Below are 230,686 nucleotides of genomic sequence, written 5' to 3' on the forward strand. Positions count from 1 at the left end.
CGCGAGCCCATCCCCAGCCGAAAAACTTTCCACACAGAATCATGCGATCCCAAGTGAATATCCGGTATTAGCCATCGTTTCCGACAGTTATCCCAGAGCCAGGGGCAGGTTACTCACGTGTTACTCACCCGTTCGCCGCTCGAGTACCCCGAAGGGCCTTTCCGCTCGACTTGCATGTGTTAAGCACGCCGCCAGCGTTCGTCCTGAGCCAGGATCAAACTCTCCAAAAAAGAATTCAAAAATCCCGGCAAACCTCCAAAGAGGTATCACCAAAGGAATCATCCACGAGGGATGCAATAACTTGGCACTGGCATTACAAGCACCCTGTTGAGTTCTCAAAGAACAAGCACACACCAAGCATCCTCCGGAATTCACCGGACCATTCTTGGGGCAACCTGAACTACTCTACCCGCGCACCTCCAGGCCGTCAAATCGGCCCGCCGGCTTCGCAACGGGTTGGTCTTTGCGGTTTTTGTCCGTTCCGCTCTGACCTGGAGAACATTACGGGGCCGGACCGCCGATTGGCAAATCGAGCGGACGCGGCCCCGGTCACATGGTTGATCTCTGCCTATAAAGAGAGGTCAGAGCATCAGCTCTGGAGCTGGATTCCGGCGATGGTCTTCTTGCCCCGGCGCAACACGAGGAATTCTCCGTGCAGAAGCGAGTCCACGGACACCTCGGCGTCAGCGTCGCCGATGCGTTCGTTGTTGACGTAGAGGCCGCCCTCGGCCGCCGCCCGGCGCGCTTCACCGAGGCCCGCCACCAGGCCGGACTCCTTGAAGAGGGCCGCGTAGGTGCCCAGCGCGGGCACGGTCGCGAGGCCGGCTTCGGACAGCGCCGAGCGCAGCGTCCCGGGCGACAGGGTTTCCAGACCGCCCCGGCCGAACAGCGCCTGCGACGCCGCGATCACCTGATCGGTCTCGTCCTTGCCGTGCACCAGCGTGGTCAGCTCCTCGGCCAGCGCGCGCTGCGCCGCCCGGGCGAACGGCCGCTCCGCGGTCTCCTGCTCGAGCGCCTCCAGCTCTTCCCGCGTACGGAAGCTGAAGTACTTGAGGTAGCGCAGGACGTCGCGGTCCTCGGTGTTGAACCAGAACTGGTAGAACGCGTACGGGCTGGTGAGGGTGGCGTCGAGCCAGACCGCCCCGCCCTCGGTCTTGCCGAACTTGGTGCCGTCCGCCTTCGTCACGAGCGGTGTCGTGAAGGCGTGCACCGGACCCGCGCCGCGGCGGCGGATGAAGTCCACGCCGGCGGTGATGTTGCCCCACTGGTCCGAGCCGCCGAACTGCAGCGTGCAGCCGTGGCGTACGTGCAGCTCGTAGTAGTCGTTGGACTGCAGCAGCTGGTACGCGAACTCGGTGAAGCTGATCCCGCTCTCCAGCCGCGTCCGCACGACGTCGCGGGCCAGCATCTTGCTGACCGGGAAGTGTTTGCCGACGTCCCGCAGGAACTCGATGGCCGACATCGGCTCGGTCCAGTCCAGGTTGTTGACCATCGTGGCCGCGACCGGCCCGTCGAAGTCGAAGAACGGCTCGACCTGGTTCCGGATCTTGACCACCCAGCCGGCCGTGACCTCGGGCGGGTTGAGCGTACGCTCGCCCGTCTCGCGCGGGTCGCCGATCTGGCCGGTCGCCCCGCCGACGAGCAGCAGCGGGCGGTGGCCGGCGAGCTGGAGCCGCCGCGCGGTGAGGATCTGGGTCAGGTGCCCGAGGTGCAGGCTGGCCGCCGTCGGGTCGAAGCCGACATAGAAGGTCGCCGGCCCGGAGTCCAGATGTTCACGCAGTTCGTCCAGGCCGGTCGAGTCCTGGAGCAGGCCCCGCCAGTGCAGGTCGTCGAGGATATGGGTCACGCCGTCGATTGTTCCGCATCCGCCCGGCGGGACGCACGCCGGTTAGGCAGGCGTCAGGAGGTCTGCTGTCCCGGGCTCGGCGGCGCCTTGGTGATGGCGGAGACGAAGTGGGCGAGCTTGTCCTCGGACAGGTGCTGGGCGAGGTCGCCTTCGCTGATCATGCCGACGAGCATGTGCTCCTCGATCACGGGTACGCGCCGGATCATGTTGCTCTCCATGAGCCGGAGCACCTCGTCCTCGGTGTCCTCGGCGTCGACGCAGAACGGCTTGCCCTCGGCGAGTTCGCCGGCGGTCACCGTGGCGGGGTCGTGGCCCATGGCGATGCACTTCACGACGATGTCGCGGTCGGTCAGGATGCCGGTCAGCTTGTCGTCCGGCCCGCAGATCGGCAGCGAGCCGACGTTCATGTCCCGCATCATCTCCGCGGCACGGTCGAGCGTCTCGTGCGCCGGTACGCATTCCACGCCCGCGTGCATGATGTCCTTCGCAGTCGTCATGCCATCATCATCCGGCCTGCTCAGGGGCCTCGCTGGCGTATCGACCATCGTCGGATTCGAGCTGGAGCAGGACCGGGGCGAGCAGGTCGTTGACGTGCTGGGCGATCACGGCGACCGCGCGACGGGCCGAAACCAGACATTCCGCCCCTGGCCCGGCCGGCGCGGGCGGCAGCCCGGACAGCGGCAGCGGCGCCTGCATCGTCAGCGACGCCCGCAGGAACGGGTGCTTGGCGAGGTCCTGCGGGGCGGGCTCGACGTACTGGCCGAACACCTCGGGCCAGTCCTGCCAGCCGCGGTCCTGCCACCACGACCGGTTGGTCCGCAGCCCGGCCGGCAGCGGCGCGGCGATCTGCGCGTACGCGGTCAGGCCGCCGTCCCACGAGTTGCGGGAGCACTGGACCGACAGGATCCGCCGATGGCAGCGGACGAGGCCGGGATCGAGCACGGGCGGGATGGCCAGTTGCCAGGCCACCACGGCGAACGCCACCGGTGAGATGTCGCCGAACGCGTGCCGGAACAGCCCGGGTGTGGCGTCGACCTGCTCGTCGTAGCGACCGTCGAACGCACGGTCGATCCAGACCGCCCGCACCTCAGGCCGCCGCTCCTTGCGAGAGGCTCTGCACGATCTCCAGCGCCCCCTGGATGTGCTTGCCGATGTTGCTCATCGAGCTGAACATGTGCCGGACGACGCCCTCGCGGTCGATGACGTACGTGACGCGGCCGGGGATCAGCCCGAACATCGCCGCCGACACCCCGTACGCCTTGCGTACGGTGCCGTCGGCGTCGGCGACCAGGGTGAACGGGAGGCCGTGCTTGCGGGCGAACTTGTCGTGCGCGGCGACCGAGTCCGAGCTGATGCCGACCACCTGCGCGCCGGCCTCGGTGAAGTCCTCGTACGAGTCGCGGAACGCGCACGCCTCGGCGGTGCAGCCGGCCGTCTCGTCCTTGGGGTAGAAGTACAGGACCACGACCTTCTCGCCGCGGAACGCGCTGAGCGTCACCTGCTCGCCGTTCTGGTCGGCCAGCGTGAAGTCGGGGGCGACGTCGCCGACGCCGATGCCCTTGCTCGCTGCCATGTGCACGCTCCTCGATATCTGACTCGGGCCGCATGAACCCGGACCGTGTGAACAATGCTCAGGAAGGGTCGCCCACCGGCGCCAACTCAGCCGAGACTACTGCCGTCCTATCGCGAGCCGCCAGCGGGCGTACGCGGGCGAGGAAGAGGGCGAAGCCGACGCCGCAGAGCACCGGGCACGCGCCCTGGACGGTCAGCATCGTGAGCACGCCCACCCGGTCGGTCAGCCAGCCCGCGAGGCCCGCGCCGGCCAGGCCGGCCAGCGACTGGCCGACCAGCATGACCGCGTACACCCTGCCCATGTACGCGTCGCCGACCTCCCGTTGCAGCAGGGTCATGAACGCCGCCGACGTGACGACCGCGGGGATGCCGACGACGGCGAACAGGACGAGGCCGGGCCAGATCTCGGCGGACAACCGGGGATAGTTGAAGATCGCGAGGTCGACCAGCCCGAACGCGATCAGCCCGGCGGACAGCAGGAGGCCGGGGCGCAGCCGGGCGGCGATCGGCGTACCGGCGATGCCGCCGAGGACACCGCCGGCCGCCTGGGCCGACATCAGCCAGCCGATCTGGGCGGAGCCGCCGCGCAGCGGCCCGGTGACGAAGATGGCGAACACGCTGCCCATGACGCCCTCGCCGACCGAGAGCACGGTGATGATCGCCAGCAGGGCGATGGTCAGCGGCGACCGGGCGATCGAGCGCAGCCCGTCGACGAACTCGGCGCGGAAGCCCGCCTTCTCGGTGGCCGGGGGTTGGTGGTCGCCGGTGATCAGGGCGATCATCCCGGCCGCGAGGAGGAAGGACGCCGCGTCGGCCAGCGCCACGCCGTGCAGCCCCAGCCAGGCCGCCAGCAGACCGCCGAGCGCCGGCCCGGTCAGCCGGCCGATGTTGTTGTTCAGCGTGTTGAGGGCGTTGGCCGCCGGCAGCTGGTCGTCGCCGACGAGCTTGGGCAGCAGCGCGTTCTCGGCCGGTGCGAAGAACTGGCCGAGCGCCGCCTCGGCGAACGTCACCACGTAGACGATCCAGATGCTGCCGGCGGAGTGGACCGCGAGCAGCGGGAGCAGGGACACCGCCTGCAGGACGCTGACGATCACCATGGTCCGCCGCCGGTCCCACCGGTCGACGTAGACCCCCGCGGCCGCGCCCACGACCAGCACACCGGCCAGGCCGGCGGCCACGACGCCGCTGGTCGCCAGCGGGGAGCCGGTGAGGCGCAGCACGTAGAACGGCAGCGCGATCCTCAGTGTCCAGTCCCCGGCGATCGACATCAGGCCGGCCCACCAGAGCAGGGCGAAGTTGCGACGGCGAAGCGGGGCGAAATGCATGGCGTCAGCTCTCCCGTGAGGTGATGTCATCATGGCATCGTTATGACTGCACCATGCCACCGCTGATGACGTCAGTCAAGCGTCAACTACCGTGGAGTCGTGACGTCACCGCTCGTACTCTGTCTGCGTACCGATCAGGAAGTGCTCATCAGAGGGGTCGCCGAGGTCCTCGTCGAGGCCGCCCGCCGCGAGGAGGCCGTGGGACTGCTGCCGTCGGTCACCGTCGAGGCGTACCTGGGCCGGATCGCCGGGCTGCTCACCCGGATCGACCAGGGCGACGCCGGCCTGCTCGCCGCCGTCGACCACACCAGCGCCGTCGTCGGCACCGTGCAGTGGCAGCGCTCCGTCTACGACACCCGGCGCGTGATGGCCGAGATCAACAAGGTCAGCGTCGCCCCGGCCGCCCGCGGCCTCGGGCTGGCCAAGGCCCTGATCGAGACCGCCGCGGCCGACGCCCGCGATCACGGGGTCGAGCTGCTCACCCTGGACGTACGCGGCAACAACCGGGGCGCGATCGACCTGTACGCCGGGTGCGGCTTCACGCGTACAGGCAAATGGGCGAACGGGGTCGCGGACGGTGACGCGCGGCATGACGTGATCTCGATGGCGCGCGACCTGGGACGGCCGCCGGGGGTGCGGTTGCTGGGGTCGTTGCCGGTGGGCGGCGGCGCGAGCCTGGGCCGCGGCGAGGTACGCACCGCGCGGCTGCTCCTGACCCGCCCGGAGCGCGGCGATGCGGACGCGCACTTCGCGATCCACGGCGACCCGGCGGCCAACGTGCACAATCCGGCGGGTCCGCAGACCAACCCGGCGGAGAGCGCGGTGCAGCTGGCGGTGTGGGAGCGGCACTGGCGGGAGTTCGGCTTCGGCTACTGGACGGTGCGCGACCCGGACACCGGCGAGATCCTCGGCTTCGGCGGCGTCCGCCCGAGCGGCCACGGCGAGGACGGCATGAACCTCTACTACCGGCTGCGCCCGTCCGCCTGGGGCCACGGGTACGCGCAGGAGGTGGCGCGCGCGGCTCTGGAGAACGCGAAACGGCAGGCGCCCGGTGAGCCGGTGCTGGCCCTCATCCGGCCGGACAACACGCCGTCCATCAAGGTCGCCGAGCGCGTGGGGTTGGTGCTCGACGGGACCGTGGACCGGGAACTGGGCCGCTACCTGCGCTACCGCGTCCTGCCCTGAGGTGCGCCGGGGGCGTCTGGCAGCATGTGCCTACCCCTCTCTTGCATAGATGTGAGGCACCCCCGTGATCTCCGCAAGGCTGCGCTACTGGTTCGACAATGTGATGTCCCGTGGCACGCCGGCCCTCACCGGCCTGCTCGGGCTGATCACGCTGGGACTCGTCCTCGTGATCGCCGTCCTGGTGGAGATCTTCGCGCCCGGCGCGGTCAACAGCCCCGGCGACGCCGTGTGGAAGGACTTCCTGCACACGCTCGACTCGGGCGCGATCGGCGGCGACCCGGAGGACCAGCCGGTCTACGTGGTCCTGATGTTCCTCGCCACGCTGGGCGGCATCTTCATCCTGAGCGCGCTGGTCGGCGTACTGACGACGGGGTTGTCCGACCGGCTCGTCGAACTGCGCAAGGGCCGCTCGATGGTGCTGGAGAAGGGGCACGTCGTGGTGCTCGGCTGGTCCGACCAGCTGCCGACGATCATCCGCGAACTGTCCCTGGCGGACGACGGCACCACCCGCGTCGCGATCCTCGCCGACCGGGACAAGGTCGCCATGGAAGACGAACTGCGTACCCGCCTGCGCGATCACGGCAAGGTCCGCATCGTCTGCCGTACCGGCAACCCGGCCGATCCCGCCGATCTCGCGATCGTCCGGCCCGAGGAGGCGCGGGTGCTCATGCTGCCCTCGCCGGCCGGCGACAACGCCGACATCCAGGTGGTCAAGACGCTGCTCGCGCTGCGCCAGGTGGCCTGGCCCAAGGGCCGCCCGCCGTCGGTCGCCGTCATCCGCGACACCACCAACATGCCCGCCGCGACGCTCGCCGGCGGCACCGGCGTCACGATCATCGACGCCGAGGACATCACCGCGCGCCTGCTCGTCCAGTCCCGCCGCCACCCCGGCCTGTCCGCGGTCTGCACCGACCTGCTCGGCTTCGAGGGCGTCGAGATCCACATGATCGCCGCGCCCTCGCTGGCCGGCCGGACCTACGGCGAGGCACTTCAGGCGTACGCGACGTCGGCCGTCATCGGCGTCCGGCACCCGGTCGACGGCTGGACGAAGGTGAACCCGCCCGCCGACACGGTCATCGGCCCGGACGACGAGATGGTCGTGCTGGCCGAGAACAGCGCCTCGATCCGGCTCGCCGACTCTCCCGCCCCCGTGGCCGAGCCGACCATCAGCGGCAACGGCAAGACCAAGGTACGCGCCGACGACACGCTCGTGCTCGGCTGGAACGACCGCGGCCCGACGATCGTGCGGCTGCTCGACCGGTACCTGACCGAGGGCTCGACCCTGCACATCGCGGCCACCCGGCTCGACGCGGACTTCACCGTGGAAGGCGTCAACCGCCTGGTCCTCACGTCCTCGCAGTGCGACCCGACCAGCCGCCGGGCCCTCGAAGCACTCGGCCCGCACGGCTTCGAGCACGTGGTGGTGCTGGCCGACGACAACCTCGAACCGGCCCAGGCCGACGCGCACAGCCTCGTCACGCTGCTGCACCTGCGCGACCTCAAGGAACGCGGCGAAGCCTCGTACGCGATCGTCGGCGAGCTCAACGACGACGCCAACCGCCGGCTGGCCCAGGTGACCCGGGCGGACGACTTCGTGGTGAGCCAGAAGATGATCAGCCTGCTGCTGACCCAGCTCGCCTGCAACGGCCACCTGAGCGCGGTCTTCGCCGAACTGTTCGAGCCCGGCGGGTCCGACGTGTACCTCAAGCCGGTGGCCGAGTACGTGCTGCCCGGCACGCAGACCACGTTCGCCACCGTCATCGAGGCGGCGCTGCGGCGGGGCGAGACCGCGTTCGGCTACCGGCTGGACTCGCGTACACAGGAGACGCCGGGATTCGGGGTACGCCTGAACCCGCCCAAGGACGAGCCGATCACGTTCACCGACGCCGACCGGATCGTGGTGCTCGCCGAGAATTAGGACTACCGTTCGCGCATGCGTTGGGTATGGCTCGTGGTCGGGCTCCTGCTGGTGCTGACCGGCCTTGTCTGGATCTTCCAAGGCGTCGGTACGCTCGGCGGCAGCAGCATGACCGGTGATCCGAAGTGGACGATCATCGGCGCGGTGGTCGCGGTGATCGGCCTGGTCGTCGCCTGGCGCAGCGCCCGCCGCCGCCCCTGACCGCCCCCAAGATCTGGTTTGGATCAGGGTTTCGCACGTAATCATGGGCCATGATTCGGATGATTTCCCTGATCCAAACGGGATCTTGGCGCGGCCGGCGACCGACCGGCCAGGCCGGCGGCGGGGCGGACAGGTGGGTGGGCGCAGTCAGCGCCAGCCGAGGGCGGGGCCGAGGTCCGCGCGGCCGGTGACGCCGAGTTTGGCGTACACGCGGTGGAGATGGTTCTCGACCGTGCGGACCGACAGCACCAGCCGGGCGGCGATCTCCGGGTTGGTCAGACCGCTCGCCACCAGCGCCGCGATCTCCCGTTCCCGGCGGCTCAACGCGGCCGGGGCCTGCTGCGACCACCACGGCAGCCGGGTCGCCGGACCGGCCGCGGCGAGCTGGTCGCGCCGCCAGGCGGCCGCCGACACGGTCTTCGGCGTGCCCCGGCGGAGCCGGACGATCGCGTCGCACGCCTCGGCGGCCAGCCCCGGCGTACCCAGCTCCTCGTACGCGTCGGCGACCGCCAGCAGTTCTTCCGCCGGGCCGGACGCAAGCGCGCGGACGAACGCGGCGTGGACGGCGTACGCGCCGGGCAGCGGGGGCAGCCGGTCGAGCAGGGCCAACCCGTCGGCGGGATCGTGGAAGCGGGCGACGAGCCAGGCCGCTTCGGTCGCCACCGCGTACGCGCCGCAGGTCAGCTGGTCGTCGAAGAGCCGGCGCAGGAGCGCCGCACCCTCGCCGGCCGCTCCGGCGCACGCCAGGACGAACGCCTCGGCGCGGGCCTCGTCGACCTCGGCGAACAGCACCGAGCCGCCGACCCGGATCTCGACGGCCGTGGCCAGCGCGGTCCGGGCGGCCTCGATCCGCTGCTGGGCGGCCTCGGCGACGGCCAGCTGGCAGGCGATCCAGTGCCGGGTGCCCGGCCGGACCTCGGGGCCGTCGGCCGCGCGCAGTTCGGCCGCGGCGGCGGCATAGTCGCCCCGGTACGCCGAAACGCCCGCGGCGGCGGCGAACCCGAGTGCCCGGGCGGCGGGCCAGCCGACCGTGCCGGAAGCGCCGGACGAGCTCGAACCCCAGTCGCGCAGGGCCGACGCGAGGGCCGCCGCCTCCCCCGGTCGGCCCGCCGCGAGCAGCGTGCCGGTCAGGCCGAACCGCAGCGACATCGTCAGATCCGCCGGCTGGCCCGGCCGGTCGTGGTGGCGGAGGATCGCCGCGCACTCGTCCACCCGGCCGAGCTGGAAGTACGCGCCGGCCAGCTGGTGGACGGCGTATCCGCTGGGGCCGGCGAGTTCGACCGCCGACAGCAGCGGGTCGGCGGCACAGGCCGCGGCGGCGTCGGCGTACCGGCGGCGGAGGGTGGCCAGCTGCACCTCGATGACCGTCGTCGGCTCCCCGAACCCCTCCAGGTACGCGATCGCGAGGTCGATGCGGCGCAGTCCGCGTACCAGGTTGGCGACCCGGGCGGCGGCCAGTTCGGGGCGGTCGGCGAACGCGGCGAGCACCGCGTCGGCCTCGGCGTACCGGTGCTGCTGGACGAGCGCACCGGCCAGCAGTTCGGCCCGGCGGGGGGAGGATTCGCGGACTGATCCGGCCAGCGTGGCGGCGAGCGTACCGTCCATCCGGGACAGTGCCTCGGCCGCCGCGGCCAGCAGTTCGGCGTCGTCCGGCACGTCGGCGGCGGCCAGCCGCAGGGTCACCCGGCGCAGCAGGTGGCGGTCGCCGGTCAGCTCGGCGGCGAGCGCCCGGCGCAGCCGCCGCAGGGTCACCGACGCCGCGCCGGCCAGCAGCACCTCGCCGTAGAGCGGATGCGGCAGCCAGACCTCGTCCCCGGCGGCCGACGCGTGCAGCCAGTCCCGCTCGCACATGGACTCGACCAGCTCCGGGCCGCACAGCGCGCCGAGCGCGTCCGCATCCACCGGCTCGCCGAGCGCCACCACCAGCAGCGCCTCGCGCTCGGCCGGGGTCACCGCGGCCAGCCGGTCGGCGAGCACCTGCGTCACCCCGCCCGCGCGGCCGTCGTCGTGCCACCGCCAGCCGCGCTGCCCGGGCCGCAGCACCCCGTCGGCCAGCGCCGAGGCCACGAGTTCCACGCAGGCCAGCGCGTTGCCGCCGGTCAGCCGGTACAGCGCCGCGGCCGCCGCCGGTTCGAGCGCACCGCCGGCCAGCTCCGCGGCCATGTCCGCCACGCCGTCGGACGTCAGCGGCGACAGGCGTACACAGGGCAGATCCGGGAGTACGCGATCACGGGCGACCGCGATCAGGCGTACCCCCGGGGTGCGGGTGAGTTCGTGGAGGACGGCCGCGGAGCCGTCGTCGAGCAGGTGGGCGTCGTCGACCACGACGGTGGCGGGGATGTCCGCGAAGCGGGAGAGCAGCTCGCGCAGGACGACCGCCGGTGCCACCCCGGGGCCTTGCCAGGGTCCGCCGAGGTAGCGGGCGAAGGCGCCGAACGGGATCGCGGCGGCCGCCGGCGTGCCGGCGATCCACTCGGCGCCCGGACCGGCCAGGACGCGCGCGAGGTGGGTCTTGCCCACGCCGGCCGGACCGGACAGCAGCACGCTCCCGGTCCGGTCCAGGTACGCCCGGGCCCGCGCGGCCTCGGCGGCCCGACCGGGCACCGCGGCGGACCGGACGGACCTGTGTTGATCACGCACGCGGGGGAATGTACCCCGCGCGCACACCCGGCTACGCACTCGGCAGTTGCGGGGTCACCAACTTGGCGACCTCGATCGCGCCCGCCTTCGGGTTGTTGTGGTGCATCCGCACGTCGAGCACGTAGCAGTGGAAGAGGTCCACGTCGGTGAGGCGTACCGTCAGCTGGCCGGAGGACGTGAAGTAGACGGCTTCCTTGCCCAGCCCCGCCACCCGCTCGCCCTGCGACTTGGTCATGTCGAACATCGTCTTGGCGTTCGGCTGCCACTCGGTGATCAGTTTGCCGACCCCGCCGGCCTCCTCGTAGGTGCACACGGCGACGTCGCCCGACAGGCTCGGCGTGGCCGTCTTCACGGCGAAACCGGAGATCTCGGCGGCCTTGGCGACGGTCATCATCCCGCAGATCTGCTCCGGTGTGACCTTTCCGCCGGCCGCGGCCGGTGCCGCGCTCGGACTCGCGGCGGCGCCCGCGGTACTCGCGGCCGGCGCGGCCGCGGTCGTCGCGGGGGCCGCCGCCGGTGTGCCGGTCGGTCCGCACGCGGACAGGAGGACGGCGGCCAGGGGTGCCACCGCGGCGAGGGCAGGAGACCTTCTCATGCGCCGATGATCGGCGAGCCGGGCACCCCGGCGCATGAGTGGTCACCACTCAAATCGCGGGGTCGCGCAGCCCCACGCAGTCGAGGTCCCAGAAGGTCTGCGCGTAGACGTGCGTGCCCGTCATCCACGGCGCGTACGCCCGCAGCCGGCGGACCTGGAACGCCGGGTCCGGGATGCGCAGCGACGGCGACCGGAAGCCGAACGCGCTGGCCCGCTCGAACCCGAGCCGGCCGTAGTAGTCCGGTGCACCCTCCAGGAACACCAGCGGTACGCCGGCCGCGTCGGCCGCCGCGAGCGCGGTCGCCACCAGCCGGCCGCCCAGCCCGCGCCGCTGATGGTCAGACGCGACCGCCAGCGGCGACAAGGTGTACACGTCGACGAGTTCGCGGGGCGCGTCCAGGCGGCCGTGGCTGAGCAGCACGTGCCCCACGACCAGTTCGCCGGCGACCGCGACGAAGCCGAGCGGGGGCAGCGGCGCCCCGGCCGACCGCAGGCGCCGGATCAGCTCCGGGATCAGCGGGTCGTCGCCGAACGCCTCGTACGCCATCCGCTCCGCGGCGGCCGCGTCGCCGGGCGTCTCGGGCCGGACCTGGTAGCCGTCCTCGTAACCGTATTTGTAGCCGTCCGTGTAGCCGTCCGTGTAGCCGTCCTCGTGCCCGGTCATGACGGATCCGCCAGATCGTCCATGATCGGGCACCTTAATCCCCGGCCGAGCGGCGGACGAGCAGGTACGACCGCTGGCTCGCGTGTTCCGTGGCGGGATCGGGCATCCGGTCCAGCCGGGCGACCAGCTCCAGCCCGGCCCGGCCGAGCGCGTCGATCTCCACCACCGGATCGAGGTAGCGGAACGTCAGGTCGACCTCCTCGTCCCACCACAGCCGCAGCACCTGCGCCGTCCCCGTCGCGTACGCGAGATCGCCGGTGTGGAAGGCGACGAGCGCATGGCCACCGGGCGCGAGTGCCCTGGCGAACTCCCGGTACGCCGCGGCCCGCTGCCGCTCGTCGAGATGGATGACGGCGTAGAAGCAGACGATCCCGCCGAGGGCCGCGTCGCGTACCGGCAGGGCGGTCATGTCGGCGGCGCAGAACGGCAGCCCGGTGTCCCGCCGCCCGATGACGCACATGGCCGGGGACAGGTCGAGCCCGGCGGCGCGTACGCCCCGGCCGGCCAGGTAGGCGGCGACATGACCGGGTCCGCACCCCAGATCCAGCACGGTACGCCCGGCCGTCAGCTCGGCGAACGTGTCCAGCAGGGCCCGGTCGAGGGGCTTGCCGCGCAGTTCCCTGCCGATCTCGGCGGCGTAGTGTTCGGCGACCTTGTCATAGCTGGCCCGGGTCTGCGGCATGGCCCTCAAACTACAGCCGGGCTTCGGCGGCAGCGCCTACCGCTCCCCCGCCCGCCGCCGCGGCGTATGTCGCTTGTAGACGCTCACGGTCGGATCGTCGCGCAGCCAGAACCGCCACGGCCGGTCGTGCTCGGAACTCACCCCGACCCGCGGCCCGGCCACGATCCCCGCCGGATCGACCGGAGCCGGCGGCGGCAGCAGGCGCAGCGGCCCGGTCCCGTCCAACAGGTTCGTCCCGTAGAAACTCCCGTCGGCGCCCAACGTCGTCGCCAGCCGCGCCGGTCCGCGCGCGAGCTCCCGGGCGGCCTTCACACCAGGGCGACGCGTACGCGCGACGGCCTCGCCCTCGACGACCTCCCCGGCCCGCAGCAACACCGCCGACGCCTCGCCGACCGGCCCGGTCACCACGTTCAGGCACCAGTGCATCCCGTAGGTGAAGTACGCGTACAGCACCCCGGCCGGCCCGAACATGACCTTCGTCCGGGGCGTCGGCCCCCGGTGCGCGTGCGAAGCGGAGTCCAGCCCCTGGCCGGCGTACGCCTCGACCTCGGTCAGCCGCACGACGACCCCGTCGGCGCCGGCCAGCCGCCAGCCGAGCAGGTCGCGGGCGGCCTCGGTCACCCGCGAAGCGGGCAGGTCATACCAAGCGGTCACGCCCATAAGGAGATCACTATTCGTTGCCGGCTGCCCAGCCCTGCCACTCCTTGAGTTCGCGCTGCACCGCGCCGAGCTGTACGCCGACCGCCTCCGGCCCCGTCGAACCGGGCGTCTTGCGGGCGGCGAGGGCCGACTCGACGGTCAGCACGTCGCGTACGCCGGGATCGAGGTGGTCGGAGACCGCGGCCAGATCCTCGTCGGTGACCTCGTGGAGTTCGATGCGGCGGGCGGCGCAGAGCGCGACGAGCCGGCCGGTGATCTCGTGGGCCTCGCGGAACGGGACGTTCTTGCGGACGAGCCAGTCGGCTACCTCGGTGGCGAGCGAGTAGCCGATGGGGGCCGCCGCGGCGAGCACCTCGGCGCGTACGCGCATCGTCGCGATCAATCCGGTCATGGCGGGCAGGACGAGGCGGAGGGTGTCGAGGGCGTCGAAGACGGGCTCCTTGTCCTCCTGCATGTCGCGGTCGTAGGTGAGCGGCAGGCCCTTGAGCATCGTGAGCACGGCGACGAGGCCGCCGATGAGCCGGCCGGCCTTGCCGCGGGCGAGTTCGGCGATGTCGGCGTTCTTCTTCTGCGGCATGATCGACGAGCCGGTCGCGAAGGCGTCGTCGAGCTCGACCCAGCCGAACTCCTGCGAGGTCCACAGGACGATCTCCTCGCCCAGCCGGCTCAGGTGTACGCCGAGCAGCGCCGTGACGAACAGGAACTCGGCCACGAAGTCGCGGTCGGAGACGGCGTCCATCGAGTTGGCGGCCGACGAGTGGAATCCGAGTTCCTTGGCGACCCGCTCGGGGTCGAGGGGCAGCGACGATCCGGCGAGCGCACCGGCGCCCAGCGGGCTCACCGCCGTACGCCGATCCCAGTCGCGCAGCCGGTCGAGGTCGCGCAGCAGCGGCTGGACGTGCGCGAGCAGCCAGTGGCCGAAGGTGACCGGCTGGGCGTGCTGGACGTGCGTCATGCCCGGGGCCGGCGTCGAGACGTGTGCGGCGGCCTGCTCGGCCAGGGCGGTCGCGAGGTCGGCCACGTCGGCGGCCAGGCCGCGGGCGTGGTCGCGCAGGTAGAGGCGGAGATCCGTGGCCACCTGGTCGTTGCGGGAGCGGCCGGCGCGCAGCTTGCCGCCGAGCGTGCCGAGCTTCTCGACGAGGCCGCGTTCGAGCGCGGTGTGCACGTCCTCGTCGGCGACGGTCGCGACGAAGGCGCCCTCGGCGACCTCCTCGGCCAGTTCGTCCAGCGCGGCGAGCATGGACCGCAGCTCGTCCGGTTCGAGCAGGCCGGCGTCGGCCAGGACCCGGGCGTGCGCCTTCGACGCGGCCAGATCGTAGGGGGCCAGCCGCATGTCGAAGTGCACGCTGACGGACAGCGCCGCGAGCGCCTCGGCGGGGCCGCCTTCGAACCGTCCACCCCAGAGCTTCACTGAACTACCTCTCACACGGTCTTGTTGGCAACGATCTTGCGCGAATGCCTCGAATTTCGCGGCTTATGCCGGAAACACCGGTACATTCGCGCAAGATCGTCGGAAAAGCGGGGCCCGGCGACGGGGTCGCCGGAAGGGGGTCAGGACAGGCGGGTGTCCCGGGCGGCGGCCAGCCGCGACGGCAGGCCCCACAGGTCGACGAAGCCCTTGGCCAGCGACTGGTCGAACAGGTCGCCCTCGTCGTAGGTGGCCAGGCTGAAGTCGTACAGCGACGTCTCCGAGCGCCGGCCGGTGACCACCGCGCGGCCGCCGTGCAGCGTCATCCGGATCTCGCCGGTGACGTGCTTCTGCGACTCGTCGATGAACGCCTCCAGCGACTGCTTGAGCGGCGAGAACCAGAGGCCGTCGTAGATCAGCTCGCCCCAGCGCTGGTCGACCGACCGCTTGAAGCGGGCCAGGTCGCGCTCGACCGTGACGTTCTCCAGCTCCTGGTGGGCGGTGATCAGCGCGATCGCGCCGGGCGCCTCGTAGACCTCGCGGCTCTTGATGCCGACGAGCCGGTCCTCCACCATGTCGATGCGGCCGACGCCCTGGGCGCCCGCGCGCCGGTTCAGCTCGGCGATCGCCTGGAACGGCGTCACGGTCTCGCCGTCGATGGCGACCGGACGGCCGGCCTCGAAGGTGATGACGACCTCGTCGGCGTCCCGCGCGACGGACGGGTCCTGCGTGTACGAGTAGATGTCCTCGATCGGGCCGTTCCAGATGTCCTCGAGGAAGCCCGTCTCGACGGCCCGGCCGAAGATGTTCTGGTCGACCGAGTACGGCGACTTCTTCGACTGGTCGATCGGCAGGCCCTTGGCCTCGGCGTACGCGATGGCCTTGTCCCGGGTCCAGGCGAAGTCCCGCGCCGGGGCGACCACCTTGAGGTGCGGGGCGAGCGCGCCGATGCCGACCTCGAAGCGGACCTGGTCGTTGCCCTTGCCGGTGCAGCCGTGCGACACGATCGTGCCGGAGTGCTTGCGGGCCGCCTCGACGAGGTGCTTGACGATCAGCGGCCGGGAGAGCGCGCTGACCAGCGGGTAGCGGTCCATGTAGAGCGCGTTGGCGCGGATCGCCGGCAGGCAGAAGTCGGCCGCGAACTCCTCGCGCGCGTCGATGACCTCGGACTCGACCGCGCCGCAGGCCAGCGCCCGCTTGCGGACGACCTCCATGTCCTCGCCGCCCTGGCCCACGTCGACCGCCACGGCGATGACCTCGGCGCCCATCTTCTCGGCGAGGTAGGGAATGGCGACGGACGTGTCCAGACCGCCGGAGTAGGCCAGTACGACCCGCTCAGTCATGATCGTGCTCCTTGGTTGTCATGGTTGTAACCTGCGGTCCAGGCCTCAGGTGTCCTGGTCGGTGATCGCGGCCCAGGCCGCGAGCTTGGCGGCGAGACCGGCCCCGCCGATCGCCTCCCGGGCGACGACGAAGATCGTGTCGTCGCCGGCGATCGTCCCGGCGATGTCCGCCAGTCCGGCGCGGTCGATCGCGCTGGCGAGGAACTGGGCCGCGCCGGGCGGCGTACGCAGCACCGCGATGTTCCCGCTGTGATCGGTCCCGGTCAGCAGCTCGCGCAGCAGGCGGATCAGGCGTACCTGGGCCTGCTCGGACGCGCGCAGCGCCTTGGTGCCGTCCTCGGGGATCAGGTAGACGCCGCCGACCTTGATCGCCCGCAGCTCCTCCAGGTCCCGCGACAGCGTCGCCTGGGTCACCTGCACCCCGTCCGTGGCGAGCAGTTCGGCCAGCTCGGTCTGGGAGCGTACGGCGCCGGCACGGATCAGCTCCTCGATCCGGGCGTGCCGTGCGGTGCGCGTCGCGGGCGCGGTCACTGCGCCACCAGCCAGGCCAGCAGCGCCTTCTGCGCGTGCAGCCGGTTCTCCGCCTCGTCGAAGACCGCGCTGTGCGGCCCGTCCAGCACGCCGTCGGTGATCTCCTCACCCCGGTGCGCCGGCAGGCAGTGCAGCACGATCGCCGCCGGGTCCGCGTGGGCCACGAGCTCCTCGTTCACCTGGTACGCGACGAACGGCGCGACCCGGTCGAGCCCGTCGTTCTCCTGTCCCATGGAGGTCCAGGCGTCCGTGGCCACGACGTGCGCCCCGGTGACGGCGGCGACGGGATCGCGTACCACGGCGACGGAACCGCCGGTCGAAGCCGCGATCTTCTCCGCGTCGGCCACCACGGCCGGGTCCGGGTCGAACCCGGCCGGGCCGCAGACGCGTACGTGCATGCCGGCGGTGGCCCCGGCCAGCAGCGTCGAAGCGCTCATGTTGTTGGCCGCGTCGCCCAGGAACACCATCGTCAGCCCCTGCGTACGCCCGAACCGCTCCCGGACCGTCATCAGGTCGGCGAGCAGCTGGCACGGGTGGAAGCCGTCGGTCAGCGCGTTGACCACCGGGACCGTCGCGTGCGACGCGATCTGGGCGAGCCGGTCGTCGCCGAAGGTCCGCATGACGATCGCGGAGCAGTAGCGCGAGAGCACCTGGCCGGTGTCGGACAGCGACTCGCCCCGGCCGAGGTGCGTCAGCTGCGTGTCGACCGTGATCGCATGGCCGCCCAGGTCGCTGATGCCGGCCTCGAACGACAGCCGCGTACGCAGCGACTGCTTGTCGAACAGCACGGCCACCGACTGCGGGCCCTGCAACGGCCGGTGCTTCCACCGGTCGGCTTTCATCTGCGCGGCCAGCTCCAGCACGGCCAGCTGCTCGGCCGGCAGCAGGTCGTCGTCGCGTAAGAAGTGCCTGGTCACGAAAGTTTCTCCGCCCCGTCCAGGGCAGCCGGGAGCGCGGCCAGCAACGCGTCGACCTGGTCGGCCGAGATGATCAGGGGCGGCGCGAGGCGGATGACGTCCGGCTGGGCCGCGTTCACGATGAACCCGGCGCTGCGCAGCTTCACCACGACCTCGGCGGCCAGCGGCTTCGTCAGCTGTACGCCGAGCAGCAGGCCCGCGCCGCGTACCGAGCCGACGAGCGGGTGGCCGAGCGCCTCGATCCCCCGCCGCAGCCGCTCGCCGGTGCGCTTGACGTGGTCGAGCAGCCCCTCGCCGGCGATCGTCCGCAGCACGGACAGGCCGGCGGCGCAGGCGATCGGGTTGCCGCCGAAGGTGGTGCCGTGGTGCCCGGGGCCGAACAGCGCGGCCGCCCCGCCGGGGTGCCGCCGGGCGAACGGGCCGTCGGCGAACGCGACCGCCGCGCCGATGGGCAGGCCGCCGCCGAGCCCCTTGGCCAGGGTGATGATGTCCGGCTGCACGCCCTCCGCCTGGTACGCGAACCAGTGCCCGGTACGCCCGACGCCGGTCTGCACCTCGTCGAGGACGAACAGGGCACCGTGCGCGGCCGCGATCTCACCGACGGCGGCCAGGTACCCGGCCGGCGGGACGATCACGCCGCCCTCGCCGAGGATCGGTTCGAGGATGACCATCGCGGTCTCGTCGGTGACGGCCGCTTCCATCGCGGCGAGATCGCCGTAAGGGATGTGGGTCACCTCGGCGGGCAGCGGCAGGAAGGGGTCGCGCTTGCCGGGCTGGCCGGTCAGCGACAGCGCCCCCATCGTCCGCCCGTGGAACGCGTTGCGGCAGGCCACCACGTGCGTACGCCCGGTCAGCCGGGACATCTTGAAGGCGGCCTCGTTGGCCTCGGCGCCGGAGTTGCCGAAGAACACCTTGCCGGGCCGGCCGGTCAGGGCCAGCAGCAGCTCGGCCAGCGCGATCGGCGGCTCGGCGGCGTAGAAGTTGGAGACGTGCCCCAGCTTGCCGATCTGCTCGGTGACCGCGGCGACCACGGCCGGGTGGGCGTGGCCGAGCGCGTTGACCGCGATGCCGCCCAGGAAGTCCACGTAGGACTTGCCGTTCTCGTCGGTCACCACCGCGCCCTGCCCGGAGACGAGTGCGACCGAGGGGGTCCCGTAGTTGTTGGCGAGGGACTGTTCCCACCGCGCGATGAGGGAGGTCATGGGGTCACCATCGTTCCGTGGCCGGCTTCAGTGAAGATCTCGAGCAGTACCGAGTGGGGGGTGCGGCCGTCGACGACGTGCGCCGCCGGTACGCCGCCGCGTACCGCCCGCAGGCAGGCTTCCATTTTGGGCACCATCCCGGCCGACAGGTCCGGCAGCAGCTTCTCCAGCTGCGTCGCCGTCAGCTGGGAGATCAGGCTGGACGTGTCGGGCCAGTTCGCGTACAGGCCGGGGACGTCGGTCAGCACGACGAGCTTGCGGGCGCCCAGCGCCACGGCAAGGGCGGCCGCCGCGGTGTCGGCGTTGAGGTTGTGCACCACGCCGTTCGCATCGGGCGCCACCGTCGACACGACCGGGATCTGCCCGGCCGACAGCAGCTTCTCGACGACCGTCGCCTGCACCGAGGCCACATCGCCGACGAGGCCGATGTCCACCGGCTCGCCGTCGACCATCGCCGGGCGCCGCTCGGCCGTGAACAGGCCGCCGTCGCTGCCGGACAGGCCCACGCCGAACGAGCCGTGCGCGTTGATCTCGCGGACGAGGTCCTGGCCGACCTGGCCGACGAGGACCATCTGCACGATCTGCATCGCCTCGGGCGTGGTGACCCGCAGGCCGCCGCGGAACTCGCTGGTCAGCCCGACCCGCGAGAGCATCGCCGAGATCTGCGGGCCGCCGCCGTGCACGACGACCGGGCGCAGCCCGGCCATCCGCAGGAAGACCATGTCGGCGGCGAACGAGGCGCGCAGCTCCTCGGAGACCATCGCGTTGCCGCCGTACTTGACGACGATCGTGGACTTGCGGAACCGGCTGAGCCACGGCAGCGCCTCGACGAGGACGCCGGCCTTCTCCTGCGCGGACAACGTCATGACGAGTACGCCGAGTTCTCGTGCACGTACCCGTGGGACAAGTCGTTCGTCCAGACCGTCGCCGTGTCGATCCCGGCGTTGAGGTCGATCGTGATGTGGACGTCGCGACCGGTCAGGTCCACCTTGGACCGGTCCTCGGCGGCGGCGCCGCCGCGGCAGATCCACACGCCGTTGACGGCCACGTTCAGCTCGTCCGCCTCGAAGGCGGCCTTCGTGGTGCCGACGGCGGCCAGGATGCGGCCCCAGTTCGGGTCGTTGCCGAACAGCGCGGTCTTCACGAGGTTGTTGCGGGCGACCGCGCGGCCGACCTCGACCGCCTCGTCCTCGTCCGCGGCGTTGACGACCTCGATCGCGACCTGCTTGGTGGCGCCCTCGGCGTCGTTCATCAGCTGCTGGGCCAGATCGTGGCAGGCGGCGGTGACCGCGGCGGTCAGCTCCTCCTGCGTCGGCTCCATCCCGGACGCGCCGCTGGCCAGCAGCAGCACGGTGTCGTTGGTGGACATCGCGCCGTCGGAGTCGAGCCGGTCGAACGTGACCCGGGTCGCCGCACGCAGGGCCTCGTCGAGCGCGGCCGAGCCGGCGATGGCGTCGGTGGTCAGCACGACAAGCATCGTGGCCAGCGCCGGGGCGAGCATGCCCGCGCCCTTCGCCATGCCGCCGACCTTCCAGCCGTCCCGCTCGACGATGACGGTCTTGGCCACGGTGTCGGTGGTCATGATGGCCTCGGCCGCGGCGACGCCGCCCGATTCCAGCCCGCCGCCGCTGTCGCGGCCGAGCGACTTGACCGCCAGGTTCACGCCGGACAGCAGCTTCGGCATCGGCAGCCGCTCGCCGATCAGGCCGGTCGAGCAGACCGCGACCTCGCCGGCGCCGAGCAGCATCCGCTTGGCGCCCGGGCTGCGCAGGGCGGCCGCCACGTGCTCGGCGGTGGCGTGCGTGTCCTGGAAGCCGGCCGGGCCGGTGCAGGCGTTGGCGCCGCCGGAGTTGAGGACGACGGCCTTGAGCACGCCGCTCTTGAGCACCTGGCGGCTCCACAGCACCGGCGCCGCCTGGACGCGGTTCGCCGTGAACACGCCGGCGGCGGTCGCGTCGGGTCCGTCGTTGACGACCAGGGCCAGGTCGGGCTTGCCGGAGGCCTTGAGCCCGGCGACGACGCCGGCGGCCCGGAAGCCCTTGGGAGCGGTAACAGACATCAGAGCCTCCGAAGATTCGCGCGAGCGCTCATCAGCGCACTCCGAACGCGGTCAGGCCGGCCGACTCCGGCAGGCCGAGCATGATGTTGGCGCACTGCACCGCCTGGGCGGACGCGCCCTTGCCGAGGTTGTCGATGGCGCTGACGACGATGACGCGACCGCTGTCGACGTCGACCGCCGCCTGCAGGTGGCAGCTGTTGGAACCCAGGGTCGCCGAGGTGTGCGGCACGGCCCCGTCGGGCAGGACGGTCACGAACGGCTCCGCCGCGTACGCGTCGGAAAGCACCTCGCGCACGACGGCGCTGGTGATGTCGCAGCTGGTCGGGCGGCCGGTGACGGTGGCGAGGATGCCGCGCGGCATCGGCGCGAGGACCGGCGTGAACGACAGGGTCCTGGCCCCGGTGGCCTGCTTGATCTCGGGCACGTGCTGGTGGGCGCCGACCTTGTAGGGGCTGAGGTCGCTCATGACCTCGGAGCCGAGCAGGTGGACCTTGGCCGACTTGCCCGCCCCGGTCGTGCCGCTCGCGGCGACCACCACGACGTCCTCGGCCTCGATCAGCCCGGAGGCGATCAGCGGCGCGAGCGCGAGCGTGGTCGCGACCGCATAACAACCGGTGTTGGCGACCCGGTCGGCCCGCGCGATCCGCTCCCGCTGACCGGGCAGCTCCGGCAGGCCGTAGGTCCAGGTGCCGGCGTGCTCGCCGCCGTAGTACTTCGTCCAGAGGGAACCGTCGATCAACCGGTGGTCGGCGCCGAGGTCCACGATCTTCACGCTCGCCGGCAGCTGCGCCGCGAGGGCCGCCGACTCGCCGTGCGGCAGCGCTAGAAACACCAGGTCAGCGCCGCTCAGGGTCTCGACGTCCGTCGAGCCGAGGGTCATGTCCAGGCTCGCCAGCTGCGGGTGTACGCGTCCCAGCGGCGCTCCGGCCTGCGAGTGGGCCGTGGCCACCGTCAGGTCGAACTGGGGGTGCCCGGCGAGGAGGCGCAGGAGTTCGCCGCCCGCGTACCCGCTGGCTCCGGCGACTGCCACTGTGATGCCCATACCGACCTCCGCAACTTTATGCAGTCATGAGCATACAGGCGGCAGAATGTTCATGCAAAGGAGTCTTCCGTCATTCACGCGGTGGCGGCGGTCACACTCTGGGTGGATGATCAGCGGTGTGACGGGATTCGGAACCTTCAGCGGGATCGCCCTCGAATGCCGGGACCCGCGCGCGCTCGCCGCGTTCTACGCGGAGATCACCGGCTGGGAGACCGCGTTCGACAACGACGACTGGGTGTCGATCGGACCGGCCGGCGACACCTGGCACCTGTCCTTCCAGCGGGCACCGGGGCACGTGCCGCCGGTCTGGCCGGACGACACCTCCTCCATGCAGTTCCACCTGCACTTCCGGGTCGCCGACCGGGCCGCCGCCGAACAGCGCGTACGCGAGCTCGGCGGCGTGCACCTCGGCGGGGACGTGTGGGCGGACCCGGCCGGTCACCCGTTCTGCCTGGTCAACCCTCCACGTCCGCCCGGCGCGTGACGAGAACGGCCGCACCCCCGAACACCGCCGCGTACGCGACGAGCAGCAGACCTGCACCGGCCTGGGGAAGGCCGCCGGCACCCATGTCGCCGAGGGCCATCGCGGCCTGGAACGGCAGCCACTTCGCGAGCGAGTCGCCGAGCAGCTGAGCGGCGATACCTTCGACGACGGCGATCCAGGCCAGCACCACGGCCACCGCGCCGACCAGATTGCGCAGCAGCGCCCCGACGGCCACGCCGACGACGGCGAACAGCACGTTCCAGGCGACGGCGCCGGCGAGCGTACGCCAGAGGTCGGCCGAGAACGGCACGTCGCCGAGCCACACGGCCGTGGTGGCCAGCGCGACCAGAGCGGCGGTGAGCGCGTACGCGGCCGCGAGCCCGGCGGCGACGGTCACCTTGGCGGCGAGCACGCGCAGCCGCCGGGGTTCGGCGAGATACGTCTCGGAGATCGTCTTGTGCCGGTACTCCCCCGCCATCACGCGCACGCCCAGCAGCAACGAAAGCGTGCCGATCAGGCCGACGTGGCCGACCGCCTTCGGCACCAGCCCGGCGCCGTCACCGGTCCTACGGGCGAGCAGCCCCGACACGCCCGCGATCACCAGCAGGTACCCGGCGCCGAGCAGGAGCCAGGTGCTGCGTACGGAGCGGAGCTTGAGCCATTCGGTGACGATCATCGGGCACTCCCGGCGCTGGTCAGACGCAGGAACGCGGCCTCGATCGAGGTCCCGGCCGAGGCCAGCTCGGCCAGGTCGCCGTCGAACCGCTTGCGGCCGCCGGCCACGACGAGGACCCGGTCGACGGTCTGCGCCACCTCGGCCAGGATGTGGCTGGAGACGAGGATCGTGCGGCCCTGGGCGGCCAGGTCCCGCAGCAGGTTGCGCAGCCAGGCCAGGCCCGCGGGGTCGAGACCGTTGCCGGGCTCGTCCAGGATCAGCAGGCCGGGATCGCCGAGCAGGGCCGTCGCCAGGCCCAGCCGCTGACGCATGCCCAGCGAGTAGCCGCGAACGCGACGGTCGGCCGCGTCGCCGAGGTCCACGAGTTTCAGCACCTCGTCGACCCGGGCCGCCGGTACGCCGCCCGCCCGGGCCGCGATGCGCAGATGCTCCCGCGCCCGCCGTCCGGGGTGGTACGCGGTCGCCTCCAGCACCGCACCCACGCGGCGCTTCGGATGGGACAGGCCCGCGTACGGACGGCCGTCGACGAGGGCGGTGCCGGACGTCGGGCGGACGAGGCCGAGCAGCATGCGGGCCGTGGTCGTCTTGCCGGCGCCGTTCGGCCCGAGGAAGGCGGTCACCGTGCCGGGATGCAGGTCGAACGAGAGGTCGTCGACGGCCGTGACGGCGCCGAAGCGCTTGGTCAGGCCACGAACCGACACGGTCGGGGGAACAGAGAGGGTCGGACTGGTCATGGCGGCAACCTTGGCCCCGCCGGGCGCCCCGGCACATCGCCCGGCCGCGGTGTCGTGCCGTACCGCGGTCGCGGTATCACGCGTACTCCCGCCCGCGGACGACGACCACCACGGCGCCGCACTATCTTGAGGCCGTGCGGTGGATGACAGGCGTCGTGGCACGGACGGACGCGATGCTCGCGGCGGCGGTGCTCGCGGCGACCGTCGGGTTCGCCGTGCTGCCGCCGCGCGGGCACGCGCTGACCCTCGGGGAGGGCGCGGCGATCGTGGTCGCCTGCGCCGCCCTGCTCGGTCGCCGCCACCGGCCGGCCTGGTCCTTCGCGGTGAGCGCGGTCGCGGCGGAGGCCTTCCTGGCGCAGTACGACGAGCACCAGGCGGTCGTGCTCTTCGCGGCGCCGCTGCTGGCCCTGTACGCCGCCGCCGACGCCCGCGACCGGCGCGGGCACCTGATCGGCGCCGGGGTGGCCGGCGTCTTCCTGGCCGTCCTGCACCTGATCCTGCGGCCGAGCTCGGTCGTCGGCGCGGGCACGCTGACGCTCGTGGCGCTCGGCGCGGTGGCGATGGCGATGGGCGACGCGGCCCGCAACCGGCGCGCGTACCTGGCCGAGGTCGAGGCCCGGGCCCGGCGGGCCGAGGAGGAACGCGACGCGGAGGCCGCCCGGCTGCTGACCGACGAGCGGCTGCGGATCGCCCGCGACCTGCACGACGTGCTCGGCCACCAGCTCGCGGTGATCAACGTGCAGTCCGCCGTCGCGGCGCACACGCTGAGCAGCGATCCCTGCCAGGCACTCGACGCCCTGCGGCACGTACGCACGGCGAGCCGGGTCGCGCTCGGCGAACTCCGGGACACGGTCGGGCTGCTGCGCGCGCCCGGGGAGAACCCGGCCCCGCTGGAGCCGACCGTCGGCCTCGCCGGTCTCGAAGCCCTGTACGCAACCTTCCGCCAGTCCGGTCTGGGCATCGCGCTGCACGAGACCGGCGAGCCCGTACCGCTGCCGGCCGCGGTGGACGTGACGGCGTACCGGGTGGTGCAGGAGTCGCTGACGAACGTGTGCCGGCACGCGGGGCGGACGGCGGTGGCGGTCACGCTCGAATACCGGCCGGGGCGGCTGGACATCCTCGTCGCCAACGAGCCCGGGCCCGTTGCGCCGCCGGCCGCCGACGGCCCGGGTCACGGCCTCACCGGCATGCGCGAGCGGGTCGCCGCCCTCGGCGGAACACTCGCCGCCGGTCCCCGCGCGGGTGGCGGCTTCCTCGTCGCGGCGGCCCTGCCGGTGACACCGTGAACACGGCCGTGCGGATCCTGCTGGCCGACGATCAGCCGCTGGTACGCGGCGGTTTCCGGGTGTTCATCGACGCCGCGCCGGACATGGCGGTCGTCGCCGAGGCGGCCACCGGGCGCGGCGCGATCGAGCAGGCCCGCCTACATCGGCCGGACGTCGTGCTCATGGACATCCGGATGCCGGACCTGGACGGGCTGGCCGCCACCGCCACGATCACCGGGGAGCTGCCCGGCGTACGGGTGCTGATCCTGACGACCTTCGAGATCGACGAGTACGTCTTCCAGGGCCTGCGCGCCGGGGCGAGCGGCTTCCTCGGCAAGGGCGCCGAACCCGGGGAACTGCTGGCGGCCATCCGCACGATCCATCGAGGTGACGCGCTGCTGTCGGCGGCGGCCACGCGTACGCTGATCGCCCGGTTCCTGGCCGCGCCCGAGCCGGCCTATCCGGCGGGACTGCTGGACGCGCTCACCGAGCGGGAGCGCGAGGTGCTGGAACTCGTGGCCGCCGGCCTGTCCAATGACGACATCGCCGCCCGGCTCGTGGTCAGCCCGCACACCGTGAAGACCCACGTGAACCGGTCGATGACCAAGCTCGGGGCGCACGACCGCGCCCAGCTGGTGATCGTCGCGTACGAGTCCGGGCTGGTCCGGCCGGCCCGGTGACGCGCCGCCGACCCGGGGCCGGCGGCGCGTCCACGAAACCGCTCAGGCCCCGCGCAGGGTCGCGCCGAAGCGCCCGGCGGCCACGGCCACCGCGGCGTCCCGGGCGGCGACCGCCTCGTCCACCGTCAGCGTCCGGTCACTCGCCCGGAACACCAGCGCGTACGCGAGCGACTTGTGCCCGTCCTCGACGCCCTTGCCGGTGTACACGTCGAAGAGGCGTACCGCTTCGAGCAGGTCGCCCGCACCCTCGCGGAGGGCCGCCTCGACTTCGGCGGACGGCGTACCGTCCGGGACGACGAGGGCGACGTCGATGAGGGCGGCCGGGAAGTTGAACAGCACCGGCGGCGGGGTGACCCCCGGCAGCGGGACGGCGTCCAGATCGAGCTCCAGCGCGCACGTACGCTTCGGCAGATCCTGTCCGGCGCAGACGGCCGGGTGCAGCTCACCCGCGTACCCGATGACGGTGCCGTCGACCGCGACGGCGGCGCACCGGCCGGGGTGGAACGGGGCCCGCTCCCCCGCGGCGACGGTGACCCGCGTGGCGGCGAGGCCGGCGGCGGCGAGGATGTCGCGCGCGGCCTGGATCGCGTCGGACCAGTCGGCCGGGCGACCCGCGCCCCAGCGGCCGGCCGGCTCCAGCGGCGAGCCCGCGAGGACCGCGGCGACGTGCCACGGCTGGACCGGGACGTAGCGCTGGGCCAGCGTCCAGTCCTCCTCGGCCGGACGGCGGTCGACGCCCATCCGCGGCGGCGTGCCGCTCTCCGGCGCGGGCAGGAAGACCAGGCCCTGCTCGAAGAGGGCGACGTCGCGGTTGCCCCGGCCGACGTTGCGCCGCAGCGTGCCGAGCAGACCCGGCAGCAGCGACGTACGCATGTAGGGCTCTTCCTCCGACAGGGGGTTGGCCAGCCGCACCGCCTGGGTCGGCAGGCCGAGTGCCGACAGCACCCCGGCCGACACGAACGGGCTGGTCAGCGCCTCGACGTAGCCCTGCTCGGCGAGCGCCCGGCCGACCGACCGCTTGCGGCGCTGGCTCGGGGTGAGCCCGTTGCCGGGCGGCGCGATCGGCAGCGTGCTCGGTACGCGGTCGAACCCGCCCTGCCGCACGACCTCCTCGACGAGGTCGGCGCCCTGGACGAGGTCGGGCCGCCAGCTCGGCGGCGTCACGTCGAGCCGGTCGTCGTACTGCGCGACGAAGCAGCCGACCTTGGTCAGCAGGTCCGTCACCTGGTCGGCCGAGTAGTCCACGCCGATGAGGCGGGACGGCAGGCCGGGGTTCATCGTGATGTGCCGGGCCTCGGGCCGGTGGTCGATGTCGAGGATCTCGTCGCCGGGCCGGCCGCCGCCGTGCTCCTCCAGCAGCCGGACCGCGCGCTCGACGGCGACGAGGCAGAGCTCCCGGTCGACGCCGCGCTCCCAGCGCTTGGCCGCCTCCGAGAACAGCTTGTGCCGCCGCGCCGTACGCCCGACCATCACCGGGTCCCAGTGCGCCGCCTCGAACAGCACGGTCGTGGTGTCGTCGACGACCTCGCTGGTCTGCCCGCCCATGACGGCGGCCAGCGAGATGGGCCCGGACTCGTCGCAGATCACCATGTCCTCGGCGACCAGCTTGCGCTTCACACCGTCCAGAGTGGTCAGCTGCTCGCCGTCGCGGGCCCGGCGTACCACGAGGGCGCCGGAGATCCGGTCGGCGTCGAACGCGTGCATCGGCTGCCCGAGTTCCAGCATCACGTAGTTGGTGATGTCGACCGGCAGGCCGAGCGTACGGATGCCGGCCGTGGTGAGGCGCCGCTGCATGAAGTCCGGCGTCGCGGCCTTCGGGTCGACGTCGCGGACGAGCCGCGCCGCGAAACGGTCGCAGCCGACCGGGTCCTCGACGGTGAGCGGCCAGGCGGGCTCGGCCGTCTTCCCCGGCGCCGGGGCCAGGCCCGGGTCGGTGAACGCGACGCCGAACGCCTGGGCCAGCTCGCGGGCGAGGCCGCGCACCGACATCTGGTAGCCGCGGTCGGGCGTGATCGTGACCTCGACGATGACGTCGTCCAGGCCGACGATCGGCCGGGCGTCGACGCCCGGCACCGCTTTGACCACCGTGGGGTCGAGCACGATGATGCCGTCGTGCTCGTCGGACAGCCCCAGCTCCCGCGACGAGCAGATCATGCCGGCCGACATGTGGCCGTACGTCTTGCGCGCCCCGATCTGGAAACCGCCCGGCAGTTCGCCGCCGGGCAGGATGACCACGACGAGGTCGCTCTCGGCGAAGTTGGTCGCCCCACAGACGATCTCCTGCGGCGCCCCGCTGCCGTTGGCCTGGCCGACGTCCACGGTGCAGAACCGGATCGGCTTCTTGAAGCCCGGCAGCTCCTCGATCGTCAGCACCTTGCCGACCACGAGCGAACCCTTCACCGTCGCCCGCTGGTCGACGATGTGCTCGACCTCGATGCCGAGGTTGTTCAGCGCCGCGTCCAGTTCCTCGGCCGTGACCGAGTCGGGCAGGGCGGCGTACTCACGCAGCCACGACAGACCCACCCGCATCTCAGTGCACCTCCATGCCGAACGCGCGGGTGAACCGCACATCGCCTTCCATCATCTCGCGCATGTCGGCGAGCCCGTTGCGGAACATGAGCGTACGTTCGATCCCCATCCCGAACGCGAAACCGGAGTAGACCTCCGGGTCGATGCCGCAGGCCCGCAGCACGTTCGGGTTCACCATGCCGCAGCCGCCCCACTCCACCCATTGCGGACCGTCGCGGTGCTCGGCGAACCACACGTCGAACTCCGCCGACGGCTCGGTGAACGGGAAGTAGTGCGGGCGCCAGCGCGTACGCGCGTCCGGCCCGAACATCTGCCGCGCGAAATGGTCCAGCGTGCCCTTCAGGTGGGCCATCGTGATGCCCTTGTCGACCACGAGCCCCTCGACCTGGTGGAACACCGGGGAGTGCGTCGCGTCCAACTCGTCGGTCCGGTACACCTTGCCCGGCACGACCACGTAGATCGGGGGCTTGCGGCTCAGCATCGTGCGCGCCTGGACGGGGCTGGTGTGCGTACGCAGCACCAGACCGGACTCGGTCGCCTGCGCCTGGTCCTGGCCCGCGACCCAGAACGTGTCCATGAGCCCGCGCGCCGGATGATCCGGGGAGATGTTGAGCGCGTCGAAGTTCGCCCACTCCAACTCGACCTCGGGCCCCTCGGCGACCTCGTAACCCATGCCCACGAACATGTCCGCGACCCGCTCCATGAGCGTCGTCAGCGGATGCCGCGCCCCCCGCGGCCGCCGGTCACCCGGCAGCGTCACGTCCACGCGCTCCTCGACGAGCACGCGCGACGCCCGCTCCTCCTCCAGCACGGCCAGCCGCGCGTCGTACGCGGCCTGAATCGCCGTCCGCGCGGCGTTCACGCGCTGCCCGGCGTCGGACTTCGCGGCCGGCGGCAGCGCGCCGATCTCCCGCCGCGCCAGCGACACCGTCGACCGGTCGCCGAGATGCTGCGGCTTCAGCGCGACCAGGGCATCCAGGTCGGACGCGCCGGCGAAGGCGGTCTGCGCCTCCGCGGTGGCGGCCTGCAGGGATTCGGGCGAGAGCAAGGCCACCTGCTTCGGGTCGTAGGGATCAGAGCGATATGTCATCAGAACTCCAGTCGCTTGACCCGAACAGTCTAGGTGGGGGCATTTGAAGATCAAATTTAAGGGCAGTCAAGGGCAAGAGCATCTTGTCCCGGGTTCGCCGATCTCACCTCCGCTCCTCCCGCGGGAGACCGCTCGGCCCTGGGGGGCCTACCTGCCAGCCGAGTGGGGCGAAGCATCCATCACCGCGGCATCACCGGGCCGGCTCGGCGGAGACAGACTTGCAAAGCTAAGATAGCATGCTATCTTAGCTAGGTGCCCCACAACCTCAGCTTTGCTCTGCACGTGCTCACCGCCCGTCTGGATCGGATGGGTGACCGGCTTCTGCGAGCTCAGCACGGGATCTCCTACCGCCGCTTCCTGGCGCTGGTCTTCGTCGGCGAACTGGGAGCGTCGACGCAGCGCGCGCTCGCCGACGAGCTCGGCGTGACAGAGCCGTCAGTCAGCCGCATGACCGCGGTCCTGGCCGCCGACGGGTTGCTCAACGTCGAGGCCGACCCCGCCGGGGGCAACCGGCGGCGGCTGAGCCTCACTGACCAGGGCCGGCAACTGGTGACGGCGGTCCGGCGCGACTTCGAGGATCGGCTGGCCGGCCTCGTCGAGCACAGCGGCGTGCCGTATGCGCAGTACGCCGAGCACACCGAACGGCTGCTGAGCACCCTGGACCGCATCGAACAGGAGAAGACTCCATGAGCGCCACCGTCTCCGCCCCAGCGCAGCAGCGCAGCGCAGCCGTTTCCCCTGACGGCACGCGAATCGCCTACCGCACGATGGGCACCGGCCCGGGCCTCATCGTCGTGGGCGGCGCCCTGCGGACCTCCGAGGACTACGTTCCGCTGGCCCGCGCCCTGGCCGACCGATGCACCGTCCACCTCGTCGAGCGACGCGGCCGCGGGGCCAGTGGACCGCAAGGGCCCGGCTATTCGCTGGACCGGGAGGTCGACGACCTGCTCGCCGTCCAGGCGCAGACCGGCGCCCGGCTGGCGTTCGGACACAGTTTCGGCGGCTTCGCCCTCGTGGAAACCGCACTGCGGTCTGCGGTGTTCCACCGCATCGCCCTCTACGAACCGGGGGTGCCGTGCGAGCCGATCGCGACCGGATGGATGGAGCCGTACCGGCAACGGCTGGCGGCCGGAGACCCGTACGGGGCGTTCGCGCACTTCATCCGCGGTTCGAGCGGAGCGCCCGCCGCCGTGGCCAAGATGCCGTACTGGTACCTGCGCCTCGCGATGCAGGTCGGATTCCGCGGCGCGGCCTGGCAGCGCATGCGGCCGCTCCTCGAAGCCAACCTGGCCGAACACGAGCAGATCGCCGCCCGCCGGGGGCACCTCGCGGAGTACGCGGCCATCACCGTCCCGGTGCTGGTGCTTCATGGCAGCCGCACCGCCGCCGCAATCCGGACGCAACTCGATGCCCTAAGCCATACACTCCCGGGCGCCACCTCCGAGACCATGCCAGGCCTAAGCCACTTCGGCCCGGAGGGAAAGACCGCGCCGGCGGTCGCCGAACGCGCCTCGGCGTTCCTGCTCTGACCGGCGCATCACCGCCGGAATCACCCCAGAGCGGACAAAGTCCCTAGAAGGTTTGAGATCTGAGGGCTCGGGCGGAGGCGTAGAGGCAGACTGCGGCGGCGGCGGCCAGGTTGAGGCTTTCGGCGCCGCCGTAGATCGGGACGCGGACCGACTCGTCGGCCGCGTGGAGGACCTCTGCGGGCAGGCCGTGCGCCTCCGACCCGAAGATCCAGGCGGTACGCCCCGACAGCCCCCCGCCGTCCGTCAGCTCGTCCAGGTCGCGCGGCGCGTACCCGCTGGTGGCGAAGGTACGCAGGCCCGCGGAGCGCAGCGACGTGATCAGGTCGGCCGGGTCGGGTACGCGTACCACGTCGAGGTGGAACAGGCTGCCGGCGCTGGAGCGTACACATTTGCCGTTGTAAGGGTCGACGGAGTCGCCGGCGAAGACGACGGTCTGGGCGCCCGCGGCGTCGGCGGTACGCAGGATCGTGCCGGCGTTGCCCGGGTCGCGGGTCTCCCAGACGACGGCGACGAGCCGGGGCTGGTTCGCGAGGGCCTGTTCGAGCGGGATGTCGACGGTGTCGCAGACGGCGACGACGCCCTGGGGCTGGACGGTTTCGCCGAGGGCGGCCATCGCGTCGTCGGTGACGACGGAGGCGCCGGGGTAGTCGGCGGCGCGGTCGGCGGTGGCGAAGATCTCGCGGACCACGCCGGCGGCGAGGGCGGAGGTGACCGCCTGCGGCCCTTCGGCCAGGAAGGTACGCGTCGCGTCGCGGTCCTTGCGCTTCTGCAGCTTGATAGCAGAAACGACCCGGGGAGTCCGCCGTGTGAACGGGGCTTCCCCGGGTCGCTGCATGTGCCTTGTGCCTTGGATCAGGCCTGCGCGGCCGCGACGGCCTTGCGGGCGATCTCGACGAGCGCGGCGAACGCGGCCTCGTCGCGGACGGCCAGGTCGGCCAGGATCTTGCGGTCGACCTCGATCTCGGCCAGCTTCAGGCCCTGGATGAGGCGGTTGTACGTCATGCCGTTGGCGCGGGCCGCGGCGTTGATACGCGTGATCCACAGCTGGCGGAAGTCGCCCTTGCGGTCACGGCGGTCGCGGTACGCGTACTGCATCGAGTGCAGCACCTGCTCCTTGGCCTTGCGGTACAGGCGGGAGCGCTGACCGCGGTAGCCGCTCGCGGTCTCCAGCAGGGTACGGCGCTTCTTCTGGGCGTTGACCGCCCGCTTGACGCGTGCCATCTCGAATTACTCCTTCAGTTCGGGTCTGGCGCGCGTCAGCGGCCGAGCAGGCGGTTGATTCGCGGAACGTCGACCTTGGCAACCACGACGGTGCCCGTCAGGCGGCGCGTAACCTTGGAAGCCTTCTTCTCCAGGTTGTGGCGAAGGCCGGCCTGCTGCTTAACGATCTTGCCGGAACCGGTGACCCGGACCCGCTTGCCCATGCCGGTGTGGCTCTTCATCTTCGGCATAACGAAGTATCTCCCTGTAACTAAACAGTGCTCGTGTGGTCGTACGCGGCCGGTCAGGCCTCGACGACCGCCTCCTGCTCGGGCTCGCCCGCGGCGGCGTCATCCGCCTCGGCCTCGCCCGGCTTCGCCGCGCGCGAAGGTGCGGCGGCCTTGGTGGCGCGGTTGGGTGCGAGCACCATGATCATGTTTCGGCCGTCCTGCTTGGGGGCGGCCTCGACGAAGCCCAGTTCCGAGACCTCTTCCTCAAGCTTGCGCAGCAGCCGGTAGCCCAGCTCGGGCCGGCTCTGCTCGCGGCCGCGGAACATGATGGTCACCTTGACCTTGTCCCCGGCCTTGAGGAATCGCACGACGTGACCCTTCTTGGTCTCGTAGTCGTGCTGGTCGATCTTCGGGCGCAGCTTCATCTCTTTGATGATGGTCTGCTGCTGGTTACGCCGGGCTTCCCTCGCCTTGAGCGCGCTCTCGTACTTGAACTTGCCGAAGTCCATGAGCTTGCAGACGGGCGGGCGGGCCATCGGCGCCACCTCGACCAGATCCAGGTCCACGTCCGCGGCCAGCTGCAGAGCGCGCTCGATCGGAACGATGCCGACCTGCTCACCCTCAGGGCCGACCAGGCGGACTTCCCGTGCCCTGATCTGATCGTTCACGCGTGGCTCGACGCTGATGTGGCCTCCTCAGTTAGTGTCCATGCCGACCTGGGGCGTGCCCAGCGACCCGTTCCGGCGTTCCCCGCGCGAGCGCGTGGTGCACCGTCGGGCCAAAGCAGAAGGCCCCGGCGCATGCCAGGGCCCGCTCGACCGGTCCACGCACGCAGGCGCACGAACCACACTGAGGGTCGCACAGCCTTACGGCCGGCGCTCTCGCCGTGGTGACCGGACCCGGGGCGCTCTGGGGCGTCCGGGTGGGAGCAGGCGCTCCGCTTCGTTCTGCCGTCGCCGCGTCCTGGTGGATACATCTCCGCATCTGGGCGGAGCTACATCCGGATGGAATGCGGCATCAGCAAGGTCGACGAAGAAACTTTACCAGGTCGCCGTTAGGAGTGCGAATCGGACAGGATCTCGGCGCCGTGCGCCGCGCCGTGCAGCTTGCGCAGCCCGCGGACGGCCGCCAGCGCGTACTCCTTGTCGGTCGCCTGCACCGCCAGCACCGCCACGGTGTCGTCGTCCATCATCTCCAGCGTCACCCACGGATGACCCTTGTCGAAGCGTACCGAGCGGACGGCCGACCAGGGCAGGTCGTAGCTGCCGATCACGTTGCGGACCCAGACGCCGTCGGCCGTCGCCTTGACGCGCGGGCGGGCGAACGCGAGCGCGCCCAGCGCCGCGCACACACCGAGGCCGATCATCGCCAGCTGGTCCCCCGGCTGGAAGACCGCCGTGCCCTCACCGGTCGAACCGGTCAGGGCGGTCGCGATGAGGACGAACACCACGAGAATGACCGCCGCCGACACGTACGCGACACGGCGTACCTTGCGGGGGCGTACATCGAGGGTTTCGGGGGAGCCGGTCACGTCTTCATCCTGCCACCAGCGCTTTTGACCGGAAAACCGGGCGCGGACCTGCCCGTTTCGAGAAGAATCCGGCCTATGACCATTGACCTGAGCCAGATCATGAAGCTGCTCAACGACCCGAACGTCCGCCAGATGCTCTCCGGCGTGCTCAGCAAGCTCGGCGGCGCGCAAGGCGGCCAGAACGGCCAGCTCGGCGGCTTGATGGACCAGCTGAACTCGGCCGGCCTCGGACAGCAGGTGCAATCGTGGGTCGGCACCGGCGAGAACCAGCCGGTCACCGGGCAGCAGCTCACCGACGCGCTCGGCGCCGACAATCTCGATCAGGTCGCGCAGCAGGCCGGCATCGCCCCGGACCAGGCCGCGGACCAGCTCGCGCAGGTCCTGCCGCAACTGGTCGACACGGCCACACCCAACGGCCAGATGCCCGGCCCGTCGGACCTCCAGGCCATGCTCGGCCAGCTCATGGGCCAGAAACCGGCTTCCTGACGATCATTTGCGCAGCGTACGCGTCGCCCCGGCGGCGATCGTCGTGGCGAGGACCCAGCCGGCGGCGGACAACGCGTACGCGAGCCACACCGTCCAGCCGACCGCGGCGAACGAGCGCTCCTGTCCGAAGTCCACGATCGGCAGCAGGACGTCGAGGGCGTACACGGGCGGGTGCAGGGCGACGGGCTGGCCGGGCTGGACGGCGACCGGCGGCCAGCGGGTGAACGCCGCGGTGCCGATCGCGGCGAGCACCGCGAACCAGGCCGCCGCCCGGCCCGGCCGGTAGCCGTAGCCGACGGCGACGTCCTGCACGTAGCCCCACCAGCGGGCGAGCCGGCCGGCCGAGTCCCGCCGGTGGCGCTCCCCCGCCAGCAGCACCGTACGCGCCGCCGGCTCCTGGCCGTTCTCGCGCAGGACCCCGGCCAGTTGCGCGTACGCCTGCGGCCGGTGGCCCTGGGGATCCCGGCGCAGCCAGGGCAGGCGGTCGGCCCCGCCGGACAGGGTCCGGTACCGGAAGCCGTCGAGGCTGATCCGCTCGGGCCAGGTCGCCGGGTCGTCGCGCAGGGATTCGACCTCGGCGTGGCGGAGATCGACGGCGGACGGGCCGCGCAGGACGAGTTCCCGGGTCCGGACGTGCCGCAGATCGAGGTCGTCGATGCGGGCGCCGTCGAAGCAGAGCTTGCTGTGGACCCGCGCGTGCGCCAGCGTCACCGTGCCCACGGCGGTGAAGCCGTCGCAGAGATCGCAGATCGCGCCGACGCTGAGGTCGGGCGCGGACAGGGCACGGCCGCCGGGGTGGGCGATCCGGGCGCCGGCGAACCGGATCGAGCCGCCGACGTCGGCGTCGTTCAGCAGCACCGCTCCGGTGGCGGTGAAGCCCTCGCGGCCGAGGATGTCCCGGCCGACGGTCAGCCGCGTACCCGCGATCGCCACGCCGTCCCAGCCCTCGATCCGGGCGCCGTCCAACGCCAGCGTGCCGCCGATCCGGGCGTCGTCGACGCCGACACAGCCGTCGATGTGCGTACCGTGCAGGCGCAGGTCGATGTCGATGACGGTGTTGTACGCCTCCAGGCCCGGCAGCCGGGAGCGGCTGAAGCTCACGTGGCGGAAGCGGCTGTCGTTGATCCGCGGCGTCTCGGCGAACCGGCAGCCGTCGAAGCGCAGCACCCGGTCGACGCCGACGTCGGTGAGGTCCAGCGCGCCGTCGATGTCCGCGCTGCGCAGCCGCAGCCGGGCGGTGGCGGGGTTCGCCCCCTCGTCGAGGACGAGCCGGCGCAGGACGGACGCGCGGACGACCCGGTCCGCCACCGCCGCGAGATCAAGGATCTCTCCCTGTGCGTAGGCGTCCCACACCGCGCGCTCGGTCGTCGACAGCATTTCCATCTCACCAGTGTGGACAGTGCGGACAAGGCGCCGTCCGGCCCCGCTGAGCACGCGGGACCGGACGGCTGGCGGGGGAACAGGATCAGTGGTTGTACTGGAACCAGGGCTGGGTCCAACCGAGGTACGGCTTGCCCCAGGTGTTCTTGATCTCGGCGATCGTGGTCTCCGTGAGCGTCCCGTTGCCGTGGATGTCGTTGGAGACGAACTTGCCGCCGCCGATCGAGATCATCACGTGGCCCGAACCGCCCGAGAAGAACGCGAGGCCGCCGGCCGGAACGTTGGTGTCCCCGGCGTGCTTGTAGGCCGCCGGCACCGCCAGCCAGTGGTTGTACGCCGTCGTCGACCCGCTGGCCGGGAAGCCGTACGCCAGGCCGGCGACGTGGTCGCACAGGTTGTAGTACTCCGAGTGGTACGTGGTCGTCTCGTGGTTGATCGCCCAGGTGACCGCCTGCGAGCAGCTCTTCGGGTCGCCGAGGCCGCTCGTCGAGCACTGGGTGCCGGAGCCGCAGAGCGGCGCCACGAGGTCGTCCGATCCCGTGTAGACGTACGTGTCGGACACGTAGCCGGACGAGATCTTGTCCCAGATGTTGCTGGTGCCGTACTTGCCGGTCACCGTGTCCCCGTACGTCTGGCAGGTGATCGTCACCGTCGCGCCGCTGGCGACGCTGCCGACGACGCTGGAGGACGTGTGCGGGCCGGACCGCACGTTGAGCGCCGCACCGCTGTCGGTGTGGACGGTGCCGGTGGCCGCGAAGGCGGTGCCGGCCCCGAGCGCGACGACCACGGTGGCGAAGGCGCCAATGAGGCCGATCCGCGCGGCGCCGCGACGCATCTTGAACATCGTTTCTCCCCTCGGTCATTGCGAGGGGCACAGAATGGGCGCGGCCGCTCCAGGCTCACTCCAGTTCGCCTATAAACGCAGGTCAATACGCCAAGATCCGGCTTGCATCGACGCTCCCCTTGGCCCGGGGCTCCCGCCCGAACCGAAGATCCCGTTCGGATCAGGGATGGCCACGTAATCTTGGTCCAAGATTCGGGTGAGTTCCCTGATCCGAACGGGATCAAGCGACGGTGCCGCGGGGTCGAGGCGGTGCCGCGGGGTCGAGCGGGGTCAGAGGCGGCAGGCGTGCAGGTCGTAGACCAGGATCGCGCGGGCGCCGATCTCGTAGAGCTCGTCCATGATCCGGTGCACCTCGGACCGCTGGACCATGGCCTGCACGGCGACCCAGCCCTCCCGGTGCAGCGGCGACACCGTCGGCGACTCGATGCCCGGCGTCAGCGCCACCGCGTCCTCGAGCCGGTCCGCACGGCAGTCGTACGCGAGCATCACGTACCGGCGGGCGACCAGGACACCCTGGAGGCGGCGGATCAGCTGGGCGACCGGGCCGGCCGAGGCGTCCTCGCCGGCGCGGTGGATCAGCACCGCCTCCGACACCGTGATCGGGTCGCCGATCGGGACCAGGCCGGCCTGGCGCAGGGTCGCACCGGTGGCCACCACGTCCGCGATCAGGTCGGCGACGCCGAGGCGTACCGCGTTCTCGACCGCGCCGTCCAGCTCGACGACCCGGGCCTTCAGGTCGTGCTCCTCCAGGTAGCGCTCGACCAGCCCCGGGTACGCCGTGGCGATCCGCTTGCCGTCCAGGCCGGACAGGTCGGTCATGGTGCCCGCCGGCGCGGCGAACCGGAAGGTCGCCCCGGCGAAGCCGAGCGGCAGCAGCTGCGCGACCGGCGAACCGCCGTCGATCAGCAGATCCTGGCCGGTCACCCCGAGGTCGAGGTCGCCGGAGCCGACGTAGGTGGCGATGTCGCGGGGGCGCAGGTAGAAGAACTCGATGTCGTTGGCGGTGTCCAGGCAGGCGAGATCACGGTCGTCGGTACGCTGCGCGTACCCGGCCTCGCGGAACATCTCGATGGCGGGTTTGGACAGGGTCCCCTTGTTGGGGATCGCGATGCGGAGCATGTCGGGTGGTGTTCCTCTCAGGGTCGGACCGGGCGGGCGGTGGCGCGACCTAGAGATGTCGGTAGACGTCCTTCAGCGTGATACCGGTGGCGAGCATGAGCACCTGCGCCTGGTAGAGCAGCTGCGAGATCTCCTCGGCGGCCCGTTCGGGCCCCTCGTGCTCCGCCGCCATCCACGACTCGGCCGCCTCCTCGACGACCTTCTTGCCCACGCCGTGCACACCTGCGCGTACCGCGGCAACCGTCCCCGAGGCGGGATCCCCCGCGGCGACCTTGGCCGCCAGTTCCTCGAAGAGCTCCTCGAACGTCTTCACGCCGCCCATTCTGCCCGAGTCTGGAACTCCTTTTCCCACCGCGGTGACGGGTTCCACCCGCTGAGAACCCGGCGGCGTAGGGTTGTGCCCATGGAGTTGATCAAGTTCACGCACGCCTGCGTACGGTTGCACGACGGCGGGCGCTCGCTGCTGCTCGATCCCGGCGTCTGGACCGAACCGGAGGCGTACGAGGGTGTCGAGGACGTGCTGGTGACCCACGAGCACTTCGACCACGTGCACCCGGAGACCCTCGCCGCGGCGGCCCGCAGGAACTCCGCGCTGCGCGTGTGGGCGCCGGATCCGATCGCGTCCGAGCTGCGGGATCTGCTCGGCGACACGGTGACGACCGTCACGACCGGCGACGGGTTCGAGGCGGCCGGGTTCAGCGTCAACGTCGTCGGCGGCGCGCACGCCGAGATCTACGAGGGCCTGCCCGGCTGCGCCAATGTCGGCTACCTCGTCACCGGCTCGACCGGCGGCGCGGTCTACCACCCCGGCGACTCGCTGTTCGTGCCCGAGGCCGACGTCGAGACGCTGCTCGTGCCGGTCTCGGCCCCCTGGTTCAAGCTGTCCGAGGGCCTCGACTTCGCGCGGGCCGTCAAACCCGCGCGGGCGTACCCGATCCACGACCGGATGCTCAGCGAGGACATCGGCCAGCCCGGCGCGGACCGCTGGTTCGAGATGAAGGCGAACACGCAGTACGCCCGCATCCCGGTCGGCGGCAGCGTCGAACTCTAGGCCCCGACGACCTGCCGCAGCAGATCGGCGAACTCCAGCGGGCGCTCGATGTGCGGGCTGTGCCCCACGTTCGCGTACACGACCTCCTCGTAGGGGCCGTAACGGTCGAGCACCTCCCGCGTCTCGGTCACCATCGGCTGCGGCGGGCGGCTCGCGGCACCGGGCCAGCCCGGCACCACACCCAGCTGACCCAGGTACGCGAGATCGAACAGCGACGTGTCGGACACGATCACGTCCTTGTCGCCGCGTACCCAGGTGACGGGCGGCTTCACCGGCAGGGCGGCGAAAGCGTCGGCGATGTCGTGGTTCGCCGGGTCCATCGCGTTGGCGACGCCGCGCGTACCGGCCGCGACGCCGGGCCAGTCCCCGGACGCGACGGAGTCGCCGGGGTAGTTGCCGTCACCGACCACGGTGGACAGAACCGTGTCGAGCAGGAGTTCCTCGTCGTCTCCGAGCGAAGCCGGATCCGCGACGTAACACGTCCGCAGCACCGTACGCGGGCTCGCGGCGTCCTCGCCCCGGTCCCCGGCGGCGAGGCGGGCGACGAAGTCGGCGTTGACGCTGCCCGCGCCGCCGATCCCGAAGCCGCGCGGCGACAGCGGCGACTCCAGCACCAGCGCGGCGACCCGGTCCGGCGCGGCGATCGCGAGATCCATGGCGACCCCGCCGCCCATCGAGTGGCCGACGACGACCGGGCGGGCCGGTTGCGCGTACACGTGGGGAAGGAGAGCGAGCAGATCGGCGCCGAACTCGCCCAGCCCGCAGGTGGCGTCGACGGGGGCCGCGTCGGTCGTGCCGTAACCGCGCAGGTCAGGCGCGACGATCCGCCAGTGCTCGGGCAGGTGCCGCAGGAGCGGCAGCCAGAAGTCTGCCGACGAACAGTTCCCGTGCACCAGAAGCACGGGCGGGCCGTCCAGCGGGCCGCGGACCAGGACGTTCTGCTCGATGCCACCAGCGCGGATCTTCATGGACCCGATGATGACCCCGCGTACGCCTGATCGCTGTGGCGGGGACCGACATAGCGCCGGTCCCCGGGGTGTGCTCAACCCACGGTGAAGCTGTGCGTGTCGACGTGCTGCCTGCTGCCGTCCTTCTGCGACACCTCGTACGCCTCGATGACGTAGCTGCCCGCGTCGAGGTGCAGGGTCAGCGTGGCCTCGCCCTGGTCCGGGGCGCCCTTGTCCAGGTGGACCACGTCGTGCTTGACGACCTGCGCACCGGAGAGCACGTCGTAGTTGATCGTGGCTTCGAAGACGATCCCGGCCAGATGGATCCGCACGTCCCCGCCGACCTGGTCACCTTCCTGCGGCGAGATCACCCACACCGGGTACAGCGTGTCGACGGCACTCGCCCGGGTCAGCAGCGGGCCGTCCTTGAGCTGGACCTTCGGCTTGCCGGTCACCGCGGTGACGGTCCAGGCCAGCTCCTGCAGCGCGATCGGCTCCGGAGTCTCACCGCCGGTGATGTCGACCGTCGTCGTGTCACCGCTGATCGACAGGCCCGCCAGCTGGGAACCCTCCGGCCACAGGCTGTGGTACTCCGGGTCGACGGCGTTCTGGTCCAGCATCTCCGACACGGCGAACGAAGCCTTGTCCTCGGCACCGGTCTTGTCGCTGGAGTGGTACTCGCGGACCAGCTTCTGCGTACCGGCGTCGTCGATGCCGTAATACACCGGAACCGCCCCCTCCGCACCCTGTGTCGCGCTCTGCGACGGGCCCTGTGTCGCCGAGAGGGTGCCGGACTTCGGGGAGCAGGCGGTCGCACCGAGGGCGACGGCGAGGAGGGCGGCGGTGAGCCGGCGGCCAGTCATGACCGGCATTCTCCACCGGCGCGACTTGGGGCGCGCTTCCGGCCTTGAACCACCTTCACGGTTTCGGCCGATTGCGTTCGACCTTTGTCATGATTGTCCGATACGGGCCTCGGGGCAGGTCCGCTCTCATGATCATGTAGCGCTATTCCGGCGATGGGTGCCGCTTGGGCTTGATCATGTAGCGCCATATCGGCGGGCGAGCGTCTTCTCGCCGGAACGGCGTCGGCTGTCGCCCGCGATGCGGGAACGATCTTCCGCCAGGTGAACCATGGCCGCCGATTTCTTGATCGTTTGCGGCTGGGGTGCAATTCCAGCCCGATCTGCATGATCGTTTACGCGTGAGGTGTAGCCAGAGGCGGTCAGCGCGCTCCAGAACCGTAAACGATCATGCAGTGGGCGGCCGTATTCACACCACAGCCGTAAACGATCAACCCCACCGGGCCCACCGACCACCGACCACCGACGGGCGTCCATATCGGACAGTCGCGACGAAGGTCAGACCGGAGCGGCCGCCGGAAAGATGGAACGGCCGTCGGAAAGATGGAAGACGCGCGGTCAGCCGATGTCGCGCAGTGCGACGGCGGCGTCGAGGGCCGCGACCGTCGACGCCCACCCCTTGTCCTCTTTGGACTCCGGCAGCCCCGCCCGCTCCCGCGCCTGCTCCAGCGTGTTCACGGTCAGGACGCCCTGGCCGATCGGCGTGTGCTCGTCGAGCGCGATCCGGGTGAGCCCGTCGGTGACGGACCGGCAGACGTAGTCGAAGTGCGCCGTGTCGCCGCGGATGACGACGCCGAGGGCCACCACCGCGTCGCACGCCCGGGCCAGCGCCTGGGCGACGACGGGGATCTCGACCGACCCGGCGACCCGGGCGACCGTGATGTCCTCGGGCTTGATGCCGCTGGCCAGCGCCGCTTCCCGGGCTCGCGCGAGCATGGTGTCGACGAGTTCGGCGTGCCACCGGGTGGCCACGATGCCGATCGTCAGCCCGGTCGCGTCGACCGTGTGCAGCGCGGGTTCACCGAATCCGGCCATGCTCTAGACCGTCCCTTCGCCCGGAAGTTCCAGCAGGTGACCCATGCGGTCCCGCTTGGTCTGGAGGTAGCGGAGGTTCTCGGGGTGGGCGCGTACCGGCAGCGGTTCGCGGCCGACGACGGCCAGTCCGTAGCCCTCCAGCCCGGCGCGCTTGGCCGGGTTGTTGGTGAGCAGCCGCATCGTGCGTACGCCGAGGTCGTAGAGGATCTGCGCGCCGGTGCCGTAGTCGCGGGCGTCCGCCGGCAGGCCGAGGTCGAGGTTGGCGTCGACCGTGTCGCGGCCGTCGTCCTGCAACTGGTACGCCTGCAGCTTGTGCAGCAGTCCGATGCCCCGGCCCTCGTGACCGCGCATGTAGAGCACGATCCCGCGGCCCTCCTGCGCGACGCGTTCCATGGCGGCGTGCAGCTGGGGTCCGCAGTCGCAGCGCAGGCTGGTGAACACGTCGCCGGTGAGGCATTCCGAGTGCACGCGGACGAGGACGTCGCGGCCGTCGGCGATGTCGCCGTAGACGAGCGCGATGTGCTCGGTGTTGTCGTTGGCGGCGCGGTAGCCGACGGCGGTGAACTCGCCGAACTCGGTGGGCAGCCGGGCCCCCGCGATCCGCTCGACCAGCCGCTCGGTACGCCGCCGGTACTCGATCAGGTCGGCGATGGAGATCAGGGCGAGGCCGTGCTCCTCGGCGAACCGGGTGAGGTCGGGCAGCCGCATCATCGAGCCGTCGTCGTTGACCAGCTCGCAGATCGCCGCGGCGGGCCGCAGTCCGGCGAGGGTCGCGAGGTCGACGGCCGCCTCGGTGTGCCCGGGCCGGCGCAGGACGCCGCCCGACCGGGCGCGCAGCGGCACCACGTGCCCGGGGCGGGACAGGTCGCTGGGCTTGGTGGCCGGGTCGGCGAGCAGCCGGATGGTGTGTGCCCGCTCGGCGGCCGAGATGCCGGTGGTGACGCCCTCGCGGGCGTCGACGGTGACCGTGAAGGCGGTCCCCTTGCGGTCCTGGTTGGTGTGCCACTGCGGCGGCAGGTCGAGCCGGTCCGCCTCTTCCTCGGGCAGCGGCGCGCACACGTAGCCAGAGCTGTAGCGGATGGTGAAGGCGAGCAGTTCCGTGGTCGCGTGCTCGGCCGCGAAGACGAGGTCCCCTTCGTTCTCGCGGTCCTCGTCGTCGACCACGACGACGGCCCGGCCGGCCTTGATCTCGGCGATGGCGGTCTCGATCGTCGACAGGGTCATGCCTGTTCTCCCTTGAGTGCACCGGTCTGCGGCGCCACGAGCTTCTCGACGTACTTCGCCACGATGTCCACCTCGATGTTGACAGCATCGCCGATGCCTTTGCGGCCCAACGTGGTCAGCTCGAGGGTGGTGGGGATGAGGCTCACCGAGAAGGAGGCGTCGCCCACCTCAACGACGGTCAGGGAGATGCCGTCCACGGTGATGGAGCCCTTTTCAACCACATAGCGGGCAAGATCCCTGGGAAGGGTGAAATGTACGGTTTCCCAGAGGTCACCCGGTGTCCGCCCGGTGATGGTCGCGACGCCGTCCACGTGACCCTGCACGATGTGCCCGCCCAGCCGGTCGGAGACCTTCACGGCGCGCTCCAGGTTCACCCGGTCGCCCACCGCCAGGCCGCCCAGCGAGCTGCGGTCGAAGGACTCCTTCATGACCTCGGTGGTGAAGGTGTCGCCGAGGTTCTCGACGACGGTCAGGCAGACGCCGTTGACGGCGATCGAGTCGCCGTGGGCCGCGTCCGCGGTCACCACCGGACCCCGGATGCCCAGCCTCGCCCCCTGACCCTTCCAGGTCAGCTCCACGACCTCGCCCAGCTCTTCCACGATGCCGGTGAACACGGCTAATTCTCCCTCTTCGGCACGGCGGTGATCCGCAGATCGGGTCCTACCCGGTCAACATCCGTCACATCGAGTTCGATCGCCTCGGTGATCGTCCTCACACCCGCCCCCATCAGCGCGGTGGGACCCGCGCCGAGCAGCTTCGGCGCGACATACCCGACGATCTTGTCGACCAGCCCGGCCGCGAGGAACGCTCCGGCCAGCGTCGGGCCGCCTTCCAGCAGGGCGCTGCGTACGCCGCGCTCGTACAGCTGCTCGCTCAGGGCGGTCAGGTCGACCTGGCCGTGCTCGTCGGCGCCCACCTCGGCCGCGGTCGCGATCCAGGTGACGGCGGCGCCGTCGCGTACCTTGGCGGTGGCGGGCGTACGCCCGGAGCTGTCGACCACCACCCGCAGCGGCTGCCGGATCGCGAGACTGCCGTCGCGCAGGTTGCGGGCGGTCAGCCGGGAGTCGTCGGCGATGACCGTGCCGACCCCGACGATGATCGCGTCCACGGTCCCGCGCAGCGCGTGCACGTCCATCCGGGACGCCTCGGACGTGATCCACATGCTTGTACCGTCCGCCGCCGCCGACCGGCCGTCGATCGTCGAGGCGAACTTCCAGATCAGGTAGGGGCGCTGACGGCGGACGGACGCGAGCCACATGATGTTGCCGCGGCTGGCCTCGGCCTCGCGTACGCCGGTGACGACCTGGACGCCGGCCTCGCGCAGCGTGTCCACGCCGCCCCCGGCCGGCCGGGTCGGGTCGATGACGGCGATGACCACGCGGGTGACCCCGGCCCGGATGAGCGCCTGGCTGCACGGCCCGGTACGCCCGGTGTGGTTGCACGGTTCCAGCGTCACGACCGCCGTGCCGCCCTTGGCCCGCTCACCGGCCTGGGCGAGAGCGACGATCTCGGCGTGCGGCCCGCCGGCGTAGGCGTGGAAGCCCTCACCGGCCACGTCGCCCTCGGCGTCCAGGATCACGCAGCCCACCACGGGATTGGGGCTGGTCGTGCCGAGCCCGCGGGCGGCGAGTTCGATCGCCCGGGCCATCGCGGCGTGCTCGGCGGGTGTGGCCTCCGTCATGAAGTCATCTTCGCGTACGCGTTGCGGCCGGGTGAGCCCAGGCGGGTCGCGGCGTCCTAGATCACAAACCGGATCACGAACCGGGAGTGCTGTCGCTGCCGTATTCGCTGACCGCACGCTGCAGCGGGATGCCGTAGGGCGGGGTGAACGGCTCGTCGTCCTCCTCGGCCCGGCGGCGGTCGATCGCCACGAAGGAGCCCGGCTGCGTCTTCGCGACCGACTTCATCTCGGACGCGGCGGCGATCACCTCCCGGGGATCGGTGAACACCCGCGAGGTCGACAGCGCGACGCCGATCGAGAGCGTGACCAGGTTGGCCCGCTGCACGTTGCCCCGCCGGTCGGTGATCTCCAGATAGCCCCGGGCCGCCGCGACCGGGTCGTACAGTTCGTCGGCCGCCGACTCGAACAGCTCGACCGCGCGGGTGGTGACCGGGCGTACCTGCTCGGGGGTGAGCACGAGGACGAAGTCGTCGCCGCCGACGTGGCCGACGAACACGGGCGGCAGGCCGGCCTCGACGACGGCGCGGTGGCAGGCCCGGGCCAGCGCGGTGATGAAATCGTCGCCCCGGCCGAACCCGTACGCGTCGTTGACCGCCTTGAACCGGTCCACGTCGATGTAGCAGACGGCGTAGTCGACGCCGCTGTGGACGCGGTCGTTGATCTCCCGCAGGATGCGGGTGTTGCCGGGCAGTCCGGTCAGCGGCGAGACCTCGCGGTACTCCTGGTTGCGCCGCAGCGTGGAGCGTACGCGGGCGACCAGTTCGAGGGTGTCGAACGGTTTGACGAGGTAGTCGTCGGCCCCTGCCGACAACCCGAGCACCTTGTCTGCGGTCATCGCGCGGGCGGTCAGCATGATGATCGGCAGCGCCGCGGTCATCGGGTCGGCCCGCAGCCGCCGGGTCAGGCCGAGGCCGTCCATCCGCGGCATGGTCAGGTCCACGATGGCCAGATCGGGCCGGCGGGTCTCGATCACCTCCAGGGCCGCCTCGCCGTCGCACGCGGTCATCACGTCGAAGCCGTGCAGCCGGAGGTTGACCTCGACGAACCGCACGATGTCACGGTCGTCGTCGACGACCAGAATGACCTCCGCGCTGCCGTCCTGACCCGGATAGCTCACCCAGCCGACCCCAACCGTCTGAAAGCGCCAGTCACCAGATACCGACCCGGAAACCCGAGAAGGTTCGAAGTTTACGACAGGTACTCACATACGTACTCTCGGCTGATCGTCTGGAGTCGGATCTCGGACAGTCCCTTGCGAACTTGGTCGATCCGGACCCCTACCTCACCGGGTGGCGAGGGCCCGCAGGCGGCGACAGGCCTCGGCCGGATCGGCGGCACCGTAGACCGCCGTGCCCGCCACGAACGCGTCCGCGCCGGCGGTCGCGGCCGCCTCGATCGTGTCGTCCGCGATGCCGCCGTCGACCTCGATGCGTACCTGGAGGTGGCCGGCGTTCACGTGCTGCCGGGCGGTACGCACCTTCGCGAGCATCTCCGGCATGAACCGCTGGCCGCCGAAGCCCGCCTTGATCGTCATGATCAGCAGCGTGTCGAAGTGCGGCAGCAGCTCCAGGTACGGCTCGACGGGCGTGTCCCGGTCGATCGCGAGCCCGGCCAGCGCACCGGCGGACCGGAGGGTCTTGGCCAGCCCGACCGGGTCGGCCGCCGCCTCGGCATGGAAGGTCACGTTGTACGCGCCGGCCTCGGCGTACCCGGGCGCCCAGCGGTCGGGCGCCTCGATCATCAGGTGGACGTCGAACGGGAGGTCCGTCGCGCCGCGCAGGCTGCGCACCACGGGCAGGCCGATCGTGAGATTCGGCACGAAGTGGTTGTCCATGACATCGACGTGCAGCCAGTCGGCGGAGCCGTGCACGGCCGCCGCGGCGTCCGCGAGGCGGGAGAAGTCGGCGGCGAGCAGACTGGGGGCGATGATCGGCGTCACGCGCTCAGCCTAACCGCCGGACGGCGGCAGCATAGACTCAAGGGCACAACCGTGGAGTGAGGAGTCCCGAGTCGTGACCGTGCAGCCCATCCGCCATTTCGGCGACCCCGTCCTGCGTACGCCGGCCGACCCGGTCGTGACGTTCGACAAGGAGCTCCGGCGGCTGGTGAAGGACCTGCAGGACACGATGCAGAAGGCCGGCGGCGCGGGTCTGGCGGCTCCCCAGATCGGGGTGAGCCTGCGGGTGTTCTCCTTCGACGTCGACGACGTGCTCGGCTACATGGTCAACCCGGTGCTGGAGTTCCCGGACGAGGAGGAGCAGGACGGTCCGGAGGGCTGCCTGTCGCTGCCCGGCCTGTACTTCGACACCAAGCGGCGGCAGAACGTCATCGCCAAGGGCTTCCACGAGTCCGGCGACCCGATGCAGCTCGTCGGCACCGGCCTGATGGCCCGCTGCATCCAGCACGAGACCGACCACCTCGACGGCGTCATCTTCATCGACCGGCTGGACAACACCGGCCGCAAGGCCGCGCTGAAGGAGATCCGCCGCGCCGAGTGGTACGACCCGACCAACACCCGGGTGAAAGTGAGCCCGCACAGCGCCCCCAGCCCGTTCGGACTGGCCCGTTAGGAGCGGCGGCATGCGTCTCGTCTTCGCCGGCACACCCGAGGTCGCCCTGCCGTCGCTGGACGCGATCGCCGCGTCCCGGCACGAGCTCGTGGCCGTCGTCACTCGCCCGGACGCGCCGGCGGGCCGGGGCCAGCGGCTGGTCCGCTCCCCCGCCGGGGCCTGGGCCGACGAGCACGGCGTCGAGGTGCTCACCCCCGCCAAGCCCCGCGACCCGGAGTTCCTGGAGCGGCTGGGCGCGATCGCGCCGGACTGCGTACCCGTGGTGGCCTACGGCGCGCTGGTGCCGCCCGCGGCGCTGGAGATACCGCGGTTCGGCTGGGTGAACCTGCACTTCTCGCTGCTGCCCGCGTGGCGCGGCGCGGCGCCGGTGCAGCACGCCGTGTGGCACGGTGACGAGGTCACGGGCGCCTCGGTGTTCCAGCTGGAGGCCGGTCTGGACACCGGGCCGGTGTTCGGCACGCTGGTGGAGCCGATCAAGCCCGCCGACACCTCCGGCGACCTGCTCGACCGGCTGGCCGTCGACGGCGCGGGCCTGCTGGTGACGGTCCTGGACGCGATCGAGGAGGGCGCGGTGACACCGGTGCCGCAGCCGCCCGACGGCGTCTCCCTCGCCCCGAAGATCACCGTCGAGGACGCCCAGGTCCGCTGGGACACCCCGGCGTTCGCGGTCGACCGGCTGGTCCGCGCCGCGACCCCGGCTCCCGGCGCGTGGACCACGTTCCGCGGCGACCGGGTCAAGCTCGGCCCGGTGTCCCCGCTGCCCGGCGGCCCGAAGCTGGCGCCCGGCGACCTCCTCGTGGACAAGAAGCAGGTCCTGGTGGGTACCACCACCGACCCCGTGATCCTCGGTGAGGTCCGCGCGGCCGGCAAGAAGGCGATGTCCGCCGTGGACTGGGCGCGCGGCGTCCGGCCCGGCTCGGAAGACAGGCTGGTCTAGAAGTGCGACGTTCAGCGACGACCGAACGCTGGTCCGGCGGCCACCGCCAGATCGACCAGGCCCGCTGGGCGGCGTACGAGGCGATGCTCGCGGTCCAGCGGGACGGCGCGTACGCCAACATCGTCCTGCCCCAGATCCTGCGCGAGACCGGCGTCCGCTTCCGCGACGCCGCCTTCGCCACCGAACTCACCTACGGCACCCTGCGCCACCTGGGCACGCTCGACCTGATCATCGCCAAGGCCGCCCAGCGCGACGTCGATCGCATCGACCCGCCCGCGCGGGACGCCCTGCGCCTCGGCGCGTACCAGTTGCTGCACACGCGCGTCCCGGCGCACGCGGCGGTCGCGGAGACGGTCGATCTCGTACGCGAGGTCGCCCCGGGCGCGATCGGCTTCGCCAACGCGGTCCTGCGCCGGATCACGGAGCGCACCTACGACGAGTGGATCGCCGAAGTGGCCCCGGACCGCGAGACCGACGCGGTCGGGTACCTGTCCGCGGCCTGGTCCCATCCACAGTGGATCGTCCGGGCGTTCGCCGAGGCGCTCGGCGGCGACCTGGGCGAGACCGCTCAACTGCTGGCCGAGGACAACGAACGGCCGCCGGTGCACCTGTGCGCCCGGCCCGGCCTCATCGATCCGCAGGAGCTGGCCGATCTGGCGGACGGCGTACCCGGCGCGTTCTCGCCGTACTCGGTCTACCTCAACAGCGGCGCGCCGGGCGACCTCGCCCCGATCCGCGACGGGCGCGCCCACGTCCAGGACGAAGGATCGCAGCTGGTCGCGACCGCCCTGGCCACGGCCGACCTGACCGGGCCGGACGAGCGCTGGCTCGACCTGTGCGCCGGCCCCGGCGGCAAAGCCGGCCTGCTCGCCGCGATCGCCGCCGGCCGGGGCGCCCGGCTGACCGCCGTCGAGATCACCGAGCACCGCGCCCACCTCGTCGAACAGGCCGTACGCGGACTGCCCGCGACCGTGGTCTGCGCGGACGGCCGCCAGGTCGGCGAGATCGACGAGCTGCCCGAGGAGGGGTTCGACCGCGTACTGGTCGACGCTCCGTGCACGGGTCTCGGCTCGCTGCGCCGCCGTCCCGAGTCGCGCTGGCGCCGGCAGCCGTCGGACCTGCCCCCGCTGACCCGCCTCCAGCGCGAACTGCTGGCCGCCGCCTTCCGCGCCGTACGCCCCGGCGGGCTCGTCGCGTACGTGACCTGTTCGCCGCACACGGTGGAGACACAGGTCAGCGTGGTCGAAGCCGCCCGGCGCTCGCCGATCACGATGGACTTCGTGGACGCCCGTCCCTTCCTTCCCGACGGGATGCCCGGCCTCGGCGGTGGCCCGACGGTGCAGCTCTGGCCGCACCGCCACGGCACCGACGCGATGTTCCTGGCCCTCCTTCGCCGAGCCGACTGATCTTCAAGATCCTTAAGGATCGTTCGCGGCTGGGGTGTAGTTCCGGCCCGATCTGCATGATCGCTTACGCGTCAGGTGTAGCAAAGGCCGGTCAGTGCGCTCCGGAACCGCAAACGATCATGCGGCAGGTGGCCGTTCTACACCTCAGCCGTCATCGATCACCCGGCCGGACGCCGGGCGAGCGCACAAGTCGGACAGTCGCGACAAAGGCCGGGCGAGGGTTGGGGCGAAACGGTGACCGGACGACGGTGGATGATGCTTCGCCCCACTCACCTGGCAGTGGAGTCCCCGGAGCGCAGCGACAGGGGCGGAACGGTCTCCCGCGGGAGGAGCGGAGGTGAGATCGACGAACCCCGGACAAAGCCCTTAAAAAGATCTTGAAAGGGCTCAGAGCATGTCGAGCGGGTCGAGCTGGACTCGGACCGGTTCCGGCGCCTTGCGGGCGCTGCGCACTCCGGCGGCCGCGTGCAACGCGTGCGCCAGCGACGCCGCGTCCGACCGCTTCACGCGTACGAGAAGGCGTTCTTGATGTTCGGGGAGCTCCAGCGGGCCGAGCTGCTCCGAGCCGGCGGGCAGGTCCGTCGCGGCGAGGAAATCCTGCAGCGCGGCCGGTGAGCCGGTGAGCGAGGCCATCCGCGCGGCGGGCGGGAAGCCCAGCTCGCGGCGGTCGGTGAGCTCGCGGGCGGCCAGCCAGCCGGGATCCCAGCGGAGCAGCGCCTGCACGGGGACCAGGGCGCCGTCGGCGACGACCACGACGGTGCCGCCGCGACTGGCGGGCAGGGCGAGGGCGGCGGCGGTCATCCAGCGACGCAGTGCTTCCTCGGCGGCGCGCAGGTCGGCCCGGGTGAGCAGGGCCCACGTGTCGAGGAGCAGGACGGCGCCGTAGCCGCCGCCGTCCACGACGGGCTCGGCGCCGGGGGTCGCGAGCACGAGGGAGGCTTCGTCGGGCACGCTGGCCAGGACGGTCTCGCCGCCCGACGTCCGCACCGGTACGCCGGGAAGGGCCCGGCCGAGTTCCTCGGCGGTACGCCGGACGCCGGTGATCGCGGCCCGCAGCCGGTGGCCGCCACAGCGCGGGCAGGTGAAATCGGCGGCGGGGCGGGCGCACCAGCGGCAGGCCGCGGGGCGGTTCTGGCCCGGCAGCGACAGCGGCCCCGAGCACTGTACGCAGCGCGCCCGCTCGCGGCAGTCCTGACAGGACACGACGGGGACGTAGCCGCGCCGGGGCACCTGGACGAGGACGGCGTTGCCGGCGTGCAGCGATTCGCGGGCCGCCTGCCAGGCGAGGCTGGGCAGGCGCGCGGCGACGGCGCCGGGGTCGCGGCCGAGCTGGCGGTCGTCGGCGGTCACGATGCGCGGGCCGACCACCCGCAGCGCCTCGCGGACGGGGGCGATCTCCTTCGCCCAGCCCGTTTCGAGCAGCAACTGCGCCTCGGCCGAGCGGGCGAAGCCGCCGACGAGCACGGCGCAGCCGGTCAGCTGGGCGCGGCTGAGCAGCACCTGGCGGGCGTGCGGGTACGGGGCGCGGGGTTCGGCGTGCAGGTCGTCGCCGTCGTCCCAGATGCAGACCAGGCCGAGGTCCTCGACCGGGGCGAACGCGGCCGCGCGGGTGCCGATCGCCACCTTGATCTCGCCGCGGCTGAGCGTGAGGAAGCGGCGGTACCGCTCGGCCGGGCCGAGGGCGGCGCTGAGCGCGGCATGCCGGCCCTCCCCCAGTTCGGCGGTGAGCGCCGCGTCGAGCCGGTCGAGGTCGCGGGCGTCGGCGACCACGACGACGGCGCCGCGTCCACTCGCGACGGTCTCGGCGACGGCGGTCGCTATCCGCGCCGGCCACTGCTCACCGGGGAGCGCGGACCAGACCGCCCGCGGGGACTTGCCGTCGGCGAGGGCGCGCAGGAAGGCCTGGCCGGACGGATAGTGTCCCCAGCCGCCCTGCGCGATGGGCCGCGCGTCCTTGGCCGCCGGCCCCGTCGCCCGCACGGCCTGTCCGGTCGCCCGCACCGGCGTCTCGGGCGCTCGGCTGGACTGTCCGGCCGGCGCAGGCGCCGCGGACGGCTGCTCGCGGGCGGGCGCCGGGCGCTGCTCACCAGCCGCCGACTGGGAACCCGGAGCCGGCGACTTCGTGTCCACAGGGGACACGGCGATTCCCAGGCTGCGGGCCACGACCGACGGCGCGTTGTGGACCTCGGCGACCGCGGGCGCGTCAGGGACGATCTCGGGTCGCGGGACCGGATCGGGCTCCGCCGGGGCGACCGCCTTCTTGACGGCCGCGCCCTTCTCGACCGCCGCGTGCCGGGGCGGCACCGCCAGGCGCAGCACGTCGGTGAGATTTCCCGCGTAACGATCGGCGATCTCCCGGGCCAGCTGGACGATCTCCGGCCGCAGCACCGGCTCGCCCGACACCACCTTCTCCAGCCAGGCGAGCTTGCCCGCGTGCTCGGTGGCGTCGGCCCGCTCCAGCAGCCAGCCGTCCAGCAGCTTTCCGCTGAACCGCACCTTCACCCTCGTGCCGGGCCGCGCCGCCTCGGACAGATCCTCGGGCACCTGGTAGTCGAACACCCGGTCGAGGTGCGGAAGGGCCACGTCGACGCAGATACGCGCGACCGGCAGCCGCATCGCGGGCTGCCGGTCGGCGCGTTTGGTCATAGAGCAGTTCTACCGGACGGGACCGACGTTTCAGGCCCCGGCGGCGGACTTGAGGTCGGCGACCCGGTCCGTCCGCTCCCAGGTGAGCTCCGGCAGCTCCCGGCCGAAGTGGCCGTACGCGGCGGTCTGCTGGTAGATCGGGCGCAGCAGGTCCAGGTCGCGGATGATCGCGGCCGGCCGGAGGTCGAACACCTCGCCGATGGCCTTCTCGATCCGGTCGACCGGCACGACCTCGGTGCCGAACGTCTCGACGAACAGGCTCACCGGGTGCGCCTTGCCGATCGCGTACGCGATCTGCACCTCGCAGCGCTCGGCCAGACCGGCGGCGACGACGTTCTTGGCCACCCAGCGCATCGCGTACGCGGCCGAACGGTCCACCTTGGACGGGTCCTTGCCGGAGAAGGCGCCGCCGCCGTGCCGGGCGTAGCCGCCGTAGGTGTCGACGATGATCTTGCGGCCGGTGAGGCCGGCGTCACCCATCGGGCCGCCGATCTCGAAGCGGCCGGTCGGGTTCACCAGCAGCCGGTAGCCCTCGGTGTCCAGGCCCAGGCCGTCCAGCTCGGGCGCGATCACGTGCTCGCGGACGTCCGGGGTCAGCAGGGAGTCCAGCGAGATGTCCGGAGCGTGCTGCGAGGAGACGACGACGGTGTGCAGGCGTACCGGCTTGAGGCCGTCGTACTCGATGGTCACCTGGGTCTTGCCGTCCGGGCGCAGGTACGGGATGACCCCGTCCTTGCGGACCGCGGACAGGCGGCGGGCCAGCCGGTGCGCCAGCGCGATCGGCAGCGGCATCAGCTCCGGGGTCTCCGAGCAGGCGAACCCGAACATCATGCCCTGGTCGCCGGCGCCCTGCGAGTCGAGCAGGTCGTTGCCGCCCTCGCGCAGCTCCAGCGCGGAGTCGACGCCCTGGGCGATGTCGGGCGACTGGCTGCCGATCGAGACGCTGACGCCGCAGGACGCGCCGTCGAAGCCCTTCTTCGACGAGTCGTAGCCGATGTTCAGGATCGTCTCGCGCACGATCGTCGGGATGTCCGCGTACGCCTTCGTCGTCACCTCGCCGGCGACGTGCACCTGGCCCGTCGTGATGAGGGTCTCGACCGCCACGCGGCTGCGGTTGTCCTGCGCGAGCAGGGCGTCCAGGACACCGTCGCTGATCTGGTCAGCGATCTTGTCAGGGTGTCCCTCGGTGACCGATTCGGAGGTGAACAGACGGCGTGCCACGGTGCTCCCTATGATTCGACGTTTCTCGGCATGTGTCTCGGCGGTCTTCTCGGCTGTGCCGCGCGGTCATCGCACGGTGGTAACAGAATCGCCCATGCCGGTCATGGGCGGGAGTCTAGTCACCCCGGCCCGGCCAGGGCATGGCGACCGGCCGGGAGTTCACAACTTGGACAACTACGGCGAGTGGTGGCGTTCATGGTCTAGGACGGCGCCGTCCAGCGTTGCCGGACGAGATCCCAGACCGCGTCGGCGATCTCCTCTTTCGGGCGGCTCGACAGCTGCGTCGAGGATCCGTCCGCGCCCAGGACCGTCACGGCGTTGTCGTCCTGGCCGAAGACCCGGTCGACGCCGACCTCGTTGACGACGATCAGGTCGGCGTTCTTCTTCCGCAGCTTCTGCTCGCCGTTCGCGAGAGCGTCGTGCGTCTCCGCGGCGAACGCGACCAGCACCTGGCCCGGCCGTTTCGCGGCACCGGCCTCCGCCGCGATGTCGGGGTTGGTGACGAGTTCCAGGGTAGGCGCCGAACCGTCCGCCGACTTCTTGATCTTCTTATCGGCGTACTGCGCGGGGCGGAAGTCGGCGGGGGCGGCGGCGAAGACCATCGCGTCGGCGGTCCCGGCCGCACTGTGCACCGCGTCGCGCAGTTCGGCCGTGCTGCCCACCCGGACCAGGTCCACGCCGGCGGGCGTCGGGAGCGAGACGTTGGCGGCGATCAGCGTCACCTTCGCGCCCCGGGCGACCGCGGTGGCCGCGAACGCGTACCCCTGCTTGCCGGAGGAGCGGTTGCCCAGGAAGCGCACGGGGTCCAGCGGCTCGCGCGTGCCGCCGGCGGTGACCACCACGTGGCGCCCGGCGAGATCGGCGGCCGTACGCCCGGCCAGCACCCGCCGGGCGATCGCGAAGATGGCGGTGGGATCGGGCAGCCGGCCCTTGCCGGAGTCGGCGCCGGTGAGCCGGCCGACGTCCGGTTCGAGGACCACGACGCCGCGCCGCCGCAGTGTCGCGACGTTCTCGACGGTCGCCGCGTGCTCCCACATCTCGGTGTGCATGGCGGGCGCGAAGAGGACCGGGCAGCGCGCGGTCAGCAGCGTCGAGGTGAGCAGGTCGTCGGCCAGGCCATGGGCGGCCCGCGCGAGCAGGTCCGCCGTGGCCGGCGCGACGATCACGAGATCGGCCTCCTGGCCGAGCCGTACGTGCGGGACGTGCGGGACGTCCTCGAAGACCCCGGTCGCCACGGGCTGGCCGGAGAGGGCCTCCCAGGTCGGCGCGCCGACGAACTTCAGGGCGGCCTCGGTGGGCACGACGCGGACGCGATGACCGGCCTCGGTGAACAGGCGGAGCAGCTCGCACGCTTTGTACGCGGCGATCCCGCCGCCCACGCCGAGGACGATCTTCAACGACGTGCCCCGTTCAACGTTGGATCAGACCTCGGCGGTCGGCTCGGCGACGAGCAGCCCCGCGTTGATCTCACGCATGGCGATGGAGAGCGCCTTCTCCTGCGGGGTGGTCTCCACCAGCGGCCCGACATACTCCAGCAGGCCCTCGCCGAGCTGCGAGTAGTAGGCGTTGACCTGGCGGGCCCGCTTCGCCGCGAAGATGACGAGCGCGTACTTGGAGGAAGTCTTCTCCAGCAGCTCGTCGATGGGGGGGTTGGTGATGCCCTCGGGGTTGGCGACGGTAGCGGCCACGATCACTGTCCCTAATCTGAGTCGAATGCTTCACGTCCGGCAGCACTGCGCTAGAAGAGCCCTCAGCCGTGCGCGCGCACCGGGGCGAGCTGCCGTGAACCGAGTAAGCCTAGCAGCTCGTCCGCGGCGCGCTCGACCGAGTCGTTCACGACGGTCACGTCGAACTCGTTTTGCGAGGCCAGCTCCTCGTCGGCGTGGGCCAGCCGGCGCCGGATCGTGTCCTCGTCCTCGGTGCCCCGGCCGATCAGCCGCCGCTTGAGCTCCTCGACGCTCGGCGGCGCCAGGAAGATCAGCTGCGCCTCCGGCATCGCGGCGCGGACCTGGCGGGCCCCCTGGATGTCGATCTTCAGTAGCACCGGGATGCCCTCGGCGAGCCGCGCCTGTACGCCCGCCCGCGGCGTCCCGTAGAGGTTGCCGGCGAACTCGGCCCACTCCAGGAGCTGGTCGGACGCCTCCAGATGGCGGAACTGGGTCCGGTTGACGAAGTGGTAGTGGATGCCGTCGACCTCGCCCTCGCGCATCTTGCGCGTGGTGGCGGAGACGGAGAACCAGACCCAGGGCGCCCGGGGCTTGATCCACTCGATGACGCTGTCCTTGCCGACGCCCGACGGGCCGGAGAGCACGCTGAGGCGGGCCGGCGGACGAAGATCGTCGGTCACTGCTACTCCTCAGGCCAGGTGCTTGTTGTTTCTTTCTACCGAACTCCGCTGATCTTTGTCGCGCCCGCCCGGCACAGATCACACAGCGGAAACACGGCGCTCACCTCAGTCAACGGTTCAGGCATCGGTACGACGCGCGGTCACCTGCGATCCTTACGGCGGGTGGTTCGACCCTTTCCGTGGGTGACGCACGATCGGGGGACGGATTGTCCCGCCCTTGTCCCACATCCTGACGCACCGTCCCACGCTTCGCACCAAGATCCCGTTTGGATCAGGGAGATGACCCGAATCTTGGACCAAGATCCGGGTGAAACCCGTGATCCGAACGGGATCTTGAGACGCCGAAGGCTCGCAGCGCGAACGCTGCGAGCCTCGGGCGCGTACCGCCAGCGCCGCCTGGCGGCGGCGGGAGCTCAGTTGCCGGCGAACTCGGCGAGCAGAGCCTTACGCTGCTGCTCACCCAGGCCGCGCAGACGGCGGCTGTCGGCGATCTTGAGCTTCTCCATGATCTGGGTGGCGCGGATCTTGCCGATGCCGGGCAGCGACTGCAGCACCGCCGACACCTTCAGCTTCCCGACGACGTCGTCGGCCTCGGCACGGCTCAGCACCGCGTCGAGCGTGGTCTGGCCCTTCTTGAGCTGTTCCTTCAGCTCAGCCCGGGCCTTGCGAATCTCTGCGGCCTTCTCGAGCGCGGCAGCGCGCTGCTCGGGGCTCAGTGTGGGGAGCGGCACCAGTTCTCCTCAGGTCCCACGCGGCGGTCAAGGGGTGACCGTCGCTCGTTCGTTGGTATCCCGCCACCCCGGATGGGGTGCGGGACTTCGTGCAGCCGTCCTGGGTCACGTGTGACTCATGTGGTTCCCAGTCGCGGGGAAAACTAGCGGTCAGAGCCGTTTTCGGCAACGTCGGCACGCATGATCACAGAATGGTTACGCCCTGAGTGGCGTCACACGGCGTGCCGCAATGCGGTGACGACGGCATCGAGGGCACGGCCCGACGAGTCCCGCAACCCGCTCACCGAGGGTCCGCCGGCGAGCACCTCGCGTGAGTAGGAAGGGAGAACCGCGTCGATGGCGGAGCCGAAGATCGCCCGGAGTCCGGCAGGGTCGCCACCCTGCGCGCCGAGCCCCGGAACGAGGAACGGCCCGCCGGTCCGGGTGAGGTCGTGGCCGGTGTCGCCGATCGTCGCGCCGACCACCGCGCCGACGCTTCCCAGCGGCCCCGCACCCGCGTTGAGCTGGGAAATCTCATCCAAAATAAACTGAGCGACGGTACGTCCATCGGCCGTTCGGGCGTGCTGGAACTGCGGCCCCTCGGGGTTGGACGTGAGGGTCACGACGAACACTCCGCCGCCGAATCGGGCGGCCGCGTCGAAGGCGGGCCGAAGGGAGCCGAACCCCAAATAGGGGGTCACCGTGATCGCGTCTACATAGAGAGGGCTCGATGGATTCAGGTACGCGTCAGCGTACCCGGCCATCGTCGAGCCGATATCACCGCGCTTTGCGTCCAGCAAGACGAGTGCTCCGGCATCCCTCAACTGTCGGATAGTTGACTCAAGGACGGCCACCCCGCGCGAGCCGAACCGCTCAAAGAAAGCAACCTGAGGTTTAAAGACAGCCACCCGTTCGGCTAGTGCGTCGACCACCGTTTGGCTGAACCGGGACAGGCCTTCAACATCGTCGGACAAGCCCCATTCGAGTAGCAGCGAAGCGTGCGGGTCGATCCCGACGCACAGCGGGCCGCGGTCGGCCGTCGCATGGTGCAGTCGCTCGCCGAAAGTCTCCATGTCGATCCCTTCCTGGCACGAATCAGGCCGCCGCCGCGGCCGCCGACATCCCTGCGGTGATCATCGCGAGGTCGTCGTCAGAGGTCACGTAGGGCGGCATGGTGTAGATCAAGTCGCGGAACGGGCGCAGCCAGATCCCGGCGGCCACCGCCGCGCGGGTCGCCGCCGGCAGGTCGACGTCATGATCCAGCTGGATCACTCCGATCGCCCCGAGAACGCGTACGTCGCGGACTCCGGGCAGGTCGCGGGCACCGGCCAGACCCGCCGTCAGGCCCGCCGAGATCCGGGCGACGTTCGCCGCCCAGTCCGACTCCAGCAGCAGCCCGATCGAGGCGTTGGCGACCGCGCAGGCCAGCGGATTGCCCATGAACGTCGGCCCGTGGGCCAGCACCGGCACCTCGCCCCGCGAGATGCCCCGGGCCACGCCCGGCGTACAGAGCGCGGCCGCGAGGGTCAGGTATCCCCCGGTCAACGCCTTGCCCACGCACATGATGTCAGGTGTCACGCCCCGTGAACCCCACAATGCGCCGGTACGCCCGAACCCCGTCGCGATCTCGTCGAAGATCAGCAGCACGCCGTACTCGTCGCACAGCTCCCGCAGCACCCCGAGGTACGCCGGATGGTGCCAGCGCATCCCGCCGGCCCCCTGCACGAGCGGTTCGACGATGACGGCCGCGACCTCGTCGGCGTGCTCCTTGAGCGCCGTGCGCAGCTCGTCCACGTATGACTCGTCATACGACGCCGGCGGCAGGCCGGCGAAGATCTGCCGGGGCAGGGTGCCGCTCCAGAGGCCGTGCATGCCGCCCTCGGGGTCGCAGACGCTCATCGGGTGGAACGTGTCGCCGTGGTAGCCGCCGCGCCACGTGAGCAGCCGGTGCTTGGCCGGCCGGCCCAGGGACCGCCAGTACTGCAGTGCCATCTTGATGCCGACCTCGACGCTCACCGAGCCCGAGTCGGCCAGGAAGACGTGCTCCAGCCCGTCGGGGGCCAGGTCGACGAGGGTCTTCGCGAGGCGTACGGCGGGCTCGTGGGTCAGGCCGCCGAACATCACGTGGCTCATCCGGCCCAGCTGGTCGGCGACGGCCGCGTCCAGCACGGGGTGCCGGTAGCCGTGGATCGCCGCCCACCAGCTCGACATGCCGTCGACCAGCTCCCGGCCGTCGGCCAGGGTCAGGCGTACGCCGGCCGCGGACGCGACCACGTAGGGCTCCACCCGGCCGGGCATCGGCCCGTACGGGTGCCACACGTGCGCCCTGTCCAGCGCCAGCAGTTCGTCGGCGTCCAAGGCGGCTCCTCAGCGCCCGGCGGCGGCGATCGCCCGGACCAGGCTCGGGCCGTGGAAGATGAAGCCCGAGTAGAGCTGCACCAGGCTCGCGCCCGCGTCGAACATGCGCTCGGCGTCGTCGGCCGACATGATGCCGCCCACCCCGATGATCGGCAGCCGGCCGCCGGTCTCCTGGTGGACGAACGAGACGACCTTGCGGGCCCGCTCGGTGAGCGGCCGGCCGGACAGGCCGCCCGCCTCCTGGGCCAGCTGGGCGTCGGCCGGGTCGAGGCCGTCGCGGGCCAGCGTCGTGTTCGTCGCGATCAGGCCCGCCACACCCTGGTCGGAGCACACCTGCAGGACCTCGTCGATCTGCGGGTCGGTCAGGTCCGGCGCGATCTTCACCAGGACCGGCGTACCGGCCGCCTCGGCCACCAGCGCCTGCAGCAGGTCGTTGAGGTGCCCCCGGCCCTGCAACTCCCGCAGCCCCGGCGTGTTCGGCGACGACACGTTGATCGCCACGTAGTCCGCGTACGGGCGCAGCATCCGCAGGCTGGTCACGTAGTCCCCGACGGCGTCGTTGAGCGGCGCCAGCTTGGTCTTGCCGAGGCTGATGCCGAGGGGTGCCCGCAGGCCCAGCGCGCCCGCCATCGGCGCGTGGCCGGCGGCCGTGCGGTGGCGCAGCAGCGTCGCCGCCGTGTCCGGTACGCCCGGCCGGCGGGCCGGCTCGCCGAGCAGCGTGTTCAGCCGCTCGGCGAGCGCGGCCGCGCCCTCGTTGTTGAAGCCCATCCGGTTGACGACGGCCTCGCTGGCCTGGCCCCGGAACAGCCGCGGCTTCTCGTTGCCCGGCTGGCCCTGGGCCGTCACGGTGCCGACCTCGACGAAGCCGAAGCCGAGGGCCGGCCACGCGGCGAGCGCCACGCCGTTCTTGTCCATCCCGGCCGCGAGGCCGACCGGGTTCGGGAAGTCGACCCCGAAGACGGTCCGGGGCGCCGCGACGGCGTACCGCTTGCGCAGGGACTCCAGGACGCGCGGGCGCGGCGCCACCCCGGCGAGCCGGTGCAGCGTGGCCTCGTGGGCGGCCTCGGCGTCGCCGCCTCCGATGCGGAACAGGGCGGGTCGGACGAAGTTCTCGAAGAAGCTCACGGGTGGGACCTCCTTACGCGGCGAGCTCGGGACGCAGCGCCGCGTGGAGCTCTTGCAGTGGCCGTACGCGCATGTCACCGCGGATCAGGGCCTCGATGCCCATGACCGCGGCCGCAGCGCCCGGCACGGTGGTGATGCACGGGATGTCCGCGCCCACGGCGGCCGAGCGGATCTCGTAGCCGTCGGAGCGCGCGTGCGCACCGGAGCCCTGCGGCGTGTTGATGACGAGGGCGACCTCGCCACCGGTGATGAGCGCCACCGCGTCGCGCAGGTCGCCGGCGTAGTGCTTGCCGACGATCTCGCAGGCGATGCCGTGCCGGCGCAGCACCCCGCCGGTGCCCTCGGTCGCGATGATCTCGAAACCGAGGTCGGCCAGGCGCTTGACCGGGAAGATCATCGCCCGCTTGTCGCGGTTGGCGACGCTCACGAAGATCTTGCCAGTCGTCGGCAGCGACCCGTACGCGGCCGCCTGCGACTTGGCGAACGCCTGACCGAACGCGATGTCGATGCCCATGACCTCGCCGGTGGACTTCATCTCCGGCCCGAGCAGGGAATCGACACCCTTGCCGGCCGGCGTACGGAAGCGCTTGAAGGGCAGCACCGCCTCCTTGACGGCGATGGGCGCGTGCTCCGGGGTGAGACCACCATCACCTTCGGCGAGCAGCATGCCCTCGGCCCGGAGGTCCGCGATCGTGGCCCCGAGCATGATCCGGGCGGCCGCCTTCGCCAGCGGGACGGCGGTCGCCTTCGAGACGAACGGCACCGTACGCGACGCGCGCGGGTTCGCCTCCAGCACGTACAGCGAGTCGTCCTTGAGCGCGTACTGGACGTTGAGCAGGCCCCTGACGCCGACCCCGCGGGCGATCTTCTCGGTGTACTCGCGGACGGCCTTGATGTGCTGGACGCCCAGGGTGATCGGCGGCAGCGCGCACGAGGAGTCGCCGCTGTGGATGCCGGCCTCCTCGATGTGCTCCATCACGCCGCCGAGGTAGACCTCGCCGTCGGCGTCGCACAGCGCGTCCACGTCGATCTCGATGGCGTCGTCGAGGAACCGGTCGACCAGCACCGGGTGCTCCGGCGAGATGTCGGTGGCCCGCTGGATGTAGCCGGCCAGCGTCTCGTCGTCGTAGACGATCTCCATGCCGCGGCCGCCGAGCACGTACGACGGGCGTACCAGGACGGGGTAGCCGACCTCGTCGGCGATCCGCTTGGCGTCGTCGAACGAGGTGGCCGTGCCGTGGGCCGGGGCGCGCAGGCCCGCCTTGGCCAGCACCGCGCCGAACGCACCGCGCTCCTCGGCGAGGTGGATCGACTCCGGGCTGGTGCCGACGATCGGTACGCCGGCCGCCTTGAGCCGCCGGGCCAGGCCGAGCGGGGTCTGCCCGCCCAGCTGGACGATGACGCCCACGACGCCGGGACCGCCGGCGGCCAGGCCGGAGGTGTGCTCGGCGTGGTAGACCTCCAGCACGTCCTCGAAGGTCAGCGGCTCGAAGTAGAGCCGGTCGGCCGTATCGTAGTCCGTCGAGACGGTCTCCGGGTTGCAGTTGACCATCACGGTCTCGAAGCCCGCAGCCCGCAGCGCCATCACCGCGTGGACGCACGAGTAGTCGAACTCGATGCCCTGCCCGATCCGGTTCGGGCCCGAGCCGAGGATGAGCACCTTCGACCGGTCCGACGGGGCGACCTCGGTCTCCTCGTCGTAGGTCGAGTAGTGGTAGGGCGTCTTCGCGGCGAACTCCGCCGCGCAGGTGTCGACCGTCTTGTAGACCGGCCGCACGCCCATCCGGTGGCGCAGCGTGCGTACGCCGTCCTCGCCGGCCAGTTCCGGGCGCAGGGCCGCCAGCTGCCGGTCGGACACGCCGGCCCGCTTGGCCCGGCGCAGCAGCTCCTCGTCGAGGACCGGGGCGTCCTCGACGTCGCGGCGCAGCCGGATCAGCGACTCGATCTGGGTCAGGAACCACGGGTCGATGCCGCCGGACGCCTGGTGCACCTGCTCGACCGTGGCGCCCAGCCGCAGCGCCGCCTCCACCGTGTACAGCCGGCCGTCGTGCGGGGTCTTCAGGGCCGACAGCGCCGCGTCCGCGTCGAAGTACGCGTCCGCGACCGTCCAGAAGCCGGCCTGCTTGGTCTCCATCGAGCGCATCGCCTTGCCGAGCGCCTCGGTGAAGTTGCGGCCCAGGCTCATCGCCTCGCCGACGGACTTCATCGTGGTGGTCAGCTCCGGGTCGGCGCCGGGGAACTTCTCGAAGGCGAAGCGCGGGATCTTCACGACGACGTAGTCCAGCGCGGGCTCGAAGGCGGCCGGCGTCTGCAGCGTGATGTCGTTGGGGATCTCGTCGAGGGTGTAGCCGATGGCGAGCTTCGCCGCGATCTTCGCGATCGGGAAGCCGGTCGCCTTCGACGCCAGCGCCGAGGACCGCGACACCCGCGGGTTCATCTCGATGACGACGATCCGGCCGTCGACCGGGTTGATCGCGAACTGGATGTTGCAGCCGCCGGTGTCCACGCCGACCTCGCGCAGCACGGCGATGCCGAGGTCGCGCATCACCTGGTACTCGCGGTCGGTCAGGGTCATCGCCGGGGCGACGGTGACCGAGTCTCCCGTGTGGACGCCCATCGGGTCGAGGTTCTCGATGGAGCAGATGACGACGACGTTGTCGTGCTTGTCGCGCATCAGCTCCAGCTCGTACTCCTTCCAGCCGAGCACGCTCTCCTCGATGAGGACCTCGTGCACCGGCGAGGCGGCCAGGCCGCTGCCCGCGATCCGCTCCAGCTCCTCGGGCGTGTGCGGCATGCCGGAACCCAGGCCGCCCATGGTGAAGCTCGGCCGCACGACCACCGGCAGGCCCAGCTCGTCGGCGGTCTCGCGGACCTCCTCCATCGAGTGGCACACCCGCGAGCGCGGCACGAGCCCTTCGGCCCCGAGCCCCGTGCGTACCCCGGCCTTGGCGACGATCTCCTTGAAGAGCTGCCGGTCCTCACCCCGCCGGATCGCGTCGATGTTCGCGCCGATCAGCTCCACCTTGAACTTCTCGAGTACGCCGGACTCGTGCAGCGCCACCGCCGTGTTCAGCGCGGTCTGGCCGCCCAGCGTCGGCAGGATCGCGTCGGGGCGCTCCCGCTCGATCACCTTCGTGACGAAGTCCGGCGTGATCGGCTCGACGTAGGTCGCGTCGGCGAACTCCGGGTCCGTCATGATCGTCGCCGGGTTGGAGTTCACCAGCGAGACGCGGATCCCCTCCGCCCGCAGGACGCGGCACGCCTGCGTACCGGAGTAGTCGAACTCGCACGCCTGGCCGATCACGATCGGGCCGGAGCCGATGACCAGGATGTGCTTGAGATCTTCCCGCTTCGGCATCAGCGCTTCCCCTCGGCGAACTCGACCAGCTCCACGAACCGGTCGAACAGGTAGTCGGCGTCGTGCGTACCGGCCGCGGCTTCGGGGTGGTACTGCACGGTGAAGGCGGGCACGTCCAGCGCCCGCAGGCCTTCGACCACGTTGTCGTTGAGGCAGACGTGCGAGACCTCGACCCGGCCGAAGTCGGTGTCGACGACCATGTCCAGCGGCGCGTCGACGGCGAAGCCGTGGTTGTGGCTGGTCACCTCGACCTTGCCGGTGGTGCGGTCCATCACCGGCTGGTTGATCCCGCGGTGGCCGTAGCCGAGCTTGTAGGTGCCGAAGCCGAGCGCGCGGCCGAGGATCTGGCTGCCGAAGCAGATGCCGAACAGCGGGATGCCCCGGCGCATGACCTCGCGGGCCAGCGCCACCGGGTGGTCGGCCGTGGCCGGGTCGCCGGGTCCGGGCGAGAAGAAGACCGCGTCCGGGTTCACCGCGAGCAGGTCGTCCAGAGTGGACGACACCGGCATGATGTGCGTCGTCACGCCGCGCGCCGCGAGCCGCCGCGCCACGTTCCGCTTGATGCCCAGATCCAGCGCCGCGACCGTGTAACGCTTGTCCCCCACCGCTTCCACCGTGTACGCCGTCGGCGTGCTCACCTCGGCGGACAGGTCGGCGCCGGCCATCTCGGGCGACTGGCGTACCTTGGCGAGCAGGGCGAGGTGGTCGGTGTCCACACTGGAGATGCCGACCCGCATCGCGCCGCGCTCGCGCAGGTGCCGGGTCAGCGCCCGGGTGTCGATGCCGGCGATGCCGACGACGCCTTCGCGCTTGAGCCGGTCCTCCAGTTCCCCGGTGGAGCGCCAGTTCGACGCCTCCCGCGAGGGGTCGCGCACCACGTAGCCGGCGACCCAGATCCGGTCCGACTCGTCGTCCTCGTCGTTGACGCCGGTGTTGCCGATGTGCGGGGCGGTCTGCACGACGACCTGGCGGTGGAAGGACGGGTCGGTCAGCGTCTCCTGGTAGCCGGTCATGCCGGTGGTGAACACCGCCTCGCCGAACGTCTCGCCGATGGCACCGAAGGCCTCGCCGGTGAAGGTCCGCCCGTCTTCGAGGACCAATATCGCTTTGCTCACTGGCTTGCCTTTCCGTCGAAAGCCGTGCGTACGCCGCGCAGGAACGTCGCCACCACGCGGCCGGGCAGCTCCATCCCCGCGTACGGGGTGTTGGAGCTGAGGCTCGCGAGGGCGCCCGGATCGACGGTGATCCGGGCCTGCGGGTCGAAGAGCGTGAAGGTGGCGGGCGCGCCGTCCGCCGGGGTGTGCCCGTGCTCGGCGAGCCCCGCGATCCGGGCCGGCGTACGCGACATCCGGTCGGCGATCAGCTCCCAGTCCGGGCCGAGCACGGAGAAGACGATCCCGAGCGCGGTTTCCAGGCCGAGCATGCCCGGGCGCGCGTACGCCCACTCGCAGTCCTTGTCGTGCCCGGCGTGCGGGGCGTGATCGGTGGCCACGATGTCGATGACCCCGTCCGTGAGCCCCTGCCGCAGGGCGTCGACGTCGGACTGCGTACGCAGTGGCGGGTTGACCTTGTAGACCGGGTCGTAGCCGCCGGCCTTCTCGTCGGTCAGCAGCAGGTGGTGCGGCGTGACCTCGGCCGTGACGCGTACGCCGCGGGCCTTCGCCTGCCGGATGATGTCGACCGAGCCGGCCGTCGAGACATGGCAGACGTGCAGCCGCGCGCCCGTGTGCTCGGCGAGCAGCACGTCCCGGGCGATGATCGCCTCCTCCGCGACGCTGGGCCAGCCGGTCAGCCCGAGCCGGGCCGACACCTCGCCCTCGTGCATCTGCGCGCCCTGGGTGAGCCGGGGCTCCTCGGCGTGCTGGGCGATGACACCGTCGAACGCCTTGACGTACTCCAGCGCGCGGCGCATGAGGCGCGGGTCGTGCACGCACATGCCGTCGTCGGAGAAGACGCGTACGCGCGCCGCCGACTCGGCCATCGCGCCGAGCTCGGCCAGCTGCTCGCCGGCCAGGCCCACGGTGACGGCGCCGATCGGCTGCACGTCGACCAGGCCCGCCTCGCGGCCGAGCCGCCAGACCTGCTCGACGACGCCGGCCGTGTCCGCGACCGGGGTGGTGTTCGCCATCGCGCAGACGGCCGTGAACCCGCCGAGCGCCGCGGCGCGGGAGCCGGTCAGCACCGTCTCGGCGTCCTCACGGCCGGGTTCGCGCAGATGGGTGTGCAGGTCGACCAGGCCCGGCAGGGCGATCAGGCCGGTGCCGTCGATGACCTCTTCGTCACCGGTCGGGGTTCCGCCGATCAGCCCGTCGCGGACGACGAGGTCGGTGGGGTCGCCGCCGAGCACGGAGACGTTGCGGATCAGATAGCTCACGAGCGGCCTCCGAGCAAGAGATAGAGACAGGCCATCCGGACCGAGACCCCGTTGGCGACCTGTTCGACGATGGTGGAGCGGGGCGAGTCGGCCACGTCCGGAGCGATCTCGACGCCCCGGTTCATCGGGCCCGGGTGCATGACGATCGCGTGGTCCGGCAGCCGGCGTACGCGCGCGGCGTCGAGCCCGTACCGGCGGGAGTACTCGTGCCAGGACGGGAAGAACGCGGCGTTCATCCGCTCCTTCTGCACCCGCAGCATCATCACGACGTCCGCCTCGGGCAGCACGGCGTCGATGTCGTAGCCGACGCGTACGTCGGGGGTCAGGGTCTCGAACACCGGCGGGACCAGCGTCGGCGGCCCCACCAGGGTGACCTTCGCCCCCAGCGTGTGCAGCAGCAGCGCGTTCGACCGGGCGACCCGGCTGTGCAGGACGTCGCCCACGATCGCCACGTTCAGCCCGGCGACCGTCCCCAGCCGCGAGCGCATCGTGTACGTGTCGAGCAGCGCCTGGGTGGGGTGCTCGTGCGTACCGTCGCCGGCGTTCAGGACACTGCCGTGCACCCAGTTGACCAGCCGGTTGGGCGCGCCGGAGGCGGGATGGCGGATGACGACCGCGTCGGCGCCCATCGCCTGCAACGTCCAGGCGGTGTCCTTGAGCGACTCGCCCTTCTCCACGCTCGACCCCTTGGCCGAGAAGTTCACCACGTCCGCGCTCAGCCGCTTCGCCGCCACCTCGAAGGATGTACGCGTCCGCGTACTGTCCTCGTAGAAGAGGTTGACCACGGTGCGGCCGCGCAGGGTCGGCAGCTTCTTGACCTCGCGGCCGGCGACGGTGGCCATCTCGGCCGCGATGTCGTGGATGAGGGTGGCGGTCGGCGCGTCCAGGTCGGCGGCGCTGAGCAGGTGCTTGATCATGCCGGGGTCCCCTCGGTCAGCCGGACCTCATCGGTGCCGTCGGTCTCCTTGAGCAGGACGCGGACCTGCTCGGCGAGCGCGGTCGGGATGTTCTTGCCGACGTAGTCGGCGCGGATCGGCAGCTGGCGGTGGCCGCGGTCGACGAGGACGGCGAGCTGGACGGCGGCCGGCCGGCCGAGGTCACTCAGCGCATCCAGTGCGGCCCGGACGGTACGCCCGGAGAACAGCACGTCATCGACCAGAATTACTCTGCGTCCATCGATGCCGCCGGTCGGCAGCTCGGTGTGGCCCACGGCTCGCGTGGAGTGACGGTTCAGGTCGTCGCGGTAGAGCGTGATGTCGAGCGTGCCGACCGGGGTCGGCTGCTGCTCAAAGGCGAGGATGCGCTCGGCGAGGCGCTGGGCCAGCGGCACGCCCCGGGTCGCGATGCCGAGGAGGACGACGTCCCCGGCGCCCTGCGTCTTCTCCAGGATCTGATGAGCGATCCGGTCGAGTACGCGATGAATGTCGGTTTCCGCGAGTATAACTTTGTACGCCAAAGCGCACCTCTCCTTCCCCGCCTCACGGGACGGGTCTTAAAGGAAACGGCTTTACGGAATGGTCGAGGATCCCGAGTCCGGACGCGAGCCATCCTCAAGATCTTCGCCAGATGACCCTATCAAACGGCGCTGACCAGCCCCGAGTCGGGGCGCTCCGGCGATTCGGGCGGACGTACGCCAGCCGTTCGGCCATGGCGCTTCCAACAACTGGCCTAGCAGCACTTGACCACGGGCAGTAATCGCGGATACCGTCACGCTGCGTAGCGATCACCGGCCGGCGGCGAGACCACCTCGCCCGGGCCGTCGGACTTTGCAGTCAGCACTGTGGGAGGGATCTCGATGTCGACGGAATACTCCAGGTCACTGGGTGCCCGGCTGCGATCCATCCGCACCCAGCAGGGCCTTTCCCTGCAGGGCGTGGAGGAGAAGTCGAACGGGCGCTGGAAGGCCGTGGTCGTCGGCTCCTACGAACGCGGCGACCGCGCCGTCACCGTGTCGCGCCTCGCGGAACTCGCCGACTTCTACCGCGTACCGGTCTCGGAGCTGCTGCCCGACGGTGCCGAGGTCAAGCAGTCCGAGGAGCGCGCCCAGAAGATCGTGCTGGACCTGGAGAAGCTCTACGAGTCCTCGAACGAGGAGCTCGGCTTCGTGGCCCGGTACGCCCGTGCCATCCAGCAGCAGCGCGGCGACTACAACGGCCGCATCCTGACGATCCGCGCCGACGACATGCGCGCCCTCGCGATCGTCTACGACAAGAGCCCCTCGGAGCTGACCGACCGCCTGGCCGAACTCGGCGTGCTCGTCCCGGACCCGCGCGCCTTCTTCGCCAACCAGCAGCAGCAGTAATATGGCCCGCCCTTCGGGCGGAGCAGGGCACTCGGCCCTTATGCGACGTCCGTCGGCACAGAGATCCTCAACCGCTTCGCGCTTGCGGATCTTGCACCGCCGGACGTCGCGGCCGAGCGCCGACGTGGTCCAGCGACGTGAACGTCGAAAGCCCGCCACCTTTCGGTGGCGGGCTTTTTCGTGTCGCGCCGATCCGCGGCGAAGGATGCGTCGCCCCACTCACCTGGCAGTGCAGGCCCCGCCCGGGTTTGGCGGGGCCGGAGCGGTCTCCCGCGCGAGGAGCGGAGGTGAGATCGACGAACCCGGGACAAAATGCCTATAAAAGGATCTTGATCTTGATCTAGTGGGAGTAGTCCGCGATACGTCCCAGGAGGCCGTTGAGGAAGCGCGGGCTGTCATCCGTGGACAGCTCCTTCGCCAGCTCCACCGCCTCCGTGATCGCCACCGGGTCGTCCACCTCTTCGACGTAGAGGATCTCGTAGACGGCGATGCGCGCCAGGTTGCGGTCGACGACCGGCATGCGGTCGATCGTCCAGCCCTCGGCGTAGCTCGCGATCAGCTCGTCGATCCGGTCCAGGTGCTCGGCGACGCCCTCGACGACACTCACCGCGTACGGCAGATGCTCCGGACGCGGGTGTTCCAGTCGCTCGACGTACTCGCTCAGCGTGCGGGCGATGTTGCGGTCGCGCAGGTCGGCCTCGTAGAGGACGTCCAGTGCCCGCTTGCGTGCCTTGCGGCGGGCGGGCATCTGCGACTTCGGAGCCTCAGCCATCAGCCACCCCTGCGGTGTGCGAGGCCATTACGAGCGACCCAGGTAACGCCCGTCGCGGGTGTCGACCTTGATCTTCTCGCCGGTGGTGATGAACAGCGGAACCTGGATGGTCGCGCCGGTCTCGAGCGTGGCGGGCTTGGTGCCGCCGGTCGAGCGGTCGCCCTGCAGGCCCGGCTCGGTGTAGGTGACCACGAGGAAGACCGAGGTCGCCATCTCGACGTAGAGCGGGACGCCCTCGTGGGTCGCGACCACGACCTCGGCCTCGGGCAGCATGTAGTTGGCGTTGTCGCCGACCGTCGCCGAGGGCACGTGGATCTGGTCGTAGGTGTCGAGGTCCATGAAGACGAAGTCGTCGCCGTCCGGGTAGAGGTACTGCATCGCCCGCTTGTCGACGTTGGCGGTCTCGACCTTGGTGCCGGCGTTGAAGGTCTTGTCCACGACCTTGCCCGACAGCACGTGCTTGAGCGTCGTACGCACGAACGCCGGGCCCTTGCCTGGCTTCACGTGCTGGAACTCGACTACGGTCCACAGCTCGTTGTCGAGGTTGAGCACCAAGCCGTTCTTGAGATCGTTCGTGCTGGCCACTGCGAAGCTCCCGAATGTGATCCCGCCGGGCTGAGCCCGCGCGCTGGAGATTGAAAACGAACAAGTCGAACCAGTTTACCGGGGTCTGATCAGGTGCCCCAAGCCGAGGGTGCGCATGATCACCGGCCGTGACCGGCGCCTCACGCCGCGCTGGTGAGGCGGATCGCCAGGTGTTCGAGCGCCAGCCGGTACCCGTCGACGCCGAGTCCGCAGATCACACCGGCGGCCACAGCGGAGATCACCGAGTGGTGCCGGAACTCCTCGCGCGCGTGGATGTTCGACAGGTGCACCTCGACGAGCGGCCCGGTGAGCTGGGCGCACGCGTCGCGCAACGCGTACGAGTAGTGGCTCCAGGCGCCCGGGTTCAGCACGACCGCCGCGCCCTCGTCGGCCGCGCCGTGGATCCACCGGATCAGCTCGGCCTCGTCGTCGGTCTGGCGGCACTCGACCGCCAGCCCGAGCCGCTCGCCGTCCGCCACGCAGTTCTTCACCAGGTCGGCGTACGAGGTCAGGCCGTAGATGTTCGTCTGGCGCGTACCGAGGCGGCCCAGGTTGACCCCATTGAAGACGTAGACCTTCATGCCGCCGGCTCCCGCGTCAGTTCCTCGTAGGCCGCGCGCAGCAGCTCCTCGTCGTCCACCGCCACGGTCTCCGGCTTGCCGACGTCCGCGAGCAGCACGAACCGCAGAGCGGCTCCGCGCGCCTTCTTGTCCACCCGCATCGCCGCGAGCAGGTCGTCCCAGGCGTCCGCCCGGTAGGTGGTCGGCAGGTCGAGGCTCGTCAGGATCCGCCGGGTCCGCTCCACCACGTCCACCCTGCCCGTACGCCGGGAGACGATCGCCGCGTACACCATGCCGACGGCGACCGCGTGCCCGTGCGGCCACCGGTACGCCTCGACCCGCTCGATCGCGTGGCCGAGGGTGTGCCCGTAGTTGAGGATCTCGCGCAGCCCCTGCTCGGTGAGGTCCTCGGCGACCACGTGGGCCTTGACGCGGACCTTGCGCTCGACGAGTTCGCGCAACACCGGCCCGGCCGGGTCGACGGCGGCCGCCGGATCGGCCTCGACGAGGTCCAGGATCACCGGGTCGGCGATGAAGCCGCCCTTGACCACCTCGGCGAGCCCGGCGCGCAGCTGGGCGGGCGGCAGGGTGTCCAGTGCGGACAGTTCACACAGGACACCGACCGGTGGGTGGAAGGCGCCGACGAGGTTCTTGCCGGCGCCGAGGTTGACGCCCGTCTTGCCGCCGAGCGCCGCGTCCACCATGCCGTTGATGCTGGTCGACAGCGACACCCAGGGCACGCCGCGCAGCCAGCAGGCGGCGACGAAGCCGGCCAGGTCGGTCGCGGCTCCCCCGCCGACCCCCACGATCGCGTCCGTACGCGTGAACCCGGCCGCGCCGAGCGCGTCCCAGCACTGCTGGGCGGTGGCGATCGTCTTGCCGGCCTCGGCGTCGGCGACCTCGATCGGCAGAACGGTGTAGCCCGCCTCGATCAGGGCGTGCGTCGCGTGCTGGGCGTAGTGCTCGACCGTACGCGTGAAGACCACCGCGACGCGGGTCGCCTTGCCGACCAGCGCGGGCAGCTCGGTATGCAGCCCGCGGCCGACGAGAACGTCGTAGGGCTGCTCGCCGCCAACGGGAATGACCGTGTTTTCCATCGCTGTACAGCCTATCCGATCACATGATCATCAAGATCGGCGCGCGCGGGTTGTCCCGCGTATCGGTCGGTCCTAGCGTGTCCGACCGTGCGTAGGACATTCTTCACGGGGGCTGCCACGATCGCCGTCGCGGCGCTGGCAGCCCTGGCCCTCACCGGTTGCGGGCCCGACGAACCGGCGGTTTCCGCCCCCACGATCGCCGCCACCGTGGCCTCGGCCGATCCCAGCCCGCCCGCGTCGCTCGCAGCGAGCGCGTCCCCGAGTGCGAGCGCATGGGCGGCGAGCCCCAGCGGCGTACCCTCGAAGTCGCCAGCGGCGTCGCCCCGGCCCGCCTCCCCCAAGCCGAAGCCGTCCCCGAAGGGGAAGCTCGTCGTCAAGTCTGTGCAGGTCACCGCAGCCTTCTCGGGATCGACCTTCCAGGTGACCGTGACCGTCAAGACGACCGGCTACGGAACGGCGAGCGCCGAGTACTTCATCGGCGGCGTCGGCAGCGCGGGCGGCGGCAAGCGCGGATCGCTGACCGTCACCGGGACGGGCACCAATACGATCGTGAAGCGCGTGTCGTTCGCGCCGCCGTGGTGCCACGGCGGCGCGACGACGGCCTTCTTCGACCTGATGGACCCCGGGATCTGGCCGAAGCCCGGGCTCGTCGAGAAATCCTGTCCGTGAGCCCCGCTCCGGGATGCCCCGCTACGCGGTGGTGAGGGCGTCCCGGAGTTCGGCGACGATCTCCTCCGGCTCGCGCCCGTCGGTCTTCGCCGTGACCACCGCGACCTCCTCGTAGAGCGGCCGCCGCTGGTCGAGCAGCACCTTGAGGGTCGCGCGCGGATTCAGCGACAGCAGCGGCCGGCCCTGGCCGAGGTCGATCCGCTTGATCGCCTCGGTGAACTCGACGCTGAGGTAGACGACGGTGTGCCCGGCGAGCCCCGCGCGGGTCTCGGCGGCGAGGATCGCCCCGCCGCCCAGCGAGACGACTCCTTCGGCGGACTCCAGCGCGTCGGCGACCGCCTGGCGTTCGAGCGCCCGGAAGTGGTCTTCGCCGTCGTCGACGAAGATCTCCGGGATCGGCTTGCCGGCCCGCTCGACGATGAGCTCGTCCACGTCGGTGAACGGTACGCCGAGCGCCTCGGCCAGCAGCGGCCCGATGGTGGACTTGCCGCTGCCGGGCGCGCCGACGAGGACCGCGACGGGCTTCATCGGACGACCAGGTTCTCGAGGTAGCCGGCGACGTTCCGGCGGATCTCCGCGATCGAGTCGCCGCCGAACTTCTCCAGCGCGGCCTCGGCGAGGACCAGGGCGACCATGGCCTCGGCGACGACGGCGGCGGCCGGCACGGCGCAGACGTCCGAGCGCTGGTTGATCGCGGTCGCCTGCTCGCCCGTGGTGACGTCGATCGTGCTGAGCGCCCGGTTGAGCGACGAGATCGGCTTCATGGCCGCGCGTACGCGCAGCGGCTGGCCGTTGGAGATGCCGCCTTCGAGGCCGCCGGCCCGGTCGGTGCTGCGCAGGACGCCGTCGGGACCGGGGAAGATCTCGTCGTGCGCGACCGAGCCCCGGGAACGGGCCTGGGTCCACGCGTCGCCGATCTCCACGCCCTTGATCGCCTGGATCGACATCAGCGCGGCGGCGAGCCGGGAGTCGAGCTTGCGGTCCCACTGGGTGTGGCTGCCGAGGCCCGGCGGCACCCCGTACGCGAGCACCTCCACGACGCCGCCGAGGGTGTCGGCGTCCTTCTTGGCCGCGTCGACCTCGGCCACCATGAGCGCGCTCGCCTCGGGGTCGAGGCAGCGCAGCGGGTCGGCGTCGATGCGCTCGGCGTCGGCCGGCACCGGCACGAGTCCCGGCTTGGCGGCGACCGGGCCCAGCTCGACGACGTGCGAGACGATCTCGATGCCGAGGCCCTGCAGCAGCAGCGCCTTCGCGACCGCGCCGACCGCGACGCGGGCCGCGGTCTCCCGGGCGCTCGCGCGCTCCAGGATCGGGCGGGCGTCGGTGTGGCCGTACTTCTGCATGCCGGCCAGGTCGGCGTGGCCGGGCCGGGGCCGGGTCAGCGGCGCGTTGCGGGCCAGGCTGGCCAGCAGGTCGGGGTCCACCGGGTCGGCCGCCATGACGGTCTCCCACTTCGGCCACTCCGAGTTGCCGACCTCGATCGCGACCGGGCTGCCGAGGGTGAGACCGTGGCGTACACCGCCGGTGACCGTCACGACGTCCTGCTCGAAGGACATCCGCGCCCCGCGGCCGTAACCGAGCCGTCGACGGGCGAGGTCGCGCCCGATACCGGCGCTCGTGATCTCGATTCCGGCGGGCAGGCCGTCGAGCACGGCCGTCAGCGACGGTCCGTGCGACTCTCCCGCGGTGAGCCAACGCAACATCCGATCAGTCTGTCACGCTGGGGCGGCGGCCCGTTCCGGGTGGTGGCGCGTCCCACGATCCGCGCATCCGGGCCGCACCCCGGAGGCACGGTCACAGGCGCTGTGCGAGGAATTCCAGGGCCTCGTCGAGCTTCTCGAAGATCTCGTCGTACCCGGCGATGAAGTAGCCCCGGTCGCGGATCAGGGTCACGCCCCACTGCGACCGGTCGGCCATCCCGTCGAGCACGGCCACCCGGCCCTCCCGGGAGACCGTGATCGCGACAGCGCCCGTCGGATAGGTCAGTACGTCGACCGGAGCGGCTCCCAGAACGCCCGAAACTATCTGGCTGAGCCGCGACACCTCGTCTTCCATGGCACCCTCCGATGGCAGGCGGCAACAGTAACTTCCCGCGTACTCTCCGCGCTATGGACCTGGAGATCCGCGACACCCGATCGACGTACGAGGTGGTGGCGGGTGAGTTCGCCCGGGCGCAGGCCGAAGGCCATCCCGAACTGCGACATGACATCGATTCATTCGCGCGCATGCTTCCGCCCGCACTCCTCGTCGCCGACGTCGGCTGCGGTCCGGGAAGAGACCTGACTCTGTTGCGGGCGGCGGGAATGCGGGCCGTCGGGTTCGACCTGACCGAGGCGATGCTGCGCGTCGGCGGGCGGTCCGGGGTCGCCCAGGCGGACATGCGCCACCTGCCGGTGCGTACCGGGGCGCTGGACGGAATCTGGTGCCAGGCGGCACTGCTGCACATCCCCCACCGATACGCGCCGGCCGTCGTGGCCGAGTTCGCCCGCTGCGTACGCGCCGGCGGGGCGGTGCACCTGGCGGTCGCCGAAGGCTCCGGCGAGGGCTGGGAGGAGTTCGCCTACGGGAGCGACGGGCGGCGCTGGTTCGCGTACCACACCGAGGAGTCGCTGGGCGGACTGCTGGCCGCGCACGGGCTGGCGGTCGTCGAGGTCCGGCGCCACCACCACCGCCGCGACTGGCTGAGGATGCTGGCTGTGCGCAACGCGTAATCCGTTTGTAAGGACCATGGCGGCGGGCCAGGATGTACGCCGTGACCGTGACCGCCGCCCCGACCTACCGCGAACTGCTCGCCGACTCCCGTTACCGGGCGTTCTGGCTCGGGCAGGTCACCAGCGTCACCGGGAACGCGATCTCCCTGATCGCCCTGCCCGCGCTGATCCTGCCCGCCCGGGGCCCGGGGGCGTTCGGGCTCGTCGTCGCCGCCGACGCGCTGGCCGGCGTACTGCTGCTGCTGTTCGGCGGGGTCATCGCCGACCGGTACTCGCGCAGCGCCGTCATGGCCGTCTCCGACGTGCTCAGCGTCGGCGGGATCACCGGCTTCATCCTGCTGGCCGAGGCCGGGCCGCTGTGGGCGGTCATGTTCGCCGCGTGCCTCGTCGGCATCGGCGGCGCCCTCTACAACCCCGCGCACCGGGCGGCGATGCCGCAGGTCGTGCGGACCGAGCTGCTGCAGAAGGCGAACGCGCTCGACTCGGCCACCAAGCGCCTCGGCTCGGCGGCCGGTGCCCTGCTCGGCGCGCTGCTCGTCGTGTCGGTCGGGGCGAAGGGCGCGTTCGCCGTGGACCTCGCGACCTTCGCCGTCAGCCTGGCGACTCTGCTGTGGCTGCGGCTGCCCTCGGTGCGTACCGAGGCGACGGCAGGCGGCGGCGTGCGGGCGGTGCTGGCCGAGGCGCGCGAGGGCATCCGCGAGGTACGCCTGCGCCCCTGGGCCCTCGTCATCATGATCCAGGGGACCGTGCAGGTCTTCTTCCTGTTCGCGCCGAACTTCACCCTGGTGCCGATCGTCAGCCAGGAGCGGTGGGGCCCGCAGGCGTACGGCTGGATCACGGCGGCCGGCTCCATCGGCATGATGGCGGGTTCCGCGCTGGCCGGGAAGATCTCGACGAAACGGCCCGGCCTGTGGGCGATGAACGCGCTGCTGCCCTGCACCCTGCTGCCGCTGTGCCTGTGGCTGCCGGTGCCGCTGGCCGTGTGGTGCGCGGTGATGGCCCTGTCCTGGGCGGGCATCGGGATCTTCTTCGTGCTGTGGTTCACCGCGTTGCAGACCGAGTTCCCGCAGGAGGTGCAGGGGCGGGTCTTCTCGCTGGAGTCGATCGGCAACTTCGCCCTGCAGCCCATCGCGATCGCGGTCGCCCCGCTCATCGCGAGCTCGATCGGGTACGGCGCGTTCTCCATCGGCGCAGTTATCATCCTGATTGCCTCGACGTACGGGGTGTTCCTGGTCAAGGGCACCGTCACGCTCTCCTCCGCGCGCCCCGTCACAGTCGCGCGGGCCGAGGCGTGACAGCCGCGCCGACCGTGTTGGCTTGACGACGTGCATCAGCTGCCGCGCCCCGCCGTCCTCGTCTCCATCCTCGGGGGGCTCACCGCCTTCGGCGCGTTCTCCTTCGACATGTACCTGCCCGCGTTCCCGGCGATCGCCGCCGATCTGCACGTGCCCGCCGCCCAGGTTCAGCTCACCCTCACCGCCGCCCTGGTCGGCCTCGGCCTCGGGCAGTTCGTCGCGGGCCCGCTGTCGGACCGCTACGGGCGGCGCGCGCCGGTACTCGCCGGCACGGTCGTCTTCGCCGTCGCGTCCGCCCTCATCGCGGTCGCCCCGAACATCGCGGTCTTCGTGATCCTGCGCCTGCTGCAAGGGTTCGGCGGCGGCATCGGCACCACCGTCTCCCGCGCCGTCGTCCGCGACCTCTACTCCGGGGCCGCGGCCTCCCGCTACCTCTCGCGCATCCTGCTCGCCTTCGGCGTCGCCCCGATCGTCGCGCCCACCGTCGGCGCAGCCGTGCTGCGGGTGACGAGCTGGCGCGGCATCTTCCTGCTGCTGTCGGCGTACGGGGTGCTGATCACGTTCGTCGTGCTGCGCCTGCTGCCCGAGACCCTCCCGGCCGAACGCCGTCGCACCGGCGGTGCCGCCGAGATCGTCGCGGGCTTCCGCCGGCTCGGTTCCGACCGCCTCTATCTCGGGTACGCCCTGGCGCAGAGCCTGAGTTTCGCCGGGTTGTTCGCGTACCTGTCGAGCAGTTCGTTCGTGCTCCAGGACGGGTTCGGCGTGTCCCCGCAGGCGTACGGGCTGATCTTCGGCCTGAACTCGGTCGGCCTGGTGGCCGCGGGGCAGCTGAGCGCCCGCGCCGTGACCCGGCGTACGCCTCGGCGGCTGCTGTTCGCCGCGCTGTTCGTCGGGCTCGGCGCGACGGTGATCCTGCTGGCCGGGGCGGGCCTGCACCGGCTGGCCCTGGTGATACCGATGATGTTCCTGTTCGTCGCCAGCCTCGGTGTCGTCTTCCCGAACAGCACCGCGCTCGCCCTCGACCAGTACCCGGAGATGGCCGGGACCTCGGCCGCCCTGCTCGGCGCGTTGCAGTCGCTGATCTCCGGATTCGCCGGCCCGCTGGTGGCGTCGCTGGGCGCCGCGACCGGCGTACCGATGGCGGCGGTCATGCTCGGCTTCGCGGCCGTGTCGCTGGTGACGGTCAGCGTGCTGACCCGGCCGGTTCAGGCGGCTGCGTAGAGGGCCGTGCGCATCGCCTCGACCGGTGCCGTCCGCCCGGTGAACTGCTCCCACTGGCGTACGCCCTGGGCCAGCAGCAGGTCGAGGCCGGAGACGATCGGGCAGCCGGCCGCCAGTGCCGAGGCCGCCAGCGGGGTCGGCCACGGCTTGTAGACCGCGTCGAACACTACGGTGGCCGGGTTCCAGTCGACGGCGAGCTCGTCGGCGATCCCGAACGGCAGCGTCGAGAAGACGACGTCCACATCGGACAGCCGGGCCGCCGACGGCCACGGGACGTGTTCCAGGTCCGCGAGCCCGAGGTGCTCCGCGACCGGCCGCAACTCGTCCACCGCCTCGGTACGCCGGGCGTGCACCTCGACGGCGGACGCCTTCAGCCCGGCGGCGGCCGCCAGCGCCGCCCGTGCGGTGCCGCCCGCCCCCAGCACCGCGACCCGGTCCGCGCCCGTGATCCCGGCCCAGCCGAGCGCGTCGAGCATCCCGGGAGCGTCGGTGTTGTCCGCGTGCCAGGATCCGTCCGGCCGGCGTACCAGGGTGTTGCAGACTCCCAGCGCGGCCGCGACGGGCGCGACGTGCCCGGCCAGCGCGAGGCCGGCCTCCTTGAGAGGCATGGTCAGGGAGAGGCCGGCCCACTCCGGGCCGAGACCGGCGACGAAGGCCGGCAGCTCGGGGATGGTGACCTCGATGCGGTCGTAGTGCCAGCCGGTGAGGCCGGCGGCGGCGTAGCCGGTGTTGTGGATGACCGGCGACAGGGAATGGGTGATGGGGCTGCCCAGAACCGCGGCCCGCCGGATCGTCTCGTCCCGCATGAGCGATCAGAGTACGCGGAAGGGCGGCAGGCCATCGGCCCACCGCCCTTCGCGCACAGCGCTATCCGTTGCAGGTGCCGTTGAGGATCCCGGCCTTGACCGCCTTGGCGTAGTTGGCGCAGTGGCCGTTCCAGTCGGTCGCGTAGCCCATGGTGCCGGCCTTGTCGATCGTCATGAAGTAGGTCCACGGTCCGGTCGCCGGCGACATGGCGCCCTTGAGCGCCGCCTCACCGGGGTTGCTGATCGGCCCGATCGGCATGCCGGAACCGGCCGGAGCGTCGAAGGTGTTGTACGGGTCCTTCGGGTTGTGCTGCTCGCCGCGCAGGATCTGGCTGGAGTCCTTCGGCACCTTGCCGGTCGTGCGCAGCCAGTAGTTGACCGCGCTGTCGATCTGCAGGCACTTGCAGGGGAAGTTGTCGGTGTACACGCGGTTGTAGAGCACCCGCGCCACCTTGGGGTAGTCCGCCGCCTTCACCACTTCGGCCTGCCCGATGGACGCGGCGACCAGCGCCTCGTAGGGCGAGATGTGCAGGTTGCCCTGCACGGTGTCGGCGAAGTTGAGGTTGCCCGTGACCGTCAGGAACCGGTCGACCATGGTCTTCAGCGCCGACTCGGCGGTGACGTTCGGCGGGAAGGCGTAGGTGTCCGGGAACAGGAAACCTTCGACGCCACCCGCGACCTTCTTGCCGTCGGTGCGTTTGTACCACCAGTCGGGGATGCCGAGTTTGACCGGGTCGGCCGCCTTCTGGAAGTCCGCGAGCGGGAGCTTCAGCTTCTCGGACAGCAGGGAGTAGATCTGAATCGCGATGAGACCCTCGGGGATGGTGACCGCGTTGGTCAGGCGGTTCTTGGGATCGAGCATCGCCAGAACCGCCGCGTTGCCGCTCATCTGCTTGTGCATCGTGTAGAAGCCGGGCTGGATCTTGGTCGAGTCCTTGTTCGCCTCGGCCGCCGACACGAACGCCTTCGCGCTCTTCACGACGTCCGCCTTGACCAGCGTGTTGCCGATCTCGGCGAGCAACTGGCCCTGCTTGACCTCGATCTGGACGGTGCCCGTCCCGTTGCCGTCGTAGTCCGGGGTCAGGAAGTAGTTCGAGATCTTGTTGTAGCCGAAGTAGGCCGCCCCGCCGAGGCCGCCGAGCAGCACGAGGGTGAGGAAGAGCGCGAGGTAGCTGCGACCCCGCCGCTTCTTCTTGGACTTCTTGACGCGCCGGCGCCCGCCGTCCTCACCGCCGCCACCGCCACCGCCACCGCCACCGGTGCCGCCACCGCCACCGCCGCCGAAACCGTCGTCGAAGAACCCGCCGCCACCGCCACCGCCGCCACCGCCCTGGGTGTCGTAGCGCGGGTCGTACCGGTCGTCGGCCAACTGCTCGTAGCGGCGCGACCCGGTGTCGTAGCGCGGGTCGAACTGGCGCTCCTGCCGGGGCTCGGCGTACCGCTGCTGGCCGCCGGTGTCGAAGCGGGGCTGCCCGCCCGTGTCGTAACGCTGGCCGCCCTGCTCGTACCGCGGGTCGTACTGCCGCTCCTGCCGGGGGTCGGCGTACCGCTGCTGGCCGCCGGTGTCGTACCGGGGCTGGCCACCGGTGTCGTAGCGCGGCTGGCCGCCGGTGTCGGGGCGGCCGGTGTCGTACCGCTCGTCGTAGCGGGGGTCGGCGTAACGCGGCTGGCCACCGGTGTCGAAGCGGGGCTGGCCGCCGGTGTCGTAACGCTCGGGCGGCTGACCGCCGCGCCCGCTCCAGGTCTGCTCCCGCGGATCGGGCTGGGCTTCGCGGCCGTACTGCTGCCGGCTGTCCCAGCTTCCCTGACCACGATCAGCGGCGCGCTCGTCGGCACGCTCAGCCCGACGGCGCCGGCCGCGACCGCGATCATGATCCTCGAAATCGAGGTTCAGGTCGTCGATCATCTTTGCCTCCGTCGACTCTCCAGATACTGCTGCAAGATCTCCACCGCGGCCGCCTGGTCGACGACACTGCGCTGGCGCTTTCCCTTGACGCCTCGATCGGAGAGCCTACGGGCTGCCGTAACGGTTGACATCCTCTCGTCCGCCATGACAATTGGGACAGGCGCCAGCGCTTCACCCAAAATTCGGGCATATTCGCGGACCTTTTTCGCCGCCAGACCCTCTTTTCCCGAGAGGTCGACCGGTAACCCTACGATGACTTCGACGGTTTCATACTCGTGCGCGAGTCGCACGATCTCCGCGATATCGGTGGGTATAGGCGGAATTTCCGGCCCGGCAACCTGGTCGCTGACGTTACCGGGCGTGATGACCGACGCGCCGTCGGAGATCCGCTGGTGGTCGTCACTGTCCGTAGTGGGCTTGGGTCGTTTGTGCCGGGCCTTGACCCGTTTTCCCGGTACGGCGTCGGCAGTGGATACTCCCTCGCCCCCCTCGCCGGCGATGGAAGCCCGTTCGCCGGCGGTGGACGCTTCGGCGCCCGCCGGGCCGCGCTCCGAGGGCAGGACGAACGACTGATCGCGCGGCACGGTCGCCACGGGAGTGGCGAGAATGCCGTCGGGGTCGCACACGGCGACCCCGACGCGCACCGATCCGACGTCGACACCGAGGCGTACGCCCCGGACCCAGCCTGCCGTCACGCGGCCTGCCGGACGGCCGCCTCGACGGCGGCGAGCAGCTTCGGCGTCTCCTCCGCGGCCACGCCACCACCCTGCGCCAGGTCGGCGTTGCCGCCACCCCGGCCCGAGAGCGCGCCCTTGACCAGCGCGGACGCTTCGAGCCCGCGGGCCTTCGCGGCGGCGTTGACCGCCACGATCAGGGACGCCTTGCCGCCGGCCCGGCTCGCCACGGCCACCACCGCCGGCTTCTCGGCCGGGATCTGGCCGCGCACGTCCTGCGCGAGCGTGCGCACGTCGTTGGCGGCCGCGCCCTCCGGCGCCTCCGTCGCGACGAACGCCACGCCGTTCAGGTCACGCGCCGCCTGGGCGATCGAGGCGCTGCCCGCGAGCACCATCTGCGCGCGCAGCTTCTCCAGCTCCCGCTCGGCGTCGCGCAGCTGCGCCACCGTCTGCTCCACCCGGTCCGCGACCTGCTCGTTGGGTACGCGGTACAGCTCGGCCAGGCGCGACACGAGCAGGTGTTCCTTGGCCAGGTAGGAGAACGCGTCGATACCGACGAGCGCCTCGACCCGGCGTACGCCGGAACCGATCGACGACTCCGACAGGATCTTGACGAGGCCGAGCTGCCCGGAGCGCTCGGTGTGCGTACCGCCGCACAGCTCGCGGGCGTACTCGCCGACCTCGACGACCCGCACGACGTCGCCGTACTTCTCTCCGAACAGGGCCATCGCGCCCATCGCCCGGGCCTCGGCCTGCGAGGTGAGGAAAGCCCGTACCTCCAGGTCCTCCAGCAGCACCTCGTTGATCCGCTGCTCGACGTCGACCAGGACGCCGGCCGACACGGCGCTCGGCGTGTTGAAGTCGAACCGCAGCCGGCCCGGCGCGTTGAGCGAGCCCGCCTGCGTGGCCGCCTCGCCGAGGAAGTTGCGCATCGTCTGGTGCACGAGGTGGGTCGCGGTGTGCGCCCGGGAGATCGCCTTGCGGCGGGCCACGTCGATCTCGGCGTACCCCTCCTCGCCGGGGCGTACCTCGCCGGAGACGACGCGTACCTTGTGGATGATCAGACCCGGGATCGGCTTCTGGACGTCGAGCACCTGGACCTTGCCGCCGCCGACCGTGATGAGACCGGTGTCGGCCTGCTGGCCGCCGCCCTCGGCGTAGAACGGGGTCGCGTCGAGGACCAGCTCGATCACGTCACCCTCGCCGGCCGCCCGCAGGACCTCGCCGGCCGGGGTCAGCAGCGTACGCACCCGGGACTCGCGGGCGATCTCGGCGTACCCGGTGAACTCGACCTCGCCGCCGTCCTCCAGCGACGACCGGTACGCCGAGAGGTCCGCGTGGCCGGTCTTACGGGCCTGCGCGTCGGCCTTGGCCCGCTTGCGCTGCTCGGACATGAGCGACTTGAAGCCCTCGGTGTCGACCGACAGGCCCTGCTCGGCCGCGATCTCCAACGTCAGGTCGATCGGGAAGCCGTAGGTGTCGTGCAGCTGGAACGCCTTGTCGCCGGACAGGCTCTTGCGGTTCTGCTGCTTCGTGTCGGCGATCGCCGTGTCGAGGATCGTCGTGCCGGCCCGCAGGGTCGACAGGAACGTCTCCTCCTCCGCGTACGCGTACTGGGAGATGCGGTCGAAGTCGGACGCGAGCTCGGGGTAGGACGGCGCCATGGCGTCCCGGGCGACCGGGAGCAGGTGCGGCAGCGCGGCCTCCTGCCAGCCCAGCAGCCGCATGGCCCGGATGGAGCGGCGCATGATGCGGCGCAGCACGTAGCCGCGGCCCTCGTTGGACGGGGTGACGCCGTCGCCGATGAGCATGAGCGCGGTGCGCACGTGGTCGGCGATCACCCGCAGCCGCACGTCGTCCGGCGCGGACTCGCTCGCGGTGTGCGTGTGCGTGACGTTGTACCGCTTGCCGGTCAGCTCGCAGGCCTTGTCGATGAGCGGGCGGACCTCGTCGATCTCGTAGAGGTTGTCGACGCCCTGCATGATCGACGCCATGCGCTCCAGGCCCATGCCGGTGTCGATGTTCTTGGCCGGCAGCTCGCCCAGGATCGGGTAGTTCTCCTTGTCGGTGCCGGGGCCGCGCTCGAACTGCATGAAGACGTTGTTCCAGATCTCCATGTAGCGGTCCTCGTCGACCTCCGGGCCGCCCTCGCGCCCGTACGCCGGCCCGCGGTCGACGTAGATCTCGGAGCAGGGTCCGCACGGGCCGGGAATGCCCATCGACCAGAAGTTGTCGGCCTTGCCCCGGCGGACGATCCGCTCCGACGGCAGCCCGACCCCGCGCCAGTACTCGATCGCCTCGTCGTCGTCGAGGTAGACGGTCGCCCAGACCTTGTCCCCGTCGATGCCGAACCCGCCCTGGTCGACCGGCTTCGTGATGAGGTCCCAGGACAGCGCGACGGCCTCGGCCTTGAAGTAGTCGCCGAACGAGAAGTTGCCGTTCATCTGGAAGAACGTGCCGTGCCGGGACGTCTTGCCGACCTCGTCGATGTCCGGCGTACGGATGCACTTCTGCACGCTCACCGCGCGCTTGAAGGGGGCCGCCTGCTGCCCGAGGAAGTACGGCACGAACTGGACCATGCCGGCGTTGATGAACAGCAGGTTCGGGTCATCGATGGCCGGCAACGGGGCGCTCGGCACGACCGTGTGCCCGTTCGCCTCGAAGTGGGCCAGGAACCGCCGCTTGATTTCCGCGGTACGCATCCTCGTGCGTCACCCTTCCTGCTGTCGCTGGACGATCTCGCTGTTGTAGAACTTCTGGCCGACGCCGCGGGCCCAGGACAGGTCCGCGCCGCCGTCGAGCGCCTCGCCGTCGGCGAACGCCCGGTGTATCTCATCTTCCCGCTCGGCCATGCCGTAGCGGACGTCCTCCAGGAAGTCGCGGGCCTCGTCGACCAGCCCGCGTACGCCCTCCGTCGCCGAGCCGGCCAGCGCCGCCGGGGTGAACTGGCGGGCCTTCTTGGTGACCATGCGTACGACGACCACGCCGACGCCGATCCCGATGCCGAGCCAGAGCAGCCGCTTCACCATGGCCTACCGCCCCCTCTGGGCTTTCTTCTGCTCCTTCAGGTACGCGCGCGCCGCCTTGTCGTCCTCGGCGCCCTTGCGAGCGGCGTTGGCCCGGCGTACGCCGTAGCCGAACGCGGCCACCTTGACCAGCGGACTGGCCGCGGCCGACGAGACGACGCCGACCAGGTTCGCGATGTTGGCCGTGGCGGCCTGCGCGTGCGAAGTCATCACGTCGACCTTCGCCAGCTGCACGTTGACGCCGTCGAGCGTCACCTGGGCCTGGCTCAGCGCGGTGTTCACGTTGTCGACGGTCCCGTGGACCTCGTCGAGCAGCGGACCCGTACGCACCTGCACGTCGCGCAGCGTCTGCGTGGCCGCGTCGATCGTGTGGCGCAATCGCAGCACGGGCACGGTCAACGCGAGCATCAGCACCGCGAATCCACCGGCGGCCACCAGTGCCGCGATCTCCCAACCACGCATGGCGCGGCTCCCCTCGACTCAGCCCGACGTGCAGACCTTACCTTTTCAGCCACGTTGAGCCGCTTGCGCCCCGCTGTCGGCGGCCGGGGTCGTCGTCCCCGGCCGCCCGGCGGTCAGGAGCCGATACCCGGTACGGGCGCGTCGGCGGGCGGCGCGTTGCCGTCGGGCGGTGCGGAACCGTCCCCCGGCGGCTGGTTCAGCCGGTCGTCGGCGATGGCGTTGTACACCTTGAACGACACCAGCGAGCCCTTGCACTGCGGGGCGGCCTGGCTCTGGTCGGCGTTGGTCGTCGGCCGGTTCGACAGGAGCTCGTTGGCGCACGGGTTGTCCCTTACCCACAAGTCCAAGGTGTACTCGTCGCGCCGCCAGCACGTGTAGTGCCCGCTGACACCCTTGGCCGGCGGGCAGTTCGCCACCTTCCACCGGACCCAGCCGGAACTCTCCAACGCCTGCACGTACGCCGCGTTGGTCTCGTCGGGCGACTTCTCCGAGGCCACGTCCCGTTCCCGGTACCGGCACTCGATGATGCACCAGCGGCTGCCGGACACCTCGTCGGTGGTCTGGCCGGCCGCCCACGCCGGCACCTCGAGCGAGTTGAGCGAGGTGAACACGGGATCCTTGGTGGCCGCCCGGACGACCAGGAACAGCGGCAGCGCGCCGAGCACGGTGATGATGACGGCCATCAGGGTCAGCATCCGCAGCCGCTGCTGTTCACGCATCTGCTTGCGCAGCTCGGAGCGGGCGCCCCGGATCGCGCCCATGCCGGCCTGCAGACCGGCGCGGGCGCCGCGCGGCTGCGGGCGTCCGTCCGGACCGGACATGCCGGGGCGCGGTTCGGGGATCCCCTGCTGGGGCATCCCGGGCGGAGCCATGCCGGGCGCGTTCATGCCGGGCGGGTTCATACCGGGCGCGCCCATGCCGGGGCCGCCCATGCCCGGGCCGCCGGGACCTGGACCGTGCGGGCCCGGGCCGTTGGGGCCGCCGAGACCGGGGCCGCCGGGCTTGCCCATACCCGGGCCGCCGGGACCACCAGGGCCGGCGGGAGCACCAGGGCCGCCCGGCTTGCCCGGACCGCCCGCACCGGGACCACCCGGACCACCGGCACCGGGACCGCCGGGTCCGCCCATGCCGGGACCGGGACCACCGGCACCCGGACGGCCGGGGCCGCCCGCGCCCGGGCCGCCGGCACCAGGACCACCGACACCAGGACCGCCGACGCCAGGACCACCCGCACCGGGACCGCCGAGGCCGGGGCCACCGCTCTTGCCCGGTCCGCCGGGTCCGGCCGGACCCGCGCCACGTCCGCCGGGACCGGCGAGGGCATCGCGCCCGCGGCCGCCGCCGCCCGGACCGCCTGCGCCCGGACCACCGCTACCAGGGCCGCCGCCACCGGGTCCACCGCTGGGACCGCCCAGGCCGGGGCCGCCGGAGCCGGGACCACCGGGGTCGCCGCTACCGGGTCCGCCCCTGCCGGGGCCGCCCTTGCCAGGACCGCCACTGCCGAGACCACCGAGACCGGGGCCGCCCGAACCGGGTGCACCGGCGATGCCGGGACCACCGCCCGGACCGGACCCACCGGGCCCGCCGGCGCCGGAGCGACCCGCCGGGCCGCCGAGGCCGGGACCACCCGACACCGGGCCGTCCAAGCCACCGGGTCGTCCCCCACCGGAGCCGGGGCCGCCCGAACCGGGACCGCCGGCACCTGGACCACCCGCGCCGGAACCGGGGCCCGCCGAACCGGCGGGACCCGGGCCGCCGGGAGCACCGGGCGCACCAGGGCCGCCGCGACGCCGGCCGAGCAGGCCGCCGAGCGCTCCCTGGGCCGCGCCGAACGCCCCCTGGACACCGCCGCGTGGGCCGCCCGCGCCGGGCGGGCCGGATGCCGGACCGCGACCGGGGCCGGACACCGGCTGGGCCGGCGACGCGGGACCGCCGGGGCGGCCTCGGCCGGGATCGGCGTCGGGGGGCTGCACCGCAGAGGCGTTGTCGCCCATGCGCGGGCCGCCGTCGCCCGGCTGCGTATTGCGAGGAGCACTGTCCCGCTGCATCAGCGGGCGGAACCGCGCGCCGAGCGTGTCGGTCATCGGGTTGCGCGCGGGCGGACGCGGCGTCGCGGGTGGCGCGGGCGGCGTCTCACCGCCGCGGCCGGGCTGCTCCGGCTCGCGCGTCTTGCCGAGCGGGTCGCGATCGGCCCGGCCGCCGCGGCGGCGTTCGGGCTCGGGTTCCCGCGGGTTGCCCAGCAGGTCGCGGTCGGCTCCTCCGGGACGGTCGGCGGTACGCGCACGCTCCGGCTCCCGGGGGTTGCCGAGCAGGTCCCGGTCGGCGCCGCCGGGACGGTCGGTACGCGCGGCGGCGGCCGGCGGTTCCCGGTCCGGGCCGACTGGCCGATCGGATCGCGGGTTGCCCAGCAGATCGCGTTCGGGCCCGCCGGGACGGTCCGCCCGCCGCCGTCCGGCCTGCGTACGCGATTCCTCCTCGGCCCGGCGCCGGCCGGTGGTCTCCTCGTCGACCCGGCGGTGCCCACCGGTCACGGGCTCGTCGTCGACCCGGCGGTGGCCGCCGGTCACGGGTTCGTCGTCCAGTCTTCGGCGACCGCCCGCAGCCGGCTCCTCCGGGGTACGCCGTCCCAGCAGATCGTCCAGCGAGCGCCGCCCGCTCGGCTCCTCCGCGGCCCGGCGGCCCGGGGGCTCCTCGGCGGCACGACGGCCGACAGGCTCTTCGGCGGCCCGGCGACCCGGCGGCTCCTCGGCCGCACGACGGCCCACAGGCTCTTCGGCGGCCCGGCGACCCGTGGGCTCTTCGGCGGCGCGGCGACCCGGCGGCTCTTCGGCGGCGCGGCGGCCGGTCGGCTCCTCCGCGGCGCGGCGGCCGGTCGGCTCCTCCGCGGCGCGGCGGCCGGTCGGCTCGTCCGGGGCGCGACGGCCGGGCGGTTCCTCCGCGGCACGGCGGGCGGCGCGGGCGGGCGGTTCCGGGTCGGCGGAGCGACGGCGGCCGGGCGGCGTACCGGGGGCGGCGCCGGGTTCCTCACCGCGCAGTCCGGCCCAGCGGGCGTCACGACCCGCCGGCTCGGCGGCCGGCTCCTCGCGGCGGGGCGTACCCGGGCCGATCTCGGTCTTCGACTCCTTCGCCTGCCGGAGGTCGTCGAGCCAGCCGGTCTCCTCCTGGGGGACCTCGATCGGCTCGCCACTCCGGGCCTTGCGACGGCCTCGACCGTCCTCGGTCCGATCGTCACGCGCCATCTACTGTTCCTCCCCTGTCTCGGCCGTGGCTGCCGCGGACCTGCCGCGGACGACCGCACGGAGTTTAGGCAGTCGCGCCGCGATCGTGCGCTCCGCTCCGTGCTCGGTTGGGCGATAGTAGTCGGCCTCGGTCAGTTCGTCCGGAGGGTACTGCTGCGTCACGACACCGCGCGGGTCGTCGTGCGGATAGCGGTAGCCCTTGCCGTGCCCGACCTTCGCCGCACCGGAGTAGTGCGCGTCCCGCAGCGCCGGCGGGACGCTGCCCGCCTTCCCCGCGCGGACGTCCGCCATGGCGGCGAAGAGCGCCGTCGTCACCGTGTTCGACTTCGGCGCGGTCGCCAGATGTACGCACGCCTGGGCGAGGTTCAGCTGCGCCTCGGGCAGGCCGACGTACTCGACCGCGTGGGCGGCCGCGGTGGCCACCGACAGCGCCACCGGGTCGGCCATGCCCACGTCCTCGGACGCGAAGATGACCATGCGCCGGGCGATGAACCGGGCGTCCTCGCCCGCGACCAGCATCCGGGCCAGATAGTGCAGGGCCGCGTCGACGTCGGAGCCGCGCATGCTCTTGATGAACGCGCTCACCACGTCGTAGTGCTCGTCCCCGGCCCGGTCGTAACGCAGGGCGGCCGTGTCGACCGCCTTCTCGGCAGTGGCCAGGTCGATCTCGGTCACGCCCAGTTCGGCGGCCGACCCGGCGGCCGCCTCCAGCGCCGTCAACGCCTTGCGGACGTCGCCGGCCGCGAGGCGTACAAGATGATCTTCTGCGGCGGCGGAGAGGGCGACCGCTCCGCCCAGACCGCGCTCGTCGGTGGTCGCGCGCCGCACCAGGCCGCGCACGCCGTCGTCGTCGAGGGGCTTGAGAGTCAGCAGTACGCAGCGCGACAGCAACGGCGAGATGACCGAGAAGTACGGGTTCTCGGTGGTGGCCGCGAGCAGCGTGATCGTGCGGTCCTCGACGGCCGCGAGCAGCGAGTCCTGCTGCGCCTTGGAGAAGCGGTGGACCTCGTCGAGGAACAGGACGGTGGCGGGGCCGCCGCGGCGGCGCTCGTGCCGGGCGACGTCGATGGCCGCGCGGACGTCCTTGACCCCGGCGGTGAGCGCGGACATCGCGACGAAGCGGCGGTCGCTGGCGCGGGCGACGAGGTGCGCGATCGTGGTCTTCCCACTACCCGGCGGTCCCCAAAGGATTACGGAGAGTGGCGGCCCGCCGCCGACGAGCCGGCGCAGCGGTGCACCCGGGGCGAGCAGGTGGTCCTGGCCGACGAGTTCGTCGACGTTCGCCGGCCGCATGCGTACGGCCAGCGGCGCGTCGGGTCCGGGATCATCGAAGCCCACGGCCGGGGCGCCGGACGCCGGCAGCGCGAAAAGACCGTCCGGGTGGGCTTCCATCGGCAGAAGAATACTCCGCGTCACCGACGCTCCCGCGCGCTCGGTCAGCTCTCCCGCCGCATCGCCGCGAGCGAGGATCTCGACGCGCGTTTCAGCCAGGCCGACACCGGGCGCTCGATGTAGCGGTGCACCAGCCAGGCCAGCCCGAGCAGCCCCGGAATCAGCAGCCCCAGCAGGACGCCGGGCGGAACGTCGTCGTGCCAGGCGTGGATCGCGGCCACGCCGAGACTCTGATGCAGCAGGTAGAGGGGGTAGGTGAGGGCGCCCGCCGTGGTCAGCACCGGCAGCCGCGCAGCGGTGAGCCTTCCGGTCGCCACCGCCGCCATCAGCGCGTAGATCATGGTGATGAGGACGGCCGCGATCACCCAGTCCCGGCCGCCGTCGGAGTGGATCGTCGCGGCCATGTGGGACTGGACCCGGTAGAGGGCGAGCAGCCAACTGGTCGTCACCAGCGCCCAGAGCAGCGGCGTCGCCCCGAACCGGTAGATCAGGTACAGCGCCGTCCCGCCCGCGAAGTAGGGCGCGTTGTCGGCCGAGATCAGCCAGTTCAACCAGGGCAGGCCGCTCGCGAACGCGGCCGCCGCGAGCCACAGCGCGCAGAAGTAGACCATCCGCCGGTAGGTGACCCCGATCGCCAGCACGACCGCGAACAGCAGGTAGAAGCGCAGCTCCACGCCGAGCGTCCAGTACGACGGGTCGACGTCCTGTACGCCGAGCGGGTTCTGCAGCATCGTCAGGTTGGCCGCGATCTGCGCGCCGGTGAGTTCGCGCGTACCGGCCAGGAGCACGACCGGCACCGAGATCACGATCGCCACCCAGTACGCCGGATACAGCCGGGCCACCCGGGACGCCGCGAAGTCCCCGACCGGCCGCCCCCAGCCGGACATGCAGATCACGAACCCGGAGATGAGGAAGAACAGCTCGACGCCGAGCCAGCCGAACCGGCCGACGGGGCTGAGCGGCTGCCCCCAGCCCGCCGACGGCGAGCTGACCAGATGCCAGGACAGAACGGCCAGCGCGGCCAGCAGACGGAGTCCGTCCAGCACCAAGAGGCGGGGACGTTGGATATCCTTGGCCCCATGGAGTTGACCGTCGGCCTGTCCGCCCAGGTCCAGCTGCGGGTGAGTGACGCGGACACCGCCCAGGCCCTCGGCTCCGGCGACGTCCCCGTGCTCGGCACCCCCCGCGTACTCGCGCTCGCCGAGGCCGCCACGGTCGCCGCGACCGCCCGTCACCTGCCGGACGGAAGCACCACTGTGGGCGTACGCGTCGAGCTCGACCACCGCTCGCCGACCCCCGTCGGGCGTACCGTCGTCGCGCGGGCCGGCCTGGTCGAGGTGGAGGGCCGACGCCTCACCTTCGACGTGACGGTGCACGATGGGGACCTCCTCGTCGCCGACGGCCGGGTCGAACGAATCCTCGTCGACCGTCATCGTTTCGTGGAGAAGGCGACCACCGCATGATCACCTTCCATGAGATAGCCGACCGGGTCTACCTGGCGACCGAGCCGATGCTCCGGGTCAACGTGACACTCGTGGTCGGCGACGGTCAGGCGCTCGTGATCGACACGCTCTCGATCGACGATCACGCGCGGCAGCTCCTCGAGGGCGTACGCACCGTGACGCCATACCCGCTCACGCTGGTCAACACACATCACCACTTCGACCACTCGTTCGGCAACGCCGTGCTGTCCGCCGACGGCGCGCCGATCTGGGGACACGAGACGGCCGCCCGCCACCTGCGCGAACGCGGGCCGGTCCTGCAACGCGGGTGGTACGAGGAGGCGCTGCCGTCGGACCTCGCCTTCGCCGACGCGCTCGGCCGGGTCACGATCGTGCCGCCGGGCCACACCTTCCACACCGAGTCCACACTAGACGTCGGCGGACGCGCGGTCACCTTGCGGCACCTCGGCCTCGGTCACACCGACGGCGACCTGGTCGCCGAGATCCCCGACGCCGCCGTCGTCGTGGCCGGCGACCTGATCGAGGAGGGCGCCGCACCGGGGTTCGGCGACGCGTACCCGATCTCGTGGCCGGACACGCTCGCGGGCCTGCTCGCCCTGGTCGGACCGTCGACGAGGGTCGTACCGGGCCACGGGACGGTCGTGGACCTCGGCTTCGTCCGCGCCCAGCACGACGAGCTCACCGCGCTGTCCTGGCTGATCCGCGAGGGGCACCGGGACGGGGCGGACCCGGCCCAGGTAGCGGCGAAGGCGTCGCTGACCCGCTTCGGCGAGCGCGGCCTGATCGAAGCCCAGCACGCGGTCACCCGAGGATTCCTGGAGCTCGACGCCGCCCTTTAAACTCACATCCAGATCATTCAAGATCAATTCTTGTCCCGGGTTCGTCGATCTCACCTCCGCTCCTCGCGCGGGAGACCGTTCCGCCCCTATCGCTGCGCTCCGGGGACTCCACTGCCAGGTGAGTGGGGCGAAGCATCGTTCACCGTCGTCCGGTCACCGTTTCACCCCTCGCCCTCGGCTTTTGTCGCGACTGTCCGACTTACGGGCGCGATTCACCTAGCGGAAGAGCGTTCCCGCATCTTCCATATCGGACAGTCGGGACGAAGTCCGGGCAGCCCGTCCGAATGCGGCAAGATCACTCTGATCCTCTTGATCATGTAGCACTATTTCGGCAAGAAAACGCTCTCCTGCCGATATGGCAGCACATGATCAAGGTCGAGTAGTCTCCGTCGCCGGAATGGCGTTACATGATCATGGCAAAGGCTCGCCGGTTCGATGCCGTCATGATCATGTGATGCGTATACGTCGCCAGGCAGGGGTTTTCGACGTATACGCATCACATGATCAGGGCTGGGCAGCTGAAGCGGTCACAGGTCGCTGGCGAAAGGCATTGCTGTCGCTCCGCCCGGGCGCTGCGCCACCCAGGCGGCGACGCGCAGGGCGTACCGGAGGGCGTCGATCCAGGCGTCGTCGTCATCGGCCAGGCCCGCGGCCAGCGCGTGCATGAGCGCTCCGGTCACCGAGTCGCCGCAGCCGGTCGTGTCGCTCACCGGTCCGGGCGAGATCGGCAGGCCGAAGACCCGGTCGGAGGGGTGGATGGCGTGCGCGGCCATGGCCGAGGGCCGGGAGCCGCGATCCGGTCGGGCCAGGATCGCACCGCCCTCGCCGAGCGTCACCACCACGTTCCGGGCGCCGAGCGCCCGCAGGCGCAACGCCGCGGCCGACGGCGAGGTCCGGCCGTAGAGCAGTTCGGCGTCGGCGTCCGACAGTTTCACCAGGTCCGCGGTTGCCGCGAACTCCTCGATCAGCGCCCGGCAGTCCGCCCGCTCACGCTCCGTGCCGAGCAGGAAGGGCCGAAGATTCGGATCGAGTACGCGTACCACGCCCTCGGTACGCCAGGCCGCCCGGGCGACGTCGACGAACGGGGTGCTCAGCAGCGCGATGGATCCACAGTAGAGGACCGATTCCGGCGGGACGTCGGCCGCCGACAGCCGGGCGTACGCGGGCGGGTCCCCGTAGAACGAGAACTGCGGCTCGGCCGCGGCGAAGGTCGCGACGGCCAGTGGGGTCGGCCCGGGGACCCGTTCGCAGCCGGAGACGTCCACACCGGACGATGCCGCGAACTCCAGCAGCCGGTCGCCGAACGCGTCCGTGCCGACGGCGGTCGCGAGGCGGGCCGGCGTACCGAGGCGGGCCAGGCAGACGGCGACGTTGAGGGGCGCACCGCCGACAGCCGGGCGTAGGTCACCGCCCGGCTGTTCCAGCAGATCTATGAGCGCTTCTCCAAGTACGACTGCGAGGGGCATGCCGTGAAGCCTAGGAGACGATGCCTAGGAGACCATCGAGCCGACGACCGGCTTGGTCAGCAGGGCCGACTGGTTGCGCTGAATGCCCGGGTCGAGCGTACGCGTGACGAAGATGGCGTGCCAGATGCAGAAGACCAGGACGGTCCAGATCTTGCGGGAGTGGTCGGCGGTGCCGGCCTTGTGCTCCTGCAGGAGCTTGTCGGCGTAGTTCAGGTCGAGCAGCGAGCCCGCGCCGGACGTCGCGAAGATCTCGCGGGCCCAGTCGTACATCTCCCCCGCCAGCCAGACCCGGGTCGGGGTCGGGAAGCCGAGCTTCTTGCGGTTGACGATGGCCGGCGGGACGACCTGCTGCAGGGCCATGCGCATCGCGTACTTGGTGATCTCCGAGCGCGGCGGCAGCTTGAGGTCCACCGGGACGGTCGCCGCGACGTCGAACACCTCCTTGTCCAGGAACGGTACGCGCAGCTCCAGCGAGTGGGCCATGGACATGCGGTCGGCCTTGACGAGGATGTCGCCGCGCAGCCAGGTGTACAGGTCGATGTACTGCATCGTGGTCACGTCGTCGAGGTCGAGCGCCTCGGCGTAGATCGGCGCGGTGACGTCGGTGTAGCGGACCGAGGGGTCGTAGTTGCGCATCAGCCGCTGCTTCTCGGCCTCGTTGAACATCCGCGCGTTGCCGTAGTACCGCGCCTCGATCGGCGTGGTGCCCCGCTCCAGGAAGCTCTTGCCCTTGACGCCCTGCGGGATGACCTTGGACACCGCCCGCAGGCCCTTCTGCAGCGGGTCCGGCAGGTCGTTGACCATCGCGAGGGACAGCGGCTCGCGGTAGATCGTGTAGCCGCCGAAGAACTCGTCGGCGCCCTCGCCGGACAGCACGACCGTGACGTGCTCGGCGGCCTTCTTCGCGACGAAGTACAGCGGCACGAGCGCCGGGTCGGCCACCGGGTCGTCGAGATGCCAGACGATCTTGGGCAGCGTCTCCATCATCTCGCGCGGCCCGATCTTGGTGGGGATCGTGGTCACGTCGAGGTGGCGGGCCGAGTCCTGGGCCACGTCGATCTCGGAGTAGCCGTCGACGTCGAAGCCGACCGTGAAGGTCAGGATGTTCGGGTTGAACTCCCGCGCCAGGGCCACCACCGCGGTCGAGTCGATGCCGCTGGACAGGAACGCGCCGACCGGCACGTCCGAGCGCATGTGCATGCGTACGCTCTCGCGCAGCGTGTCGCGGATGCGGGCGAAGAGCGCCTCGGGGTTGTCGGTCGGGGTGGGCCGGAAGACGGGCCGGTAGTACCGCCGGGTGCGTACGCCCTCCTCGGCGCTCCACGTCAGGCATTCACCCGAACCGATCCGCGAGATGCCCTTGTGCAGGGTACGCGGCTCCGGCACGTACTGGAGCGTCAGGTAGTGGGACAGGTTGGCGGTGTCCACCCCGGCGTCACCGGCGTACGCCGACTGCGCGAACGGCAGCAGCGCCTTCTTCTCGCTGGCCAGGTAGAGGCCGTCGCCCGTCTCCAGGTAGTGCATCGGCTTGATGCCGAACGGGTCGCGGGCGCCGAACGCGCGGCGCTCCTGGCGGTCCCAGATCACGAAGGCGAACATGCCCCGCAGCTTGTCGACGACCCGCTCGCCCCAGTAGTGGAAGCCGGCGACGATCGCCTCGCCGTCGCCCTGGGTCGCGAACTCGGCCCCGAACTCCCGGGTCAGCTCCTCGCGCAGCTCCAGGTAGTTGTAGATCTCGCCGTTGAAGGTCAGCACGTACCGCCCGTGCAGGTACGGGATCGGCTCGTGGGACAGCGCCACGTCGATGATCGACAGGCGCTTGTGCGCGAAGATCGCGTCCACGCCGACCTGCTCCATGCCCGTCTCGTCGGGTCCGCGGTGGTGCAGACATTCGAGGGCCTCGGCGAGCGCCTGGTCGTGTCGGTACGCGTCGCCGTGGGAGCTGAAGAACGCAAGGATGCCGCACATGGACCCCATCTTGTCACGGCGATGATCCAAGGGTGGGTGCAAGGGCCACCCGACGCGATCCGACCGCCTGGGTACGCGTACCGGCAGGTAGGGTCGGTGGAACCCCACGACGAGGAAGGTGTGACCCGCCATGAGCGAGGCTGACGGCGCCAAGACCGAGACCCACGACCCGGCTTACCCGCAGAAGTACCTGGAGTTCATGCGGACCGGCTGGCGGGACGCGCAGCTGACGCCGCAGGCGGCCGACGGCGCGGCCCGGTACGCGGCCCGGCGCGCCCGGCTCGCGGCGGCCTTCCCCGGTGAGACCCTGATCGTCCCGAGCGGGCACGAGCAGGTGCGGGCGAACGACACGAACTACAACTTCCGGCCCGGCAGCGACTTCTTCTACCTCACCGGCGAGTTCGACCCGGAGAGCGTGCTGATCATCCGCCCGGACGGCGAGGCGACCCTGTTCGTACGCCCCCGCTCCCCGCGGGACACCGACGAGTTCTTCAAGGACCGGATGTACGGCGAGCTGTGGATCGGCCGCCGGCACACCCTCGACGAGAAGGCCGCCGAGCTGGGCATCGCCACCGCGAACCTGGCCGACCTGCCGGACGTCCTGTCGGGCCTGGCCCCGCGCGGCACCCGGGTCCTGCGCGGCTTCGACCACACCGTCGACGCGGCGGTCCTGCCGTGGGGCGAGCGCGACCGCGAGCTGGCCTGGACGATCTCCGAGCACAAGCTGGTCAAGGACGCCTGGGAGATCGCCCAGCTGCAGGACGCGATCGACGCCACGGTCCGCGGCTTCGAGGACGCCGCCCGCGTCATCCCCGGCGACCGGCCGGTCTCCGAGCGCCTCATCGAGGGCGTCTTCGGCCTGCGGGCCCGCCACGACGGCAACGACGTCGGCTACTCCTCGATCGTCGGCTCCGGCGCCCACGCGACGATCCTGCACTGGATCCGCAACGACGGCCGGACGAACCCCGGCGACCTGCTGCTCATGGACATGGGCGTGGAGAACCGGAACCTGTACACCGCCGACGTGACGCGTACCGTGCCGGTGTCGGGGTCCTTCACCCCGCTGCAGAAGCAGGTCTACGACCTCGTGTACGCCTCGCAGCAGGCCGGCATGGACTTCATCAAGCCCGGCGTGAAGTTCGAGGACGTCCACACCACCTGCATGCGCGTACTCGCCGAGGGCCTGCACGACATGGGCATCCTGCCGGTGCCGGTCGAGGAGGCCATGCAGAAGGACTCCATGCTCTACCGCCGCTGGACGCTGCACGGCTTCGGCCACATGCTTGGCATCGACGTGCACGACTGCGCCAACGCCCGGTCCGAGAACTACAACAAGGGCGAGCTGGGCGAGGGCTACGTGCTCACCGTCGAGCCCGGCCTCTACTTCCAGGCCGAGGACGACCTGGTCCCCGAGGAACTGCGCGGCGTCGGCGTACGCATCGAGGACGACGTCCTGGTCACCGCCGAGGGCTGCGTCAACCTGTCGGACGGGCTGCCGCGGACGAGCGGCGAGGTGGAGGCCTGGCTGGGAACGCAGCGGGAGCAGGGTTTCCGGCTTCCGTCCTGATTTTTCCCATTTCAGCCCGCTCTGGCGGTTCGGGCTCATAGGGTCGATCTCGGCCTGGGGTCCGTTACCGAAGGAGTACGCAATGGGTCTGGTCGGAGAGCTGCTCTGGTCCGTCGGTCACCTGGTCCACGGACTGCTCGGCGGCTGGTGGCATCCGCACTGGTGAAAGATGGGGCGCCCGCGTCTTTGCGGGCGCCCCATCACACTTTTTGAAGGCGGCTCGGTCACCGTCGGGATGCGGACGAAGCAAAGAGATCTTGAATAGAAACTGCTGCCGGAACAACAGTTTCTATTCAAGATCTAGTGCGGCACTCCGCCAGTCAGCGGACGAAGACCGCCACCGACCGCGCTGGTACCGACAGCGAACCCGACGTGGACGCCGTGGCCGTACGCAGGACCGGGTCCGCCGACGAAGCGAGGATCGGGTCCAGCGAGAGCCCGGACAGACCCACCTGCTGCGTGACCGCCGACGGGGATCCGTTGAACACCACCACGTACTGCCGGTGGGCTCCGCCGAGACCGGTCCCATCCAGGACCATGGTGATCACGCCCGGAACCGCGGAGGCCGTGCCCGACAGCGGGAACGACACCCGCTGCTGGACCTGGGCCGCCGTGGTCAGCGAGAACACCGGCGAGGACGACCGGATCCGCATCAGCTCCGCGAATCGCGCGTCCGCCATCGCGATGTCCGCGCAGGACGGGACGATGGCCGGGTCGGCCAGGAGCGGCCGGGCGTACGCCCAGCGGGACTGGTTGTCCGCCGCCATCGGCAGGCCGGCCCCGAATCCGTTGCCGGACGCGCAGTCCCAGCGGATCTCGTTGAACCAGTCGCCGGCGTTGAAGCTGTTCTTGTCCAGGGACTTCGACCGCAGCCGCGACGAGCCGAGCGTCACGAATCCGGTGCCCTGCGAGAACGCGACCGTCGAGAGGGCCAGTACCTGCATGCGGGCCCGGTCGGTCGCCGAGGTCCCGTCCGGCAGCTTGTACGCCAGCGCGTCGAACAGGATCTCGTTGTCATGCGCGTCCACATAGGTCACGGCTTCGCCGGGCCGGGCGGCGTACCCGGCGGGTGAGCCGTTGTAGTCGACCTGCGAACCGGAGTGCACCGCGCCGTCGGAACCCCGGAAGGAGTAGGAGGCGAGGTTCCCCGCGAGGCCCAGCTCCACCAGATCCGTGTTGTGGCCGAGCGCGGACAGCGACGAAGCAGGACCGCCGTTGGGATCCGTGTACTGGCCCGAGGCGAACCCCTGGATACGCGGGTCGCCGTCGAACGGGCCGCCGCCGCGTACGGCGTCGCGCTGGCGGTCGCTGAACGTCGCGATCCCGGTGCCGGCCATGTTCTTCTGCGTCGCCTGGACGAACCGGGCGTTGCCCGCGACCTCCCCGAAGTCCCAGCCCTCGCCGTACAGGATGATCGACTTGCCGTCGACGCCGTCCTTCGCGGGCGTCAGGTCGTCCAGGGCGGCGCGTACGGCCAGGATGTTGGCCTTCGGGTGGTGGCCCATGAGGTCGAACCGGAACCCGTCCACCTTGTACGCCTTGGCCCACGTGACCACGGAGTCGACGACGAGCTTGCCCATCATCGCGTGCTCGGGGGCGGTGTTGGCGCAGCAGGTGGAGGTGGCCACCGTGCCGTCGTCGAGCAGCCGCTGGTAGTAGCCGGGCACGATCTGGTCGAGGACCGAGTTCGGGTCGGTGCCCGCCGCGGACGTGTGGTTGTAGACCACGTCGGCGACGACGCGCAGCCCGGCACCGTTGATCCCGGCGACCATCCGCCGGTACTCCTCGACCCGGTCGGCCGGGTCGACGGCGTACGAGCCCTCGGGCACGGTGTAGTGCAGCGGGTCGTAGCCCCAGTTGTAGCCGTCGGTGTTCTGCACGGCCGCGACGCACGCCTGCTGCCGGTCCGAGTCGCGCGGCAGCGACGGGAGGTCGCAGGCCGGCTGGGCCTGGTCGGCCCGCTTCTCGGGAGTCGAGGAGAAGTCGAACGTGGGCAGCAGGTGCAGGTGCGTCACCCCGGCCGACGCCAGCGACTTCAGCTCCGTCATGCCGGCCGAGGACGGCTCGGTGAACGCCAGGTAAGTGCCCCGCTCGGCGGCGGGAACGGTCTGGTCGGCGATGCTGAAGTCGCGTACCGAGGCTTCCTGGATCTGCGGGCGGCCGGTCAGGGTCGGCTTGCGCAGCCGGTCCCAGCCCGCCGGCTTCGACCCGGCGTCGTTCAGGTCGACGAGCCGGCTCGCGGTCGAGTTCGCCGACAGGTCCAGCGAGTAGGGGTCGGTCACGCTCGCCGTCACGAACCGTCCCGCCGCCGGCTGCCACACGTCCACCCGGAACCGGTAGTACATCCCCTTCCAGGCACGCGTACCGGTCGCCGTCCAGACGCCCGTGGTGTCGTTGCGCTGCATGGGAACCAGCGTGGGCGCCGCGTCCGGCGCCGCCATCAGCTCCAGCTGCACGCCGCGCGCCGTCGGCGCCCACACCGCGACACCCGCCTTCACCGGGCCGATCGCCGGCCCCAGCCGCACGTGGCTCGCGTCATAGACGTCATCGAGTACGCCGGGAGTCTGCACCGAGGTCGCGGACAGCAGGTTGCCCAGGTGGTCGGATTCGGTGACCACCAGTTGCGCCCGCAGATCGGCCTTTACGTCGGTCGCCCCGACCGCGAAGCCGCCGTAGTTCCACAATTGCGGGTACGCCTGCCGCTGCTTCTCCGTCAAGCCGTCCGGCCGGGCGGTCAGCGGGACCGACGTGAAGTCGCCGGACAGCTTGCCGTCCACGATGGACAGCCCGCCGGCCGGGGCGACCGCCAGCGCGTACACCTTGCCGTCGTTGTCGGCCTTGTTCCACACGATCGTGCCGCGGTCGATCCACTGCGCGTACGCGTGGTTCAGGTCGATGTCGTGCGGCGCGCTCTTGACGAGCGGCCGCAGGTAGCCGGGGGTGGACTGCTGGAGCCAGACCTCGTTGCCGTTCTTGGCGAGATCGAGGCGCTGGTCGTCGGGCAGGTCCTTGCCGTCGCCGTTGTGCACGATGTAGCTGAGCGCGGTGGCGCCGGCGGCGAGCGGAACCCGCCAGTACGCGCCGTACGCGTCCGTGCCGGTGGGCGGCATCGGCGATCCCCAGTCGGTGCCGGTGGCCGCCCCGTCCCACAGGTGCAGTCCCCAGCCGGAGTAGTCGCCGCCGGTACGCCGGTAGTGCAGCACGGCGACGTGTGAGGCGGCCGCTTCCGAGGCGTACACGGTGGTGTCACCGCTCGTCACGAAGGCGTCGGCGGCCTGGGTCGGGTCGACGGAGCCGTCCGGCCCCGGATCCTTCGTGTCTCCCTTGTGGATGATGAAGTTCACCGGCTTGGCCGCGTCCTTCAGCGCCACGTCCCAGTACGCGCCGAACCCGTCGGTGCCGGTGGGCGGCATCGGCGTACCCCAGTCGGTGCCGGAGGCGACGGCGTCGCCCCAGAGGTGCAGGCCCCAGCCGGAGTAGTCGCCGTCGGCGCGGTGGTAGTGGATCGTCTGGTGGCCGAGTGCCGCGGCGGGCGAGGAGTAGATCGCGGGATCGCCCTGCTTGAGCCAGATCTCGCCGGTCTTGCCCGGGTCCACGCTGCGGTCGGTCTCGACGTCCTTGGTGCCGTGGGAGTCGACGACGAGGAAGCCGACGTTCGCGGCGCCGGGCTTGACCTTCACCCAGGCGAAGCGGCCGTAGGAGTCCTCGCCGGCGAACGGCTGCCCGGTCGGCCAGTCGTGCTGCGAGGACGGGTCCGAATCACCCCAGTTGTAGACGCCCCAGCCCGCATAGTTCCCATCCGTACGCCGATAGTGCACGAGCACGTACTCGCGCTGGGCGCCCTGGACGGGGGTGGCCACCGAGATCTGGGACTCGTCGCTCGCCAGGTGCCCGCCGCTGGACACGACGGCCTTGTAGCGGATCGGCACCTTGCCGCCGATGCCGTCGAGGTCCTGGTAGACGCTGTACCTGCCGTCGGCGTCGGGCTGCCGGGCGGTGCCGAGCAGCTGCCAGCGGCCGCCGCCGACCTGGGCCGCGAACGTGACCGTGGCGGCCGGGTCCGCACCGCCGAGCGTCGCGCTCACCTTGGCCTGCGTCGCCACCGCGGCACCGTCACCGGGCGAGGTGATCGTGATGGTGGGCGTACCGGCGGCGGGGGCGATCGGGGCGGCGGCCTTGTAGACCACGGTGGACAGCGCTGGGACCGTGACCGTGATCTTCCCGTCGGCGTCGGTGTCCGGTCCGCTGCCCGCGGTCGGATACAGCTGCGCGAAGGCGCCGTGCGACGAGGTCTGGATCGTCACCGTCTTCGCCGTCGTCGAGCTGTTGGCGGCCACCACGTACTCGGTCCGCTGGGCGGCGTCGATCCGGCTGAACGCGAACACGCCGTCGCCGGAGTAGCGGGTGGTCTGCGTACCGGTGGCGAGGCCGGGCTCCTGGGCGCGCAAAGCTCCCAGGGCGGCGATCGTCCGGTACAGCGGGTGGTTCGGGTCGTAGTTGTCGACGGCGTGCGTCCGGTCGGTGCCGATCAGGTCGTCGTCGAGGTAGTCGGCGACCAAGCTTGCGAACATGTCCTGCCGCGCGTCCTTGTCGCCGCCGGGCCCGGTGAACCCCTGCTCGTCGCCGGAGTAGACGACCGGCTGGCCGCGGGTGAGGAACATCAGCTCATGGGCGAGCTTGTCCCGGTCCAGGTAGGTGGAAGCGTCCACACCGGACTTCTCGATGAATCCGCCGACACGGCCCATGTCGTGGTTGCCGAGGAAGGTCGGCAGCGCGTTCGCGTCGGTGTTGCCGGACGCGTAGAGGGCGTCGGACGCGTACATGTCGGAGAGCGCCTGGGCGTTGCCGTTGGTGACGAACGACTGGGCGGCCGCCTGGAACGGGAAGTCCAGCGTCGCGGGCAGCTTCCCCTGCCGCACGTACGCCGACGTCTTCGTCGCGTCGGAGGTGTACACCTCACCGAACATGAAGAAGTTCGGCTTGCCGTGGGCGGCCGCGTAGGTCGTGATCCCCCGGGTGAACTGCGGCCAGAACTGCATGTCGACGCTCTTGGCGGTGTCGATGCGGAACCCGTCGACCCCGGCCGAGCCGATCCAGTCCTGGTAGACCTTGGTCATCCCGGCGACCACCTCGGGCCGCTCGGTCCACAGGTCGTCGAGGCCGTAGAAGTCGCCGTCGGTGTCGCTCTCGCCGGCGAACGTGGAGTTCCCGCGGTTGTGGTACATCGTCGGGTCGTTGAGCCAGGCCGGCTTCTTGGCCGTCTTGTCGGCGGCCGTCGGGAACACCGGCGTGTACGGGCCCGAGTTCACGTCCACCTTCGGGAAGCCCTGCGTGCCGTCGGCGTAGTTCGCGTCGTCGAACGAGTGCCCGGCGGCGTCCACGTACGGCGTCGTCTTCTTGTCCACGTAGTCGTACTTGTTCTCGGCGTACTGGAGGACGTCGGCGGTGTGGTTGACGATGACGTCCAGGTAGATCTTCATGCCGCGCTGGTGCGCCTTGCCCACCAGCCGCTTCAGGTCCGCGTTGGTCCCGAAGTGCGGGTCGACCTGGGTGAAGTCGGTGATCCAGTAACCGTGGTACCCGGCGCTCGCGTCCGCGCCCGAACCCTGCACCGGCTTGTTCTTGAAGACGGGTGCCAGCCAGATGGCCGTGGTGCCCAGGCCCTGGATGTAGTCCAGCTTGTCGATCACGCCCTGCAGGTCGCCGCCGTGATAGAAGCCCTTGTCGGTCGGGTCGTAGCCGGTCGACAGGCGGTCACCGGCGTACCCGCCCTTGTCGTTGGACTTGTCGCCGTTCGCGAACCGGTCCGGCAGGACGAAGTAGAACTGCTCGTGGGGCACGTCGTTCGATGCGCGCGACGCGAGCGCGCTGTCGGACGGCTCCGAGCTCCACGACACGACGCCGTCGGCGGGAGCTGTGTTCTGTGGTTTCGCCTCGGCCGGCGCGGTCAGCACACCCAGAACGATCAGGGCGGCCGCAGCCTGGCTGAGGATGCGAGAAGTGCGCATGGTGTCCCTCGGGGTTCGGTGGCACGCATCGGCTCGGCCACACGTGTGTGCGCCGAACGTGATTGCGGGGCGCTCGCGCTCCGCAAGGCACTACAGTCCGCCGCAACATACGCGTAACCGAAAGGTCACCGCAAGACTTGCTCAGAATCCGGCAGCAGTCTTGCAACACCTTCCAAACCTTGCAGGACCTGGCCCCCGGCCGCCCAGCGCCCGGCCCGTCGCCGCAAACGCCAAGATCCCGCTTGGATCAGGGTTCCCACCCGAATCTTGGCTCATGATTCGGGTGATTTCCCTGATCCAAACGGGATCTTGGGGATCGATGTCGGGGCGGCGCCAGGTGGGGGCGGGTTACGTCCAGGCTTGGCCGGTCAGGCGTTCGTACGCCGCTACGTAACGCGCCCGCGTCTGCGCCACCACGTCGGGCGGCACCACCGGGCCGGGCTCGGTCTTGTCCCATCCACTCGCGACGGCCCAGTCCCGCAGCGGCTGCTTGTCGAAGCTGTCCTGGACCTTCCCCGGCGCGTACGCGTCCGCGGGCCAGAACCTCGACGAGTCCGGCGTCAGCACCTCGTCGGCCAGGATCAGGGTGCCGTCGGCGTCCCAGCCCAGTTCGATCTTCGTGTCCGCGATGAGGATCCCGCGTTCGGCCGCGATCTCCGCGCCCCGCCGGTACACCGCCAGCGTGATGTCGCGTAGCCGCTCCGCCGTCTCCGGGCCGACCTTGGCGACGACGTCGGCATAGGTGATGGGCTCGTCGTGCTCACCCATGACCGCCTTGGTCGACGGCGTGAAGATCGGCTCCGGCAGCTTCGAGCTCTCGACGAGGCCCGCCGGCAGCTCCACACCGGACACGACACCGGTCGCGTCGTAGTCCCGCAGCCCCGACCCGGTCAGGTAGCCGCGGGCGACGCACTCCACCGGGACCATCTGCAACTTCTTGCAGCGGATCGCCCGGCCCGCCCACTCGGCCGGCACGTTCTCGTCGATCACGTGGTTGGGCAGCAGGTCGGCGAGCTGCCGGAACCACCACAGCGAGAGCTGGGTGAGGATGGCGCCCTTGTCGGGGATCGCGGTCGGCAGAACGACGTCGAAGACGGACATGCGGTCGGAGGCGACGAGAATCAAGTCGTCGCCATCTTGGTAGACGTCCCTGACCTTGCCTGAATGCAGCAGCTCCACGCCCGCATCCTATGCGACCCCGCCCCCGCCCTTCCCCTCCCGCCACCTCCCCCGCGATTCCGACGATCTTGCGCGAATGTCTCGAAATTCGTCGGCAATGCCCGGAATGCCCGAACATTCGCGCAAGATCGTCGGAAAAGGGGGAGGGTCAGGGTTCGAAGTGGGCGGCCATGTCGGCCAGCCACTCCGGCGACCAGGTCAGCCGGCCGGCCGCGAGGTCCCCGGCCACACCCCGGACGAAGTCCAGTTCCGTACGCGTCGCCGCCAGCGCGTACTCGGTTTCGAGCACGAAGAGGCGGGGCAATCCCATCCGGTCGCTCGTCTCGATGTCACCGGCCAGGGTGGCGAGGCGGGCGGCCAGCGCCGAGGCCCGCTTCTCCAGCTGGACCCGGGCGTCCTGCGCGTCCAGCAGCATGACGAAGGCCAGCGCGGCCGGGAATTCGGGGAACTCCCGGGCCGGCGTCGACAGCATCGCGCGCAGCCGGTCGATGAGCATCGCCCGGCCGGCCGGGGTGATCTCATAGACCGTGCGCTCCGGCCGGCCGCCTTCGCGATCGGTGTGCCGGACCGCGGCGTACCCGTCCCGGACCAGGCGCTCGATGGCCTGGTAGACGCTGTTGCGCTGGGCGACGTTGACGATCTCGTCCTGGCGCCGCGAGCGGATCTTCGACTGGATCCGGTACGCGTGCATCGGCTCCTCCGCGAGCAGCGCGAGCACGACCATCGCCAGGGGTGAACGCCGTTCGGCAGCCATGCGGACATCCTACGGGCCTGGTCACGAAGCACTGGGCGACACTTAGTCATGTCATGTATAGTCATGGCATGACTAAGACTCAACGTACCCGGACGGCGGCCGTCATCGGCGGCGGGATCGCCGGCACCGTGACCGCGATCGCCCTCCGGGAGGCGGGCATCGAGGCCGACGTCTACGAGGCCTACGACTACTCGGCCGACGGGGTCGGTGCGTACCTGACCGTGCAGGTGAACGGGCTGGCCGTGCTGCGGGAGCTGGACCTGCTGCGGGCGATCGACGGGCTGGGCTTCGACACGCCCCGCTTCACCTTCCACTCCGGCGCCGGCAAGCTCCTGGGCAGCATGGACACCACGGGCAGCCGGGGCGACGGGCTCGTCACCCGCACGATCCGGCGCGCCGAGCTGTATCAGGCCCTCCGGGACGAGGCCGGCCGCCGCGGCGTCCGCATCCACTACGGCAAGCGCCTGGCGAGCTACGGCGACCGCCCGGAGAGCTACAAGGACACGGAGCACGCCGACCGAGCCACCGCCCGGTTCACCGACGGAACGGCGGCGGAGGCGGACGTTCTCGTCGGCGCCGACGGCCTGCTGTCGCGGATGCGTACGCTCATCGATCCGGGGGCGCCCCGGCCGCGCTACGTTCCGCTGCTCAACACCGGTGGCTACGCCGGGATCGACGTCGGCGCCGAGCCCGGCACGATGCACATGGTCTTCGGGCGCGAGGCGTTCTTCTGTTACATGGCGGCGCCCGGCGGGCAGACCTGGTGGTTCGCCAACGTGCCGCAGCAGGCCGAGCTGACCCCGGCCCAGCTGGCCGTGGCGAACGAGGGGTGGCGCGACCGTCTGCTGAGGACGTTCGCGCCGGACCGCGTACCGGCGACGACGATCATCCAGGCGACCGGGGACATCCTGGCTCCCTGGAACACGTACGACTTTCCGCGCGTACCGCACTGGCACCGGGACCGGATGATCGTCATCGGGGACGCCGCGCACGCCACCTCGCCGACCTCGGGGCAGGGCGCCTCGATGGCGATGGAGGACGCGCTCGTGCTGGCCCAGGCGCTGCGGGACCATCCGGTGCCCGAGGCGTTCACCCGCTACGAGGCCGCGCGCCGCGACCGCGTCGAGAAGATCGTGGCCGACGGCAACAAGAAGAGCGGCGAGAAGATGCCCGGGCCGGTGGGCCGGATCGTCCGGGACGCCATGCTGCCGCTGGTCTTCCGGCGGGAGGCCCGCAAGCCCTCGACGGCCTGGGTTGTCGATCACCGGATCGCGTGGGGTGCGACAGTGTAGGGGTGCGCTCACCGATCTACGCCCGCAACGGAGTCGTGGCCACCAGCCAGCCCCTCGCCGCCCAGGCCGGCCTGGCCCTGCTGCGCGAGGGCGGCTCGGCGGTCGACGCCGCGGTCGCGGCCGCGATCACGCTCGCCGTGGTCCAGCCCGGCTCCAACGACATCGGCTCCGACCTGTTCGCCATCGTGTGGGACGGCGAGCGGCTGCACGGCCTCAACGCCTCCGGCCGCTCCCCCGCCGCGCTCACGCTCGGCCATTTCGCCGGCACCGCGCCGGGTCGCGGCTGGCCGTCCGTCACGGTTCCCGGCGCCCCCGCCGGCTGGGCGGACCTGCACGCCCGGTTCGGCCGGTTGCCCTTCGAGCGCCTTTTCACCAGTGCCATCGAGTACGCCGAGGGCGGCTACCCGGTCTCCCCGGTCACGTCCCGGCACTGGTCGGCGGCGGTACGCGTACTCCCGCGTCTCCGGGAGACCGGCGAGTGGGCGAAAGTGTTCACAGTGGACGGACGTGCCCCGGCGCCCGGGGAGCGGTACGCGAACCCGGCGGCCGGCCGGACGTTGCGCCGCCTGGCCGGGACCTACTGCCGGGACTTCTACACGGGTGAGACCGCGGAGCACATCACCCGGTACGCGCGGGCGACCGGCGGGCTGCTGACCGGTGGGGATCTGGCGGCCCACGAGTCGGAGTGGGTGACGCCGCTGAGCGCGCGGTACCACGGGCACGAGGTGCACGAGCTGCCGCCCAACGGCCAGGGTGTGGCGGCCCTGCAGGCGCTGGCGCTGCTCGACGGCCTGCCGGGCGCGGGCCTGCACGAGCAGGTGGAGGCGATGAAGCTCGGCTTCGCCGACGCGCACGCCCACGTGGCGGATCCGGCCTTCGGCGCGCCGGCGGACCTGCTGCGACCCTCCTATATAGAGGAACGGCGGAAGCTGATCGGCCCGCGGGCCGCGCTGCCGGCGCCGGGCGACCCGATGCGCGGCGGCACGGTCTACCTCGCGGCGGCCGACGCGGACGGCATGATGGTTTCGCTGATCCAGTCGACCTACATGGGTTTCGGCTCGTTCGTGACGATCCCGGAGGCGGGCATCGTGCTGCAGAACCGGGGCGCGGGATTCCGGCTGGAGCCGGGCCATCCGAACGTCGCCGCCGGGGGCAAGCGGCCGTTCCACACGATCATCCCCGGCTTCCTGACCCGCGACGGCGCGCCGGTCGGCCCGTTCGGTGTGATGGGCGGCCACATGCAGCCGCAGGGCCATCTCCAGCTGATCAGCGCCACCCTCGACGAGGGGCTCGACCCGCAGGCGGCGCTCGCGCGGCCGCGCTGGTACTGGGACAAGGGCCTGCGGGTGCTCGTCGAGCCGGACTTCGCGGGCGCGGCGGAGCTGTCGGCCCGCGGCCACGACGTCGTCGTCGAACCGGAGCCGGGCACGTTCGGCATGGGCCAGGCGATCTGGCGGCTGCCGTCGGGTGACTACGTGGCCGGTTCCGAGCCGCGCGCCGACGGCCTCGCGGCCGCGTACTAGCGCGCGTCAGACCTTGCCGCGACCCTTGAGCGAACCGGTCGTCGTCTGCTTGTCCAGCCAGATGAAGCAGTGCACCGTACGCCGCCCCGAACTCCAGTACGCGAAGTCGTCGGCGAACCACAGGGCGTCCCCGACCGTGTAGTCGACCTTCGCCCGGGACACCCCGAGGTACGGCGCGATAAGGTCGAAACACTTGTCGTGCAAGGGATCCATCGCCTTGCCGGCCGGCTTCTTCGCGGCCGCCGGGGCCAGGAACGCGCCGGCGTACTCCCCGTCGTGCTTCTTGGCGCAGTCGACCTGCGGCCAGTCGGCGCCGCTCAGGTCCGCGCAGGCGGTCGGCAGCCACGCGTCCTTCAGGCTGCCCTTGCGGGCCACCGGATCGGCCAGGCCCCAGCCGGTCTGCACGAGGTCGCACCGGAACCAGCGCAGGCCCGCCTGCCACGCGGCCGCCGTCGGCAACGTCACGTCCAGGTCGAGCCGGACGTCGAACCACGGATGCCCCAGGTACGCCGTCGCCCGGTCGCTGCACTCGGCGTACGCGCGGGACTGGGCCTCGGCGTCCGCCCCGGTCGCGTTCTCCCGCAGCAGCGGCGCGTCGGCGGCCTGGGTGACGGTCCCCTCGAACCGTCCCACGTAGACGGTCTCGGCGACGTGCTCGGCCGCGCAGTCGACCGGCGCGACCGTCGCGGACACCTGCTCGTCGAGGTCCGCGTGGCACTCGCCGGCCTTCGGGGTGACACTCTGCGGTGCGGACAGCGCGGCCCAGTCGTCGGTCAGGTCGCCGTCGGAGCCGCCGGGGCCCGGCCAGAACACCAGCGCCGCCACGGCCACCGCCACGACGGCACCCGCCGCACCGGCCACCCAACCGACTCTGCGCACGCGACCTCCTCCGGATCGACGCGGAGTCTAGCGCCCTCGCCTCACCTGCATACCGCGGCCGCCGGGCAGGACGGCGAGGACGGCTGCGGCCGCGAGGCCGCTACGCACGTTTCTTGACGCTCTTGGTGAAGGTGGACTTCTCGCCGGACCAGACGTAGCACTCGGTGACCCGCCGGCCCGACTTCCAGTAGTCGAGGCCCTCCTGCCAGGACACGCCGTCGCCCCACGCGAGCTTCGACAGGCTGATCCCCGTGTACTTGGAGATCATCAACTCGCACACCGCGTGCAACGGGGCGAAGTCCTTGTCGCCCTTGGGCAGCGTCGTGCGTACCGGCATGAGGAAGGCCCCGACGAACTCGCCGCTGTGCTTGGCCGTACAGGGACGCTCGGGCCAGCCGTCGATGTTCATCTCGACGCAGAGCGTGGCCGGCCAGTCCCGGCGCAGGCTCGCCGTCCGCTGGATCTGCTGGCCGCCGGTCATCTCGGTGCTGGAGTCGTACTTGATCTCCTCGATGTCACAGCGGTACCACCGCACGCCGGCCTGCCACGCGGTCCGGACCGGCAGGGTCACGTGCAGCCGCAGGCGCGGGTCGTACCACGGGTGACCGAGGTACCTGCTCGCCTGGGCGTTGCAGTCGAGGTAGGCGTCGCTCTGCGCCTTCGCGACCTCGGCGGTCGCCCGGGTGTACAGCGGCGGCGGCTCGGCGAGCTGCGCGGCCGCACCGGTGAACCGGCCGACGTAGACGGTCTCCCGGATGTGGGGGCCGTCGCAGGGCACGGGATCGCCGACCGCGTCGCTCCGCGCCTCCTCGCCGTATACATAGGAGTGACAGTCGCCCGCCTTTGGCAGCGTCTGCTCCGCTTCCGCCGGCATCGGCCAGCCGTCGACCAGCCGGCCGTCCACGCCCGCGGGCAACGACGAGCAGCCGGCGGCCAGCGCGAGCACCATCACGGCGGCGGCCAGCAGGCGGCCGCGCCTCCCCTGCGTACGCACAGGTTCCTCCCAAGGTCGAGACCCGGGGAGCCTAAATGATCTACGACGCCGCGTGGGGGCGGGTACCCGCGCCGAACGGGCGGTTTCCGCGCGCTGATCGGTCAGCGGCTGTTCCGGTCGCCCGCTCTTCCGGTCGGCCCGCTTCAGTCAGCCGCTATTCGGGGAGGAACTCGATGCGGTTGCCGTTGCAGTCTTCGGTGTGGAACCGGCGCTGCCCGGTCTCGGCGAAGTCCGCCCAGGTCACCGGATATCCCGCGGCCGTCAGCCGGTCGGCGAGGCCGTCGAGGTCGGCGGTCGTCAGGGCGGGATGGGCCTTGCGGGCCGGGCGGAAGTCCTCCTCGACACCGAGGTGGAGTTCGGCACCGGACGGGTCGACGAACCAGCAGCCGCCGCGTACGGCCAGCAGCGGAGGTTTGGGCTTCTCGGTCAGGCCGAGGACACCGACGTAGAAGGCGCGGAGGGCTTCTTCGGTGCCCGGCGGGCAGGCGACCTGCACGTGGTGAATCATGGAAGCGAGCCTAGAGCGAAGTTGCGATTTAAACAAGACGGACGTACGGTATGGGATGTGGGTTCCCCTGAGGCGACACCGCTTCGGTTAGGCGGCCCTTATCCGAGCCCCGGACGCCCCGGTGCGGAAGACTTGCCCTTGTAGCGGGGGTGCCTGCCCCGCAGGAGACGGTTAAAGGAGTGCGACGGTGGCCAGCCTCGACACCTTCGGTGCGCGCAGCCAGCTCGACGTCGGCGACGCGAGCTATGAGATTTTCACGATCGACAAGGTGCCGGGCCATGAGCGCCTGCCCTACAGCCTGAAGATCCTGCTGGAGAACCTTCTGCGGACCGAGGACGGCGCCAACATCACCGCCGACCACATCCGCGCGCTCGGCGGCTGGGACCCGTCGGCCGACCCGAGCGTGGAGATCCAGTTCACGCCGGCGCGCGTACTGATGCAGGACTTCACCGGCGTTCCGTGCGTCGTGGACCTCGCGACCATGCGGGAGGCCGTCCGCGACCTCGGCGGCGACGTCGCCAAGGTCAACCCGCTGGCCCCGGCGGAGCTCGTCATCGACCACTCCGTCATCGCCGACGTGTTCGGCCGGCCGGACGCGTTCGAGCGCAACGTCGAGATCGAGTACGGCCGCAACCAGGAGCGCTACCAGTTCCTGCGCTGGGGCCAGACCGCCTTCGACGAGTTCAAGGTCGTCCCGCCGGGCACCGGCATCGTGCACCAGGTCAACATCGAGCACCTGGCCCGCGTGGTCATGAATCGTGGCGGGCAGGCGTACCCGGACACGGTCGTCGGCACCGACTCGCACACCACGATGGTCAACGGCCTGGGAGTGCTCGGCTGGGGCGTCGGCGGCATCGAGGCCGAGGCGGCCATGCTCGGCCAGCCCGTCTCCATGCTGATCCCCCGCGTCGTCGGCTTCAAGCTGCACGGCGAGCTGCCCAGCGGCGCGACCGCCACCGACCTCGTGCTCACCATCACGCAGCTGCTGCGCAAGCACGGCGTGGTCGGCAAGTTCGTCGAGTTCTACGGCACCGGCGTGAGCGCGGTCCCGCTGGCCAACCGGGCCACCATCGGCAACATGAGCCCGGAGTTCGGCTCGACCTGCGCCATCTTCCCGATCGACGGGGAGACCATCGACTACCTGCGCCTCACCGGCCGTACGCCGGAGCAGCTGGCGCTCGTCGAGGCGTACGCCAAGCAGCAGGGCCTGTGGCACGACGCGGCCCACGAGCCGTCCTACTCGGAGTACCTGGAGCTGGACCTGGCCTCGGTCGTCCCGTCGATCGCCGGCCCGAAGCGTCCGCAGGACCGCGTCTCGCTGACCGACGCCAAGACGGCGTTCCGCTCGGTGCTGCCGGACTACGTGGGCGACGACGAGACCGACGAGGAGGGCGAGGAGAGCTTCCCCGCCTCCGACTCCCCCGCGTCGAACGGACGCGCCTACGGCCGGCCGTCGAACCCGACCCCGGTGACCACGTCGGACGGGACCGCGTACGAGATCGACCACGGCGCGGTCGTGATCGCCTCGATCACCTCCTGCACCAACACCTCGAACCCGCAGGTCATGATCGGCGCGGCGCTGCTGGCGAAGAACGCGGTCGAGCGCGGCCTGCGCGCCAAGCCGTGGGTCAAGACGACGCTGGCGCCCGGCTCGAAGGTCGTCACGGACTACTACGAGAAGGCCGGCCTCACGCCCTACCTGGAGAAGCTCGGCTTCAACCTGGTCGGCTACGGCTGCGTCACCTGCATCGGCAACTCGGGCCCGCTGATCGACGAGGTCAGCGCCGCCGTGAACGCCAACGACCTCGCGGTCGTCTCCGTGCTGTCGGGCAACCGCAACTTCGAGGGCCGGATCAACCCGGACGTGAAGATGAACTACCTGGCGTCCCCGCCGCTGGTCATCGCGTACGCGATCGCCGGCACGATGGACGTCGACCTGGCCCGGGACCCGCTCGGCTACGACCCGCAGGGCCAGCCGGTCTACCTCGGCGACATCTGGCCGAGCCCGGCGGAGGTGCAGGCGACCATCAACGCGTCGATCAACTCCGAGATGTTCGGCAAGGGCTACGCGGACGTCTTCGCGGGTGACGACCGCTGGCGGTCGCTACCGACCCCGACCGGCAACACGTTCGAGTGGGCCCCGGAGTCGACCTACGTCCGCAAGCCCCCGTACTTCGAGGGCATGGCCGCGCAGCCGGCGCCGGTGACGGACATCGCCGGTGCCCGCGTACTGGCGAAGCTGGGCGACTCGGTGACGACCGACCACATCTCGCCGGCCGGCTCCATCAAGCCCGACTCCCCGGCCGGCAAGTACCTGGCCGAGCACGGCGTCGAGCGGCGGGACTTCAACTCGTACGGCTCGCGCCGGGGCAACCACGAGGTGATGATCCGCGGCACGTTCGCGAACATCCGCCTGCGCAACCAGGTGGCCCCCGGCACCGAGGGCGGCTTCACCCGCGACTTCACGGTCGAGGGCGCGCCGGTCAGCACGATCTACGACGCCTCGGTGAACTACCAGGCCGCCGGTACGCCGCTGGTGATCCTGTCCGGCAAGGAGTACGGCTCGGGTTCGTCGCGGGACTGGGCGGCGAAGGGTACCGCGCTGCTCGGCGTACGGGCCGTGATCGCGGAGTCCTACGAGCGCATCCACCGCTCCAACCTGATCGGCATGGGCGTTCTGCCGCTGCAGTACCCGGCTGGGCAGACGGCGGAGTCGCTCGGGCTGACCGGCGAGGAGACGTTCTCGGTCGAGGGCGTGACCGCGCTCAACGACGGCGCGACGCCGAAGACGCTGAAGGTCACCACCGACACCGGGGTCGCGTTCGACGCGGTCGTGCGCATCGACACCCCCGGTGAGGCCGACTACTACCGGCACGGCGGCATCCTGCAGTACGTGCTGCGCAAGATGCTCGAGTCCTGAGCTCGAAGCACCGTCCGCACAGGAGGGCCCCGCGGCGACGCGGGGCCCTCCTGGCGTTGCGATGGCGGGTCAGGCCGTCACGATCTGCGGCGCGACCGAGGTCAGCGTCGCCACGACCGACTCCACGACGTGTTCCGGTACGCCGAGCTCGCGCAGCACCGCCACCAGATGGTCGCCGACCTTGCCGAAGGCCGTGGCGTCGATGTGCAGATCCGCGTGGGCCGTACCGAGATCGCGCCCCGTGTAGTTCGACGGTCCGCCGAGGACCATCGAGATCATCTCCACCTGGTGCCGTTTGAGGGTGGGCAGATCGACGCCGCTGAAGTAGCCGGCGAGGTCGGGATCGGCGAGCAGGCGGTCGTAGAAGCGGGTGACCGCTTCCTTGACGGCCGGCGTACCGCCGATCAGTTCGAAGTGCGTTCCTACAGCAGTCATGAGAACCTCCAACTCATGTCCGCCCTAACGGTTGACTTGACTATAGAGATCAACTCAAATATGTGGAAGATTCTCAGCCGAGAAAACTCACGCTTCGCGATTGTTAGACTGCCCTGAGTGACAACTGCGCGGTGCATCTTGCATTTCTACTGCACATAGCCCCGCAGCCGGAGTAGATCAAGAGTAAGGACCGAACCCGGCGGCACTCCGAACGCCAGCTGGAAGGTCTCTTTACTTATCGCGAAACGTTAATTTATCTTTGCCTCAATGTCGTGCACCCACCGCAGGACAGGCACATCTGCGCTGAACCCCTACTCCCCCAGGCAGGTGGCTATCCCATGAGACATCTCTCCCCCCGGCTGACCGCACTTCTGGCGGCTCGTGCAAGCACTCCCCGGCTGCGCATTACCGCCGCGGCCGCCGCGGCGGTGCTCGCGGCCGGAATCACGCTGTCGCTGGCGACCACGGCCAACGCCGCGACCAACCTCCTCGTCAACCCTGGCCTCGAAACGGGCACGCTGTCCCCCTGGACCTGCTCCGGCGGACTCGGCAGTGTCGTCTCCTCACCCGTCCACGCCGGCACCAAGGCGCTCCAGGGCGCCGCGTCGTCCTCGGACACGGCTCAGTGCAGCCAGACGGTCTCCGTGGTGGCGAACACCGCGTACACGATCTCGGCGTGGGTCAACGGCGGCGGCGGTTACGTCTACCTCGGCGTCACCGGCGGCGCCGAGACCTGGAACCCGGCGACGGCGAGCGCGTGGACGCAGCTGTCGACGACGTTCACCACCGGCGCGGCCCAGACGTCGCTGACCGTCAACGTGCACGGCTGGTACGGCACCGGCAGCTACTGGGCCGACGACCTGAGCGTCAGCGGGCCCGGCGGCACAACGCCGTCGCCGTCGGCGACCCCGTCGACCGGGACCAGCCCGAGCCGCAGCGCCACGCCGAGCGCGAGCCCGAGCGCCAGCCCGAGCCGCAGCGCGAGCCCCAGCCCGAGTCCGAGCGTATCCACCTCCCCGCCGCCACCCGGCGGGAAGAAGCTGATGGGCTACTTCGTGGACTGGGGCGTCTACCAGCGCAACTACCACGTGAAGAACATCGAGACGAGCGGCACCGCGGCCAAGATCGGCTACATCAACTATGCGTTCGGCAACGTCACCAACGGTCAGTGCGCCATCGGCGACTCGTACGCCGACTACGACCGCTTCTACGACGCCGCGTCCAGTGTGGACGGAACGAGCGACACGTGGGACACCGGTGCCCTGCGCGGCAGCTTCCACCAGTTGCGGGAGCTGAAGGCCAAGCACCCCGGCCTCAAGGTGATCTACTCGTTCGGCGGCTGGACGTGGTCGGGCGGCTTCGGCCAGGCGGCCGCGAACGCGACGGCCTTCGCCAACTCCTGCTACAACCTCGTCGAGGACCCGCGGTGGGCGGACGTCTTCGACGGCATCGACATCGACTGGGAGTACCCGAACGCGTGCGGCCTGTCCTGCGACAGCAGCGGCCCGAACGCGTACAAGACCCTGATGTCGGCGCTGCGTACGCGGTTCGGCTCCAGCTACATCGTCACCTCGGCGATCACGGCCGACGGCACCAGCGGGGGCAAGATCGACCTGACCGACTACGCCGGGGCGGCCCAGTACGTCAACTGGTTCAACGTGATGACGTACGACTACTTCGGCGCGTTCAACCCGACCGGTCCGACGGCCCCGCACTCGCCCCTGTACTCGTACACGGGCATCCCGACGGCCAACTTCTACGCCGACGCGGCCATCCAGAAGCTGAAGGCGAAGGGCGTACCGGCGGGCAAGCTGCTGCTGGGCGTCGGCTTCTACGGGCGCGGCTGGACGGGTGTCACCCAGGCGACCCCCGGCGGGACCGCCACCGGCGCCGCCCCCGGCACCTACGAGGCGGGCATCGAGGACTACAAGGTGCTCAAGACCAGCTGCCCGTCGACCGGGACCATCGCCGGGACGGCGTACGCCAAGTGCGGCAGCAACTGGTGGAGCTACGACACGCCCAGCACGATCAACGGCAAGATGTCGTACGCGAACTCGCAGGGCCTCGGCGGCGCCTTCTTCTGGGAGATGACCGGCGACACGACCGGCGGTGAGCTGATCACCGCCATGAAGAACGGCCTCGGCTGACCTCCGGCCGGACGCGGGGGCGCGGGTCTACGGGTCCGTGCCCCCGCTCTCGCCATGCGCGTCCCGTCGACCGGCGCTATCCTGCGCCGCATGACATTCCCCTCGCCACAGGCGTCGTCCCCGTCGGACGCCGTCAAGGGGCTGCGCCCGCTGTTCGCCTGGGCGCTGCTCGCGTACACCGCGCTGCGGCTGTTCTTCTCGTTCCTGAGCTGGATCGTGAACTCGGACTACGGCTCGTTCGCGGCCCGCTCGGCGAATGCCGGGTTCGTCGGCCTGTACACCATCGTGCTGCCGCTGGTGGCGGTGCTGATCGCGACCCAGATCCAGCCCGCGCTGCGCGGCGCGAAGCTGATCGCGATGGTCGCCCTGGGCGAGTACGCGTTCGCGCTCCTCTTCGGCGCGCTGACGTTCCTGATCAGCCTGCTGTGGGGGCCGGGGGGCTCGAACTTCGCCGCCAAGGCGGTCAACTACCTGAGCCACGTGGTGCTCGGGGCCTTGGAGCTGGGCCTGATGCTGCTGGCGGCGTTCGCCGTGCTGCGCGTCTTCACCTCCCTGGGCGGCCAGCTGCCCAAGTTCCAGTCCGGTACGCCGAAGCCGCCTGCCACCGGTGACGCTCCCACCCAGCCGCTCAACTGACGAACGCCGAGCGTCTTGATCCCGTTGGGATCAGGGATCCGCACGTAATCTTGGACCAAGATTCGGGTGATTTCCCTGATCCCAACGGGATCTTCGGGCTTGCGTCATGGGATGTTCGGCCAGTGGTCGCGCTCCCGCGCTGGACTGTTGCGGGCCCGCCGGGCGATGGTCGCCCGCGCCGGCCGCGGGAGCATTCCATGGCAGACAGACGAAGCCTGTTGAAGATCGGTACGCTCGCGGCGGGCAGCATCCCGCTCGTCGCCGCCGCCACCCCGGCGTCGGCCCACGACGGCCGGGAGCAGCCCCGGCACCGCACGCTGGTCATCGGCCACCGCGGCGCGGCCGGCTACCGCCCCGAGCACACCCTCGCCTCGTACGAGCTGGCCGCGCGGATGGGCGCCGACTTCATCGAGCCCGACCTGGTGTCCACCAAGGACGGTGTGCTCATCGCGCGGCACGAGCCCGAGATCGGCGGCACCACCGACGTGTCGAAGCGGCCGGAGTTCGCCGGCCGGCGCAAGACGGTCCTGCTCGACGGCGTCTCCGTCACGGGCTGGTTCACCGAGGACTTCACCCTCGCCGAGATCAAGACCCTGCGCGCCGTCGAGCGGCTGCCCGCCGTCCGCCAGCGCAACACCATGTACGACGGCCTCTTCGAGGTGCCCACCTTCGAGGAGGTCCTTCAGCTGCGCGAGCGCCTCTCCCGCGAGCTGCGCCGCGAGATCGGCGTCTACCCGGAGACCAAGCACCCGACCTACCACCGCGCCATCGGTCTCGCGCTCGAACCCGCCCTGATCAAGGCGGTCCGCAAGCACGACCTCGACCACCGCGACGCGCCAATCTTCATCCAGTCCTTCGAGTACGCGAACCTGAAGGCGCTGCGCCAGCAGTCCGGTGTACGCGCGCCGCTGGTGTTCCTGCAGAGCGCCGCCGGTACGCCGTTCAGCGACCCGCGCCCGTACGCGGACTACGTGTCGCCGGCCGGGCTCGCCGAGATCTCGAAGGTCATCAACGGTCTCGGGCCGGACAAGTCCATGATCATCCCCCGCAACGCCGACGGTACGCTCGCCCAGCCCACCCCGCTGGTGGCCAACGCGCACGACGTCGGGCTAGTGCTGCACCCCTACACCTTCCGGGCGGAGAACCAGTTCCTGCCGGCCGACTACCGGGTGCCCACCGGGACCGTGCCCGCCGTCGACCCGAACGCGTACGGGCGGGCGATCGACGAGCAGGTGGCCTTCCTGCGGGCCGGTATCGACGGCCTGTTCACCGACCAGGCCGACATCGGCGTCCTGGCGCGCTCGTACGCCTTCTGACGCGCTACGGGGCGCCCTGGGACCCTTCCCGGGGCGCCTCAGCCTTCCGGCGCCTCAGCCTTCCGGCCTCAGCTCTCCGGGGTCTCAGCTTTCGGGGGCCTCGGCTCTCCGGGGCCTCAGCGCACCGAGTGCGACAGGGACATGACCGCCGCCACGGCCTGGATGACGCCGTTGACCGCCTTCGTCGGGGCGAACCGGCGCTCGGACCACTCCCGGCCGCGCCGGATCCAGACGCTGGGCAGGCCGAGCCCGGCCGCGCCGCCGATGTCCGCCTCGGGGCTGTCGCCGATCATCCAGGCGCCGCGCAGCCGCAGCCGCGCCCGTTCGGCGGCGATCTCGAAGATGCGCGGATTGGGCTTGCGGCAGTCGACCTCTTCGGAGATCACCCAGTCGGCCACGAACCGGTCGAGCCCGGTACGCCGGATCTTCGCCTCCTGCGTGCGTACGGCGCCGTTCGTCACGATCACGGGGACCCAGCCGGCGTCCTCGGCGATCCGCAGCGCGGCGCCCACCATCGGGTCGAACCGGGTGTTCTCGATCAGGCCCTCGAACAGCTCGTCCACGAGGTCGACGATCGAGACGCGGAGGTTGTAGCGGTCCCGGATGGCCTCGGCGACGTCCCACCGGTCGGTCATCCCGTCGGCGTCGACGTCGAGCAGCCAGTCCACGTCGTATTCGGGCGCGCCGGCCTCGGCGAGGAACCTGCCGGCCCACGCCCGAAACGCCCCGGTCCGATCGATCAGGGTGTTGTCGAGGTCGAGGAGAAGCAGTGGCACGGCCGCACAATACGTGACCTGCACCTCATTGCGAAAGGGCCCTCACGTATAGACCTGCTCGCGACAACCGTCTCCACCGGCGAAAATAGTCTTCGGACGATCTATAAGCATCTGATGAGAACTTCGTGTCCGGGCGATTTCGTCCGCGGACAGGGCCGCCACCAGCACAGATGTACCCGTGTTCGGTCCCTTCACGACGGCCCGGCCTTCCGGGTCGTAGACCGCCGCGCCACCGTTGAAAAGCCACGGATCGGTCCCGTCGACGCAATTCGAGTAGATCACGTAGCCGGTGTTGTCGAGCGCGCGGGCGGCGTAATAGACGTCGCGCCGGTGCTCCGAACCGGTCACGTACGCCGCCGGATAGAGCATTCCGTGCACGTCATCGGCCTGCGCCTGGCGCGCGTGCTCCGGGAAGCAGCCGTCGTAGCAGATGCCCAGTCCGAACCGCCAGCCGTCGGCGACGTGCAGCGTGGCGCCCTGCCGGCCCGGCACGAAAAGGTCACGTTCTATGTCACCGCACAAATTTTCCTTAGCGTAGGCCGATCGCACGGTCCCGTCGGCCGCCACGACGAGCGCCGCGCAGATCCGGTCCTGCCCGGCTGTGCGTACGGCCGCGCCTATGACGACGACGACCTGCCGGTCGCGCGCCACGGCCCGCAGCGGATCGAGCCGCGCGTCGGCGACGACCCCCGCGGCGTCGGCGTGGACGTCGGTGGCCGGGTCCGCCAGGGCCGGGGGGTGATACGCGCAGAGGAACAATTCCGGCAGGACCGCGAGCCGGGCGCCCTGGTCGGCCGCTTCGCCCACGAGCCGGGCGGCCGTACGCGCGTTGCCGACGACATCGCCGGGGGTCGATTCCGCCTGGATGGCGGCCACGATGAGGTCCTGCATGCTGCCCTGCTTCCAGCAAGCCGTACGTACGGATTGCATTACCGGAGGTGACCTGGGAAAATCCGAGTGTGCCCAGGGTAAGCCAGGACCAGCTGGACGCGCGCCGCGAGGAGATCCTCAGCGCCGCGCGCTCCTGCTTCGCCCGTTACGGATACGAGGGCGCGACCGTGCGGCGCCTGGAGGAGGCGACCGGGCTGTCCCGCGGCGCCATCTTCCACCACTTCCGCGACAAGGACTCCCTGTTCCTGGCGGTGGCCGAGGACGACGCCGCCGAGATGGTCGCCACCGTCACCCGCAACGGCCTCGTGCAGGTCATGCGGGACCTGCTGGCGCAGGCCGCGGACCCGGACTCCTCCGGCTGGCTCGGCACGCAGCTCGAAGTGTCCCGCCGGGTACGCACGGACCCGGACTTCGCGGCCCGCTGGGCGCAGCGGATCAGCGCGATCGAGAGCGCCACGGCGGACCGCCTCAAGCGCCAGCGCGACGCCGGGGTGCTGCGCGACGACGTGCCGCTGCCGGCGTTGATGCGGTTCCTGGAGCTGGCGTACGACGGGCTGGTGCTGCACCTGGCGATGGGGCGGCCGGCCGGCGACCTCGGCCCGGTCCTCGACCTCGTCGAGGAAGCCGTCCGCAAACGCCCCTGACCCCCACCCCCCCCCCATTTCCGACGATCTTGCGCGAATGTCCGGGCCATTCGGGCATTCGCCGCGAAATTCGGGACACTCGCGCAAGATCGTCAGGAGCTGGGGCGGGCGGCGCGGGAAGGCGGGGCGGAAAACCGGTTGACACGGGGCGGGGTGCGCTCGTTATGCTTTCCGCGTCTTGATCAAGGACCGCCTCCGTGCGGTCCGAACCAGCGGCGGGCTCCACTGCGGAGCCGCGCGAAGCGAAGGGAGGGAAGACCGATGGCCGTCTTTGTCATGACCCGTGCCCGGTTCACAGTCCTTCCCCTTCCGCTTTCGCTCAAGGAGCCGCTGAAGTGCGCAAGCAGCGCAAGTTCGACGACGACGATTTCTCGGTAGCCGACGACCCGTCCTTCGAGAAGTTCCTCGATCAACCTGATACATGGGATGAGAATCCCGACGGTCCCGACACCGGCGACCGATGGTCCACATGGGACCTGTCCTCCCCCACCGAGCGCGGCCCGCTGCCGCACCCCGAGTGGGTCGTCACCGAACTCGCCGCGGTGGACATCGAGCGGGGCATGCTGAAGACCGGCAAGGAAGCCGACGTCTTCCTCGTCTCCCGCGAGGTTCCCGGCACCGAGATCGGCGTACTCATGGCCGCCAAACGCTACCGGGACGCCGAGCACCGCATGTTCCACCGCGACGCCGGCTACCTCGAAGGACGTCGCGTACGCGAAAGCCGCGTCATGCGGGCCATGACCTCCCGGAGCGCCTTCGGCAAGGAGGCGATCGCCGGGCAGTGGGCGGGAGCCGAGTTCGGCGCGCTCTGCTCGCTGTGGGAGGCGGCCGCGTCGCTCGGGGCGCCCGCGTTCACGCCCTACCCGGTGCAGATCCTCGGCACCGAGATCCTGATGGAGTTCATCGGTACGCCCGACGGCGTGGCCGCGCCCCGACTGGCCGCGCTGCGTACCGAGGATGCCGACCTGCTCGACCTGTGGGAGCAGCTGGTCCTCGGCCTGCGTATCCTCGCCCGCACCGGGTACGCCCACGGCGACCTGTCGCCGTACAACATCCTCGTCCACGAAGGACGGCTGGTCGTCATCGACCTGCCGCAGATCGTGGACATCGTGGCCAATCCCAACGGCCGCAAGTTCCTGGCCCGGGACGTGCACAACGTGCTCACCTGGTTCCAGGCCCGCGGACTGTCGGGTGTGGACGAGAACGCGATCGTCGACGAGCTGGCCGCGGAGGCGGGGCTGCGATGAAGGCCCGTACGCGGGCCGGTTCCGGTTCGGCGGGACGGGCCTGGTCCCCGTCCCGCCGCCCCTTCTACGCGGGTGCCGTCTCGCCGGTCCGCGGCGGCGTCACCCGGACGCGGCCTCGCTAGCCGGTCAGACGTGCGGACGCGGCTTCCTAACCCGTCGGGCGGCACGCGGTCGGGTCGGCGTCAGGCGGATGCGGCCTCGGTGAACGTCGCGGCGGCGCGGGCCGGGGAGTCGGCGAACTGCGTCCGGTAGAGGTCCGAGTAGAGGCCCTCCGCGGCGACGAGCTGCTCGTGCGTACCGCGCTCGACGATGGTGCCGCCGTCGAGGACGAGGATCTGGTCGGCCTCGCGGACGGTCGACAGCCGGTGCGCGATCACCAGCGCCGTACGCCCCGCGAGCGCCACCGACAGCGCCCGCTGGACGGCCGCCTCGCTCTCGGAGTCGAGGTGGGCGGTCGCCTCGTCGAGGATGACGATGGACGGCGCCTTGAGCAGCAGCCGGGCGATCGCGATCCGCTGCTTCTCGCCGCCGGAGAAGCGGTAGCCGCGCTCGCCGACCACGGTGTCGAGGCCGTCGGGCAGCGTGCGGACCAGGTCGGCGACCTGGGCCCCGGTCAGCGCCGCCCAGATCTCCTCGTCGGTCGCGTCGGGCTTGGCGTACCGCAGGTTCTCGGCGATCGTCTCGTGGAACAGGTGCGCGTCCTGCGTCACGACGCCGATCGTGTCCCGCAGCGAGTCCAGCGTCGCGTCGCGGACGTCGACGTCGCCGACGTGTACAGCGCCGTCGGTCACGTCGTAGACCCGGCTCACCAGCATCGAGGTCGTCGACTTGCCGGCGCCGGACGGGCCGACCAGCGCCACGAGCTGGCCGGGCTCGACCGTGAAGCTGACCCCCCGCAGCACGGGCTCGGACACCTTGCGGTCCAGCGACGCGACATCCTCCAGCGAGGCCAGCGACACCTCGGCGGCCGACGGATAGCGGAACCAGACGTCGCGGAACTCGACCCGGCTGGTGCCCTTGGGAATCGCCACCGCCGCCGGCTTCTCCGAGATGGCCGGCGGCAGGTCGAGCACCTCGAAGACGCGGTCGAAGCTCACCATCGCGCTCATCACGTCGACCCGCACGTTCGACAGGTCGGTCAGCGGGCCGTAGAGGCGCAGCAGCAGCATCGCCAGGGCGACGACCGTACCGGCGGAGATGACGCCGTGGACCGCGTACCAGCCGCCGAGGCCGTAGACGAGCGCCTGGGCCAGGGAGGCGACGAGCAGCATGGCGACGAAGAAGGTCCGGCCGTACATCGCCTGACGGATGCCGATGTCGCGGACCCGCGCGGCCCGCCCCGAGAACCGCTCGGACTCCGCGCGCGGGCTGCCGAACAGCTTCACCAGCAACGCGCCCGCCACGCCGAAGCGCTCGGTCATCGTCGCGTTCATGGTCGCGTCGAGCTGGTACGACTCCTTGGTGATGGCGGCCAGCTGGCGGCCGATCCGGCGGGCCGGCAGCACGAAGAGCGGCAGCAGCACCAGCGAGAGCGCGGTCACCTGCCAGTTGAGGCTGAGCATCACACCGGCCGTCAGGGCCAGCTGGATGACGTTGCTGACGACACCGGACAGGGTCGAGGTGAACGCCCGCTGGGCGCCCATGACGTCGTTGTTGAGCCGGGACACGAGCGCGCCGGTCTGCGTACGCGTGAAGAACTGCAGCGGCATGCGCTGGACGTGGTCGTAGACCTGGCTGCGCAGGTCGAAGATGATGCCCTCGCCGATCTTGGCGGAGTACCACCGCTGCACGACGGACAGGCCCGCGTTGGCCACGGCGAGCCCGGCGATGATGATCGCGAGCCGGACGACGGTCGCCCCGGCCGTGGGGTCCTTGCTGCTGATGGCGTTGACGACGTCACCGGCGAGGACCGGGGTCGCGACCCCGATGACCGCGGCGACGACGATCGTGATCAGGAAGAACACGATGTCCCGCCGGTACGGCCCGGCGAACCGCTTGACCCGGCGGAACGTGCCCTGGGTCAGCTTGTGCTTCTTGACGTTCTCCTCTTCGCGGAGGGCACGCATGGTGCTCCACCCGCCGCCGCCCCCGCCCATCATCGACATCTGTTCGCTCGCCTGCCCGTTCGTCGCTCTCGTCCGGCAGGCACAACCTACTCCGTAAGGCCGACATTCCCCGTCCTGGCCTTACGCCGAGCGCTGAACGGCGCTATTCGGACAGGCCCGCGAGGGTGCGGATCCGGCGTACCTGGGCCTGGCGCTCCGCGAGCTCCTGCTCCGCCGCGGTACGCCCGCCGGCCCCCGCGATCAGCGCCTTGATCTCGATGAGGGCGTCGCGGTCGGCGCTCAGCAGGGCGGCGGCGAGGTCGCGGGTGGCCTCCTCCAGCTGCTCCCCCGGTACGCTCACCGTGGCCAGCCCGATCCGCACGGCCTCGTCGGCGGTGACGGCCCGGCCGGTCGCGCACAGTTCGAGGGCCCGCGAGTAGCCGACGAGGTCCACGAGGCGCTTGGTGCCGGTGAGGTCCGGGACGAGCCCGAGCGTCACTTCCTTCATCGCGAACTTGGCATCCTCGGCCACCACCCGGAAATCGCACGCGAGCGCGAGCTGGAAGCCGGCGCCGATGGCGTGCCCGCGTACGGACGCGATGGTGAGCAGGTCGTTGCGGCGCAGCCAGGAGAACGCCCGCTGGTAGCCCGCGATGACGTCCTCGGCTTGCTCGGGGGGCACCGCGGCGAGCCCGGCCAGACTGGCCTGGGCTTGGGCGAGGTCTAATCCGGCCGAGAAGGCCCGCCCCTCGCCGCGGAGCACCACTATCCGAGTCTCGGCGGTCAACGCCGAGTCGATCTCACGCAGGGTCGACCACATGTCGGCCGTCTGCGCGTTGAGCACAGCGGGACGGTTCAGGATCACCGTCGCGATCGGACCGTCCACCTCCAGGCGTACGTCACCGGAGAATGGCTTTTTTTCTGCCTCCGTTCGTACACCGGCCGGCGGGGTTTCGCCGGCCGGGTGCACGTCCTGTGGCGATCGCGAGGTCATGCCTGTAGATCGTATCCGCTGTCGAGAAGGAGGTCAGGCCTTCTTGCGACGCCGGGCCCCACCGCGCTGGCGCAGCTGGACACCCGCCTCGGTGAGCACCCGGTGAATGAAGCCGTACGAGCGGCCCGTCGACGAGGCGAGAGCGCGGATGCTCTCCCCGGAGGTGTATCGCTTGACGAGATCCTTCGCCAGCGTCTGCCGCTCGGTCCCGACGATCCGGCGACCCTTCTCAGTGGTGGTAGCTGTGCCGGTGGCTGCCATCGTGAATCCCTCACGTCCGAAAAATTGGTGCGGTTGTGCGGTCTCATCTATTAGACCGCCTGGAACGATCATGCGCTAGATATCAACTACACGCCAACCGACACGCACGGCACTGTCGGCTACCCGATAGCCTGATGTGCCGTGGTGAGCGATGACGTGGCGGCGGCCCGTGGACGCGAACGTGACGACCTTTTCCGGTGGGTCGTCCTGGTCGGCGTGGGCACACTCGCGACGTGGTGGGCGGTGCGATCGGGCGCCGGTCTCGGTACGGCGAGTGCGCCATTCCTCGGCCGTTATCGAGTCGAGATCGGACCCGGAAGCGTTTTGGCACCGCTCATTGCCATGGCCGTCCTCGTGTGTGCGCAACGGGGCTGGTTCCACACCGCACGGTGGCCATTACTTGTAATCGTTTCCTATTGCGGATTATTGCTCTGGTCCGCCGCACTGGCCTTCGTGGACGGTGCCGACGGCTTCACCCGGGCACTGCTCAGTCCCGAGAGTTACCTGAACGATGTCACCGCAGTGGGTGATCACCCGGGTGAGTACTTGCGCACCTTCACGGCGACAGCCGCGGAGAAGTCATTCGCGACTCGCGGCCACCCGCCGGCACCCGTTCTCCTGCTGTGGGCGGCCGAAAAGGCAGGCATCACCAACCATTTGCTCCTCGGGCTCGCCGTGACGGCCCTCGGCGCCCTCGTCGCCCCCCTCGTCCTGAGCACCGTACGCGACGTCTGCGGCGAGGCGGCCGCCCGCAGCTACGCTCCGCTGCTGATCCTCGCCACCTGGGCGGTCTGGCTGGCGGTCTCGATGGACGCGCTGGTCGCGACGCTGGGGGCGGCCGCGATCGCGGCAGGCGTACGGGCCACATCGAAACATAGATGGAAGGCGGGCGGCTGGGCGCTGTCCGCCGGAGTCCTCTTAGGCTTCGCCGCGCTGTTCTCCTATGCGGCGGCCTGGCTCGGACTCTCGCTGGTGTGTCTCAATTTCGCCCGCCGCCGCGCCGCGCTCAACTGGGCCGCCGGATTCGGCGCATTGATTCCCGTCTTACTCGCCTGGGCCGCGGGATTCAATTGGTTCGACGGACTACTGAGCGCCCACAACGATTTCACGGCCCGCGTCGACCCGGTCCGCCCCGCCCTGCCGTGGGCCGGCATCAGCCTCGTCGCCCTCCTGCTGGCCGCCGGACCCGCGCTGGTGACCGGCGTACGCAAGATGCGCAACACCCCCGCCTGGGCCTTCCTCGCCGGCGCCGGCGCGGCCGTCCTGTTCTCGATCCTGGCCGGCCTGGCCCGTGGCGGGGTCGAACACGCCTGGCTGCCGTTCTTCCCCTGGCTCACCATCGCCGCGGTGGCCCCCGAAGAACGCGGCGGCCCCATCCCGCCGGCCCCCATCGTGCTGACAGCGGCGGGAGCGATCACGGCCATCATCGTCGAGGCGGTCCTGGCGACCACCACCTGACCCCCGCCCCGTTCGACGATCTTGCGCGAATGCCCCGAGTTTCGTCCGGAATACGGGAAATGCCCGGACATTCGCGCAAGATCGTCGCGGCTGGGGACCGGACACTCGTGCAAGATCGTCGCCGCTGGGGGATCGAGGCCTCACCCCCGAGCCGCCGGCCTCACCCCCGGGCGGCGGCCGCGCGTGTGTCGTTGTCGCCGTGTTCGGCGCCTCGCACCCTTTGCGACCTTGTCGCGACTGTCCGATACGGGCATTCGGGGTGGCCGACGCGGCAGCCCATCGGGTCGGGGATCTTGACGGATGTCCGGTTGTCGACGTCGGAAGAGATCAACTGCGGGGCAACCGGGCATCCGTCAAGATCGCCCACGGATCGGCGGCCCGACCGCACTGCACGGCGGCGCCGAATCAGGGCTGCGGTGATCGTTTGCGGGTGCGATGTAATTTTCGGGCCGCTCCCTCGATCCAGTCCGGCTGAGATGTAGCCGTGGGCCAGTTTCCTCCATCGGAACCGCTTTGGATCATGGGCGAGCGGTGCGGTTGGACATCTGGGCCGCTGTGGATCACGTCCGAGCCGTCCGGCCCCCGGTCGGGGTCCGTGGTGCGGGAACGATCTTCCGCCCAGTGGATAGGCGTCGTCGACCTGCTGATCGTTTACGGCTGGGGTGTAATTCCGGCCCGATCTGCATGATCGAATACGCGTGAGGTGTAGCCGGATCCGGTCAGCGTGCTCCGCAACCGTAAACGATCATGCACAAGGCGGCCATATTTACACCGCAGCCGTCAACGATCACTCCGTCGGCGATACGCCCGGCACACAAGTCGGACAGTCGCGACAAAGGCCGGGGTGAAGGGGTAGACGGTGACCGGACCGCGGTGAAGGATGCGTCGCCCCACTCACCTGGCAGTGGAGGCCCCCCAGGGCCGGAACGGTCTCCCGCGGGAGGAGCGGAGGTGAGATCGACGAACCCGGGACAAAAAGATCTTCAAATTGATCTTTAAGCGAGTTCGACCAGTTCCAGGAGGTCGTCGCTCCACGCGTCTTCGACCCCGTCGGGGAGGAGGATCGCGCGATCCGGCTTGAGCGCCGTCACCGCTCCCGGGTCGTGGGTGACCAGGACGATGGCGCCCGGATAGCGGGCGATGGCGTCGAGCACCTGCTCGCGGCTGACCGGGTCGAGGTTGTTGGTGGGCTCGTCGAGCAGCAGCACGTTGGCGCCGGAGCAGACGAGCGTGGCCAGCGCGAGCCGGGTCTTCTCGCCGCCGGACAGGACGCCGGCCGGCTTGTCGACGTCCTCGCCGCTGAACAGGAAGGCGCCGAGGATGCGGCGCAGGTCCGTGTCGGTCTGGTCGGGCGCGGCCGAGCGCATGTGGTCGAGGATCGTCCGCTCGATGTCCAGTTGCTCGTGTTCCTGCGCGTAGTAGCCGATCCGCAGGCCGTGCCCGGCGACGACCTCGCCGGTGTCGGAGGTGAGGACACCCGCCAGCATGCGCAGCAGCGTCGTCTTGCCGGCGCCGTTGAGGCCGAGGATCGCGACCCGGGAGCCCTTGTCCACGGCCACGTCCACGCCGCTGAAGATCTCCAGCGACCCGTACGCCTTGCTCAGCCCGTGGGCCGTCAGCGGGGTCTTGCCGCAGGGGGCCGGGGTCGGGAAGCGCACCTTCGCGACCCGGTCGGAGGCGCGCTCGTCCTCCAGGCCGCCGAGCAGCTTCTCGGCGCGCTTGGCCATGTTCTGGGCGGCGACGGTCTTGGTGGCCTTGGCCCGGAGCTTGTCGGCCTGGGCCATCAGGGCGCCGGCCTTCTTCTCGGCGTTGGCCCGCTCGCGCTGGCGGCGCCGCTCGTCGGTCTGCCGCTGCTCCAGGTACGCCTTCCAGCCCACGTTGTACGCGTCCACGGTGGCCCGGTTGGCGTCGAGGAACCAGACCTTGTTGACGACCGCTTCGAGGAGCGAGGCGTCGTGGGAGATGACGATGAGGCCGCCCTTGTGGCCGGCGAGGAAGCCGCGCAGCCAGGTGATCGAGTCGGCGTCGAGGTGGTTGGTCGGCTCGTCGAGCAGCAGGATGCCGCCGCCGGGCTGGCCGAGGTCGCGGAACAGGATGCGGGCCAGCTCGATCCGGCGGCGCTGGCCGCCGGAGAGGGTTCCGATCGTCTGAGCGAGGACGCGGTCGGGCAGCCCGAGGTTGGCACAGATGCGGGCGGCCTCGGCTTCGGCGGCGTACCCGCCGAGCGCGGCGAACTGGTCCTCCAGCAGACCGTAGCGCCGGACGGCCTTGTCGTCGCCGTCGGCCATCTCGGTCTCGAGTTCCTTCATCTCCCGCAGCAGGGCGTCGAGCCCGCGGGCGGACAGGACCCGGTCCCGCGCGGTCACCTCGAGGTCACCCGTACGCGGATCCTGCGGCAGGTAGCCGACGGGCCCCCGGGTGTCCAGCTTGCCGCTGTAGGGCTGCCCCTCACCGGCGAGGACCTTGAGCGTGGTGGTCTTGCCGGCGCCGTTGCGGCCGACGAGGCCGATCCGGTCGCCGGGCTGCACCCGGAGGAGGGCGTCGGAGAGCAGAATACGGCTGCCGGCGCGCAGCTCCAGCCCGGTTGCGGTAATCATGGTGCTGCCATCGTACCGGGGCGGAGGAATCCGTTTTCGGGCCCGAACGGGTGTCTCGCGCCACTCCCGCACCCTCCCCGGCTCCCCTGGTCCCGCCGGCCCACCTCCGGCACCCCCGCCGAGCCACCCTCGGGATCCCGCTGGCCCCACCCCGAGGCCCGCGCGCGCCCACCCAAGATCCCGCTTGGACCCACCCAAGATCCCGTTTGGATCAGGGAAATCACCCGAATCTTGGCCCATGATTACGTGCGGAACCGTGATCCAAACCAGATCTTGGGGCGCGACCGGGGTGCAGGCCCGGGCGCAGGCCCGGGCGAGAGGCCGGGGCGCAGGCAGAGGTGCGGGCGCGGGCGGGCGAGTCGGCAGGAAAGCGCTCAAGCTCGGACATTTGCGGTAAGAATGGCTCTATGTCGCTGAACGAGAACGCCGACCTCGACCCGAGCCAAGTCGAGGACATGCGCGGCTCCGGCGGAGGCGGGAGCGGCGGCGGCAGCGGTGGTTTCCCCGGCCTCAACCTCCCCGGCGGCGGAGGCGGGGGCGGCGGGGGCGGCGGCATGGGTCCCGGGATGGGCGGCGCGGCCGGCTGCCTCGGCGGCCTCCTCCCGATGATCTTCCGAGGCGGCGGTCAGGGCGGTCAGGGCGGCGGCAAGGGCCGCAGCACCCTGCTCATCATCGTGCTGGTTCTCGTCGTCTGCGTCGGCCTGATCTGCTGCCTCGGCCGCGGCAACCTGGGCAGCCTCGGCGATCTCGGCGGGCTCACCGGCGGCGGGTCCAACCCGAGCCCGAACAACTCCAGCCTGGCGTCGACCTGCTCGAAGAGCAACCCGAACCGGTTCGACGACCCGGCCTGCCGCAACCTCGCGTACATCAACTCGATCCAGGCGTTCTGGCAGAAGGAACTCCCCCAGGTCTACGGCAAGCCGTACGCCATCGTCCCGACGCGGTTCTTCTCCGGCTCGGTGAACACCGCCTGCGGCGGGGCGACCTCGGGTGTCGGCCCGTTCTACTGCCCCGGCGACCAGCGCGTCTACATCGATCTCAGCTTCTACGACGAGCTGGCCAGCCGGTTCGGCGCGCCGGGCAACTTCGCGCAGGCGTACGTGCTGGCCCACGAGTACGGGCACCACGTGCAGAACCTGCTCGGCACCGAGGCCCAGGTACGCCGCGCCCAGCAGCGCGATCCCGCCAACGCCAACAAGTACTCGGTCGCGATGGAGTTGCAGGCCGACTGCTATGCCGGCGTCTGGGCCAAGGCGGCGAGCGGCACGACCGACTCGTCCGGCGTACCGATCTTCAAGAGCCTGACCACGCAGGATCTGCAGGAGGCGCTCACCGCCGCGGCCGCGGTCGGCGACGACACCATCCAGCAGAAGGCCGGCCAGCAGATCAACGAGTCCGGCTTCACGCACGGCAGCGCCGCCCAGCGCCAGCAGTGGTTCAGCCAGGGCTACCAGACCGGCGACCCGAAGCAGTGCAACACCTTCGGCTGATCAGCCGCCCGGGCAGCCGTGGCCGCCGCTGCGGGGGATGCACTGCGTCACCGCCGGCGCCGGTCGCGGCGGCCCCGGATAGTGCCCGATGAGCGGACCGGTCGCCAGCGATCCGACCATCGCGAAACCGAGCAGCATCAGGAAACCGCCGCCCACCGCGATCGCGTACCTACGGGTCCACACCCGGTCCCGCAGCACCCCGGCCAGTGCCACGCCGGCGAGCGGCACGGTGATCGCGATGATCAGACCCGCGCGCAGCCACACGTCGGTCACTCTCCCCTGCGCGGCCGCGTCCGCGACGCTCATCCAGTTCAATCTCGTCGTACGCCGGATCAGCCCGACGATCAGCGCGAACGGGGCCGTGTACAGCCACGTGAAGAAGAGCGTCCCGAGCACCATCCGCCGTACGCTCATCGGGGCGACGCCAGGGAGATCGCGAAGACGCAGCCGCCGAGCGCGGTGACTCCCACGGATGCGATGACCCCCGCCCAGACGGGTGAGCGTACCCACCGGACGAGGAGGGCGAGCAGGCCGAGCCCGAGGGCCAGCAGGACGCCGGCCAGGACGACGGCGATCATGAGACCGAGGACGACCTCTTCGCGCCCGTCGAAGCAGAGGCCCTCGCCGTCACACGGCCGGGCCGGGACGGACGCCGACGCGGTCACCCCGGCGGCGGCCAGCATCGTGCACCAGCCGAGAACGATGAGTGCGCCCTGGCCGAAGACACGGCGTTTCGCGACGGGTTCCCCGAGACTCGTCATGCGCCCGAGTCTGCCACGGCCGCGCCGGCCCGGCTACGCGGTCGACGCCCGGATCCAGTCCAGATAGGACTGACCGCCGCCGACCACGGGCAGGCAGACGATCTCCGGAACGTCGTAGCTGTGTACGCCGCGCAGGTGATCGCGCAGCTCGGCCGACCGGGCGGCCGTGGTCTTGAACTCGACCCGCCATTCGCGCGCCTCGTCGACGGCGCCCTCCCAGCGGTACACGCTCGTCATCGGGCCGAGGACCTGGGCGCAGGCGGCCAGCCGGGCGACGACCGCGGACCGGGCCAGTTCGTGGGCCGCGTCGGCCGAGTCGGTGGTGGTCACCACCACGACGAACTCTGTGCGGATGTCTGTCTCCACACGGGCACCGTAGCCCTCACGCGGCCCTCAGGACAGACCGGCGAATCGCAGCAGTGCGGCGGTCGCGGCGGCGGCCACCACGACCACGGCGAAGGGCGCCCGCCGCCAGGCCAGAACCGCGCCGACGAGCACGCCCGCGGGCCGGGCGACACCGAGTGACAGCTCCCCCGCGGTGGTGAACACGGCGGTCGCGATCAGTGCCAGGAGCAGCGTGGTCGCGGCGACCGGCAGCAGATCTCCGAGCCAGACCGGCAGGACCAGGCGGCCGCGCAGCAGTACGCCGCTCACCCGGATCGCGTACGTGCCGACGGCCAGACAGGCGATGGCGATCAGGAGCGTGGTCATCGCGTGGCACCCTTTCCGGCGGCCGCGACCTCGTCGGTGCCCGCGGTCGTGTCGATGTCCGAAGTCTGGGCGGCACCCGAGGTCCGGGAGACGTCCGTGGTCCTGCCGGCTCCCGCGATCCTGCCGGCGGCGACGCCGAGCAGGGCGACGAGGACGGGCAGGCCGGCGGGCAGGAACGGGGTGGCCGCGACGGCGATCACCGCGCCCGTGACCGCCGAGATCCGGGTGGTCCGGTCCCGCAGGGAGGGCAGGACCAGGGCGAGCATGCCGGCCGGGAACGCCGCGTCGAGGCCGAACCGGTCCGGGTCGCCGACGACGCCGCCCAGCAGCACGCCCGCCACCGTCCCCAGATTCCAGAGCACGAACAGCGCCCCGCCCACCAGCCAGTACGCGTGCCGCCGCCGCTCGGGCCGGTCCTGCGCGAGGGTGAAGGCCGTGTTCTCGTCGATGAGCACGTGCGAGCCGATGAGGCGGGCCGCGGTGGTGTCGCCGATGGCACCGCCGATGGCCAGCCCGAACGGCAGGTGCCGGACGTTGACCAGCAGGCCGCCCAGCACCGCCGCGACCGGGTTGCCGGCGCTGAACAGGCTGACGGCCAGGAACTGGGAGCCGCCGGCGAAGACGGCCAGCGACATGACGATCGGCACCCAGGCGGGCATGCCCTGGGCGACGCTGATCGCACCGTAGGACAGGCCGACCACGGCCGAGGCGGCGCCGAGCGCCAGGGTGTCGCGGATCAGGTCGCGGTCGACCGCCCCGACGAGTCGCGTTCGATATGCCGTACGCATGACATAGAATATCGAACACGAGAGCCCTGTTCGTCAAATCGAACGATTCGACCTGTGGAGCGAACATGACCGCCGACGGCCCCCCGCTCGCCATCATCGCCGCGAACCTGCGCCGCGAACGGGAACACCGCGGCCTGAGCCTCAGCGAGGTCGCCAAGCGGGCCGGGGTCGCCAAGTCGACGCTGTCCCAGCTGGAGTCGGCCCAGGGCAACCCGAGCGTGGAGACGCTCTGGTCGCTGGCCGTGGCGCTCGACGTGCCGTTCAGCCGGCTCATCGAGCAGCCGGCGGCGAGCGTACGCGTCCTGCGGCGGGGCGAGGGGGTCGCGTACCCGAGCACGCAGGCGGACTTCACGGGGACCCTGCTCAGCACCGGGCCCCGGCACGTCACCCGGGACATCTACGTGCTGCGGGTCGAGCCCGGCGCCGACCGGAAGGCCGAGGCGCACATCCCCGGCACGGTCGAGCACCTCATCGTCTGCGCGGGACGGTTCCGCTCGGGCCCCGCCGACGAGCCGGTCGAGCTCGGGCCGGGCGACTACGCGTCGTTCCCCGGCGACATCGACCACTCGTACGAGGCCCTCGAACCCGGCAGTTGGGCCGTGCTCGTCATGGAGCACCGCTGAGCCGCGCTAGGAGACCAGGAACTCCGCGGCGGAGCGCAGGCGGGTCTTGAGGACGCCGGCGGCCCGCGAGATGTCCAGCTTCACGTCCGCCGGCCGCACCAGGCCCGACGCCGCGACCGTACTCACGGGAATGTCGGCAGTGGACAGTCCGTACGCGTCGCCCACGAGGCGGGCGAGTTCCGGGCGGGTCAGCGCCTGCGCCCCCGCCACGTTCAGGATCCCCGCGTAGTCGTTGCCGACCAGTTCCAGCACCGCGTCGGCCAGGTCGGCGTCGGCCACCGGGCAGCGGATCTCGTCGCTGAAGAACGACCCCGACACCTCGCCGCGCAGCACGTCCAGGCAGAACTTCACCTGCGGCGTGTGCTCCGGCCCCAGGATGAGCGACGTACGCACGACCGCCGCGGACGGGTCGAGCGCGCGTACCGCCGTCTCGGCCGCCGCCTTGGCCGCACCGTACGCGTGCACCGGCGACGGCTCGTCGTCCTCCGTGTACGGTCGCGGGCGGCCGGCGTGCAGGGCGTCCGACGAGATGTGCACCAGCCGGGAGCCGGTCGCCGCCGCGGCCGCCGCCACGTTGGCCGCCCCGTCGGCCGTCGCCGTCCAGCTTCCCCGCTGGTACGCGCAGTTCACGACGGCCGCCGGGCGTACCCGCTGAAAGAGCTGGTGCACGGCGAACGGGTCGCGGACGTCGAGGGGTTCCCACGACGGCGCCTGCCGGGCCGTGCCGACGACCTGGAAGCCGGCGGCCGGGGCACGCCGGGCGACCTCGCCGCCGAGGTGGCCCGACGCGCCGACGACGAGGAGGATCACGCCTTGGGCTTGCCGTCGATGCCGGCCTCGAGGCGCTGCTGCGCGGTGATCGGCGTGGGTGCGCCGGTGAGCGGGTCGTAGCCGCCGCCCGTCTTCGGGAACGCGATGACCTCGCGGATCGAGTCCGCGCCGGCGAGCAGCATGCAGACGCGGTCCCAGCCCAGCGCGATGCCGCCGTGCGGCGGCGGCCCGTACGCGAACGCGTCGAGCAGGAAGCCGAACTTCTCGCGCTGCTCCTCGGGCGTGATGCCCAGCAGGGTGAAGACGCGCTCCTGGACGTCCGAGCGGTGGATACGGATCGATCCGCCGCCGATCTCGTTGCCGTTGCAGACGATGTCGTACGCGTACGCCAGCGCGTGCTCGGGGTCGGCGTCGAAACCGGCGAGCCAGTCGGAGTTCGGGGAGGTGAACGGGTGGTGCAGCGCCGTCCAGCCGATCTGCTTCTCGGGGTCCTTGTCGTCGTAGACGGCCTCGAACATGGGCGCGTCGACGATCCAGCAGAACGCCCAGGCGGCCGGGTCGATCAGGCCGGCCCGCTTGCCGATCTCCAGCCGGGCCGCGCCGAGCAGTTCCTGCGTACGCCGCTGGGTGCCGGCGCCGAAGAAGACCGCGTCGCCGGGCTTGGCGCCGACGGCGTCGGCCAGGCCGTTCAGGTGGGCCTCGGAGAGGTTCTTGGCGACCGGGCCCTTGGGCTCGCCGGTCTCCGCGTCGAACAGCAGGTACGCGAGCCCCTTCGCGCCGCGGGACTTGGCCCAGTCCTGCCAGCCGTCCAGCTCCTTGCGGGTCTGCGCGGCGCCGCCGGGCATGACCACCGCGCCGACGTAGGGCGCCTGGAACACGCGGAACTCGGTGCCCTGCAGGAACCCCGTGAGGTCGACCAGTTCGCAGCCGAAGCGCAGGTCGGGCTTGTCCGAACCGTAGCGGTCCATGCCCTCGGCGAAGGTCATCCGGCGGATCGGCGTGCTGATCTCGTGCCCGGCCAGCTCGCTCCAGAGCGCCCGGACGATCGCCTCGGCCAGCTCGATGACATCGTCCTGGGTGACGAACGACATCTCGATGTCGAGCTGGGTGAACTCGGGCTGCCGGTCGGCGCGGAAGTCCTCGTCCCGGTAGCAGCGGGCGATCTGGTAGTACCGCTCCATGCCCGCCACCATCAGCAGCTGCTTGAACAGCTGGGGCGACTGGGGCAGCGCGTACCAGTTGCCGGGCTGCAGGCGGACGGGGACCAGGAAGTCGCGGGCGCCCTCGGGGGTCGAGCGGGTCAGCGTCGGCGTCTCGATCTCGTGGAAGTCGCGCTGGTGCAGGATCTCGCGGGCGATCTGGTTGGCCCGGGAGCGCAGCTTCAACGCCTTCGACGGCGCGGTACGCCGCAGGTCCAGGTACCGGTGGCGCAGGCGGATGTCGTCGCCGGCCTCGACGTGGTCGTCGATCGGGAACGGCAGCGGCGCGGCGGTGGACAGCACCTCCAGGTCCGTGACGATGACCTCGATGCCGCCGGTGGGCAGCTCGGGGTTCTCGTTGCCGGCCGGGCGCTCGGCGACGGTCCCGGTCACCTTGACGCAGAACTCGTTGCGCAGCGCGTGCGCCGTCTCCTCGTCCCGGAAGACGACCTGGGCGATGCCCGAGGCGTCCCGCAGATCGATGAAGGTCACGCCACCGTGGTCGCGCCGGCGCGCCACCCATCCGGCGAGCGTCACGACCTCACCGGCGTGCGACGTGCGCAGGGTGCCGGCGGCATGGGTGCGGATCACGGTGGCTCTCCATTCGGCGTATGACGACTCGCCCATTCTTCCAGGGTCTCCCCACGCCGGGGCGCCGGGGTGGGGAACCCGGGAAGCGGACGTATGCCTCAGAGCGCGCCGGTGAGGACCTCCGCCGCGGCCTGGCCGCAGACGGGCGAGGAGCCGTGGGTGGCGACGTGCATGGCGCCGACCGGGTCGCCGCCCGGCACGCCCATCTCCACCACGTACGCGTCCGGCCGCTGGGCGAGGACCGCCCGCAGGACGTCGCCGAGCCACACGTGGCGGTGGGCGTCGCGGACCACGAGCACGAGCGGCCGCCCGGAGGCGGCCGAGAGGGCGAGCGGCAGCCCGCCGTTGGTGGCCGCGGCCCGGTCGAGACGCTCCACTGTGGTCCCCGGCAGGATCGCGCTCAGCGGGCCGCCGACGCCCCAGGGAGTGGCGCCGTCGATGGCCATGTTGACCTCGGTGGTGAACTCGACCACGTGCGGCGGTTTCGTGACCGGCGCGGCGTCGGCCGACCGCCAGGTACGCACGGCCCGCCGCGCGGCCGCGAGACCGGGCCGGTCGAGGTGGCCGGCCCGCCAGCGGCGCCCGGCCTCGGTACGCTCGCCGGCCTGCTTGGCCGACCAGTCCGCGAGGGCCGCCACCCGGCCGGCCGCCTCGGCGAGCCGTTCCTCCGCCAGCGTTCCCGTGTGGACGGCGTCGACGAGCGCGTCGCGCAGGCGGACAGCGGTTTCCTCGTCGGCGGTCTCGCCGCCGACGCACACCGCGTCGGCCCCGGCCGCGATGGCGCGTACGACCGCGCCGGTGAGGCCGTACTGCGCGCGGATGGAGGCCATCTCGATGCCGTCGGTGACGATCAGGCCCGTGTAGCCCAGGTCGTTGCGCAGCAGGTCGGTGAGGATGCGCGGGCTGAGGGTGGCGGGCAGGTCGGGGTCGAGCGCGGGCAGCAGGAGGTGCGCGGTCATGATCGCGCGTACGCCCGCCGCGATGGCGGCCCGAAAGGGAACCAGTTCCACACGCGACAGCCGGTCGAGGTCGGCGACGACGCGGGGCAGCCCGTGGTGGGAGTCCACATCGGTGTCCCCGTGCCCGGGGAAGTGCTTGGCGCAGGCCGCGATCCCCCGCGACTGCAGGCCGGTGACCCACGCCGCGGCGTGCCGGGCCACGAGCTCCGGGTCGGCGCCGAAGGAGCGTACGCCGATCACGGGGTTGTCCGGGTTGTTGTTCACGTCCACTGTGGGCGCGTAGTTCAGGGTCACGCCCGCCGCGGCGAGCTGGTCGCCGATGTCCGCCGCGACCGTGGCGGTCAGGTCCGGGTCGTCGACCGCACCGAGCGCGTGGTTGCCCGGGCGGGTGCTCCCGCTGCCGACGTCGAGCCGGGTCACGTCGCCGGACTCCTCGTCCACGGCGACGGTGACGGCGGGGTTGCGGGCCTTCAACGCCGCGGTCAGCCCGGCCAGCTGGTCGAGGTCGACGATGTTGCGCGAGAACAGCACAACACCGCCGAGTCCCTCGTCCAGCCGGCGTTCCAGCCACTCCGGCGGGGTCACGCCGACGAAGCCGGGCTGCAGCACGGCGTCGGCCCAGATACGCACCTGGTCCATGCCACGCAGACTAATCTTTAAGTTTCTTTATTGATAGCCCGCACGCTCATCCGATCGGACCGGAAACGATCGGGCGAAGATCCTCCGCGGCGGGCTGCCATGTCGTGGCCAGAGCCGGAATCTGGTCGCCCGAGCGGATGTCCTTGACCGAGTCGCCGCCGTCGCCGTCGCCGGTGCCGGCGAACCAGACGTACGGGATGCCGCGGCGCTCGGCGTACTTGATCTGCTTGCCGAACTTCGCGGCCGTCGGCGAGACCTCCACGGCGATCCCCCGCGACCGCAGCGCCGTCGCCGTGCGCATCGCCGCCGGCCGGTCCTCGTCGGCGCTCAGCGCCACCAGGACGACCGTCGGCACCGCCCGGGAGGCCGTGAGCGCGTCGTCCTTGAACAGCAGCCCCAGCAGGCGGCTCAGCCCGATGGAGATGCCGACGCCGGGGAACCGCTCGGTGCCCGAACTCGCCAGGTTGTCGTAGCGGCCGCCGGAGCAGACCGAGCCGAACCGCTCGTACCCCGACAGCTGCGTCTCGTAGACGGTCCCCGTGTAGTAGTCGAGGCCGCGCGCGATCTTCAGCTCCGCGCGGCACAGGCCGGGCGCGTGCGCGCCCGCCGTCTCCACCACCGCGACCAGTTCGGCCAGGCCCTCGTCCAGCAGCGGGTCGCTCACCCCGAGCTTGGCCACGTCGTCGGCGAACGAGGCGTCCGCGGCGGAGATCTCCGCGAGCGCCAGGCACTTCTCCGCGGCCTCCGTGGACACTCCGCCCTTCACCAGTTCCTCGCGTACGCCCTTCGGACCGATCTTGTCGAGTTTGTCGACGATCCGCATCGCCGCCATCGGGTCGGCGATGCCGAGACCGCGGTAGAAGCCCTCCAGGATCTTGCGATTGTTGACCTGGATGACGGCCTTGGGCAGCGGCAGCCCGGCGAAGACGTCGCCGATCACCAGCGGGATCTCGGCCTCGTAGTGCGCCGGCAGCGTGTCGCGGTCGACGATGTCGATGTCGCACTGGAAGAACTCGCGGTAGCGGCCCTCCTGCGGCCGCTCGCCCCGCCACACCTTCTGGATCTGGTAGCGGCGGAACGGGAAGTTCAGCTTGCCGGAGTTCTCGACGACGTACCGGGCGAACGGCACCGTGAGATCGAAGTGCAGCCCGAGCTGCCCGTCACCGGCGCCGCGCGGCTCATCGGCCTCGGCCTGCAGCCGGCGCAGGAGGTAGACCTCCTTGGACGTCTCGCCCTTGCTCAGCAGGGTGTCCAGCGGCTCGACGGCCCGGGTCTCCAGGGACGCGAACCCGTGCAGTTCGAACGTACGCCGGATGTGGTCCAGGAAGTTCTGCTCGACGACGCGCTGCGCCGGGGTCCACTCCGGGAAACCGGAGATGGGAGCGATCTTGCTCATGATGGAAGTCTCCGAAAGATGTCGTGTCTTAGAGGCCGCGGTGCGGAGCGGGGACGAGCTCCCGCAGGTACGGGTTGCTCACACGCTCGCGGCCGATGGTCGTGCGCGGTCCGTGGCCGGGCAGCACGATCGTGGCGTCGTCGAGCGGCAGGACCTTGTCCCGCAGGCTCGCCATCATCCGATCCGTGTCGCCGCCCGGCAGGTCGGTCCGTCCGATCGAGCCCGCGAACAGCACGTCGCCGCTGAAGCACAGCGGCCCGTCGGCGCTGGGGGCCCGGAACATGACCGACCCGCCGGTATGGCCGGGCGCGTGGTCGACCGTGATGCTCAGGCCGGCGATCTCCATCACGCCGCCGTCGGGCAGCTCGGCGACGTCGGCGGGTTCGGCGTACGGCAGGCGGCCGCCGAACATGGAGCTGAGATCGACCGACAGCGCCTTGGCCGGATCGGCGAGCAGTTCCCGGTCCGCCGGGTGGATGTACGCCGTCAGCCCGCGGCCGTCGCACACCGGCGCGACCGAGAAGGTGTGGTCGAGATGGCCGTGGGTCAGCAGGACCGCGACGGGGTGCAGCCGGTGCTCGGCGAGAACCTCGTCCAGTTGTGGCACTACGCCGATGCCGGGGTCGACGACGACACACTGCTCGCCCGGCCCGGTGGCCACGACATAACAATTGGTGCCGAATATCTCCGACGGGAACCCCGCGACCAGCACGCTCTTCTCCTTCGGCTTTCCCAGGGCTTTTTCAGACAGCCGCAGCACAATGACCGGCGCACGACGGTGCATCCGGTTCGCGTAGGGAGAGCCTATCTGGCAGGACACAGCGACTTTCCGTACACTCGCACGGACTGTGCGGGAGTGGCGTGGCACACTCCGGTACGAAACGGTCGATGGACCCACCGAGTGCCGATCGGCGTAGACACACAAGGAGGGGAGCTCTCGTGGCTTCCAGCAGAACCCGCGCGCGCAAGCTGGCCCGCGCCAAGCTCAACCGGCAGATGACCCGGCGTGCCGATCAGCAGCGGCGTGGCCGACAGGTCAAGGCCGGTCTGGCCGTGGTTCTCGCCCTCGCCGTCGCCGGCCTCGGAACCGCGTGGCTCCTCGGAGCCTTCGACAAGAAGGTCACCCCGACGCCCCAGGCCCAGTGTGCCTGGACGACGCAGTCGACGGAGGCCAACGCCGACCTCAAGGACGTCGGCCAGCCGCCGGTCACCGGACTGCCCGACACCGGCACCGGGGTCATGGCGGTCACCCTCAGCACCGGCACCGTGAAGATCAGCCTCGACCGCGCCGGTTCGCCGTGCGCCGCGGGCAGCCTCGCGTACCTGGCGACCAAGAGCTACTTCGACAACACGCCGTGCTTCTCGCTGACCCACTCCGCGGCCGACGGCTACGCGCTCACCTGCGGCGACCACACCGGCAAGGGCACCGGCGGCCCGACCTACACGTTCTACAACGAGCAGGTCGCCCCGCAGGCCAGCACCGCGCCGTCGGCGGCGGCGTCCGCCTCGGCCAGCGCGGCCGCGACCCCCTCCGCGGCCCCCGCGACGTACGCCTTCTACAAGGCCGGCACCGTCGTGATGAACCCGTCGGTCAGCGGCAGCCAGTTTATGATCTTCTACAAGGACTCGACGCTGGACACCTCGACCCACAACTACTCCGTCGTGGGGCAGGTCTCCTCGGGCCTGGAGGCGATCGATACGATCGCCAAGGCGGGCACCGTGAACAACGATGCCGGCGCCGACGTGAAGCCCAAGAACGCCGTCACCGTGCAGACGCTGACGGTCGCCGACGGCCCGTCGCCGAGCGCCGCGCCGTCGACCCAGCCGAGCGCCACGGCCTCGGCGTCCTGACCCCGTACCGACGTACCGACACCCATACGCCATAAACCGCTCGGAGGATCCAGCCATGACGCCCACCAGGGAACGCCAGCGCGCGGCGGCCCGCGCCCGCCTGGAGCGGGAGATGTCCGCTCGTGCTGAGGCCGCGCAGGTGCGGCGTAAGCGCAACGCGTACGTCGGGGCGGGTCTCGCCGTCCTCATCCTCCTCGTGGGCGGCGGGTACGCCACGTACGCACTGACCCGGCCGGAGAAGAAGCCGGCCCCGGCCGCGGCCGCGCCGGACTGCACCTGGATCCCGGACGACGCGTCGCAGAACCCGGCGCTCAAGGACGTCGGCACGCCGCCGACCTCCGTCGCCAAGGCCGGTACGCAGACCCTGACGCTCAACACCAACCTCGGCCAGATCGAGATCCAGATGGACGTCAAGGGCGCGCCGTGCACCTCGGCGAGCATGGCGTACCTGGCCGGGATGAAGTTCTACGACGGGACCAAGTGCCACCGGCTGGTGACCGAGGGCTTCAAGATCCTGCAGTGCGGCGACCCGGCCGGCAACGGCTCCGGCGGCCCGACCTACAAGATGGCCGAGGAGAACCTGCCGGTCAACCAGAACCCGACCTACACCCGGGGCATGGTCGCGATGGCGAAGACCCAGGAGGCCAACTCCACGGGCAGCCAGTTCTTCATGATCGACGCGGACATCTCGGCCCAGAACCTGCCGGCCCAGTACACTGTGCTCGGCAAGATCACGAAGGGCCTGGACATCCTGGACAAGGTCGTCAAGGACGGCGCGGTGGGCGCCGACGGCAAGGCGACCGGTGACGGCGCCCCCAAGGACACGATCAAGTTCGACACCGTGACCGCCGGAGCCGTCAGCGCCAGCTGATCCCGCCCCGCACAACGCGAACCGCCCCGGACCACTGGTCCGGGGCGGTTTCTTTCTTGTCTGTGGCCGTTAGGCCCCGGACGTCACCCGGTACGCGTCGAACACCCCGTCGACCTTGCGGACGGCGTTCAGCAGGTGGCCCAGGTGCTTCGGGTCGGCCATCTCGAAGCTGAACCGGCTGACCGCCACCCGGTCACGGGTGGTGGTGACCACGGCCGAGAGGATGTTGACCCGCTCCTCCGACAGCGCCTTCGTCACGTCGGCGAGCAGCCGCTGCCGGTCGAGCGCCTCGACCTGGATGGCGACCAGGAACGTCGAGCCCGCCTTGGGCTTCCACGTCACCTGCACCATCCGCTCGGGCTGGTCCTGCAGATCCTTGGCGTTGGCGCAGTCCATGCGGTGCACGCTGACCCCGCCCGACCGGGTGACGAAGCCGAACACGTCGTCGCCGGGGACCGGCGTACAGCAGCGGGCCAGCTTGATCCAGACGTCGCTGACGCCCACCACCACCACGCCCGGGTCCTGATTGGACTGCCGGTTGCGCGACGGCCGCGTCGGGACGGCCGTCTCGGCCATGTCCTCGATCGCGCCCTCTTCGCCGCCGAACGAGGTCACCAGGCGGGCCACGATCGACTGGGCGGACACCTGGCTCTCGCCGACCGCCGCGTACAGCGAGGCGACGTCGGGCAGGTTCAGCTCGCGGGCGATCGCCATCAGGGCCTCGGCGGTCAGCATCCGCTTCAGCGGCAGGCCCTCCCGGCGCAGGGACCGGTTGAGCGCCTCCTTGCCCTGCTCGATCGCCTCGTCGCGGCGCTCCTTCTTGAAGTACTGCCGGATCTTCGTACGCGCCCGCGGCGACTTGACGAAGCCCAGCCAGTCCTGGGTCGGGCCGGCGTTCTCCGACTTCGACGTGAAGATCTCCACGACGTCGCCGTTGGACAGCACCGACTCCAGCGGCACCAGCTTGCTGTTGACCCGCGCGCCGATGCACCGGTGGCCGACGTCGGTGTGCACCGCGTACGCGAAGTCGACCGGGGTCGAGCCCACCGGCAGCGCCCGCACGTCGCCCTTGGGCGTGAAGACGTAGACCTCCTGGCTCGACAGGTCGAACCGCAGCGCGTCGAGGAACTCGCTCGGGTCGCTCGCCTCTCGCTGCCAGTCCAGCAGCTGCCGCAGCCAGGTCATCTCGTCGATATGCGCGGGCGGGCCGACGACCGTCGCCGCCTTGTTCTCCTTGTACTTCCAGTGCGCCGCGATGCCGTACTCCGCGGTGCGGTGCATCGCGTTCGTCCGGATCTGCATCTCCACCGGCTTGCCGCTCGGCCCGATCACGGTCGTGTGCAGCGACTGGTACATGTTGAACTTCGGCATCGCGATGTAGTCCTTGAACCGGCCCGGAACAGGCTGCCAGTTCGCGTGGATCACACCCAGCGCCGCGTAGCAGTCCCGGACCGTCTCCACCAGGATCCGCACGCCGACCAGGTCGTAGATGTCGTTGAAGTCGCGGCCCCGCACGATCATCTTCTGGTACACCGAGTACAGGTGCTTCGGCCGACCGGTGACCTCGCTCTTGATCTTCGACGCCCGCAGGTCGCCGGTGACCTTGTTGGTCACCTGGCGCAGCAACGCCTCCCGCTGCGGCTGGTGCTCGTCGATCAGGCGCTTGATCTCGTGGTAGCGCTTCGGGAACAGCTGCTCGAACGCGAGATCCTCCAGCTCCCACTTGATCGTGTTCATGCCCAGCCGGTGCGCCAGCGGGGCCAGGATCTCCAGCGTCTCCTTCGACTTCTGCTCGCGCTTCGGCGCCGGCAGGAAGTTCAGCGTACGCATGTTGTGCAGGCGGTCGGACAGCTTGATGACGAGCACCCGCGGGTCCTTGGCAGTGGCCACGACCATCTTGCGGATCGTCTCGGCCTTCGCGGCGTCGCCGAGCTTCACCTTGTCCAGTTTGGTCACGCCGTCGACCAGCAGCGCCACGCTCTCGCCGAAGTCGGCGCGTACGCCGTCCAGGGTGTAGGGCGTGTCCTCGATCGTGTCGTGCAGCAGGGCCGCGACCAGCGTGGTCGTGTCCATGCCCAGACCGGCGAGCACCCCGGCGACGGCGAGCGGGTGCGTGATGTAGGGGTCGCCCGACTTGCGGTACTGCCCCTCGTGCCACTTGTGCGCGGTCTCGTACGCCTGCTGCAGCGCCCGGACGTCGGCCTTGGGGTGCCAGCGCCGGTGCTCCGTGATCAGCGGGGCCAGTTCCTCGGCGACCAGAGTGGACTGCCACGGCGCGTTGAACCGGGACAGGCGGGCGCGCACGCGCCGACCCGACGGAGCACCGTTCAAAATGCTCAGCGGGTTGGTCTGCGTCGTCTCCGCGTCGACCGGTTCGAGCGCGCTACGCCCCGCCGCGACCGCCGGATCGGGATCCGGAGCGATCGTGGCCAGCGTCTGGGCACTGGGTCGGCGCACCGGCACGACGTCGTCGTTCTGGGCGCTGACCTGCTCCTGGGCGTTCACGGCATCGACAGGATCGGTGGACACCAGCCGCTCCTCACACCTCGCCCGGCATTGTCGCCGTTCGACGATGCCCCAGGCGAGGACCCCATCTTACCCAGCGGAGGCCTTCCTGCCGACTACACGGCCGGTGGCCGGTTCCCAGGTGGCACTTCCGCGTCGTCTGTCCGATTCACGGCGTACACCGGGGTGTGGCGTTGTGACCCGTCAGACGGTCAGCAGCGCGTGCAACGGCCGCCCCGCCAGTCGGTCCCGGCCGTGCAGGAAAGCGAGCTCCATGAGCACAGTGAGACCCGCCACGGCACCGCCCGCCTGTTCGACGAGGCTGAGCGTCGCCTCGGCCGTCCCGCCGGTGGCGAGTACGTCGTCGACGACGAGGACCCGCTGGCCGGGCTGGAACGCGCCCTCGCTGACCTCCAGCACCGCCTGCCCGTATTCGAGGTCGTACGCGGCGGAGTAGGCGACCCGGGGCAGCTTGCCGGCCTTGCGGACGGGCACGACCCCGACACCGGCCGCGTACGCGACGGCGGACGCGATGACGAAGCCGCGCGCCTCCACTCCGACGACGACGTCGAAGCCCCGATCACCGGTGGCGCCGTAGTGCCCGACGATCGCGTCGATGACGGCCCGGAACCGGTCGCCGTCGGCGAACAGCGGGGTGAGGTCCTTGAACAGGATGCCCGACTTGGGGAAGTCGGACACGTCGAGGACGCCCTCGGCGACCAGCTTCGCCACGTCGGTTCCGCTGTCGCCCCGGTACTGCACTGTTTCCGTCACGGGCCAACTCTATCGGCCGCCGGCGTCCGCGTACGAAAGCGCCCCGGGCACCGGGCCCGGGGCGCTTCGAGGGAACTTCGTGGCGGGTTACCGCCGCTTGGGTGCCGACGGCCGTACGCCGCCCTTGCCGCTGCCGCTGCCGGACTTCTTGCCCTGCGGCCGGGCGCCCGGACGCGGTGCCGCGGTACCGGCCAGAGCCGGCTCCTCGCCCGCCTTCTGGACCGGGGCGGTGTCGGACAGGCCCTTCGACTTCAGCGCCTCGCGCCGCGCCAGTACGCGCTGCGTGTGCGTCGCGATCCGCGGCTCGTAGCCCTTGAGGGTCACGAGAACCGGGGTCGCGAAGAAGATCGACGAGTAGACCGCGGTGCCCATACCGATGAACAGCACCAGACCGAGGTCCTTGAGCGTGCCGGCGCCGAGCAGGCCGGCGCCGATGAACAGCAGACCGCCGACGGGCAGCAGGGAGACCAGGCCGGTGTTGATCGACCGCATGAGGGTCTGGTTGACGGCCAGGTTGGCCGCCTCGGCGTAGGTCGTCGTGCTGCTGCCGGTGATGCTGCGGGTGTTCTCCTGGACCTTGTCGAACACCACGACGACGTCGTAGAGCGCGAAACCGAGGATCGTCAGGAAGCCGATCACCGTCGACGGCGTCACCTCGAAGCCGACGATCGAGTAGACCGCCGCGGCCGTGACGAGGTCGAAGGCCAGCGACGCGAGCGCCGCCACCGCCATCCGCCACTCGAACCGGATGACCAGATAGACCATCACCACGACCAGGAAGATCACGAGGCTGAGGAGCGCCTTCTCCGTGACCTGCTGACCCCAGGCACCCGACACGATGTCCGTGCTGATGGTGTCCTTGGAGATGCCGAGCTCGCTGGCCAGCGCCGCCTTGACGGTGTCGACCTGCCCGGTCTCCATCGGCGTGGTCCGGATCTTGTACGCCGGCGATCCGCCGCCCAGCTGCTGGGCGGTGCCGACCTTCGCCTCGGGGTCGACCTTGGTGATCTGCTCGCCGAGCTTGTCCGAGACCGTGGTCATCGAGCCTGCGCTGGCGGGGATGGTGTACTCGACACCACCCTTGAACTCGATACCGGCCGTGAATCCCCGGGCGAAGAAGCTGATCAGCGCGATCAGCAGCACCGTGCCGGCGACCGCGAACCACACCTTCTTCTTGCCGATGATGTTGAGGCCGGCCTCACCGCGGTAGAGGCGTGTCGCCAAACCCGTCTTAGCCATGGTCAGGCCTCCTTGGCCCGGTAGCGACGGGTCTCGCCGGGGGCGGCCTCGTCATCGTCTTCGTTCTGCTGATGCAGCACCCGGCCCAGACCGCTGACGCGCGGCGAGAGGAAGGCGTTCGTACGCGCGAACATCGCCATGATCGGGTGCCGGAAGAGGAACACCACGATGAGGTCGATGAGGGTCGCGAGGCCCAGCGCGAACGCGAAGCCCTTCACCGCACCGGCGGAGAAGAGGAACAGCACGACGGCCGCCATGATCGACACCGTGTTGGCGGTGATGATCGTACGCCGGGCGCGGACCCAGGCCCGCGGAACGGCCGAACGCGGTGTCTTGCCTTCGCGGATCTCGTCCTTGAGTCGCTCGAAGTAGATGACGAACGAGTCCGCCGCGACACCGAGTGAGACGATGAAACCGGCGATGCCCGCGAGCGTCAGCGTGAAGCCCATCGTCCGGCCGAGGACCACCAGCATGCCGAAGGTCAGCAGGCCGGACAGGATCAGCGACAGGAAGATGACCGTGCCGAGCAGGCGGTAGTAGAAGAACGCGTAGACCGCCACCAGCAGCATGCCGATGCCGGCCGCCAGCAGACCGGCCTTGAGCTGGGCCTGGCCGAGCGTCGCGGTCACGTGCACGGCCTGGTCGGCCTTGAAGGTGATCGGCAGCGCGCCGTAGTTCAGCTTGTTCGCCAGGTCGGTCGCGGTGTCCGAGGTGAAGTTGCCGGTGATGCTGGAGTTGTCGGACAGGACGTCCAGGATCTCCGGCGCGGAGATGACCTGGTTGTCCAGGACGACGGCGACGCGGCAGTTCTGCTTGGTGCCGCCCAGGGCGGCCGTCTCGCAGGTGGCGCCGGTCTTGTTGACCGACTCCTTGGTCAGGTTGGTCCACTTGTCCTGGCCGTCGCCCTTGAACTTGAGGCTGACGGTCCACTCCGGCTGCTGCGAGTTCGGCGCCACGGCCTGGGCGCTGCCGATGTCGGTGCCCTTGACCTTCGCGACGTCCAGCATCTCCTTGGCGCCGCTGTCACACGCCACGACCTGCTGGTCGGCCTTGTTGATGGAGCCGATCGGGCGCTTGTCCAGCGCGGTGCAGCCGATCTGCGGCACGTTGAACTGCATCTTCGCCGGCAGGATGGCGACCTCGTTGGGGGTCAGCTTGGCGAAGTTCGCGAACGGGGCGGCGCCCGACGGGTCGGTCGAGAGGTCGACCGGCGCGGTCAGCGCCATCGCGGCGTTCCATGCGGCGTCGCCGACCTTGGCCTTCACCTTCGCCTGCGCGGCGGCGTCCTCGGGGTCGAGCACCGGCTCCGGGGAGGCGGAGGTGCTCGGCGCGGCCGAGGCGGACGGGGCCGGGCTCGCCGACGCGGAGGCGGCGGCGCCGCCACCCTGGCCGCCGGTGGAGGCGCTGGCCTTGGGCGAGGCGGAGGCGGCCGTGCTCGGCTTGGCCGAGGCCGAGGTGCTGGGCTTGGCGGACGTCGAGGCGCTCGGCTTCGCGGAGGTGCTGGCACTCGGCGAGGCGGTGGCCGCCGCGAGGGCGTCGGCGTAGTCCTGCGTCACGTTGAGCACCTTGCGGAAGTACATCTGCGCGGGCTGGCCGACGTCGTTCAGGTTGGTGCTGTCGTTGCCGGGGATCGAGATGACGATGTTCTTGTTGCTCTCGGTCACCACCTCGGCCTCGGCGACGCCGTAGCCGTTGACGCGATCTTCGATGATCTGGCGCGCCTGCTCCAACTCGGTCGAGCTGGGCGCCTTGCCTTGCGCCTCCAGCGTCATCTGCAGGCCGCCGACGAGGTCGAGACCGAGCCGGGGGTGCAGCCGGTTGTGCCAGCTGCCCGAGCCGCCGAGGAAGACGATCAGGTAGAGGAGGACGAAGAGGCCGGCGAGAACGGCGAGCTGCCGTCCGGGCCTCATCTGTCCTTGTGGTGGTGCCACGGCTCGGGTCTCCTTGGATGACAGGGTCAGGTGGGTGAACCCCGGCGCCAGGGGCGGCGGCGCCGGGGAGGGGTCTCAAGCGAGCGTCAGCGGCCCTGCTCGACGACGTGCGCGGCGGCGTCGTCGGCGTCGGTCTCCTCGGCCGTCTCGGCCTCGGGCTCGGCGGCGGGGGCCTTGACCACCCGGGCGACGGCGGCGCGCTCGAAGCGGGCCACGACACCGGGAGCGATCTCCAGCGAGATCTGGTCGCCGTCGATGGCGGCGACGGTGGCATGCATGGCGTCGATGGTGATCACTTCATCGCCGACCGACACGTTCCGCTGAAGCTCCATGGCCTCACGGCGGCGCTTGCTCTGCGGCCGGATGATCATGAAGTACATCAGGGCGGCCATCAGGCCGAGAAAGAGCAGCGTGGGCAGCGCGCTGCCGCCCGAGGAACCTGCCGCGAGGTGCACGGTGTCGACCTTCCGTTAGCCAGCGGCGATACGTCGGCACTGGCGAAAATGTGTCCGTCCGGACCGCGGCGAGTCTAGTCGGTATGGCGCCAAACGCCACACCCCCCGTGGCGATCACATTACGATCACGGCACGTTGTCGGCTTCGCCCTCGGTACTGAACAGGTCCGGCAATGCTCCGGAGCCGCCGGAAAACATACCATTTACAGCTGAATGACCAACAGCCTGTGAACCTGCTGTCAATGGCGGCACGGCCGGCGCCGGCAGGCCCAGATGACGCCAGGCCGCGAGGGTCGCCACCCGCCCCCGGGGCGTACGCGCGAGCAGGCCGGCCCGGACCAGGAAGGGCTCGCAGACCTCGGCGACCGTCTCCGGCTGCTCGCCCACCGCCACGGCCAGCGTGGACAGGCCGACCGGTCCCCCGCCGAACGTCTCGACCAGGGCCGCCAGGACCGCCTTGTCCAGCCGGTCGAGCCCGAGATCGTCGACGTCGTAGACGCGCAGGGCCGCCTTCGCCGCCGCCAGGGTGACCACGCCGTCGGCCCGGAGCTCGGCGTAGTCGCGTACGCGCCGCAGCAGCCGGTTGGCGATCCGGGGTGTGCCCCGCGACCGCCCGGCGATCTCCACGATCCCGTCCAGCTCGGCCGGCACTCCGAGGATCTTCGACGACCGGTGCAGCAGGGTCGCCAGCTCGTCGCCCGAATAGAACTCCAGGTGCCCGACGAAGCCGAACCGGTCGCGCATCGGCCCGGTCAGCAGGCCGGCCCGGGTGGTCGCACCGACCAGCGTGAACGGCTCCACGTCCAGCGGGATCGCGGTCGCGCCGGGCCCCTTGCCGACGATGACGTCGACCCGGAAGTCCTCCATCGCGGAGTAGAGCAGTTCCTCGGCCGGCTTGGCGATCCGGTGGATCTCGTCGATGAACAGCACGTCGCCGGCGGCCAGGCTGGTCAGGATGGCCGCCAGGTCGCCCGAGCGCTCGATCGCCGGGCCGCTGGTCATCCGCAGGTTCCCGCCCAGCTCGGCCGCGACGATCATGGCCAGCGTGGTCTTGCCCAGCCCCGGCGAGCCGGAGAAGAGGATGTGGTCCGGCGGCGAACCCCGGCGCAGAGCGCTGTGCAGGAGGACTTCGAGCTGCTCGCGTACGCGTTCCTGGGCGACGAACTCGGCCAGCCGTTTCGGCCGGACGGTCGCCTCGGCGTCGCGTTCCTCCGGCGACGCGAGCGCGCTGACGAGCGACTCGCTCATCGGGCCCGTCCGAGCAGCTTGATCGCCTGCCGGAGGAGCACGGGCACGGCCGGGGTCGGGCCGTCCTCCAGCGACGAGGCGACCGAGGTGATCGCGTGGTCGGCCTGGCTCGCCGTCCAGCCGAGCCCGACGAGCCCCTGGCGGACCTGGTCCTGCCAGGCGAGCTGGCGAGGTACGCCGGCCGCCGCACCGGGGGTCACCGGGCCGACCTTGTCGCGCAGTTCGAGGATGATCCGCTCGGCGCCCTTCTTGCCGATCCCGGGCACCTTCGTCAGTACGCCGAGCTCGCCCGAGGCGATCGCGTTGCGTACGACGTCGGGGTTGTGCACGGAGAGGACAGCCTGCGCGACCCGCGGGCCGACACCACTGACGGTCTGGAGAAGGTCGAAGAGCTCGCGCTCGTCGTCGTCGGCGAAACCGTAGAGGGTGAGGGCGTCCTCGCGGACGATGAGGCTGGTGGACAGCCGGGCGGCCTGGCCGACGCGCAGCCCGGCGAGGGTCGTGGGCGTGCAGAACACGGCGAGTCCGACCCCGCCGACCTCGATCACCGTGCGGTCGGCGCCGACCGACGCGACCTGACCCGCCACGCTCGCGATCATCGGGCACCTCTCTGCAGTCGGACGGCCGCGGCCACCTTATCCTTCGTGCCGCCGCGCCAGACGTGGCAGATGGCCAGCGCCAGCGCGTCGGCGGCGTCGGCCGGCCGGGGCGGCGCGGCGAGCTTCAGCAGGCGGGTCACCATCATGGTCACCTGCGCCTTGTCGGCGGTGCCCGAGCCGGTCACGGCCGCTTTGACCTCGCTCGGCGTGTAGAGGCTCACGGGCAGGCCCGCGCGGGCGGCGGCCAGGATCGCCACCGCGCCCGCCTGGGCGGTGCCCATGACGGTACGCACATTGTGCTGGCTGAAGACCCGCTCGACGGCCACGCCCTGCGGCTGGTACTCGGCGATCAGCTGGGTCAGCCGGTTGTCGAGGTTCAGCAGGCGCAGCGAAAGTTCCAGATCGGGCTCGCTCTGCACGACCTCGTAGTGGATCGGTGTGCAGGTCCGGCCGGGTACGCCTTCGACGACGCCGACGCCGCACCGCGTCAGCCCCGGGTCGACGCCGAGCACCCGCACGTTTTCCTCCCCCTGCCGTACGCCTGTACGACACCTTAGCGGTCCCGGACACCGCGCCCGCCGCGACACCCGGTACGCCGATGTTCCACACCGATACCCCCTGAGGTGTGTCGGGCGGACACATGTGCCGATCCGGGGACGCGCTCGTAGGTTCACCGCCATGACCTCGATCGTCCAGCTCGACCTCTCCGGCCGGACCGCCCTCGTCACGGGCGCCGGCAGCGGCATCGGCCGAGCCTGCGCCACCCGCCTCGCCGCGGCCGGCGCGCACGTCCTGGTGCTGGACCGCGACGGCGACGCGGCCCGCGCGACGGCCGGGGCGATCGGCGGCACCGCGCTGGAGGTCGACCTGAGCGAGGCCGACGCCGTCGAGGCCGTTCCCGCGGCGGTCGACGTCGTGGTGAACAACGCCGGGCTGCAGTACGTGTCGCCGATCGAGGACTTCCCCGCCGACCGGTACGCGTACATCCAGCGGGTCATGGTGACGGCGCCGTTCCTGATGATCCGCCGGGCCCTCCCCCACATGTACGCCGCCGGCTGGGGCCGGATCGTCAACATCTCCTCGGTGCACGGGCTGCGGGCGTCGCCGTTCAAGGCCGCCTATGTCACCGCCAAACATGGTCTGGAGGGCCTGAGCAAGGTGACGGCGCTCGAAGGCGCCCCGCACGGCGTGACGGCCAACTGCGTGTGCCCGGCCTATGTGCGTACGCCCCTGGTCGAGGCACAGATCGCGGACCAGGCCCGGGCGCACGGCATCCCGGCGGACGAGGTGGTCGAGAAGATCATGCTGGAGCGGGCGGCCATCAAGCGGCTGATCGAACCGGAGGAAGTCGCCGAACTCGTCGCATACCTCTGCACGCCGGCCGCCTCCTTCATCACCGGAACCTCGATCGCGATGGACGGCGGATGGACGGCGCACTGAGAATTGCCCGCATGACGCCGCTGGTGCACCTCCTGGAACTGCTCGAACGCGAGGCGAGCCCGGTCGAGTTCGAGGCCCCGCTCCTGCGGGCCCGCGCCGACGGTACCGCCACCGCCGAGCTGGAGGCGGCCAAGAACAGCGCGCTGCGCGTACGGGCGCTGCTGGAGCGGCGGCGACGGCGCGAACTCGAATTGTCCGGGCTCTACGACACCGCCAGCGACCTCGCCGGCCTGCGGGATCTCGACAGCGTCCTGACCGCGATCGTCCACCGGTCGCGCATCCTGCTGGGCACCGACACCGCGTACCTCACGCTCAACGACCCCGAGCAGGGCGACACCTACATGCGGGTCACCGACGGCTCCATCTCCGCGCGCTTCCAGCAGCTGCGCCTGCCGCTCGGCGGCGGCCTCGGCGGGCTCGTCGCGCAGACCGGCACGCCCTACGCCACCGCCGACTACGCCGCCGACGCGCGCTTCCGGCATCTCGGCGACGTCGACGAAGGTGTACGCGAAGAGGGGCTGGTCGCGATCCTCGGCGTACCGCTGCGGCTGGGCGCCCGGGTGATCGGCGTGCTCTTCGCGGCCAACCGGACGGCCCGGCCGTTCGCCCGCGAGGAGATGGCCCTGCTGGGCTCGCTGGCGGCGCATGCCGCGGTGGCCATCGACACCGCCCGGCTGCTCGCCGAGACGCAGGCCGCCCTGGCCGAGCTGTCGGCCGCCAACGAGGTGATCCGGGCCCACACCGAGTCGGTCGAGCGGGCCGCCGAGGCGCACGACCGCATGACCTCCCTGGTCCTGCGCGGCGGCGGCGTCGAGGACGTGGCCGCGGCGGTCACCGCCACGCTCGGCGGCACCCTGCTCGTCCTGGACACCGACGGGCGTACGCTCGCCGGCGACCTGCCCGCCCCGGAACCGAGGGCCCTGGCCGAGGCGGTGTCCGCGTCGCGCGCCGAGGGCCACGCCGTACGCCGATCCGACCTCTGGTACGCCGCGGTCGTGGCCGGCACCGAGAACCTGGGCGCGCTGGTGTTCCGCCCCGGCAGCCCGCTGGCCGACGCCGACCAGCACATCTTGGAGCGGGCCGCGCTGGTGACCGCGCTCGTCCTGCTCTTCAAGCGCAACGTGGCCGAGGCCGAGGGCCGCGTACGCGGAGAGCTCCTCGACGACCTGATCGCCCGCCCGGTACGCGACGCCGAAGCCCTCCGCTCGCGCGCCCGCCGGATCGGCGTGGATCTCGACGCCGACCACGTCCTCGTGGCGGTCGGCGACGACTCCTTCGCCGGAGCGACCGTCTCCCCCGGCGCGGCCCGGCAACGGGCGGCCTCATGGGCGGCGACCTACGCGGCCACGCGCTCCGGACTGGCGGCGGCCCGCGACGGCCGCCTCGTCCTCATGCTCCCCGGGTCGGACGCGGGCGGTGCGGCCCGCGCGATCGCCAAGGACCTCGGCCGCATCCTCGGTACGCCCGTCACCGCCGGCGCCTGCGGTCCGGCGCGCGGGCCCGGTGCGCTGGCTCAGGCGTACAAGGAGGCGGAACGCTGCGTGACCGCGTTGCTGGCACTGGGCCGGGCGGGCGAGGGATCGTCCACATCGGAGCTTGGTTTCGTGGGCCTGCTGCTGGGAGCGGTGACCGACGGCGGTGACCATGGGGTGGCGAAGTTCCTGCAGCACGCCATCGGACCGGTCGTGGACTACGACACCCGCCGCGGTACGGCGCTGGTCAAGACCCTGGAATGCTACTTCGGCGCGGGCGGCAGCCTCGCCCGCGCGGCGGAGCAGCTGCACGTCCACGTCAACACGGTCACCCAGCGCCTGGACCGCGTCGCCCAACTCCTCGGCACCGACTGGCAGCGGCCCGAACGCGCCCTGGAAGTGCAGCTGGCCCTCCGCCTCCACCGCCTCCGCACCACGTAACTCCCCCGGCGCTCCTGTCACCGCATCTCTTGCATGATCGAGGTGGCTTGCATGATCGAGGGTCTCAGCGATGTGGCCGCCGGTGCTCGCCTGGTCGTTGGCCGGGTCCTGATGCGGGGGGAGCGATCCATCGCGTCGGATCCTCGCAGGTGGCCTGGACCGGGCCTGGGCTTTGTCGCGGCTGTCCGGTATGGAGGCTGTCCGATGCGTCCGGGGTGTGGCTCTCTCATGGGTCGGGGTGTCGCTGGGCCTCGATCCAGTACCCGGATGCTGTAGTAGTGGATCTCTGTGGCGTGATCAGGTTCCCTGGAGCTGCGGATTCTGCCTGTTTTCTGCAGGATTTGGGAACTTGATCATGCCTTCACGTCTGCTCGATCATGCCTGCACGTCTGATGGGGCGATCACTGTCCTGAGTGATCATTTACCGCTATTACGGCGGGACGCGGCAGATAGCCTTGATCAAGTACCGTCTATTCGGCAAAGGAGGGCCCGCCCGCCGTAATGACGGTATTTGATCAAGGAAATCGGCGTCGCGATGCCGTTATAGCGGTACTTGATCAAGGTGATCGTGTCGCGGGTGGGGACGAAGTTGTCGGCCCCGACGGATCACCCACACAGGCAACCGGAGAGCCGAACATTCGCGCAAGATCGTTGCGGCTGGGGGCGGACATTCGCGCAAGATCGTCACCGCCGGGGGATCGAGACCCCACCCCCGGCCGCCAGCCTCACCCCCGGCCGCCGGCCTCACCCCCGGCCGCCGGCCTCGGCCCCGGCCGCCAGCCTCACCCCCCGGCCGCCAGCCTCGGCCCGGGCTGCCGGCCTCACCCCCGGTCGGCGGCCGCGCGTCTGTCGCTGTCGCCGTGTTCGGCGTCTCGCACTCTTTGCGACTTTGTCGCGACTGTCCGATATGGACATTCGGCGGCGCCGAATCTGGCCGCGGTGATCGTTTGCGGGTGCGATGTAATTTTCGGGCACGTTCCCTCGATCCAGTGCGGCCGAGATGTAGCTATGGGCCGGTTTCCCCCATCTGAACCGTTTGGATCATGGGCGAGGGGTGCGGTTGGACATCTGGACCGCTGTGGATCACGCCTGAGCCGTCCACCCCCGGGTCGGGGTCCGTGGTGCGGGAACGATCTTCCGCCCAGTGGACAGCCGTCGTCGACCTGCTGATCGTTTACGGCTGGGGTGTAGATCCGGCCCGATCTGCATGATCGATGACGCCTCAGGCGTAGCCGGAGACGGTCAGCGCACTCCGGAACCGTAAACGATCATGCGCGGGGTGGCCGTATTTACACCGCAGCCGTCAACGATCACCCCGTTCGACGGCCCGCCGCCGCACATACCGGACAGTCGCGACAAAGGCCGGGGTGAAGGGGTAGACGGTGACCGGACGACGGTGAAGGATGCGTCGCCCCACTCAGGTGGCAGTGGAGTCCCCGGAGCGAAGCGATAGGGGCGGAACGGTCTCCCGCGGGAGGAGCGGAGGTGAGATCGACGAACCCGGGACCAGAATTTGATCTTAAATTTAAGATCATGGGCACGCTCCCAAGCAACCTAAGTGGAGGCCCGGCGCGTTCTTGTGCGCATGCTGCGCTTCACAAGATCCCTCGTCGCCCTCCTCGCCACCGGTCTCGCCTTGACAGCGTGCGGCGGAGGTAAGCCCGCCGCGAGTCCGTCGCCAGCGGTCAGGGCGGGACTCGACTGCGAGGAGCTGACCGCCGACGGCAAGCCCGTGCACTTCGGAAAGGATGCCGGCGCCGACCTCTACGGCCTCGTCTTCGGCACGGGGAAGACGGGGATCGTCATCCTGCACATGTACGGCGACGACGTCTGCCAGCCGACTCCGTTCGCCAAGGTGCTGGCGGGCGACGGCTACCGGGTGCTGGTGTTCGACTTCGCCGGTTTCGGCGTCTCGACGGCGGCCGGCGCCTCGCGCGACGACCAGGTCGCGGCCGCCGTGGCGACCTTGCGGGGCGAGGGGGTGGCCGACGTGGCGCTGGTCGGCGGTTCGATGGGGGCGACCACGACGCTCGGGGTGGCGGCGGACATCAAGCCGCCGCTCAAGGCGGTCGTCGCGCTGTCGCCGCCGATCTCGTTCGACAGCGACAACTCGATCTCCGGTGCGGCCCGGCTGACGATGCCCGCGCTGATCGCCTGCGGCGAGTACGAGCCCGACTATCCCGGCTACGTCAAGGACATCGGCGACGCGATCCCGAAGTCCGTGCCGCACACGGTGACCATGGTGTCCGGCAGTTCCTCGCACGGACTGGCGCTGACCGACCCGTACATCGGGGACAAGGCGTTCGCGCAGTCGGTCGTGGATTTCCTGAAGAAGTACGCCCCGGTGGCGTGATCAGCGCGCCGAGCGCTCCTGGCGGCGGGCCTGCTCCCGGTCGGAGCGGGCCTGCCGGCGGTCGCCGTCCCGCACGACGCGCTCGTCGTCCCGGGCCGTGTACGCCGGGGCGGCCAGCCCTTCCAGCAGCGCGTCGACGACCCGCTCCGGAAGCGTCTCGTCGTCGACGTTGGGGTTCCACCCGAACATGCGCTGCATGACGACGGGACCGGTCAGCAGCAGCGTGGTGAGTTCGATGTCGAGATCCGGCCGCAGTTCGCCGGACTCGATCCCCCGCCGGAGCACCTCGCGCGTACGCTCCCGGCGCGGCTCGACGAACGACTGGTAGAGGAAGCGCAGATCCGGGTTGCGCGAGACCTCCGGCAGCAGGCACGGGAACACCTGCGTCGCCCGGGGATCGCTGGCGCCGACCGAACCCAGCCCGGCGATCAGGTCCTCGCGGACGGTCGCGCCCTCGACGAGCGGGACCGGCTGCTTGAGCGTACTGACGGCCTCGACGAGGAGCTCGTTCTTGCCCGCCCAGCGGCGGTAGATCGTGGCCTTGCCGACGCCGGCCCGGGCGGCGATCGCCTCGATGGACAGCTCCGCGATCGGGACGCCTTCCGCCAGAAGATCCAGCGTGGCGTCGATGATCGCCTCATGCGCACGGGTGCTCCGCGGCCGGCCTGCCGTCCGCGGAGCACCCAAAGCGAGGTCGTTCATGGTGAACTAAACCTTACCCCTGATCAACCGATCTCGACCGCTTCGAGGGCCAGCTCCGGGCTGAGCTCCTCGTCCGGCTTGGCCGGTGCCTTGGCGGCCGGAGCGGCGGTCTTCGCCTTGCCCGGCAGCCAGAGCAGTACCACGATCAGGCCCACCAGGCCGACGAGCGCCGAACCGATGGCCGCCGCGTGCACGGCCGAGACGAACGCGTTGTCGGCCGCCTTGATCAGAGCGGGCGCGAAGCCGGCGAACGGCGTACCGCCGAGGTTCTCGGCGACGGCGTGGGCACCGGCGATCGACTCGCTGATGGCGGCCTTGGCCGGCGCCGGGGCGCCCGCCGGAACCTGGGCGACCGTGTCGCTGATGTTGCTCCGGTAGACCGACGACAGCACCGAGCCGAGCACCGCGACGCCGAGAGCGCCGCCGACCTGGCGGACGGTGTTGTTGACGGCCGAGCCGACGCCCGCCTTCTCCCGCGGCACCGACGCCATCACGGCCTCGGTCGCCGGCGGCATGATGTTGGCCATGCCCGTGCCGAAGACGAAGAACATCACCAGCAGGATCCACATCGGGCTGTCGGTGCCGACGAGCAGGTAGCCCAGCGTCGCGACGGACACGATCGAGATGCCCACCGCGCTGACCAGCTTGCCGCCGAACCGCTTCACCATGCCCGCCGACAGCGGCGCGAAGATCATCTGAGCCGCCGCGAACGGCAGCATCAGCAGGCCGGTCTGCAGCGGCGAGTAGCCCCGGACCAGCTGCATGTAGAACGAGATGAAGAAGAACACGCCCATCGCGGCGAAGAACGAGATGCCCACCAGGCTCACCGCGGCGGCGAACCGCGGGATCTTGAACAGCGACACGTCCAGCGCGGGATACTGCGTACGCGACTCCCACCAGACGAAGACGCCCAGCGTGATCACGCCCAGCGCGGTCCACGCCCAGACGCTCGGGGTGTCGAATCCGGACTGGCCACCGTCGATGATGCCGTAGACCAGGGCCGCGAGGCCGACGATCGACAGCAGTACGCCGAGGAAGTCGATCCGGCCCGGCTGCGGGTTCTTCGAGTCCGGCACGATCCACAGTACGAAGATCAGGCCGATGGCGATGATCGGCAGGTTGATCATGAAGATCGAGCCCCACCAGAAGTTCTCCAGCAGCGCGCCGCCCACGATCGGGCCGACGGCCACACCGATGCCGACCGCGCCGGCCCAGGCGCCGATGGCCTTGGCCCGCTCCTTCGGGTCGAACACGTTGGTGATGATCGGCAGCGTCGTCGCCATGATGGCCGCGCCGGCGAGACCCATCGCTGCCCGGGCCGCGATCAGCTGGCCGGGATCCTTCGCGTACGCCGAGACGAGCGAGGTCAGCGCGAACAGCACGAGGCCGGCGACGAGGACCTTCTTGCGCCCGAGCCGGTCACCGAGGACGCCGAAGGTGAACAGCAGCCCGGCGAAGACCAGGGTGTAGGAGTTGATCGCCCATTCGAGCTGGCTCTGGCTGGCGCCGAGGCCGTGCTGCGGGTCGGCGAGGACCTTCAGGGCCACGTTGAGAACGGTGTTGTCGAGCACCACCACGAGTAGTGAGACAACCAGCACCGCGAGGATGGCCCATCGCCTCGGGTGCCCGGTGTTCGTCTGTGTCTCCACGACTGTTTCCCCCAGGATTGCTTAACCTTTACGAAACGGAACGGTCCCGTCTCGCATAGCGGAGACGCTACTCCCCGCAGATGCGATACGGAACCGTTCCGTTTCATTTGTGTCCCCGGTCACGACCGGGAATAGCCCAGCTCAGTCTTCGATGAAGCGCGGGCGGGCCGCGAAGATCCCCGTCACCGCCTGCACGCAGGCCGCGATCGCCAGCAGCACCATCGGGACCGCCCAGCCGCCGGTCACGTCGTACAGGACCCCGACCAGGAACGGGCCGAGCGCCGCGATCAGGTAACCCACGCTCTGCGCGAACGCCGACAGCGCCACCGTGCCCTGCGCCGTCCGTGCCCGCATGCCGATCATGGCCAGCGCCAGCGGGAACGCGCTCTGACCGAGCGCCAGCAGCACCACCCAGACCACCGCACCGCCGTGCGGCGCGAGCGCGAGGCCGGCGTACGAGGCGATCATCGCGGCCGAGGTCAGCAGCACCAGCCAGCGCAGGTCCCTCATCCGCCCGGCGAGCGTCGGCATGAACAGCGCCAGCGGTACGCCCACCGCCGTCACCCCGGCCAGCAGCAGCCCCGCCTGCGCGGGCGTGAACGCCGAGTCCCGGAACACCTGCGCGAGCCAGCCCATGGTGGCGTACCCGCTGAGGGCCTGGGCGCCGAAGAAGACGGCCATCGCCCAGCCGAGCCGCGTACGCCCCGGGCGGACCCGGTCGACCGCCGCGACCGGTGCCGGACGGCCGCCGGCCGAGCGCCGGAATCCCTCCCGCAGCCAGGGGAACATCGCGACGACGGCGATGACGGCCCACACGCCGAGCCCGGCCCGCCACGAGCCGAACGCGTCGGCGATGGGGACGGACGCGGCCGAGGCTGCGGTCGTCCCCGCGACGAGGGTCATCGTGTAGACCCCGGTCACCAGACCGGCCCGGGCCGGGAAGTGGGTCTTGACGAGCATCGGCAGCAGCACGTTGGCGACCGCGATGCCGGCCAGGGCGAGCGCGCTGAGCAGCACGAACAGCACCGCGGAATCGGTGAGCGCCCGCAGCACCTCGCCCGCCGCGAGCGCACCCATCGCCCCCACCAGTACGCGTGACGCCGAGAACCGCCGCGTCAGTGCGGGGGTCAGCGCGCCGAATCCGGCGAAGGCGAGCGCCGGCAGGGTGGTCACGATCCCGGCGAGGGTGCCGGACAGGTGCAGGCCGACGCGTACCTCGTCGAGCAGGGCGCCGAGGCTGGTGATGGCCGCGCGCAGGTTCAGGGCGACCAGCAGGATGCCGGCGAGGATCAGGGCGGGGGCGGCGGCGGCGCGGTGCGAAGGTACTGCGGAGGCACGGTGCGCGGGTACGGCTGGCGCGGACATACATCCGATCGTAGAATGATGGGATGAATTTGCGGAGCGTCTTGTAAGCACCGCCACAGCGACCGGTCCGGGGACACGCCGCGGACCACTGACAGACCGACGGGGGATGATGTCCGGCATGAGCTTGCAGTCCGCCTCGCGCCAGCCGCTCGTGACCCAGGTGGCCGAGCAGCTGCGGGCGCAGATCGCGGCCGGCGAGTGGCCGGTCGGCAGCCGCATCCCGACCGAGACCGACCTGGTCGCCGCGTTCGGCGTCGGCCGCAACACCGTCCGCGAGGCCGTCAACGCGCTCGTGCACGCCGGGGTCCTCGAACGGCGGCAGGGCTCGGGCACCTTCGTGACCGCCGCCGACGAGCTGACCGGACCGCTGAGCCGCGCCGTCGCCGACGCGCACCCCAGCGAGGCCATCGAGGTCCGCCGCGCCTTCGAGGTCGAGGCCGCCCGGCTGGCCGCCCTCCGGCGTACACCTGAAGATCTGTCCGCAATGGACGCGGCGCTCGCGGCGCGGGAAGAGGCGTGGCAGGCCGGCGACGCCGCGGAGTTCGTCGAGGTCGACGCGCAGCTGCACATGATCGTGGTCCGCGCCGCCCACAACGACATGCTCGCGGACCTGTACAGCTCGTTCGGCGCGGCCCTGCGGGCCAGCATCCTGCGCAGTTTCAACGGGAAGCTGACGCCGGAGACCTACTGCGACCACAGCGAGCTGATCGCGGCGATCCACGCGGGCGACCCGATGCGGGCGGCGACCGCGGCCGGGTCCTATCTGGAGATCGCCTGAACGTTTATCGTTCATCAACCAACGGGTATGGCGCGCGGCATGGCAGCATTCTCCCGCTACAGGAGCGCGACGGGCGCCGGTACGCTCGCCGCTTTCCTCCTGGTACTCATCTTCGGCAGCCCCTGGTACCGGGACTGGGCGGCCGCGCACACCAGCGCCGGAACAGCCGGCGGCTGGTTCCTCCGGCTGCTCGCCTGGCCCGCGTGGAGCTTCAACACCAACGACTCCCTGGGCGACGTGCTGGCCAACGACATCAAGGCGATCCTGGTCGTCGTGCTGACCTGGCTGTTCCTCAAGCTGACCGTGGGCGAGCAGCTCGCCCGGGCCCGGGGCACCCTCGCCCAGCTGTTCGCGGGATGGTCGTCGTACATCTTCGCGGCCGGGCTCGCGGCGCTGATCACGACGTTCATCAAGTCGAATCCGTCGCTGCTGGGGGCGTTCCAATCGGCGGGGAGCGGCGCCATGTACGGGCTGTTCGTCGGCTGGATCATCGGGTTCGCGGCGCTGGGGAACTACCGGGGTAGCGGTAGTTGATCTGCTGAGTTGCCCGTTCGCCCTTCGGGCGAGACGAGGGCACGTCGGCCCTTATGCGACGTCCGGCGGTCCAAGATCCTCAAACTTCGTTTGCAGATCTTGGACCGCCGGACGTCGCGGCCGAGCGCGGGTCCCACGGGCTTGCTTGATCCCGTTTGGATCAGGGAAAACACCCGAATCATGGGGCATGATTACGTGCGAAAACCTGATCCAAGCGGGATCTTGGCGCGTACAAGCGGGGATCTTGCGGGGCGTGGGCGGGTTTGCTGACAGGTTGTGTCAGTAGGATGCGGGGGTGCGTGCTAGCCGGCTCGTGAACCTCCTGCTGCTGCTGCAGAACCGGGGGCGGCTGACCGCGCAGGAACTCGCCGACGAGCTCGAAGTGTCCGTCCGGACCGTCTACCGCGACGTCGAGGCGCTCGGGGCGGCCGGCATCCCGATCTACGGCGAGCCCGGCCACGACGGCGGCTACCGGCTGGTCGAGGGGTACCGCACCCGGCTCACCGGGCTCACCGGTCCGGAGGCGGGCGCGCTGTTCCTCACCGGGCTGCCGGGTGCCGCCGCCGAACTCGGCCTCGGCGCCGAACTCGCCGCGACCCAGCTCAAGCTTTCCGCCGCGCTTCCACCGGAGCAACGCGTACGCGCGGAGCGGATGCGGGAACGCTTCCATCTCGACGCGCCCGGCTGGTACCGCCGGCCCGAAGAGGTGCCGTTGCTGATGACCGCCGCCGACGCCGTCTGGGAGGACCGCCGGATGCGGATCCGGTACCGCCGCTGGGAGGCGCCCCGCGAGGTCGACCGGGAGGTGTCGCCGCTCGGGCTCGTGCTCAAGGCGGGCCGCTGGTATCTGATCGCCCTCGGCGGTCGGGGCGGGGCCGTGGCGTACCGGGTGGCGAACCTGCTCGCCGCCGAGATCCTGGCGGAGACGTTCGAGCGGCCCGACTTCGACCTCGGCGGTTACTGGCAGGAATACCTGGCCGACTTCGAGGGCCGCCGCTGGACGGGCACCGCCGTCGTACGCTTCTCCCCCGCCGCCCGCGAACGCCTGCGCGACGTCGAGCACGACGCGATGTCGGCGGCCGTCCGGGACGGCGAGCCCGACGCGAACGGGTGGATCACCGCGACGATCCCGATCGAGTCGCCGGCCGCCGCCGCGACCGATCTGCTGCGGATCGGCGGCATCGAAGCGGTCTCGCCGCCCGAACTCCGCGACCTGATCCGCCGCCGCGCGCAGGAGGTGCTGGATCTACACGGCTGAGGTGGGCACCCAGAAGCGGAGCTTGTAGCCGCGCTGGTCTTCGAGCACGCCGCCGTTCTTCTCGATCACTTTCCGCGACGCCGTGTTCGTGTCGTCGCAGGTCAGCAGGGCCGGATCGATGCCCAGCGCGTACGCGAGCGGCAGCGACTCGGCCAGCATCCGGCTGGCGTGGCCCTCCCTGCGACGCGACGGGCGTACGTCGTAGCCGATGTGGCCGCCGACCTCCAGCAGGTCCGGGGTCAACCGGTGCCGGATGGCGAGGCGCCCGACGAAGCCGGCGTCGTCCACCCACCAGTACGTCGTGCAGGGCACCCAGTCCGCCGCGCGGGGCGTCTCCTCGAACCGGTCCGCCAGCAGTCTGTCCACGTAGGACTGGAAGTTCGCCGGGCGTTCCAGCACGTCCGGCTCCAGTCCCCGGACGAACCAGGAGATCGGGGCGTCGGCGGCGAATTCGCGTACGGCGGCGAGGAACGAGTCCCGGTAGCGGACGTCGGCAGCACCAGCGGCATGCCCAGATCATCCCAGGGCGCACGAAGGCCCGGCCACCGAATACGGCGCCCGGGCCTCGTGTCGCGACCGCGGTGGTCACTCCTCGGCGTCGATGACCGCCATGACCTCGTCGGAGATGTCGAAGTTGCCGTAGACGTTCTGGACGTCGTCGCAGTCGTCGAGCACGTCGATCAGCTTGAAGATCTTGCGCGCGCCGTCCTCGTCCAGCTGGACCTGGACGCTCGGCACGAAGGTCGACTCGGCCGACTCGTAGTCGATGCCCGCCTTCTGCAGCGCGGTACGCACCTCGACCAGGTCGGACGCCTCGCTGATGATCTCGAACGACTCGCCCATGTCGTTGCACTCCTCGGCACCGGCGTCGAGGACCGCGCCCAGGACGTCGTCCTCGGACAGGCCGCCCTTGGGCACGATGACCTGGCCCTTGCGCGAGAACATGTAGGACACCGAACCGGCGTCGGCGAGGTTGCCGCCGTTGCGGGTGAGCGCGACGCGTACCTCGGTGGCGGCGCGGTTGCGGTTGTCGGTCAGGCACTCGATGAGCAGCGCGACACCGCTGGGGCCGTAGCCCTCGTACATGATCGTCTGCCAGTCGGCACCGCCGGCTTCGAGGCCCGAACCGCGCTTGACCGCCCGATCGATGTTGTCGTTCGGGACGGAGCTCTTCTTCGCCTTCTGGATGGCGTCGAAGAGGGTGGGGTTTCCGCCAGGGTCCGCCCCACCAGTACGCGCCGCGACCTCGATGTTCTTGATGAGGCGCGCGAAGAGCTTGCCGCGCTTCGCGTCGATGGCGGCCTTCTTGTGCTTGGTGGTAGCCCACTTTGAGTGGCCGGACATAACCCCTCCGTCGTCGTCGGACCCGGCCCCGAGCCGGCCGGATGGCACTGCACCGCCGCGGGAGCCGGGCCGACTTCGACAGAAGGCGGCTCAGGAGGCCGCGCGCACCATCTCCACGAAGAGGCGGTGCAGCCGCAGGTCCCCGGTCAGCTCCGGGTGGAACGAGGTCGCGAGCAGGTTCCCCTGCCGGACCGCGACAATCCTAGCGTCCGGCCCTTCCCCCACCTGCCCCAGCACCTCTACCTCGCCGGTGGTCTTCTCGACCCACGGCGCCCGGATGAAGACGGCGGTCACCGGGCCGCCCTCGACCCCGGCGATCTCCACCTGCGACTCGAACGAGTCGACCTGGCGGCCGAAGGCGTTGCGGCGTACCTGGAGGGCGAGGCCGCCGAAACCGACCTGGTCGGGGCGGCCGTCGAGGATCTCGTCGGCCAGCATGATCATCCCCGCGCACGTCCCGTACGCCGGCATCCCCGCCCGCAGCCGGTTCCGGATGGGCTCGTAGACGCCGAACTCCTGCGCGAGCTTGCTCATCGTGGTGGACTCGCCACCCGGGACGATCAGCCCGTCGATCTCGGCGACCTCCTCGGGCCGGCGTACGGGCCGGGCGATGACGTCGCACTCGGCGAGCGCGGCCAAGTGCTCGCGGAAGTCCCCCTGCAGGGCGAGGACTCCGATGATCACCAGCCACGCTCCGCGAGCCGGTGCGGGACCGGGATGTCGTCGACGTTGATGCCGACCATGGCCTCGCCGAGGCCGCGCGAGACCTTCGCGAGCACGTCGGGGTCGTCGTGGAAGGTGGTGGCCTTGACGATCGCGGCGGCACGCTGGGCGGGGTTGCCCGACTTGAAGATGCCGGAGCCGACGAAGACGCCCTCGGCGCCGAGCTGCATCATCATCGCGGCGTCGGCCGGGGTGGCGATGCCGCCCGCGGTGAACAGCACGACCGGCAGCTTGCCCGTCTGGGCGACCTCCTTGACCAGCTCGTACGGCGCCTGCAGCTCCTTGGCCGCGACGTACAGCTCGTCCTCGGGCAGCGAGGTCAGCCGCTTGATCTCGCCGCGGATCTGGCGCATGTGGGTGGTGGCGTTCGAGACGTCGCCGGTGCCGGCCTCGCCCTTCGAGCGGATCATGGCCGCGCCCTCGGTGATCCGGCGCAGCGCCTCGCCCAGGTTGGTCGCGCCGCAGACGAACGGCACGGTGAACGCCCACTTGTCGATGTGGTTGGCGTAGTCGGCCGGGGTGAGCACCTCGGACTCGTCGACGTAGTCGACACCGAGCGCCTGCAGCACCTGCGCCTCGACGAAGTGGCCGATCCGCGCCTTCGCCATCACCGGGATCGAGACGGCGTCGATGATGCCGTCGATCATGTCCGGGTCAGACATCCGGGACACGCCGCCCTGCGCACGGATGTCGGCGGGCACCCGCTCCAGCGCCATGACCGCGACGGCACCGGCGTCCTCGGCGATCTTGGCCTGCTCCGCGGTGACCACGTCCATGATCACGCCGCCCTTGAGCTGCTCGGCCATCCCGCGCTTCACCCGGGACGTCCCGGTGGCAGCAGTGGTCACGTTTTCGGACATGGCGCTATCACTCCTGTAAGAAAGAAGGGCTTCACCAGCAAGATTAACGGGGCGGGCGGCGGGTGGCCGACAGCCAATCGATCCCGGGTGGCCAGCTACGTGAGCCAGATCACAGTATTGCTGGGCTCGCCCTCCGGGCGATGCCGGCGTCGCGCCCCTCATGCAACGTCCGTCGGCACAGAGATCCTCAACCGCTACGCGCTTGCAGATCTTGCACCGCCGGACGCCGCAGGCGCAACGCTGCCGGGCTCGCCCTCCGGGCGATGCCGGCATTGCGCCCCTTATGCAACGTCCGTCGGCACAGAGATCCTCAACCGCTACGCGCTTGCAGATCTTGCACCGCCGGACGCCGCAGGCGCAACGCTGCCGGGCTCGCTCCGCGGGTGGAGCGCTTAGACGTCGATGTCGAAGTAGGCGGGCCGGGTGTGCCGGCGGGCCAGCCCCAGCCAGCGTACGAGCTGATGTTCGCGCAGCGCCAGGGCGTCGCGTACGGAGTCGGAGTGGACCTGCCGGGCGAGCACGACCCGCCGGCCGGCCGCCTCCACGGCCTCGACCAGCGCCGGCTCCGCCTTCGCGGCGGCCACGTCGAGCTCGCGCAGCCGCCGGCTCAGGTCGTTCTCGGCCGCCTCCCGGTCACCGCCCGGCGTGTCGAGCGCGCCGCGCGCGGCCAGGTACAGGTCGTCCTGCGGGCTGTCGGACTGCTCGGCCAGCACCGCGGCGGCCGCCGCCCGGCGTACGAGCTGCGACTCCAGGGCGCGACGGGCGGCGGCGGCGCGCAGGTGCAGCCGGTCCAGCCGGGCGGCCAGCCACGTGACGTAGGTGCCCACCAGCACCACCGTCACCACGACTCCCACCACCCACGCCACGTCGTGCATGGTAGTGGTCTACAGCTCGACGCCCTCCCCGGGCATGTACTCATCGAAATCCCGGCTCGCGCGGGCGCTCTCCGACAGGTCCGGACTCGCGTCGATCGCGGTCGCGTACACCTCCAGGACCCGGCGGGCCACCACCGGCCAGTCGAACTCCCCCACCACCGCGCCGGCCCGGTCCGCGAGCCGCCGCCGGGCGGCCGGATCATCCAGAAGCGTCGATATTGTACGCGCCAGAGCAGCCGAGTCGCCGTTCGGGAACAGTGCTCCCGCCTGCCCGCCGTCGAGTACCCGGCGGAAGGCGTCGAGGTCGGCGGCGACGACCGGCGTACCGGCGGCCATGGCCTCGGTGAGGATCATCCCGAACGACTCCCCGCCCGTGTTGGGCGCGATGTACAGGTCGACGCTGCGCAGCATCCTCGCCTTGTCGGCCTCGGAGACCTTGCCGAGGAAGGTCAGCCGCTCGCGTACGCGGTCCGGCAGCGCGACCTCGGCGAGGTCGCTCGGCCCGGCCAGGAGCAGCCGCAGGCCCGGACGGTCGGCGACGATCCGGTCGAGCGCGTCGACCAGGATGGCGAAGCCTTTGCGGGGCTCGGTGAAGCGGCCGAGGAAGCCGACCGCGCCGCCCTCGCCGGGCCAGCCGGGCAGCGGTTCGGCGTGGGCGAACTTGGCGACGGCGACCCCGTTCGGGATCTCGACGCCGCCCCCGCCCAGATGCTCCACCTGTACGCGACGCGCCAGGTCGCTCACCGCGATCCGGCCGGTGATCCGCTCCAGCACCAGCTGGAGGGCGGGCTGGGCGGCCGCCATCGCCTTGGACCGGCCCATCGCGGTGTGGAACGTGGCGACCACCGGGCCGTCCGCGAGCATCACCGCCAGCAGCGAGAGGCTCGGCGTGACCGGTTCGTGCACGTGCAGGACGTCGAACCGGCCGGTCGACAGCCACCGGCGTACGCGGGCCAGCGAGATCGGGCCGAACGACAGCCGGGCGACCGAGCCGTTGTACGGCACCGCCACGGCGCGGCCGGCCGGCACGACGTAGTCCGGCAGCTCCGCCTCCTCCTCCGCCGGGGCGAGGACGCTGACGGAGTGGCCGAGCCCGATCAGGGTCTCGGCGAGGTCGCGTACGTGCAGCTGCACTCCACCGGGGACGTCCAGCGAGTACGGGCAGACGATCCCGATGCGCATGGGCCTCCCTCAGTCGAGCCAGAGCTTCTGCAGCATGTGCCAGTCGGCGGGGTGCTCCGCGATCCCCTTCGCCATTTCGTCGGCGACCGTCTGGGTCAGCGCCGAGATCCGCTCGGTCAAGGTACCGCCCGTCGGCACCGGCAGGGGGCCCACCAACGCGCCGTGCGGCCGTTCGGGGTCGAACCACATCTTCGCCACGTACAACGGCGCACCGGTGCGGACCGCCAGCAGGGCCGGGCCGGCCGGCATCCGCGTACGCCCGCCGAAGAACTTCACCTCGATGCCGCGCCGGGACAGGTCGCGGTCGGCCAGCAGCGGGACGACGTGCCCGGCGCCCAGGGCCTGGACGAGCAGGTCGGTCGGCGGGGCGGTCGAGCCCTCGGTCGGGATGATGTTCATCCCCAGGCTCTGCCGGTACGCGAGGAACCGCTGGTACAAGGCCTCGGGCTTGAGCCGCTCGGCGACCGTGGTGATGGGCAGGCCGGTGGCGGCGACCCAGGCACCGGCGGCGTCCCAGTTGCCGGCGTGCGGCAGGGCGACGATCGAGCCGATCCCCTGCTTGTTGTTGGCGGCGAGCTCCTCGCCCCGGTCCAGCACGAACCCGGACGCCTGCTGCGCCCTGGTACGCGACGGCAGCCGGAACGCCTCCATCCAGTACCGGGCGTAGGAGCGCAGGCCCGCCCGGAGCAGCTCGTCGGGGACCGGAGCACCGAGCAGTACGCGGGAGAGGTTCTGCTCGAGCCGGCGTACTGCCGGGCCCTTCTTGCGGAAGGAGCGGTCGGCGCCGGCGCGGAAGGCGGCAGTGGCGACCGGCTGGGGCAGTGCCCGCACGACCCGCCAGCCGGCGGCGAACCCGAGGTCGGTGAGACGGTCCTTCATGCGGCCGCCGCCGCCCGGTCGGCCCGGGCCGCGGCGAGCATGCGCTGGCCGACGGTGAAGACCGAGCCCGCGGCCAGCAGCCACATCGCGGCGGGCATGCCCCAGCCCAGGCCGAAGCCGGTGGCGAGGCCGCCGATGCCGGTGAGGATGAGCCGCTCGGCCCGCTCGACCAGGCCGACGTCGACCCGCAGGCCGAGGCTGTCGGCGCGGGCCTTGACGTAGGAGACGACCTGGCCGGCCACGAGGCTGATCAGCAGCGCGACCAGCGTCCACGGTTCGCCGCGGTAGAAGAACGCGACCGAGGCGAACACGGCGCCGTCGGCGACCCGGTCCATGGTCGAGTCCAGCAGCGCGCCGAATCTGGAGGAGCTGCCGCGGGCCCGCGCCATCGCCCCGTCGATCACGTCCGTGAGCGCGCTCAGCGTGACGACGACCGTCGCGATGATGAAGTGGCCGCGCGCGCCGAAGCCGATCGCGCCGATCAGGACGCCGATCGTTCCGGCGACCGTGACCGCGTTGGGAGTGACGCCCGCTCGCAGCAGACCGCGCACGATGGGCTCGAAGAGACGGACGACTACCGTCTTGACCGAGACGCTGAAGATCTTCGCCATAGCGGTCTAAAGATAATCAGAGGCGCTGCCGACTGTGTGTGTCGGGGTTGTTAAGTCGGGGCGACAGGTGTGGGATCTAAGTATGTGAGCCACACCACATCGCGGTGAACTCTCGTCGTTGGAGGTCCAAATGGCCCAGAAAAACCCGGAGAAAGGGCTCGCCGGCTCCGCGCCGGCGGTGGATACGCCCGTCAACGTACGCAACGTGGTGCTCGTAGGGCACTCGGGTGCCGGAAAGACGACCCTGGTCGAGGCCCTGCTGGCCGCGACGGGGACGATCGGCCGGGCGGGTACGGTCACCGAGGGCACCACGGTCTGCGACAACGATCCCGCCGCCGTACGCCAGCAACGCTCGGTCGCGCTGGCCTGCGCGCCCCTGATGCACGACGGAGTGAAGGTCAACCTCCTCGACACTCCCGGGTACGCCGACTTCACCGGCGAGTTGCGGGCGGGCCTGCGCGCGGCCGACGCCGCCCTGTTCGTGGTGAGCGCGGTCGACGGCATGGACGCCGCCACCGGCACGCTCTGGGAGGAGTGCGCCGCGGTCGGGATGCCCCGCGCGGTCGCGGTCACCCGGCTGGATCACCCGCGGGCCGACTTCGACGAGGTCGTGGCGCTGTGCGGGCGGGTCTTCGGCGACGGGGTGATCCCGCTCTACCTGCCCATGCACGGCGACGACGGCGAGAGCGTCGTCGGCCTGATGGGACTCTTGACCCAGCGGGTCTACGACTACACCAACGGTCACCCGGCCGAGGTACGCGATCCCGACCCGGAGCATCTGCCGGCGATCGAGGAGGCCCGCAACGAGCTGATCGAGGGGATCATCGCGGAGAGCGAGGACGAGACCCTCATGGACCGCTACCTCGGCGGCGAGGAGCTCGACGTGGCGGTGCTCGTCGCCGATCTGGAGAAGGCGGTCGCCCGCGGCCACTTCTACCCGGTGATCCCTGTCAACGCGCCCTCCGGTGTCGGCCTGGACACCCTGCTGGAGCTGCTGACCAGCGCGTTCCCGACGCCGTTGGAGCATCCGCTGCCCGCCGTGGCCACCGTGGACGGCCGGCCCGCCGAGGCGATCACCTGCGACCCCGACGGCCCGCTGGTCGCCGAGGTCGTCAAGACCACGATCGACCCGTACGTCGGGCGCGTCTCGCTGGTCCGGGTCTTCTCCGGCACGCTCAAGCCCGAGACCGCGATCCACATCTCCGGGCACGGGCTGGCCGAGCGCGGCCACTTCGACCACGACAGCGACGAGCGCATCGCCCACATCTACTCGCCGCTCGGCGCCCAGCTCCGCGAGGTCACCAGCTGCATCGCCGGCGACATCTGCGCGATCACCAAGTCGACCGCCGCCGAGACCGGCGACACGATCTCGGCCAAGGACCGGCCGCTGCTGATCGAGGCCTGGGACATGCCCGAGCCGCTGCTGCCGGTCGCCGTGGTCCCCAAGACCCGCGCCGACGAGGACGTCCTGGCGAAGAACCTGGCCCGGCTCGCCGCCGGCGACCCGACGCTGCGCCTGGAGCGCAACCCCGAGACCCACCAGCTCGTGCTGTGGACCATGGGCGAGGCCCACGCCGACGTCGTCCTCGACCGCCTGCGCGCCGGGGGCGTCGAGCTTTCCACCGAGCCCGTACGCGTCGCGCTGCGCGAAGCGTTCTCGTCCTCGTCGACGGGGCACGGCCGGCACGTCAAGCAGTCCGGCGGCCACGGCCAGTACGCCGTCTGCGACATCGAGGTCGAGCCGCTACCCCGGGGTACCGGCGTCGAATTCGCCGAGCGCGTCGTCGGCGGGGCCGTCCCGCACAACTACATCCCGAGCGTCGAGAAGGGCGTGCGTACGCAGGCCGAACGCGGGATCGTCGCGGGCTACCCGGTGATCGACGTGCGGATCACCCTGGTCGACGGCAAGGCGCACAGCGTGGACTCGTCCGACGCGGCGTTCCAGACCGCGGGCGCGCTCGCGCTGCGGGACGCGGCCGAGAAGTCCCAGATGTCGCTGCTCGAACCGGTCGACGAGGTGGACATCCGGGTGCCGGACACGTACGTCGGCGCGGTCATGAGCGACCTGTCCAGCCGGCGCGGGCGCGTCCTCGGCACGGAGGCCGACGAGGTCCACGAGGGACGGACGGTCGTCAAGGCCGAGGTCCCGGCGACCGAGCTGCTGCGGTACGCGATCGAGCTGCGGGCGATGACGTCGGGCGCGGGAACGTTCCGGCGCCGGTTCAGCCGCTTCGAGCCGATGCCCCAGCACCTGGCCGAGTCCGCCCGCAAGGAACACGCCAACACCCACTGACCCACACCGCAACCGGTCCTGGCTACGCCCAAGATCCCGTTTGGATCAGGGAAATCACCCGAATCATGGCCCATGATTACGTGCGTTTCCCTGATCCAAACGGGATCTTGGGCGGGGGTCAGATGATGGGGCGGCCGCTGGCGGTGGTCTCGGGGACGTCCTCCTTGACGTCCCAGTGCTCGGCGATCCGGCCGCCTTCGACGCGGAAGACGTCCACGACCGCCGTCCCCCGGTCGCCTTCCCCCGCGGTGAAGTGCGAGTGGGCGAAGACGAGGTCACCCTCGGCCGCGATCCGGCGCAGCTCGAAGCGGCCCTGCGGCATCTTCTCCCGGATGCCGTCGACCAGTTCGGCCAGCGGCGTACGCCCGTCGGGCAGGTTCGGGTTGTGCTGGGCGAGATCGTCGGCGACGAACTCCGCCACCCGGTCGGTGCGCCCCTGGTTCCAGACGATCTCCAGGTAGTCGGCGACGAGCTGAGCGTTGGGCTGCATGGTGGTTGCCTTCCTGTGCGTTGATTCCCTTGTGGACAGGTGGACGACGGCGGCCGCGGCGAGGACCGCGAGCGCGACCGGCGGCAGGAGCGCGGCGCCTCGGCCGAGCAGCGCGCCGCCCGCCAGGCTGCCGACGCTCATGCCGATGTAGAGCGCCGAGGCGTTGAGCGCGAGGGTCAGTCCGGCGTACTCGGGCGCCCGGCCGACCAGCCGGGCCTGCTGCGGGACCTGGTAGAGCTGGCTGAAGAAGGCCCAGCCCGCGAACAGGACGACCCCGGCGACCGGCGTACGCGGCGCGGCGGCGAGCCCGGCGAAGGCGGCCGCCAGTCCGGCGAGGGTGATACCGACCGTCCGGTATCCGCCCAGCCGGGCGCTGACCGGCGCGGCCACGGCGTTGCCGAGGACGCCGACGATCCCGAAGACGAGCAGGGCCGCCGACACCACGCCGTCCGCCGCCCCGAACCGCGCGGCCAGGTACGCCCCGGCGACGCCGTAGACCGTGAACTGGGCGGCCATGAAGAGCAGGGTGGTCGCCACCATCCGCGGCACGCCCGGTGACCGCAGCACCGCCCGGTACGCCTCCCGGGTCGGGGCCGGACCGGCCGGCACGTCGCGTACCAGGAGAAAGACCAGGAGGACCGAGACGGCGGCCAGGACGGCGACGCCGCCCAGCGCACCGCGGCGGCTGACGAGGGTGCCGAGGAGCGAGACGAGCGGGATGCCGAGGACGGTCGCGGCGGTCATGCCGCCGAAGACGACGGCGAGCGCCTGGCCGCGGCGCTCGGGCGGGACCAGCGCAGCGCCTGCCGCCGACGCGGCCGGGCCGAAGATCGCGGCGCCGATCGCGGCGAGCACCCGGGCGCCGGCCATGGTCGCGTAGGTCGGAGCGAGCGCGGCGGCCGCCGACCCGACGGTCAGCAGGGTCAATCCCGCCAGCAGTACGCGTCGCCGGGCCGAGCGGCGCAGCAGGACCGCGGCCAGCGGCGCCGCCACGGCGAAGGTGAGGGCGAAGAAGGTGACGAGGAAGCCGATGCTCGCCGCCGGTACGCCGTACGCGGCGCCGAGCGCGCGGTTGAGCCCGACGACGGACAGCGAGGTGGTACCGAGGGCGAAGTAGCCGAGGGCGAGGGCGGTGAGAGCCGGGGCGGTCCGAGTCCGCATGGCAGACCTTCTTTTCAATACGGTGCGTTGCGTATTTCTGAGCCTATACGCAACGCACCGTATTGCAAGTGGGTATGATCCAGATCATGACCGGACGACCTCGGGACCCCGCGACGGACGCGGCGATCCACCAAGCCACCCTGGAACTCGTCGCCGAACACGGGGCCGGCGGAGTCAGCATGGAAGGCATCGCGGCCCGCGCCGGCGTCTCGAAGCAGGCCGTCTACCGCCGCTACCGTTCCAAGGGCGAAGCGCTGCTCGACGCGGCGGCGACCTCCGGGCGGGCGCTCGGCGTACCGGACACGGGATCACTGCCGGGCGACCTCACCGACCTGCTGATCGAGTCCTTCGAACGGCTGGCCGGGCCGGACGGGGAGGTCAACCGGGCGCTCATGGCCCAGGCGCTGCACGACCCCGGATTCCGCGAGCAGCTCTGGGAACGCCACATCCAGGCGCGCCGGGCAGCCTTGCGCGGCATCCTCGGCCGGGCCCGCGTACGCGGCGAGATCGATCCGGCGGTCCCCGACGACGTGCTGGCCGACCTGTTCTTCGGCGCGATGTGGTACCGGATCCTGTTCCAGCACCAGCCGTTCGACGAAGCAGGCGCACGCGCACTCGCCGACGCCGTCACCCGCGCCGCCCGCCCCTGACCCGCGCCCCGGGCGCGCGCTTGATCCGGTTTGGATCAGGGTTTCGCACGTAATCTTGGGCCAAGATTCGGGTGATTTCCCTGATCCAAACGGGATCTTGAGCCAGCCGGGGGCCTTGAGCCGGGCGGGATCTTGGGCCGGGGGTCAGACGGGTGCAGGGGCGGACGCGAGCAGCTGGGAGACCGTCACCAGCTTGTAGCCCGCCGCCCGCAGGCCGTTGACGATCCCGGCCAGGTTCGCGATCGTCACCAGCCGGTCGCTGGGGCCGGTGTCGTGCGCCAGGATGATCGCGCCGGGGCGGACGTCGCGTACCGTCCGGTCGACGATGCCGCTCGGATTGTGCACGTACTCGTTCTCGGGCATCCGCTGCGACCAGAGGATGACGTCGTAGCCCAGCTCGTCGGCGGCGATCAGGGTCGAGCCGGCCATGTGCCCCCACGGCGGCCGCATGATCTTCGGTGCCCGGCCGAGGGTCTGCACGATCTGGTCGTGGCACCGGCGCATCTCGGTACGCGCCGCGTCCCGGTCCATCATCGCCAGGTCGTCATGCGTCCAGGTGTGGTTGCCGACCTCGTGGCCGTCGTAGAGGCCGCCCTTGGCCAGCTGCGGGTACGCCCGCAGGTGCTCGCCGATGAGGAAGAAGGTCGCCGGGGCGTCCACCTCGCGCAGGGTGGCGAGGACCCTGGGCGTCCAGTCCGGCATCGGCCCGTCGTCGAACGTCAACGCGACCAGCTTCTCCGTGGTCGGGACGTGGTAGACGCAGCGCACGCTGCCCCTGGCGCTGTAGACGTCGGGGTTGCCCGCCGGGGCGTACCCCCCGTCGATGGGCAGCCGGTGCGGGCCGAACAGCTTCGGCGCGCCCTCGGCCGCGACCCCCACCGCCGCGCCGCCGACCGCGCCGACACCGCCGGCGATCATCGAGCGTCGTGAAACCCCCATCGAGCCGTTCCCCCCGTCGAGCTTCCCCCATGGCAGCGTCGCAGGATTTCGAGGCGGCGCGGATCGTTCTTCAAGTGAATCTTGAGCCATCCGAACGGATGGTGAAGGAAGTTCATCGAGAAGGTGACCCAGGACAACCCGGTCGGGTGACAGCCGTCGCCCGGGTGCGGCCGGCCGGGTCGCTACGGTGACGCCGGCCAGGCCTCGGCGAGCAGGTCCCGGGTCTCGGTGAGCAGCTGCGGCAGCGTCTTCGTACGCCCGATCACCGGCATGAAGTTGGCGTCGCCACCCCAGCGGGGCACCACGTGCTGGTGCAGATGCCCGGCGACCCCCGCCCCGGCCACGGAACCCTGGTTGATGCCCAGGTTGAAGCCGTGCGCGGCGGAGACCGCCCGGACCACCTTCATCGCCGTCTGCGTGAAGGCGGCCAGCTCGGCCGTCTCCGCCCCGTCGATGTCGGTGTAGTCGGCGACATGCCGGTACGGGCAGATCAACAGGTGTCCCGGGTTGTACGGGAACCGGTTGAGGATGGCGTACACGGTCTTGCCACGGGCCACGACCAGGCCGTGGACGTCGTTCTCCGGCGCCACGCAGAACGGGCACCCGGTGTCGGACGGGTCACCGCCTTGCACGTACGCCATCCGCCACGGCGTCCACAGCCGTTCGAGGCCGTCGGGCTCCCCCATCAGGCCGCTTCGGCGGGCTCGGCCGCCGACGGCGGGACGTTGGTCCGCGACCGGACGATCTCGGCCACGTGCGCCACCGCCTCGTCCAGCGAGACGCCGTTGCGCTGCGAGCCGTCGCGGTAGCGGAAGGAGACCGTGCCGTCGGCGACGTCCTGGTCGCCGGCGATCGCCATGAACGGGATCTTCTGCCCCTGCGCGTTGCGGATCTTCTTCTGCATCCGGTCGTCCGAGGCGTCGACCTCGGCACGGATGCCCGCCGCGCGCAGCCGGGTGACGAACTCGTCCAGGTACGCGACGTGGTCCGCCTGGTTCTCGCCGGCCGCCGACCGGATCGGGATGCCGATGACCTGCACCGGGGCGAGCCACGCCGGGAACGCACCCGCGTAGTGCTCGGTGAGTACGCCGAAGAACCGCTCGATCGAGCCGAACAGCGCCCGGTGGATCATGACGGGCTGCTGGCGCGTACCGTCGGCGGCCTGGTATTCGAGGCCGAAGCGGGCGGGCTGGTTGAAGTCCACCTGGATCGTCGACATCTGCCACGTACGCCCGATCGCGTCGCGCGCCTGCACCGAGATCTTCGGGCCGTAGAACGCCGCGCCGCCCGGGTCCGGCACGAGCTCCAGGCCGGAGCCGCGGGCCGCCGTCTCCAGCGCGGCCGTCGCCTCCGCCCAGTCCTCGTCGGCGCCGATGAACTTCGGCGAATCGTCGCGAGTGGACAGTTCCAGGTAGAAGTCGTCGAGACCGTAGTCGCGCAGCAGGTCCAGCACGAAGGTCAGCAGGGTCGACAGCTCGCCCGGCATCTGCTCCTTGGTGCAGTAGATGTGGGAATCGTCCTGCGTCAGGCCGCGTACGCGGGTCAGGCCGTGGACCACGCCGGACTTCTCATACCGGTAGACGGTCCCGAACTCGAACAGGCGCAGCGGCAGTTCCCGGTAGGACCGCCCGCGGGCCCGGAAGATCAGGTTGTGCATCGGGCAGTTCATGGCCTTGAGGTAGTACTCGGCGCCCTCGAGCTGCATGGGCGGGAACATCGTGTCCGCGTAGTACGGCAGGTGCCCGGACGTCTCGAACAGGTTCGCCTTGGTGATGTGCGGCGTGTTGACGAACTCGTACCCGGCCTGCTCGTGGCGCTGCCGCGAGTAGTTCTCCATCTCCCGGCGGATGATGCCGCCCTTGGGGTGGAAGACCGCGAGGCCCGAGCCGATCTCGTCCGGGAAGCTGAACAGGTCGAGGTCCGCGCCCAGCTTGCGGTGGTCGCGCTTGGCGGCCTCCTCCAGCAGCGCGAGGTACGCCTTGAGCTGGTCCCGGGTCGGCCACGCAGTGCCGTAGATGCGCTGCAGCTGCGGGTTCTTCTCCGATCCCCGCCAGTACGCCGCGGCCGACCGCATGATCTTGAAGGCGCCGATGTGGCGGGTGCTGGGCAGGTGCGGACCCCGGCAGAGGTCGCCCCAGCAGCGGTTGCCCGTCTTCGGGTCGAAGTTCTCGTAGATCGTCAGCTCGCCGCCGCCGACCTCCATGACGTCGGCGTCCACGTCGCCCTTGACGTCGACGAGTTCGAGCTTGAACGGCTCGTTCGCGAGCTCGGCCTTGGCCTGCTCGGCGGAGTCGAAGCGGCGGCGCTTGAACGTCTGGCCCTGCTTGACGATCTCCTGCGCCCGCGCCTCGATCTTGGCGAGGTCGTCGGGCTGGAACGGCTTCGCGACGCCGAAGTCGTAGTAGAACCCGTTGTCGATGGGCGGGCCGATGCCCAGCTTGGCCTCGGGGAAGACGTCCTGGACGGCCTGGGCGACCACGTGCGCGGTCGAGTGGCGCAGGACGTTGAGACCGTCGGGCGAGTCGATGCTCACCGGGGCCACGGCGGTGTCGACCTGCGGCGCCCAGTCGAGGTCGCGCAGGTTCCCCTCGGGATCGCGGACGACGACGATGGCCTTGGGGCCGTTCTGCGGCAGCCCGGCGGCGGCGACCGCGGCGGCCGCCGTCGTGCCGGCGGCCACGGTGACGAGGTCTCCGCTCGGGCCGGCGGCAGGTACGGTCGGTGCGCTCACGGTGTGCTCCTAGAAGAAGATCGGCACGGGCTGGACCGGACATTCCCGGCCCCGCGCCATGCTATCGCCCGCCCCGCGCCGCCCTCCGCCCCGCCTCACCCGGTCCCACCGATCCGCCCGCCACACGCCGCCGCGATCCGGCCGTGTCGCCCTGACTCCGCGCCCGTGACCCGGCGCCCGTGACCCGGCGCCGTGACTCCGCCTAGCGCCGCCGTGATCCCGCTTGGATCACGGTTGCGCACGTAATCATGGCCCAAGATTCGGCTGATTTCCCTGATCCAAGCGCGATCATGGCTGGGTGTGGGCCGGGGCCGCTGGGTGTCGGCCGGGGCCGCGGGGTGTGGGCCGGGGCCGCGGAGTGAGGGCCGGGGCCGCGGAGTGAGGGCCGGGGCAGGGACGCCGCGGGGACGCGTTCAGGGAGCTACCAGGTTGCGGCCAGGGATCGCTCAGAGCTATGGACGAGGCTAAGCGTCATGGAGGACCCCACGCACCCCCGCCTCAGCCGTCGCCGTCTCATGGGTCTGGTCGCCGGCGGCCTGACCGCCACGGCCGTGGGCGGCGTGGGCATCTTCGAGCAGCGCCGGGGCGACGCCGCCGGCCCCTCGGCCGCCCCCTCCTCGACAGCCGAACCCGTCGCCGGTACGTCGACGAAGGCGAGCGCCGTGCCGAAGCAACCCGCCGTGCACCCCGTCGTCAACCCGGCCACCCAGTCCGACACCTGGTACGCCTGGCAGTGGGTCAACCTCACGACGGGTGCGGCGTACGGGTCGGCGAACGCGCGTACCGAGACGAACAACACCGAGTCCATGGTGAAGGCCTGGCTCGGCGCGGATTACATCGCCGGGCTGGAGTCGGCCGGCGAGAGCCTCGGCGCCGCCGACAAGGCGCTGATCACCAAGATGATCCGGTCCTCGGACGACGCCGCGGCCCAGACCCTGTGGCAGCGCCGGGGCGGCGACGCGGCGATCGAGCGGCTGATCGCCGACTGCGGCCTCACGAACACCTCCGTCACGCCGGACTGGTGGTCGAAGACACAGATCACGGCGTACGACGCGACGAAGATGCTGCGCACGATCCTGAACCGGAGCCAGACCTCGCCCTGGACCGCGTGGCTCGTCGACGACCTCATGCGCTCCGTCGACCCGGGCGACGCCTTCGGCATCGCGCAGGTACTCGCCGAACTCGACCCCCAGGCCAAGCCCGCGGTCAAGAACGGCTGGACCGCGCACGGCGCCACCGGACTGTGGAACCTCAACTGCCTCGCCGAGTGGACGCCGACCGGCTCGTCGGACCGGATCGTGCTGTCGGTCCTGACCCGCTACCCGGTCGCGTACGGGCAGTCCTATGGCGAGAAGCTCTGCCGGGACGTCACCCGCCAGCTTTGCGGGACGTTGTTCGCGGCGTAGCGATAGGGTGCCGCCATGATCTGGTGGCTTCTCCTCGCCGTCGTCGTGATCGTCGTCGCTGTCGTCCTGCTGCGCCGACCGGCGACCTCGCGCCGTCGACCGGTCCCCAAGGCACCCCCGCGGCGGCCCGCCCCGCCGAGGCGCGCCCCCACCCTCGTCGGCACGCCCCGGCCTGGGGAGATCTGGTGGGCGGACGTTCCCTACGAGGACGGCACCGGACACAAGATCCGCCCCTGCCTCGTCCTGCGCGGCGGCGGGAAGTCGTTCGAGGTCCTCAAGATCACAAGTCAGGACCAGAGCGACCGCACCGACCATGTCCAGATCCCCACGAAGGCCTGGGATCCCGGCGCCGACCACAACAGCTGGCTGGATCTCACCGGTCCCATCCGCGTACAGGCTTCGTCCTTCGAGGACAAGGCAGGGCTGCTCGACGCCACCATCTGGCGCAAGGTCCGCCGCCTCCACAATGTCTAGATCACTCTCTCTATAAAGACGTTGTCCCGGGTTCGTCGATCTCACCTCCGCTCCTCCCGCGGGAGACCGTTCCGCCCCTATCGCTTCGCTCCGGGGACTCCACTGCCACCTGAGTGGGGCGACGCATCCTTCACCGTCGTCCGGTCACCGTCTACCCCTTCACCCCGGCCTTTGTCGCGACTGTCCGACATGTGCGCCGGCGGCACCGCCAACGGGGTGATCGTTGACGGCTGCGGTGTAAATATGGCTGCCCTGCGCATGATCGTTTACGGTTGCGGAGCGCGCTGACCGGATCCGGCTACACCTGACGCGTCATCGATCATGCAGATCGGGCCGGAATTACACCTCAGCCGTAAACGATCAGCAGGTCGACGACGGCTGTCCACTGGGCGGAAGATCGTTCCCGCACCACGGACCCCGACCGGGGGCCGGACGGCTCGGACGTGATCCACAGCGGCCCGGATGTCGAAACGCACCTCTCGCCCATGATCCAAAGCGGTTCAGATGGAGGAAACTGGCCCACGGCTACATCTCAGCCGGACTGGATCGAGGGAGCGGCCCGAAAACTACATCCCACCCGCAAACGATCACCGCAGCCCTGATTCGGCGCCGCCGTGCAGTGCGGTCAGGTCGCCGATCCGTGGGCGATCTTGACGGATGTCCGGTTGCCCCCGCAGTTGATCTCTTCCGACGTCGACAACCGGACATCCGTCAAGATCCCCGACCCGATGGGCCACCACATCGACCACCCCCGAATACCCATATCGGACAGTCACGACAAAGTCGCATAGGGATGCGAGACGCCGAACACGGTGACAGCGACAGAAGCGCGGCCAGCGACCGGGGCGAAGCCGCAGCGTACCGGGGGTGACGCCGGCGACCCGAGGGTGAGGCCGGCGACCCGAGGGTGAAGCCGGCAGCTCGGGGTGAGGCCTCGATCCTCCATCGGCGACGATCTTGCACGAATGTCCGCCCCCCAGCCGCGACGATCTTGCGCGAATGTCCGGGCATTTCCCGTATTCCGGACGAAACTCCGGGCATTCGCGCAAGATCGTCGGGCAGGGCCGGACAGGTCGGACGGGGCGCGGAGGGCCGGCGGGTCGCGGCGAGCCGGCGGATCGGACAGTCGCGACAAAGGCCAGAGGGGGCGAAGGGATCAGTGGGCTGCCAGGAGGGCTGCGCCGGCCAGGACCAGGCAGAGCGGCGTGTACGCGACGATGTTGAGACGGTGGAAGATCGTGCCCCGTTGCGAACCGATGCCGGCCGCCCAGACGAAACCGGCCAGTGCTCGCAGTCCGGCGCCCGCCGCGACGGCGTACGCGCCGGTCGTGGTGATCCAGTGGGGAACCGCCGGGCCGATTCCGGCGCGGTCGGCCAGCAGCACCGTTCCCCCGGTCAGGATGGCGATCAACGTGATGAGTACGCGTGGCGTGAACGGATAGTCGGCGTTGAGGACGGCGTGCGACAGGGTCTTCGTGTCCGGGGCCGGCCAGGTGCGGCCGGTCAGCCAGTAGACGTGGACGAGGGCGTCGGCGGTCAGGATGGCGGCGGCGGTGAGGGCCGCGGTCTGCGTGATCTCCATGCCCGACAGAGGCGGCAAGACGGCCCGCACTATCCCGTGAGGACGGTCACACGTCGCCGAAGCGCTTCTCGAAACGGTGGAGGGTACGCGCGGCCAGCCGGCCGTGCAGGGGCCGTAGCAGCCGGCGGCCGGGCAGCCGCAGCCCGGCCAGATACGCGAACCGGGTGCCCTCCGTGGCCGCCGGGGCGAGGGCCATGCCGAAGACGAGCAGCCTGCTCTGCATGAGGCACCAGCCGGGGCGCAGCACGAGATCGAAGGGCGCCCGCAGGCCGGAGTAGCCGTGGACGAGGACGCGGCCGGGTCCGATGTGGCGGATGCTCCGCACGTCCGGCACGAGTCCGGGGAAGGTCCGTTCGACGTCGCTGAGCTGCGCCCACACCTCGTCGAACGGCTGCGCGAGGGTGGTTTCGGCGTACAGGGTGCCGGGCAGGGCGCCGTGCAGCACCCGCAGGCGCCGCAGCGTGTCGAGTTCGGCCACCGGCCAGGTCATGGCTCCTCCGCCCAGGCTCGCCGGAAGCCGCGCCGGGCCCGGAACAGTCGTGATCGGACGGTCCCCACCGGTACGCCGAGCTGCTCGGCCGCCTCGGCCTCGTCCAGCCCTTCGAGATCGCGGAGGGTGAGGACGGCCCGGTGTTCCGGCGACAGCCGGCCCAGCACGTCGCGGACGTCCGAGGCGAGGGTCGTGTCGCCGGGCTCGGGCAGCTCGGTCAGCTCGGCCGGCATGTCACGAGCGGAACGGCGGGCGACCCGGACCGCCTCGCGGACGGCGATCGTGCGTACCCAGCCGAAGAGGGCGGCCGGCTCGCGCAGTTCGCCGAGCCGGCGCAGCACCACGATCAGCGTCTCCTGCACGGCGTCCGGGCCGTCCGCGAGGGCGATCGGGCCGCAGAGCCGGCCGACGTACGGCGTGAGCACCGTGATCAGCTCGTCCAGCGCCGGCAGGTCGCCCGCCTGGGCGCTGCGGACCAGCCGCGCCTGGAGGTCAGCGTCCACCCGCGTACGCGTCGATCTCGGCCAGGATCGCCGACTTGGCGGCGTCGGACGCGAACGACTGGCGTACGCCGGCGCGGGCCAGGTCCGCCACGCCGGACTCGTCGAGGCCGAGCAGGCGGGCGGCGACGGCGTACTCGTCGCCGAGGGTCGTGGAGAACATGGGCGGGTCGTCGGTGTTGATGCTGACCGGTACGCCGGCCGCGACGATCTGCGGCAGCGGGTGCTCGTCCAGCGAGGCGACCGCGCGGGTGCACACATTGGACGTCGGGCAGATCTCCAGCGGGATCTGGTGCTCCGCCAGGTGTTCCAGCAGCGCCGGATCCTGCGCCGCCCGGATGCCGTGGCCGATGCGCTCGGCGCCGAGCAGGCGTACGGCGTCCCAGACCGCCTGGGCGTCGGTGGTCTCCCCGGCATGCGGGTTGCTGTGCAGGCCGGCCGCCCGGGCCTGGTCGAAGTATCGCTGGTAGGGCGCGCGGGGGCCGTCCGGTCCGCCGAGGCCGAAGCTGATCAGGCCGTCCGGCCGCTGCTCCAGCGCGATCGCCAGGGTGCCCTGGCCGGCACCCATCCCCTCGGCCTCGCTCGGGATGTCGAAGCACCAGTTCAGGGTCAGGTTCAGGTCGCGGGCGGCGGCCGCGCGGGCGTCCTCGATCGCCTCGCAGAAGGCCTCGGCCGGGATGCCCCGCTTCACGCTCGACCAGGGGGTCACGGTCAGCTCGGCGTAGCGGACGTTCTGGGCGGCCAGATCCTGCGCGACGCCCCAGGTCAGCGTACGCACGTCCGCGGCGTCGCGGATCAGGTCGACGACGCTCAGGTAGACCTGGATGAAGTGCCCGAAGTCGGTGAAGCTGAAGTACTCCGCGAGCTTGTCCGGGTCGGCCGGGACCGGCGAGGTGCCCTCGTGCCGGGCGGCGAGCCGGGCGACCGTCTGGGGCGAGGCCGAACCGACATGGTGCACGTGCAGCTCTGCCTTGGGCAGGCCGGCGATGAACTCCCGCATGAGGCGATCATATGCGGACCCCCGGACACCGCTCAGGCGCACGTCGCACACCGTGTACGCCGCCCGCTCCGCCCCGGTTTACGACGACCGCCACCGCCCTTATCGTCGTTGTCAGGGACGAAAAGGCCGTCCCCGGGTAACAGCCCACGAGTAACGGGGAGGTGCGCCCCTATGACCGTACAGGAGCAGTCGCCACAGGATCAGTCCAAGCAGGAACGGATCGACCGGATCGAGAAGATCGAGATGTCCGCCGACGCGGTCTTCTGACACCGTTCGTTCCCCGACGAAGTCCCGGCTTCTGACGACCCCTCCTGAGCGGTGTCGCGCGGACGCGGCACCGCTCAGCCCGAAGCACCCTCAGGCTCGTCCACCAGCGAATCGTCCACCAGGGAGATGAACTCCTCCATCTTCCGGGCGCCCCGCCGGACGAACGCGCCGTCGGCCCGAAGCTCCACGCGTACTCCCGGATCGAGGGCGTGGACCGCGGCCGCGGCCTGATCGCGGGCCTTCTCCAGCGCGGCGGCCGTGGTCTGCGGCAGCGGCGCCACGATCAGCTCGACGAGGTCCGGCCGGCGCTGGATGATCTGGTAGCGGGCGAGCGGCACGGCGAGCAGCGGCAGCGCGAGCGCGCGGACGCCCAGCAGGATCCCGCCGGCCAGCCGCAGCCGTCCGGGCTCGCGCCCGGCGACCAGGCGCAACGCGCGGTGCGGGCGCCCGCAGGCACAGGGCTCGGCGCTGAGCGCGCCGAGATCCCCGGTGCGGTAGCGCAGCAGGGGTTGCGCGCGGTTGATCAGGTTGGTGACCACGATCTCCCCGATGCCGCCGCCGGGCACCGGCGCGCCGGCCTCGTCCAGCACCTCGACCCAGAGCCGCTCCCCCTCGATGTGGTACGCGCCGCGGGCGCACTGGGCGGCGATCGTGCCGACCTCGCCCATCCCGTACGAGTCGCGGACGGGTGCCTCGAAGAAGGCGGCCAGCCGCTCGGCGGCCGCGGGCGTGAGCCGTTCGCCCCAGGTGGAGACGATCCCGGGGGCGGGGAAACCGCGGCCGCCGTGCGCGGTGAGCAGGTCGGCGAGCTCGAGGCAGCGGGTGGCGTGGCCGACGATCGCCTGCGGCCGGTAGCCGCGGACGCGGTCGACGACGTCCACCCAGTACGCCTCGTCGCCCACCGCCCCGAACTCGGCGATCCGCGACAGCCCGTACGCGGGCGCGGTGTACTCGAACCACCGGTCGAGGGCCGAGTGGAACGGGTACAGGACGCGCCGGTCGAGCGGCAGGCCGTGGTCGTGCGTACGCACCATCCCCAGCGCGTACGCGTGGGCGAGATGCTCGAAGTCGTGCACGATCCGCAGCGGTTCGCCGGTGGTGCCCGAGGTCTGCACGGAACGGCAGCGGTCCGGGTCGATGCCGTCGTCGCAGTGGTCGGCGAACCCGGCCCGCAGGTCGGCCTTGGCGACGGTGGGCAGCGCGGCGAGGGCCGCCCAGGGATCGCCGGGATCCCCCACCCGCCCCCGGTACGCCGGGACGGCGGCCGCGACGTGCGTCAGCATCGCCCGCAACCGTCCCGTCTGGAGTTCCCGGAGCGACGCGGCGGTCTCGTCGCGGCGGCGGTACTCCTGGTAACGGGCGTAGATCTCCGGGAAGAGGTGCGCCTGGAAGATCATCTCGCCGCGGTAGACGCGGATGCGCTCCTCGACCGCGGCCCTCTCCGGCACGGTGTCACAGTAGTCGCCGCCGCCGGGCGTGGGCCATGGCGGCGGCGGTCATTCACCCGCCCTCGTTACAGGCTCTCGCTACAGGCCCTTGCGGCCGACGACGAAGATCCGGCGGAACGGGAAGATCACCACTCCGCTCTCCACCGGGTACGCCTTCTCCAGCTTCCCGGTCAGCTGTTCCCGGTAGGCCTGCCAGAGTCCGGGGTCCCCGCCGAGCGCCGCCTTGACCGGCCGCAGCGCGGTGCCCTCCATCCATCGCAGGACCGGGTGCACGTCGTCGGCGGCCGGCAGCTGGTGCAGATAGGTCGTCTCCCAGACATCTCCCGCCAGCCCGTACGCGAGGAGGTCGCGCGCGTACTCGGCCGGTTCGGCGACGGGGATGTCGTCCCGGACGGCCGGGCCGAGCCGCGGCCGCCACTCCGGCGACTCGTTGAGCTCCCGCGCGAGCAGATGCGACGACCCCGAGAAGTTCCCCGGCACCTGGTACGCGATCCACCCGCCCGGCTTCAGCGCGGCGGCCCAGCGGGCGAGGAGGTCCCGATGGCCGGGCACCCATTGCAGGACCGCGTTGGACACGATCACGTCGACGTCCGGGTCCGGCGTCCAGTCGAGCACGTCGGCCACGGCGAAGTCCACATCGGACCCGAGCTCGCGGGCGGCGGCGATCATCTCGGCGGACGAGTCGAACCCCGAGATCCGGGCGGCCGGCCAGCGCCGGGCCAGGGTGGCGGTCAGCGTGCCGGGACCGCAGCCGGCGTCGACGACACGGGCGGGGCGTTCGGCGTACACCCGGCCGATCAGGTCGAAGAAGGGACGGGAGCGCTCGTCGCCGTAACGCTGGTAGACCTGGGGGTCCCACATGATCATTTCCTCCCGGTTCAACAAACCGTACGTACGTCTTGTTTCTATCACGCCATCGTACGCCCGCGCCAGGGGCGTGGGAGCGTTCCCGGGTTTAACAGGCTGGTCAAGGTCCATTTTCCGAACCGTTACATTCGTGATCTCCCGATAGCGCTGGACAGGACCGGCCGCAAGCGCTTACATGGTCTTGACCGCACCTTCGTTCGGGCATCGGATCGCAGGTCGTCCCGCGGTCGTACTGGGTTTGACCGACCTGCGAGTCAGTCCGCCCTGGCAAGGAGGACAACGCACATGCATATTTCCGCACGCCGCCGGGCGCTCGCGCTCTTCGCGCCGGCAGCCGCGCTGGCCCTCGTGGCCGCGTGTTCCAACACGCCGAGCAGCAACTCGGCAAGCCCCGTCCCGACGCTGACCGGTGACTGCGCCAAGTACCAGGCGTACGCCGGCCACGCGGGCACCAAGGTCACGATGTTCGCGTCGATCATCAGCCCGGAGTCGGACTCGCTCCAGAAGTCGTGGGACGAGTTCAGCAAGTGCACCGGGATCTCGATTGCCTACGAAGGCTCGAACGACTTCGAGTCGCAGCTGCCGGTCCGCGTCAGCGGCGGCAACCCGCCGGACCTCGCGGTCATCCCGCAGCCCGGCCTGCTCCAGCAGATGGTGAAGACCGGCAAGGTGGCGAAGCCGTCGGCGGAGACCGTGGCGAACGTCGACAAGTACTGGAACAAGGCCTGGAAGCAGTACGGCACCGTCAACGACACCTTCTACGCCGCGCCGATGAGCGCGAACATGAAGTCGCTGGTGTGGTACTCGCCGAAGGCGTTCACCGCCGCCGGCTACCAGGTGCCCACCACGTGGGCCGACATGATGTCGCTCAGCGACAAGATCGCGGCCAAGGGCGGGGGCGTCAAGCCCTGGTGCGGCGGCATCGGATCCGGCACCGCGACGGGCTGGCCGGCGACCGACTGGCTGGAGCAGGTCGTGCTCCGCGAGAACGGCGGCCAGGTCTACGACGACTGGGTGGCGCACAAGGTCAAGTTCAGCGACGCCCCGATCACCGGGTCGATGCAGACCATGCAGAACTGGATGCTCAACCCGAAGTACGTCAACGGCGGCTTCGGTGACGTCAAGTCGATCGCGACGACGACGTTCCAGGACGCCGGCAAGCCGATCCTGACCGGCAAGTGCTACATGCTGCAGCAGGCGTCCTTCTACGGCGCACAGTGGCCGAAGGGCACCAAGGTGGCCGAGGACGGCGACGTCTTCGCGTTCTACCTGCCGGCCATCAAGAGCGACGTCACCACCCCGGTCATCGGCGGCGGCGAGTTCGTGACCGCGTTCTCGAACCGTCCCGAGGTTCAGGCCGTGCAGAACTACCTGTCCACCCCCGAGTGGGCGACCAGCCGGATCAAGGTCGCGACGGGCTGGGTCTCCGCCAACAACGGCGCCGACCAGAGCGCGTACACCGACCCGATCGACAAGCTGTCGGCGAAGTACCTGACCGACTCCAGCGCGACCTTCCGGTTCGACGCCTCCGACCTGATGCCGGCCGCGGTCGGCGCGGGCGAGGAGTGGAAGCAGATGACCGCGTGGTTCGCCGAGGGCAAGTCGATCACCGACGTGACCAAGGCGATCGACCAGGCCTGGCCGAACTGACCAGCCGCCTGATGTGATCTGATTCGCCGCGGCCCGGCCCCGCCGGGCCGCGGCATTTCCCTCATGAGAAGTTCGACTCCCCTCACCCGGCGCCGTGGCCGACAAGGAGGTACGGTCTGATGCCCGGCATCCACACCATGTTCGAAGCCTCCACGCTGTCCGACGCGGTGACGAAACTGCTCAACACGTTCGGCGCGGTCGCTGGTTTCCTCGCGATCCTGCTGATCGTCTTCTACGCGGCGGGCCGCGCGACCGGCAAGATCTCCCGCCCGCTGACCATCCTGGTCTTCCTCGGCCCGGCGGTGCTGCTGATCCTGATCGGCCTGATCATCCCCGCCGCCCGCACGATCTGGCTGAGCACGAAGAGCGACGACAGTACGCGCTTCCTCGGCGCCAAGAACTACACGTGGGCGTTCACCTCCGACTCGATCCACCAGGTGCTGCTGAACACGCTGCTCTGGATCATCGTGGCGCCGATCGTGACCACCGCGCTGGGCCTGTGCATCGCGCTGCTGGTCGACCGGCTGAAGAACGAGGCGGTCTACAAGTCGCTGATCTTCATGCCGATGGCGATCTCGTTCGTCGGCGCGAGCATCATCTGGCGCTTCATCTACGAGACCCGCGACTCCAGCCAGCCGCAGATCGGCCTGCTCAGCCAGACCGTCATGGCGCTGGGCTGGAAGCACCCGCCGAACTGGATCCTCAGCCACCCGCTGAACAACTTCCTGCTCATGGTGATCATGATCTGGGTCCAGACGGGCTTCGCGATGGTCGTGCTGTCGGCCGCCATCAAGGCGATCCCGGCGGAGATCATCGAGGCGGCGAAGGTCGACGGCGCGCGCGGCGGCAACCTGTTCTTCCGCGTGACGGTGCCGATGATCCGCAACACCCTGATCGTCGTCCTGACCACGGTCATGATCACGACGCTCAAGGTGTTCGACATCGTCCGCACGATGACCGGCGGCAACTTCGGTACGCAGATCCTCGCCAACGAGATGTACTCGCAGTCGTTCGTGCAGTTCAACATCGGCCGGGGCAGCGCGCTCGCGGTGATCCTGTTCGTCGCGGTCCTGCCGCTCGTCGGCTACAACATCGTCCAGCTGCGGAAGGAGCGTGGAAACCGATGACCACCGTCGAGGAGCCCACGGCCGCCCCGGACCCGGCGCAGCCCGCCACCAGCTCCGGCAAGGTACGCAAGGCGTTCTCCAGCCCGCTCGCGTCGATCTTCATGATCGTCGTGACCGTGTTGTGGACGATCCCGACGATCGGCCTGCTCGTCACGTCCGTACGCCCGGCCGGCGACGTCGCGCTGACCGGCTGGTGGACGGTCTTCACGCACCCGTCCTTCACCCTCGAGAACTACCACAAGGTGCTGTTCGAGAGCAGCTTCGGGTCGAGCGGCGGCATGCTGCCCTACCTGGTGAACTCGCTGGCGATCGCCATCCCGGCGACCATCTTCCCGCTGGCCCTGGCCTCGATGGCCGCGTACGCGCTGGCGTGGGTGCGGTTCAAGGGCAGCGACACGATCTTCTTCGCGATCTTCGCGCTGCAGATCGTGCCGTTGCAGATGGCGCTCATCCCGCTGCTGCAGCTGTTCAACGGCGGCGCGCACATCGGCAGCGTCACCATCATCCCGGCGCCGAATCTCGGCGGCACCTACGTGCCGGTGTGGCTCGCGCACACGATGTTCGCGATGCCGCTGGCGATCTTCCTGCTGCACAACTTCATCGCCCAGCTGCCCCGGGACGTCATGGAGGCGGCACAGGTCGACGGGGCCAGCCACTTCAAGATCTTCCGGACCATCGTGCTGCCGCTGGCGGCGCCGGCGCTGGCCTCGTTCGCGATCTTCCAGTTCCTGTGGACCTGGAACGACCTGCTCGTGGCGCTGACCTTCGTCGGCGGCACGGCGGACGTGGCCCCGCTGACCGTACGCCTGTCGCAGATGGCGGGCTCGTTCGGCCGCAGCTGGGAGGTGGTGACAGCGGGCGCGTTCATCTCGATCGTCGTCCCGCTGATCGTCTTCTTCTCGCTGCAGCGGTACTTCGTCCGCGGCCTGCTGGCCGGGTCGGTCAAGGGCTGACCGTGTTCGCGGGGCCGGACCGCACCCGGTCGGTCCGGCCGCGCGAACCGTCAGGGCCCGTCTCGCGGATCATTCGTGGTCCGGGCGAGCGGCCCTAGGGAGGCACCATGGCGAAGATCGACGATGTGGCCCGGCTCGCCGGCGTCTCGACGGCGACCGTCTCCCGGGCCCTGCGCGGCCTGCCGATGGTCTCCGAGGAGACCCGCCAGCGCGTGGCGGCCGCCGCCACCACACTCGGATATGTCGCGTCGCCCAACGCGTCCCGGCTGGCCGGCGGCCGCACGGGCAACGTCGGGCTGGTCGTACCCCGGATCACGCGCTGGTTCTTCGCGACCGTCGTCGAGGCGGCCGAGGAGACCCTGCACCATGCCGGCTGGGACCTGCTGCTGTACAACCTGGGCGGGCGCGAGCAGGCCCGGCGCGACCTGTTCAGCGGGTACGCCCTGCACAAACGCGTGGACGCCGTCATGCTCGTCGCCACCCCGCTCACGCCCGACGACTGCGACGCGGTCGTGCGGCTCGGCGTACCGGGGGTGACGGTCAGTTCGGGCACACCTGTCGCGGGCTGGCCGAGCATCCGGATCGACGACGTCGGCGCGGCGCGTACGGCCATGCGGCACCTGCTCGACCTCGGCCACCGCCGGATCGCCCACATCTCCGGCGACCCGAGCAGCGAGCTGGCCTTCACCACCCACCTCGACCGCCGCCGCGGCTACGAGCAGGCCCTGCAGCGCGCCGGCCTGCCGGTCGACCCCACCCTCGTCATCGACGCCGACTTCACGGTGCTCGGCGGCGAGGCCGCCACCGTCGAACTGCTGCGCCAGGACGATCCGCCCACCGCGATCTTCGCCGCCTGCGACGAGATGGCCTTCGGCGCCATCCGCGCGCTGCGGGCGGAGGGGTTGCGCGTACCGGACGACGTGAGCGTCATCGGCATCGACGACCACGACCTCGCCGCGGCACTCGGGCTGTCCACCGTCGCCCAGCCCGCCGCCGAGCAGGGCAACCGGGCGGCCCTGACGCTCGTGGCCCAACTGCTCGCCGGGCCACAGGAGCTCAGCCGCGCCGAGATCCTCCAAACCCGCCTCGTCGTACGCGAATCCACCGCCCCACCCCGCCCGTGAGGCGGCGCCACGGACCCCACCACCGGTCAGGCCGGCCACGCTCAGGGAAATGACGCGACCCGCGACGCCCGGCGGCGCACAAGATCCGCGACGAAGTCGAGGATCTCTGAAGCCGACGGGCGTTGCATAGAGGGTCGCGTCATTTCCCTGAGCCAGTGACTCAGCCGGTGAATTGCACGAAGATCTTCAGGAAGTCGTACTGCGACTGGGAGACGCCGCTGCAGGAGTCGCCGTCGGTACCGGTGCCGCAGGGCCGGTCCCGGTTGATCGACCAGTAGGTCAACCGTCCGATGTGGTGGGACTTCGCGTAGTTCAGGATCGTCGTGAAGTCCGCCGTCGACACCGTCTCGTCCGTCTCGTCCGTCTTGCCGTTCATCGACGAGATGCCGATGTGTGCGTACGCGACCGCGTCCGTGTAGCCGTACGCGGACTTGACGGCGTTCTTCAGGCCGTCGGCCGCCGTGACGGTGACCGAGCCCATCGAGCCGGAGTGGCCGCCGAAGTCGAACGGCATGATCGACCAGACGTCGTTGGCCAGGCCGGAGTTCGCCCCGCGCGTGATCATGTCGACGCCGGTCGAGTCGGGCCCGCTGGTCGCCACACCGAACGTGACGACCGTCTTGATACCCGGGTTGTTGGTCTTAATGATCTTCAGGGCGTCGATGACCCGCTGGCGTACCGTGGCGCTCGCCCACTCGGTGTCCTCGATGTCGATGTCGATCGCCTTCAGGCTGTACGCGTTGATCACCTTCTGGTACGCCCCGGCCAGCGCCGACGCCGAGCTGCAGTGCTCACCGAGCTTGGCACCGCTGTAGCCGCCGAACGACGGGATGACGTCGCCACCCGCGGCCCGGATCGCGTTGATCTTCGCCTGGTCGTCCCCGCCGGTCAGCGGCCGCGACCCGTCCCAGGCCGGGTTGCAGGTGCCGTCGGACAGGATGAACGCCAGCGTGAACCACTTGACCCCGGTCGCCGACATGACGCTCGTCGGGTTCTGCGGGTTGCCCCAGCCGAAGTACTCGTAGGGCGCGACCGCGAAGCCCGGCGTACCCGAAGTGGGGCTGGGTGACGGGCTCGGCGACGGGCTCGTGGTGCCGCCGGCGGCGACGGTGATCTTGTCGAGGTTGGGGCCGCCGTTCGCGGTGGTGGCGGTGGCGCGGACCGTGTTGGCGCCCGCGGCGAGGGTGACGGTGACCGCCTTGTCGACCCACGTGTCCCAGTTCGTGGTCGCCGGGAAGCTCACCCCGGTGGCGACGTCCGTGCCGTTGACCGCGATCGTCATCGGCCGGTCCACCGTCGTCCCGTTGCTGTACCGCAGCGTCAGCGTGTAGGTCCCCGCCGTCGCCACGGTCACGCCGAACTGCGTGTACGAGCCGGTCACGTTGGTGTAGTCGACGAAACCGGTCCCCGTGTAGCCCGTGTGGTTCGTGGCGACCGCGGCCTGCGACAGCGTCGCGTCCTCGGCCTGGTACACGTTGGACGCCACCGCCACGTCGAAGTCCACGTAGTCGAGGTTCGGGTTGCCGTTCGCCGTGGTGGCCGTCAGGCGTACCGTGTTCGCGCCCGCGTTCACCGGCGCGGTGACCGTCTTGGTGGTCCAGGTGTCCCAGTCGGTCGTCGACGGGAAACTCGCCCCCGTCGCCACGGCCGCCCCGTTGACCGTGATCGTCGACGGCCGGTCGACCGTGGTGCCGTTGCTGTAACGGATGCCGATGGTCCCGGTCCCGGCGCTCGCGGCGTTGAGGGTGAACTCGGTGTAGCTGCCCGCGGCGTTGTCGCCGTTGACGAAACCGGTCCCGGAGAAGTTCAGGTGGTTCGACTCCACGACACCCTGGCTGATGGTCGCGCTTTCCGCCTCGTACCGGGTCGGGGCGGCGTACGCGCCTCCGGACAGGAAAACGGTCGCACCCAGGGCCCCGGAGGCCGCGACGGAAGCGGCGACCAGCGCCGCGGCGGTCCGTCTGTTCATCTCTCACCTCGGATTGTTAGGAAGATTGCCTAACTGTTCTCGGAGATAAGACCACCCGGAACGCCGCACGTCAATACCGCGATACCTCGATCTCCGAGACGGACCGTTCAGACGAGGCGCACGGGATGAGACCGTTTCCCGTTCAGGAACCGCAGCCGATCATGCGCCATCTTCAGAAACCACCACCTCAGCCGTAAACGATCAAGAAAACGGCGACTTCGGTCCACTTGCCGGAAGCTCCTTCCCGCAGCCCGGACCACAGGCGGCAGCGGAGCGGCTTGGGCGTGATCCACAGCGGCCGCGATGTAGAAATCCAGCCTCCGCCCAAGATCCAAAGCGGTCCAGATGCAGAAACCGGCCTCCACCTACATCCCAGGCGCAAATGATCGAGGCCGCAGGCCCCGCAACTACATCCCACCCGCCAACGATCACCGGCCCCGGCCATCTCGGACAGCCGGGACAAAGGTCAGAGCGCAGGACGCCAGCCCTACCGTCACGGCGTCCAGTTCAGGGTGCGCTGGACCGCCTTGCGCCACTGGGCGAGTTCCCGCTCCCGGATCTCCCCCGCCATGAAAGGCTCCCAGCGCGCCGACTCCGTCCACTGTGCACGGAGAGTGGCGAGATCCGGCCAGTACCCCACCGCCAACCCGGCCCCGTACGCCGCGCCCAGGCTGGTCGTCTCGGCCACCTCGGGCCGCACGACCGGGACGTCGAGGACATCCGACAGGAACTGCATGAGCAATCCGTTGGCCGTCATGCCGCCGTCCACACGCAACTGTGTGAGGTCGACCCCTGAGTCCGCGTTCATGGCGTCGACCACCTCACGGGTCTGCCACGCGGTCGCCTCCAGCGCGGCCCGCGCGATGTGCGCCTTGGTGATGTACCCGGTGAGTCCGGCCAGAACCCCCCGCGCGTCGGCCCGCCAGTGCGGCGCGAACAGGCCGGCGAAGGCGGGGACCAGATAGCAGCCGCCGTTGTCGGGGACGGAGGCGGCCAGCGCCTCGATCTCGTCGGCGGAGGAGATCAGGCCGAGGTTGTCGCGCAGCCACTGGACGAGGGAACCGGTGACCGCGATCGAGCCTTCGAGGGCGTACACGGCGGGCGCGGTGCCGATCTGGTAGCCGACGGTGGTGAGCATGCCGTGGGCACTGACGACCGGGCGGGTACCGGTGTTGAGCAGCAGGAACGAGCCGGTGCCATAGGTGCATTTGGCCTCGCCGGGCGAGAAGCACGCCTGGCCGAACAGGGCCGCCTGCTGGTCGCCGAGCGCCGCGGCCACCGGTACGCCGGCCAGTTCGCCGCGGGCCTCGCCGTAGACCTCGACCGACGGGCGGATCTCGGGCAGCATCTCGCGCGGGATGCCGAGCGACGCCACGATGGCGTCGTCCCAGTCCAGTGTGGACAGGTTCATCAGGAGCGTACGGCTGGCGTTGGTGACGTCGGTCAGGTGCCGGCCGCCCTTGGGACCGCCGGTGAGGTTCCAGATCAGCCACGAGTCGATGGTGCCGAACAGGACGTCGCCGGAGGTGGCGCGCTCGCGCAGGCCGGGGACGTTGTCCAGCAGCCAGCGCAGTTTCGGGCCGGCGAAGTAGGTCGCCAGCGGCAGGCCGGTCTGCGGCCGGAACTGGTCGGGGTCGCCGAGGTCCCGCAGGAAGGCGTCGGTCCGCGTGTCCTGCCAGACGATCGCGTTGTGCAGCGGGCGGCCGGTCAGCCGGTCCCAGACCACCGTCGTCTCGCGCTGGTTGGTGATGCCGACGGCCTCCACGTCCGCCCGCGTCAGCCCCGCGCGGTCGAGCGCGCCGCCGACCACCTCGCGCACGTTGACCCAGATCTCCTCCGGGTCGTGCTCGACCCAGCCGGGCTGGGGGAAGATCTGCCGGTGTTCCCGCTGGTCCACGGCGACGATCCGGCCGTTCGCATCGAAGATGATGCAACGGGACGAAGTCGTGCCCTGGTCGATCGCCGCCACATAACGCACGCCAGCAGCATAAATTCCTACCCGAGATCGAGAAAAGCAGGTTCAAGATCAAGTTCAAGTTCAAGTTCATGTCCCGGGTCCGTCGATCTCACCTCCGCTCCTCCCGCGGGAGACCGCTCCGGCCCCTCCGCTGCGCTCCGAGGCCTCCACTGCCGGCACAGTGGGGCGAGCATCCTTCGCCGCGGTTCACTCACTCTTGTGAGCGGACGTGACCCGTGCCATAGTTCAACCTCACAAGACTGGGTCACTTGACCCAGTTCAGCGGTTGAGCAGCGGAAAGGGGCTTCGCATGGCGCGGATGGCGGTTGCCGAGCGCCGGGCCGCCCTGCTGTCGGCCGCCCTGAAAGTCATCTCCACGCACGGGGTCGCTGCGGCCACCACGCGGGCGATCACCGCCGAGGCGGGGATGTCGCTGGCCAGCTTTCACTACGCGTACCAGTCGCGGGACGAGTTGCTGGCGGAGCTGATCGCGTACGTGGTGGAGGAGGAGAGCACGGCCGCCGTCGCCACCCTCACCCCCGGCGCCGACCTGCCCACCACCATCCGGGACGGGCTGCACTCGTTCCTGCGGCTGCTGGCCGCCGATCCCGCCCGCGAGCAGGCCATGCTCGAACTCACGCTGTACGCGCTGCGTACGGGCGATCTGGGCGCGGCCGCCCGGGCCCAGTACGCGGCGTACTACAAGGCGGCCGGCGCGATCCTCGACGCCGCCGCGCAACTCACCGGGGCGACCTGGACCCGCCCGGTCGACGATGTCGCCCGGTTCCTCGTGACGCTCACCGATGGCCTGACCCTGGGCTGGCTGGTGCACCGCGACTGGGACGCCACCCTCCGCACAGCCGACTTCGCCGCGACCGCGATCGCGGCCCTTTCCGAAGGTTCCCAGGGATGACCGAGCTCGCTCCACCCGTCGAGACGGCGCCGTACGCCGAACCGGTCCGTGCGGTCTCCGGCCGCTGGATCAGCCTGTTCGCCACCGCGTGGCTGGGCATCTGGATGGCCCAGCTGACCCCGGTGCAACTGCTCCTGCCCGAGCAGGTCGAGGCCAAGCTGCCCGGCTCCGACTGGGTCGGCACCGTCATGGCGTTCGGCGTGATCTCCGGGATCGCCGGGCTCTTCTCGCTGGTCGCGTACCCGTTGACGGGGGCGCTGTCGGACCGCACGACGTCGCGGTACGGCCGCCGCCGCCCGTGGATGCTGGCCGGCGCGCTGCTGTTCGCCGCCTCCCTGCTGCTGCTCGGCCTGCAGTCGAACATCGTCGGCGTCGCCGTCTGCTGGGTCCTCGCGTCGGTCGGCTTCTGCGTGCTCACGTCGGCGCTCACCACGACGATCTCCGACCAGGTTCCGGTGTCGCAACGCGGCTACGTCTCCGGCTGGATCTCCGCGCCGCAGGCGATCGGGACGATCCTCGGCCTCGTCCTGGTCACGACGCTGTTCACCGGCCGCCTGCTCGGGTACGCGAGCATGGCCGTGCTCCTGATCGGTCTCGTGGTGCCGTTCGTCCTGCACACGCCGGACGCGACCCTGAACCGGGCGGAGCGGCCGCCGTTCACCTTCCGGGCGCTCGCGGCCGGGTTCTGGATCAGCCCGCGCAAGCACCCCGACTTCGGCTGGACCCTGTTCAGCCGGACCGTCGTGAACATCGGCAACGCGCTCGGCACGACCCTGCTGCTGTACTTCCTCAAGTTCCAGGTGAAGGTCGACGACCCGGACACGACGCTGATCTACCTGACGATGATCTACATGTTCTTCGTCATCCTGGCGTCGCTGTTCCTCGGGCGCCTCTCGGACCGGATCGGGCGGCGGAAGATCTTCGTCATCCTCGCCTCGGCCAGCCAGGCGCTCGCCGCGATCCTGCTCGCCTTCTTCCCCGTGCTGCCGGTGGCCATGCTCGGGGCGGGGCTGCTCGGGCTCGGCTACGGCTGCTTCCTGTCGGTCGACCAGGCACTGGCCACCCAGGTCCTGCCGGATCCCGCCTCGCACGGCAAGGACCTCGGCATCATGAACATCGCGACGGCCGTACCGCAGGCCATCGGGCCGCTGCTGGGCGCGTTCGTCGTCGCGTACGCGGGGGGATTCTCCGCGCTGTATCTGGCGGCCGGCGTCACCTCGATCATCGGGGCGCTCGCCGTCATGCCCGTGAGGAGTGTGCGATGACCGTCGACCTGCGGCCCGTGCCGGACAGCCGGCCCTGGACCGATCCGGCGGCGTACTGGACGGGTCTGGACAAGGCGACCGCCGACCTGGACCCGCCGTTCGCGGTGGCCCACCTCGGCGCGCTGCGCTTCAACGCGCACGACATGCTGCGGCGGGCGCACGGCGTACCCATCAGGGTGGCCTCGAAGTCGATCCGCAGCCGTGAGGTGATCGCGGCGCTGCTGGCCCTGCCGGGGTACGCGGGCGTGCTCGCCTACACGCTGCCGGAGGCGATGTGGCTCGCCTCCACTGTGGACGACGTTGTCGTGGGCTACCCGACCACGGACCGCGCGGCACTGCGTGAGCTGGGCCGCGACCCGGACCTGGCGCGGCGGGTGACCCTGATGGTCGACTCGGTGGCGCACCTGGACCTGATCGACGGCGCGATCCCGCCCGCGGCGCGCGAGACGCTGCGGCTGTGCATCGAGATCGACTCGTCCTACCGCAGCCGCCTGATGGGCCACGTGGGCGTCTGGCGCTCGCCCGTCCGCACGGCCGCCCAGTCGTCGGCGCTGGCCGCCGAGATCGCGCGGCGCCCGGGATTCACGCTCGTCGGCATGATGGGCTACGAGGCGCAGGTGGCCGGGCTGGGCAACGCGCCGAAGGGCAACCCGCTGCGCGGCCGGGTCATCCAGGCGCTGCAGAAGGCCTCGATGGCCGAGCTGATCGAACGCCGGTCCGCCGCCGTCACCGCCGTACGCGAGCTCGCCGACCTGGAGTTCGTCAACGGCGGCGGCACGGGCAGCCTGGAGGCGACCGGGAGCGACCCGTCGGTCACCGAGATCTCGGCCGGCTCGGGCCTGTTCGGGCCGCACCTGTTCGACAACTACGCGCACTTCTCCCCCGCGCCCGCCGCGGCCTTCGCCCTCTCGGTGGTACGCCGTCCGCAGGCCGACCGCGTCACCGTCCTCGGCGGCGGCTGGATCGCGTCCGGACCGCCGGCCGCCGACCGGCTGCCGCAGGTGGTCTGGCCGCAGGGGCTGAAGATGGTCGCCCGCGAGGCGGCCGGCGAGGTGCAGACCCCGCTCGTCGGCGCGCCCGCGGCCCGGCTCGCCCTCGGCGACCGGGTCTGGCTGCGCCACACGAAGGCGGGCGAGCTGAGCGAGCACGTCAACGAGCTGTCCATCGTGGACGGCGACACGGTGGCCGGCACGGTGCCGACCTACCGCGGCGAGGGAAAGGCGTTCCTGTGACCCACTGGCAGAACTGGGGACGCTCGGAGTCCGCCCGCCCCGTCCGCGTCACCCGTCCGTCCACACCGGACGACGTGGTGACGGTGATCGCCGACGCGCGCCGCGACGGCCTCGCCGTCAAGCCGGTCGGCGCCGGGCACAGCTTCACCGGCATCGCGGTCGCGCCCGGCGTACAGCTCGACATGGGCGCGCTGTCCGGCGTACTCGCCGTCGACGGCAACCGGGTCACCCTCGCCGCCGGCACCCACCTGCACCAGCTTCCCGCGCTCCTCGGCCCGCTCGGCCTCGCCCTGCAGAACATGGGCGACATCGACGCGCAGACCATCTCCGGAGCCACCTCCACGGGTACGCACGGCACGGGCGCGGCGTTCACCGGCCTCGCGGGCCAGATCCGGGCCGTCACGCTGGCGACCGCCGACGGCCGGCTGCTGAGGATCGACGAGCATCACGAGTGGTTCGACGCCGCCCGGCTCGGCCTCGGCGCCCTCGGGGTGCTCACCGACATCACGGTCGAATGCGTACCGGCGTTCAAGCTGTCCGCCGTGGAGAAGCCGGAGCCGCTGTCGGAACTGCTCGACACGTGGCTGGAACGGGCGGGCGCGCCCGACCACTTCGAGTTCTACTGGTTCCCGCACACCACCACGGCGCTCACCAAGACCAACACCCGCCTGCCGATGGACGCCGAGAGCCGCCCGCTCGGCACGGCGAAGCGCTGGCTCGACGACGAGTTCATGTCGAACACCGTGTTCCGCTGGGTCTGCGGCCTCGGCACGGCGGCACCGTCGCTCATCCCCCGTGTCAACCGGCTCGCCAGCCACCTCACCGGCCACCGAGCGTTCACCGACATCTCGACCTCGGTCTTCACCACCGAGCGACGCGTACGCTTCCGCGAGATGGAGTACGCCCTCCCGGCCGAGGTGGTGCCGGACGTGCTCCGGGAGATCTCGGCACTGATCGAACGCAAGGGCTGGCGCATCTCGTTCCCGCTGGAGATCCGCATCGCGGCGCCGGACGACATCTGGCTGTCCACCGCGCACGGGCGCCGGACGGGCTACATCGCGGTCCACCGGTACTTCAAGGAGGACCAGCACGAGTACTTCCGCGGCGTGGAGGAGATCTTCCGGGCGTACGAGGGACGGCCGCACTGGGGGAAGATCCACTACCAGGACGCCGACAGCCTCCGCAAGCGCTACTCGCGCTTCGACGACTTCGTAGCGGTACGCGACGCGCTCGACCCGGACCGCGTCTTCTCCAACCCCTACCTGGAAAGAGTCCTGGGCCTTTAAGTTCAAGATCAAATTCAAGATCTTCTTGTCCCGGGTTCGTCGATCTCACCTCCGCTCCTCGCGCGGGAGACCGTTCCGGCCCCTCCGCTGCGCTCCGAGGCCTGCACTGCCAGGTGAGTGGGGCGACGCATCGTCCGCCGCGGTCCGGTCACTCTCCACCCCGTCCTGCGGCTCTGTACTTCGCCGGGAGATCTTGAAGTCGGCGGTCCACAGCGGCGGGTCGGGTGACGCGTCGGGGGCGGCTCGGATCGGCGTGATCGAATACCGCTATTACGGCAGGACGGCACCCGCGTCCTTGATCGTGTACCGCTATTACGGCAGGAGAGCGCTTTCTTGCCGTAATAGCGGTACACGATCAAGGCGTCACGGCGTCCTCCGCCGTACATGTCGGACAGTCGCGACAAAGGCCAGGCGGACGCACAGCGGTACCCCGACGTCCACCATGATCATGTGATGCGTATACGTCGAAAACCCCTGCCTGGCGACGTATACGCATCACATGATCATGGTGGACGGCCGCGGGTGACCGGGCCGCGGCGGACGATGCGTCGCCCCACTCACCTGGCAGTGCAGGCCTCGGAGCGCAGCGGAGGGGCCGGAACGGTCTCCCGCGCGAGGAGCGGAGGTGAGATCGACGGACCCGGGACAAGAAGATCTTGAATTTGATCTTGAATTGTTCTCAGGATCGAGTACGCGCCGCGTGGCGGGCGGCTTTGGCGCGGTTCCCGCAGATCGCCATGATGCACCACCGCCGTTTCCCGCGCGGATCGTAGAACGCCCACCCGCAGCCCGATCCCGGACACACCCCGACCGATCCCGCCGCCGAGGAAACCAACAGCTGAGCGCCGAGGTGCACGATGGCGCGGAGGGGGGCCTCGACGTCGGTGCCGTAGTCCCATCGAGGCGGCGACCCGGGCGTCAGGCCGGCGGGGAGCCGGCGAAGTTCCGCGTCCAGGTGGGACAGGCCGATCGGCGTACCCCGGAAGATCGCGTGGAGTTCGTCGCGCACGGCGAAGACCCGGCGCAGCACGGCCGGCGCGTCGCCGGGGACCACCACCGGCAGGAGCCCGGCGTGTCGTGCCCAGATCGCCAGGTGGCGGTAGCTGAGCAGGTATTCCTTGGGAGTGGGCGCCCCCCAGCCGGCCCGGGTGTTGCAGATCTCGACGGCGGGATGTCCGGCGACGAGGACGGGCATGCGTACGCCGTCCACCTCCAGCGAGGCCATTGCCTTCCCCTCGACCGATCACTAACCTCTGAACCTGACTCTACCGGTTAGAAGGGGGCCCGGTGACAGCCGTCCTGACGCTTGCCCTGGCGCGGCTGTGGCGCGGTCCCGGCCGCTGGCTGCTGATGGTCGCCGGGATCGCCGTGGCCACGCTGCTGCCGGTGGTGTCGGCGGCGACCGCGGCCTCGACGGCGGCCGCCGCGCTGCGTACCGGGCTGGCGGATCTGCCGCCGGGCGAGCAGAGCCTGATCGTGTCGTACGCGACGATCGCCGTCACCCCCGCGCAGCTGACCTCGATCGACCACGGGGTACGCGAGCAACTGGCCCGCCTGACGAGTCGTCCGGTGCGCACGCAGATGACGTACCACCAGATGACGGACGAGTCCGGGACGATCATGGTGCTCGCCGGCGCCGACGATCTCGCCGGTGCCGTACGCCTGACCAGCGGCCGGATGCCCGCGGAGTGTACGCCGCAGCACTGCGAGATGGTCCTCATCGGACAGACGCCGCCGAGGCTGCCGCCGGAGCTGGGCGTGGAGATCGTGGGTACCGCCGTGCGTACCGATCCCCTGCTGCTCAGCGGGACGTTCGACCCGGGTGCCGGGCGGCCGCTGCTGATCGCCGACGGGGCCGAGGCGGCGGCCCGGATCGGTGCGCTGTCGGCGTTCCAGCGCCAGTTCGGCTGGGTCGCCGCCCTCGACGTCGACCGGGTCGCGGCCGATCCGCCGGGTTACGTGGCCGAGAGCGCGCGTACCGAGGTGTCGCTGTACCAGGTGCAGGACGGGCTGGTGCTGACCGCGCCGGACGACGTCGTGCTCACCTCCTATGACCGGGCGCAGCGCTCGACCCGCCGGTTCGGGCTGCTCGACGGCGCCTCGGTCGCGCTGCTTCTCGGTTTCGCCGTCATCGGTGCCATCGGCGCCCGCCGGGACCACCGGGCAGTGCTGGGCCTGCTGCGGCGGCGGGGGGCGGCGAACGGCCGGCTCGTCGCGTACACGGCGGTGACGGCGATCGTTCCGGTCCTGCTGGGTACCGCCGTCGGGCTCGCGGCCGGGCTCGCCTTCACCGGCATCCCGGGCGCCACCTTCGTCCAGATAGGAGCGACCTCGGCCGCCGCCGCGCTCGTCCTCGCGCTCGCGCTGAGCTGGGCGCCCGACCGGCCGTGGCGGCTCGTCGACGGGGTGGTGCTCGCCGGTGCGGTCGTCGCCCTGGTCGCCGTGGCGCGCGGCGCGGTCACCGTCAGCGGGTTGCAGGCGCGTACGGACCCGTTGCTGGTCGCCCTGCCCGTGCTCGTCGTCGTCTGCGGCGGGCTGCTGGCCGGTCGCCTCTTCCCGCTCGTCGCGCCCTGGGGTGTGCGCGCCGCCCAGCGGCTCGGGCCCGCGGGCCTGCCGGTCCGGCTCGGCCTCGCCGGCGCGGTCCGCCGCCCGCTGCGCGCGGTCGCCACGGTGGCGTTCCTCGCCGCCGCGACCGGAGTGGTCATCTTCGCCGGCGGCTACCGCTCCACGCTCGCGCAGGGCGCCGAGGACCAGGCCTCCTTCGCCGTGCCGCTGGACGCCGCCGTCACCACCGGCAGTACGCTCACCCGCCCGCTCGATGCCGCCACCCTGGCCGGCTACACGGGCCTGACCCCGGGCGCGGTCGTCACCCCGGTGCTGCGGACCTCAGCCGGCGTACGCGTCAGCGCGACCGAGGCCCGCGCGGCGGAAGTCGTCGGCCTCGAACCGGCCACGTTGACGAGGATCCCGTCCTGGGAGCGCCTCACCGGAGCCGCCGACCCGGCCCGTTCGGCCAGGCTGATCGAGGCTCCCAGCGGCCGCGGCTGGCAACTGCCGGCCGGAGCGAAGTCCGTCGCCCTCACGGTCACCGGGCCGATGGACAACGTCGTCTTCCGGGCCTGGCTGCGCGACGCGGACGGGCACGACACCAGCGTCGGGCTGACCCGCTCCGGTGACGTCCTGGCCGGCACCCTGCCCGCGCTCACCGGCGGCGTACGCCTCTACGCGGTCACGCTCGCCGAGGACGCCGAGTACGCGCGCCGCCGCCAGCACCACACCGGTGAGGGCCGCAGCGACAACCAGGTGCTCAGCGGCCACCTGACGTTCGCGAAGACCACTGTGGACGGCGTTGCCGTCGGCCGTACCGTGGAGCAGGACTACGAGCTGACCGGCGCGCAGGTCGTGGTCGCCCTGGACCCGCCGGCCGCCGAGGCTCCGGTGCCGGTGCTCGTGGACCCCGCGACCGCGGCCAGCGCCACCGACGGCCTCGTCCAGCTGATCGTGGGAGCCAACGCGCCGATCGCCGCCCGGATCGCGCAGGTGCTGCCCCGCTTCCCGGGGGCCGGCGAGCGGTTCGTCGTGGCGGACATCGGCGCGCTGGCCGATGTGCTGGACGCGCGCGAACCGGGCACCGCCGCGTACGCCGAGGTGTGGATCTCCTCGCCGGACCCGGCCGCGCTGGCGGACCGGCTCGGCCAGGCACCCTTCGACCAGCTCGACGTCGCCCTGCGGGCCCGCATCCACGACCGGCTGGCCACCGACCCGCTGGCGGCCGGCGCCGGCCGCCTGCTCGGCACGAGTGCCCTGATCGCCCTGGGCGTCGCCGTGCTGACCCTGATCCTGCTCGTGCTCGCCGAACGGCGCGACGACGCCGCCGAGCTGTACGCGTGGGAGAGCGACGGGCTCACCCCGGGCTCCCTGCGCGGGCTGCTGTTCGCGCGCGCGGCAGGGGTCGTGGCGGTCGGCGTACCGTGCGGGATCGTGCTGGGGATCGTCCTCACGCGACTGACGACCGCGCTCGTCCTCGTGACGGCGGTCGGCGCGACCCCGCGGCCGCCGCTCGCGCTCGCCACGTCGCCGGGCACCCTGGCGGCCGTGCTGGGCGCCGGGCTCGGCGTCGGCCTGCTCGCGGCCGGGCTCATCTGCTGGCGCTCGTTCCGCTCTCCCCTGCCGGACCGCCCGGAGGCACTGTGATGACCAGCCCTGTCCGGGTGCACGACCTGTTCTGCCTGTACCGCGTACCGGCGGAACGGGGGTTCGTGGCGGCCCTGCGCGGGCTGACGCTCGACCTGGCCGCCGGCGAGCGGCTGGTCGTCCACGGCCCCAACGGTTCCGGCAAGACGACACTGCTGCGCGTCCTGACCGGCGAGGTCGCGCCCAGTGCCGGCACGGTCGTCGTCGGCGGCGTCGACCTGGTGGGCGCCGCTGCCGGTGAGACCGCACGGCTGCGTTCACGCGTACTCGGGATGGTGGATCAGCAGAAGACGCTCGTACCGGAACTGTCGGTCGTGGACAACATCGCGCTGCAGGCGCGGGTCGGCGGGCGGCCGGCGGCGCAGGCGCGGTCGCGAGCGCGGGAGCTGCTGGAGACGCTGGGCCTGAGCGCCCTCGCGGGGCGCGCGCCGGGGTCGCTGTCGGGCGGCGAGGCGCAGCGGGTGGCCGTGTGCGCGGCCGTGGCGCACGGGCCGGCCCTCGTCCTGGCCGACGAGCCCACCGGCGAGCTGGACCGGGCCGCCGCCGACGCCGTCTACGACCTGCTGGTGGCCGCGACCTCGGCGGTGGGCGCGGCGCTGCTCGTCGTCAGCCACGACGCCCGCGCGGCCCGGATCGCCGACCGGGTGGTACGCATCCGCGACGGCCGCCTGTCGGAGGAGTGGACGCCCGGCGGCCCCGAGCAGCTCGTGGTCGACGACCGCGGCTGGGTACGCATCCCCGCCCCGCTGCGGCGGGTCCACGCCGACGCGCGGCCGGACGGGTTGCTCCTACGGCCGGTCGAGCCGCCCCCCGCGGCGGCACAGGCCAGGCGGCTGCCCGCTCCCGACCCCGGCCCGGTACGCGCGGCGGTCGAGTCGGTGAGCGTGACACTGGGCGACCGTGTCGTGCTGCGCGACGTCTCGTTCGAGGTACGCGCCGGCGTCTGGACCATCCTCAAGGGACGGTCGGGCTCGGGCAAGACGACGCTGCTGCGGATGCTCACCGGCCTGGCCCGGCCGGACACCGGCCGGGTGACGGTGGACGGGATCGACCTGGCCACGCTCGACCGGGCCGCCCTCGCCCGGCTGCGGCGGCGCTACTTCGGGGTGGCCGGGCAGCGTACGGCGCTGGTCGAGACGCTCGACGTGACGGCGAACCTGCGGGTGGCCCGCGAGGCGCGCGGCCTGCCCGCCGACCCGGACCGGCTGGCCGCCCTCCTGGAAGCGTTGAGCCTCACCGGTTTCCGGCACCGGCCGGTCGAGACCCTGTCCGGCGGCGAACGCCAGCGGGTGGCCGTGGCCCGGTCGCTGATCGGCGAGCCGGCGGTCGTGGTGCTGGACGAGCCGACCTCCCAGCAGGACGAGGCGCACGCGGAGATCGTGGCGCGGGCCCTGCGGTCGGCGGCGCGGGCCGGGGTGGCGATCGTCGTCGCCACCCACGACCCGCTCCTGCTGCCTACCTGATCACTTCATCTCGCTCATTTCACGTGGTACGCGCCGATGATCGTCTCGTCGACGGTCTGACCGGCCTTGTCCACCCCGTGCGTACGCAGCGAGATGTCGGCGCCCTTCGGCTGCGGCACGAACGCCAGCCAGGTCGGGCCGAGGTGCACGAGCACCACGTCCCGCCAGGTGGTGCCGCCGTCGGTGGACACCTGCACGGTGAGCTTGGCCAGCGTCGCCGGCTTGCCCTGCGTCGAGACCGTCACCGGCACCGGCGCGAGGAAGGCCGCCGACGCGTTGCCCTGGCCGTCCACGACCGGCGCGAAGCCGATCGCCGTCAGCGGCAGCCGCTCGACACCGCTGCCCAGACTGCCGTCACCGGCCGGCACGTGCTTCGACCGGAAGGTCCAGACCCCCGACACCTTCGGCGACTTGGTTCCGTCGCGGGTGGCGCCCAGCTCCAGCCGGTACGCCGAGTCCTGCGGCGGCGCCTCGGCGTAGAGGAACGGGTTCTCCTCGTCCGCGGCGAGCAGCGTGCCGTCGCGGTAGAGGTGGGCGTAGCCCGCCGTGTAGACGCCGAAGCCGGCGTGCCCGGCCCCGTCGGAGAACAGCGGCACGTTGAGGTTGAGCGCGTCACCTTCCCGCGTCGCGTAGTCCCAGGGTAGGGACTTGGCGGCGAAGGACGGCCCGAACGCCGGTGCGTTCCAGTCCTGCGGGTAGGTCTTGCCGCCCTGGTAGCTCTGGATCGCGTCCGTCAGCCACATGTCGTACGAGTAGTCCTCGTTGAACTCCTCGTAGTTGGCCTGGAAGGCGGCGTCGCCGTCGGTGTTCACATAGGTCGTGCGCTGGTTCGGCGCGTTGAGGTAGAAGCCCGCCGACCAGCTTCCGGAGAAGGGGTCCTGCTTCCAGGTCGGCATCACCATGAAGCTGCCCTGGGCGCCGGGCCGGCCCACGTGGAAGGTCTGCCGCTGGGTCGCCAGCGACTTCATGGTCACGTTCTTCGTGATACCGGTGTAGAACGTCCCCGGCGTGAAGTACGCGATCGCGGCCACCGTCGGCGTGTTCAGGAAGCTGCCGTCGGCGTCCGTCTTCGCGTACGCGAGGCTGATGGAGCTCATCAGGTTCGGCAGCGGGGCGCTGCCGCCCAGCTGCTGGGTGAACACGGCCGACGGGTCGTCCGCGAGCGCGCTGAAGCCCGACGTCCAGCCGTTGCCCGTCACGGTCGCGTCGACCGCGGTCAGGGCCGGCGTGAGGCCCTTGAACGGTACGCGGATCGACGTGGGCTTCGCGTTGCGGGCGTCCGCCTCGATGGTCTGGTCGCCGGAGACGACCAGTTTGGGGTTGACCAGCATGCTGACCGACGGCAGGCCGTCGTTGATCCAGCTGTTGAGGACGTAGGTCCCCGCCGGCACCCGGATGGTCTGGCGGGCCCCCGAACCGAACAGGTACTGCAAGGGGCCGTCGTACGAGGCCAGGATGGTCAGGTGGTCCTCGCTCGGAGCACCGTCGCGCTGGGTGTGGTTGATGGTGAGGTCGTAACTTTCCACCTCGCGGTCGACGCCGAAGGGCGTGCTGACGCTGACGCCGTCCGCGGTGCCCACCAGCTGTCCACTGTAGAGGCCGTCGTTCGCCGAGACGGCCGTGTTCGACGTCAGTGTGACCGACGCCGTCCCGCCCGCCGGTACGCTGACCGTCGAGGCGCTGAGGGTGAACATGCCGGCCGGGGCGGCGTGACCGTCCGGGCCGACCGAGTGCACGGCGAGGTTCAGCGTGACGGCCGCCGTACCGGAGTTGCGGTAGGTCACCGTCTTGGTCACCGCCGGGTCGTCGGAGTGCGGCCATTGCGCGAGGCCGAAGCTCAGCGACAGCTCGTCCACCGTGACCTGCTGGTGGATCGCCCGGGTCAGGTCGACCCGGCCGGCCCCGTCGCCGAACGCGCCGACGCCGTCGAGCGGTTTGGCCGACGCCATCAGCGCCGCCTTGAGCTGAGCCGGCGTCCAGTCGGGGTGCTCGGAGACCAGGATCGCGGCCGCGCCCGCCACGTGCGGGGTGGCCATCGACGTACCGCTGAGGCTCATGTACATCTCCCCCGGTTCCCCGAGGAAGCCGTCCTTGCTCCGGGCGGCCGTGATGTCGACGCCCGGCGCCGCGATGTCCGGCTTGACGGCGTAGTCGCCGACCCGGGGCCCGCGGCTGGAGAAGCTCGCCAGCGCGTCGGACTTGTCGGTCGCCGCCACGGACAGGGCCGCGTCGGCGGTCGACGGCGAGCCGAGGGTGCTGTCGCCGAAGTCGCCGTCGTTGCCGGCGGCGATCACGAACAGCGTCCCGTACGCGGCCGTCAGGTCGTTCACGGCCTGTTCCAGCGGGTCGATCTCGGGACTGTCGCCGCCGCCGAGGCTCATGTTCACCACGTCGGCGCCGGACTCGGCCGCCCACTGCATGCCGGCGAGGATCCAGGACTCGTCGCAGCCGTACTGCACGCAGACCTTGCCGATGAGCAGTTTCGCGTCGGGAGCGACGCCCTTGTACTTCCCGCCGGACGCCGCGCCGTTGCCGGTGATGATCGACGCGACGTGCGTACCGTGGCCGACGTGGTCGAGGTCGTCACTCTCGTCCGGGAAGTCGGTGACGAAGTTCTTCTTGTCGAGGACCGCGTCGCCGAGGTCCGGATGGGTGCTGTCGAGGCCGGTGTCCAGCACGGCCACCTTGGCGCCCGCCCCGGTGTAACCGGCCGCCCACGCGTCCGGCGCCCCGATCAGCGGCACCGAGACGTCCAGCGCCGGCTTGCGTACGCCGTCCAGCCAGATCTTGGCTCCGGTGAGCGGCTTGGCGAGCGACCGCTTGTCCGTGCCGGTGATGCTCTTCCACAGCGTGCTGTGCTTGTCCTTGCGGGCCTTGGCGGCGTGTCCCTTGACCGCCTTGAGCGCGGGCCCGAAGGTGAGCCCGGCGTCGGCCGGGGCGGTGACCGCCCCGCTCGGCTCGGCGACGATCAGCGGCAGGTCGGCCCGCCGGTCGTCGTAGCCGAACGTCAGCAGGTCGGTGACGTCGAACAGACGCGCGTCGATCCGGCCCGAGCGCAGCATCGGCAGGGCGTCGGCCGGGACCACGTGCTGGTGTCCCCGCAGCCGGTACGTGTCGAAGGTGATCTTCGAGCGCCCGGCGGCCGGGTGGATCGACAGGTGCTCGGCCTGGGCACCGCTCACCTCGACGACGTCCCCGGTGATCAGTGTGACGCGGCGTACCTGCCCGGCGTGCGCCACGGCGGCCGCGGTGGGCGCCGCGGCACCCGCGTGACCCACCGGAGCCGGCGTCGCACCGGCGGGTACTCCCGCCAGTAGCAACCCCACCGTGAAAGCGAGCGCGAGTCCGGATCGGACGGCGCCGCCCACGTGTCGGCTTCGTTGCATGACCTCCCCCATTCACGTCATGACATCCACCACTGCGTGGATGTCCGCATTGGATAGACGCGATAGGAGCGGCCGACGTTGCCCGGATCCGGCTATTAGCCAGAAATTCGAACACGGCGTGACGGGAATCCGCTGGTCCGGTCGGTGTGATGCCGGTCGATGGCAGGTCGGGTCTTCCCTCGGTCGCCGCCGACGAGATACAGTCCTCCACAATGCCGATGGGAACGCTCCCACGACGGAGTGGTGAGGCGGAGGCGCAGCCCACTCCAGGCGACCCCACCCGAGTAAGGGTGGCGTTCAGCCCAACGTGGGAGCGTTCCCACGCCGTGTGTCACTATGTGTTATCCGTCAACCTAAGGAGTCGACCATGCCGGTGCTCACCCGCCGGAGCCTGCTGGAGGGCGGCCCGGAGCCCCAGCTGGGCCTGACCTTCCCCACCGGCTTCGTCTGGGGTGCCGCGACCTCGGCCTACCAGATCGAGGGCAGCGCCACCGCCGACGGACGTTCGCCCAGCGTCTGGGACACGTTCTGCCGTACCCCCGGCAAGGTACGCAACGGGGACACCGGTGACGTCGCGGCCGACCATTACCGGCGCTACGCCGGCGACCTCGACATCATGAAGGAACTGGGGCTCGGCTCGTACCGGTTCTCCATCGCCTGGCCGCGCATCATGCCCGACGGCCGGGGTCCGGTGAACCAGAAGGGCCTCGACTTCTACCGCCGCATCGTCGACGGCCTGCACGAGCGGGGCATCACCCCGATGGCGACCCTCTACCACTGGGACACCCCGCAGGCCCTGCAGGACGAGGGCGGCTGGGAGAACCGCGACACCGCGTACCGGTTCGCCGAGTACGCCGCCGCGGTCACCGCCGCGCTCGGCGACGCCGTCCCGACCTGGCTCACGCTCAACGAGCCCAAGACCGTCGTGCAGAACGGCTACCTCAACGGCGGCCACGCCCCCGGGTTCACCGACCCGGCCAAGGCGTACGTGGTGGCGCACCACCTGCTGCTCGCGCACGGGCTCGCCGTGCAGGCGATGCGCCCGAACCTCGACACCGCCCGGATCGGCCCGGCCCCGAACCTGCACCCCTGCTACCCGGCCGACGACTCCCCGGAGGCGGCCGCGCAGACGCTGCTCATGGACGGGCTGGAGAACCGGCTGTACCTCGACCCCATCTTCAAGGGCGAGTACCCGGCCGACGCGCTCGAGGCGATCGACGCGATGAGCCCGATGGCCAAGTACGTCCAGGACCAGGACCTGAAGATCATCTCGTCGCCGATCGACCTGCTGGCCGTGCAGTACTACACGCCCATCTACGTCGCGGCCACCGGCGAGACGGTCCAGAAGCACCCGCTCACCGAGGCGTTCTGGCAGCAGATCTACCCCCAGGGCCTGACCGACATCCTGGTCCGGGTCAAGGAGGACTACGGCGACGTCCCCCTGTCGATCACGGAGAACGGCCTGCCCTGCGGCGACGTCCTCGACGCGACCGGCAAGGTCGACGACTCCGCGCGCGTCGAGTTCCTGCGCGACCACTTCGCCGCCGCGCACGCGGCCATCGAGGCGGGCGTGAACCTCGAGAGCTACCACGTCTGGTCCTTCATGGACAACTTCGAGTGGCAGGAAGGGTTCGAGCAGCGCTGGGGGCTCATCTACGTGGACTACGAGTCGCAGCAGCGCATCGCCAAGCGCAGCGCGCTCTACTACGCGGACGTCATCGCCACCAACACCGTCTGATATGGAATAGATTCATAGATCCCGCCTGCGCCGTCACGCCCAGGCGGGATCTTTTTTCTTCAGGTTCACGATGTGTTTCGGCCAGCCCCGTTCGGCCTTTGTCGCGACTGTCCGGTACGCGCGCTCGATAAGTCGCCCACAGGGTGATCGTTGACGGCTGCGGTGTAAATATCGCCGTCTTGCGCATGATCGTTTACGGTTCTGGAGCGGGCCGACCGCCTCCGGCTACACCTGACGGAAGATCCTTCCCGCATCACGGACTCCGGACGGCTCGGACGTGATCCACAGCGGCTCAGATGTCAAAAACCGCCCCTCGCCATGATCCAAGGCGATCTTGCGCGAATGTCCGGGCATTTCGGCCATTCTCCGCGAAATTCGAGGCATTCGCGCAAGATCGTCGAATAGGTGAGCTCGCAAGCCGGGCAGTCGCGACGAAGGCAAGACGGGTGACGGAGGTAGAGCGGGCTCGATCCTCAGGAAGGCGCATGGCCGTTGCTGCTGGGTTTGCCGCCCGACTTGAGGATGTATTCGAGCAGCGTGATCAGCACCTCCTTGACCGACTCGCGCTCGCGGGCGTCGCAGAGCACCACCGGCACGTGCTGTTCGAGGTCGAGCGCGTGGCGTACCTGGGTCGCCGTGTGGCTCTTCACCCCGTCGAAGCAGTTGACGGCGACCATGAACGGCGTGCCGCGGCGCTCGAAGTAGTCGATCACGTTGAAGCTGTCGGCGAGGCGCCGCGTGTCGGCCATGACGACCGCGCCGAGGCTGCCGGCCGCGAGTTCCTCCCAGAGGAACATGAAGCGGTCCTGGCCGGGCGTGCCGAACAGGTAGAGCACGATGTGCGGGGCGATCGTGATCCGGCCGAAGTCCATCGCGACCGTGGTCGTACGCTTCCCCTCCACCCCGGCGAGGTCGTCGGTGTCGGCGCCGGCGGTGGTCAGCACCTCCTCGGTACGCAGGGGGCTGATCTCGCTCACCGAGGAGACCATGGTCGTCTTGCCGACGCCGAACCCGCCCGCGATGAGGATCTTGAGTGCCTGGGGAACCCGGTCAGATCGCCCGGAGGCCATGGATCACCGCCTGGAGCAGTTGTTCGTTAGGACCGTCCGGGGTCGCCGGCGGGTCGTAACGCTCGATGAGGCCCTCGGAGTGCAGGTCGGCCAGCAGGACGCGGACGACACCGAGGGGCAGGTCGACGGAGGCGGCGACCTCGACGACCGCGACCGGGTTGCCGGCCACGGCGAGGATCGCGCGCTGTTCGGGCGGCCGGCCGGCGATGGCGGCCTCACCCGCGGTCGCCACGACGTGGGCGATCAGGTCGAAGCCGGCCGGGTCGGTACGCCCGCCGGTGATCGCGTACGGGCGCACGACGGGACCGGCGTCGTCGTCGAGCCAGTCCGACGCGCCGGCGTACCCGTCCGTCGTGCTCACCGGGCTCCAGTCGCGAGGTGCTCGCCGACCCGGGTGATCATGAGCTCGGCCTCGTACGCGAGCATGCCGAGGTCGGTCGACGAGTCGGTCAGGACGGCCAGGCAGGTCCGGTGGCCGGCGTCGGAGATCAGCAGGTACGCCTTGTCGAACTCGATGACGGTCGAGCGGACGTCCCCGCCGTCGAAGCGGCGTCCGGCGCCCCGGGCGATGCTGGCCAGGCCGGCGGCGGCCGCCGCGAGATGGTCGGCCTCGTCGGGGTCCATGGTGGCGTCGCGGCCGATCACGAGACCGTCGACCGACAGCAGTACGGCGTTGCGGGCGGCCGGCACCTTCTCGCGGAGGTCGTCGAGCAGCCAGCCGAGCCCGGTGGGTGCCCCGTCCGGCGGCTCGGCATGGCCCAGCGTGGACGTCATGGCCTGTCCCCCTCGTCCTCGTTCGCCGCCGCGGCCGGTCCGGTCCCGGGTGTCGCCCCGCCCGGTTGCTCCACCGGCGGGCGTGGGACAGGTGCCGTGCCCGTGGCCCTCGCCGGGCGCGCGGTGCCGTCCGCTCCCGCCGACGGCCCATTATCACCGATGGCGGCCCGCTCTTCGACCACCGCGGGCGGGTCGGTCGCGACCGAGGCCCGGCCCGAGGCGATACCCTTCTGGAACGCCGCCAGATTGGCACGGACGCGCTGCGGCGTTCGCCCACCTGACGGCGTACTCGCCTCGGCGACTGGTTCCACAGTAGACGGTGGCTCGGCGTTGCGGTTGCGCCGGGGCAGGCCGCCGACGTCCACGGCAGACACCGGTGACGCCGCATCGGCGGCGTCGGGCACGGACGGCCGAGCCGACACCGAAGGCGCGGCCGGAGCCGATGGGGTGGCCGGGGCGGCAGGCGCACCCGGAACGGGTGACACCCCCGGAGCCGTCTCCGCAGCAGCAGAGCCCACAGCAGCCGGGCCCACGGCCGCAGCCCCCACAGCCGCAGCCCCCACAGCAGCCGACCCCACAGCAGCCGACCCGACCGCGGCGGACCCCGCGGCGGGCGAGGCGGGCCGGGCCGGCAGGGCGGCCGGTGCGTCGCCGGGCTGGGGCGCGTTCGCCTTCACGGGGATCGCCGAGATCAGCACCGCCGGTACGAGTACCACCGCGGCCACGCCGCCGAACGCCGACCGGCCGAGCGTGACCGTGATGCCGTGCCGCGCCGCGAGCCGGCCCACGACGAGCAGGCCGAGCCGGGCGCTGTCGGCCGGGTCGAAGTCGGGCGGGGTGGCGAGCTTGGCGTTGGCCTCGGCCAGGGCGTCGACGGTCATGCCGAGGCCCCGGTCCTCGATGCTGATCGCCAGACCGATCGCCGACCCGCCGGCCCGGTCGGATCGCGGCGCCTCGCCCCGTTCCGCGGGCGATCCGACCCATTGCGCCGTCACCTGCACCCGCGTCTGCGGCGGGGAGAACGAGGTGCCGTTCTCGATCAGCTCGGCCAGCAGATGGATGATGTCGCCGACGGCCCGCCCGGCGATCGCCAGGTCGGGGACCTTGTCGACGGCGACCCGGACGTACTCCTCGATCTCGCTGACCGCGCCGCGCACGACGTCGACCGCGGCGACCGGGTGCCGCCAGCCCCGGCTCGGCGCGCCGCCCGCGAGTATCACGAGGTCCTCGGCGTGCCGGCGCATCCGGGTGGACAGGTGGTCGAGCCGGAAGAGGTCCTCCAGCTCCTGCGGCTCCTTGGCCCGCCGCTCCATCCGGTCGAGCAGGCGCAGCTGCCGGTGCAGCAGGGTCTGGCTGCGCCGGGCCACGTTGAGGAAGACCTCGTTGAGGCCGTGCCGCAGGACCGCCTCGTCGACGGCCGCCTGCACGGCGGTCCGGCGTACCTGGGCGAAGGCGGCGCTCACCTCGCCGATCTCGTCCACGCCGAACAACAGGTCGGACTCGGCCACCTCGACGCGCTCGCCGCGGCGCAGTTTCGCCACGACCGCCGGCAGCTCCGCCTCGGCGAGGTCGGTCGCCGTGTCGCGCAGGCGCAGCAGCCGGCCGGCCACCGACCGGGACACCCGCAGCCCCACCCACAGCGCCAGGCCCACCGCCAGCAGGCCCGCGGCTCCGGCGGCGGCGATCCGGGTGTACGCGGCCGACACGGCTGCCTCGCTGCGCTGGGCGGGTGCGGCGCCGGCCTGCTCCTCGAACGAGCGCAGGGCCTTCATGACGGTGTCCGCGGCGGTACGCCAGTTCGTCTGGTTGATCGGCGCGGCCTTGCCGGGGGTGGCCTTGGCCAGCAGCCCGTTCTCCATGACGGCCAGTTGGACGAAGGCGTCCCCGCGGATCATCGCGCTGTACCGGGCCCGGTCGTCGTCGGGCAGGTCACCGGAGGCGTCGGCGAACATCTGGCGCTGCGCTCCGACCGCGCCGGCGATGTCGGTGACGTCGGTCAGCGTCAGGACGCCCGCCCGGCCGACCGCACTGACCAGGGCGTCTTCCTGCGCGACCAGTTCCCGGGCGCGGCTGAGCGCGATGAGCGTACGCGAGAGTTGCGCGAGCTCGGGGTCCTCGACCTGGGCGAGCGGCGTGAACAGCCGGTACGCCATGTCGATGATGCCCGTGTAGCGGGTCATCGCGGCCGCGCGCCCGTCCGCGGACTTCAGCGTGTACGCCTCGTCCGCCGCCGTCCGGTAGCCGGGGAGCTGGTTGAGCGCGATGGCGAAGTCGGATATCCGCTTCTTGACGACCTCGTCGGCGCGGGCGGCGACCTCGGGGTCGGCGGCGAGCCGGCGGAAGTCGGCGATGGCGGTGTCGGTGGCGTTGCGCTGGGCACCGAGCTCGGTGGTGGTGCCGCCGGGCGCGGCCAGCAGCACGACGGTGAGCCGGCGCTCGGTCTGCAGCTCCGCGACGACGCGCTGGGCGGGACCGCCGACGGTCTTGGCCAGCAGCGCCGAGTCGGCGAGGTTGCGGGCCGGCCCGACCGTCAGGGCGGTGGCCAGCAGCCACAACCCGAGCAGTGCCACCAGCGGGATGATGACCAGTGCGGCCATCTTGGCCCTGATCGACCGTCTCTTCAGCACGACACGCCTCCGGCGCAGCAAACTAGCACGCCCGGAATGTCACCACAGTGGCACCCGCTTGTCCACAGTCAGCCCCGAGGGGAGGGCTTGCCCGAGCCGCCGGAAGTTCAGTCAGCCGGAGGGCTTGCCCGAGCCGCCGGAAGTTCAGTCAGCCGGAGGGCTTGCCCGAGCCGCCCGCAAGTTCGGTCAGCTGTCGGCACGACGTCCGCCCTCTGGTGCGGCGGCGGGCGAGGCGGCACACTGCGCTGCGTGGACAACCTCATCGCCATCCTCTCGGCGACCGTCTCCGTCATCGGAGCGGTCATCGCCGGCGTCATGACCACCTGGTCGAACAAGAAGACGCGCGCGATGGAGGCGCGGCTGGAGCGGGAGCGCCACGAGCAGACCAAGGCCGAGCAGGCGGCCGAGCTGATCAGCCGGTACCGGGAGCCGTTGCTGCTGGCCGCCAACAGCCTGCAGTCGCGCCTGTTCAACGCGGTACGCGACGAGTACCTGCCGGTCTACCTGCGCGACGGCTCCGACGACGAGCAGTCGGAGTACGCGCGCAACTTCACGGTCTACACGCTGGCGGAGTACCTGTGCTGGGTCGAGATCATCCGGCGCGAGCTGCGCTTCCTCGATCTCGGCGGCGAGCAGGAGAACCGGCGGTTCAACGACCGGATGCAGGCGGTGTCCACGGCCCTGGCGACGCAGGAGATCCCGCAGGAGCACTTCCGGCTGTTCCGGGGCCAGCAGCGGGCCCTCGGCGAGCTACTCATGGTGCCACTCGGCGCGACCGGGCATCACGAGTCGATGACCTACCCGGAATTCGTCCGCCGCATCGGCGACGATCTCGGGTTCCGCCGGTGGTTCGAGCGGCTGCTGACCGACGTGTCGTTGATCCGCGACGAGACGCTGGCCGACAACGTCCGGATCGTGCGTACGCAGCACGCGCTCATCGATCTGATCGACTTCCTGGACCCCGGCAAGACGCGTCTCGGCGCGGCCTTCCGGGAGAAATACGAGTGGCCGGCGCCTTCCCCTGCGTCGACCACGTCGTAGTTCGTCTCGGTTCGGCTGGTTACCGCCCGGCGAGCAGCCGGTTGACCGCCGCGTCCACGTCGAGGTGCTCGGTCTCCCGGCCCCGCGGGACGACCACGTACGTACGCCGCAGGAACCGCACCAGGACGCTGCGCGGGACCTCGAAGAGCGCATTGCCGTCGGGCGACGAGAGGGCCAGCGCGACGAAGTCGCCGCGCGGCGTCGCCCACGGCCAGACCCGGACGTCGCCGATGCCGGCGGGCTCGTCGAGTCCCGTGACGAGCAGCTCACGCGCGAACGACCAGCTCACCGCCTCGCCGCCGGCCGATTCCGCGTGGAAGATGACTTGGACCGCGTACGGGTCAGCCGGGTCATACCTCAGGCTTGCCCGTACGGGAAGCGCCGTCGCATCCGGCGCGACGAGTCGCAGCGACGTCTCGACTTCGACAGTCGTAGGTCTGGTGGCACTCATGTCGTACTCCCCCCGGCACCGCAGCGAGGCTCGATCGGCCCCGCACTCCCCATACTCAGGTGCGCATCGCAGTTACGCTCCGTCATACGATGATCTCACCCAGTAGTGGGACGGCAGGTGGAAAACCAGTCCGGCAGGGACCGACTTCCGCTAAACTCCGCAGCTCGCCGCGGGTGTTCGACCTGCCCGGGTGCCCGGGTGCGAGTTCAACGTCGACTCACTGGCGTAACGTTGCCGCCTCATCGGAGGTGACGGGCGAGGATGGTGACCATGGGGGACGCGCCATCGGACGACCGGTTGAAGGATGGACTAGATAGGTCGATACCGGACAGACCTGCGCGGATTACACGGATTATTCGTGCAATACGGGCGCATCCGACAGGCAGTGTCGTTTTCCGGACCGGGATTGCCGTCCTAGGTGGACTCGTCGTGATTGTCGGACTTGTCCTGGTTCCCCTGCCCGGCCCCGGCTGGCTGATCGTGTTCGCCGGTATCGGCATCTGGGCCGCCGAGTTCGCCTGGGCCCGCAACCTGCTCGCGTACGGGCGGCGGCTGCTGGGGGCCTGGACGACCTGGGTCCAGTTGCAGCCGTGGCCGGTGAAGGCGGCGATCGGACTGGCCGGGCTGGTGTTCGTCGGCGCCGTCCTCTACGGCTCCTGGTGGCTCACGTTCGGCCGGACCTAGACTCGCCCACTAGGAGCCGAGCCGGTGGTCCAGAGCCGTCCAGCGGCGGCCCGCGCCGAGCGTACGCACGGCCACCGCGAGCGCCTTCAGCGAACCGACCAGCACCACGAGCTTCCGCGCCCGGGTGACCGCCGTGTAGAGCAGATTGCGCTGCAGCATCATCCACGCCCCGGTGGTCAGCGGCACCACCACGGCGGGGTACTCCGACCCCTGCGACCGGTGGATCGTCACGGCGTACGCGTGGGTCAGCTCGTCCAGCTCGTCGAAGGCGTACGCGATCTCCTCGTCCTCGTCGGTGCGGACGGTCAGCTTCTGCTCCTCGGCCGACAGCGCGGTCACGACGCCGAGCGTTCCATTGAAGACACCGGCCGCGCCCTTCTCGTAGTTGTTGCGGATCTGCGTGACCTTGTCGCCGACGCGGAAGACCCGGCCGCCGAAGCGCCGTTCGGGGATCCCGTCGCCGCCCGGGGTCAACGCCTCCTGCAGCAACGTGTTCAGGTTCCCGGCACCGGCCGCGCCGCGGTGCATCGGGGCGAGCACCTGCACGTCCCGGCGCGGGTCGAGGCCGAACTTCTGCGGGATGCGCGTACGCACGAGGTCGACGACCAGTCGCGCGGTGGCCTCGGCGGTCTGTGCGGGCTCCTCGTCCTCGCGCTGATCCCGGCCGAAGAAGAAGAAATCTCCGAAGCCCCGCAGCTGGGGCGGTTCGCCGGCGTTGATCCGGTGGGCGTTGACGACGACGCCGGACTCCTGCGCCTGGCGGAAGATGCGCGTCAGGCGTACGCGGGGGATCACGTCCGCGTTGAGCAGGTCGCGCAGCACCTCCCCGGCGCCGACGGAGGGCAGCTGGTCGACGTCGCCGACGAAGAGCAGGTGCGCCCCGGGAGCGACCGCCTTGACGAGCTTGTTGGCCAGGATGAGGTCGAGCATGGACGCCTCGTCGACCACCACCAGGTCGGCGTCGAGCGGGTTGTCCCGGTCGTAGCTGGGATCGCCGCCCGGCCGCAGCTGCAGCAGCCGGTGCACGGTCGTCGCCTCGTGCCCGGCCAGCTCGGCGAGGCGCTTGGCGGCCCGGCCGGTCGGCGCGGCCAGCACGATCTTCGCCCGCTTGGCCCGGGCCAGCTCGACCACCGACCGGACGGTGAAACTCTTGCCGCACCCGGGGCCGCCGGTCAGCACGGCCACCTTCTCGGTCAGCGCGAGGCGTACCGCCTGTTCCTGCTCGGGGGCGAGTTCGTTGCCGGTGAGCTTGGCCAGCCAGGCCTGGGCCTTGTCCCACTCGACCGTCTGGAAGGCCGGCAGCCGGTCCCGGGCGGTGTTCAGCAGGGCCAGCAACGAGTTCGCCAGCGACGTCTCCGCCCGGTGGAACGGGACGAGGTAGACGGCCGGGATCGTGGCCGGCCCGTCCGCCGAGGCCGGTCCGGGCACGTCCTCGCGTACGACGCCCTCGGCGGCCGCCAGTTCGTCCAGGCAGGTGCGCACCAGCTCGGCCGGCACCTCGAGGATCTTCACGGCGTCGGCGACGAGGTTCGGCTGCGGCAGGAAGCAGTGCCCGGCGTCGGTCGCCTCGCTGAGCGTGTACTGCAGCCCGGCTTTCACCCGTTCGGGGCTGTCGTGCGGGATGCCGACCGCCTGGGCGATCGTGTCGGCCGTCTTGAAGCCGATCCCCCACACGTCGGCCGCCAGCCGGTAGGGCTCGTTCTTCACGACCGCGATGGCCGCGTCGGTGTACTGCTTGTAGATGCGGACGGCCAGCGAGGTCGAGACGCCGACGCCCTGCAGGAACAGCATGACCTCCTTGATGGCCTTCTGCTCGTCCCAGGCCGCCGCGATCATCTTGGTTCGCTTCGGCCCGAGCTTGGGCACCTCGACGAGGCGTGCCGGCTCCTCCTCGATGATCCGCAGGGTGTCCGCGCCGAACTGGGCGACGATCCGCTCCGCGAGCTTCGGCCCGATCCCCTTGATCAGTCCCGAACCGAGGTAGCGCTCGATCCCCTGGATCGTGGCGGGCAGCACGGTCGTGTAGGACCACACCTCGAACTGCTTGCCGTAGCGCGGATGCGACGTCCAGCGGCCCGACAGCCGCAGGCTCTCCCCCGGCTGCGCGCCGAGCAGCGGCCCGACCACGGTCAGCAGGTCGGTGCCGCTGCGCTCGGTCGCCACCCGCGCGATCGTGTAGCCGGTCTCCTCGTTGGCGTACGTGATCCGTTCGAGGACCGCCTGCAGGACGTGGGGGGCCGCGGTCTGCGTCACCCGCCTACTCTCACATGCGGTACAGGCCGGGCCAAGCCTGGGACCAGGACCGGCGTGGATCGCGGCAGACGTAGATCCGCGCACCCTGCTCGTCGTTGTCGAGATCCACGCCGTTGTCGATGCGCCCGGCCAGCGTCCAGCTCCCGCACGACGTCGCCAGGTCCGCGGCCAGGTCGCTCTCCGACACGATGATCACCGGCCCGGTGCGGCTGTCCGGCGGCGGGCCCCAGCGCCAGAACGCCAGATGTCCGGAGTAGACCGGCGGCAGGTGGTACTTCGCGCCGTAGTGCTCCAGCGCTCCGGCCTCGCCGTAGTTGCCCGCGATGATCACCGCCGTGTCCGCCACGCCCGGCCCGAGCCCCTGGTACACCGCGGCCACCTGCGCGGTGAAGCTCGGCCAGGTCGCCGTCTCGCCCGCGTCGTAGTTCACCGCCGCCTCCGGCGTCGCGTGCAGCCACGCCACCGGGTACACCGGCAGGCCGAGGATCGCGGTCATCGCGGCCGAGATCACCGCGATCGTGCGTACCGTGCTCAGGCGGACGGCCTCGGCGCCGCGCGAGATCCAGCCGTCCACCGCGATGCCGCCGGCCCCCACCAGCGCCGTGAACGCACCCGACGGGTAGTACTCACGGCCGCCGGTGGCGATGACGATCACGACCACCAGGATGTACGCCCAGCCGAGGAACCTGAACGGTCGCGCGTCCCGGACGCGAAGAACCCGCCACAGGCCGGCGATGAGCACCAGCGCGGCGACCGGACCGATCATCAGGAACTGGGACGGCAGGATGCCGACACGCCCGCCGAAGTCGCCGTCGGACCGGATCACGGCCGTCATCTCGACCTGCGGCCAGCCGTGGGCCGCCTGCCACCACACGTTGGGCGCCCAGATCACGGCGGCGACCCCGGCCGAGACCCAGAGCTGCCAGCGGATCAGAACCCCCCGGGGACCGCAGATGAGCAATCCGAGGACGAGCGCCAGCGCGTACACGAGCAGGAGCGTCTTGACCTGGAGGGCGACTCCGGCGATCGGGCCGAGCCACAACAGGTGCCGGTCGATGCGGGTGACCACCCACCAGACCACCACGTACGCGAACCCGGACCACGCGAGAATGTCGAAGATCGTGGTGGACAGCAGGTGGCCGGAGATCATCACGACCGGCGCGATGGCCATGGTGACGGCGGCGATGATCTGCGCCCGGCGCTCGCCGCCCATGAGCGCGGCGAACGCGCCCCCGAGCAGGACCACCCCGGCGACGGCGAGATCGGACGGCAGCCGCAGCAGCATCAGCTGCAGCACGTCCGGCCAGGAACCGGCGATCAGATGGCTCAGCCCGGCCCACAGCGGCACGAGCGGCGGCTGGTCGTCGTAGCCGAAGGCCGGGTGCCCCCCGGCCACGATGTAGTAGAGCTCGTCGCGGTGGAAACCGTAACGGCTGCTGAAGACGAACATCACGACCGCCGCCACCGTGGCGATCAGGCCGACCGGCCGGTACGCGAACGGGCGCGGCGCGCGGTCCCCCGTGGGCTGAGTCACCCGGACAGTGTGGCGCGCACCGTCCACTCTCGCCAGATCGATTTCGGACGCACTCCACCACCCGACCGGCAACACCGCCGCCGCGAGCCGGGCACTCCCGAAACCGAGCCGTCCTCCGAACCCGAGCACACCGCAACGCGTATCACGAAATGATCTTGATCTTGATCTTGGTTAACGGTGCCCTATTTTTGCTGGGTGATGGCTATGTGGTGGCCGTCGGGGTCGCTGAGGAACGCCATCCAGAGCTCGCCCGCCTCGTCGCGGTGCACGACGTGCGGCTCGTCGAGGAACGCGACGCCGAGCGTGATCAGGCGCGCGTACTCGGCGTCGATGTCGGCCACTTCGTAGTAGACGACGGTGTGCGACCGGAACTCCGGCGCCTCGGGGACGCCGAGGTAGAGGCGGACGTCGCCGGCCTGGAAGAAGGCCATGCCGCCCGGCCGGCTCGCAGAGCGGGGCGCCTCCAGGTCCGCGCCGGGCGCCGTGTCGCTGTGGCCGGGGACGACGAAGAGCAGCGGCAGTTCCAGGATGTCGCGGTAGAAGGCCACCGCCCGGTCGAGGTCGGTGACCGAGATGTGGATCTGGGCGACACGTCCGAGCGCCATGGTCTTCTCCTTAGATCCGCGGCTGGGCTCGGCGGGCCGCCCACTCACGGCGGAGGATGGCGTAGACCACCTCGTCGGTCCACTCGCCCTTGACGTACTCATTCTCGACGAAGTGGGCCTCGCGGCGCATGCCCAACCGCTCCAGCACCCGCGCCGAGGCGGTGTTGCGGGCGTCGATCCGGCCGATCACCCGGTGCAGGCCGAGGCCGCCGTCGATCGGGGCGGTGAACGCCAGCCGGAGCACGGCCGAGGCCGCCTCCGTGGCCAGGCCGCGGCCGCCGAAGTCGGGGTGGAAGACGTAGCCGACCTCGCCGCCGCCGTCCTCACGGCTCAGCCAGTGCAGGCTCACGCTGCCGACGACCCGCTCGGCCTCCCGGTAGACCACCGCCAGGGAGAGCGTGTCGCCGACCTCGCTGATCGCCGACAGCGTCGACTTGATCTTGAGGTCCTCGCGGACCTCGGCGGCGTCCCGTACCGACCAGTACAGGTACCGCGGCACGTCCGGGTGCGACTGGACGGCGTACAGGTCGTCGAAGTCGTCCGCCGTCCACGGCCGCAGCGTCAGCCGAGCCGTATAAATCGGGTACGCGGGCCTGAGCACCGACCGATAGTAGGCCGAGACGGGCCCGCCGCCCAATGAACGTGGCCCGGCGTCATCGTTTGTGGCGGGAGATGATGATGTCGACGATGAGTCCCGTCCATCCGGTCTGGTGCCAGGCGCCGAGCGCGGCCCCGTTGTCGCCGTGGAAGTACTCCGGGAAGATGATCAGATCTTTCCAGTCCGGATCGGTCTGGAACAGCTCCGCGATCCCGTAGATCGGCCGCCGGCCGTGCGCGTCCGGCACGAACAGCGCGATCAGCCGGTCGCAGAGGTCGTCGGCGACCGCGTTCAGGCTCAGCTTCGTGCCCGACCGCGACGGGTACTCGACGCGCAGGTCGTCACCGAAGAACTCGGCGAACTCGCGCAGGGCGCCGATCATGAGGAAGTTGACCGGCATCCAGACCGGGCCCCGCCAGTTGGAGTTGCCGCCGAACGTGCCGCTCGTCGACTCGGCCGGCTCGTAGTCCAGGGTGAACTTCTGCCCGCCCAGCTCGATCTGCAGCGGCTTGTCGGCGTGCGCCTTCGACAGGCTGCGTACGCCGTACGGCGACAGGAACTCGTCGGTGTCCAGCAGCCGGCGCAGGATCCGCAGCAGCCGGTCGGGGTCGACCACGCTGAGCAGGCGCATCTGCTGGCCGCCCTGGGCGATCCGGCGGGCCCCGACGACGTCGGCGTACTGGGGGCGGTTCTGCAGGAACCAGCGGATCCGGTTGGTCAGCTCCGGCAGCCGGCCGAGGATGACCGTGCCGATCGTCGTCGTCGCGCACAGCGGGATCAGGCCGACCGCCGAGCGGGCCCGTAACGGCAGGCGGCTGCCGTCCGGCAGGTGCAGCGCGTCGTAGAAGAAGCCGTCCTCGTCGTCCCACAGCTTGGCCGCGGCCGCCGCGATGTACGCGAAATGCTCGAAGAACTTGGTCGCGATGTCCTCGAACGCGCGGTCGTGCAGGGCCAGGATGGTCGCCATCTCCAGCATGTTGAGCGCGTAGGTGGCCATCCAGCCGGTGCCGTCGGACTGCTCCAGCTTCCCGGCGGTCGGCAGGGCGTCGTTGCGGTCGAACGGGCCGATGTTGTCCAGCCCGAGGAAGCCGCCCTCGAAGACGTTGTTGCCGTCGACGTCCTTGCGGTTGACCCACCAGGTGAAGTTGATCATCAGCTTGTGCATGACGCGCTTGAGGAACTCGAAGTCCCGGCCGCCGTCGAGCTGGAAGACGCGCAGCGCCGCCCACGCCTGCACGGGCGGGTTGACGTCCCCGAACGCCCACTCGTACGCCGGGATCTGCCCGTTGGGGTGCTGGTACCACTCCCGCATCAGCAGCAGGATCTGGCTCTTGGCGAACCCGGGGTCCACATGCGCGATGGCGATCGCTTGGAAGGCCAGGTCCCATGCGGCGTACCAGGGGTATTCCCAGGGGTCCGGCATCGAGATCACGTCGAAGCAGTTCATGTGCCGCCAGGCGCTGTTGCGGCCCTTGCGGCGCTCCGGCTTCAACGGCGCCGACGCCGGATCGCCGCTCAGCCACTGCTGCACGTCGAAGTGGTAGAACTGCTTCGACCACATGAGACCGGCGACGCCCTGGCGGACGACCTCGGCCTCGGCGGGCGGCGTACCGGGCGGGATCAGCTCGGCGAAGAACTCGTCGGCCTCGGCCCTGCGCGCGGCCATCGTCCGGTCGTGCTCCCCGCCCAGGTCCAGCCGGGGCGCGGGCGCCTCGACCGGGGGCGGCGCCGTCAACGCGAGGCGCAGCTTCAGGCGTACCTCGCCGCGGCCGGGCACGGTGACGGCGTAGTGCAGGGCGGCCTTGGTGCCGGTCAGTTCGGGGTTCACCGAGTCGTGGCCGTTGATCAGATGCTCGCCGATCCCGTCCTTCGGGTACGCCGAGCGCCCGGCCAGGTTCCACAACCGCCGGGCATTGGTCTCGTTGTCGCAGACCAGCGCCGGCGGCGGTACGCCGTCCGGCCCCGGCGCGGCCTCCAGCACGATCTGGCCGAGCGTCTGGTGGCGTCCTTCGAGCCGGCCGCCCTCGGCGGTGCCCCGCAGGACGGGCTGGGCGTCGCGGCCGGGCTGGCCCCACGACCACGTGTTGCGGAACCACATCGTCGGCAGGATGTGCAGGGTCGCCTCGTCCTCGCCCCGGTTGGCCGCGACGATCTCCACGCAGTAGTCGGTCGGGCCGGCCTTCGCGTACGTGACCTCGATCGCCCAGAACTTGCCCTCGTCGAAGACGCCGGTGTCGATCAGCTCGAACTCGGTGTCCTCCCGCGTACGCTCGCGGTTCTCCTGGGCGATCTGCTCGTAGGGGAAGCGGGCCTGCGGGTAGTGGTAGCGCCAGCGCATGTACGAGTGGGTCGGGGTGGAGTCGAGGTACCACCAGTAGTCCTTGGCGTCCTCGCCGTGGTTGCCCTCAGGCCCGCCGAGACCGAAGATCCGCTCCTTGAGGATGTTGTCCGCGCCGTTCCAGAACGCGAACGCGAAGCAGAAGACCTGGTGCTCGTCGCTGACGCCGGCCAGGCCGTCCTCGCTCCACCGGTAGGTCCGCGACCGGGCGTGGTCGTGCGGGAAGTAGTCCCAGGCCTCACCGTGTTCGCTGTAGTCCTCACGGACCGTGCCCCAGGCGCGTTCGGACAGATACGGACCCCAGCCACGCCACGCGGCCGCGCCGGCATCCGCCTCGCGCAGCCTCTCCCGTTCAGCACCCATCGGGATGATCCTGCCCTGTCCGACCGCTGAACGCCGAATCAACGCCGCATGTTTTTCACAGAGTTCACAACGGACGGCCGCTACCGCCCCGCCGGTTCGATCACTAAGTTGTGGCCTCGGCATCTCGTACGGGGAGGAAGAAATGGCTGCTGAGGACGCTCCGATCGGGCTCAGACCGCAGACGGACGGGCACGTGACCGTCTCCTGGCCCTGGCTCTACGACCAGGACCTGGTCAAGCCGCCGGTCTCCATCGCGGAAGGTTCGCCGGACATGGTCTGGCTGAGCGTCCGCCCGTATCCGGAATGGCGCTGGTTCAGCTCGCGGCGCGTGCTGATTCCCGTGCTGCGGGGCAACCGGGTGCTCTTCCAGATCGTGAGCGTCCTCGCGGTCGTCCCGCAGAAGCTGCTGGGCGTCGCCGTCGCGCTGTGGTTCGCCATGAGCTGCGGTCTCGACAGCATCCTGCTCGGGACGTCGGACCGGATCCTGGCCGTGGACATCCTCGCCGCCTCGGTGCTGGTGATCCTCATCGTCGTCCTGAGCACCGTCACGGCCATCCGCCGCTGGGCCCTGCCCGAGTATCCCCGCCTGGGGCCGGGCGATCGCGTCGTCGTCGACCACGCGCACCCGGCCTTCATCGAGGACCTGATCAGACTCAACCCCATGCTCCAGCGGAAGGCGGAGCCCGGACCGGACGCTTTCGCCGACAAGTACGCGGCGGCCGGCTGACGTGACGCGGCCGCCGGTGAACGACGCCTTCGCCGACCGCTTCCCGGCGGCCGGCTGATCACCGGAGCGGCTCAGTCCTCGCGTGCGGACCGGGTCGGTTCGGCGACCTGCTCCGTCATCGTGCGCTGGACCGGGATTGCCGATTCGGCACGGAACGGGCAGTCGCTGTTCGGGCACGACGGGCGGGCACGCCCCTCGGCGATCGCGGTACGCATCGCGGCCCGCCCGCCGAGGACGCCGCCGAACATCAGCAACGACCCGGCGACGGGTACCCCGACAACGATGGCCACGATGGTCAGCGCGGTTCCCATGGCAGCTCCTCCCCCGCCGGTGTGGGCGGGTTTGTGCGGCTCTCGCTCTACTGTCTCGTGGAACGTCCGTTTCGCAAACCGGATCGCGGGATAATCACCCGCGTGGAGATGTCATTCGGCACCCAGATCTGCGGGGACCTCGTACAGGGCGGCAACCGGGAGTGGCTGATCGCCGACGGTCTCGGAGGCTACGCCACCGGAACGGTCAGCGGGCTGCGTACACGCCGGTATCACGGTCTGCTGATCGTGTCCGGCCGGCCGGCCGCCCGCCGCCATCTCGGACTCGCCGCGCTCGACGCGGTCGTCGTGCTCCCCTCCGGCGCGGAGGTACGCCTCGGCGTCCACGAGTGGGCCGGCGGCGCGATCGAGCCCCGGGGGCACACCCTGCTCGCCCGGTTCGACCTGACGGACGGCGTACCCCGCTGGCGGTGGCAGATCGGGGACGTCGTCATCGAACGGGAGATCGCGATGACGCCGGGTACGCCCTGCGTCGCGATCGTGCACCGCCGCATCGCCGGGCCGCCCGTCACCCTGCGCCTCGAAGCGCTGTGCACCTGGCGGGACGCGCACGGCGAACGGACCGCCGCCGGACCGGCACCCGTCGTGGAGTCCAGTGCGGACGGGGCCGTGGTCGACGGCGCGTACCGGTTGCGCGGACCGGACTGGACGCCCGCCGGCGAGTGGTACCGCGGCGTGCGCTACCGCGTCGAGGCCGAGCGCGGCCTGCCGGACTCCGAGGACCTGTGGCTGGCCGGGAGCTTCCACGGCGTACTCGATGACGTCCTGGAGGTGACGGCGACGGGTGACCTGGGCACGCAGCCGCCGCCCGCGACGGCGATCGTGGCCGCGACGCGCGCCCGGAAGCTGACCGGGCTGCGGCGGGCCGCCGACCAGTTCGTGATCGCGGGGCCGGACGTGGTCGCGGGGTACCCGTGGTTCGGCGCGTGGGGCCGCGACACGATGATCTCCTACCACGGCCTCTTCCTGACCACGGGCCGGTACGCCGAGGGCCGGGCGCTGCTGTCGCACTACGCCGGGACGCTGTCCGAGGGCATGATCGGCAACACGGCGGACGGCGGGCAGACCGAGTACAACACCGCCGACGCGACGCTGTGGTTCCTGCACGCGGTGGACCGGCACGCGCGGATCGCCGGGGACCCGGACCTGCCGGAGCACCTGCGCAGCCAGATCAAGTCCGTGGTGGACGCCCACCTGCGCGGTACGCGGTTCGGCATCGCCGCCGACCCGTCCGACGGGCTGCTGAGCCAGGGCGCCGACGGGCAGGCCCTGACCTGGATGGACGCCCGGGTGGACGGGCGGCCGGTGACCCAGCGGGCCGGCAAGGCGGTCGACATCAACGCGCTGTGGGTCAACGCCCTGGGCGGCCTGGCCGACCGCTGGCCCGACGAGTACGCCGCCCTGCACGAGCGGGCCCGGGAGTCCTTCGGCAAGGTGTTCACGCGGCCGGACGGGCTGCTCTACGACGTGATCACGCCGGCCGGGGAGGCCGACCCGTCGCTGCGGCCCAACCAGCTGCTCGCGTGGTCGCTGCCGTTCGCGCCGCTGCGCCCGGACCCGGCGGCCGCGGCCCGGGTGGCGTCGGCCCTGCTCACCCCGGTCGGGCTGCGCAGCCTGGCCCCGGGCGACCCCGCCTACACCGGTACGCACAGCGGGCCGCCCGCCGTGCGGGACGCCGCGTACCACCAGGGGACGGTGTGGCCGTGGCTGATCGGGCCGCTCTGGGACGCGGCCGGCGGGACGCTCGACCGCGCCCTGCTCGACGGCCTGCACGCGCACCTCGGCGAGTACGGGCTCGGGTCGGTCAGCGAGACGGCGAACGGCGACGCGCCCCACGAGGGGACGGGCTGCCCGTTCCAGGCCTGGTCGGTCGCGGAGCTGCTGCGGATCACGGAGTCGCTCACCTGACCCCCCGCTCCCGCCGCGCCGAACCGCGCCGGGCCGCGCCGCCCGCCGCGCGGGGCCACCCCTCGACGATCTTGCGCGAATGTCTCGAAATCCGTCCACTTTGCCGGATAGGCCCGAACATTCGCGCAAGATCGTCAGAAAGAAGGGGGTCGGCGGAGGGCAGGATCGGGGAATGGCGACCGGAAAAGCGGGCGACATGGCACCCTCGTAGAAATGCCGCGAAGCGGACAGGCAAGATGAACGTTACAAGTCGGAAACCAGAACGTCGTCGCAGATAGCAGTGCATCCGCAAGGATGGGAACTACCCCGTTGATATGGCCGGCACCTGCTGGGGTGACCGGCGCGTCGCCGCGCGGGGTCGAGCAGACCGGGGGCCGGAATGTCGATTGTTTTGTCCACCTCCCCTCCACCGCCGTCGTTGACAGCGACGGCCGCGTCGTTGACACCGACCTTCCAGGAACCCCGGTTCGCGGCGATGCCTCCGCTGCCGCCGGTGGCGCCCGGAGACCAGTCGAGCCTGCGCATCCTGATGCTGTCCTGGGAGTATCCGCCCCTCGTCGTGGGTGGACTGGGCCGGCACGTCCACGCCCTCGCGACCTCGCTCGCCGCCATCGGCCACGACGTCACAGTGGTCACCCGGCACGCGCCCGGCTCGCCGCTGACCGAGATCGCCGAGGGCGTACGCATCGTCCGCGCGCCCGAGGATCCGGTCACCTTCCCGCTGGCGACCCCGTCGCTGCTGGCTTGGACGATGGCGTTCAACCACACGCTGACCCGGGCCGCCCTCAAGGCCGCCGAGGGCGACGAGCCCTACGACGTCATCCACGCGCACGACTGGCTCGTCACGCACACCGCGGTGACCTTGAAGGAGCACCTGGGCGTACCGCTGGTGGCGACGATCCACGCGACGGAGGCCGGCCGCCACCAGGGCTGGCTGCCGGAGGAGATGAACAAGTGCATCCACTCCGTGGAGTGGTGGCTGACCCAGGAGGCCGACCGCGTCCTGTGCTGCTCGGAGTACATGAAGTGGGAGATCTCCAAGCTCTGGTCGCCCGCCGACGACCGGATCGAGGTCATCCCCAACGGCGTCGACGACCGGGCCTGGTACGCGCCGCCGGACAAGATCGCCCAGGCCCGGCGGCGGCTGGCCGGCAAGGGCCCGCTGGTCGGGTTCGCCGGGCGGCTGGTCTACGAGAAGGGCGTACAGCACCTCGTGGAGGCGGTCCCCCGGTTGCGCCAAGAACACCCCGGACTGCGCGTCGTCATCTCCGGCGACGGGCCGTACCGGGGTGAGCTGCAGGAACAGGCCGCGAAGCTGCACCTCGGCGCGACCGTCGTGTTCACCGGCTTCCTCAGCGAACGCGAGCTGCCGGCGGTCTTCGGCGCCACCGACGCCACCGTCGTACCGAGCCTCTACGAGCCGTTCGGCATGGTCGCCCTGGAGGCCGCCGCCGCGGGCGCGCCACTCGCCGTCGCGGCCACCGGCGGGCTCGCCGAGATCGTCGAGCCCGGCGTCAGCGGCCTGACGTTCCCGCACGGCGACACCGACGCGCTCGCCTGCGCCGTCGGCCGCCTGCTCGCCGATCAGCCCACCGCCCGCCGGATGGCCGAGCACGCCCGCGGCCTGCTCCCGCAACGCTACGGGTGGCGGGGCATCGCCGCGCGCACCGCGGCCGCGTACCGGGCGAGCGGCAGGTCCGTGCGGGTCGGCGTCCGCACCGGGCTCGCGCAGCTCACGGTTCCCTCCGGCAATCTGCTGTACGCATGAGGCCGTCCGACCTCGACCTGCACCTGCTCGCACAGGGGCGGCACGAACAGCTGTGGCACGTCCTCGGCGCGCATCCCGCCGGCGGGGGCTGCGACTTCGCGGTCTGGGCGCCGCAGGCCCGCGAGGTACGCGTACTCGGCGACTTCTCGGGCTGGGGCGAGGGCGACGGCACCCGGCTCGAACCGCTGGGCACGAGCGGGGTCTGGTTCGGCCACGTGCCCGGTGCCGGCATCGGCCAGCGCTACAAGTACAAGATCCACGGCGTCGACGGTTCGTGGACCGACCGGGCCGACCCGATGGCGCAGCGCGCCCAGACACCGCCGGACACGGCGTCGGAGATCTGGTCGAGCGACTACCAGTGGGGCGACGACGCCTGGATGAAGGGGCGCGCCGGCGACCACCACCGGCAGCCGATGAGCATCTACGAGGTGCACCTCGGCTCGTGGCGGCCGGGACTGTCCTACCGGGAACTGGCCGACGACCTGGTCGAGTACGTGGCCGAGCTGGGCTTCACGCACGTCGAGTTCATGCCGGTGATGGCCCACCCGTTCGGACCGAGCTGGGGCTACCAGGTCACCGGCTTCTACGCCCCCGACGCCCGGCTCGGTACGCCCGACGACTTCCGCTTCCTCGTCGACCGGTTCCACCAGGCCGGGATCGGCGTGATCCTGGACTGGGTGCCGGCGCACTTCCCGAAGGACGACTGGGCGCTGGCCCGGTTCGACGGCGCGCCGCTCTACGAGTACGCCGACCCGCGCCGGGGCGAGCATCCGGACTGGGGCAGCCTCGTCTTCGACTACGGGCGCAACGAGGTGCGCAACTTCCTCGTCGCCAACGCCCGCTACTGGTGCGCCGAGTTCCACGCCGACGGGCTGCGGGTCGACGCGGTCGCCTCGATGCTCTACCTGGACTACTCCCGGCAACCGGGCCAGTGGGTGCCGAACATCTACGGCGGCAACACCCACCTCGAGGCCGTCGAGTTCCTCAAGCAGCTCAACAGCGCGATCTACACCGATCACCCCGGTGTCGCGATGATCGCCGAGGAGTCCACCGCCTGGCCCGGCGTCTCGCGCCCGGTCGACTGGGGCGGCCTCGGCTTCGGCCTGAAGTGGAACATGGGCTGGATGCACGACACCCTCGCGTACGCGGTCAACGATCCGCTGTGGCGCGGGGACCACCACGACGAGCTCACCCTGCCCGGCCTGTACGCCTTCGACGAGCAGTTCCTGCTCCCGCTCAGCCACGACGAGGTGGTCCACGGGAAACGGTCGCTGGCCGCCAAGCTGCCCGGCGACCGGTGGCAGCGGATGGCGGGGCTGCGCGGGCTGCTCGCGTACATGTGGGCGTTCCCGGGCAAGAAACTGCTCTTCATGGGCGGCGAGATCGGCGTCGAACACGAGTGGAGCGAGCAGTGGGGGCTCGACTGGGCGGTCCTCGGCGACCCGCTCAGCGGCGGCCTGCGGCGGCTGGTCGGCGACCTCAACCGCGTCTACCGGGACTCCCCCGAACTCTGGGAGCTCGACGGCACCCCGAGCGGCTGGGAGTTCCTGCGCTCGGACGCGTACGCCAACGTCGTCGCGTTCGCCCGGCGCGGACCGGACGGCTCGCGGATCGTCTGCGTGGCCAGCTTCTCCGGCTGCCCGCACCCGGACTACCGGCTGTGGCTGCCCGCGGCCGGCCCGTGGACCGAGGTCGTCAACACCGACTCCGTCCACTATGGCGGGTCCGGCCTGGGCAACCTCGGCAGCGTCCGGGCGGCCCCCGACGGCGAGGCGACCGTCTGCCTCGGCGCGTACGCCGTCGTCTGGCTGGTTCAGGCAGCTCACAGGCGGCACTGACACCATTCGGACAAGTGGATCATATCGTCGCCGGTATGACTACTACCGATCCCTATGGCGACATCGCATCGCTGCAGACGCCGCGGGCGGACACGGATCCGGCCCAGAGCCCGAACCTGGGCGAGGATCCGGCCCCGCGGACCGCGCCCCGCCGGCCGTTCTGGGTGAAAGTGGCGGTCGGAGTGGCGGGGCTGGCGGTCGCCTTCGGCGCCGGTTTCGCCACCTCCTCAGCCACCCAGGGTACGGACGGCAACGGCGTGAACGGCGGCGTGAACGGCGGCCCCGCCGGCGTGACCAACGGAGAGTTCCCCGGCTTCGGCCAGAACGGCGGCGGCTTCGGCGGCCAGACCGGCGGCGGCTTCCCCGGCTTCCCCGGCGGCCAGAACGGCACCGGCCAGAACGGGACCGGGCAGAACGGCACCCAGGACGGCACCGTCTCCGGCACCGCCCAGGGCACCTGACCGGCCCGCAAGATCCCGTTTGGATCAGGGTTTCGCACGTGATCATGGCCCAAGATTCGGGTGATTTCCCTGATCCAAACGGGATCTTGCGGGCGGGACGGGCGAGACGGCGGGACGGCGGGACGGGCGGGACGGCGGGACAGGCGCGGTCAGCGGGTCGCGCGGGGGCGGGCCCGGCCCCGCCGGGCTGACGGACGGGCCGACGCGCCGGCCCGCGCCGCCTCCGCGAGCACCCGCGCCAGCTCGGCGAACCCGTCGCGGACCAGGCCGACGGTGACGCGGACGTGGTCGGTCGCGAGCGGCGTCACCTCGAACGGGTCGCCGGGGGCCACCGAGATCCCGTGGGCCGCCAGGCTGACCATGGCCGCGTGCTGGTCCGCCACGGTGAGCCAGAGGTTGATGCCGTCGTCGGCGGTGGCGGCCGCCCCCTCCTGGGCCAGGGCCGCGAGCAGCGCCAGGCGCCGCCGCGCGTACTCGGAGCGGGCTTCTTCGAGAAGGAGCGCGGTGGACGGCGCGGTGAGCAGGTCGAGCAGGACGTGCTGCAGCAGGCGGCTGGACCAGCCGGGGCCGAGCATGCGCCGGTCGATGACCGGGGCCAGCAGCGCGGTGGGACCGCCGACGGCGGCGAGCCGCAGATCGGGGCCGAGGCTCTTGGCGAAGCTGTGGACGCGCAGCGTCCGGCCGGGCAGGTGGGTGCCGAGGGAGACCGGCGGCGCGCTGGTGATCTCGGCGGCGTGATCGTCCTCGACGACGACCACCGCGGGATGGCCGTCAAGGACCGAGGCCAGGTCCCGTACGCGGGTCGCGGTCATGCTGACGCCGGTCGGGTTCTGGGCGCGCGGCTGCAGGATCAGCATCACGGGCCGCAGGTCCAGCGCCTCCGCCAGCGCGGCGGGCTGGATGCCCTGCTTGTCGAGCGGCAGGCCGACCGGCGTCGCGCCGACGGCCTCCAGCAGGTCCAGGATCGGCGGGAACGACGGGTTCTCGACCAGTACGCGATCGCCGAAGCGTACGCACGACCGCACGATCCGGTCGATCGCGTCGAGCGCCCCGTCCAGCACGGTGACCTGCTCGGGCGGCGACGGCCAGCGCTCCCGCAGCAGGGTCTCCAGCACGGGCAGCACCGGATCGTCGAGGTAGCTGGTCGTGCGGACCTTGGTGCCGTCGCCGAGCCGGCGCAGCGTCTCCGCGAGATCCGGCAGCAGATCGTGGTCGGGTACGCCGGTCGACAGGTCGGTCGGCAGCGAGGTCAGCCCCGGTGAGATCCGGGTGTAGCGCAGCCGTGCCCGCAACCGGTCGCCGGCGAGCACGACCGTGCCGGACCGGCCGTGGGTCGAGATCAGGCCGGCGCGGCTCAGCGACGTCCACGCCTCGCTCACCGTCGTGGGGCTGACGCCCAGTTCGCGCGCGATGCTGCGGACCGTGGGCAGCCGCGTCCCGGCCGGCAGATCGCCGCTGTGGATCAGGCGGCTGACCGCGGCGGCGATGCCGTGCGCGCCGCGGTCGGTCACCGCCTCCGTGATCAGCTGCAACACCTGTCGCTCCCGCCTGGAGACCGTCCCGACCGTCCATCATCCGGTACGCGACGCGCCCGTGGGGTGCCCCTCGCCTTTCGGCGGTCCCGGGCGGGAACGGTCGGGGCGGCGGGAGTCACGCCGGGAGCGGGTCCTCGGAGCGCGACTGGTCGAGAGTGGTGTAGCCGAGCCGCTCGTAGAGGCGCCGGGCGACCTCGTTGTGGCCGAAGACGTTCAGCGCGAGGCGCCGGTCGCCGCCCTCGATCGTGCGCTGCTCGCCGGCCAGCATCGCCGCCCGGCCGTAGCCCTTGCCCCGCGCGCTCTCCTTCACCTCGACCCCGAACACCCACGCCGTCCCGGGCGAGTACGCGTGCTTCAGCCAGATCGAGCCGACCGCGGTGTCCCCGTCGGCGATGGTCCAGATCGACTGCCCCTCGGTAC

The 230,686-nt window shown here is 71.0% G+C and carries 200 protein-coding genes, 1 rRNA gene and 3 pseudogenes (1 of these 204 cut by a window edge); 62 read left to right on the forward strand and 142 right to left on the reverse strand.

The genetic code is table 11. From position 1 onward, the window contains the following. From G401_RS0116185 to G401_RS0116210, 6 genes are all read right to left on the reverse strand, one after another. Positions 1–230 (reverse strand): 16S ribosomal RNA (locus tag G401_RS0116185); the annotation flags it as partial. Between the two features lie 359 nt (positions 231–589). Beyond that, positions 590–1,846, reverse strand: coding sequence for a tyrosine--tRNA ligase (gene tyrS, locus G401_RS0116190; RefSeq protein ID WP_027343329.1), 1,257 nt, complete (start codon positions 1,844–1,846; stop codon positions 590–592). Between the two features lie 53 nt (positions 1,847–1,899). Further along, positions 1,900–2,343, reverse strand: coding sequence for a CBS domain-containing protein (locus G401_RS0116195; RefSeq protein ID WP_027343330.1), 444 nt, complete (start codon positions 2,341–2,343; stop codon positions 1,900–1,902). A gap of 7 nt (positions 2,344–2,350) precedes the next feature. Continuing rightward, complete coding sequence (locus G401_RS46090; RefSeq protein ID WP_051366727.1) at positions 2,351–2,932, reverse strand: hypothetical protein; 582 nt, start codon at positions 2,930–2,932, stop codon at positions 2,351–2,353. Between the two features lies 1 nt (position 2,933). Further along, entirely contained in the window at positions 2,934–3,419 is a 486-nt protein-coding gene (locus G401_RS0116205; RefSeq protein ID WP_034591902.1) for a peroxiredoxin, read from the reverse strand. Positions 3,420–3,477: 58 nt separating this feature from the next. Further along, a complete protein-coding gene (locus G401_RS0116210) occupies positions 3,478–4,743 on the reverse strand; it encodes an MFS transporter (protein ID WP_064741777.1) in 1,266 nt (421 codons plus the stop codon). Positions 4,744–4,842: 99 nt separating this feature from the next. Between G401_RS0116210 and G401_RS54755 the strand changes: the two genes are divergently transcribed. The 3 genes from G401_RS54755 (at position 4,843) to G401_RS46095 (ending at position 8,047) form a co-directional block, all read left to right on the forward strand. Beyond that, positions 4,843–5,928 carry a GNAT family N-acetyltransferase gene (locus G401_RS54755; RefSeq protein ID WP_051366728.1) on the forward strand — a complete coding sequence of 362 codons (1,086 nt, stop codon included), beginning with the start codon at positions 4,843–4,845 and terminating at the stop codon, positions 5,926–5,928. Between the two features lie 64 nt (positions 5,929–5,992). After that, entirely contained in the window at positions 5,993–7,846 is a 1,854-nt protein-coding gene (locus G401_RS0116220) for a CASTOR/POLLUX-related putative ion channel (RefSeq protein ID WP_027343334.1), read from the forward strand. 15 nt (positions 7,847–7,861) lie between these two features. Continuing rightward, entirely contained in the window at positions 7,862–8,047 is a 186-nt protein-coding gene (locus tag G401_RS46095) for a hypothetical protein (RefSeq protein ID WP_034591904.1), read from the forward strand. 147 nt (positions 8,048–8,194) lie between these two features. On the opposite strand, the gene G401_RS0116230 is transcribed toward G401_RS46095, so the two are convergent. From G401_RS0116230 to argC, 13 genes are all read right to left on the reverse strand, one after another. Next, positions 8,195–10,687, reverse strand: a complete 2,493-nt coding sequence (locus G401_RS0116230; RefSeq protein WP_157545787.1) for a LuxR C-terminal-related transcriptional regulator — start codon at positions 10,685–10,687, stop codon at positions 8,195–8,197. 31 nt (positions 10,688–10,718) lie between these two features. Continuing rightward, positions 10,719–11,282 carry a hypothetical protein gene (locus G401_RS52785; RefSeq protein ID WP_157545789.1) on the reverse strand — a complete coding sequence of 188 codons (564 nt, stop codon included), beginning with the start codon at positions 11,280–11,282 and terminating at the stop codon, positions 10,719–10,721. A gap of 49 nt (positions 11,283–11,331) precedes the next feature. Next, positions 11,332–11,946, reverse strand: coding sequence for a GNAT family N-acetyltransferase (locus G401_RS46105; protein ID WP_084557256.1), 615 nt, complete (start codon positions 11,944–11,946; stop codon positions 11,332–11,334). Between the two features lie 34 nt (positions 11,947–11,980). Further along, on the reverse strand, positions 11,981–12,628 hold the full coding sequence (locus G401_RS0116245) for a class I SAM-dependent methyltransferase (protein WP_027343336.1): 648 nt from the start codon (positions 12,626–12,628) through the stop codon (positions 11,981–11,983). Positions 12,629–12,664: 36 nt separating this feature from the next. Then, positions 12,665–13,288 carry a DNA-3-methyladenine glycosylase gene (locus G401_RS0116250; protein WP_034591905.1) on the reverse strand — a complete coding sequence of 208 codons (624 nt, stop codon included), beginning with the start codon at positions 13,286–13,288 and terminating at the stop codon, positions 12,665–12,667. Between the two features lie 10 nt (positions 13,289–13,298). Then, positions 13,299–14,699: an argininosuccinate lyase gene (argH, locus tag G401_RS0116255; RefSeq protein ID WP_084557257.1), complete on the reverse strand. Its 1,401-nt coding sequence runs from the start codon at positions 14,697–14,699 to the stop codon at positions 13,299–13,301. A 140-nt stretch (positions 14,700–14,839) separates the two neighbouring features. Next, on the reverse strand, positions 14,840–16,039 hold the full coding sequence (locus G401_RS0116260) for an argininosuccinate synthase (protein WP_027343339.1): 1,200 nt from the start codon (positions 16,037–16,039) through the stop codon (positions 14,840–14,842). Positions 16,040–16,084: 45 nt separating this feature from the next. Beyond that, the gene (locus G401_RS0116265) at positions 16,085–16,570 is read right to left on the reverse strand and encodes an arginine repressor (protein WP_027343340.1); all 486 of its coding nucleotides are present in this window, start codon (positions 16,568–16,570) and stop codon (positions 16,085–16,087) included. Beyond that, a complete protein-coding gene (gene argF, locus G401_RS0116270) occupies positions 16,567–17,487 on the reverse strand; it encodes an ornithine carbamoyltransferase (RefSeq protein WP_027343341.1) in 921 nt (306 codons plus the stop codon). The genes G401_RS0116265 and argF overlap by 4 nt, the downstream gene beginning before the upstream one ends. Further along, the gene (locus G401_RS0116275) at positions 17,484–18,689 is read right to left on the reverse strand and encodes an acetylornithine transaminase (protein ID WP_027343342.1); all 1,206 of its coding nucleotides are present in this window, start codon (positions 18,687–18,689) and stop codon (positions 17,484–17,486) included. Before G401_RS0116275 ends, argF begins: the two co-directional genes overlap by 4 nt. Next, positions 18,686–19,555 (reverse strand): acetylglutamate kinase, encoded by an 870-nt coding sequence (gene argB / locus G401_RS0116280; RefSeq protein WP_027343343.1) that lies wholly within the window; start codon positions 19,553–19,555, stop codon positions 18,686–18,688. The genes G401_RS0116275 and argB overlap by 4 nt, the downstream gene beginning before the upstream one ends. Continuing rightward, on the reverse strand, positions 19,552–20,748 hold the full coding sequence (argJ, locus tag G401_RS0116285) for a bifunctional glutamate N-acetyltransferase/amino-acid acetyltransferase ArgJ (protein ID WP_027343344.1): 1,197 nt from the start codon (positions 20,746–20,748) through the stop codon (positions 19,552–19,554). Before argJ ends, argB begins: the two co-directional genes overlap by 4 nt. Before the next feature lie 31 nt (positions 20,749–20,779). Continuing rightward, entirely contained in the window at positions 20,780–21,790 is a 1,011-nt protein-coding gene (gene argC / locus G401_RS0116290) for an N-acetyl-gamma-glutamyl-phosphate reductase (RefSeq protein WP_027343345.1), read from the reverse strand. 118 nt (positions 21,791–21,908) lie between these two features. Here argC and G401_RS0116295 point away from each other — a divergent pair, with 118 nt between their 5' ends. Then, positions 21,909–22,274 (forward strand): VOC family protein, encoded by a 366-nt coding sequence (locus G401_RS0116295; RefSeq protein WP_027343346.1) that lies wholly within the window; start codon positions 21,909–21,911, stop codon positions 22,272–22,274. On the opposite strand, the gene G401_RS0116300 is transcribed toward G401_RS0116295, so the two are convergent. Then, positions 22,246–22,950 carry an ABC transporter permease gene (locus tag G401_RS0116300; RefSeq protein WP_027343347.1) on the reverse strand — a complete coding sequence of 235 codons (705 nt, stop codon included), beginning with the start codon at positions 22,948–22,950 and terminating at the stop codon, positions 22,246–22,248. The two genes, G401_RS0116295 and G401_RS0116300, sit on opposite strands and share 29 nt — an antisense overlap. Beyond that, the gene (locus G401_RS46110) at positions 22,947–23,684 is read right to left on the reverse strand and encodes an ABC transporter ATP-binding protein (RefSeq protein ID WP_034591906.1); all 738 of its coding nucleotides are present in this window, start codon (positions 23,682–23,684) and stop codon (positions 22,947–22,949) included. The genes G401_RS0116300 and G401_RS46110 overlap by 4 nt, the downstream gene beginning before the upstream one ends. A gap of 143 nt (positions 23,685–23,827) precedes the next feature. Between G401_RS46110 and G401_RS46115 the strand changes: the two genes are divergently transcribed. Both G401_RS46115 and G401_RS0116315 read left to right on the forward strand, forming a co-directional pair. Then, complete coding sequence (locus G401_RS46115; protein ID WP_245601751.1) at positions 23,828–24,970, forward strand: sensor histidine kinase; 1,143 nt, start codon at positions 23,828–23,830, stop codon at positions 24,968–24,970. Further along, entirely contained in the window at positions 24,967–25,629 is a 663-nt protein-coding gene (locus tag G401_RS0116315; protein WP_027343348.1) for a response regulator transcription factor, read from the forward strand. The genes G401_RS46115 and G401_RS0116315 overlap by 4 nt, the downstream gene beginning before the upstream one ends. Before the next feature lie 42 nt (positions 25,630–25,671). On the opposite strand, the gene pheT is transcribed toward G401_RS0116315, so the two are convergent. Together pheT and pheS are read right to left on the reverse strand one after the other, a co-directional pair. Next, the gene (gene pheT, locus G401_RS0116320; RefSeq protein WP_027343349.1) at positions 25,672–28,158 is read right to left on the reverse strand and encodes a phenylalanine--tRNA ligase subunit beta; all 2,487 of its coding nucleotides are present in this window, start codon (positions 28,156–28,158) and stop codon (positions 25,672–25,674) included. Position 28,159: 1 nt separating this feature from the next. Further along, complete coding sequence (gene pheS, locus G401_RS0116325) at positions 28,160–29,248, reverse strand: phenylalanine--tRNA ligase subunit alpha (protein WP_027343350.1); 1,089 nt, start codon at positions 29,246–29,248, stop codon at positions 28,160–28,162. Between the two features lie 252 nt (positions 29,249–29,500). Here pheS and G401_RS0116330 point away from each other — a divergent pair, with 252 nt between their 5' ends. Together G401_RS0116330 and G401_RS46120 are read left to right on the forward strand one after the other, a co-directional pair. Continuing rightward, positions 29,501–29,938: a MarR family winged helix-turn-helix transcriptional regulator gene (locus G401_RS0116330; protein WP_157545791.1), complete on the forward strand. Its 438-nt coding sequence runs from the start codon at positions 29,501–29,503 to the stop codon at positions 29,936–29,938. Beyond that, entirely contained in the window at positions 29,935–30,777 is an 843-nt protein-coding gene (locus G401_RS46120) for an alpha/beta fold hydrolase (protein ID WP_034591907.1), read from the forward strand. The genes G401_RS0116330 and G401_RS46120 overlap by 4 nt, the downstream gene beginning before the upstream one ends. 43 nt (positions 30,778–30,820) lie before the next feature. Here G401_RS46120 and G401_RS0116340 read toward each other — a convergent pair whose 3' ends face one another. The 5 genes from G401_RS0116340 to G401_RS0116360 all read right to left on the reverse strand — a co-directional run bounded on the left by G401_RS0116340 (position 30,821) and on the right by G401_RS0116360 (position 33,738). Beyond that, positions 30,821–31,612 carry a TrmH family RNA methyltransferase gene (locus tag G401_RS0116340; protein WP_027343352.1) on the reverse strand — a complete coding sequence of 264 codons (792 nt, stop codon included), beginning with the start codon at positions 31,610–31,612 and terminating at the stop codon, positions 30,821–30,823. Between the two features lie 17 nt (positions 31,613–31,629). Then, complete coding sequence (gene rplT / locus G401_RS0116345) at positions 31,630–31,998, reverse strand: 50S ribosomal protein L20 (protein WP_027343353.1); 369 nt, start codon at positions 31,996–31,998, stop codon at positions 31,630–31,632. 35 nt (positions 31,999–32,033) lie between these two features. Beyond that, positions 32,034–32,228 (reverse strand): 50S ribosomal protein L35, encoded by a 195-nt coding sequence (rpmI, locus tag G401_RS0116350; protein WP_027343354.1) that lies wholly within the window; start codon positions 32,226–32,228, stop codon positions 32,034–32,036. Positions 32,229–32,281: 53 nt separating this feature from the next. Then, positions 32,282–32,875 carry a translation initiation factor IF-3 gene (infC, locus tag G401_RS46125; RefSeq protein ID WP_034591908.1) on the reverse strand — a complete coding sequence of 198 codons (594 nt, stop codon included), beginning with the start codon at positions 32,873–32,875 and terminating at the stop codon, positions 32,282–32,284. Positions 32,876–33,261: 386 nt separating this feature from the next. Then, a complete protein-coding gene (locus tag G401_RS0116360; protein WP_027343355.1) occupies positions 33,262–33,738 on the reverse strand; it encodes a PH domain-containing protein in 477 nt (158 codons plus the stop codon). Positions 33,739–33,813: 75 nt separating this feature from the next. On the opposite strand from G401_RS0116360, the gene G401_RS46130 reads away from it, so the two are divergent. After that, positions 33,814–34,224, forward strand: coding sequence for a YidB family protein (locus G401_RS46130; RefSeq protein WP_084557259.1), 411 nt, complete (start codon positions 33,814–33,816; stop codon positions 34,222–34,224). Between the two features lie 3 nt (positions 34,225–34,227). Here G401_RS46130 and G401_RS0116370 read toward each other — a convergent pair whose 3' ends face one another. The 4 genes from G401_RS0116370 to G401_RS0116385 all read right to left on the reverse strand — a co-directional run bounded on the left by G401_RS0116370 (position 34,228) and on the right by G401_RS0116385 (position 37,880). Then, on the reverse strand, positions 34,228–35,607 hold the full coding sequence (locus tag G401_RS0116370; RefSeq protein WP_157545793.1) for a hypothetical protein: 1,380 nt from the start codon (positions 35,605–35,607) through the stop codon (positions 34,228–34,230). Between the two features lie 82 nt (positions 35,608–35,689). Next, positions 35,690–36,448: an SH3 domain-containing protein gene (locus tag G401_RS0116375; RefSeq protein ID WP_157545795.1), complete on the reverse strand. Its 759-nt coding sequence runs from the start codon at positions 36,446–36,448 to the stop codon at positions 35,690–35,692. 270 nt (positions 36,449–36,718) lie between these two features. Next, positions 36,719–37,567 carry an ATP phosphoribosyltransferase gene (hisG, locus tag G401_RS0116380; RefSeq protein WP_027343358.1) on the reverse strand — a complete coding sequence of 283 codons (849 nt, stop codon included), beginning with the start codon at positions 37,565–37,567 and terminating at the stop codon, positions 36,719–36,721. Positions 37,568–37,616: 49 nt separating this feature from the next. Further along, the gene (locus G401_RS0116385) at positions 37,617–37,880 is read right to left on the reverse strand and encodes a phosphoribosyl-ATP diphosphatase (RefSeq protein ID WP_027343359.1); all 264 of its coding nucleotides are present in this window, start codon (positions 37,878–37,880) and stop codon (positions 37,617–37,619) included. A 90-nt stretch (positions 37,881–37,970) separates the two neighbouring features. Here G401_RS0116385 and G401_RS0116390 point away from each other — a divergent pair, with 90 nt between their 5' ends. Continuing rightward, positions 37,971–38,618, forward strand: coding sequence for an MBL fold metallo-hydrolase (locus G401_RS0116390; RefSeq protein WP_027343360.1), 648 nt, complete (start codon positions 37,971–37,973; stop codon positions 38,616–38,618). Here G401_RS0116390 and G401_RS0116395 read toward each other — a convergent pair. From G401_RS0116395 to rpe, 8 genes are all read right to left on the reverse strand, one after another. After that, a complete protein-coding gene (locus tag G401_RS0116395) occupies positions 38,615–39,586 on the reverse strand; it encodes an alpha/beta fold hydrolase (RefSeq protein WP_027343361.1) in 972 nt (323 codons plus the stop codon). The two genes, G401_RS0116390 and G401_RS0116395, sit on opposite strands and share 4 nt — an antisense overlap. A gap of 74 nt (positions 39,587–39,660) precedes the next feature. Then, on the reverse strand, positions 39,661–40,428 hold the full coding sequence (locus G401_RS0116400) for a Gmad2 immunoglobulin-like domain-containing protein (protein ID WP_169734198.1): 768 nt from the start codon (positions 40,426–40,428) through the stop codon (positions 39,661–39,663). Between the two features lie 555 nt (positions 40,429–40,983). Next, positions 40,984–41,460 (reverse strand): 6,7-dimethyl-8-ribityllumazine synthase, encoded by a 477-nt coding sequence (gene ribH / locus G401_RS0116405; RefSeq protein ID WP_027343363.1) that lies wholly within the window; start codon positions 41,458–41,460, stop codon positions 40,984–40,986. A gap of 3 nt (positions 41,461–41,463) precedes the next feature. Next, the gene (locus tag G401_RS0116410; protein WP_027343364.1) at positions 41,464–42,684 is read right to left on the reverse strand and encodes a bifunctional 3,4-dihydroxy-2-butanone-4-phosphate synthase/GTP cyclohydrolase II; all 1,221 of its coding nucleotides are present in this window, start codon (positions 42,682–42,684) and stop codon (positions 41,464–41,466) included. Then, positions 42,681–43,298: a riboflavin synthase gene (locus G401_RS0116415; protein ID WP_027343365.1), complete on the reverse strand. Its 618-nt coding sequence runs from the start codon at positions 43,296–43,298 to the stop codon at positions 42,681–42,683. Before G401_RS0116415 ends, G401_RS0116410 begins: the two co-directional genes overlap by 4 nt. 2 nt (positions 43,299–43,300) lie before the next feature. Next, positions 43,301–44,365, reverse strand: a complete 1,065-nt coding sequence (ribD, locus tag G401_RS0116420) for a bifunctional diaminohydroxyphosphoribosylaminopyrimidine deaminase/5-amino-6-(5-phosphoribosylamino)uracil reductase RibD (RefSeq protein WP_027343366.1) — start codon at positions 44,363–44,365, stop codon at positions 43,301–43,303. Between the two features lie 73 nt (positions 44,366–44,438). Further along, positions 44,439–45,482: a response regulator gene (locus G401_RS46135; protein WP_084557260.1), complete on the reverse strand. Its 1,044-nt coding sequence runs from the start codon at positions 45,480–45,482 to the stop codon at positions 44,439–44,441. A 165-nt stretch (positions 45,483–45,647) separates the two neighbouring features. Further along, the gene (rpe, locus tag G401_RS0116430) at positions 45,648–46,304 is read right to left on the reverse strand and encodes a ribulose-phosphate 3-epimerase (RefSeq protein WP_027343367.1); all 657 of its coding nucleotides are present in this window, start codon (positions 46,302–46,304) and stop codon (positions 45,648–45,650) included. Positions 46,305–46,377: 73 nt separating this feature from the next. Here rpe and def point away from each other — a divergent pair, with 73 nt between their 5' ends. From def to G401_RS46140, 3 genes are read left to right on the forward strand one after another with little or no spacing between them, the layout of a single operon-like run. Then, positions 46,378–46,935 carry a peptide deformylase gene (gene def / locus G401_RS0116435; RefSeq protein ID WP_027343368.1) on the forward strand — a complete coding sequence of 186 codons (558 nt, stop codon included), beginning with the start codon at positions 46,378–46,380 and terminating at the stop codon, positions 46,933–46,935. A gap of 10 nt (positions 46,936–46,945) precedes the next feature. After that, positions 46,946–47,872, forward strand: coding sequence for a methionyl-tRNA formyltransferase (fmt, locus tag G401_RS0116440; RefSeq protein ID WP_027343369.1), 927 nt, complete (start codon positions 46,946–46,948; stop codon positions 47,870–47,872). Next, positions 47,827–49,278: an RsmB/NOP family class I SAM-dependent RNA methyltransferase gene (locus G401_RS46140; protein WP_084557262.1), complete on the forward strand. Its 1,452-nt coding sequence runs from the start codon at positions 47,827–47,829 to the stop codon at positions 49,276–49,278. The genes fmt and G401_RS46140 overlap by 46 nt, the downstream gene beginning before the upstream one ends. A gap of 387 nt (positions 49,279–49,665) precedes the next feature. Here G401_RS46140 and G401_RS0116450 read toward each other — a convergent pair whose 3' ends face one another. The 14 genes from G401_RS0116450 to pyrR all read right to left on the reverse strand — a co-directional run bounded on the left by G401_RS0116450 (position 49,666) and on the right by pyrR (position 66,873). Further along, positions 49,666–51,924 carry a primosomal protein N' gene (locus tag G401_RS0116450; RefSeq protein ID WP_064741779.1) on the reverse strand — a complete coding sequence of 753 codons (2,259 nt, stop codon included), beginning with the start codon at positions 51,922–51,924 and terminating at the stop codon, positions 49,666–49,668. Positions 51,925–51,954: 30 nt separating this feature from the next. After that, positions 51,955–53,145, reverse strand: coding sequence for a methionine adenosyltransferase (gene metK, locus G401_RS0116455; protein ID WP_027343371.1), 1,191 nt, complete (start codon positions 53,143–53,145; stop codon positions 51,955–51,957). Between the two features lie 200 nt (positions 53,146–53,345). Further along, a complete protein-coding gene (coaBC, locus tag G401_RS0116460) occupies positions 53,346–54,542 on the reverse strand; it encodes a bifunctional phosphopantothenoylcysteine decarboxylase/phosphopantothenate--cysteine ligase CoaBC (RefSeq protein ID WP_027343372.1) in 1,197 nt (398 codons plus the stop codon). A 24-nt stretch (positions 54,543–54,566) separates the two neighbouring features. After that, positions 54,567–54,833, reverse strand: coding sequence for a DNA-directed RNA polymerase subunit omega (gene rpoZ, locus G401_RS0116465; RefSeq protein ID WP_027343373.1), 267 nt, complete (start codon positions 54,831–54,833; stop codon positions 54,567–54,569). Between the two features lie 62 nt (positions 54,834–54,895). Next, on the reverse strand, positions 54,896–55,492 hold the full coding sequence (gene gmk, locus G401_RS0116470) for a guanylate kinase (protein ID WP_027343374.1): 597 nt from the start codon (positions 55,490–55,492) through the stop codon (positions 54,896–54,898). A gap of 413 nt (positions 55,493–55,905) precedes the next feature. Further along, on the reverse strand, positions 55,906–56,223 hold the full coding sequence (mihF, locus tag G401_RS0116475) for an integration host factor, actinobacterial type (protein ID WP_027343375.1): 318 nt from the start codon (positions 56,221–56,223) through the stop codon (positions 55,906–55,908). A gap of 212 nt (positions 56,224–56,435) precedes the next feature. Further along, positions 56,436–57,275, reverse strand: coding sequence for an orotidine-5'-phosphate decarboxylase (gene pyrF, locus G401_RS0116480; protein WP_027343376.1), 840 nt, complete (start codon positions 57,273–57,275; stop codon positions 56,436–56,438). Positions 57,276–57,297: 22 nt separating this feature from the next. Beyond that, entirely contained in the window at positions 57,298–58,560 is a 1,263-nt protein-coding gene (locus tag G401_RS0116485) for an adenosylmethionine--8-amino-7-oxononanoate transaminase (RefSeq protein WP_027343377.1), read from the reverse strand. A 9-nt stretch (positions 58,561–58,569) separates the two neighbouring features. Next, positions 58,570–59,685 carry a quinone-dependent dihydroorotate dehydrogenase gene (locus G401_RS0116490; protein ID WP_027343378.1) on the reverse strand — a complete coding sequence of 372 codons (1,116 nt, stop codon included), beginning with the start codon at positions 59,683–59,685 and terminating at the stop codon, positions 58,570–58,572. A 13-nt stretch (positions 59,686–59,698) separates the two neighbouring features. Then, positions 59,699–63,043, reverse strand: coding sequence for a carbamoyl-phosphate synthase large subunit (gene carB, locus G401_RS0116495; protein ID WP_027343379.1), 3,345 nt, complete (start codon positions 63,041–63,043; stop codon positions 59,699–59,701). Beyond that, entirely contained in the window at positions 63,043–64,158 is a 1,116-nt protein-coding gene (gene carA / locus G401_RS0116500) for a glutamine-hydrolyzing carbamoyl-phosphate synthase small subunit (protein ID WP_027343380.1), read from the reverse strand. Before carA ends, carB begins: the two co-directional genes overlap by 1 nt. Next, a complete protein-coding gene (locus G401_RS0116505; protein WP_034591910.1) occupies positions 64,155–65,447 on the reverse strand; it encodes a dihydroorotase in 1,293 nt (430 codons plus the stop codon). Before G401_RS0116505 ends, carA begins: the two co-directional genes overlap by 4 nt. After that, positions 65,414–66,334, reverse strand: coding sequence for an aspartate carbamoyltransferase catalytic subunit (locus tag G401_RS0116510; RefSeq protein WP_027343382.1), 921 nt, complete (start codon positions 66,332–66,334; stop codon positions 65,414–65,416). The genes G401_RS0116505 and G401_RS0116510 overlap by 34 nt, the downstream gene beginning before the upstream one ends. Continuing rightward, a complete protein-coding gene (pyrR, locus tag G401_RS0116515) occupies positions 66,331–66,873 on the reverse strand; it encodes a bifunctional pyr operon transcriptional regulator/uracil phosphoribosyltransferase PyrR (RefSeq protein ID WP_027343383.1) in 543 nt (180 codons plus the stop codon). The genes G401_RS0116510 and pyrR overlap by 4 nt, the downstream gene beginning before the upstream one ends. 339 nt (positions 66,874–67,212) lie before the next feature. Between pyrR and bldD the strand changes: the two genes are divergently transcribed. Next, the gene (bldD, locus tag G401_RS0116520) at positions 67,213–67,719 is read left to right on the forward strand and encodes a transcriptional regulator BldD (protein ID WP_027343384.1); all 507 of its coding nucleotides are present in this window, start codon (positions 67,213–67,215) and stop codon (positions 67,717–67,719) included. Between the two features lie 340 nt (positions 67,720–68,059). Here bldD and nusB read toward each other — a convergent pair whose 3' ends face one another. From nusB to aroB, 4 genes are all read right to left on the reverse strand, one after another. After that, positions 68,060–68,467 (reverse strand): transcription antitermination factor NusB, encoded by a 408-nt coding sequence (nusB, locus tag G401_RS0116525; RefSeq protein WP_211240765.1) that lies wholly within the window; start codon positions 68,465–68,467, stop codon positions 68,060–68,062. 51 nt (positions 68,468–68,518) lie between these two features. Continuing rightward, positions 68,519–69,076, reverse strand: a complete 558-nt coding sequence (gene efp, locus G401_RS0116530; protein WP_027343386.1) for an elongation factor P — start codon at positions 69,074–69,076, stop codon at positions 68,519–68,521. A 140-nt stretch (positions 69,077–69,216) separates the two neighbouring features. Then, positions 69,217–69,657 (reverse strand): type II 3-dehydroquinate dehydratase, encoded by a 441-nt coding sequence (gene aroQ, locus G401_RS0116535; RefSeq protein ID WP_027343387.1) that lies wholly within the window; start codon positions 69,655–69,657, stop codon positions 69,217–69,219. Further along, on the reverse strand, positions 69,654–70,733 hold the full coding sequence (gene aroB / locus G401_RS0116540) for a 3-dehydroquinate synthase (RefSeq protein ID WP_027343388.1): 1,080 nt from the start codon (positions 70,731–70,733) through the stop codon (positions 69,654–69,656). The genes aroQ and aroB overlap by 4 nt, the downstream gene beginning before the upstream one ends. An 87-nt stretch (positions 70,734–70,820) precedes the next feature. Between aroB and G401_RS55865 the strand changes: the two genes are divergently transcribed. Beyond that, positions 70,821–71,402, forward strand: coding sequence for a hypothetical protein (locus G401_RS55865; protein ID WP_157545797.1), 582 nt, complete (start codon positions 70,821–70,823; stop codon positions 71,400–71,402). A 21-nt stretch (positions 71,403–71,423) separates the two neighbouring features. Here the strand turns inward: G401_RS55865 and G401_RS0116555 are convergent, their stop codons facing one another. The 3 genes from G401_RS0116555 to G401_RS0116565 all read right to left on the reverse strand — a co-directional run bounded on the left by G401_RS0116555 (position 71,424) and on the right by G401_RS0116565 (position 73,457). Then, the gene (locus tag G401_RS0116555) at positions 71,424–71,930 is read right to left on the reverse strand and encodes a shikimate kinase (RefSeq protein WP_027343391.1); all 507 of its coding nucleotides are present in this window, start codon (positions 71,928–71,930) and stop codon (positions 71,424–71,426) included. After that, complete coding sequence (aroC, locus tag G401_RS0116560) at positions 71,927–73,105, reverse strand: chorismate synthase (RefSeq protein ID WP_027343392.1); 1,179 nt, start codon at positions 73,103–73,105, stop codon at positions 71,927–71,929. The genes G401_RS0116555 and aroC overlap by 4 nt, the downstream gene beginning before the upstream one ends. A gap of 91 nt (positions 73,106–73,196) precedes the next feature. After that, a complete protein-coding gene (locus G401_RS0116565; RefSeq protein ID WP_027343393.1) occupies positions 73,197–73,457 on the reverse strand; it encodes a hypothetical protein in 261 nt (86 codons plus the stop codon). Positions 73,458–73,510: 53 nt separating this feature from the next. On the opposite strand from G401_RS0116565, the gene G401_RS52790 reads away from it, so the two are divergent. The 3 genes from G401_RS52790 to G401_RS0116580 are packed head-to-tail and all read left to right on the forward strand — an operon-like array spanning position 73,511 to position 76,629. Beyond that, positions 73,511–74,113 carry a class I SAM-dependent methyltransferase gene (locus tag G401_RS52790; protein ID WP_027343394.1) on the forward strand — a complete coding sequence of 201 codons (603 nt, stop codon included), beginning with the start codon at positions 73,511–73,513 and terminating at the stop codon, positions 74,111–74,113. A 41-nt stretch (positions 74,114–74,154) separates the two neighbouring features. Next, entirely contained in the window at positions 74,155–75,408 is a 1,254-nt protein-coding gene (locus G401_RS0116575; protein ID WP_169734199.1) for an MFS transporter, read from the forward strand. A gap of 30 nt (positions 75,409–75,438) precedes the next feature. Next, positions 75,439–76,629: a multidrug effflux MFS transporter gene (locus G401_RS0116580; RefSeq protein WP_027343396.1), complete on the forward strand. Its 1,191-nt coding sequence runs from the start codon at positions 75,439–75,441 to the stop codon at positions 76,627–76,629. On the opposite strand, the gene G401_RS0116585 is transcribed toward G401_RS0116580, so the two are convergent. The 10 genes and pseudogenes from G401_RS0116585 to G401_RS46180 all read right to left on the reverse strand — a co-directional run bounded on the left by G401_RS0116585 (position 76,614) and on the right by G401_RS46180 (position 89,180). Continuing rightward, positions 76,614–77,435 (reverse strand): shikimate dehydrogenase, encoded by an 822-nt coding sequence (locus G401_RS0116585; RefSeq protein ID WP_027343397.1) that lies wholly within the window; start codon positions 77,433–77,435, stop codon positions 76,614–76,616. The two genes, G401_RS0116580 and G401_RS0116585, sit on opposite strands and share 16 nt — an antisense overlap. Before the next feature lie 61 nt (positions 77,436–77,496). Next, entirely contained in the window at positions 77,497–78,804 is a 1,308-nt protein-coding gene (mltG, locus tag G401_RS46150) for an endolytic transglycosylase MltG (RefSeq protein ID WP_407636883.1), read from the reverse strand. A 533-nt stretch (positions 78,805–79,337) separates the two neighbouring features. Further along, complete coding sequence (gene ruvX / locus G401_RS58330) at positions 79,338–79,934, reverse strand: Holliday junction resolvase RuvX (RefSeq protein ID WP_322787741.1); 597 nt, start codon at positions 79,932–79,934, stop codon at positions 79,338–79,340. Then, positions 79,908–80,036, reverse strand: a pseudogene (gene ruvX / locus G401_RS54765) (Holliday junction resolvase RuvX); the annotation flags it as partial. The pseudogene ruvX (G401_RS54765) and the gene ruvX (G401_RS58330), both read right to left, overlap by 27 nt. Continuing rightward, the gene (alaS, locus tag G401_RS0116600) at positions 80,033–82,717 is read right to left on the reverse strand and encodes an alanine--tRNA ligase (RefSeq protein ID WP_027343399.1); all 2,685 of its coding nucleotides are present in this window, start codon (positions 82,715–82,717) and stop codon (positions 80,033–80,035) included. The gene alaS and the pseudogene ruvX (G401_RS54765), both read right to left, overlap by 4 nt. A 9-nt stretch (positions 82,718–82,726) precedes the next feature. Further along, positions 82,727–83,044, reverse strand: a complete 318-nt coding sequence (locus G401_RS46160; protein ID WP_064741780.1) for a hypothetical protein — start codon at positions 83,042–83,044, stop codon at positions 82,727–82,729. Between the two features lie 3 nt (positions 83,045–83,047). Beyond that, positions 83,048–83,503 (reverse strand): DUF948 domain-containing protein, encoded by a 456-nt coding sequence (locus tag G401_RS0116610; RefSeq protein WP_027343400.1) that lies wholly within the window; start codon positions 83,501–83,503, stop codon positions 83,048–83,050. A 113-nt stretch (positions 83,504–83,616) separates the two neighbouring features. Next, positions 83,617–86,742, reverse strand: coding sequence for a hypothetical protein (locus G401_RS55870; RefSeq protein WP_157545799.1), 3,126 nt, complete (start codon positions 86,740–86,742; stop codon positions 83,617–83,619). Then, complete coding sequence (locus G401_RS46175; RefSeq protein WP_084557266.1) at positions 86,743–88,134, reverse strand: replication-associated recombination protein A; 1,392 nt, start codon at positions 88,132–88,134, stop codon at positions 86,743–86,745. 44 nt (positions 88,135–88,178) lie between these two features. Further along, positions 88,179–89,180, reverse strand: coding sequence for an acyltransferase family protein (locus G401_RS46180; RefSeq protein WP_051366734.1), 1,002 nt, complete (start codon positions 89,178–89,180; stop codon positions 88,179–88,181). Positions 89,181–89,213: 33 nt separating this feature from the next. Between G401_RS46180 and G401_RS0116635 the strand changes: the two genes are divergently transcribed. Further along, positions 89,214–89,597, forward strand: a complete 384-nt coding sequence (locus G401_RS0116635) for a thioesterase family protein (RefSeq protein ID WP_027343586.1) — start codon at positions 89,214–89,216, stop codon at positions 89,595–89,597. After that, positions 89,594–90,436, forward strand: a complete 843-nt coding sequence (locus tag G401_RS0116640; protein WP_027343402.1) for an MBL fold metallo-hydrolase — start codon at positions 89,594–89,596, stop codon at positions 90,434–90,436. The genes G401_RS0116635 and G401_RS0116640 overlap by 4 nt, the downstream gene beginning before the upstream one ends. A gap of 527 nt (positions 90,437–90,963) precedes the next feature. Here G401_RS0116640 and G401_RS0116645 read toward each other — a convergent pair. Both G401_RS0116645 and asnB read right to left on the reverse strand, forming a co-directional pair. After that, positions 90,964–91,902 (reverse strand): carbohydrate kinase family protein, encoded by a 939-nt coding sequence (locus G401_RS0116645; protein ID WP_027343403.1) that lies wholly within the window; start codon positions 91,900–91,902, stop codon positions 90,964–90,966. Positions 91,903–91,926: 24 nt separating this feature from the next. Beyond that, positions 91,927–93,870 carry an asparagine synthase (glutamine-hydrolyzing) gene (gene asnB, locus G401_RS0116650; RefSeq protein WP_027343404.1) on the reverse strand — a complete coding sequence of 648 codons (1,944 nt, stop codon included), beginning with the start codon at positions 93,868–93,870 and terminating at the stop codon, positions 91,927–91,929. A 130-nt stretch (positions 93,871–94,000) separates the two neighbouring features. Between asnB and G401_RS0116655 the strand changes: the two genes are divergently transcribed. Beyond that, positions 94,001–95,437, forward strand: a complete 1,437-nt coding sequence (locus G401_RS0116655) for an aminopeptidase P family protein (protein ID WP_027343405.1) — start codon at positions 94,001–94,003, stop codon at positions 95,435–95,437. Between the two features lie 320 nt (positions 95,438–95,757). Here G401_RS0116655 and pulA read toward each other — a convergent pair whose 3' ends face one another. The 3 genes from pulA to G401_RS0116675 form a co-directional block, all read right to left on the reverse strand. Beyond that, entirely contained in the window at positions 95,758–101,445 is a 5,688-nt protein-coding gene (gene pulA / locus G401_RS52805) for a pullulanase-type alpha-1,6-glucosidase (protein WP_064741781.1), read from the reverse strand. A 348-nt stretch (positions 101,446–101,793) separates the two neighbouring features. Further along, positions 101,794–102,624, reverse strand: a complete 831-nt coding sequence (locus G401_RS0116670; RefSeq protein ID WP_027343406.1) for a phosphoribosylaminoimidazolesuccinocarboxamide synthase — start codon at positions 102,622–102,624, stop codon at positions 101,794–101,796. A 148-nt stretch (positions 102,625–102,772) separates the two neighbouring features. After that, the gene (locus G401_RS0116675) at positions 102,773–103,378 is read right to left on the reverse strand and encodes a PadR family transcriptional regulator (RefSeq protein ID WP_027343407.1); all 606 of its coding nucleotides are present in this window, start codon (positions 103,376–103,378) and stop codon (positions 102,773–102,775) included. Between the two features lie 68 nt (positions 103,379–103,446). Here G401_RS0116675 and G401_RS0116680 point away from each other — a divergent pair, with 68 nt between their 5' ends. Beyond that, on the forward strand, positions 103,447–104,670 hold the full coding sequence (locus G401_RS0116680) for an FAD-dependent oxidoreductase (protein WP_027343408.1): 1,224 nt from the start codon (positions 103,447–103,449) through the stop codon (positions 104,668–104,670). Positions 104,671–104,672: 2 nt separating this feature from the next. Then, positions 104,673–106,193, forward strand: a complete 1,521-nt coding sequence (locus G401_RS0116685; protein ID WP_245601741.1) for a gamma-glutamyltransferase family protein — start codon at positions 104,673–104,675, stop codon at positions 106,191–106,193. Between the two features lie 6 nt (positions 106,194–106,199). Here G401_RS0116685 and G401_RS0116690 read toward each other — a convergent pair whose 3' ends face one another. The 3 genes from G401_RS0116690 to G401_RS0116700 all read right to left on the reverse strand — a co-directional run bounded on the left by G401_RS0116690 (position 106,200) and on the right by G401_RS0116700 (position 108,574). Continuing rightward, positions 106,200–107,072, reverse strand: coding sequence for a septum formation family protein (locus G401_RS0116690; RefSeq protein ID WP_084557268.1), 873 nt, complete (start codon positions 107,070–107,072; stop codon positions 106,200–106,202). 100 nt (positions 107,073–107,172) lie between these two features. Then, positions 107,173–108,066 carry a septum formation family protein gene (locus tag G401_RS52810; RefSeq protein WP_051366735.1) on the reverse strand — a complete coding sequence of 298 codons (894 nt, stop codon included), beginning with the start codon at positions 108,064–108,066 and terminating at the stop codon, positions 107,173–107,175. A 154-nt stretch (positions 108,067–108,220) separates the two neighbouring features. Next, the gene (locus G401_RS0116700) at positions 108,221–108,574 is read right to left on the reverse strand and encodes a VOC family protein (RefSeq protein ID WP_027343411.1); all 354 of its coding nucleotides are present in this window, start codon (positions 108,572–108,574) and stop codon (positions 108,221–108,223) included. A 187-nt stretch (positions 108,575–108,761) separates the two neighbouring features. On the opposite strand from G401_RS0116700, the gene acnA reads away from it, so the two are divergent. Further along, positions 108,762–111,494 (forward strand): aconitate hydratase AcnA, encoded by a 2,733-nt coding sequence (gene acnA, locus G401_RS0116705; protein ID WP_027343412.1) that lies wholly within the window; start codon positions 108,762–108,764, stop codon positions 111,492–111,494. Between the two features lie 69 nt (positions 111,495–111,563). Here the strand turns inward: acnA and G401_RS0116710 are convergent, their stop codons facing one another. Then, positions 111,564–111,929: a group I truncated hemoglobin gene (locus tag G401_RS0116710; protein WP_027343413.1), complete on the reverse strand. Its 366-nt coding sequence runs from the start codon at positions 111,927–111,929 to the stop codon at positions 111,564–111,566. Between the two features lie 338 nt (positions 111,930–112,267). Here G401_RS0116710 and G401_RS46195 point away from each other — a divergent pair, with 338 nt between their 5' ends. The 3 genes from G401_RS46195 to G401_RS0116725 all read left to right on the forward strand — a co-directional run bounded on the left by G401_RS46195 (position 112,268) and on the right by G401_RS0116725 (position 116,028). Continuing rightward, entirely contained in the window at positions 112,268–114,076 is a 1,809-nt protein-coding gene (locus G401_RS46195; RefSeq protein ID WP_084557270.1) for a glycosyl hydrolase family 18 protein, read from the forward strand. Between the two features lie 90 nt (positions 114,077–114,166). Next, positions 114,167–114,712, forward strand: a complete 546-nt coding sequence (locus G401_RS52815; RefSeq protein ID WP_051366736.1) for a hypothetical protein — start codon at positions 114,167–114,169, stop codon at positions 114,710–114,712. Between the two features lie 197 nt (positions 114,713–114,909). After that, complete coding sequence (locus G401_RS0116725) at positions 114,910–116,028, forward strand: glycerophosphodiester phosphodiesterase (protein WP_027343415.1); 1,119 nt, start codon at positions 114,910–114,912, stop codon at positions 116,026–116,028. Positions 116,029–116,144: 116 nt separating this feature from the next. Here G401_RS0116725 and G401_RS0116730 read toward each other — a convergent pair whose 3' ends face one another. Together G401_RS0116730 and G401_RS0116735 are read right to left on the reverse strand one after the other, a co-directional pair. Continuing rightward, on the reverse strand, positions 116,145–116,804 hold the full coding sequence (locus tag G401_RS0116730) for an HAD family hydrolase (RefSeq protein ID WP_027343416.1): 660 nt from the start codon (positions 116,802–116,804) through the stop codon (positions 116,145–116,147). A 42-nt stretch (positions 116,805–116,846) separates the two neighbouring features. Beyond that, entirely contained in the window at positions 116,847–117,695 is an 849-nt protein-coding gene (locus G401_RS0116735) for a carbon-nitrogen hydrolase family protein (protein WP_027343417.1), read from the reverse strand. Between the two features lie 68 nt (positions 117,696–117,763). On the opposite strand from G401_RS0116735, the gene G401_RS0116740 reads away from it, so the two are divergent. Next, complete coding sequence (locus G401_RS0116740; protein WP_027343418.1) at positions 117,764–118,339, forward strand: TetR/AcrR family transcriptional regulator; 576 nt, start codon at positions 117,764–117,766, stop codon at positions 118,337–118,339. 335 nt (positions 118,340–118,674) lie between these two features. Continuing rightward, entirely contained in the window at positions 118,675–119,586 is a 912-nt protein-coding gene (locus tag G401_RS0116745; RefSeq protein WP_027343419.1) for a serine protein kinase RIO, read from the forward strand. 182 nt (positions 119,587–119,768) lie between these two features. On the opposite strand, the gene G401_RS46205 is transcribed toward G401_RS0116745, so the two are convergent. From G401_RS46205 to G401_RS0116760, 3 genes are all read right to left on the reverse strand, one after another. Beyond that, entirely contained in the window at positions 119,769–121,685 is a 1,917-nt protein-coding gene (locus tag G401_RS46205) for an ABC transporter ATP-binding protein (RefSeq protein ID WP_211240766.1), read from the reverse strand. Positions 121,686–121,794: 109 nt separating this feature from the next. Then, positions 121,795–122,625: an enoyl-CoA hydratase/isomerase family protein gene (locus G401_RS0116755; RefSeq protein WP_084557271.1), complete on the reverse strand. Its 831-nt coding sequence runs from the start codon at positions 122,623–122,625 to the stop codon at positions 121,795–121,797. 33 nt (positions 122,626–122,658) lie between these two features. Next, positions 122,659–122,886: a helix-turn-helix domain-containing protein gene (locus tag G401_RS0116760; protein ID WP_027343421.1), complete on the reverse strand. Its 228-nt coding sequence runs from the start codon at positions 122,884–122,886 to the stop codon at positions 122,659–122,661. A gap of 141 nt (positions 122,887–123,027) precedes the next feature. Here G401_RS0116760 and G401_RS0116765 point away from each other — a divergent pair, with 141 nt between their 5' ends. Then, positions 123,028–124,344: a hypothetical protein gene (locus G401_RS0116765; RefSeq protein ID WP_245601742.1), complete on the forward strand. Its 1,317-nt coding sequence runs from the start codon at positions 123,028–123,030 to the stop codon at positions 124,342–124,344. A gap of 995 nt (positions 124,345–125,339) precedes the next feature. Here the strand turns inward: G401_RS0116765 and G401_RS0116770 are convergent. Beyond that, positions 125,340–126,941, reverse strand: a complete 1,602-nt coding sequence (locus tag G401_RS0116770) for an ABC-F family ATP-binding cassette domain-containing protein (protein ID WP_027343423.1) — start codon at positions 126,939–126,941, stop codon at positions 125,340–125,342. A gap of 407 nt (positions 126,942–127,348) precedes the next feature. On the opposite strand from G401_RS0116770, the gene ypfJ reads away from it, so the two are divergent. Continuing rightward, positions 127,349–128,431 carry a KPN_02809 family neutral zinc metallopeptidase gene (ypfJ, locus tag G401_RS0116775; protein ID WP_027343424.1) on the forward strand — a complete coding sequence of 361 codons (1,083 nt, stop codon included), beginning with the start codon at positions 127,349–127,351 and terminating at the stop codon, positions 128,429–128,431. Here the strand turns inward: ypfJ and G401_RS0116780 are convergent, their stop codons facing one another. Genes G401_RS0116780 through G401_RS46210 form a run of 5 tightly spaced genes read right to left on the reverse strand, consistent with a single transcriptional unit; the run spans position 128,432 to position 130,691 of the window. Continuing rightward, positions 128,432–128,845 carry a hypothetical protein gene (locus tag G401_RS0116780; protein ID WP_157545801.1) on the reverse strand — a complete coding sequence of 138 codons (414 nt, stop codon included), beginning with the start codon at positions 128,843–128,845 and terminating at the stop codon, positions 128,432–128,434. After that, positions 128,842–129,192 (reverse strand): hypothetical protein, encoded by a 351-nt coding sequence (locus tag G401_RS0116785; RefSeq protein WP_027343426.1) that lies wholly within the window; start codon positions 129,190–129,192, stop codon positions 128,842–128,844. The genes G401_RS0116780 and G401_RS0116785 overlap by 4 nt, the downstream gene beginning before the upstream one ends. Positions 129,193–129,225: 33 nt before the next feature. Continuing rightward, on the reverse strand, positions 129,226–129,558 hold the full coding sequence (cutA, locus tag G401_RS0116790) for a divalent-cation tolerance protein CutA (RefSeq protein ID WP_245601743.1): 333 nt from the start codon (positions 129,556–129,558) through the stop codon (positions 129,226–129,228). Between the two features lie 27 nt (positions 129,559–129,585). Beyond that, positions 129,586–129,903: an AzlD domain-containing protein gene (locus G401_RS0116795; protein WP_027343428.1), complete on the reverse strand. Its 318-nt coding sequence runs from the start codon at positions 129,901–129,903 to the stop codon at positions 129,586–129,588. Beyond that, on the reverse strand, positions 129,900–130,691 hold the full coding sequence (locus G401_RS46210; protein ID WP_064741782.1) for an AzlC family ABC transporter permease: 792 nt from the start codon (positions 130,689–130,691) through the stop codon (positions 129,900–129,902). The genes G401_RS0116795 and G401_RS46210 overlap by 4 nt, the downstream gene beginning before the upstream one ends. 65 nt (positions 130,692–130,756) lie before the next feature. On the opposite strand from G401_RS46210, the gene G401_RS0116805 reads away from it, so the two are divergent. Further along, positions 130,757–131,314 carry a helix-turn-helix domain-containing protein gene (locus G401_RS0116805; RefSeq protein ID WP_027343429.1) on the forward strand — a complete coding sequence of 186 codons (558 nt, stop codon included), beginning with the start codon at positions 130,757–130,759 and terminating at the stop codon, positions 131,312–131,314. Between the two features lie 6 nt (positions 131,315–131,320). Here G401_RS0116805 and G401_RS0116810 read toward each other — a convergent pair whose 3' ends face one another. The 5 genes from G401_RS0116810 to G401_RS0116830 form a co-directional block, all read right to left on the reverse strand. Further along, positions 131,321–132,124 carry a sugar nucleotide-binding protein gene (locus G401_RS0116810; protein ID WP_027343430.1) on the reverse strand — a complete coding sequence of 268 codons (804 nt, stop codon included), beginning with the start codon at positions 132,122–132,124 and terminating at the stop codon, positions 131,321–131,323. Then, positions 132,121–133,875 (reverse strand): aspartate--tRNA ligase, encoded by a 1,755-nt coding sequence (gene aspS, locus G401_RS46215; RefSeq protein ID WP_034591995.1) that lies wholly within the window; start codon positions 133,873–133,875, stop codon positions 132,121–132,123. Before aspS ends, G401_RS0116810 begins: the two co-directional genes overlap by 4 nt. A gap of 98 nt (positions 133,876–133,973) precedes the next feature. Then, positions 133,974–135,473 carry a glycoside hydrolase family 3 protein gene (locus G401_RS0116820; RefSeq protein WP_034591911.1) on the reverse strand — a complete coding sequence of 500 codons (1,500 nt, stop codon included), beginning with the start codon at positions 135,471–135,473 and terminating at the stop codon, positions 133,974–133,976. A 46-nt stretch (positions 135,474–135,519) separates the two neighbouring features. After that, entirely contained in the window at positions 135,520–136,869 is a 1,350-nt protein-coding gene (gene hisS, locus G401_RS0116825; RefSeq protein ID WP_027343432.1) for a histidine--tRNA ligase, read from the reverse strand. 28 nt (positions 136,870–136,897) lie between these two features. Further along, on the reverse strand, positions 136,898–137,581 hold the full coding sequence (locus tag G401_RS0116830; RefSeq protein ID WP_027343433.1) for an MBL fold metallo-hydrolase: 684 nt from the start codon (positions 137,579–137,581) through the stop codon (positions 136,898–136,900). A gap of 227 nt (positions 137,582–137,808) precedes the next feature. Between G401_RS0116830 and G401_RS0116835 the strand changes: the two genes are divergently transcribed. Next, positions 137,809–138,720, forward strand: coding sequence for a peptidylprolyl isomerase (locus G401_RS0116835; protein WP_027343434.1), 912 nt, complete (start codon positions 137,809–137,811; stop codon positions 138,718–138,720). A 55-nt stretch (positions 138,721–138,775) separates the two neighbouring features. Next, entirely contained in the window at positions 138,776–139,591 is an 816-nt protein-coding gene (locus tag G401_RS46220) for a peptidylprolyl isomerase (RefSeq protein ID WP_034591914.1), read from the forward strand. A gap of 69 nt (positions 139,592–139,660) precedes the next feature. Here the strand turns inward: G401_RS46220 and G401_RS46225 are convergent, their stop codons facing one another. The 8 genes from G401_RS46225 to ruvC form a co-directional block, all read right to left on the reverse strand. Next, positions 139,661–142,015, reverse strand: coding sequence for a RelA/SpoT family protein (locus G401_RS46225; RefSeq protein ID WP_407636884.1), 2,355 nt, complete (start codon positions 142,013–142,015; stop codon positions 139,661–139,663). 285 nt (positions 142,016–142,300) lie between these two features. After that, on the reverse strand, positions 142,301–142,870 hold the full coding sequence (locus tag G401_RS0116850) for an adenine phosphoribosyltransferase (protein ID WP_027343435.1): 570 nt from the start codon (positions 142,868–142,870) through the stop codon (positions 142,301–142,303). 87 nt (positions 142,871–142,957) lie between these two features. Further along, positions 142,958–144,109, reverse strand: a complete 1,152-nt coding sequence (secF, locus tag G401_RS0116855; protein WP_027343436.1) for a protein translocase subunit SecF — start codon at positions 144,107–144,109, stop codon at positions 142,958–142,960. Between the two features lie 2 nt (positions 144,110–144,111). Further along, complete coding sequence (gene secD / locus G401_RS0116860) at positions 144,112–146,019, reverse strand: protein translocase subunit SecD (protein ID WP_027343437.1); 1,908 nt, start codon at positions 146,017–146,019, stop codon at positions 144,112–144,114. A gap of 107 nt (positions 146,020–146,126) precedes the next feature. After that, positions 146,127–146,495 carry a preprotein translocase subunit YajC gene (yajC, locus tag G401_RS46230; RefSeq protein WP_034591917.1) on the reverse strand — a complete coding sequence of 123 codons (369 nt, stop codon included), beginning with the start codon at positions 146,493–146,495 and terminating at the stop codon, positions 146,127–146,129. 125 nt (positions 146,496–146,620) lie between these two features. Beyond that, a complete protein-coding gene (gene ruvB, locus G401_RS0116870) occupies positions 146,621–147,742 on the reverse strand; it encodes a Holliday junction branch migration DNA helicase RuvB (protein WP_027343438.1) in 1,122 nt (373 codons plus the stop codon). Next, positions 147,739–148,341, reverse strand: coding sequence for a Holliday junction branch migration protein RuvA (gene ruvA, locus G401_RS0116875; RefSeq protein ID WP_027343439.1), 603 nt, complete (start codon positions 148,339–148,341; stop codon positions 147,739–147,741). The genes ruvB and ruvA overlap by 4 nt, the downstream gene beginning before the upstream one ends. Then, the gene (ruvC, locus tag G401_RS0116880) at positions 148,338–148,859 is read right to left on the reverse strand and encodes a crossover junction endodeoxyribonuclease RuvC (protein ID WP_027343440.1); all 522 of its coding nucleotides are present in this window, start codon (positions 148,857–148,859) and stop codon (positions 148,338–148,340) included. The genes ruvA and ruvC overlap by 4 nt, the downstream gene beginning before the upstream one ends. A 160-nt stretch (positions 148,860–149,019) precedes the next feature. Between ruvC and G401_RS0116885 the strand changes: the two genes are divergently transcribed. From G401_RS0116885 to G401_RS0116895, 3 genes are all read left to right on the forward strand, one after another. Continuing rightward, on the forward strand, positions 149,020–149,781 hold the full coding sequence (locus G401_RS0116885) for a 3-hydroxybutyrate dehydrogenase (protein ID WP_027343441.1): 762 nt from the start codon (positions 149,020–149,022) through the stop codon (positions 149,779–149,781). Positions 149,782–149,792: 11 nt separating this feature from the next. Further along, positions 149,793–151,694: a helix-turn-helix domain-containing protein gene (locus G401_RS0116890; RefSeq protein ID WP_211240761.1), complete on the forward strand. Its 1,902-nt coding sequence runs from the start codon at positions 149,793–149,795 to the stop codon at positions 151,692–151,694. Between the two features lie 1,585 nt (positions 151,695–153,279). Beyond that, positions 153,280–154,047, forward strand: coding sequence for an alpha/beta fold hydrolase (locus G401_RS0116895; RefSeq protein ID WP_084557272.1), 768 nt, complete (start codon positions 153,280–153,282; stop codon positions 154,045–154,047). Here the strand turns inward: G401_RS0116895 and G401_RS46235 are convergent, their stop codons facing one another. The 3 genes from G401_RS46235 to G401_RS0116910 all read right to left on the reverse strand — a co-directional run bounded on the left by G401_RS46235 (position 154,048) and on the right by G401_RS0116910 (position 157,763). Then, positions 154,048–154,749 carry a TetR/AcrR family transcriptional regulator gene (locus G401_RS46235; RefSeq protein WP_064741783.1) on the reverse strand — a complete coding sequence of 234 codons (702 nt, stop codon included), beginning with the start codon at positions 154,747–154,749 and terminating at the stop codon, positions 154,048–154,050. 23 nt (positions 154,750–154,772) lie between these two features. Next, on the reverse strand, positions 154,773–156,398 hold the full coding sequence (locus G401_RS0116905; protein ID WP_027343444.1) for an MFS transporter: 1,626 nt from the start codon (positions 156,396–156,398) through the stop codon (positions 154,773–154,775). A gap of 141 nt (positions 156,399–156,539) precedes the next feature. Then, entirely contained in the window at positions 156,540–157,763 is a 1,224-nt protein-coding gene (locus G401_RS0116910; RefSeq protein ID WP_027343445.1) for a CynX/NimT family MFS transporter, read from the reverse strand. 122 nt (positions 157,764–157,885) lie between these two features. Between G401_RS0116910 and G401_RS0116915 the strand changes: the two are divergent. The 3 genes and pseudogenes from G401_RS0116915 to G401_RS46240 form a co-directional block, all read left to right on the forward strand. Further along, positions 157,886–158,541 (forward strand): annotated as a pseudogene (locus tag G401_RS0116915) (FadR/GntR family transcriptional regulator); the annotation flags it as partial. A gap of 39 nt (positions 158,542–158,580) precedes the next feature. Beyond that, positions 158,581–159,075, forward strand: coding sequence for a hypothetical protein (locus G401_RS0116920; RefSeq protein ID WP_027343447.1), 495 nt, complete (start codon positions 158,581–158,583; stop codon positions 159,073–159,075). A gap of 295 nt (positions 159,076–159,370) precedes the next feature. Then, positions 159,371–160,333, forward strand: coding sequence for a helix-turn-helix transcriptional regulator (locus G401_RS46240; RefSeq protein WP_034591922.1), 963 nt, complete (start codon positions 159,371–159,373; stop codon positions 160,331–160,333). On the opposite strand, the pseudogene G401_RS46245 reads toward G401_RS46240, so the two are convergent. The 8 genes and pseudogenes from G401_RS46245 to pgsA form a co-directional block, all read right to left on the reverse strand. Continuing rightward, positions 160,322–160,819, reverse strand: a pseudogene (locus G401_RS46245) (GNAT family N-acetyltransferase); the annotation flags it as partial. The gene G401_RS46240 and the pseudogene G401_RS46245 overlap by 12 nt on opposite strands. Before the next feature lie 99 nt (positions 160,820–160,918). Then, positions 160,919–161,677, reverse strand: a complete 759-nt coding sequence (locus G401_RS0116935) for a YebC/PmpR family DNA-binding transcriptional regulator (RefSeq protein ID WP_027343448.1) — start codon at positions 161,675–161,677, stop codon at positions 160,919–160,921. Between the two features lie 90 nt (positions 161,678–161,767). Beyond that, positions 161,768–162,361, reverse strand: coding sequence for a pyridoxal 5'-phosphate synthase glutaminase subunit PdxT (pdxT, locus tag G401_RS0116940; protein ID WP_027343449.1), 594 nt, complete (start codon positions 162,359–162,361; stop codon positions 161,768–161,770). Beyond that, positions 162,358–163,260, reverse strand: a complete 903-nt coding sequence (gene pdxS, locus G401_RS0116945; protein ID WP_084557274.1) for a pyridoxal 5'-phosphate synthase lyase subunit PdxS — start codon at positions 163,258–163,260, stop codon at positions 162,358–162,360. The genes pdxT and pdxS overlap by 4 nt, the downstream gene beginning before the upstream one ends. A gap of 392 nt (positions 163,261–163,652) precedes the next feature. Then, positions 163,653–164,126, reverse strand: a complete 474-nt coding sequence (locus G401_RS0116950) for a hypothetical protein (RefSeq protein WP_407636880.1) — start codon at positions 164,124–164,126, stop codon at positions 163,653–163,655. An 18-nt stretch (positions 164,127–164,144) separates the two neighbouring features. Further along, positions 164,145–165,317, reverse strand: coding sequence for a glycosyltransferase family 4 protein (locus G401_RS46250; RefSeq protein ID WP_084557275.1), 1,173 nt, complete (start codon positions 165,315–165,317; stop codon positions 164,145–164,147). 9 nt (positions 165,318–165,326) lie between these two features. Continuing rightward, on the reverse strand, positions 165,327–166,196 hold the full coding sequence (locus tag G401_RS0116960) for a phosphatidylinositol mannoside acyltransferase (protein ID WP_027343452.1): 870 nt from the start codon (positions 166,194–166,196) through the stop codon (positions 165,327–165,329). Continuing rightward, complete coding sequence (pgsA, locus tag G401_RS0116965) at positions 166,193–166,807, reverse strand: phosphatidylinositol phosphate synthase (RefSeq protein ID WP_027343453.1); 615 nt, start codon at positions 166,805–166,807, stop codon at positions 166,193–166,195. Before pgsA ends, G401_RS0116960 begins: the two co-directional genes overlap by 4 nt. A 130-nt stretch (positions 166,808–166,937) precedes the next feature. Here pgsA and G401_RS0116970 point away from each other — a divergent pair, with 130 nt between their 5' ends. Further along, positions 166,938–169,100 (forward strand): elongation factor G-like protein EF-G2, encoded by a 2,163-nt coding sequence (locus G401_RS0116970; protein WP_027343454.1) that lies wholly within the window; start codon positions 166,938–166,940, stop codon positions 169,098–169,100. A 118-nt stretch (positions 169,101–169,218) separates the two neighbouring features. On the opposite strand, the gene G401_RS46255 is transcribed toward G401_RS0116970, so the two are convergent. Next, positions 169,219–170,751 carry an MFS transporter gene (locus tag G401_RS46255; protein ID WP_064741784.1) on the reverse strand — a complete coding sequence of 511 codons (1,533 nt, stop codon included), beginning with the start codon at positions 170,749–170,751 and terminating at the stop codon, positions 169,219–169,221. A gap of 86 nt (positions 170,752–170,837) precedes the next feature. Here G401_RS46255 and G401_RS46260 point away from each other — a divergent pair, with 86 nt between their 5' ends. After that, the gene (locus G401_RS46260) at positions 170,838–171,401 is read left to right on the forward strand and encodes a TetR/AcrR family transcriptional regulator (protein ID WP_034592008.1); all 564 of its coding nucleotides are present in this window, start codon (positions 170,838–170,840) and stop codon (positions 171,399–171,401) included. A gap of 144 nt (positions 171,402–171,545) precedes the next feature. Here the strand turns inward: G401_RS46260 and G401_RS0116985 are convergent, their stop codons facing one another. The 3 genes from G401_RS0116985 to thrS form a co-directional block, all read right to left on the reverse strand. Next, positions 171,546–172,340, reverse strand: coding sequence for a polysaccharide deacetylase family protein (locus G401_RS0116985; protein WP_027343455.1), 795 nt, complete (start codon positions 172,338–172,340; stop codon positions 171,546–171,548). 182 nt (positions 172,341–172,522) lie between these two features. Continuing rightward, positions 172,523–173,026 (reverse strand): HIT family protein, encoded by a 504-nt coding sequence (locus G401_RS0116990; RefSeq protein WP_027343456.1) that lies wholly within the window; start codon positions 173,024–173,026, stop codon positions 172,523–172,525. Then, positions 173,026–175,071 carry a threonine--tRNA ligase gene (gene thrS / locus G401_RS0116995; protein WP_027343457.1) on the reverse strand — a complete coding sequence of 682 codons (2,046 nt, stop codon included), beginning with the start codon at positions 175,069–175,071 and terminating at the stop codon, positions 173,026–173,028. The genes G401_RS0116990 and thrS overlap by 1 nt, the downstream gene beginning before the upstream one ends. A gap of 473 nt (positions 175,072–175,544) precedes the next feature. Here thrS and G401_RS46265 point away from each other — a divergent pair, with 473 nt between their 5' ends. Further along, positions 175,545–176,477 (forward strand): serine hydrolase, encoded by a 933-nt coding sequence (locus G401_RS46265; protein WP_157545809.1) that lies wholly within the window; start codon positions 175,545–175,547, stop codon positions 176,475–176,477. A 15-nt stretch (positions 176,478–176,492) separates the two neighbouring features. Further along, entirely contained in the window at positions 176,493–176,951 is a 459-nt protein-coding gene (locus G401_RS46270) for a type II toxin-antitoxin system PemK/MazF family toxin (protein ID WP_051366741.1), read from the forward strand. A 1,156-nt stretch (positions 176,952–178,107) separates the two neighbouring features. Here G401_RS46270 and G401_RS46275 read toward each other — a convergent pair. The 6 genes from G401_RS46275 to G401_RS0117045 all read right to left on the reverse strand — a co-directional run bounded on the left by G401_RS46275 (position 178,108) and on the right by G401_RS0117045 (position 183,099). Further along, the gene (locus G401_RS46275) at positions 178,108–178,533 is read right to left on the reverse strand and encodes a DUF3995 domain-containing protein (protein WP_051366742.1); all 426 of its coding nucleotides are present in this window, start codon (positions 178,531–178,533) and stop codon (positions 178,108–178,110) included. A 46-nt stretch (positions 178,534–178,579) separates the two neighbouring features. After that, positions 178,580–179,023, reverse strand: coding sequence for a hypothetical protein (locus G401_RS46280; RefSeq protein ID WP_051366743.1), 444 nt, complete (start codon positions 179,021–179,023; stop codon positions 178,580–178,582). Continuing rightward, the gene (locus G401_RS0117025; RefSeq protein ID WP_027343458.1) at positions 179,020–179,526 is read right to left on the reverse strand and encodes an RNA polymerase sigma factor; all 507 of its coding nucleotides are present in this window, start codon (positions 179,524–179,526) and stop codon (positions 179,020–179,022) included. Before G401_RS0117025 ends, G401_RS46280 begins: the two co-directional genes overlap by 4 nt. After that, positions 179,516–180,523: an adenosine deaminase gene (locus tag G401_RS0117030; protein WP_027343459.1), complete on the reverse strand. Its 1,008-nt coding sequence runs from the start codon at positions 180,521–180,523 to the stop codon at positions 179,516–179,518. Before G401_RS0117030 ends, G401_RS0117025 begins: the two co-directional genes overlap by 11 nt. Before the next feature lie 341 nt (positions 180,524–180,864). Continuing rightward, the gene (locus tag G401_RS46285; protein WP_051366744.1) at positions 180,865–182,238 is read right to left on the reverse strand and encodes a phenylacetate--CoA ligase family protein; all 1,374 of its coding nucleotides are present in this window, start codon (positions 182,236–182,238) and stop codon (positions 180,865–180,867) included. A 78-nt stretch (positions 182,239–182,316) separates the two neighbouring features. Beyond that, positions 182,317–183,099 (reverse strand): trans-aconitate 2-methyltransferase, encoded by a 783-nt coding sequence (locus G401_RS0117045; protein WP_027343460.1) that lies wholly within the window; start codon positions 183,097–183,099, stop codon positions 182,317–182,319. Positions 183,100–183,390: 291 nt separating this feature from the next. On the opposite strand from G401_RS0117045, the gene G401_RS0117050 reads away from it, so the two are divergent. From G401_RS0117050 to G401_RS0117065, 4 genes are all read left to right on the forward strand, one after another. Beyond that, entirely contained in the window at positions 183,391–184,755 is a 1,365-nt protein-coding gene (locus tag G401_RS0117050) for an ABC transporter substrate-binding protein (protein ID WP_027343461.1), read from the forward strand. A 119-nt stretch (positions 184,756–184,874) separates the two neighbouring features. Beyond that, the gene (locus G401_RS0117055; RefSeq protein ID WP_051366745.1) at positions 184,875–185,882 is read left to right on the forward strand and encodes a carbohydrate ABC transporter permease; all 1,008 of its coding nucleotides are present in this window, start codon (positions 184,875–184,877) and stop codon (positions 185,880–185,882) included. Beyond that, entirely contained in the window at positions 185,879–186,835 is a 957-nt protein-coding gene (locus tag G401_RS0117060) for a carbohydrate ABC transporter permease (protein WP_027343463.1), read from the forward strand. Before G401_RS0117055 ends, G401_RS0117060 begins: the two co-directional genes overlap by 4 nt. 107 nt (positions 186,836–186,942) lie before the next feature. Next, positions 186,943–187,959 carry a LacI family DNA-binding transcriptional regulator gene (locus G401_RS0117065; RefSeq protein WP_027343464.1) on the forward strand — a complete coding sequence of 339 codons (1,017 nt, stop codon included), beginning with the start codon at positions 186,943–186,945 and terminating at the stop codon, positions 187,957–187,959. 160 nt (positions 187,960–188,119) lie between these two features. Here the strand turns inward: G401_RS0117065 and G401_RS54770 are convergent, their stop codons facing one another. Continuing rightward, positions 188,120–189,928 carry a CBM35 domain-containing protein gene (locus G401_RS54770; protein ID WP_084557276.1) on the reverse strand — a complete coding sequence of 603 codons (1,809 nt, stop codon included), beginning with the start codon at positions 189,926–189,928 and terminating at the stop codon, positions 188,120–188,122. Positions 189,929–190,421: 493 nt separating this feature from the next. After that, positions 190,422–191,906, reverse strand: coding sequence for a glycerol kinase GlpK (gene glpK / locus G401_RS0117075; RefSeq protein WP_211240762.1), 1,485 nt, complete (start codon positions 191,904–191,906; stop codon positions 190,422–190,424). Between the two features lie 289 nt (positions 191,907–192,195). Between glpK and G401_RS0117080 the strand changes: the two genes are divergently transcribed. The 4 genes from G401_RS0117080 to G401_RS0117095 are packed head-to-tail and all read left to right on the forward strand — an operon-like array spanning position 192,196 to position 196,581. After that, complete coding sequence (locus tag G401_RS0117080) at positions 192,196–192,798, forward strand: TetR/AcrR family transcriptional regulator (RefSeq protein ID WP_027343466.1); 603 nt, start codon at positions 192,196–192,198, stop codon at positions 192,796–192,798. After that, positions 192,795–194,063 (forward strand): MFS transporter, encoded by a 1,269-nt coding sequence (locus tag G401_RS0117085; RefSeq protein WP_027343467.1) that lies wholly within the window; start codon positions 192,795–192,797, stop codon positions 194,061–194,063. Before G401_RS0117080 ends, G401_RS0117085 begins: the two co-directional genes overlap by 4 nt. Further along, positions 194,060–195,295, forward strand: a complete 1,236-nt coding sequence (locus G401_RS0117090; protein WP_027343468.1) for an amino acid deaminase/aldolase — start codon at positions 194,060–194,062, stop codon at positions 195,293–195,295. Before G401_RS0117085 ends, G401_RS0117090 begins: the two co-directional genes overlap by 4 nt. Then, positions 195,292–196,581 (forward strand): D-arabinono-1,4-lactone oxidase, encoded by a 1,290-nt coding sequence (locus G401_RS0117095; RefSeq protein WP_027343469.1) that lies wholly within the window; start codon positions 195,292–195,294, stop codon positions 196,579–196,581. The genes G401_RS0117090 and G401_RS0117095 overlap by 4 nt, the downstream gene beginning before the upstream one ends. Before the next feature lie 679 nt (positions 196,582–197,260). On the opposite strand, the gene G401_RS57710 is transcribed toward G401_RS0117095, so the two are convergent. Beyond that, positions 197,261–197,806: a CGNR zinc finger domain-containing protein gene (locus G401_RS57710; RefSeq protein ID WP_027343470.1), complete on the reverse strand. Its 546-nt coding sequence runs from the start codon at positions 197,804–197,806 to the stop codon at positions 197,261–197,263. A gap of 62 nt (positions 197,807–197,868) precedes the next feature. Here G401_RS57710 and G401_RS0117105 point away from each other — a divergent pair, with 62 nt between their 5' ends. Both G401_RS0117105 and G401_RS52825 read left to right on the forward strand, forming a co-directional pair. Further along, positions 197,869–200,775 (forward strand): hypothetical protein, encoded by a 2,907-nt coding sequence (locus tag G401_RS0117105; protein WP_027343471.1) that lies wholly within the window; start codon positions 197,869–197,871, stop codon positions 200,773–200,775. Then, positions 200,775–202,238, forward strand: a complete 1,464-nt coding sequence (locus G401_RS52825) for an ATP-binding cassette domain-containing protein (protein WP_084557277.1) — start codon at positions 200,775–200,777, stop codon at positions 202,236–202,238. Before G401_RS0117105 ends, G401_RS52825 begins: the two co-directional genes overlap by 1 nt. A gap of 14 nt (positions 202,239–202,252) precedes the next feature. Here G401_RS52825 and G401_RS0117115 read toward each other — a convergent pair whose 3' ends face one another. Next, entirely contained in the window at positions 202,253–205,624 is a 3,372-nt protein-coding gene (locus G401_RS0117115; RefSeq protein ID WP_027343472.1) for a S8 family serine peptidase, read from the reverse strand. A gap of 367 nt (positions 205,625–205,991) precedes the next feature. On the opposite strand from G401_RS0117115, the gene G401_RS0117120 reads away from it, so the two are divergent. Continuing rightward, complete coding sequence (locus G401_RS0117120) at positions 205,992–207,362, forward strand: GH1 family beta-glucosidase (protein ID WP_051366748.1); 1,371 nt, start codon at positions 205,992–205,994, stop codon at positions 207,360–207,362. Positions 207,363–207,835: 473 nt separating this feature from the next. Here the strand turns inward: G401_RS0117120 and G401_RS0117125 are convergent, their stop codons facing one another. From G401_RS0117125 to G401_RS46305, 4 genes are read right to left on the reverse strand one after another with little or no spacing between them, the layout of a single operon-like run. Next, entirely contained in the window at positions 207,836–208,432 is a 597-nt protein-coding gene (locus tag G401_RS0117125) for a GTP-binding protein (protein WP_027343474.1), read from the reverse strand. Continuing rightward, a complete protein-coding gene (locus G401_RS0117130; protein ID WP_027343475.1) occupies positions 208,413–208,793 on the reverse strand; it encodes a DUF742 domain-containing protein in 381 nt (126 codons plus the stop codon). The genes G401_RS0117125 and G401_RS0117130 overlap by 20 nt, the downstream gene beginning before the upstream one ends. Beyond that, entirely contained in the window at positions 208,790–209,206 is a 417-nt protein-coding gene (locus G401_RS0117135) for a roadblock/LC7 domain-containing protein (RefSeq protein ID WP_051366749.1), read from the reverse strand. The genes G401_RS0117130 and G401_RS0117135 overlap by 4 nt, the downstream gene beginning before the upstream one ends. After that, positions 209,203–211,833: a sensor histidine kinase gene (locus G401_RS46305; protein WP_157545811.1), complete on the reverse strand. Its 2,631-nt coding sequence runs from the start codon at positions 211,831–211,833 to the stop codon at positions 209,203–209,205. The genes G401_RS0117135 and G401_RS46305 overlap by 4 nt, the downstream gene beginning before the upstream one ends. A gap of 249 nt (positions 211,834–212,082) precedes the next feature. Here G401_RS46305 and G401_RS0117145 point away from each other — a divergent pair, with 249 nt between their 5' ends. Beyond that, a complete protein-coding gene (locus tag G401_RS0117145) occupies positions 212,083–212,874 on the forward strand; it encodes a hypothetical protein (protein WP_027343477.1) in 792 nt (263 codons plus the stop codon). 19 nt (positions 212,875–212,893) lie between these two features. Here G401_RS0117145 and G401_RS0117150 read toward each other — a convergent pair whose 3' ends face one another. Next, on the reverse strand, positions 212,894–213,325 hold the full coding sequence (locus tag G401_RS0117150) for an SsgA family sporulation/cell division regulator (RefSeq protein WP_027343478.1): 432 nt from the start codon (positions 213,323–213,325) through the stop codon (positions 212,894–212,896). Positions 213,326–213,595: 270 nt separating this feature from the next. Between G401_RS0117150 and G401_RS58335 the strand changes: the two genes are divergently transcribed. Further along, the gene (locus G401_RS58335) at positions 213,596–214,009 is read left to right on the forward strand and encodes a TIGR02611 family protein (protein WP_084557279.1); all 414 of its coding nucleotides are present in this window, start codon (positions 213,596–213,598) and stop codon (positions 214,007–214,009) included. A gap of 9 nt (positions 214,010–214,018) precedes the next feature. Here G401_RS58335 and recD2 read toward each other — a convergent pair whose 3' ends face one another. From recD2 to G401_RS0117180, 5 genes are all read right to left on the reverse strand, one after another. Then, the gene (recD2, locus tag G401_RS0117160) at positions 214,019–216,262 is read right to left on the reverse strand and encodes an SF1B family DNA helicase RecD2 (RefSeq protein WP_027343479.1); all 2,244 of its coding nucleotides are present in this window, start codon (positions 216,260–216,262) and stop codon (positions 214,019–214,021) included. A gap of 10 nt (positions 216,263–216,272) precedes the next feature. Then, positions 216,273–217,796 carry an ArnT family glycosyltransferase gene (locus G401_RS0117165; protein WP_027343480.1) on the reverse strand — a complete coding sequence of 508 codons (1,524 nt, stop codon included), beginning with the start codon at positions 217,794–217,796 and terminating at the stop codon, positions 216,273–216,275. A 182-nt stretch (positions 217,797–217,978) separates the two neighbouring features. Further along, positions 217,979–218,401: a VOC family protein gene (locus G401_RS0117170; RefSeq protein ID WP_027343481.1), complete on the reverse strand. Its 423-nt coding sequence runs from the start codon at positions 218,399–218,401 to the stop codon at positions 217,979–217,981. A 10-nt stretch (positions 218,402–218,411) separates the two neighbouring features. Then, positions 218,412–219,002 (reverse strand): GNAT family N-acetyltransferase, encoded by a 591-nt coding sequence (locus tag G401_RS0117175; protein ID WP_027343482.1) that lies wholly within the window; start codon positions 219,000–219,002, stop codon positions 218,412–218,414. 52 nt (positions 219,003–219,054) lie between these two features. Beyond that, positions 219,055–221,700 (reverse strand): MGH1-like glycoside hydrolase domain-containing protein, encoded by a 2,646-nt coding sequence (locus G401_RS0117180; protein ID WP_034591924.1) that lies wholly within the window; start codon positions 221,698–221,700, stop codon positions 219,055–219,057. A 142-nt stretch (positions 221,701–221,842) separates the two neighbouring features. On the opposite strand from G401_RS0117180, the gene G401_RS0117185 reads away from it, so the two are divergent. Next, positions 221,843–222,427 (forward strand): hypothetical protein, encoded by a 585-nt coding sequence (locus G401_RS0117185; RefSeq protein ID WP_027343484.1) that lies wholly within the window; start codon positions 221,843–221,845, stop codon positions 222,425–222,427. 71 nt (positions 222,428–222,498) lie between these two features. Here G401_RS0117185 and G401_RS0117190 read toward each other — a convergent pair whose 3' ends face one another. After that, on the reverse strand, positions 222,499–222,738 hold the full coding sequence (locus G401_RS0117190; RefSeq protein WP_027343485.1) for a hypothetical protein: 240 nt from the start codon (positions 222,736–222,738) through the stop codon (positions 222,499–222,501). A 108-nt stretch (positions 222,739–222,846) separates the two neighbouring features. Here G401_RS0117190 and G401_RS0117195 point away from each other — a divergent pair, with 108 nt between their 5' ends. The 4 genes from G401_RS0117195 (at position 222,847) to G401_RS0117210 (ending at position 228,731) form a co-directional block, all read left to right on the forward strand. Then, complete coding sequence (locus tag G401_RS0117195; protein WP_034592027.1) at positions 222,847–224,664, forward strand: amylo-alpha-1,6-glucosidase; 1,818 nt, start codon at positions 222,847–222,849, stop codon at positions 224,662–224,664. Between the two features lie 475 nt (positions 224,665–225,139). Further along, positions 225,140–226,432 (forward strand): glycosyltransferase family 4 protein, encoded by a 1,293-nt coding sequence (locus G401_RS0117200; RefSeq protein WP_084557280.1) that lies wholly within the window; start codon positions 225,140–225,142, stop codon positions 226,430–226,432. Then, complete coding sequence (gene glgB, locus G401_RS46315; protein WP_051366753.1) at positions 226,429–228,270, forward strand: 1,4-alpha-glucan branching protein GlgB; 1,842 nt, start codon at positions 226,429–226,431, stop codon at positions 228,268–228,270. Before G401_RS0117200 ends, glgB begins: the two co-directional genes overlap by 4 nt. 35 nt (positions 228,271–228,305) lie before the next feature. Further along, entirely contained in the window at positions 228,306–228,731 is a 426-nt protein-coding gene (locus tag G401_RS0117210) for a hypothetical protein (RefSeq protein WP_027343488.1), read from the forward strand. Between the two features lie 149 nt (positions 228,732–228,880). Here G401_RS0117210 and G401_RS0117215 read toward each other — a convergent pair whose 3' ends face one another. Together G401_RS0117215 and G401_RS52830 are read right to left on the reverse strand one after the other, a co-directional pair. Continuing rightward, a complete protein-coding gene (locus tag G401_RS0117215; RefSeq protein ID WP_027343489.1) occupies positions 228,881–230,266 on the reverse strand; it encodes an aminotransferase-like domain-containing protein in 1,386 nt (461 codons plus the stop codon). Positions 230,267–230,381: 115 nt separating this feature from the next. Further along, positions 230,382–230,686 carry the end of a GNAT family N-acetyltransferase gene (locus tag G401_RS52830; RefSeq protein WP_169734201.1) on the reverse strand. It continues 616 nt past the right edge of the window, so 305 of the gene's 921 nt are visible here — the last part of the coding sequence; the start codon falls outside the window, past its right edge; its stop codon occupies positions 230,382–230,384.

Origin of the sequence: Hamadaea tsunoensis DSM 44101 (genome assembly GCF_000428945.1) — a bacterium.
GTDB classification, from domain to species: domain Bacteria; phylum Actinomycetota; class Actinomycetes; order Mycobacteriales; family Micromonosporaceae; genus Hamadaea; species Hamadaea tsunoensis.

Coding starts and splice junctions, on each gene's coding strand:
- G401_RS52785 (WP_157545789.1), bottom strand. CDS start 11,282: ATGAGAAGGTCTCCTGCCCTCGCCGCGGTGGCACCCCTGGCCGCCGTC.
- ruvA (WP_027343439.1), bottom strand. CDS start 148,341: ATGATCGCGAGCGTGGCGGGTCAGGTCGCGTCGGTCGGCGCCGACCGC.
- G401_RS0117195 (WP_034592027.1), top strand. CDS start 222,847: ATGTCATTCGGCACCCAGATCTGCGGGGACCTCGTACAGGGCGGCAAC.
- G401_RS46195 (WP_084557270.1), top strand. CDS start 112,268: ATGAGACATCTCTCCCCCCGGCTGACCGCACTTCTGGCGGCTCGTGCA.
- G401_RS0116675 (WP_027343407.1), bottom strand. CDS start 103,378: ATGGCTGCCGAACGGCGTTCACCCCTGGCGATGGTCGTGCTCGCGCTG.
- G401_RS46250 (WP_084557275.1), bottom strand. CDS start 165,317: ATGCGCATCGGGATCGTCTGCCCGTACTCGCTGGACGTCCCCGGTGGA.
- G401_RS0116275 (WP_027343342.1), bottom strand. CDS start 18,689: ATGACCTCCCTCATCGCGCGGTGGGAACAGTCCCTCGCCAACAACTAC.
- G401_RS0117090 (WP_027343468.1), top strand. CDS start 194,060: ATGACCGTCGACCTGCGGCCCGTGCCGGACAGCCGGCCCTGGACCGAT.
- secD (WP_027343437.1), bottom strand. CDS start 146,019: ATGAGGCCCGGACGGCAGCTCGCCGTTCTCGCCGGCCTCTTCGTCCTC.
- G401_RS52790 (WP_027343394.1), top strand. CDS start 73,511: ATGGACCTGGAGATCCGCGACACCCGATCGACGTACGAGGTGGTGGCG.
- G401_RS52815 (WP_051366736.1), top strand. CDS start 114,167: ATGACATTCCCCTCGCCACAGGCGTCGTCCCCGTCGGACGCCGTCAAG.
- G401_RS0116300 (WP_027343347.1), bottom strand. CDS start 22,950: ATGATCGTCACCGAATGGCTCAAGCTCCGCTCCGTACGCAGCACCTGG.
- G401_RS0116450 (WP_064741779.1), bottom strand. CDS start 51,924: ATGACCAAACGCGCCGACCGGCAGCCCGCGATGCGGCTGCCGGTCGCG.
- G401_RS0117045 (WP_027343460.1), bottom strand. CDS start 183,099: ATGTGGGACCCCCAGGTCTACCAGCGTTACGGCGACGAGCGCTCCCGT.
- G401_RS46260 (WP_034592008.1), top strand. CDS start 170,838: ATGACCGGACGACCTCGGGACCCCGCGACGGACGCGGCGATCCACCAA.
- G401_RS46095 (WP_034591904.1), top strand. CDS start 7,862: ATGCGTTGGGTATGGCTCGTGGTCGGGCTCCTGCTGGTGCTGACCGGC.
- G401_RS0117170 (WP_027343481.1), bottom strand. CDS start 218,401: ATGGCGCTCGGACGTGTCGCCCAGATCCACATCTCGGTCACCGACCTC.
- G401_RS0116725 (WP_027343415.1), top strand. CDS start 114,910: ATGGCAGACAGACGAAGCCTGTTGAAGATCGGTACGCTCGCGGCGGGC.
- G401_RS0117135 (WP_051366749.1), bottom strand. CDS start 209,206: ATGACGTCCACGCTGGGCCATGCCGAGCCGCCGGACGGGGCACCCACC.
- G401_RS46210 (WP_064741782.1), bottom strand. CDS start 130,691: ATGCGTACGGCATATCGAACGCGACTCGTCGGGGCGGTCGACCGCGAC.
- secF (WP_027343436.1), bottom strand. CDS start 144,109: ATGGCTAAGACGGGTTTGGCGACACGCCTCTACCGCGGTGAGGCCGGC.
- G401_RS0116680 (WP_027343408.1), top strand. CDS start 103,447: ATGACTAAGACTCAACGTACCCGGACGGCGGCCGTCATCGGCGGCGGG.
- G401_RS0116985 (WP_027343455.1), bottom strand. CDS start 172,340: ATGGGGGTTTCACGACGCTCGATGATCGCCGGCGGTGTCGGCGCGGTC.
- hisS (WP_027343432.1), bottom strand. CDS start 136,869: ATGAGCAAGATCGCTCCCATCTCCGGTTTCCCGGAGTGGACCCCGGCG.
- pyrF (WP_027343376.1), bottom strand. CDS start 57,275: ATGGAGACTTTCGGCGAGCGACTGCACCATGCGACGGCCGACCGCGGC.
- G401_RS46115 (WP_245601751.1), top strand. CDS start 23,828: ATGACAGGCGTCGTGGCACGGACGGACGCGATGCTCGCGGCGGCGGTG.
- G401_RS0117210 (WP_027343488.1), top strand. CDS start 228,306: ATGACTACTACCGATCCCTATGGCGACATCGCATCGCTGCAGACGCCG.
- G401_RS0117065 (WP_027343464.1), top strand. CDS start 186,943: ATGGCGAAGATCGACGATGTGGCCCGGCTCGCCGGCGTCTCGACGGCG.
- glgB (WP_051366753.1), top strand. CDS start 226,429: ATGAGGCCGTCCGACCTCGACCTGCACCTGCTCGCACAGGGGCGGCAC.
- G401_RS0116960 (WP_027343452.1), bottom strand. CDS start 166,196: ATGAAGGACCGTCTCACCGACCTCGGGTTCGCCGCCGGCTGGCGGGTC.
- G401_RS0116895 (WP_084557272.1), top strand. CDS start 153,280: ATGCTGCGCTTCACAAGATCCCTCGTCGCCCTCCTCGCCACCGGTCTC.
- G401_RS0116555 (WP_027343391.1), bottom strand. CDS start 71,930: ATGAAGCCCGTCGCGGTCCTCGTCGGCGCGCCCGGCAGCGGCAAGTCC.
- G401_RS54770 (WP_084557276.1), bottom strand. CDS start 189,928: ATGAACAGACGGACCGCCGCGGCGCTGGTCGCCGCTTCCGTCGCGGCC.
- G401_RS0116245 (WP_027343336.1), bottom strand. CDS start 12,628: ATGCCGCAGACCCGGGCCAGCTATGACAAGGTCGCCGAACACTACGCC.
- G401_RS0117030 (WP_027343459.1), bottom strand. CDS start 180,523: ATGCGGGAGTTCATCGCCGGCCTGCCCAAGGCAGAGCTGCACGTGCAC.
- G401_RS0116760 (WP_027343421.1), bottom strand. CDS start 122,886: ATGGCAGCCACCGGCACAGCTACCACCACTGAGAAGGGTCGCCGGATC.
- G401_RS0116700 (WP_027343411.1), bottom strand. CDS start 108,574: ATGATTCACCACGTGCAGGTCGCCTGCCCGCCGGGCACCGAAGAAGCC.
- G401_RS0117055 (WP_051366745.1), top strand. CDS start 184,875: ATGCCCGGCATCCACACCATGTTCGAAGCCTCCACGCTGTCCGACGCG.
- G401_RS58335 (WP_084557279.1), top strand. CDS start 213,596: ATGGGGGACGCGCCATCGGACGACCGGTTGAAGGATGGACTAGATAGG.
- aroB (WP_027343388.1), bottom strand. CDS start 70,733: ATGGAAAACACGGTCATTCCCGTTGGCGGCGAGCAGCCCTACGACGTT.
- pgsA (WP_027343453.1), bottom strand. CDS start 166,807: ATGGCGAAGATCTTCAGCGTCTCGGTCAAGACGGTAGTCGTCCGTCTC.
- G401_RS0116655 (WP_027343405.1), top strand. CDS start 94,001: ATGAGCGAGGCTGACGGCGCCAAGACCGAGACCCACGACCCGGCTTAC.
- G401_RS46255 (WP_064741784.1), bottom strand. CDS start 170,751: ATGCGGACTCGGACCGCCCCGGCTCTCACCGCCCTCGCCCTCGGCTAC.
- G401_RS46130 (WP_084557259.1), top strand. CDS start 33,814: ATGACCATTGACCTGAGCCAGATCATGAAGCTGCTCAACGACCCGAAC.
- ypfJ (WP_027343424.1), top strand. CDS start 127,349: ATGTCGCTGAACGAGAACGCCGACCTCGACCCGAGCCAAGTCGAGGAC.
- G401_RS0116400 (WP_169734198.1), bottom strand. CDS start 40,428: ATGACTGGCCGCCGGCTCACCGCCGCCCTCCTCGCCGTCGCCCTCGGT.
- aroC (WP_027343392.1), bottom strand. CDS start 73,105: ATGTTGCGTTGGCTCACCGCGGGAGAGTCGCACGGACCGTCGCTGACG.
- nusB (WP_211240765.1), bottom strand. CDS start 68,467: ATGCCCGCCCGCCGCAAGGCACGCAAGCGGGCACTGGACGTCCTCTAC.
- G401_RS0116795 (WP_027343428.1), bottom strand. CDS start 129,903: ATGACCACGCTCCTGATCGCCATCGCCTGTCTGGCCGTCGGCACGTAC.
- G401_RS55870 (WP_157545799.1), bottom strand. CDS start 86,742: ATGGCGCGTGACGATCGGACCGAGGACGGTCGAGGCCGTCGCAAGGCC.
- G401_RS0116770 (WP_027343423.1), bottom strand. CDS start 126,941: ATGATTACCGCAACCGGGCTGGAGCTGCGCGCCGGCAGCCGTATTCTG.
- G401_RS0116735 (WP_027343417.1), bottom strand. CDS start 117,695: ATGCAGGACCTCATCGTGGCCGCCATCCAGGCGGAATCGACCCCCGGC.
- pheS (WP_027343350.1), bottom strand. CDS start 29,248: ATGACATATCGCTCTGATCCCTACGACCCGAAGCAGGTGGCCTTGCTC.
- pheT (WP_027343349.1), bottom strand. CDS start 28,158: ATGCGGGTGGGTCTGTCGTGGCTGCGTGAGTACGCCGCCCTGCCCGAC.
- G401_RS0117150 (WP_027343478.1), bottom strand. CDS start 213,325: ATGAGTGCCACCAGACCTACGACTGTCGAAGTCGAGACGTCGCTGCGA.
- G401_RS0117050 (WP_027343461.1), top strand. CDS start 183,391: ATGCATATTTCCGCACGCCGCCGGGCGCTCGCGCTCTTCGCGCCGGCA.
- G401_RS0116375 (WP_157545795.1), bottom strand. CDS start 36,448: ATGTTCAAGATGCGTCGCGGCGCCGCGCGGATCGGCCTCATTGGCGCC.
- aroQ (WP_027343387.1), bottom strand. CDS start 69,657: ATGAAGGTCTACGTCTTCAATGGGGTCAACCTGGGCCGCCTCGGTACG.
- G401_RS46235 (WP_064741783.1), bottom strand. CDS start 154,749: ATGAACGACCTCGCTTTGGGTGCTCCGCGGACGGCAGGCCGGCCGCGG.
- G401_RS0116195 (WP_027343330.1), bottom strand. CDS start 2,343: ATGACGACTGCGAAGGACATCATGCACGCGGGCGTGGAATGCGTACCG.
- G401_RS0116210 (WP_064741777.1), bottom strand. CDS start 4,743: ATGCATTTCGCCCCGCTTCGCCGTCGCAACTTCGCCCTGCTCTGGTGG.
- G401_RS0116390 (WP_027343360.1), top strand. CDS start 37,971: ATGGAGTTGATCAAGTTCACGCACGCCTGCGTACGGTTGCACGACGGC.
- G401_RS0116395 (WP_027343361.1), bottom strand. CDS start 39,586: ATGAAGATCCGCGCTGGTGGCATCGAGCAGAACGTCCTGGTCCGCGGC.
- G401_RS46220 (WP_034591914.1), top strand. CDS start 138,776: ATGACGCCCACCAGGGAACGCCAGCGCGCGGCGGCCCGCGCCCGCCTG.
- G401_RS0116610 (WP_027343400.1), bottom strand. CDS start 83,503: ATGCGTGGTTGGGAGATCGCGGCACTGGTGGCCGCCGGTGGATTCGCG.
- G401_RS0117185 (WP_027343484.1), top strand. CDS start 221,843: ATGGCTGCTGAGGACGCTCCGATCGGGCTCAGACCGCAGACGGACGGG.
- G401_RS0116910 (WP_027343445.1), bottom strand. CDS start 157,763: ATGTCCGCGCCAGCCGTACCCGCGCACCGTGCCTCCGCAGTACCTTCG.
- rplT (WP_027343353.1), bottom strand. CDS start 31,998: ATGGCACGCGTCAAGCGGGCGGTCAACGCCCAGAAGAAGCGCCGTACC.
- argJ (WP_027343344.1), bottom strand. CDS start 20,748: ATGTCTGTTACCGCTCCCAAGGGCTTCCGGGCCGCCGGCGTCGTCGCC.
- G401_RS0116970 (WP_027343454.1), top strand. CDS start 166,938: ATGGCCCAGAAAAACCCGGAGAAAGGGCTCGCCGGCTCCGCGCCGGCG.
- G401_RS0116890 (WP_211240761.1), top strand. CDS start 149,793: ATGACGCCGCTGGTGCACCTCCTGGAACTGCTCGAACGCGAGGCGAGC.
- ruvB (WP_027343438.1), bottom strand. CDS start 147,742: ATGAGCGAGTCGCTCGTCAGCGCGCTCGCGTCGCCGGAGGAACGCGAC.
- ribH (WP_027343363.1), bottom strand. CDS start 41,460: ATGGCCGGATTCGGTGAACCCGCGCTGCACACGGTCGACGCGACCGGG.
- G401_RS0117080 (WP_027343466.1), top strand. CDS start 192,196: ATGGCGCGGATGGCGGTTGCCGAGCGCCGGGCCGCCCTGCTGTCGGCC.
- G401_RS0117060 (WP_027343463.1), top strand. CDS start 185,879: ATGACCACCGTCGAGGAGCCCACGGCCGCCCCGGACCCGGCGCAGCCC.
- argB (WP_027343343.1), bottom strand. CDS start 19,555: ATGACGTTGTCCGCGCAGGAGAAGGCCGGCGTCCTCGTCGAGGCGCTG.
- argC (WP_027343345.1), bottom strand. CDS start 21,790: ATGGGCATCACAGTGGCAGTCGCCGGAGCCAGCGGGTACGCGGGCGGC.
- G401_RS0116340 (WP_027343352.1), bottom strand. CDS start 31,612: ATGCAGCGACCCGGGGAAGCCCCGTTCACACGGCGGACTCCCCGGGTC.
- pdxS (WP_084557274.1), bottom strand. CDS start 163,260: ATGTCCGAAAACGTGACCACTGCTGCCACCGGGACGTCCCGGGTGAAG.
- G401_RS46120 (WP_034591907.1), top strand. CDS start 29,935: ATGAGCGCCACCGTCTCCGCCCCAGCGCAGCAGCGCAGCGCAGCCGTT.
- G401_RS46265 (WP_157545809.1), top strand. CDS start 175,545: ATGGAGGACCCCACGCACCCCCGCCTCAGCCGTCGCCGTCTCATGGGT.
- G401_RS0116510 (WP_027343382.1), bottom strand. CDS start 66,334: ATGATCAAGCACCTGCTCAGCGCCGCCGACCTGGACGCGCCGACCGCC.
- G401_RS46175 (WP_084557266.1), bottom strand. CDS start 88,134: ATGGAAGCCCACCCGGACGGTCTTTTCGCGCTGCCGGCGTCCGGCGCC.
- G401_RS52825 (WP_084557277.1), top strand. CDS start 200,775: ATGACCAGCCCTGTCCGGGTGCACGACCTGTTCTGCCTGTACCGCGTA.
- G401_RS46160 (WP_064741780.1), bottom strand. CDS start 83,044: ATGGTGAAGCGGCTGCTCTGGCTCGGCATCGGGATCGGCGTCGGCGTG.
- bldD (WP_027343384.1), top strand. CDS start 67,213: ATGTCGACGGAATACTCCAGGTCACTGGGTGCCCGGCTGCGATCCATC.
- G401_RS0117125 (WP_027343474.1), bottom strand. CDS start 208,432: ATGGCCTCCGGGCGATCTGACCGGGTTCCCCAGGCACTCAAGATCCTC.
- G401_RS46270 (WP_051366741.1), top strand. CDS start 176,493: ATGATCTGGTGGCTTCTCCTCGCCGTCGTCGTGATCGTCGTCGCTGTC.
- G401_RS0116205 (WP_034591902.1), bottom strand. CDS start 3,419: ATGGCAGCGAGCAAGGGCATCGGCGTCGGCGACGTCGCCCCCGACTTC.
- G401_RS46110 (WP_034591906.1), bottom strand. CDS start 23,684: ATGACCAGTCCGACCCTCTCTGTTCCCCCGACCGTGTCGGTTCGTGGC.
- G401_RS0116820 (WP_034591911.1), bottom strand. CDS start 135,473: ATGGACCAGGTGCGTATCTGGGCCGACGCCGTGCTGCAGCCCGGCTTC.
- G401_RS46280 (WP_051366743.1), bottom strand. CDS start 179,023: ATGACCTGGCCGGTGGCCGAACTCGACACGCTGCGGCGCCTGCGGGTG.
- G401_RS0116755 (WP_084557271.1), bottom strand. CDS start 122,625: ATGACCTCGCGATCGCCACAGGACGTGCACCCGGCCGGCGAAACCCCG.
- G401_RS0116885 (WP_027343441.1), top strand. CDS start 149,020: ATGACCTCGATCGTCCAGCTCGACCTCTCCGGCCGGACCGCCCTCGTC.
- G401_RS0117190 (WP_027343485.1), bottom strand. CDS start 222,738: ATGGGAACCGCGCTGACCATCGTGGCCATCGTTGTCGGGGTACCCGTC.
- G401_RS46275 (WP_051366742.1), bottom strand. CDS start 178,533: ATGGAGATCACGCAGACCGCGGCCCTCACCGCCGCCGCCATCCTGACC.
- fmt (WP_027343369.1), top strand. CDS start 46,946: ATGCGTCTCGTCTTCGCCGGCACACCCGAGGTCGCCCTGCCGTCGCTG.
- G401_RS0116635 (WP_027343586.1), top strand. CDS start 89,214: ATGGAGTTGACCGTCGGCCTGTCCGCCCAGGTCCAGCTGCGGGTGAGT.
- G401_RS0117200 (WP_084557280.1), top strand. CDS start 225,140: ATGCCTCCGCTGCCGCCGGTGGCGCCCGGAGACCAGTCGAGCCTGCGC.
- G401_RS0116710 (WP_027343413.1), bottom strand. CDS start 111,929: ATGACTGCTGTAGGAACGCACTTCGAACTGATCGGCGGTACGCCGGCC.
- G401_RS46205 (WP_211240766.1), bottom strand. CDS start 121,685: ATGATGGGCGGGGGCGGCGGCGGGTGGAGCACCATGCGTGCCCTCCGC.
- pulA (WP_064741781.1), bottom strand. CDS start 101,445: ATGCGCACTTCTCGCATCCTCAGCCAGGCTGCGGCCGCCCTGATCGTT.
- G401_RS0116920 (WP_027343447.1), top strand. CDS start 158,581: ATGGCAGCATTCTCCCGCTACAGGAGCGCGACGGGCGCCGGTACGCTC.
- G401_RS46105 (WP_084557256.1), bottom strand. CDS start 11,946: ATGACCGGGCACGAGGACGGCTACACGGACGGCTACACGGACGGCTAC.
- G401_RS0116780 (WP_157545801.1), bottom strand. CDS start 128,845: ATGAGCGTACGGCGGATGGTGCTCGGGACGCTCTTCTTCACGTGGCTG.
- G401_RS0117115 (WP_027343472.1), bottom strand. CDS start 205,624: ATGCAACGAAGCCGACACGTGGGCGGCGCCGTCCGATCCGGACTCGCG.
- G401_RS0116785 (WP_027343426.1), bottom strand. CDS start 129,192: ATGACGAGTCTCGGGGAACCCGTCGCGAAACGCCGTGTCTTCGGCCAG.
- G401_RS0116260 (WP_027343339.1), bottom strand. CDS start 16,039: ATGACTGAGCGGGTCGTACTGGCCTACTCCGGCGGTCTGGACACGTCC.
- G401_RS0116805 (WP_027343429.1), top strand. CDS start 130,757: ATGACCGCCGACGGCCCCCCGCTCGCCATCATCGCCGCGAACCTGCGC.
- G401_RS0117085 (WP_027343467.1), top strand. CDS start 192,795: ATGACCGAGCTCGCTCCACCCGTCGAGACGGCGCCGTACGCCGAACCG.
- rpmI (WP_027343354.1), bottom strand. CDS start 32,228: ATGCCGAAGATGAAGAGCCACACCGGCATGGGCAAGCGGGTCCGGGTC.
- G401_RS0116565 (WP_027343393.1), bottom strand. CDS start 73,457: ATGGAAGACGAGGTGTCGCGGCTCAGCCAGATAGTTTCGGGCGTTCTG.
- G401_RS0116990 (WP_027343456.1), bottom strand. CDS start 173,026: ATGGGGGAGCCCGACGGCCTCGAACGGCTGTGGACGCCGTGGCGGATG.
- carB (WP_027343379.1), bottom strand. CDS start 63,043: ATGCCGAAGCGGGAAGATCTCAAGCACATCCTGGTCATCGGCTCCGGC.
- G401_RS57710 (WP_027343470.1), bottom strand. CDS start 197,806: ATGGCCTCGCTGGAGGTGGACGGCGTACGCATGCCCGTCCTCGTCGCC.
- G401_RS0116645 (WP_027343403.1), bottom strand. CDS start 91,902: ATGCCCCTCGCAGTCGTACTTGGAGAAGCGCTCATAGATCTGCTGGAA.
- G401_RS0116370 (WP_157545793.1), bottom strand. CDS start 35,607: ATGGAAATGCTGTCGACGACCGAGCGCGCGGTGTGGGACGCCTACGCA.
- G401_RS0117120 (WP_051366748.1), top strand. CDS start 205,992: ATGCCGGTGCTCACCCGCCGGAGCCTGCTGGAGGGCGGCCCGGAGCCC.
- G401_RS0116640 (WP_027343402.1), top strand. CDS start 89,594: ATGATCACCTTCCATGAGATAGCCGACCGGGTCTACCTGGCGACCGAG.
- G401_RS0116410 (WP_027343364.1), bottom strand. CDS start 42,684: ATGACCCTGTCGACGATCGAGACCGCCATCGCCGAGATCAAGGCCGGC.
- G401_RS0116585 (WP_027343397.1), bottom strand. CDS start 77,435: ATGCGGGACGAGACGATCCGGCGGGCCGCGGTTCTGGGCAGCCCCATC.
- hisG (WP_027343358.1), bottom strand. CDS start 37,567: ATGCTCCGCATCGCGATCCCCAACAAGGGGACCCTGTCCAAACCCGCC.
- G401_RS0116250 (WP_034591905.1), bottom strand. CDS start 13,288: ATGGGCGTGACCGCTTGGTATGACCTGCCCGCTTCGCGGGTGACCGAG.
- asnB (WP_027343404.1), bottom strand. CDS start 93,870: ATGTGCGGCATCCTTGCGTTCTTCAGCTCCCACGGCGACGCGTACCGA.
- G401_RS0117180 (WP_034591924.1), bottom strand. CDS start 221,700: ATGGGTGCTGAACGGGAGAGGCTGCGCGAGGCGGATGCCGGCGCGGCC.
- alaS (WP_027343399.1), bottom strand. CDS start 82,717: ATGCGTACCGCGGAAATCAAGCGGCGGTTCCTGGCCCACTTCGAGGCG.
- ribD (WP_027343366.1), bottom strand. CDS start 44,365: ATGACGGAGGCCACACCCGCCGAGCACGCCGCGATGGCCCGGGCGATC.
- G401_RS0116935 (WP_027343448.1), bottom strand. CDS start 161,677: ATGTCCGGCCACTCAAAGTGGGCTACCACCAAGCACAAGAAGGCCGCC.